Source organism: Pseudomonas chlororaphis subsp. aurantiaca (assembly GCF_013466605.1).
GTDB classification, from domain to species: domain Bacteria; phylum Pseudomonadota; class Gammaproteobacteria; order Pseudomonadales; family Pseudomonadaceae; genus Aquipseudomonas; species Aquipseudomonas chlororaphis_I.
Window position 1 is genome coordinate 3,294,320 of record NZ_CP059162.1, and the last position, 230,686, is coordinate 3,525,005.

Sequence of the window (230,686 nt, forward strand, 5' to 3'; positions counted from 1 at the left end):
AGTCATGGGAGATACCTCGTTGGCAGTGAGAAGCAGGTTCACAACCCCAGCGCCGCGCCGACGTCGTACATGACTTGCAGGCCGACGACAAAACCGTTGCCGCTGAGCTCGCGGGCCTCGGGGTTGTAGAAGTTGTCCGGGTTGATCAGGTATTGCACGCTGGGTTCGAGCGCCAGGTGCCGGGTCAGGGCGAAGTGGCCGTTGGCCTCGATGGCGTAGACATTGCGCTCGCCCAGGCTGGGGTCGCCGTCGTTGGCGATCCGCGCCTGTTGCTGGAAGCGCAGCTGGTGGTCGTTGAGGCGCAGGTAGCTGGCCTTGAGGTTGAGCTTGTCCTGGGGCCGGTCGAAGGGCGCCAGGTAAGTCAGGCCGATTTCCGCGAAGTGGCTGAAGGGTTGCTTGTCGTCGGCGGCCAGCGACAGCGAACCGAACGCCAGCAGCGCCTGGGGCGCGATGCGCTGGCCGCCGTCGGCCCGCCAGAAACCTTGCTGGAACTTGAAGAAGGCACCGCCGGTGCCGTGTTCGCTGGCGCCGGTCAGCGGGTCGTACTGCTTGGAAGTGTTGTAGTAGCCGTTGAGTTCGTAGTGGGCGCTATAGGCGCCGTCGTGCTTGCTGCCGATGCCCAGCAGCAGGCTGGTGCCGCTGGCGTCGTCGGTGCTGAAGTCCAGGCCCTTGCGTTTTTTCAGGTAGTCTACCGGGTTCGATTCGAAGGCGCCGGCATGCACATACAAGCCCGGCGTCGGCTGGTACTTCAGGTAGCCGCCCCAGCTGCCGTAGGGCGGCGGCAGGATGCCGGTGGACGAATCGATGATCGGGTCGTTGCAGGTGACCACGGTTTCGCAGTTGTAGATATAGAAGTAGCGCCGGGCGTTGGTGCGCCCCAGGCTCATGTCGAGCTGGCCGTCGAGCCAGGTCTGCTGGTAGGTCAGCAGGCTCAGCTGGTTGCTGGTGATGTCGTTGTGGATCGGCGCGCCGGCGAAATAGCTGCCGGCGGCGCCTTGCCAGTTGCGCGAGGTCGGCTGGCCGGTGGCGGTGTCGAGGATGAAGAAGGTTTCCTCGAAATGAACGGCCGCGCCTTCGAGGCCGGCGAGGGTATCGAGGTCGAAGTCGGCGCCGACGAACAGGTCGCCGCTGTTGCCGAAGCTGTGTTCGCGCGGACCGGTGTCGAGGTTGTTCATCGACAGGCTCCAGAACTGCACATGGGGTCGGATGCCGTAGCCGGCCAGTTGCTCGCCGAGCCCGGCCAGCGGGCCTTCGCGGCTGGGTGCCGGAGTCTGGGCCTGGCACAAAGGGGTGAACAGGACCGCCGCCAGCAGCGGGCACAGCAGGGGAGTGCTTTTCATGGTCGGTACTCGTTTCTTGTTGTTTTTGTAATGAGTTGTTCAGGCCTGTAGCCGCTGCCGAAGGCTGCGATCGGACGCGTAGCGTTCGTCAACGGGTTACCAGGGGGCTGCCGATTGTGCGATCGAGGACTGCGTCCTCGATCGCAGCCTGCGGCAGCGGCTACAGGTCATGCCTTGGCCAGCGATGGGTTGGGGTTGACCAGCACCTTGATCTGGCTCTTGTCCCGCAGCAGTGCTTCGAAGCCATGCTCCACGGCCTGGTCCAGGGTCACGCAGCGGGTCACGGCGCGGGTCAGGTCCAGGCGGCCGCTGGCCAGCAGTTCGATCAGCGGCGGGTAGGCGTTGCGATAACCCACGCTGCCGAGCAGGCGCAGTTCGTTATTGACCAAGTGGAAGGCATCGATGCTGACCTCGCCCATCAGACCCACCAGCACCACCTCGCCACCCTTGCGCAGCGCATGCAGGGCCAGGTTCAGGGTCTGCTGGCTGCCGGCGGCCTCGAAGGCGGTGTCGACGCCTCCGCCGCTCAGTTCGTGCAGGCGTTGCGGCAGGTCGGCGGCATGGCCATCGAGCACTTCCTGGGCACCGAAGTCGCGGGCCAGTCGCCGGCGTTCCGGGCTGATGTCCACGGCGAAGATCCGCTCCACGCCGCGCAGACGCGCCAACAGGATCAGCAGCAGGCCGATGGGGCCGAGGCCGAACACCACGCAGCTGTCGCCGGCCAGCAGGCTGCTCTGGTTCAGCGCGTGAAAAGCCACCGCCGCCGGCTCCAGCACCGCGGCCTGCTTGAAGCTCACCGAATCCGGCAGCGGGTGCAGCATGTAGGCCGGCACCAGCACCTGTTCGGCGAAACCGCCGTCGCCCATCAAGCCTATGAAACCCATGGACTGGCAGAGGTTGTACTGGCCGGCGCGGCAGTACTGGCAATCGCCGCAGCGATACTCCGGCTCCACCGCCACCCGGCTGCCGACCCGGACCCGGTCGACGCCTTCGCCCACCGCCAGCACCTGGCCGCAGAACTCGTGGCCGAGGGTCAGGGGCGCGCGGCAACCGGACAGCGGGTGGGGCTGCTGTTGCGGAATCGAGTGCGGGCCGTCGGCGTATTCGTGCAGGTCGCTGCCGCAGATACCGCAGTAGGCCACCTGGACCAGCACCTCGCCCGGGCCGGGCTGTGGCAGTTGCAGATCGCTCAGGCGCAAGTCGCGGGCGGCATGCCAACGCAATGCTTTCATGGCTGGTTTCCTTGCAGGACGGAAGAGGGGGAAGGTTCGGCGCGGCGCCCGCGCGCCAGGACCGCCGGCGCGGTTTCCTTGAGGAACAGCGCCAGCAGCGCGGCCAGCAGGGCGCCGCCGCAGGAGATCCACATCACGATGGACAGGCCGAAACGGTCGGCGGCGAAGCCGGCGATGGTCGGCGAGACAAAGCCGCCCACCAGTTCGCCGATGCCCATGATCATGCCCAGGGCGGTGGCCATGACCTCGCGGGGCACGGTTTCCGCCGGGATGGTCGCCATGAACAGGGTGAAGCAGCCAAGGCCGGTGTAGGTCAGCAGCATCAGCACGCCCATCAGCAGCGGGCTGTTGGCGTAGAGCAGGGCGATCGGGCAGCAGGCGGCGACCAGCGAGAACAGCACCAGGGTCGGGCGACGACCGAAGCGGTCGGAAATCGCCGCCACGCCGAAGCCCCACAACACCCAGGCGCCGCCCAGGCAACTCATCACCGTGCCCATGCTCGCCGGGCTGTAGCCGCGGACCTTGACCAGGAAGGTCGGGGTGAAGGAAATCAGGATCACGAACCAGGTGAGGAACACGCAGCTGATCAGGGTGCAGAGCACGATGTTGCGGCTTTTCAGCAGGGCCAGGCGATTGACCGGTGCTTTGTCGTTGTCGCTGGTGGGGGCTGGCGCCGGCGCGTCGTTGCGCACGTAGCGCCAGATCAGCAGGGCGATCAGCAATCCGGGGATCAGCGAGACGATAAAGGCATGGCGCCAGCCGTAGGCCTCGGCCAGGCCGATCAGCACCGGCGGGCCGATCACCGCGCCCAGCAGCCCGGCCGCCGAGCCTTGTAGCAGGCCCATGTTCAGGCCCCGGCGATGGGGCGAGGAGGCCTCCACCATCAGCGACTGCGAGAGCGGCAGGATCGGCCCTTCGGCCAGGCCCATGATGCCGCGGAACAGCAGCAGGCTGAGAAAACCGCTGACCAGCCCCGATAGCGCCGAGCACAGGGAAAACAGGATCACCGCGACGATCAGCAGCGGCTTGCGCTTGCCACGCCGGTCCGACCAGGCCCCGACCAGCGCGCCGGACACCGCCCAGGCCAGGGCCAGGACCGACGACAGCATGCCCAGGTGGCTGTTGCTCAGTTGCAGCTCGTCGGCCATGAACGGAAACAGGAAGGACAGGGCCAGGCGATCGAAAAAGACGAAACCGAACGTCAGGAACAGCACGCCCAGCAGGATGTTCTCGTAACCGGCTTTATTGTTGTTGTAAGCCATGGTCGTTCTCCGCGGGAGGGACAGGTGAAAGTCGCGAGCTTCAGCGAAACAGCGTGTCGATATAGGCCGCGCCGAGGCCGATCTTTTCGTAGTGCGCGCGGCACATGGCGATGTAGGAGTGCACGTCGAAATAACCCTCCGGCTCGCCCTGTTCGTCGAGCCAGATCAGCGGGCCCTTGACGATGAAAAACGCGCGCATCGGTTGCTCGTGTTCGTAGGCCACCAGGGTGTGGCCTTCGCCCGGGGTCTCGTAGACGAAGTCGCCGGCGGTGGCGGTCCAGTCGTGCTCCAGGTAGCCCCACTTGCCGGACAGGGTGTAGGCGAACACCTCGTGGGGGTGGTAATGCCGGTTCACCAGCCCGGCGCTGCTGGCCATGAGGATGTCGCACCAGCGGTTCTCGCTCGGCGAGATCCACAGCGGCCGCGAGGACACGGTTTCGGTGAAGGGCACATAGAGCTTCAGGTCGTCGCTGGCGGCATTGGCCAGGTAGACCTCGGGCTTGGCGTCCGGCTTGAAGCAATTGGCGATCGGTTGCAGGTCTTTCCAGAATTCACGGCTGGCGGCTTCGGGCATGGTCGGCCTCTATTCGTTGTGGGAGTCGAGGCGACTTTAGGCGCGGCGCGCAGGCGGGGTTTTATCGAATCGGACAGGATTGTTGACTGGATCGGACGAGCGTTTTCCTACAGGTTTCAGGGACGCCGTTTACCCTGGCAATCGACTTGTGCCCACTGCGTTTCACGTTGACAGGGCATAAGCTTCATATATTAATGAACGGCCGCGGCCGTTATGTTCTGCGGCCTCGGGATCCGGTCAATGCCTTGCCGACCGGCGAACTTCCTGCCCATGAGAAGAATAAAAATGTCTCCATGCGCCTTGCTCGAAACCCGGCATGCCTGCACCCAGGGCATCGCCCTGGATCAGCGGCTGGCCTTCTGGGAGGACTACAACGCCTCCACCCTGGTCGGCCTCAAATGCAGCTCCTTTTGTGAAAGCGGTTTTGCCGCCAGCCAGGACAACCTGCAACTGGAGGGCATGCGTCTGGCGCAGATCGAGGGCAACGAGCACGTGGTCGAGCGCGACAGCTCGATGATCCGCTCGGTGCCCAAGGAATCGGTGTTCGTGTCCTTTGTCACCGGTAGCGGCTCGTTTTTTTACCAGGACGGCGCCTGCCAGTTGCTCGAACCGGGCGAGCTGATCGTCTACCGCACCGACAAACCCTACCTGTTCGGGTTCTCCGGGCCGATGCGCCAGTTCATTTTCGACATTCCCCAGGAACTGTTCGCCGAGCGCTGCCTCAAGCGTTTCGACCGCCCGCTGAAGATCGGCGGGCAAAGCGGCGTGCAGCGCCTGTTGCTGCGCACCCTGGGCGAACGCACCCGGGGCTTTTTCCAGCAGCCCCTGAGCCGGGACGCTGGCGGTTATCAGGACCAGGCGTTGGAGCTGCTGGGCAGCCTGATCGCCGGGCAGGTGGGAGAGCGGCGGATCAATGCGCTGAGCGCCTCCTACCTGCTGGCGGCCAAGCAGTGCATCAACGAACAGTTGGCCGATCCGGAGCTGAGCTGCGAGCGGGTGGCCGCGCAAACCGGCATTTCGCCGCGGCACCTGAGCCGCCTGTTCGCCCTGGAAGGCGCCCAGCCCAGCCGCTTTATCCTGGAAAAACGCCTGCAGCAGGCCCATGACCTGCTGAGCAGCCCACGGGGAGCAGGCCTGGATATCGGCGAGATCGCCTACCGTCACGGCTTCGCCAGCCAGGCCCACTTCGCCCGGGCGTTCAAGGCCCATTACGGCCAGACCCCGAGCGAAGTGCGCGCGTCCTTGTAGCCGCTGGCGTAGCCTGCGATCGGCCCACAGGGCCGTGGTTTCGCGCACCTGGCGGGTCATGGCAAGGAGCGAGTCGCCGTGCAGCAGCATCCGCGCCAGCGGGTCGACCGCATCGTAGCCGCAGGCAACGATGATCAGCTCCGGCTCGAAGCGCTTCAGGGCCGGAATCACGATGCGTTGCAGGGTATGCAGGGAGTCACATGGGCAGGGCTTGGGGACGAGTATCGTCGGGTAGGCGGGGAATCGCTCTCCTACAGATGGGCCCGGAGGGGAAAACCGGCCTTGGCAGGAGCGGTCGGTCGACGCCCGATTGCCGGCGATGACGCGCAGCGGCGATACAGCTGCCGACGCGCGTTATCGTTGCGGACTTAACGTGGGCAAGGTGAAGCACTACGCCTAGGAAACCACATCCCAGGCGACCTTGACGAAGTCCAGCTTCTGATAGTCCTCGCGGACCGGGGAATAGATTTCGAGGATCTCGCAGGCCTCGAGCGCGATGGCTTCATGGGCGACGTTGGATTCGACGACCGCGCATTGACCTTCGGTCAGCACATGGGGAACACCGTCGAGCAGTAACTTCAATTTGCCTTTCATGACGACGGGGCAGGCTTCCTGGTGATGTTGGTGGAGCGGAATGACTGCGCCTTTTTCCAGATTCCAGAAGGCCAGCGTGCAGTGCTCCGTATGAATGAAGCGAGCACGGGCGCTGCCATCCGGCTTGATATTGTGTTCTGTCAGGTTATGGATGTTTATCTTGGCCATGAGGGATGCCTCCGTGATGTTCAGAGAATGGATATTTCGAATAAAGAAAGTTGTGCAAGTACAGCGTTGATCAAACTTTCAGGTGAATGCTGAACCCCATGGGCACCGGGCCGAAGTTCCTGGCGATATGCAAGTCGTTGGCCTGCGCTGCCACTATTGTGGTGATACAGGCATCGATATTTCCCTGCGCACATTGCAGGGCGGCTTCGCTGTTGGAGTTGCATAGAACCAGTTCAGCGGAAATAGCGAGGTCGCCAAGTTGCGACAACAGGCTGGCGGGGGCAGGGTGGGAGCCAATGCGCTTGATGGCCTGACTCTGGTTTCTGGAGAAAACCATGTCGTGAGTATCCATCAGGTGAAGGTCGACCAACTTCAAGTGATCCAGGTGGCGAAATACGATGTCGTGCAGTTCTGGATATACGATGCAGCCCATCAAAATGCCAGGCTCGGGTGAACTCAATAACTCGTCAAGGGCATCCTCCAGGGTCGTTCTAAGTTTTATCTGACCGGCCCAGTGTTGTTTTTCCATATATTGCAGGGCGGCTTTTTCACAGTTGGTACCGGCAGGTCCCAACGTATAAATGTTCATACCAAACTCCTCCATGTATGAATGGCAAAAAATCAGATCCGGTTACGCTCCTCGACCAGTTGCAACAGGCTGCGTTTGTCATGCTGGTCCCGGATGGCCTGGAGTATCTGTTCTTCGGCCTGTTCGATTTCCAGCGCTAGGTCAAAGATCTCATCGAGGATATCGGGGGGCAGAATGACGGTGCCGTTGGCATCGGAAATGACGATATTCCCGGTTTTTATCGAGCAGCCGTCGATCACGCAGCGCTCGCCCACGGACTTGATCCGGTAGCTGCCCTGGGTGTCCACCGGGGTGAAGTTACTGGCAAGTACCGGCATCGTCAGGGCTTTCACTTCTGAGGCATCCCGTACCGCACCGCCCAGCACCACGCCTTCGAAGCCCAGTTTGGCGAAATAACTGCAGCTCAAGCCTCCCGCGAGGGCTGCCTCAGTGATAAGCGGGCCGCCGCCGGCGACGTACACCCGGCCTTGGGCGCTGGTTATTTGTGGCACCAGGAAGTCTTTGACCTGGCTCCAGGTCGAGGGCTGGGGGCGGGAAATATCGCCCGTCTTTCTGACCCGTTCCCAGGCCACGGTGTAAGCCTCGCCAATAAAGTAGTGCCGGGTTGTATTCATGGAACTCACACTTCGAGAAATGACTTCTCCAATACAATGAGAATCCATGATGTCAGCAAAGGTTGAAGTGCTGATTTCGCGAGTTCTTATACTCTCAATGATATTTCTCCTCATGCTTGATCTCCTTTTCTGATTCGTCCTCTGGTTGGTTCCGCTTCTCAGGTGAAGGCTATGTGGTGCGCTGGCTTTTTATTATGTGGATTTACAGAGGTCAACTTTTTGTTTGTTATTACAGTGATATCGGACTGGAATAATGCAGTGGTTTTTGGATAAAGGATTTGTTTTTTAGAATGTTCTGGTATTTATAGCGGTGCCAGTGCGGCTGTGTCGGGTGTTTTGTTGTTATTTTAGTTTGTGGTTTTTGTTTCGGATATTCGTGCAGTATGTTTCTGTGTTCATAAGGTTGATTCAAGAAGGCGAGAAGGAGATCAAGCTGAAGTGCTGTCTGGAAGTTTACTCTGGGTGTTTGAATTTTCAGGGGATTCTTGAATGGTTGCTTGTTGATGGCGGGCCTGCTTTGCAGAATGTCATATTCAGTCTTTTGCAAAGTTTTCAAGCTGGAGCAAGGACTGAAATGCACAGTGCCCGGCAGTATGGCGCAGGAAAAAAAGGATCAGCGCAAGGCTGGGGGCGGGGAGCCAGGGCACAGCTGACCAGGGGGATCTTGTGATGAACAGCGGCCGATCTTCCGACGGAAGCCAGGAGGCTGAAAGCCGATCAGGGGGCAACTGATGCCGGAGGTTCGACGCATTGCAAAGGGAGCCCGCTCCCGCTCGCTCATGTCATTGATCGAGTGTGATCCTGCGGCAGCCGGTTGCTTGAGGTGGGGGCATTTACCGCCTGAATGGCCCGCTGCAAACGATGGAAGCCGCGGCTGAAATACACCAGCGAATCGCCGTGTTCGCGCACGCAGATTTCATCCAATTCCACCAGCATTACCGAATGGGTGCCGACTTCCTGCACCTCGGTGATCCGCCCCAGCAGGCTGGCCAGGGCGCCATCGAGCACCGGCAGGGCACCCTGGCCGTCGCGCCAGGGGTGCAGGCTGAAACGCTGCTCCATCTGCACCCCGGTCATGCCGGCGAAGTGCCGGGCCACCTCTTCGTGTTCGCCGCAGAGCACGTTGACGCAGAGTCGGCCGTTGCGCTTGAACACCGGGTTCAGAGCGCTGTTGCGGTTGACGCAGACCATCAGGCTGGGCGGGCTGTCGGTGACCGAGCAGACCGCGGTGGCGGTGATGCCGCAGCGTCCGGCCGGGCCGTTGCTGGTGATGACGTTGACCGCCGCGGTCATGTGCGCCATGGCGTTGCGAAAAGCCTGTTGCTTGGGATCGAGTTGAGTCATGACAGATTCCTCGGGTGAACCTGCGGGCACCGGCAATCGCTGGTCGCCCCGCGGGTCATTCAGGTAGGGCGGCGCTTACTGGCGGATGCGGTCGAGCATGTTGATGTCGTCCGGGTTGGTCAGGTGCGGCCCCGTCCAGCCGTCGAGGTCGTAGTCGCCCAGGCATTTGTCCACCAGCTCGGTCATGGCTTTCATCGAGCCGCTGGCCTGGGCATGGCGCAGGCACTGCATGCGGATTTCGTCCTGGCTGCCGGCGTAGTTGATTTCGTACAACTCGTGGCGGCCGCCGAACTCGGTGCCGATGGCATCCCACAGCAGCTTGAGGATCTTGATCCGCTCTTCGTGGCCCATGCCCGCCGAGCCCCGGCAATAGGTGCCCAGGTACTGGTTGAGCAACGGGTCCTTGAGGTCGCGGGAGCCGGACGGCAGGTAGATCAGGCCGCTGGCCACCACCTGCTCGATGATCTTCTTGATGTCGGTGTAGGCCTGGGGCGCCAGTACCCGGTAGGCCTGCAAGGCCTGGGCGCTGGGCAGGAAGGCGCCGTTGAGCCATTCGCTGGCGTTGCCGTGCATGGCGTCGGTCAGCGACCAGAACAGGTTGCGCCAGGCCACCACTTCGCCGACCTGCGCCTGCACCCCGCGAAACTCCAGGGAACCGGTGCACTGCAAGGCCTTGACCAGCAGGCCAGTGATGAAGTCGAGCTTGACCGCCAGGCGGGTGCAGCCCTGCATCGGGAACAGCCGGCCGAAACCGCCTTGCGGGAACCACTGCCGGCAGCGCTCGAAGTCGCGGTAGATCAGCACGTTTTCCCAGGGGATGAACACCTTGTCCATGATCAGGATCGCGTCGTTCTCGTCGAAGCGGCTGGACAGCGGGTAGTCGAACGGCGAGCCGGTCATGCCGGCCTGCAGTTCGTAGGACGGGCGGCAGATCAGCTTCATGCCGCGGGTGTTCATCGGCGCGATGAACATCAGGGCGAAGTCGGTGTTGTCGCCCAAAAGCTGCGCCGAACCCTGGCCGACGAAGTTGTAGTGGGTCAGGGCCGAGTTGGTGGCCACCACCTTGGCGCCGCTGACGATGATCCCGCCCTCGACTTCCTCGTCCACCGAGATGAACACGTCCTTGACCTGGTCCACCGGTTTGTCGCGGTCGATCGGCGGGTTGACGATGGCGTGGTTGAGGTACAGGCAGGCTTCCTGGATGCGCTTGTACCAGGTACGGGCGTTGCCTTCGAACTGGCCATAGAACTCCGGGTTGGCGCCCAGGGCGCTGCCGAAGGCGGCCTTGTAGTCCGGGCTGCGGCCCATCCAGCCGTAGGTCAGGCGCGACCACTCGGCGATGGCATCGCGCTGCTGGCGCAGGTCGTCGGCGCTTTTCGCCGAACGGAAGAACTTGTGGGTGTAGCCGCCGTTGCCGGTGTCGGTGTCCCAGCACAGCTTGTCCTTGGTTTGCGGATCGTGCAGGGCGTCGTAGAGGCGCGCCATGGAGGCGGCGGAATTGCGGAACGCCGGGTGGCTGGTCACGTCCTTGACCCGGTCGCCATAAATGTAGATTTCGCGATCATCGCGCAGGCTGGCCAGGTATTCGGCACCGGTCAGCGGGCGGTTGGTCTCGGCACGGAAGTCTTCGGGTTTCATCATCCACTCCAGTCTTTGTTGTTATGCGTTGTCTTTACGAGCTGGGGCCCATGATGGGCAGGACGGGGCGGCGACTGAATGGCTTTTCCGGCGAATGAATTGCACTTTTCATGGGGTGGTCATGGGGGGCATGGAGGCTGGCAGCGAGCTTGCCAGGCGATCTGTCTCAGCGGTGAAACACTCCCGGGCGACGAAAAATATTTTCACCGGGGCCTGCAAAAAACCTAAAGCGCTGCCGATATCGGTATCAGGGCCAAGACCAACTACAACAGTGGCGCCCACCTGTCAGGCCGCCAGCCGCCGCTGGTGACAGGGTTCAGTGCATGGATGCTCGCAGTCCTCAATTCCCGAGAGTCATCCTATGTCCCTACGTAATATGAATATCGCGCCTCGAGCTTTCCTCGGCTTTGCGTTCATCGCGTTGCTGGTCATCGCGCTGGGTGTGTTCGCCGTCAACCGCATGTCGGTCATCCGACAGGCCTCCCTCGACATGGAAAGCAACCAACTGCCCAGCGTAGGGTTCCTTGGCAACCTCACCGAAAACGTCCTGCGCCTGCGGATTCTCTCGTTCCGGGTGCTGGTCAACCGCGAACCGGCCGGCCTGCAGGAAGCGCAGGCGCGCATCGGCGTGCTGGTGGACAAGCTCAAGCAGGCCCAGGCCAGCTACGCCGCCTTGCCGGCGGGGGAAGAGGAGGTGGCCCTGTACAAGACCTTCGCCGCCACGCTGGACAAGTACCTGCAGGCCCAGGGCGACATGCTGGAGCTTTCGCGGCAGAACAAGCTCGAGGAACTGCGTACCCTGATCAATACGCGGATCAAGGACGGCACCGACCAGATGGGCGAACAGCTGAACAAACTGGTGGCGATCAACAAGGCCGGGGCCACCCAGGCGTCCGGCCTGGCCGGTGAGTATTACCGTAGTGCGATCACCGGCATCATCGTCGTTGCGGTGATCGCGGTGCTGCTCACCGTATTGCTGGCCTGGCTGCTGACCCGCAGCATCGTCACCCCGTTGAGCCGCGCGGTGCTGGCCGCGCAGACCATCGCCGCGGGCAATCTGACCAGGGCCATCGAGGTCGACGGCAAGGACGAGCCGGCCCGCCTGCTCGCGGCACTGAGCGAGATGCAGGGCAACCTGCGCAAGACCATCGAACAGATCTCCGGCTCGGCCACCCAGCTGGCCTCGGCCTCGGAAGAGCTCAGCGCGGTCACCGAGGAAGCCTCCCGTGGCTTGCAGCAGCAGAACAACGAAATCGAACAGGCGGCCACCGCCGTCAACGAGATGACCGCCGCCGTGGAAGAAGTGGCGCGCAATGCCGTGTCGACCTCCGAAGCCTCGCACCAGTCGACCCAGGCCGCTCGCGAAGGCCGCGACCGGGTGGTGGAAACCGTCGACGCGATCCAGACCATGACCCACGACGTGCAAAGCACTTCGGTGATGATCGAAGGCCTGGCCACCCAGGGCCGCGATATCGGCAAGGTGCTGGACGTGATCCGCGCCATCGCCGAACAGACCAATCTGCTGGCGCTCAACGCGGCGATCGAGGCGGCCCGCGCCGGTGAAGCCGGGCGTGGTTTCGCGGTGGTGGCCGACGAAGTGCGGGCCCTGGCCCATCGCACCGCGCAATCGACCCAGGAAATCGAAAAGATGGTCGCTGGCATCCAGAATGGCACCGGCGAGGCGGTGCAGTCGATGCAGCAGAGCAACCAGCGCACCCAGAGCACTCTGGAAATGGCCCGCGCCGCCGGCGTGGCCCTGGAGCAGATCGCCGAATCGATCAACCTGATCAACGAGCGCAACCTGGTGATCGCCAGCGCCTCGGAAGAGCAGGCGCAGGTGTCCCGCGAGGTCGATCGCAACCTGGTGAACATCCGCGACCTGGCTACCCAGTCGGCCGCCGGGGCCAACCAGACCAGCGCCGCCAGCCACGAGCTATCGCGCCTGGCGGTGGATTTGAATGCGATGGTGGCGCGCTTTGTGATTTGAGTTAGGGTTGTTGGAATGCGTGCCCAAGGAGAGCGAGATGCGCTATTCAGCCCTGACCCAACGGATCGCCGGCGAAGGTGCCGCGGCCTGGCAGATTCACTACCGTGCCCTGGAGCTGCGCGAGGAGGGCGTCGATGTGGTGCTGCTGACCATCGGTGACCCGGATTTCGACACCCCCAGGCCGATCGTCCAGGCCGCCATCGATAGCCTGCTGGCGGGCGATACCCACTATTCGGAGGTACGCGGCAACCGTTCGCTGCGCACCCGCATCGCCCACCGGCATGCCACCCGCAGCGGCCAGGCGGTGGACGCCGAGCACGTGGTGGTGCTGCCGGGGGCGCAATGCGCGGTGTTTTCCGTGGCCCAGTGCCTGCTCGACCCCGGCGACGAGGTGCTGGTCGCCGAACCCATGTACGTCACCTACGAAGGGGTGTTCGGCGCCTGCGGGGCCAAGGTGCTGCCGATTCCGGTGCGCCCGGAGAACGGCTTTCGCGTCGAGCCGGCGGCGGTCGCCGCGCGCATCACACCCAAGACCCGTGCGCTGATGCTCAACAGCCCGAACAACCCCTCCGGCGCCAGCCTGTCCCGGGAAACCTGGCAGGCCCTGGCGCGACTGTGCGTCGAGCACGACCTGTGGCTGATCTCCGACGAGGTCTACAGCGACCTGCTGTTCGACGGCGAACACATCAGCCCCGGCAGCCTGCCGGGAATGGCCGAACGCACGGCGACCATCAACAGCCTGTCCAAGTCCCATGCCATGACCGGCTGGCGGGTTGGCTGGGTGGTGGCGCCCCAGGCCCTGGCCGGGCATTTGAGCCATCTGGCGCTGTGCATGCTGTACGGGTTGCCGGATTTCGTGCAGAACGCCGCGGTGGTGGCGCTGGATGCCGACTTGCCGGAGCTGGAGCAGATGCGCGAGGAATATCGCCAGCGCCGCGACCTGGTGTGCGCGCAGCTGAGCCAATGCCCGGGGCTGAAACCGGTCAAGCCCGATGGCGGCATGTTCGTCATGGTCGATGTGCGGGAAACCGGCCTGGGCGCCCAGCAATTCGCCGAGCTGCTGCTGGAAGGGCACGGCGTCTCGGTGCTCGCCGGCGAGGCCTTCGGCCCCAGCGCGGCGGGGCATATCCGTATCGGCCTGGTGGTGGACCAGCAGCGCCTGGCGGATGCCTGCCAGCGGATCGTCCGTTGCACCCAGGATCTGCTCGAAGGCCGATCCTCAAAACGCCGCTGAGCCCAATCCCGCGATCCCTGTAGCCGCTGCCGCAGGCTGCGATCGGTCTGGGCGGCATTCCGACGTAGCGGCCGTAAAGGCGAATAACGCGGTCTGCCAGCCAAACCGCGTGCGCAGGATTGGCGCCTGCTACGCAGGCGATCGCAGCCTGCGGCAGCGGCTACAGGGTGGATCGGACGGTCGAGCAGCTACAGCTTCAGACCGCAGCCTTGCGGCGCTCCCACGCCTGGGGGTTCACCAGGTTGGCCGGGCGCTGTCCGGCCAGGGCCGCCAGCAGGTTGTCGACGGCGCAGCGGGCCATGGCCTCGCGGGTTTCGAAGGTCGCCGAGCCGATATGCGGGGTGGCCACCACATTGTTCAACTGTAACAGCGGCGAGTCGTGGCCCAGGGGTTCACGCTCGAACACATCCAGCCCGGCCGCACGAATCCGCCGTTGCTGCAAGGCTTCGATCAGCGCCTGTTCGTCCACCACCTTGCCTCGGGAAATATTGATGAAGATGCTGTCCGGGCGCATCAGGGCGAACTCTTCGCGGCCGATCAGGCCCAGGGTCTGGTCCGTCAGCGGCAGGGTCAGGCAGATGAAGTCGGCCTGTTGCAGCAGCTCCGGCAGGCTGCAGTAGCGGGCGCCGAAACGCTGCTCCACCGCCGGCTTCGGGCTGTTGCTGTGGTAGATCACCGGCATGCCGAAGCCGAAATGGCCGCGCTGGGCCAGGGCTTCGCCGATCCGTCCCATGCCGATGATGCCCAGGGTCTTGCCGTGCACGTCGCTGCCGAAATGCAATGGGCCGATATTGCGGTTCCACTGGCCGGCGCGCACCAGGTTGGCCAGTTCCACCACGCGCCGGGCGCTGGCCAGGATCAGGGCGAAACCGGTGTCGGCGGTGGTTTCGGTGAGTACGTCCGGGGTGTTGCTGAGCAGGATGTGGCGCCGGGTCAGGTAGTCGATGTTGTAGTTGTCGACGCCCACCGACACGCTGGCCACGGCTTCCAGGTACGGCGCCAGGTCCAGCAGTTCGGCATCCAGGCGCAGGCTGGCGCCGAGCAGGCCCTGGGCCGAGGGCAGGGCGCTGCGCAGCTTGGCCAGGCCCTGGGCGCTGAGGTCTTCGATCAGGGTCACCTGGGCCTGTTCATGCAGGCGGGCCATCAGCGGCGGCGAGAGTTTCTTGTACAGCACGACCTGTTTTTTCATGGGGTTCACCTTGTTCGATTCAGGAATGCGCCAGGCGGCGACGTGCCGGCAGCGCGGTGCGCTGGCGGTCGCTGGCGCCCGGGTTGAGGAAGATGGTCAGCAGCACCGACAGCAGCAGCGCGCCGCTCATCAGCAGGTAGGAGGCGCCCGGCGAACCGGTGGCGCTGTTCAGGTAGCCCACCAGGTAGGAGCCGCCGAACGAACCCAGGGCACCCATGCTGTTGATCAGCGCCATGGCGCCGCCGGCGACGTTGGCCGGGAGGATCTCCGGGACGATGGCGAAGAACGGCCCGTAAGGCGCGTACATGCAGGCGCCGGCGATCACCAGCAGGGTGTAGGACCACCAGAAGTGCTCGGCGCCCAGCAGGTAGGAGCCGTAGAAGGCGAAGGAGGCGATCAGCAGCGGCGGCCAGACGAAACGCTTGCGCTTCTGGATCCGGTCCGAGCCCCAGGACACCCCGAGCATGGCGATCACTGCGGCCAGGTAGGGCAGCGCCGACAGCCAGCCGGCCTCGACCATGTCCATCTGCGCGCCGTGCTTGAGGATCGACGGCAGCCACAGGACGAAGCCGTAGACGCCGATGCTCCAGCAGAAGAACTGCAGGGCGAGGATGATCACCTTGGGCGAGCGGAAGGCTTCGGCGTAGTTCTTCACCGCCTTGATGCCCACCTGTTCGGCGGCCAGGGCGCTTTCCAGGTCGTGTTTTTCCTGGTCGCTGAGCCATTTCGCCGCGCTCGGGCGGTCATCGGCCAGGCGCCACCAGATAAAGGCCCAGAGCACCGCCGGCAGGCCTTCGATGATGAACATCCAGCGCCAGCTGAAATGCTCGACCAGGTAGCCTGAGACCACCGACATCCAGAGCATGGTCACCGGGTTGCCGAGGATCAGGAAGGTGTTGGCCCGCGAGCGTTCGGCCCGGGTGAACCAGTGGCACAGGTAGACCAGCATCGCCGGCATCACCGCGGCCTCGACCACCCCGAGCATGAAGCGGATGGCGATCAGCATGTAGGCGTTGGATACCACGCCGGTGAGGGTGGCCAGGCTGCCCCAGAGGATCAGGCTGACGAAGATCAGCTTCTTCACGCTGTGTTTTTGCGCGTAGATCGCCCCCGGTACCTGGAAGAAAAAGTAACCGAGGAAGAACAAGGCGCCGAGCAGGGACGACAGCCCCGGGGTGATCATCAGGTCGGCGGCCATCCCGGAGGCGGCGGCGAACCCGTAGTTGGCGCGGTCCAGGTACGCCAGGCTGTAGGTGATGAACACGATGGGCATGATGTACCACCAGCGGCGGGTGGCGAGTTTCAGCGTTTGCATAAGGGTGCTCCTGAGCTTGTTGTTTTTGTCGCAACAGGTAACGCAAGGGTTCAGTCGGGTTGAGGTGTCTTCACGGTTTTGTCGCTATAGGGCTTGCAGGGTTTCTGGTGTGACGGGCCTGCTGGCGAGCGCTTGCGTGGCAACCACGGGCAGTTCATCGCGGCTCGGCAGGCCTTCCATGTCGCCCCGGCTCTGCACCGCGCGGCTGCCGATCCAGTTGGCGCGCTGCACCGCCTCGGCGACGCTGTGGTTCTCCAGCAGGGCGCTGATCAGGCCGACGGCGAAACCGTCGCCGGCGCCCACGGTGTCGACCACCTGGGTCACTGGCACGGCCTCGACGAAACCTTCGTGCAACTGGGTGCGGTAGTAGGCGCCATGGGCACCGAGCTTGATCGCCACGGCCTCGACGCCCTGGTCCAGGTAAAACGCGGCGATGTCGGCCGGGTCTTCATAACCGGTCAGCAGGCGGCCTTCGCTCAGGCCCGGCAGCACCCAATGGGCGAGCACGGCCAGGCGGTTGATTTCGTGGATCATCAATTTTTCGCTGCCCCACAGGCTGGGCCGCAGGTTCGGGTCGAAGGACACGCTGCGCCCGGCCGCGCGCATTCTGCTCATCAGGCTGTGGGACAGGTCGCGGGCCGAGGCCGAGAGCGCCGGGGGAATGCCGGTGGCGTGCAGGTGACGGGCGCGCAGCAGTTCGGGGGCAATGTCGGCGACGCTCAGGTGGCTGGCCGCCGAACCGCGGCGGAAGTATTCCACCCGCGGATCGTCACCGTGCTCTTCCAGGGACTTGAGCTGGAAACCGGTGGGGTGTTGCCGGTCGGTGGCGACGAAGCGGCAGTCCACGCCTTCGGCCTGCAGGCTGTCGATGACGAAACGCCCCAGGGAATCGGCGCCGACCCGGCTCAGCCAGCCGACCTTGAAACCCAGGCGCGACAGGCCGATGGCGACGTTGCTGTCGGCGCCGGCGATGCGTTTGTGGAAGTGGCCGACCCGGGCCAGGTCGCCGCTCTGTTCGGCGACGAACATCGCCATGGTTTCACCGAACGACAGGATATCGAGCTCAGACATGAGCGTGCTCCAGGCGGGACTGGCCAAGGCGGGCGAGGGTGGCGACGTGTTCGCGGGTCAGCTGCACCAGGTCTTCGCCTTGCAGCGGGTATTCCACGGCCCGGGTCACACCTTGAGTCATGTGTCGCAGCAATTGTTCCCACAGATGCAGGTCGGCCATGCCCGGCGGTATCGCCACCAGCTTGCCGTCGGCGCGCCGGGCCACGGCCTTGCAGTGCACATAGCCGACATAGCGGCCGAGCAGGCGCGCGGCGGCGGAGGCGGACTGGTCCTGCCACTGCCAGTTGCCGATGTCGAAGGTCATCTGCACCGGCAGGCGGTGGCGCTCGACCTCGGCGAAGAAGCGCTGGAAGGGTTCGATGCGCCCGCCGTGCAGGGTCTGGTCGTTTTCCACCAGCAGCTGTACCGGGGACTGCGCCAGCAGCAGGGCCAACTGGGGCAGGTCGTTGTGCTCGGTGAAATACCCCAGGGACACCTTGAGGCTTTTCGCGCCGAAGGCCTCAGCCCGTTGCAGCGCCTGTTCCAGCAGCGGGTTGGCACGTGAACGCCCGGCCACCCAGAGCTCCAGCGGCGAAGAAAACACGCTTTCCAGTTGCCGCTCGCGGGTGGCCTGGGCCAGTTGGGACGGGTCTTCGACGGTCAGCAGCTCTTCGCGCCATTCGATGCGCGACGCGCCGGCGGCGGCCAGCACCTCGATGAAACTGCCCTGGCCCTGCTCACGGACGCGGTCGGCGCCGTAGCTGGAAAGGCTGATGGAGACAGGCGATTTATTCATTGTCATGGCCTCTGAAACCGGTTTCATTTTTTTGCAAAAAAAAGCGCTCCGCTGCTTGCCGCATTCCCTGTAGCCGCTGCCGAAGGCTGCGATAAGGCCGAAGGCCTTCAGCGATCTCAAAACCTTGCGCCCCCTTCGGTACGGAATGCCGCCCAATCGATCGCAGCCTGCGGCAGCGGCTACAGGGTTCCTCGTGGTCGGGTGGAGCCACGGACGATCAGCTCGGCCGGGAAGTCCAGCACCCGCAGCGGCTCGACATCGCCGCGCAAACGCTTGAGCAGGCACTCGAAGGCGCTGGCGCCGATGCGCTCGGTGGGCTGGGCGAGGGCGGTGATGCCGCTGCCCACCAGCGGATACCAGTCGAGGTCGTCGAGGGCGATCAGGCCGATCTCGTCGAACAGCGCGCAGCCGAGCTCGCGCAAGGCCCGGGTCGCGGCCAGGGCGGCGACGCCGTTGGCGCAGAACAGGGCTTTCGGCCCGGGGCCGGGAGCGGCGAAGAACTGTTGCAGCTGCTGGTTCAGCGCGGCGCCGGTTTCCACCGCCGCGCCTTGCAAGGCCGGGCGTTGCTCGATCTGCGCCTTGAAGCTGTTGCTGCGCTCGATCCGCGAGCTGGTGCCGTCATGGGGTTCGCTGACCAGCAGCAGGTCGCGATAGCCGCGCTCTTGCAGGTGTTCGATGGCGCTGCGCACGGCCTGCGGGTTGTCCAGGCCGACCAGGTCGCTGTGCAGCTGCTCGACCTTACGGTCCACCAGGACCATGGGCATTTCCCGATGCAGTTCGCGCAGTTCGTCCAGATGATGGCCGAGGGTGTTCACGATCAGGCCTTCGATGTTGTACGAGCGCAGGTTGGCCAGGTGCTGGCGCTCCTGCTCGTCGTCGCGGTCGGTGTTGCACACCACCAGGCTGTAGCCGTGCTGGCGGCAGGCAGTTTCCACGCCATGCATCACGGCAATCGAATAGGGATTGCGGATATCGGCCACCAGCATGCCGATCAGGCGCGTGCGCCCGCGTTTCAGGCCACGGGCCATCTGGTTCGGGCGGTAGCCCAGTTCGGCTATCGCCTGTTCGATGCGCAGGGCGATGGCATCGGAGAGCAGGGCGCGGTCTTCGCCGATAAAGCGCGACACGCTGGCCTTGGAGACCCCGGCGCGTTCGGCGACATCGAGCATGGTGACGCGGTTGCGCTGGGCGGCGGAAAAACTGTTCACGGGCGGCGACCTGTCTTTAGCGTTCTTGTTATGGGTGTATCCGTTTCAGGTGCGACGTTCTGCCGCATCGCTGAAACCGGTTTCAGGAAACAGCAAAGCGCTTTCGCCGTCAAGCGCGATCAGCGTCAGCGGGATGAAAAAAATGTCATGCGCCCGACCGCTGGTGGTCTTCTTTGGCAGAGGGAAGCGTCTGGCACCTGCGTTGCAGGTGATCGCGGGCAAGCCTCGCTCCTACAGAAGCCAGCAAAGCGAATTCATGCCGAGGAAGTGCCTGCACAACCCGTAGAAGCGAGCGGACGGGCGGCGATCCGACTTGCCGGCGATAAGGACCACACGGTTTCCCTGGACAAAGGCTATTGGAGGCCGCCCCGCAGATAGTCGAGCAAGGCGCCATACAGCACATCCACCTCCGGCGCCAGGCCCCGGGCCCGCAGGCAGCCATGCACCAGGCCGGGGCCTGGGTACAGTTGGCTGTGGCTGCCGGCGGCGAGCAACCGTTGGTGATACAGCGCGCCGTCGTCGCGCAGCGGGTCGAACTGCGCCAGGGCGATAAAGGCCGCGGGCAGGCCGCTGAAATCCGTGGCCAGCAAGGGCCGGGCATAGGGCGAACACTGGGGCGGGCCGGGCAGGTACAGGGCCTGGTAGGTGTCCAGGTCGTTACTGCCGAGCAGGGGCGCGTCGGCGCACTGGCTGCGCGAGGGCAGGTCGGCGGCGCCACCGAGGCCGGGGTACAGCAGCACCTGGGCGGCGGGCAAGGGTTCGCCGGCATCGCGCAGGGCCAGGCACAAGGCCGCGGCTAGGTTGCCGCCGGCGCTGTCGCCGATCACCAGTTGCCGCCGGGCGTCCAGGGCAAAGGGGCTGTCGCCGGCCTGCAAGGCGCGCCAGACCGCCAGGCAATCGTCGAAGGCGGCGGGAAACGGATGTTCGGGCGCCAGGCGGTAATCCACGGCAATCACCAGCACCTGCAGCTGCGCCGCCAGGTAGGCGGTGATGAAGTCGTGGGAATCCAGGTCGCCCACCACCCAGCCGCCCCCGTGCAGGTACAGCAGGCAGGGCCAGCCATCCGCGGGCATCGGGCTGGCGGGGCAATAGGCGCGCACCGGGACCCCGGCCAATTGCAATTCGCCGATCCGCAGGTTGTCGGGACGGGGCGGTGTGAATGCGCGACACATGCGGCTGTAGCTGTCGCGCAGGCCCTTGAAGCTGCTGTCGGGGCTGGTGAAGCTCTGCGTCCTGGCGACGAAGGCGGCGAGTTGGGGGGAGAGCGGGTAGTGGCGCATGGGCGGGATTGTCCGTTGTCCGGGAGGGCGTTATCGCGGGGCCAGCCTGCCCCAATAGAGGCGAGTCTGGCCCGCGAGGCGGCTACTTCAAGCTGGCCTGCACGGCCGCCACGCCATCCTTGCCATCGAAGCTGCTGACCCCGGCCAGCCAGCGTTGCAGGTCCTCGGGGTGCTCGCGCAGCCATTGCCGCGCCACGTCCTGGGGCGTCTTGCGTTCCATGATCGGCACCATCAGCTGGCTTTCCTGGGCCGCGCTGAAGGTCAGGTTTTCCAGCAGGCGCTGGACGTTGGGGCAACGCTCGGCGTAGTCCGGCGCGGTGACGGTGGACACGCTGGCCGCACCTTCGTTGGGGCCGTAGACGTCTTCGCTGCCGGTCAGGTATTCGATCCGCAGGTTGATGTTCATCGGGTGCGGGGTCCAGCCGACGAAGACCACGAACTCCTTGCGGTTGATCGCCCGTTGCACCGCCGCGAGCATGCCGGCCTCGCCGGACTCCACCAGCTTGAAGCCCTTGAGACCGAAGCGGTCGCTGTCGATCATCGTCTTGATGGTGGTGTTGGCGCCGCTGCCGGGCTCGATGCCATAGATCTTGCCGCCCAGTTGCTCCTTGAAGCGGGCGATGTCGGCAAAGGTCTTCAGGCCCGCGGCGGCGACATAGTCGGGCACGGCGAGGGTGGCCTGGGCATCGGCCAGGCTCGGTTTGTCCAGGACCTTGACCTGTCCGGCCTCGAGGAACGGCGCGATGTTCTTGTCCATCGCCGGTTTCCAGTAGCCGAGGAAGATGTCCAGGCGCTTGTCGCGGATGCCGGCGAAGATGATCTGCTGCACGGCGCTGGTCTGTTTGCTGTCGTAGCCCAGGCCGGTCAGCAACACGTCGGCCATGCCGCTGGTGGCGATGACGTCGGTCCAGTTGACCACACCCATGCGCACGGTCTTGCAGGAGGCGGGCTCGCTGGCCCGGGCATTGGCGCTGAGCAACAGGGCGCCGCAGAGAAGCGGGAGACAGGGCTTGAACAGGGTTTTCATCACGGGGGCTCGTCCGGCAGGTCGTTATTGTCGGGGGCGGCGTCTTGTTGCGCCGTGCCTACCACTGTAGGTAACCCTGGCCGCTATGAACGCGCCCTGAAGCGACCGGCTCTTGCACTGGGGCGACCCGGCCGCTGCGCCCGACCTCTTCAGGCCCACAGGCTCGCCCAGGCCGAGGCCAGCAGCAACAGCGCCATGCCCCGGTTGAAACGCTGCATGGCCCGCGGCGAGCGCAGCAGCCGGGCGGAGCCGGCGCCGAGCAGCGCCCAGGTGCCCAGGCAGGGCAGGGACACCAGGAAAAACACCAGCGACAGGTACAGCACCTGGCCCTGGCGTTCGCTGCCGTTGCCGGCGAACACGCTGACCACGGCCAGGGCCATCATCCAGGTTTTCGGGTTGACCAGTTGCAGGCTGGCGGCGCCGAGCAGGCCCAGGCGTCGGTGCTGAGTGTCGGCCTGCGGATCGAGGGATGGCGCCGGGGCGCGGAAGATCTGCCAGGCCAGGTAGCTGAGCCAGATCACCCCGGCCCAGCGCATGGCGCTCGGCAGCCCGGGCACTTCCATCAGCGTGCGGCCGAGGCCGCTGCCCACCAGCATGACGATGCCGGCGGCGGCCACGCAGGCGCCGAGAACGATCGGCAGCGCGGCCTTGAAACCGTAGCGGGCGCTGTTGCTCAGCACCAGGATATTGGTCGGCCCCGGGGTGATCGAGGCGACGAAGGCGAACAGCAGGAAGGGCAGCAGGCTGGATAGGGAAGACAACATTGCAGGCAGGCTCCAGTGAAGATCGATGAAGGCGATCTTCGCCGGCGCGGGTTCAGGCGTCTGGAAGGTTTGAGCAGCGCTTGCGATAGGCCGCCGGGGTCAGGCCGTAGGCGCGGACGAACCAGCGGCCCATATGGCTCTGGTCGGCGAAGCCCAGGGCCATGGCCACCTCGGCCGGTTGTGCGCCGCGGGCCAGCAGGCGCCTGGCCTTGGCCAGGCGCAATTGCACCAGGTAGGCATGGGGCGGCAGGCCATAGGCGGCCTTGAAGGCGCGGGTCAGGCGGAAGCGGTCGACGCCACAGACCGCGCCCAGCTCGTCCAGGCTGATGTCCTGCCGGGCATGGGCATGCAGGTAGTCGCGGGCCTTGTGCGCCACCAGCGGCAGGCGCGGGTCCTGATGGTAGCGCCTGCGCCAGTGCAGGTGGCCGGTGAGCTGGTCGAGCAACTGGTCCATGGCGCTCTGGCGGACGATGCGCAACTCGCCGTGGTGCAGGCTGTGGAAGGCATTGCTGGTGGCCAGGGCCAGGCGCTGGTCGCTAGCCAGGGTGGTGGCGAAACTCAGCTGGCTGTCGGCCGGCGCCTCTTCGAACAGCGCGCTCAGCTCACGCTCCAGCCACTGCGGGTCGAGGTACAGCATGCGGTAGGTGAAGCCGCCTTCGGTGGGGGCGTCGCCGTCGTGGATTTCCCCGGGCTCGAGCAAAAACACCTTGCCCGGGGTGCTGTGAAAGCGCTCGCGTCGGCAGTGGAATTGCTGCACGCCTTCTTCGGTCACGCCCACCAGGTAGCTGTCATGCCAGTGGGGGTCGTAGGCATGGCCGGTGAAATGGGCGCGCAGGGTTTCGATGCCGGTGTCGGCGTCCTGGGCCAGATCGATCCAGTTGTGCGCGTTCATGGGATATCCGTGACAAGGGCGGGAACGCCAGTTAGCGCCCGCCGGCCGGGGCAGATCTAGAACATTTGTGCGGCATCAGCCGAACAGCCCGGCGGCGATGTTGATGGAAAACCCGAGGATCGCGGTGTTGAACAGAAAACCGATCAGCGACTGGGCCAGGACGATCTTGCGCAACTCGCGGGTGGCGACGCCGACGTCGGAGGTCTGCACCGCCACGCCGATGGTGAAGGAGAAGTACAGGAAGTCCCAGTAGTTGGGGGTGGTCAGGCCTTCGGGAAAGCGCAGCGCCGGGTCCTTGCCGCCCCAGGTGTAGTAAAGACGGGCGTAATGCACGCTGAAGATCACCCCGATCAGCAGCCAGGAGCCGATCACCGTAAGGCCGGTAAAGGCATAGTGCAGCAGGCGCCGGCCGGTTTCCAGGTCCTTGCTGCCGGACAGCGAGAGGGTGATGGCGGCGAGGCTGGCGATGGCCGCAATGCACACCATGAGCAGCACCAGCCCGGCGTTTTCGTCCTCGACCTCGGCGATGCGTTTCACGTCGTCGGCCCTGGACCGTGCGGTGAGCCAGCACATCAGCGCCAGGTAACTCCAGACCCCAGCGTTCCAGCCGATGAGAATCTTGCTGATCAAGGCGTCCGCCGGCACCAGGATGCCCGCGGCCAGGCCGATAAAGGCGCCGATGGTCAGGCGAGGGTGGGTACGTACAAGAAGGGACATGACGGCTCGCTGTGGCGGATTTGCCGCAAACCTTAGCATGCCGGCCCTGTAGCCGCAGGGGGCATCCCCCTGCGGCTACACAGGTTTTTCTGGAGGAGCGAAGCTTGCTCGCGATGAGTCTTCAACGAACCCTTGACGAAGTCTTCAACGATCCCTCGGTAAGTCTTCAACGATGACGCGGTGCGTTGAAGACTCGCCGCGGCATGACTATTCGGCGGCTCCTGGCGCCGTGACGCCCGCTTGTTTGTCACTGCGGCGCCTGACCAGCTTCATCACCACCACGAAGAACACCGGCACGAACACCACCGCCAGGGTCGCGGTGATCATGCCGCCGATCACCCCGGTACCGATGGCCTGCTGGCTGGCCGAGCTGGCGCCGCTGGCGATGGCCAGGGGCACCACGCCGAGGATGAACGCCAGCGAGGTCATGACGATCGGCCGCAGGCGCAGGCGCGCGGCCTGCACCGTGGCGTCCACCAGGTCGTGGCCTTCGTCGTACAGGCTCTTGGCGAACTCGATGATCAGGATCGCGTTTTTCGCCGACAGGCCGATGATGGTGATCAGCCCGACCTTGAAGAACACGTCGTTGGGCATGCCGCGCAGGGTCACCGCCAGCACCGCGCCAAGCACGCCCAGGGGCACCACCAGCAGCACCGAGGTGGGAATCGACCAGCTCTCGTACAGCGCCGCCAGGCACAGGAACACGATCAGCAGCGACAGCCCCAGGAGCAGCGGCGCCTGGCTGCCGGACAGGCGTTCCTGCAGCGACAGGCCGGTCCATTCCTGGCCCAGGCCGGCCGGCAGCTGGCTGACCAGGCGCTCGATTTCCGCCATGGCCTCGCCGGTGCTGTGGCCCGCGCTCGGCTCGCCGGAAATGCTGATGGCCGGGTAGCCGTTGTAGCGGGTCAACTGGGTCGGGCCCTGGGTCCAGCGCGCCTGGGCAAAGGCCGACAGCGGCACCATCTTGCCGAGGTTGTTGCGCACATGGATCTTCAGCAGGTCTTCCACCTGGCTGCGTCGATCGCCCTCGGCCTGGACCACCACCCGCTGCATCCGCCCCTGGTTGGGGAAGTCGTTGATGTAGCTGGAACCGACCGCGGTGGACAGCACGTTGCCGATGTCGGCAAAGGACACGCCCAGGGCGTTGGCCTGCTTGCGGTCGACTTCCAGGTGCACCTGCGGCGCCTCGGCCAGGGCGCTTTCGCGCACGTTGGTGAGGATCGGGCTCTTTTCCGCGGCGGCCAGCAATTCGGTGCGGGCCTGCATCAACGCAGCATGGCCGATGCCGCCGCGGTCCTGCAGGCGGAACTCGAAGCCGCTGGAGGTGCCCAGGCCGTCCACTGGCGGTGGCAGCACGGCGTAGGAAACCGCGTCCTTGATTTCACTGAGGGCGGCGTTGGCCCGGTCGGCGATGGATTGCGCCGAATCGTCGCTGCCGCGCTGCGACCAGTCCTTGAGGGTGGTGAAGGTCAACGCGGCGTTCTGCCCGCTGCCGGAGAAACTGAAGCCGAGAATCACCGTGCTGTCGCCGACCCCCGGCTCGCTGGCGTTGTGCGCCTCGATCTGCTCCACCACCTGGATCGTGCGGTTCTTGCTCGCGCCCGGTGGCAGCTGGATGTCGGTGATGGTGTAGCCCTGGTCCTCCACCGGCAGGAACGAAGAGGGCAGGCGGCTGAACAGCAGCCCCAGGCCCACCAGCAGCACCCCATACACCAGCAGGTAGCGGCCGCAGCGTTTCAGCGCATAGGCGACCCAGCGCTGGTAGCCGTCGCTGAGGTTTTCGAAGCGCCGGTTGAACCAGCCGAAGAAGCCGCCTTTTTCATGGTGCTCGCCCTTGGCGATCGGCTTGAGCAGGGTGGCGCACAGGGCCGGGGTCAGGGTCAGGGCGAGGAAGGCCGAGAACAGGATCGAGGTGGCCATCGACAGCGAGAACTGCTGGTAGATGACGCCCACCGAACCTGGCATGAAGGCCATCGGCAGGAACACCGCCACCAGCACCAGGGTGATGCCGATGATGGCGCCGGTGATCTGCTGCATCGCCTTGCGCGTCGCCTCCCGGGGCGACAGGCCCTCGCTGACCATGATCCGCTCGACGTTTTCCACCACCACGATGGCGTCGTCCACCAGGATGCCGATGGCCAGGACCATGCCGAACATGGTCAGCACGTTGATCGAGAAACCCAGCGCCAGCATGGTGGCGAAGGTGCCCATCAGTGCCACCGGCACCACCAGGGTCGGGATCAGGGTGTAACGGATGTTCTGCAGGAACAGGAACATCACCGCGAACACCAGCAGCATGGCTTCGCCCAGGGTGTAGACCACCTTGGTGATCGAGACCTTGACGAAGGGCGAGGTGTCGTAGGGGATCTTGTATTCCACGCCGGCCGGGAAGTAGCGCGCCAGCTCGTCCATCTTCGCCCGGATCAGGGTCGCGGTGTTCAGGGCGTTGGCCCCCGGCGACAGCTGCACGCCGACCGCGGTGGAAGGCTTGCCGTTGAGGCGGGTGGAGAACTGGTATTCCTGGCTGCCGACTTCCACCCGGGCAACGTCGCCGACGCGCACGGTGGAGCCGTCCGGATTGGCCCGCAGGACGATGTCGGCGAACTCTTCCGGGGTCGACAACTGGCCCTTGACCAGCACCGTGGCGGTGATTTCCTGGGTCGAACTGCCTGGCAGGTCGCCGATGCTGCCGGCCGAGACCTGGGCGTTCTGCGCGACGATCGCCGCGTTGACGTCGGCCGGGGTCAGGTTGAAGCCGATCAGCTTCTGCGGGTCGATCCACACCCGCATGGCGCGCTCGGCGCCGTACAGCTGGGCCTTGCCGACCCCGTCCAGGCGGCGGATCTCGTTCATCACGTTACGCGCCAGGTAGTCGCTGAGCGCGGTGTCGTCGAGCTTGCCGTCGCTGGAGGTGAGGGTGATCAGCAGCAGGAAGCCGGCCGAGACCTTCTCCACCTGCAGGCCCTGCTGGGTCACCGCTTGCGGCAGGCGCGGCTCCACCACCTTGAGGCGGTTCTGCACATCGACCTGGGCCATTTCCGGGTTGGTGCCCGGCTGGAAGGTGGCGGTGATGGTGGCGCTGCCCAGGCTGCTCTGGGACGAGAAATACAGCAGGTGATCGGCGCCGTTGAGCTCTTCCTCAATCAGGCTGACCACGCTTTCGTCCACGGTCTGCGCCGAGGCGCCCGGGTACACGGCGTAGATCTCGATGCTCGGCGGGGCGACGTCGGGGTACTGCGCCACCGGCAACTGCGGGATGGAGAGGGCGCCGGCCAGCAGGATAAACAGGGCGACCACCCAGGCGAACACCGGACGGTCGATAAAGAATTGCGGCATGAGGGTTCCTACCTACTGTCCAGTGGTCTGGGCAAGGGGAAGAGGGCTGTCGTCGATCTGCACCTTTTCGCCCGGACGGGCGTGCTGCAGGCCCTCGACGACGATACGGTCGCCGGCCTTGAGGCCGTCGCTGACGATCCAGCGGTCCTTTTGCGCGGCGCCCAGTTGCACCGGGCGCTGCACCACCCGCTGCTCGGCATCCACCAGCAGCACCTGGGCGATGCCGGCGCTGTCGCGCTGGATGGCGCGCTGCGGCACGCTGATGCCCTGGCGGTTCACCGCCTGCTCCAGGCGCACGCGAATGAAGCTGCCGGGCAGCAGGTCGAGGTCCGGGTTGGGAAACTCGCTGCGCAGGATGATCTGGCCAGTGCTCGGGTCGACGCTGATGTCGGCGAACAGCAGCTTGCCCGGCAGCGGGTAGAGGCTGCCGTCGTCCTGGATCAGCGTGGCCTTGGCCTGGTCCTGGCCGACCTGCTGCAGCTGGCCGGCGCGGAAGGCCCGGCGCAGGTCGTTGAGCTCGCGGGTCGACTGGGTAAGGTCGGCGTGGATCGGGTCCAGTTGCTGGATCAGCGCCAGCGGCGTGGTTTCGTTCTGGCCCACCAGCGCGCCTTCGGTGACCAGGGCGCGGCCGACCCGCCCGGAAATCGGCGCGGTGACGGTGGCGTAGCCCAGGTTCAGCCGGGCACGCTGCACGGCGGCCTGGTTGGCGGCTACCTCGGCGGCGGTCTGGCGCGCGTTGGCCCGGGCGTTGTCGTATTCCTGGGCGCTGATGGCCTTGTCTTCGATCAACTGGGCGTAGCGCTGCTCCTGCAGCCGCGCCTGGAAGGCATTGGCCTCGGCCTTGCGCAGGCTGGCCAGGGCGCTGTCGAGGTCGGCCTTGAACGGCGCCGGGTCGATGCGAAACAGCACATCGCCCTGCTTGACGTCGGTGCCTTCGCGGAAGGTCCGTTGCAGCACCACGCCGGCCACCCGCGCACGGACCTCGGCGATGCGCGGCGCGGCGATGCGCCCGCTCAGTTCGCTGCTGATCGACAGCGGGCGAGTCTCGATGGTTTCGATCCGGACCTTGGCCAACGGCGCCTGCTCCTCGGCGGTGGAGGCCTTGTCACAAGCGCTCAGCGCGGCTGCCAGCAACAACAGGCAGAACGGCGCAAACAGGTTTTTCGACATGCTGATACCCCAATGATGACTGCGGCATGCTAAGGGCAGGCCGCAAGAACCGCTGTGAAGCTGTGTAGGTGCTGTGTGAAAAAGTGTGAAGCGAATGCTCGCGCGCGCGCGAGGTTGTATATCCTTTGTGCCTCGCTGATCGGGCGATGGCTTCCCGGGGACATTCTAAGGAACGTTGTCGCTGTGTTTTTCTTCACTCAAAGACGTTCATTCCCATGCCCAACATTCTTCTGGTCGAAGACGACCCCGCGCTCTCTGAACTGATCGCCAGTTACCTGGAGCGTAACGGCTATCAGGTCAATGTCATCAGCCGCGGCGACCAGGTGCGTGAAAGGGCGCGGGTCAATCCGCCGGACCTGGTGATTCTCGACCTGATGCTGCCCGGCCTGGACGGCCTGCAGGTCTGCCGCCTGCTGCGGGCCGACTCGGCATCGCTGCCGATCCTGATGCTGACCGCCCGTGATGATAGCCATGATCAGGTGCTGGGTCTGGAAATGGGCGCGGACGATTATGTGACAAAACCGTGCGAGCCGCGCGTGCTGCTGGCACGGGTGCGTACCCTGTTGCGCCGTAGCAGCCTCGGCGAGCCGCAGACCGCCAGCGACCGGATCCTCATGGGCAACCTGTGCATCGACCTGTCGGAGCGCACCGTGAGCTGGCGCGAGCAATTGGTGGAACTGTCCAGCGGCGAATACAACCTGCTGGTGGTGCTGGCCCGGCATGCCGGCGAGGTGCTGAGCCGCGACCAGATCCTGCAACGCCTGCGGGGCATCGAGTTCAACGGCACCGACCGCTCGGTGGACGTGGCGATCTCCAAGTTGCGGCGCAAGTTCGACGACCACGCCGGCGAGGCGCGCAAGATCAAGACCGTGTGGGGCAAGGGCTACCTGTTCAGCCGTTCCGAATGGGAATGCTGAGTCGATGCTGAGAATCCTGATTCGCCTGTACCTAGTGACCATCGTCTCGTTCAGCGCAGCGATCTATCTGGTCCCGGAGCTGGTGGTGAAGGTCTTCCACGAGCGTTTCATCACCTACAACCTGGACTATTCCCGGGGCCTGCAGACCCTGATCGTCAAACAGTTTCGCGGCGTACCCTCAGAGCAGTGGCCGGCCCTGGCCGCGGAGATGGACCAGGAGTTCCAGCCGCTGCACATCGTCCTGACCCGCAACGACGATGCCGATTTCACCCTGTACGAGCGCGAACGCCTGCAACGCGGCGAGAACGTGGTGCGGGTCGGCGACTGGGGCTGGCGCACCCTCGCGGTGGCGCCGCTGGACGAGCATATGGCGGTGCAGATGGTGGTGCCACCGGACCCGATCGACGTCAGCCTGCTGTACTGGAGCATCAACGTGCTGATCGGCGCGACCATGCTTGCCTGCCTGTTGCTCTGGCTGCGCCCGCACTGGCGCGACCTGGAGCGTCTGAAACACGCTGCCGAGCGCTTCGGCAAGGGCCATTTGAGCGAGCGCACGCAGATTCCCGCAAGCTCCAATATCGGCAGCCTGGCCAATGTCTTCGACACCATGGCCGGCGACATCGAAAACCTGCTGAACCAGCAACGCGACCTGCTCAACGCGGTGTCCCATGAGCTGCGCACGCCCCTGACCCGGCTCGACTTCGGCCTGGCCCTGGCGCTCTCCGACGACCTGCCGGCGACCAGCCGCGAGCGCCTGCAAGGGCTGGTGGCGCATATTCGCGAGCTCGACGAACTGGTGCTCGAGCTGCTGTCCTACAGCCGTTTGCAGATCCCGGCGCAGTTGCCGGAGCAGGTCGAGGTGTCGCTGGACGAGTTCATCGACAGCATCCTCGGCAGTGTCGACGACGAGCTGGAATCCCCGGATATCGTCATCGATGTGTCGCTGCACGGCAGCCTGGAGCGTTTCACCCTCGACCCGCGGCTGACCGCGCGGGCGATCCAGAACCTGCTGCGCAACGCCACGCGTTATTGCGAAAAGCGCATCAAGGTCGGGGTTCAGGTCAGCGACAGCGGCTGTGAAATCTGGGTCGACGACGATGGCATCGGCATTCCCGACGACGAGCGCGAGCGGGTGTTCGAACCTTTCTACCGCCTGGACCGCAGCCGCGATCGTGCCACCGGCGGCTTCGGTCTCGGCCTGGCGATCAGTCGCCGGGCCCTGGAAGCCCAGGGCGGGGCCCTGACCGTCGAGGCCTCGCCGCTGGGCGGCGCGCGTTTCCGCCTGTGGCTGCCGACGCCGGCCTGAGCCATGCCGGACATCCCCGGCGGCGGGAATGCCCGGCAAACCGGCATTCATTTTGGAAGCTGTTGCATCAGCACAGCGCGGTCGGCTGTAGCTCGCTGGCCTTGATCAGGTTCACGCCTGCCGCGCGCATCTGCCGGGTGGCCTTGTCCAGCGAGCCGTCCATGTCGATGGCCCGGCAGGCGTCGACGATCACGAAGGTATTGAAGCCCGCCGCCCGCGCATCCAGCGCCGACCACGCCACGCAGTAGTCCAGGGCCAGCCCCACCAGATACACCGTATCGATGCCGCGCTGGCTCAGGTAGCCGGCCAGGCCGGTCGTGGTGCTGCGGTCCGCCTCGACGAAGGCCGAGTAACTGTCGATATCCGGATTGCAGCCCTTGCGCAGGATCAGCTGGGCGTGGGGCAGGTTGAGTTTCGGGTGCAGTTCGGCGCCGCGGCTGGCCTGCACGCAATGGTCCGGCCAGAGCACCTGCGGGCCATAGGGCAATTGGATGATGTCGTTCGGCGCGTGGCCGTCGTGGCTGGAAGCGAACGAGATATGCCCGGCCGGGTGCCAGTCCTGGGCGATCACCACCTGCTTGAAGTGGCCGCCCAGGCGATTGATCAAGGGTACGATCTGGTCGCCCCCCGGTACCGCCAGTGCGCCGCCGGGGATGAAGTCGTTCTGTACGTCGATGACCAGCAGCGCCTTGCGTGAGCGACGGCTGCTGGAGGTTTTGGTAGTAGGCATGTGCAAGCTCCCTGAGGTTGAACGATCAGTCCATTCTCCGAGAGCATAGCGCGCCCGATCCATGGCACCGCTCCGCCGGTCAGGGGGTGGGCACTGCCTGACGTCAGGTCTGGTTGCCAGCAACAATGGCCTCATCGTAGCGGCCCTGTTGGGCCAGGCCATTGGCGTAGTCGCCGCGCTCGGCGTCCGGTAGCCAGGTGGTGCGCTGGCTGACGCAGCGCTGGTTCTTGCTGTCCCAGACCTGGCCGTCCGGGCAGTTGGGGGCGGCCGCCAGTACGGTCGCCAGCAGGCTGCCGGCGAGCAGCAGCGGGGCGCCGAAGGCGAGGGGAGGGAGGTTCATCGCGCAGTCTCCATTCGGATAGCGGTCCCCTCATTAAAGGTCCATCGCCCTGGCCGCGCCGCCCAAACTGACCGATTTTTCATGCCGTCAGTCGCCCGGGCGGGGCTATGCTGGGCAGCATTGGCCAATGACCTGGAGCCGACCGATGAAAGACCCGCAACCTTCGATCCATCACGCTGCCGCCGACGGCTACAAGGACGCGGCCGACACCTATGTGCGTGGCCGCCCGGATTACCCACCGGCGCTGGACCAGTGGCTGCGCGCCCGCCTGGGCTTGCAGGCCGGCCAGGTGGTGGTCGATCTCGGCGCCGGCACTGGCAAGTTCACCGGGCGTCTATTAGCCACCGGGGCGCGGGTAATTGCCGTGGAGCCGGTGGCGCAGATGCTCGCCAGGCTCGCCGCCAGCCATCCCCAGGCCGAAGCCCTGAGCGGTACCGCCACTTCTATTCCGCTGGCCGACGAGTCGGTGGACGCGGTGGTCTGCGCCCAGGCCTTCCACTGGTTCGCCAGCCATGAGGCGTTGAACGAAATCGCCCGGGTGCTCAAGCCGGGTGGCCGCCTGGGCCTGGTGTGGAACCTGCGCGATGCGCGGGTGCCGTGGGTGCAGCGCCTGGACCGGATCGTCAATGCCTTGCAAGGCGACACGCCGCGCTATTACACCGGGGCCTGGCGCCAGGCCTTTCCCCATCCGCTGTTCACACCCTTGCAGGAGCAGCATTTCAGCAACAGCCACAGCGGCGCACCGGAGAACGTGATTTTCGACCGGGTGCGCTCCACCAGTTTCATTGCCGCCTTGCCGGATGCAGAGCGGGCGCAGGTCGACCGGCAGATCGCCGCCCTGATCGACGAGGAGCCGGAGCTGCGGGGCAAATGCCTGGTCAGCGTGCCTTACGAAACCGCGGCGTTCTGGGCCAGCAAGCTGCGCTGATCTCCCCCCCTTTGCACAAGCGGGGAGCCGCAGTCCCGGTTTTGGCCGATGCGCTGCCTTACTGCGCGGCACAGGCCCTTGCTATAGTTCGGGCCTCATTTTTTTTGCCCGCTAAGGAATGCTGCCATGTCCGAATATCAAGCCTTTCGCGTCGAACTTGCTGACAACATCGCCCATGTGCAGATCAACCGTCCGGAAAAGATCAACTCGATGAACGCCGCGTTCTGGAGCGAGATCGTCGAGATCTTCCGCTGGATCGACGACACCGACGCGGTCCGCGTGGTGGTCCTGAGCGGCGCCGGCAAGCACTTTTCCTCCGGCATCGACCTGATGATGCTGGCGGGGGTGGCCAACGAACTGGGCAAGGACGTCGGGCGCAACGCGCGCCTGCTGCGGCGCAAGATCCTGCAGTTGCAGGCGTCCTTCAATGCCGTCGACAACTGCCGCAAGCCGGTGCTGGCGGCGATCCAGGGTTACTGCCTGGGCGGCGCCATCGACCTGATCGCCGCCTGCGACATGCGCTACGCCGCCGCGGACGCGCAGTTCTCGATCAAGGAAATCGATATCGGCATGGCCGCCGATGTCGGCACTTTGCAACGTTTGCCGCGTATCATCGGCGACGGCATGCTGCGCGAACTGGCTTACACTGGACGCACCTTCGGCGCCGAGGAAGCGCGCAGCATCGGCCTGGTCAATCGCACCTACGCCGACAGCGAAAGCCTGCTCGACGGCGTGATGAGCATTGCCTGGGAAATCGCCAGCAAGTCGCCGATCGCCGTCAGCGGTACGAAGGAAATGATCAGCTACATGCGCGACCATCGCATCGACGACGGCCTGGAATACATCGCTACCTGGAACGCCGCCATGCTGCAATCCACCGACCTGCGCGTGGCCATGGCCGCCCATATGAGCAAACAGAAACCTGAATTTCTGGACTGATTGAACATGACTTCACGCTGGACCACCGCAGTACTGAATATCGACCTTCCCGGCGGCTGGGCCGTGGCCCGCGGCCCGCAGGGCTTTCTGTTCGACGACAACGGCGCGCTGTTCCCCCGCGAATGGCTCAAGCGCCAGGACCTGCCGATCCTCGCCGAGCACGGCATCGGCCACCTGGATGGCGAGCCGGTGTACCTGCTGGAGCTCAAGAGCGTTTCCGAGGTGCCGGGGTGCAACTGGAAAGGCCTGCGGGCGTTCATGCTCGACGGCGACCACACCCTGTACAAGGTCCTGGGCTATGCCGCGCAGATCGGCACCTGGGCCCGCGAGCACCGTTTCTGTGGCAATTGCGGCCAGCCCATGACCCAGGTGGTGCGCGAGCGGGCGATGTATTGCGAACCCTGCGACCTGCGCAGCTACCCGCGGATTTCGCCAAGCATGATCGTGCTGATCACCCGTGGCGACGAAGTGCTGCTGGCGCGCTCGCCGCGTTTCGTCCCAGGGGTCTACAGCACCCTGGCCGGGTTCGCCGAGCCGGGCGAGTCGGCCGAGGACTGCCTGGTGCGCGAGGTGCGCGAAGAGGTGCAGATCGAGGTCAAGAATATCCAGTACATCGGCAGCCAGTGCTGGCCGTTCCCGCATTCGATGATGCTGGGGTTTCATGCCGAGTACGCCGGCGGCGAGATCGTGCCGCAGGAAGACGAGATCGAGGATGCGCAGTGGTTCAACGTGCATGCGCTGCCGCCGCTGCCGGCGTCGCGCTCGATTGCCCGCTACCTGATCGATCTGTATGTGGCCCGGCGCCTGGGCTTGGCGGAGCCTGTATTGCCGGGTTGAGCGCCAGCTGGAAGGAAGCCGAAATACAACAGCGCGGGCGAATCCACTGGGTTCGCCCGCTGTCGTTTCAGCGGGTCAGACGGCGCTGAACCAGTGCTGCCAGGCCAGGCGCACGGTCAGGCCCAGGACCACGGTGATGAACACCGGGCGAATGAACTTCGCGCCGCCGCTGATGGCGGTGCGGGCGCCGAAGAAGGCGCCGACCATCAACGACAGGCCCATGCTCAGGCCGATGGCCCAATCCACCTGGCCCGAGAAGATGAAGATCGACAGCGCCGCGGCGTTGCTGACGAAGTTCATGCTGCGCGCCACGCCGCTGGCCTTGACCAGGTCGATGGGGTAGAGCAGCAGGCTGCTGACGGTCCAGAAGGCGCCAGTGCCGGGGCCGGCCACGCCGTCGTAGAAACCGAGGCTGAAGCCCTGGGTCGATTGCCACTTTTTCTTGATCGGTGCCTCGCTGTCCAGCGGGGCTTTCGGCGTGCCGCCGAACAGCAGGTAGACGCCACAGGCGAAGACAATCACCGGCAGCATCTTGTTCAGCCATTCGGCCGGCAGGTAATGGGCTACCACCGCGCCGGTCAGGGCGCCCACCAGGGTGCCGACTATGGCGTGGGTCCATTGCCGCGGATGGAACAGCTTGCGCCGGTAGAAGGTGAAGCTGGCGGTGGCCGAGCCAAAGGTCGAACTCAGTTTGTTGGTGCCCAGCACCAGGTGCGGCGGCAGGCCGGCGGTGAGCAGCGCCGGCGTGGTGAGCAGGCCGCCCCCGCCGGCGATGGCATCGATAAAGCCGGCAATGAAGGCGACGAGGGCAAGAATGGCGAGGGTGGTCAAATCTACGCTGAGTTCGAAAGGCATGGGATCGACTTATTTCGGCGGGGCACAGAAAAGCTGCGCGAAGGGTCGGTATCTTACCCATAACCCTTCACGCCCGCGACTGCTCCAATACCTTGGTTGTAGAGGCGAGGGGGGCTGGATCGCCGACGCCGGAATCCCCCTGTCGCCATGGCCCTCAGGCCGGCTTGCGCTGCGGCCCGTTGCCGATCTGCCACACGAACGGTGGTTCGCTGCCATTGATCGCCCAGTCGCCGACGATGCGCGCCTTGTAGATCACCGGGTTGTGCGACGACACGGTGCGGGCGTTGCGCCAGTGGCGGTCGAGGGCCTTGCCCTGACGGATGTCCGAAGCACCGAGGGCATTGAACAGTTCGCTGGTGGCGCGCTGGATCAGCTCGGTGACCACCACCTGGGCGGTGGCCGACTGGATTTCCGCCGCGACATTGGCCACCCGTTCTGCGTCGTCATTACCGGCAAAACGCGCCAGGTACGCCTGCTGCGCCGGCGCCGCCGCGCGCACCGCGCTGGCCTCGGCGGCGTACACCAGGGCCGAGATATCGCCGACCACCTGCTGCACCTGGGCATCTTCGCTGGCCCGTGGCGCGTTGCCGTGGCTGTAGATGCGCTTGCGGGTGCGCACCTCGTGGGCGACATCGCGCAGGGCGGCACGGCCGATGCCCGCCAGCGTCGCCAGCAGCACCAACTGGTAGAAGGCGGTCTGGTATTTGAAGCGGGTGGCGAAGTCGATAAGGTTTTCGGCCTCCACCTCGGCATCGACAAAATGCGCGGTGCCGCTGCCGGTGGTGCGCTGGCCGAAGCCGTCCCAATCGTCGCTCTGCACGATACCCGGCTGGTGGGTGCGCACCGCGGCGATCACATCGCCACCGGTGTCGCTGCGCCGGGCGTAGACATCGATCCAGTCGGAGAAAATGCTCCCGGTGCTGTAGAACTTCTCGCCGTTGAGCCGCCATTTGTCGCCATCCGGCGAGACCCGGGTGATGACGTCGCCGATGGCCACGCTGCCGATCTCGGTCCAGGCGCAGCCGACGATGTCGCCGTCGACGAAACGCTTGAACCACAGGTCCCGCGCCGGCCCCGGGGCGGCGTTGAGCCGGTCCTCGGCAAAGGCGAAGTGCCCGCGCAAGGCTTGCGGCACGTTGGAATCGGCCTCGGCCAGTTCGATCAGCAGCTGGAACAACTGCGGCAGGGAGGCGCCGCCGCCACCGTATTCCACGGGCACCCGCACTGCGCCAAAACCGGCGTCCTTGAGCCACAGGATCGCTTCGTACGGCAGGCTGCGCGATTGCTCGCGGGCCACCGTGCCGGCGGCGATCCGGCTGAAGATCGGCCGGAAGCGCCCGGCCAGGGCTTCGTAGTCGACGCCTACGGACAATGGGTTGATCACCTGGTGTTCGGTCATGGGCACAGCTCCTTGAGTCTGCAGTGAAAAGCGTGGCTTCTGCGGACGGGATTGCACGGTCCGTGCCGGGAGGCGGGTGGCCGTAATCAGCGGGCCGGGCGCAGGAAGGCTCGCCGGCAACTGTTGTCCAGCCAACAGCGCATCAACAAATCGACCTGTTCCCCAAGGGCAGAACGGGTTCCTGTAGCCGCTGCCGCAGGCTGCGATCGGCTGCGCAGCAGACGCCGCTTTTGCCGACGCAGGAAGGCCCTTCGGGCCTTTGCGCAGCCCGCGGCAGCGGCTACAGGGCCTCGGCTGTCTGGTGCCCTGTGGCTGGCACGGTTGCTGCTCTGTTCCCCGGACACTTCAGTCGCGAGGACAAGCCAATGAGTCAGCAAGCCGTGAAATTTGCCTACTGGGTGCCGAACGTCAGCGGTGGGCTGGTGGTCAGCAAGATCGAGCAGCGCACCCACTGGGGTATCGACTACAACCGCAAACTGGCGCAGCTGGCCGAGGCCGCCGGGTTCGAATACGCCCTGACCCAGATCCGTTTCACCGCCGGCTACGGCGCCGAGTTCCAGCATGAGTCCGTGGCGTTCAGCCATGCGCTGCTGGCCGCCACCGAGAAGCTCAAGGTGATCGCCGCGATCCTGCCCGGCCCCTGGCAGCCGGCGCTGGCGGCCAAGCAACTGGCGACCATCGACCAGCTGACTAATGGCCGGATCGCGGTGAACATCGTCAGCGGCTGGTTCAAGGGCGAATTCCAGGCCATCGGCGAACACTGGCTGGAGCACGACGAGCGTTATCGGCGTTCCGAAGAATTCATCCGTTCCCTAAAGGGTATCTGGAGCCAGGACAACTTCAGCTTTCGCGGCGACTTCTATCGCTTCGACAACTACAGCCTCAAACCCAAGCCGCTGGGCCAGCCGGAAGTGTTCCAGGGCGGCAGTTCCCGCGCCGCGCGGGACATGGCGGCGCGGGTGTCCGACTGGTATTTCACCAACGGCAACACGCCGGAAGGCATCAAGGCCCAGGTCGACGACATTCACGCCAAGGCCGCGGCGAACCATCATTCGGTGAAAGTCGGGGTCAATGCCTTCGTGATTGCCCGCGACACCGAGGAAGAAGCGCGCGCGGTGCTGGCCGAGATTATCGACCAGGCCGACCCGGAAGCGGTGAATGCCTTTGGCGATGCGGCGAAACAGGCGGGCAAGGCGTCGCCGGAAGGCGAGGGCAACTGGGCCAAATCCACCTTCGAGGACCTGGTGCAGTACAACGACGGGTTCAAGACCAATCTGATCGGCACGCCACAGCAGATCGCCGAGCGCATCGTCGCCTTGAAGGCGGTGGGCGTGGACCTGGTGCTGGCGGGGTTCCTGCACTTCCAGGAAGAGGTGGAGTACTTCGGCAAGCGCGTATTGCCACTGGTGCGCGAGCTGGAAGCCAAGGCAGCGCTGAAGCGCGAGGATGCCGCGGCTTGAGAGCCTCTGTAGGAGCGCAAGCTTGCGCGCGATAGCGGACTGGCGGATATGCCGCGTCGTCTGCATCGCGGGCAAGTCGGATCGCCGCCCGCTCGCTCCTACAAGAGCAGAAGCGGGTTACAGACCCAGTTCGGACAGCCCCGGATGGTCATCCGGGCGCCGGCCCAGCGGCCAGTGGAACTTGCGCTCGCTTTCCTTGATCGGCATGTCGTTGATGCAGGCGTAGCGGTTGGACATCAGCCCGTGCTCGTCGAACTCCCAGTTCTCGTTGCCGTAGGAGCGGAACCAGTTGCCTGAGTCGTCGTGCCATTCGTAGGCATAACGCACGGCGATGCGGTTGTCGGTAAAGGCCCAGAGTTCCTTGATCAGGCGATAGTCCAGTTCCTTGGCCCATTTGCGGGTCAAAAAGCCCTTGGCTTCTTCGCGGTTGTGGGCGAACTCGGCGCGGTTACGCCATTGGGTGTCCAGGGTGTAGGCCAGGGACACCCGCTGCGGATCGCGGGAGTTCCAACCGTCTTCGGCCAGGCGGATCTTTTCAATGGCCGATTCGCGGGTGAAAGGGGGAAGTGGCGGACGAACTTCAGCGTTAGATGACATTTAAAGTCTCCAATGAAAGTTGAGGTTCAGCAGGGTGTCGAACTTGTTTTAAACGATTACAGGTCCAATAACTTTCGCGCCATGCATTGCGCATTATCGGCGGCACTGCGATCACCCATCACAAGTGCAACGGTAATGGCGCCGTCGATCAGGATCAGCAGCTGTCTGGCTTGCTCCTCCGAATCCACGGTGCCGTGTTTTTCAGCAATGTGTTCCTTGCAGAGCTCGAGCACGTAGTCGAGCAGTTTCTGTTTGTGTTCCCTGGCCACCACCCGTACCGGGTCCTGCGGATCGCCGGTCTCGCCGCTGGTATTGATGAAGGCGCAGCCGCGAAAGTCCTCGGAGGCGAACCAGTCGCCCAGTACCGTGAACAGGTTGAGCAGGCGCGCGGCCGGCGTCGGGGCCTTGCCCACTTCGCTGGTGAACCAGTGCATCCAGCGCAGGTCGCGGCGTTGCAGGGCGGCCACCACCAGTTCGTCCTTGGTGGTGAAGTAGCGGTAGATGCTCTTTCTGGAGACGCCGGCGGTCTTCACCAGAAGATCCATGCCAGTGGCGGCGATGCCACTTCTGTAGATCAACTTTTCGGTGACATCCAGAATGATGTCGCGTGTGTCGTTGCTAGTGATTTCGTTCATGTGGCGTATAGTAGAACGATCGTTCTCCTTGGTCAATGAGTTATTTTATCTCGCACAGAATTATTATCGCCGTTCATCCAGTTGCGAGCGGTTGTGCGGCGGGGACGAGGGACAGGCGACAAATCTTCACAGCGCCCCGCAAGACCCGAGCCGGCACCTTGGTGTAAGCTCTTGCGCTCTTTTGGATTCGACCTTCTGCGAGCCCTATGCCGTCGCTTTTCAAACGTTCCCTGCTGCCCAAGTTGCGCAGCTTCCCGCTGGCTGCCAATGACCTGACCATCCTCAATGGCGCCGCCGAATTCCGCCGTTGCCTGCTGGAGAAGATCGCCCAGGCCACCCGGCGCATCTATATCGTCGCGCTGTACCTGCAACAGGACGAGGCCGGCCAGGAAATTCTCGATGCCTTGCACGCCGCCAAGGCCGCGCGCCCGGAGCTGGACGTGGTGGTCGTGGTCGACTGGCTGCGCGCCCAGCGCGGGCTGATCGGCGCCGGCAAGCAGCCGGGCAACTCGGCCTGGTACCAGGAAATGACCCGCACCCACGCCAGCGTGGTGCCGGTGTATGGCGTGCCGGTGCAGACCCGCGAGCTGTTCGGCGTGCTGCACCTGAAGGGTTTCGTGATCGACGATTGCGTGATCTACAGCGGCGCCAGCCTGAACAACGTGTACCTGCACAAGTTCGACAAATACCGCTTCGACCGCTACCACCTGCTGCACAACCGCGAGCTGGCCGACTCCATGCAGCACCTGGTCCAGCATGGCCTGGTGGCGTCGCGGGCGGTGCATCGCCTGGACCTGCCGAACCTGCCGACCACCCGCAGCCTGCGCAACGACATCGGCGACCTGCGCAGCCGTCTCAAGCACGCGGCCTACGACACCAGTGCCGGTGGGGTGCTCAAGGACACACTGTCGGTCAGCCCGCTGCTCGGGGTGGGCAAGAACAATCCGCTGAGCCGGGTCATCTGCGAACTGATCGCCAGCGCCCAGCAGCAACTGACCATCTGCACGCCGTACTTCAACCTGCCGCTGGCGGTGACCCGGGAAATCAACCGCGCCCTGGCGCGCGGGGTGAAGATCGACATCATCGTCGGCGACAAGACCGCCAACGACTTCTACATTCCGCCGAGCGAGCCGTTCAAGGTCATCGCCGCGCTGCCTTATCTGTACGAGATCAGTCTGCGACGCTTCGCCAAGCGGCATCAGAAGGCCATCGACAGCGGTCGCCTGAACCTGCACCTGTGGCGCGACGGCGACAACACCTACCACCTCAAGGGCATGTGGGTGGACCAGCGCTACACCTTGCTCACCGGCAACAACCTCAACCCGCGGGCCTTCCGCCTCGACCTGGAAAACGCCTTGCTGCTCGACGACCCCAAGGGCGAGTTGCTGGAGCCGCGGCGCCAGGAGCTGGAAACGATCTTCCGCCACACCCAGCGCATCGAGCACTTCCAGCGCCTGGAAACCCTGGTGGACTACCCGGCGGCCGTCGGCAAATTCCTGCGCCGGGTCAGCCGGGTGCGGATCGAGCGGTTGCTCTACCGCATCCTCTGAGGTTCGCGGCGAACGATCCACGATGGAGTCGTTCTTGCTGGCCCTGACGCCCCTGCGGGGCTTATCGCAGCCTTCGGCGGCGGCTACAGTTGTATCGGCGCCCGGATCAACGGGGGCTTTTCGCCGCCGGCCAGCCTGCCACCAACAGCAGCAACAGTGCGGCAATCAGGTAGGGCAGGCGCGGTTCGAGGGCGTAGATCAGCGAGCCGGCCAACGGGCCGATCACCACGCCAAACCCCTGGGCCGCGCCAATCGAACCGGCGGTGGCGCCTTGTTCGGAGGCGTCCACGGCGTTGGCCGCCAGGGCGGAGAAGGACGGGAAGATCGCGCCCATGCCCGCCGCCGAGACGAAAAAGCCCAGCCACAGCCCCCAGGCATTCTCCACCAGCATGCAGCCGGCAAACCCACTGGCGGCCAGCAGCGCGCCGGCGCGGATCATCCGCAGCGGCGGCCATTCGAGTTTGCGCACCACCAGTTGCGAGCAGATCAGCGCCACGCCGACCATGGCCAGGGCGATGCCGGCGGCCTGGGCGGCGTCGGCGCTGTCCAGGCCCAGGCGGTCGAGGGCGTAGAAGCTCACGGTGATCTGCGCGATGGACACGCAAAGCATGGCGACGAAGGCCACCGCCATGGGCCGGCGCAGCCGCGGATCGCTCAGGCGTACCGAGCGCGGCGCCTGCTTGAGGTGCAGTTCCTGGCGCGGCAGCTTGTACAGCAGCACCAGGAATGCCGCCAGCGGCAGCACGGCCATGGCGTACAGCGGCAGGCTCAGGCTGACCCGGGCGAGCAGCGCGGCCACGGCCGGGCCCAGCACCAGGCCGACGGCGTTGGCGGCGCCCAGGGTGGCCATGGCGCGGGCCCGATGCTCGGGTTCGACGTTGTCGGCGATCAGGGCAAAGCCGCCCACCGGGATAGCCGCGTAGAACACTCCGATCAGGCCGCGCCCGAGCATCAGGCCGATAAAGGCCAGCCACATGCCCGGCAGCAGGTGCAGCGAGACATCGATAAACAGGCACAGCGCCCAGTAGGCGAGGGTGAAGCCGGCGGTGCCAAGCAGCAGCACCCGACGGCGCCCGAAGCGGTCGCTGGCCTGGCCCCAGGGCCGCGCCAGGAGCATCCAGATCACCCCGGACACGGTCACCGCCGCGCCGGCCTGCCAGGTGGCCAGGCCGAGCACGCGGACGATCGGACCGATCAGCGAGACGAAGGCCATCATCGACATGGTGCAGGCCATGTAGGCGAGCATCAGCGGCAAGAGTTTGAACGGGGCGGCGGTCTGCGGCGGTTGGGCTGTGGCAGTTGGCATGCAGAATCTTCCATGAAAGTCAGGAGTGCGCGGGACGTTATAGCTAAAACGCGCCGCCGCCCAGGGTTATCGGCGCAGGTGAGGGTAGATCAGCAGCCTGGGTGATGGGGCGGGTCATCGGCACGCTGGCCGGATGCTTGTCTGTTGGAGCGAAGCTTGCTCGCGATAGCCGCGCAGCGGCGGTAGTCAAATTCCACCGCGTTGGCGGGTTTATCGCGAGCGAGCTTCGCTCCTACGGAAGATTGGCCCGGGTACCCGGAGTCTCAGTTCAGCCCCAGCTTGCCGCGCAGGGTCGAGAGGTCTTCGGCCAGGGTATTGACCGGGCCCACCAGCGCCTTGCGGTCGTTGTCCTTGACCTTGTCGTAGGTCTCGAAGCCGCCGTCGGTGGTTTTGTACTTGGCCAGGACCTTGTTCACCGTGGAGAAGTTCTTGTCGACCTTGGCGACGAAAGCCGGGTCCTGCTGCTCGATCTGCGGGCGGAACAGGTCGACGATTTTCTTCGCTCCGTCGATGTTGCCCTGGAAGTCGTAGAGGTCGGTGTGGCTGTAGCGGTCTTCCTCGCCGGAGACCTTGGTCGCGGCCACTTCCTCCAGCAGCGCGGCGGCGCCACCGACGACCTTTTCCGGCGGGAAGGTCAGGCCGGCGACGCGGGTTTGCAGGTCCTTGACGTCCTTGTTCAGGCGGTCGGCCAGGGCGTCCAGGCCCTGGGTGGAGTTCCGGGCGAACAGTGAATACTCGATGCGGTGGAAGCCGGTGAAGTCCTCGGCCTCGACGCCTTGTTCGTGGTCGTCGACCCGTGAGTCGATGGCCGCGTCGAGGTCGCTGAACAACTCGGCGATCGGCTCGATCGATTCGTAGTACACCCGGGTCGGGGCGTAGAGCTTCCTGGCGGTGGCCAGGTCACCTTTTTTCACTGCATCGGTGAAGGCCTGGGTGTGGCTGGCCAGCTCGTCGAGCTGTTCGGTGACGTAGATCTTGTAGTCGGAAATCGGCCCCACCAGTTCCAGCGGTGATGTGGCGGCCACAACCGACAGCGGAACATGGAGCAAGCCAAGGGTCAGCAACACAGCGAGGGGCGACTTTTTCATGGGACGTTTCCGTGGGGGTGTATGAGTGGTGGTCAGGCGCCGGTTTTTGCTTGGGTGGCCTCGAGCAGCCCGCGACCGAGGAAGTCGCGGTCGCCGGTGACGCCGGGCAGGGTGAAGAAATACCCGCCGCCGACCGGCTTGAGGTATTCCTCCAGGGGCTCGCCGTTGAGGCGGGTCTGCACCGCGATAAAGCCTTGCTCCAGGTCGGCCTGGTAACAGATGAACAGCAGGCCCATGTCCAGCTGGCCGTTCTTGTTCACGCCGTTGGAGTAGTTGAATGGCCGGCGCAGGATCAGGTTGCGCTGGGTCTCGGCGGTGCGCGGGTTGGCCAGGCGGATGTGGGCGTCGAGCTTGGTCAGCTGGCCATGGGGATCCTTGCGGTAGTCCGGCACCTGGTGTTCTTGCTGGCCATCCATGGGCGCCCCCGAGGCCTTGACCCGGCCGATGATGCTTTCTTGTTCCTGCAAGGGCGTGCGGTCCCAGCGTTCGACGAAGTTGCGGATGATGCGCACCGCCTGATAGCTGCCGTGGGCGGTCCAGGCCGGTTCGTCGCTGCCGGGCTGGACCCAGACGATCTGCTCCATGGCCCTGCGGTCGTTGGAGTCGGGGTTGGCCGAGCCGTCGCGAAAACCCAGGAAGTTGCGCGCGCTCTGCGCCGGTTCGCCAGGGCGCGCCGGGGCCTGGGGCGGCACGCTGCCTTCCTGCTTCCAGCGCACCAGCAGCAGGTCCGGGAGGTTTTTCACGATGTCGCGCAGGGCGTGGATATTGGTGTCGGCGGTGTTGGAGCAGAACTGCAGGCTCAGGTCGCCGTGGCAGCAGTCGGGTTCCAGCGCATCGTTGGGGAAACCGACCATGCGTATCAGGCGCTTGGGTTTGGCCGCGGCCAGGCCGAAGCGCTCGTCGAACAGCGAGGCGCCCACCGAGACGGTGATGGTCAGGTTGTCCGGGGTCACCACCGGGCCGAGGATGCCCGAATCCAGCGGCGGCAGTTTCGGGTCGACCTGGGGCACCGGGCCGCCGGTCATCAGGAACTTGATGCGCTGGTCGAGGGTGCGCAGCAGTCGCTCCAGGTCTTCGCGATCACTGGCCAGCACGTCGAACGACACCAGCATGCCGGCCGCCGGGCGCGGGGTGACGATGCCGCTTTGATGCAGGCCGTGGAAGTCGTGGCGGTCCTGGGTCTTGTCGCTGCTCGGGGCTTCTGTGACCTGGGCGGCGGTTTTCCCGGTCTGGGCTGCCATTGCCGGGCAGCTCAGGCTGCTGCCGGCCAGGGCGACACCGGCGGCGCCCATGCCCAGCAGTACACGGCGGCGTTGGGCGGAGAAAGCTGGATTGGATGGATCTGAATCGTTCATCGGGCGGGCGTCTTCTGCTTACAGGCCCCAAAGGCCAAGGGCGGGATCGATTCCATCGAGTGCATCGGCCAGAACCTTGGCCTGGTCGGCGATCCGCTTGCGCTGATCGGCGCCGACACTGTCGTAGGAGGCATAGCCTTCGGCGCTGCGCAAGGCGCCGTACTGGCTGTCGAGGGCGCCGAGGGCGCTGTCGATCTGCGCCAGCAGCGGGGCGGCGGGCTTGGCCAGCAAGGGCCGCAGCAGGTCGACGACCTTACGGGTGGTCTCCAGGTTGGCGGCAAAGCCGTTGAGGTCGCTGTGGCTGTAGCGTTCTTCCTCGCCGCTGCCGGCGCGCACTTCGGCGATGCTGCGCTGGCTGCGCGCGACCAGGCTGACCAGTTGCTCCGGTGGCAGCGACTGGGCCAGCAGTTGTTGCTTGAGCGTGGTGACATCGCTGAGCAGGCGCTGGGCGATCGGCGCCAGGCCGCTCAGGTCGCGTTGCTGGAACAGCGCGTATTCGAGGCGGTGGAAGCCGACGAAGCCAGGGTCCTGCTCGCGTTTTTCGAAATAATCGGCGCGCGCGTTGATGCTGTTGTCCAGCTCGCCCAGGCGCTGGGCGGCCGGGGCAAGACGCTGGTAGGCCGCGCGCGCCGGCAGGTACAAGGCCTGGGCCTGGGCCAGGTCGCCGGCCCGGATGGCTTGCTCCAGGGCGCTCACGGCCTTGATCAGGGCCGTGCCTTGGCTGCTCAGGTAGACCCGGAACTCCGACAGCGGGCCGATAAAGGCGACCATCGACGGCCGGGCCTTGGCCTGGGCGTCGGACTCGGCGGTCGGGGTCACATGCAGGGTGCCGCGCGGGTTGTTCAGCAGCCCGCAGGTGATGGCGTAGTCGCCGGGTTGCAGCCTGGCGTTGATCACCTGGCTCAGGCCCGGCGCGATGTTTTCCCGTTCTTCGACCACCAGCACGCCGTCGAGGATTTCCCATTCCACGGCACGGTCCGAGCGGTTGACGATGCGGAAGCTCGCCGGCCCGGCCGGCACGCTCAGGGCGTTCGGCTCGCAGCTGTGGGGGTGGATGGTCACGCTGATTTCGTCCTTGTGCGCCTGGCGCTTGCTGGCGGCCAGCTGCGAGGCGTAATAGAACAGCCCGCCGGCGGCGATCATCACCATCACGGAACCCGCCAGCGCCCAGCGCAGGGCGCTCGGTGCCGGGGGCTGTGGGGAGGCTTGCTGGGTCATGGAAAGGCCTTACTGGCTGGAAACGGAAGACGATGGGCTGGCGACGGGTGCCGCGCCGGGCAGGAAGAACAGCACCAGGGTCACCAGCAGGTAGATCAGGTAGGCGCCCAGGGTGCTGACGGTGGGGGTGTCCTGGTAACCGAACATGCCGGCCAGTACCGAACCCAGCGGGCCGTCCATCGGCAGGCTGGCGCTGAAGTCGAACAGCACGCTCTGCAGGTGGTTCCAGACCCCGGCTTCATGCAGGGCCTGTACCGAGTTGGCGAGGATGCCGGCGGCCACCACCAGGATGAACAGGCCGGTCCAGCGGAAGAATGCGCCGAGGTTCAGGCGCATGCTGCCGGTGTAGATCAACCAGCCGACGACGATCGCCAGCGCCAGGCCGAGCAGGGCGCCGATCGGTGCCGCCGGGCCTTGGCTCTGCTGGAACACCGCGAGGAGGAAGAACACGGTTTCCAGGCCTTCGCGGGCCACGGCGAAGAACACCATGGCGATCAGCGCGGTGACCTGGTGCCGGGAGCCGGTCAGCGCCTGGTCCAGCGAGGCTTGCAGGGAATGCTTGATCGAACGCGCGACCTTGCGCATCCAGAACACCATGGAACTGAGGATGCCCACGGCCACCAGGCCGACGATGCCTTCGAAGAGTTCCTGCTGCTTTTGCGGAAACTCGGCGCTCATCAGCTCCAGGCCGCCGCCTACCAGCAGGGCCAGGGCCGCGGCGAGAAACACGCCGATCCACACGGCCGGCATCCACTGGCCGCGCCCGGTCTGTTGCAGGTAACTGGCGATGATGCCAACGATGAGCGCGGCTTCGATCCCTTCGCGCAGCATGATCAGAAATGGAACGAGCATTCAGCACCGGCGGGCAGATAGATAGGGAGCTAAGTTGTAACATGTTGATACGTATTCGCAAATGAATATGGTTGCCATTTGCTGAACGTGAGCTGAACGGAGCGCGTTTCGTGGAGGAAGGCGTAGTGGCGTCTGTAGGAGAGGCCGGTCGGCGCTCGATTGCACGCGATGCAGGCAGTGCGGTGTATCAGGTACTCCGCGGTGTGGCCATCGCGGACAAGTCGGATCGCCGCCCGCTCGCTCCTACAGGCGATGCGTGGTTGCCGGGTGTTTGTCGCGCAATGGTTTTTGTAGAAGAAGGAGGTTTAAGCGAGGTTCTGTTCGGTCAGGCGCTGCACGGCCAGGCGCCGGTAGCGGGAAGGGGTCATGCCCTTGAGTTGCTGGAAGCGCCGGTTGAAGTTGGAGATGTTGTTGAAGCCGGACTCGAAGCACACGTCGGTCACCGGTTTGTCGCCGTCGGCCAGCAGTTCGCAGGATTTGCTGATGCGCAGGCGATTCACGAACTCGACGAAGCAGCGGCCGGTGGCCTGCTTGAACACCCGGGAGAAGTAGGTGGGCTTCATGCCCAGGTAGTCGGCGACTTCCTCCAGCGGCAGTTCGCGGGCGTAGTGGGCGAAGATATAGTCCACCGCGCGGTTGGTGCGGTCGACGTTGTGTTCGTCGGCCAGTTGCACCGTGGTGGCGCCGGACAGCAGCTGGTAGTCGTCACAGGCCGCCAGCAGCTCCAGCAGGATGAAGAAGTGCCCGAGGCGGGTGATGCCGCTGGAGTCGGCGATGCGCTGCATCAGGTCCATGGCCTGGGCGATGGTGCGCTTGCAGCGGAACTCGATGCCGTACTGCGCGCGCTCCAGCAGCGGCGTCAAGCTCTTGAGTTCGGCGAACACCTGATAGCCGCTTTCGAACAGTTCGTCGGTGAAGTTCACCAGCATGTCGCGCTTGGGCACCACTTCGTCCTCGGCCACCTGGCTGATCCAGTTGTGGGGCAGGTTGGGGCCGGTGAGGAACAGCGATTCGGGGTAGAAGTTGCCGATGTAGTCGCCGATGAACACCTTGCCGGAGCTGGCGACGATCAGGTGCAGCTCGTACTCCTTGTGGAAATGCCAGCGCACCAGGGGGCAGGGGAAGCCGTGCTGGCGATAGATGATCGACAGGCCGTTGTGGTCGTCCATCAATTCGTAGGAAGGGTCGGTGACTCTCGCTGATCGGCTCATGGCGCTGCGCTTTCTTATCGTTGTTGCGCCAGATCATGCCTCCTTCGACCTTTCGGCACCAGCGCCGGAGCACATCCCTGTAGCCGCTGCCGGACCCGAAGGGGCGCTGCTCCTGAGGGCTCCTGAAGGTCCTGCGGACCTTATCGCAGCCTGCGGCAGCGGCTACAGGGGCCTCAGACCAGGCGGTTTTTTGCTTCGATCCACTGCGCCATGTACTGGGTGCTCTTGTGGTGATGGTGACGCAGCATGCCGCCGGTGAAGTTGTCGCGGCGCAGTTGCGCCAGGTTCGCCCGGCAGCGCTGCAGGCGCTCGATCAGGGCCGGGCCGTGGACCTGTTGCCGATAGCGCGCAAGCAACAGCTGGCGACCCTGTTCCTGGGCCGTGTTCCACAGCGCCTGGTCCTGGTACAGGCGCACCGCCGCCGCGGCGATGGCGCTGGCCGACTCGGCCACCGCTCCCGGCCAGGGCGCGTCGCCGTGCATGGCTTCGGCGCCGACCGGGGTGGTGACGCTCGGCGTGCCGCAGAGCATGGCGTCCAGCAGCTTGCCCTTGATGCCCGCGCCGAAACGCAGCGGCGCCAGGCAGATCCGCGCGGCGGACATGACTTCCAATGCATTCTCGGCCCAGTTCATCACCTGGAAACCCTGGGCCGGATTGTGCAGGGCCGCGGCCTTGGGCGGGGTGTAGGCGCCATAGATATGCAGCTGCGCACCCGGCAGTCGCTGGCGGATCAGCGGCCAGACGGCGTTTTTCATCCAGAGCACCGCGTCCCAGTTCGGCGCGTGGCGGAAGTTGCCGATGCTCAGGAAGTGCGCGCGTTCGGCGAAGGGCACATAGCTGTGCGGCATCTGCTCGGGCATCAGCGGGCACCAGTGAAGTAGGGCCGGCGGCAGGCCGAATTGCCTGACCAGCAGATCGATCTCGAACTCGGAGATCATCAGGCTCAGGTCGCAGCGGTACAGTGCGGCGATCTCGCGCCGGGCCTGGTCGGTCTCGGCCATGCCGGCGAACTCCTGCTCGGCGGCGGGGGCGAACAGGGCGCTGAAGTCATCGTTGTCGTCGCAGGCGCCCAGGCGCTCCTTGAGGCGCTGATGGCGGGCGTGGCGCAGGCTCTGCAGGTCGGAAGTCTCCAGCACGCGCAGGGCGCCGGGGCACTGCTGCTCGACGCGCCAGCCGAACTGCTCCTCCATCATGAACTGGTCGAACAGCACGATGTCCGGCGCCAGTTCGGCGATGAAGCGGTCGAAACTGCTGTTGTTCAGCTCGATCGGGCATTCGCGGATGCCCAGGGCGCTCAGGTCTTCCTTGTGCTCGCCGGGGTTGGCCGGGCTGCTGAAGGTGATGTCCCAGCCTTGCCCGAGCAGGACCTGGAGGATCTGCATCAGGTGCCCGCTGGCCGCCGAGGAGCGGGGTTCGGGCCAGACGTAACCAATGACCAGGACTTTGGTGGTGGCGGTCGGACTCATGGGTGGTGGGTATTCCTGAAAAAAGCGGGGGTGTTGTCTGCGGGGGGCGCCATTAAACCACAGCAGGGCGCTGGTCGGGTCGGAGCGGGTTACCGAGGGTTCAGCCGAGGATGGCGCGGACCTTGTCGCGCAACTGGTCGATGGAGAAGGGCTTGCCGATCACCGCCATGCCGGCGGGCACCTCGATGTTTTCCGCGTAGCCGCTGGCGAACAGCACCGGCAGCTCCGGGCGCAAGGAGCGGGCGCGGGCCGCCAGTTCCTTGCCGTCCATGCCGGGCAGGCCGACGTCGGTCATCATCAGGTCGATTTGCAGCGCGCTGTCCTGCAACCGGGTCAGGGCCTCTTCGCTGCCCGCGGCTTCCAGCACCTTGAATTCCAGCTCCTCCAGCACATCGACAATCAGCATGCGCACGATGGCGTCGTCTTCGACGACCAGGATGGTGGAATCGGTGGGGGACATGGCAAGGCTCTCGAAAAAAATGGAAAAAAAGGACGGCGACGGAAAAAGGTGCTTGTCTCTTGCATCAGTAAATAACGTGTAATGACAAGTTCCCGAAGCTGTACAAAAAAGTAATCCTGTACAAGCTGTGCCAGAATAACCTGTCTGATCGAGGGCGGGCAGTGCAGGACGAAAAATTGCCACCGAGCTTGTCGGAAGAATAGATGCGTTGCCCACCTTTGGGGCAAACTCCATGGTTTTTGACACTTCACCAAGGCCTTTCAATGAGCTCCCCGTCTTCGGTCGATGAACAGAGTTTTCGCAAGCTGCTAAGCCGCAACATCGCGCTTCCCCTGGGGGTGGGCGTGCTCAGCGCGGTGGTCTTCGTGTCCCTGATCAGCTATCTGCTCTCGGCGATCCAGTGGGTCCAGCACAGCGATCGGGTGATCAACAGCATCAACCAGGCCGCCAAGCTGACGGTCGACCTGGAAACCGGCATGCGCGGCTTCCTGATCACCGGCGACGAGCATTTCCTCGACCCGTATGAAGTGGCCAAGCCGCAGATCTTCAGCGAGCTGCGTGAGTTGCGGGGGCTGGTGGCGGACAATCCGCAGCAGGTCGATCGCTTCAAGCGCCTGGAAGCCTTGCAGGAAGAGTGGGGCCTGCACGCGAAAAGCATGATCGAGATGCGTCGCCAGGAGGGCGATTATCGCCGCTCGGTTCAGTCCGGCCGGGGCAAGCGCCTGACCGACCAGATGCGCAAGGAATACGACGAAGCGGTGGCGATGGAGCAGCAGCTGCGGGTCGATCGCAACGAGAATGTCACCCGCACCACAGTCCTCAGCGTGGTCCTGTACCTGCTGTTCGTGGTGGTCATCAGTGGCCTGCTGGCCTTTATCGGTCGCCGCGACCTGCTCAACCTGTCGAAGAGCTACAGCGCCAACCTCGCCGCCCAGCAGCACAGCGCCCAGAGCCTGGCGCAACAGGCCTGGCTGCGCAGTGGCCAGACCGAACTGGCCGAGCAGATGCTGGGGCAACTGACGCTGAACCTGCTGGGGCGCAACATCCTGCAGTTCTGCGCGCAATACCTGAGCAGCGCCGTAGCGGCGCTGTACGTGCGTGAAGAGCACGGCGGCCTCAAGCGCGTGGCCGCCTATGGCTTCTCCCGCGAGCAGGAAGAGCGCGAACAGTCGATTTTCATCGGCGAAGGCATGGTCGGGCAGGCGGCCCAGCAGGACCGGCTGATCCGCCTGGACGAGGTGCCCGCCGATTACTTCAAGGTCAGCTCCGGCCTGGGCGACGGCGTGCCGCGCAGCGTGCTGGTGGTGCCGACCAGCGACGACGACCGGGTCAACGGGGTGATCGAGCTGGGCTTCCTGCGCGCCCTCAGCGAGCGCGATGTCGAGTTCCTGGAGCTGATCGCCGGCAATATCGGCACCGCCATCGAAGCCGCGCGTTATCGCCAGCGCCTGCAGGAAGTGCTGGCCGAGACCCAGCAACTCAACGAAGAGCTGCAGGTGCAGCAGGAAGAACTGAAGACCGCCAACGAAGAGCTCGAAGAACAGTCGCGGGTGCTCAAGGAGTCCCAGGTGCATCTGGAAGCCCAACAGGTGGAGCTGGAACAGACCAACGAGCAACTGGCCGAGCAGGCCCAGGCGCTGGCGCAGCAGCGCGACGCCATGGACCGCAAGAACGGCGAGCTGAACCAGGCCCAGGTACAGTTGCAAGAACGTGCCGAGGAGTTGCAGCGTTCGAGCAAGTACAAGTCGGAATTCCTCGCCAATATGTCCCACGAGCTGCGCACGCCGCTGAACAGCTCGCTGATCCTGGCCAAGTTGCTGGCGGAGAACCCCCAGGAAAACCTCAGCGCCGAACAGGTGCAGTTCGCCGAGTCGATTTATTCGGCGGGCAACGATCTGCTCAACCTGATCAACGACATTCTCGACATTTCCAAGGTAGAAGCCGGCAAGCTCGAAGTGCGCCCGGAAAACACCAGCGTCGCGCGCCTGGTCGAAGGCCTGCGCGGGCTGTTCCAGCCGTTGACGGCGGACAAGGGCCTGGAATTCCGTGTCGAGTTGCAGCCCGGTACGCCGCAGATGCTGTTCACCGACCGCCAGCGGGTCGAGCAGATTCTCAAGAACCTGCTGTCCAACGCCGTGAAGTTCACCGAGAAGGGCCAGGTCAGCCTGACCGTGTCGCACCAGCCCGAGGCGGGCATCGCCTTTATCGTGCGCGACTCGGGCATCGGCATCGCCCCGGAACAGCAGGAAAGCATCTTCGAAGCCTTTCGCCAGGCCGACGGCACCACCAATCGCCGTTACGGCGGCACGGGCCTTGGGTTGTCGATTTCCCGTGACCTGGCGGCGCTGCTCGGCGGTTCGATCACGGTCGCCAGCGAGCCGGGGCAGGGCAGTGTCTTCACCCTGGTGCTGCCGGAGCAGTACGTCGAGCGCGTGGCAGAGCAACAGGGCGAACTCAAGCCGGTCGCTGCGCCGCTGACCCAGGCGCCGAGCAAACCGGCTCCGGCGCCGCCCCCCCTGGTGCCCGAGCTGGAGATTCCGCGTTTCGCCGACGATCGCGACAAGGCGCCGTTCGCCACCCGTTGCATCCTGGTGGTGGAGGACGAGCCGAACTTTGCCCACATCCTGTATGACCTGGCCCACGAGCTGGGTTACCAGTGCCTGGTGGCCCACGGCGCCGACGAAGGCTACAGCCTGGCCGAGCAGTTCGTGCCGGACGCGATCCTGCTGGACATGCGCCTGCCGGACCATTCCGGCCTGACGGTGTTGCAGCGCCTCAAGGCGCACGCCAGCACCCGGCACATCCCGGTGCACGTGATTTCCGTGGAAGACCGGGTCGAGGCCGCCATGCACATGGGCGCCATCGGCTACGCGGTCAAGCCCACCACCCGCGAAGAGCTCAAGGACGTGTTCGCCCGCCTGGAGGCCAAGCTCACCCAGAAGGTCAAGCGCGTGCTGCTGGTGGAGGACGACGACCTGCAGCGCGATAGCATCGCCCGGCTGATCGGCGACGACGACATCGAGATCACCGCCGTCGGCCTGGCCCAGGAGGCCTTGGCGCTGCTGCGCGACAACCTGTACGACTGCATGGTCATCGACCTGAAGTTGCCGGACATGCTCGGCAACGACCTGCTCAAGCGCATGTCCACCGAGGACATCTGCTCGTTCCCGCCGGTGATCGTCTACACCGGGCGCAACCTGACCCGCGACGAAGAGGCGGAGCTGCGCAAGTATTCGCGCTCGATCATCATCAAGGGCGCGCGCTCGCCCGAACGCCTGCTGGACGAAGTGACGCTGTTCCTGCACAAGGTCGAGTCCCAGTTGTCCCATGAGCGGCAGAAGATGCTCAAGGCCGCCCGCAGCCGCGACAAGGTCTTCGAGGGGCGCAAGGTCCTGCTGGTGGACGACGATGTGCGCAATATCTTCGCCCTCACCAGCGCCCTGGAGCAGAAGGGCGCGATCGTGGTCATCGGTCGCAACGGCCATGAGGCGATCGCCAAGCTCAATGAAGTCGAGGACATCGACCTGGTGCTGATGGACGTGATGATGCCCGAGATGGACGGTTACGAAGCCACCCTGGAAATCCGCAAGCAGCCGCGCTGGCGCAAGCTGCCGATCATCGCGGTGACCGCCAAGGCCATGAAGGACGATCAGGAGCGCTGCCTGCAGGCGGGCGCCAACGATTACCTGGCCAAGCCGATCGACCTCGACCGGCTGTTTTCCCTTATTCGAGTCTGGTTACCCAAGATGGAAAGAATCTAGTGGAGCGCAATACCGAGATCGAACTGCGCCTGTTGATCGAAGCTATCTACCTCAAGTACAGCTACGACTTCCGCGATTACTCCGGTGCCTCGATCAAGCGCCGGATCAACCATGCGCTGCGTCAGTTCGAATGCAAGACCATTTCCGCCCTGCAGGAGCGGGTGCTGCATGATCCGGGGGCGTTCATGCAGTTGCTGCAATTTTTGACGATCCCGGTCAGCGAGATGTTTCGCGACCCGTCGCACTTCCTGGCGATTCGCCGGGAAGTGGTGCCGCTGCTCAAGACCTATCCCTCGATCAAGATCTGGATCGCCGGCTGCAGCACGGGCGAGGAGGTCTATTCGATGGCTATCCTGTTGCGCGAGGAAGGGTTGCTCGAGCGCACCATCATCTACGCCACCGACATCAATCCCAGTTCCCTGGAGAAGGCCAAGCAGGGCATCTTTTCCCTGGAAAACATTCGCGCCTACACCCAGAACTACCAGCAGGCCGGCGGTTTGCGCTCCTTTGCCGACTACTACACGGCGGCCTACGACTACGCGATCTTCGACAAGACCCTGCGTGAGAACGTGACCTTCGCCGACCACAGCCTGGCGACCGACAGCGTGTTCTCCGAAACCCAGCTGATTTCCTGTCGCAACGTGCTGATCTATTTCAACAAGAAGTTGCAGGACCGCGCCTTCGGCCTGTTCCACGAGTCGCTCTGCCACCGTGGTTTCCTGGTGCTGGGCAGCAAGGAAACCCTGGATTTCTCGGCCTATGCCCAGCATTTCGAGCCGCTGGTCAAACAAGAACGGGTCTACCGCAAATCATGAACGATCACGTCATCAGGCAATCCGCCCTGCCGCGGGTCGAGGCCATCGTGATAGGCGCGTCGGCCGGCGGCGTCGAGGCGCTGCTGAAAATCTTCACCGCGTTCCCCGAGGGTTTCAGCCTGCCGGTCGTGGTAGTGCTGCACCTGCCCGAAGAGCATCGCAGCCAGTTGGCCGAGCTGTTCGCCCTGCGCCTGGCGCTGCCGGTGAAAGAGGCCCGCGACAAGGAGAGCATCGAGCGCGGCACCCTGTATTTCGCCACGCCCGGTTATCACTTGTCGGTGGAGCAGGACCGCAGCCTGTCCCTGAGCCAGGAGGAGCGCGTGCATCATTCGCGCCCCGCCATCGATTACCTGTTCGACTCCGCCGCCGATGCCTATGGCCCGCGCCTGGCCGCGGTGCTGCTGACCGGGGCCAACCGGGACGGCGCCCATGGCCTGGCCCAGGTCAAGCGGCGCGGCGGCCTGAGCATTGTCCAGGACCCGGCCGAGGCCCAGGTGGCGACCATGCCCGAGGCGGCCATCGCGCTGCACCGACCGGATTACATTCTCCCTTTGCACGGCATCAGCCGTCTGCTTGTCGAGCTGGAACGAATCGCATGTTAAGTAATATCCAAGCCAAGCTGCTGATCGTCGACGATCTGCCAGAGAACTTGTTGGCCCTCGAAGCGCTGATCAAGCGCGAGGACCGCCAGGTGTACAAGGCGCTGTCAGCGGACGAGGCGTTGTCGCTGTTGCTCGAGCATGAGTTCGCCATGGCCATCCTCGATGTGCAGATGCCCGGCATGAACGGCTTCGAGCTGGCCGAGCTGATGCGCGGCACCGAGAAGACCAAGAACATCCCCATCGTGTTTGTCAGCGCCGCCGGGCGCGAACTCGACTATGCCTTCAAGGGCTATGAGAGCGGCGCGGTGGACTTCCTGCACAAGCCGCTGGATATCCATGCGGTGAAGAGCAAGGTCAATGTGTTCGTCGACCTGTACCGGCAGAGCAAGGCCATGAAACGGCAGGTCGAAGCCCTGGAGCAGAGCCGGCGCGAGCAGGAGGCGCTGCTCAAGCAGTTGCAGGCGACCCAGAACGAACTGGAGCAGGCGGTGCGCATGCGTGACGATTTCATGTCGATCGTCGCCCATGAGGTGCGCACGCCGTTGAACGGCCTGATCCTGGAGACCCAGCTGCGCAAGATGCACCTGGCCCGCGACAATGCTTCCGCGTTCACCCTGGACAAGATGCAGGCCATGGTCGAGCGCGACGAGCGCCAGATCAAAAGCCTGATCCGCCTGATCGAGGACATGCTGGACATCTCGCGGATCCGCACCGGCAAGCTGTCGATCCGCCCGAGCCAGGTCGACCTGGTGCAGCTGGTGCGTGGCCTGCTGGAGAATTTCGCGCCCCAGGTCGAGGCCGCCGAATCCTCGATCGCCCTGACTGCCGAAGGCTCGGTGCTCGGCCAGTGGGACGAGTTCCGCATCGAACAGGTGATCTCCAACCTGCTGACCAATGCCTTGCGGTATGGCGCCAAGAGCCCGATCGAAGTGCGGGTCTACAGCGCGGACGGGCAGGCGCAGGTCGAAGTGCGCGATCACGGGATCGGCATCAGCGAGGAAAACCAGGCGCGTATCTTCCAGCAGTTCGAGCGCGTCTCTGTCAATCATGCGGTGGCCGGGCTCGGGCTGGGGTTGTTCATTTCCGAGCAGATCGTCACCGCCCATGGCGGCACCATCGAAGTCGACAGCAGGATCGGCGAAGGTGCGCTGTTTCGCGTTTGTCTGCCGCTGTAGGAAAACACCGGCACCCACGCAACCTTCTGGGTGACCACATGGTCGTATCAGCAGCTATTGACCGAACAAAGGCTTCTCATGAGTGAAGATGCACAAGACGTCGTACTGATCGTCGAAGATGAACCGGTGATTCTGATGTTGCTCGCCGACTACCTGTCGGGCCTGGGCTACCGGGTGCTACAGGCGGAGAACGGCGAGCAGGCGTTCGAGATCCTCGCCAGCAAACCGCATCTGGATGTGATGATCACCGACTACCGGCTGCCGGGCGGGATTACCGGGGTGATGATCGCCGAACCGGCGGTGAAGCTGCGTCCGGACCTCAAGGTGATTTTCATCAGCGGCTATCCCACCGAGATTCTCGAGTCCGGCAGCCCGATCGCCAGAAGCGCGCCGATCCTGGCCAAGCCCTTCGACCTCAACAGCCTGCAAGAGCAGATCCAGCGCCTGCTGGCGTGACCCTCTCTACAACCGCCGCGCTGTAGCCGCAGCCTGCGGCAGCGGCTACAGCGAGGGGTTGAAATATCGTCCGGCCAGCAGGTGTCGGAGCGCGTGTTTACAGGCCTTGCTGCAAGGCCGGATCGTCGGGGTTCTGTTGTTCCAGTTGGGCCAGGAGGATCTGTACGTTCTGCAACTGGCCGCTTTCCTTCCAGTACTTGATCAGCAGCACCCGCGCCTTGCGGTTGGCGGGTTGGCGCTGGACGATTTCCTCGAGCTGTTTCTGCGCCGCTTCCAGCTCTTCTTCGCTGTGCAGGGTGGTGGCCAGGTCGTAGCGGTAGTCGGCGTTGTTCGGCTCCAGCTCCACGGCGCGGGACAGGCCGAGCAGGGCGAACTCGCTCTGGTCGTGGTGCAGCAGCCACATGCCCAGGGCGTGTTGCAGGTAGGCGGAATCCTGTTGCGCCTGCAGTTGTTTGGCCAGCAGCTTGCGGGCATCTTCGCTGCGGCCCTGGCGGTCCAGCACCTCCAGTTGCAGGATCACCGCTTGCAGGTTGTCCGGTTGCAGGCCCAAGGCGTGCTCCAGCGTCTGCTGGGCCTGGTCCAGGTTGGCGTTGTGCAGGTACAGGCGCGCCAGCTGGTATTGCGCCTCGACGTTCTCCGGCTGGGCCTTGAGCACCTGGGTGTACTCATCGATCACTTGCTGCAGCGGCCCGAAATACAGGCCCTGTTCATCCGGCGACAGGCCGAGCAGGGCGGTGGCGGCGGCGAAGCGCACGCTTTGCACTTCGTCGTCCAGCAGCGGGCCGATCAGCAGGCTGCGCTGGCGCGCCGGGACCAGGCCGAGCACCGCCTGGATGGCGGCCTCGCGGACCTCGGGCGTGGCGTGGTGCAGGCCGGCGTCGGCCAGTTTCAGCGCTTGCGGGCTGGGGTAGTTGTGCAGCTCGGCGAGCAGGCGGATGCGCCGGCTGTCCGACAGGTCGGGACGCCCCAACTGCTGATACAGCACTCGCGCGGCGCCGGGCTGGCCGTTGCGTGCCTGTTCCAGCGCCTTGCCATACCCGTGCTTGATCGCGTCCGGCACCACCGGCGGCGTGGTGCGCAGGAACAGCCACGCCAGGCCCAGGGCCAGGACGACGAGAAGGCTGATCAACAGGGGGCGGCGGGGCTTGGTCATGCAGGCATCCATGGCAGGGGCGGCTTTACGAAGGCGCAAGCTTCGGTCAGGTTCCCCTCGGAGTCAAACCGCGGTTGCGGGGCGATGGGCACGACTCGGGTTTTCGCGGCGGGACAAGGCCGCAAGAGCGGCGCCGGCTGGTCCAAACACTCTGCTTGACCAAGCGGTTGGCGCGAACGATCGACAGTTCGGGAAAAATTGCCTTCCTGCCGGGAAGGCCGGGACGATAAGCTTTCCCGGCCGCAGACTGACTACGCTAGCCGCAGGTACCCCTTTGCCCAGAACCCACTCATGCAGCCACTGATCAATTACTTCAAGGTTGTCATTCACCCGGGAGGCGCGGTGCTGCGCTTCGCCCTGCGCACCATCGTCGCGGGCCTGCTGACCCTGTACCTGGCGTTCATCTTCGATCTCGACCAGCCCAAGTGGTCGCTGATGGCGGTGATCATCGTCAGCCAGCCCCTGGCCGGCATGGCCCTGGCCCGCAGCTTCGGCCAGGTGGTCGGCACCACCCTGGGGGCCGCGGTGGCGGTGCTGATCATGGCGATCTTCCCCCAGGCGCCGCTGCCGTTCCTGGTCACCCTGGGCCTGTGGCTGGCGTTGTGCACCGCCGGCGGCACCCTGTTGCGCTACACCAGTTCCCAGGCGTTCGTGCTCAGTGGCTACACCGCGGTGGTGGTGGCGATGCTGGCGATCCCCGAGCAGGGCAATACCCTGACGCTGGCCATTACCCGGGTCACCGAAACCCTGCTGGCGGTGGCCTGCGTCTGCGTGGTCAGCCTGCTGACGGCGCGCCCGGAGGCCGTGGCCCATGGCTACTTCGCCAAGATCGACCTGGTGCTCAAGCTACTGGCGACCCACGCCGCGGCGGCGATTCGCACCGACGAAAGCGAGGCCGACTTCCACAAGCGGCAGATGCAGCTGCTGGGCGAGATCAGCGCGCTGGAAGGCTTGCGCCGCCACCTGTATTTCGACGCGCCGCGCCTGCGCAGCGCCGACGGCCTGGTGCAACTGCTGGGCAACCAGTTGGTGCTGCTGACCTCGCGCCTCACCGTCTTGCGCCACCAGCGCGAACTGCTGCGGGCGCGCTGGGTCGGCGAGCTGCCGGAGGCGATCCAGCGACTGCGCGCCGACGAGCTGGCGTTTCTCGATGAACTGGCGCAGCACGGCCGTGCCTTGCCCGCCGCCTCGCGGCAGCAGTTCGCGCAATTGCAGCAGCGCTTCGATGAACAGGCGCGGCGCGCCGAGCGCGAGGCCGATGCCTTGCCCGCCACCTTGCGCTCCCTGGCCTGGGCCTTGCGCTGGGAGCAGGCGCGGATGCTCAAGCAGCTCGAAGACATTCTCGAGTTCAGCGATGCCATCCAGGACGGTCGCCAGGCCAGTTGCCTGTACCGCCAGGGCCGGGCCAATCCGTTACACCTGGACTGGCCGCTGGCGGCGATGAATGCGCTGCGGGCCTTTACCGCGCTGCTGGTCGCCGGGCTGATCTGGATCGAAACCGCCTGGGACGGCGCGCGTTCGAGCATGGTCCTGGTGGGTATTCTCTGTTCGCTGATGGCGACCTTCCCGCGGCCCCTGGCTGCGGCGCAAAGCTATATGCGTGGCCAGGCCCTGGCGCTGGTGATCTCGGCGGTCTATGTCTTTGCCCTGGTGCCCTTGATCGGCGATTTCGAGTGGCTGGCGCTATTGCTGGTGCCGCTGCTGTACACGGTCGCGGTGGGCCTGGCCAGCCCGATGACCGCCGGTATCGGCATGGGCCTGGGGCTGTCGAGCCTGCTGATGATCGGCCCGCAGAACATCGGCGCCTGGCAGAACAGCGCCATCCAGTGGTTCGAGTTCGCCGGGGCCTATGTCAGCGGTGGGGTGCTGTCGTTGCTGGTGTACGCCTTTATCTTCCCGTTCAACCCGGTGCTGCGCATTCGCCGCTTGTTCCGCGACACCCGCGAGCAGGTGTACGCCTTGCAGAAAACCACGGCCAGCGACGAGGAGCAGTTTGTCTTCGAAAGCCGCATGGTCGACCGCCTGACCCAGATGCTCGGGCTGTTGCCCGCCGCCGGCGACCGTGTTTCCGCCGAGCGTTTCGAAACCAGCCTGGCCTGCATGACCCTGGGCGTGGCGATGAACCAGCTCAAGCAGCAGAGCCTGGACAACCCCTGGCTGAGCAGCGCGGCCAACGCCGACCTGCAGCAGTTGCTGCGGCGGATCGGGCGTTATGTGGCCGGGCGCTCGGGGCTGGATGTGGAGGAGCTGCTGGCGCGGCTACGGGAGCTGGGCGACTACCTCGACCAGCTGCACACCGACGACCGGCCCCAGGCCCACGAACAGCTGTGGTCGGTGTTCCGCATGCGCGTCTCGCTGCTGATCGTCGGCGCCTTCCTGGAGCGCTACAGCCCCATGCTGCAACCCACGGAAACAGGAGAACCGGCCCTTGCCCATTGATTTCGAATTCGGCGGCGTCTACCTGCCGCCCATTGCCCAGGCCCTGTTGCTGGCCTTGCCGATTTTCCTGTTGCTCGACTGGGGGCTGCGGCGCCTCGGTGTGTTGCGTTTCGTCTGGCACGAAGCGTTGTTCGAAGGGGCGCTGTATGCCTGCGTCTGCGCCACGGTCATTCTGCTGATGGGAAGCCTATGAATCTGAAAAACACCCTGGCCCGCTCGATCACCCTGGTGGCGGTAGTGCTGGCGCTCGTGCTGGGCTGGTTCGCCTGGGAGCATTACACCCGCGCGCCCTGGACCCGCGATGCGCGGGTGCGGGCCGATGTGGTGACCCTGTCGGCGGATGTCGCCGGGCGCATCGTCAGCCTGAAGGTGCAGGACAACCAGCACGTGGACAAGGGCCAGCTACTGCTGGAGATCGACCCGGCGCAATATGCCCTGGCCGTGGAGCATGCCAAGCGTTCGGTGGAAGTGGCGGTCGCCACCCTCGGCCAGTCCGAGGCGGCGATTGCCGCCAGCGCGGCGCAGCTCAAGCAGCGGCAAAGCGAGGAGCGCCGGCGCCGGAGCCTGAAGCAGGGCTTCGCGATTTCCGGCGAGGAATGGGAGAAGTCCAATACCGATGTGGCGGTGGCCCAGGCCGACCTGTTGCGCGACCAGGCCAATCTCGGCCTGGCCCAGGCCAACGTGCACCTGGCCCAGGCGGCGCTGAAACAGGCCGAACTGGACCTGCAGCGCACCCGGGTCGAAGCCCCGGTCAGCGGCTACGTGACCAACCTGCAGACCCGCCAGGGCGACTACGCCAGTGCCGGCGCGGCCTTGCTGGCCCTGGTGGACAGCGACTCCTTCTATATCAGTGGTTACTTCGAGGAGACCAAGCTGCCGCGGATCGAGGAGGGCAGTGCGGTGCGCATCCAGCTGATGAGCGGCGAAACCTTCGGCGGCAAGGTGCAGAGCATCGCCTTCGCCATTACCGACCGCGAGAACTCCCAGGGCAGCCGCCTGCTGGCCAACATCAACCCCAGCTACACCTGGGTCAAGCTGGCGCAGCGGGTGCCGGTGCGGATCGCCATCGACCCCGATTACCCGGGCAAGGACAGGTTGCGCGCCGGCACCACGGCGACGGTGACGGTGTTGGAATAACCTGCGGCGGCGCCCCGGGAACGGCGCTATCGCGGGCAAGTCGGATCGCCGCCCGCTTGCTCTTACAGAAGCCAGTCGTCTGTAGGCGCGAGGCTTGCCCGCGATGCTTTTTGGGGGGCAAAAAAAGCCCCGTGACCGAATGAGAACACGGGGCAAGAATTTGGTTGGTTGCGGCCAACCAAAGGAGCTCGGTTGAAGCCTTACTTGCTGGCGACCGTCTCAGGCTGCCAGCCACCCCCCAGGGCCTTGTAGATGGCGACGATGCCACGGTACAGGTCGACTTCGGCCTGGGCCTGGGAGTCTTCGGCGGCCAGGCGTTCGCGCTGGGCGTCGAGCAGCACCAGGAAATCGACGGTGCCTTCGCGGTAGCGGATCTGCGCCAGGTCCGCCGCGGCGCGGCTCGACTCGCTCTGGCGAATCAGCGAGATCAGCCGTTGCTGGCGCTTGCCGTAATCGCTGAAAGCGTTTTCCGACTCTTCCAGGGCCAGCAGCACTTGCTGCTCGTAGGTCGCCAGGGCGCCGTCGGCGTCGGCATTGGCGCCGCGCAGACGGGCGCGCACGCTCCCCAGGTCGAAGGCGGCCCAGGTGATGCTCGGGCCCAGGGCCCAGGCATTGGCGGCCGAGGAGCCGATCTGCGAACCACGCCCGGCGGTGAAGCCGAGGAAACCACTGAGGCTGACCCGGGGGAACAGGTCGGCCTTGGCCACGCCGATCCGCGCGGTGGCGGCGGCCAGCTGGCGTTCGGCGCTGAGAATGTCCGGACGGCGCTGCAGCAGTTCGCCCGGGTCGCCGATCGGCAGGGCCTTGGCAATCGCCGGCAGCTGCGCGGGCTTGAGGTCGACGCTGAGCTTGTCCGGACGCTCGCCCAGCAGGGTGGCGATACGGTTGCGCTGGCGCACCTGTTCGGCCTGCAGTTGCGGCACGCTGGCTTCTACCGCGGCCAGGCGCGCATCGGCGCGGACCACGTCGAGCTGATCGCCGACGCCGGCGTCACGCAGGCTTTCGGTGATCTTGCGCGACTCCTGCTGGTTGGTCAGGTTGGCCAGGGCGATCTTTTCCCGCAGCTGGGCGCCGCGCAGTTGGCCGTAGGCGTCCACCAGCTCGGCAATCATGGTGACTTGCAGCTGGTAGAGGTCGGCCTCGGCGGCCTGCTGGTCGGCTTCGCTGGCTTCCAGATTGCGCTGGATGCGGCCGAACAGGTCCAGTTCCCAGGCCATGTCCAGGCCCAGGTCGTAGCGTTCGCTATTGACCCGGCGAGTGGTCTGGCCGGGGATCTGACCCTTGGCCAGGTCGCTGCTGGCGCGGCTGGTGATGGTCGGCATCGCATCGTTGCTGGCGTCGTCGCGAATCGCCCGGGCGGCCCGCAGGCGGGCGAAGGCCACGCGCAACTCACGGTTGCCCTGCAGGGATTGGGTCACCAGCTGGTTGAGCACCGGGTCGTCGAACTGCTGCCACCAGATGCCTTCGAAACGCGCGCGGTCGAAATTCTTCTGGCCCGCGGCGCCGTCGGTGGCGGCCGTGATATGGGCCGCCTCGGTAGTCGGGGTCTGGTAGTCCGGGCCGACGGCACAGGCACTCAGGGCCAGTACCAGCAAGCTCGGCAGGAAGACTTTCAGGCTCATTGTTGCGCCTCCAGTTTCAGGGCACGGGTCGCTTTGCGGGCTTCGCTGCGCTCCACATATTTGCGGATCAGGACGTAGAACACCGGGGTCAGCAGCAGGCCGAAGAAGGTCACCCCGAGCATCCCGGAGAACACCGCGACACCCATGGCATGCCGCATTTCCGCACCCGCACCGCTGGAGAACACCAGGGGCACCACACCCATGATGAAGGCGAACGAGGTCATCAGGATCGGCCGCAGACGCAGACGGCAGGCTTCCAGCACCGCGGCCAGCGGGTCGAGGCCTTCTTCCTGTTTGTCCTTGGCGAACTCGACGATCAGGATCGCGTTCTTGCACGCCAGGCCCACCAGTACGATCAGGCCGATCTGGGTGAAGATGTTGTTGTCGCCACCGGACAGGATCACCCCGGCGATGGCCGACAGCAGGGTCATCGGTACGATCAGGATCACCGCCAGCGGCAGGCTCCAGCTCTCGTATTGCGCGGCCAGTACCAGGAACGCCAGCAGCACGCAGAGCGGGAAGACGAACAGTGCGGTGTTACCGGCAAGGATCTGCTGGTAGGTCAGCTCGGTCCATTCGTAGGTCATGCCGTTGGGCAGTTCTTCCTTGAGCAGTTTCTCGATCGCCGCTTCCGCCTGGCCGGAGCTGTAGCCCGGTGCGGCCGCGCCGTTGATTTCCGCGGTGACGAAGCCGTTGTAGTGCATCACGCGGTCGGGACCGGCGGTGTCGCTGACCTTGATGAAGGTCGCCAGCGGGATCATCTCGCCCTTGTTGTTGCGCACTTTCAACTGGCCGATCTGCTCGGCCTCGAGACGGAACTGCTGTTCGGCCTGGACGTTGACCTGGTAGGTACGGCCAAAACGGTTGAAGTCGTTGGCGTACAGCGAGCCCAGGTAGACTTGCAGGGTGTCGAAGATATCGCTGATGGCCACGCCGTGGGTCTTGGCCTTTTCCCGGTCGATAGCCGCATCGACCTGAGGCACGTTGACCTGATAGCTGGTGAACAGCCCGGCCAGTTCCGGCACGCTGCGACTCTTGGCGATGACGTTCTGCACTTCTTTATACAGCTCTTCGTACCCCATGCCGCTGCGGTCCTCGACCTGCAGGCGGAAGCCGCCAATGGTTCCCAGGCCCTGTACCGGCGGCGGTGGGAAGATCGCCATGTAGGCTTCCTGGATATCGGCGTACTTGCCGTTCAGGGCGCCGGCGATGGCCCCGGCGGACATGCTCGGGTCCTTGCGCTCGTCGAAAGGCTTGAGGGTCACGAACACGATGCCGTTGTTCGGGCTGTTGGTGAAACCGTTGATCGACAGGCCGGGGAAGGCCACCGCGCTTTCCACGCCCGGTTGTTTCAGGGCGATATCGGACATGCGCTTGATCACGTCCTCGGTGCGGTCCAGGCTCGCGGCGTCCGGCAGTTGGGCGAAGGCCACCAGGTATTGCTTGTCCTGGGCCGGGACGAAGCCCATCGGCGTGTGGGCGAAGCCGAACCAGGTCAGCACCATCAGGCCCGCGTAGAGGAACAGGGCGATGCCACTGCCACGGATCACCCGGCGCACGGTGCCGACGTAGCCACCGCTTGCGCGGTCGAAGAAGCGGTTGAAGGGTTTGAACAGCCAGCCGCCCAGCAACCTGTCGAGGAACCTGGAGAAGCCGTCCTTCGGTGCGTGGTGGTCCTTGAGCAAGACCGCGGCCAGGGCCGGCGACAGGGTCAGGGAGTTGAAGGCCGAGATCACCGTGGAGATCGCGATGGTCAGGGCGAACTGCTTGTAGAACTGTCCGGTCAGGCCGCTGATGAAGGCCGCCGGCACGAACACCGCGCAGAGCACCAGGGCGGTGGCGATGATCGGCCCGGTCACTTCGCGCATGGCGCGCTTGGTGGCTTCCACCGGGTTCAGCCCGAGGCCGATATTACGCTCGACGTTTTCCACCACCACGATGGCGTCGTCCACCACGATACCGATGGCCAGCACCAGCCCGAACAGCGACAGGGCGTTGAGCGAGAAGCCGAACAGGTGCATCACGGCAAAGGTACCGATCAGCGAGACCGGCACCGCCACCAGCGGGATGATCGAGGCGCGCCAGGTCTGCAGGAACAGGATCACCACCAGCACCACCAGGATCAGCGCTTCGAACAGGGTATGCACCACGGCCTCGATGGAGCCGCGGACGAAGATGGTCGGGTCGTAGACGATGCTGAAGTCCATGCCTTGCGGGAAGCTCTGCTTCAGCTCGGCCATCTTGGCCCGCACTTCGTTGGAGATCTCGATGGCGTTGGAGCCAGGGCGCTGGAAGATCGGGATCGCCACCGCCGGCTGGTTGTTCAGCAGCGAACGCAGGGCGTACTGGTTGGAACCCAGCTCGACCCGGGCGATGTCTTTCAGGCGAGTGATCTCGCCGTTACTGCCTGCGCGGATGATGATGTTCTCGAACTCTTCCTCGGTCACCAGGCGACCCTGGGTGTTGACCGACAGCTGGAAGCTGGTGGCGCTCGGCGCGGGCGGGGCGCCCAGGGTACCGGCGGCGACCTGGCGGTTCTGCTCGCGAATGGCGGTGACCACGTCGGTGGCGGTCAGGTTGCGCGAAGCGGTCTTGTTCGGATCGAGCCAGACCCGCAGCGAGTAGTCGCCCATGCCGAACAGCTGCACGTCGCCGACACCGCCCAGGCGCGCCAGCTCATCCTTGATGTTGAGGATGGCGTAGTTGGACAGGTAGAGCATGTCGTAGCGTTTGTCCGGCGAGGTCAAGTGCACGACCATGGTCAGGTCGGGCGACGCCTTGTCCACGGTGATACCGATGCGCGTCACCTCTTCAGGCAGTTTGGGCTCGGTCCGGGTCACGCGGTTCTGCACCTGCACCTGGGCGTTGTCCAGGTCGGTGCCCAGGGCGAAGGTGATGGTCAGGGTGATCTTGCCGTCGGCGGTGGACTGCGAGGACATGTAGAGCATGTTCTCGACCCCGGTGATGGCCTGCTCGAGAGGCGCGGCCACGGTTTCGCCGATGACTTTCGGGTTGGCGCCCGGGAAGTTGGCGCGCACCACCACGGTCGGCGGTACCACTTCCGGGTATTCGCTGATGGGCAGCTGGAACAGCGAAATGGAGCCGGCGATCAGGATCAGCAGCGACAGCACCGCTGCGAAGATCGGCCGTGAAATGAAGAATTGGGAGAAATTCATCTTGAGTCTTTTCCCTTAACCGCGTGGAGTCGCAGCGCTGGCCAGTTTCGCAGCCGCTTCAGGCGCGCCCTTGGCGGGGGCGACTTGAGGCAGGTTGCTGGCTTCCAGGGCTTGTCGTTGTTGCGCCAGGGCGGCGAGGGTTTCCTTGCTGGCCATCGGCACTACTTCAGGGCTGACCGGCGCGCCCGGACGGGCTCGCTGCAGACCCTTGACGATGATGGTGTCGTCCTTGTTCAGGCCGTTACGCACAATGCGCAGGCCTTCGATCTTCGGCCCCAACTCGACGGCGCGGTACGCCGGCTTGTTGTCGGCGTCCATCACCAGCACGAACTTCTTGCCCAGGTCGGTACCCACCGCTTCGTCGTTGATCAGCACGGCGGAGTAGGTGCCGCTGCCCACCAGCTTCAGGCGTGCATAGAGGCCCGGGGTGTAGCTGCCGTCGCTGTTGTCGAACACCGCGCGACCGCGGATGGTGCCGGTCTGCGGGTTGACCTGGTTGTCGACGAAGTTCATCTGGCCCAGGTGTGGGTGGCCTTCTTCATTGGACAGGCCGAGGTAGACCGGGGTGGTCTGGCCACGTTGGCCCTGGCGGGCGAGCTGGGTGTACTTGAGGTACACACGCTCGTCGGCGTCGAAGTAGGCGTAGACCTTGTCGGTGGAGACCACGCTGGTCAGCGGGGTGACGTCGGCGGTCACCAGGTTGCCGGCGGTGATTTCGGCGCGGCTGACGCGGCCGCTGATGGGCGCGCTGACCCGGGTGAAGCTCAGGTTGAGCTTGGCCACGTCCAGTTGCGCCTGGATCGCGTCGACCCCGGCGCGGGCTTCCTGGGCGGCGCTGGTGCGGGTGTCGGCCAGTTCGGCGGAAATCGCGTTGCTGGTCAGCAGGCGCTGGCCGCGCTGGGCTTCATTGGCACTGCGGGTGGCGGTGGCGCGGGCTTGTTGCAGTTGGGCTTCCAGGCGGCGTACTTCGGCCTGGAACGGCCGTGGGTCGATCTGGAACAGCAGGTCGCCTTTCTTCACCAGGGCGCCTTCGGTGAAGGCCACCTGGTCGATCTGGCCAGAAACCCGTGGGCGGATCTGTACGGTTTCAGGCGCCTCGAGGCGCCCGGTGAACTCGTCCCATTCGTTGACCGGTTGCTCCAGCACCTTGGCCACACTGACTTTGGCGGCGGGCATGTTGGCGGCCGTTTGCGGCGCCTTGCCACAGGCGCTCATCACCAGCACAGCCAATAATGCGAGAGGGAAGCGTAAGTGTTTGAGTGACTGTTCCATGGATCATCCGCCAATGTATTTGAGATGGGCGGATGATGCTCGGCAGGGGTTGTATCGCACGAATCGAATGAGCCGAAGGTAACTATCATTCGGAATGATATAAGCGCGATGAAAGCTCTCTAGCTTGCACCTTTAGTTAGGGGGCTATCAATTCCTTAAACGGAATTTCATTGTTTCCGGGATTGCAAGGGTGGGAGGGCGAGCCGCTGATGCTTATCGCGAGCCATTGAATATCGATCGGGTAAGTAATGACTTTGCCTACCAGCTGCCATAGGGAATGCCGTACTTCTCTATGTACCGCTTGGAGTTCTCGGGTAGCGGGTAGTAGTGCCCGTTTGATTTACCCAGGTGCGGCCCCAGCGGTTCAATCTCAGCTTGCGCACGGGCGACTTTGACCGTGTTGCGGCATTCATCTCTGACCCAGACTTGTACGATGCCACCGGGGGCCAGGCCTAAATAGACCGATGCCATATAGCGAGCAGTCTGATGCGGAGTTTCCGGGCAGCGTCGGTTAGTCGAGGTGGTCATGATTTTCCGGGCCTCTTCCGGGATATCCACCCATGCCCGATAAGCCTGTGGCTCTACGACCGATTGCCAGCGTACGAAAATGCGCTTGGGCAGGTCGGCGCCAACCACTGACTTACCACTACCTCCAACTCCCTTCCCGCCCCATCCTCTGGCCCACTCTTTGTCGTAACCCATATCACCACCTGCAGCGGAGCCGCCGCCAGTGCGAAGGAATAGCTTGCCGTTGATATCTTCAACAGCGCTGTCTTCAACCCAAACTTTCATATAGAACGGCTCACTGAAGCCAAGCTGCCACCAAGGTGCCTTGGGGTCGTTTTCTCCAGATAGCGGATCGCTGGTCAAGCAACCAGTTAGCAGTAGTGCGCCCAGCAGGGCGATGAACATTCTCATTACCAAAGCGTCCAGTCAGGTACGTGAGGGTGTTGCACACGCACAGCATCCACCGTGGGGGCATTGATATAGACGACTTTAAGGCTGCCGCCATCCTGTTTGCCAAACGGGTGGTTCCAGTGGGCCGAGAGATGGATATAACGCAGCTTGAGCATGGTCTCTTCGGCTGGAGTCGTACTGTAGTCACCGGCGACAAATCTGTCACAAAGGGCTTGCAGCTCTTGCGGGATGGCGTAGTCCAGATCCTGTTCGTCGATGGCGTTGAAGCGCACACCATTCTCCCTGGCCAGTTCATACATGACGCGTAGATACACCCTCGATAGCCTGTTGCTCATAGGGCGCTTGAGTTGCAGGCCGGCATATATCCGTTCTTTTCGTGAGCCGAGGCGGTCCTTTGGATCTTGCGGCAGAACCATCGGCTCCGGTGTGATGATTTCCAGCCATTGTGCGGGCCAACCCTCGGCCAGCCAGCGTTTTCTTGTCTGGGCAGCTTCCCGGTAAATCGAGGTCTGGGTCACGTCAGTATTGATCGGCACTTCCAGCGCCTGCATCGAACTGACCAGTACACACTCCTGCACCTCATCCAGATAACCGCCGCCGATATCCGAATGTGCGCCAGGTAGGGGGATCTCCACATGATCGGGTTTGACCTGGCTCAGGGAAAAGTTGGCCCGGTACTCGTCGCGGGCGACCAGTTGGACTACTGAGTGAAAATAGCGACGATCGAGGTGCAGCTTGATACCTGGGGCAATGGCGCTGCGCACGTTGCCCAGATTGCTCAAGCCAGCAACTGACGGCACAGTGTCGAAAAGACCAATAAAACCCATGTCGACATCGTGGCCGTACTGTCGATTGAAGTTAGGGCTGAAGGCCTTGGAGTGGTCGTGCAGAATCAGTTCGAGTGGCCCGAGCCAGCGCACAACTTCATTGGCAAAATGCCGGGCCGCTGCCGCGCCTCGGCTAAAGCCAAAAGTATCGAAGATCAGTGACGTGATCTCGCCTTCGGGATTCTCTGTGTGGATATCGTTGATATGTTCGTTGATCTCACGGAAAGCCCTTTGCACACATCCCAATATTCCGGTGTCACCACGCCCTGTACCTGAGGTGATCAGGCTGTCTTTTTCACCCGTCTGTGTGCCGATACCCTCGACATAGATTGAACGAAAAGCACGCTTTTGCAGTTCTCTACCCTCGATTTCCCGGCTGGAATAGTACAAATCACTCAACCGCTTAACATTGCTCACATCATTCCCATAACTGCTCTGCGGATCCTTCATATACGGCTTGCAACTGCCATCGATATCCCTGGCATCGATAGGGTGTTGGGCCCCACAAAGCTGCCCCATGGCCGAGTTGCTGGCGTTGTTGCCGGTACCGTCTAAAAACACGCCGATGCGCAGCGCCACCTGGACCTTTTCCGGCGCTGGCGCAGGTTCCTTGGCGTATTTCTCATATTGGGCCCAGAGTTGTTCGCCGTAGCTGGGTGGGGCGGTTTCGGCGGCGCGTTCGGCAGGGCGCTGGTTGGGGGTGGCGGGCCGTAGAAGATTGGGCATTGGCCCGGGTCCGTTGCTGGCCATGGCGGGTCCTGGTTCGGGCGAAAGGGTCGCTGGAAACCGTACCGGGAATGGCGGGGCAAGGATTTAGGAGGATTCTGCAAGGGGCTGAGCAGGGGCTGATTCTGTTGTAGGGCTGATGCACAGGATCCCTAGATAGCCAGAGAGTTTTTTACTCTCTAGCAACCACAAAAATCATAATTTCGGCATTTTCCGCCTTCTCCCAGAATGCGTCCTACACCTCCCACGGCTGCCTACGTGGGATCACTCAACAGGGCGCAGACATGACAACCCATAAAACAACAATCGACACGCTTGTAGTGGGCGCCGGCCAAGCCGGCGTGGCCATGAGCGAACACCTGAGCCGCCTGGGCGTGCCGCACCTGGTGCTGGAACGCAACCGCATCGCCGAAGCCTGGCGCACCGGGCGCTGGGATTCGCTGGTGGCCAACGGCCCGGCCTGGCACGACCGCTTTCCCGGCCTGGAATTCGCAGGCCTGGACCCCGATGCCTTTGCCGGCAAGGACCAGGTGGCCGACTACTTCGAAACCTACGCCCGTAAATTCAATGCGCCGATCCGCACCGGCGTCGAAGTCAGGAAGGTGGTGCGTAACGCCGCCCGTCCGGGCTTTACCGTGGACACCAGCGACGGTGTGATCGAAGCCCGGCAGGTGGTGGTGGCCACCGGTCCGTTCCAGTGCCCGGTGATCCCGCCGATCGCCCCGCAAGATCCGCGTGTGCTGCAGATGCACTCGGCGGCCTACCGCAACCCGCAGCAGCTGCCCGAAGGCGCGGTGCTGGTGGTGGGGGCGGGCTCCTCTGGGGTGCAGATCGCCGATGAGCTGCAACGCGCCGGCAAGCAGGTCTATCTCTCGGTCGGGGCCCATGACCGTCCGCCGCGGGCCTACCGCAACCGTGACTTCTGCTGGTGGCTGGGGGTGCTGGGCGAATGGGATGCCGAGACCATGCAGCCGGGCAAGGAGCACGTGACCATCGCCGTCAGCGGCGCCCGTGGCGGGCATACCGTGGACTTTCGCCGGCTGGCCCACCAGGGCATGACCCTGGTCGGCCTGACCAAGACCTTCGAGAACGGCGTGGCCCGCTTCGAGGCCAACCTGGCCGAGAACATTGCCCGCGGCGACGAAAACTACCTGGCGCTGCTCGATGCCGCCGATGCCTACATCGCCCGCAACGGCCTGGATCTGCCGGAAGAACCCGAAGCTCGGGTGATGCTGCCGGACCCGCCGTGCCTGACCCAGCCGATCCTCGAGCTCGACCTGGCCAAGGCCGGCGTCGGCACCATCATCTGGGCCACCGGCTATTCGGTGGACTACAGCTGGCTGCAGGTCGATGCCTTCAAGGACAACGGCAAGCCCCGGCACCAGCGCGGCGTGTCCAGCGAGCCCGGGGTCTATTTCGTCGGCCTGCCGTGGCTGTCGCGCCGTGGCTCGGCATTTATCTGGGGCGTGTGGCACGACGCCCGGCACATCGCCGAGCACATCGTCAAGCAGCGCCTCTACTTCGATTACCGCGACGCCGCGCAGCGTCAAGCCGACCGCGAGTCCTCCACTCAACCTGCCAGCCTCATGGGAGCCCGCTGATGCCTACGCATACCCGCATCCGCATGTTCAACACCAAAGACACCTACCCGAACCAGAGCCTGGACAACGACCTGTGCCAGGCCGTGCGCGCCGGCAACACCGTGTATGTGCGCGGCCAGGTCGGCACTGACTTCAATGGCCAGTTGGTCGGCCTCGGTGATCCGCGGGCCCAGGCCGAACAGGCCATGCGCAACGTCAAGCAATTGCTGGAAGAGGCCGGCAGCGACCTCAGCCATATCGTCAAGACCACCACCTACCTGATCGACCCGCGTTACCGCGAGCCGGTCTACCAGGAGGTCGGCAAGTGGCTCAAGGGCGTGTTCCCGATCTCCACCGGGCTGGTGGTCAGCGCCCTGGGCCAGCCGCAGTGGCTGATGGAAATCGACGTGATCGCGGTCATCCCCGAATAAGGAGTTCGCCATGACTTTCTCCATCGTCGGCCGCTGCGCCGAAACCGGCCAGCTGGGCATTGCCATCAGCTCGTCGAGCATCGCCGTCGGCGCCCGCTGCCCCTGGTTGCGCAGCGGGGTGGGTGCGGTGTCGAGCCAGAACATCACCTTGCCGGCCCTCGGCCCGCAGGTGCTCGACGGCCTGGGCGAAGGCCTGGCGCCCGCGCAGGCCCTGGACCGGGCACTGACCCGCAACGGCTACAGCCAGTACCGCCAGGTGGCGGTGGTGGATGCCCAGGGGCGCACGGCGGTGTTCAGCGGCAACCACGCGCTGGGCATTAACAATGCCGTGGCCGGTGAGCAGTGCGTGGCGGCCGGCAACCTGCTGGCCAACAGCACAGTGATCGAACGCATGGTCGAGGCCTTCGAAAGCAGCGAAGGCTGCCTGGCGGCGCGGCTGCTCAGCGCGCTGCAGGCCGGGCAGGACGCCGGGGGCGAGGCGGGCGCGGTGCATTCGGCGGCGCTGTCGGTGGTCGGCGAGCTGGTCTGGCCGATCGTCGACCTGCGGGTGGACTGGGCCGAGGCCAACCCCATCGGCGAGCTGCAGAAACTCTGGAGCGCCTACGAGCCGCAGCTGCAGGACTACCTGATCCGCGCCCTCAACCCGACCCTGGCGCCGAGCTACGGAGTACCGGGCGATGAGTGAGCTGCGCAGCCGCGCCTTGCTGGCCAGGCTAGTGGGTTTTGCCACGGTCAGCCGCGATTCGAACCTGGCCCTGATCGAGTTCGTGCGCGACTACCTGCACGGCCTGGGCGTGAGCTGCGAGCTGATCTACAACGCCGAGCGGACCAAGGCCAACCTGCTGGCCAGCATCGGCCCGGCGCTGGAAGGCGGCATCGTGCTGTCCGGGCACACCGACGTGGTGCCGGTGGACGGCCAGCCCTGGACGTTCGAACCCTTCAGCCTGACCGAGCGCGACGGCAAGCTCTACGGGCGCGGCACCGCCGACATGAAAGGCTACCTGGCCTCGGTGCTGGCCGCGGTGCCGCTGTTTCTCGAAAGCCCCCTGCGCCGGCCGGTGCACCTGGCGTTCTCCTATGACGAGGAGGTCGGCTGCCTCGGCGTGCGCAGCCTGCTGGAGCTGTTGCCACAGCGCATTCTCCAACCGGCGCTGTGCCTGATCGGCGAGCCCACCGAGCTCAAACCGGTGCTCGGCCACAAGGGCAAGCTGGCCATGCGTTGCCATGTGCATGGCGCGCCGTGCCATTCGGCCTATGCGCCTTACGGGGTCAACGCCATCGAGCAGGCGGCGCGGCTGATCGGCCGGCTGGGGGAGATCGGCCAGCGCCTGGCGGCCCCCGAGCATCACGACGCCCGTTTCGACCCGGCGTTCTCCACCGTGCAGGTCGGGGTGATCCAGGGCGGCACGGCGCTGAATATCGTCCCGGCCGACTGCCGCTTCGACTTCGAGGTGCGCGCCTTGCCGGCCTTCGAGCCCCAGGCGGTGGTGGACGAACTGCAAGGCTATGCCGAACAGGAGCTGTTGCCGGCGATGCAGGCAATCAAGGCCGACACGGCGATCCGCTTCGAAGCGATCTCGGCCTATCCGGGGTTGGCGACTGCCCCTGAAAGCGCCGCCGCGCAACTGGTGGCGCAACTCTGTGGCAGCGCGGCCTTCAGCACCGTGGCCTTTGGCACCGAAGGCGGGCTGTTCCATCAGGCCGGCATTGCGGCGGTGGTCTGTGGCCCCGGCAGCATGGACCAGGGCCACAAGCCGGACGAATTCGTCAGCGTCGAACAGCTGGCGGCCTGCGACCGGCTGATGGAGCGCCTGGCCGAACACCTCTGCAAGCGCTGATAAACGACTCTTCATAAGAACAAGGAACTCGCGGTGAAAGACTTCAACGAATGGACAGCCCTGGCGCAACGCCAACGCCTGATCGACAGCGCCTTTATCGACGGTGAGGCATGCCAGGCCGAGAGCGGCGCGCGCTTCGATGTGGTCAACCCGGCCACCGAGAAACGCTTGGCCCAGGTGGCCGCCTGCGGTGAGGTCGAGGTCGACCGGGCGGTGCGCAGCGCCCGTCGTGCGTTCGAGCAGGGCCCCTGGGCCAGGATGGCGCCGAGCGAGCGCAAGGCCGTGCTGCTGCGCCTGTCGCGGCTGATGCTGGAGCACCGCGACGAACTGGCCTTGCTCGACTCCCTGAGCATGGGCAAGCCGGTGATGGATGCCTGGAGCATCGACGTGCCGGGCGCTGCCCAGGTGTTCGCCTGGTACGGTGAAAGCCTCGACAAGCTCTACGACCAGGTGGCGCCGAGCGCGAGCAATGTCCTGGCGACCATCACCCGGGTGCCGCTGGGGGGGGGCGGCGCGGTGGTGCCGTGGAATTTCCCGCTGGACATGGCCGCCTGGAAGCTGGCCCCGGCCCTGGCCGCCGGCAACAGCGTGGTGCTCAAGCCGGCCGAGCAGTCGCCGTTCTCGGCCCTGCGCCTGGCCGAGCTGGCCCTTGAGGCTGGCGTCCCCAAGGGCGTGCTCAACGTGGTGCCGGGCCTGGGCGAGGAGGCCGGTCGCGCCCTCGGGCTGCACATGGAGGTGGATGCCCTGGTGTTCACCGGTTCCACCGAGGTGGGCAAGTACTTCATGCAGTACGCCGCGCAATCGAACCTCAAGCAGGTCTGGCTGGAGTGTGGCGGCAAGAGCCCGAACCTGGTGTTCGCCGATTGCCAGGACCTGGACCTGGCGGCCGAGAAAGCCGCGTTCGGCATCTTCTTCAACCAGGGTGAAGTCTGCTCGGCCAACTCGCGCCTGCTGGTGCAGCGTTCGATCGCCGACGGGTTCATCGAGCGCCTGGTGGCCAAGGCGCGCCAGTGGCAGCCAGGCAATCCGCTGGACCCGGCGAGCCGGGCCGGGGCCATCGTCGATGCGCGGCAGACGCAGCGCATCAAGCGCTACATCGAACAGGCCCAGGCCGAGGGCGCGCAGCTGTTGTGCGGTGGGCGGCAACTGAGCTTCGACGGCTCGAGCAACTTCATCGAGCCGACCATCTTCACGGGTGTGACCGCCGACATGACCCTGGCCCGCGAAGAAGTGTTCGGCCCGGTGCTGGCGGTCACGGTGTTCGACGACGAAGACCAGGCGGTGGCCCTGGCCAACGAGCACATCTATGGCCTGGCCGCGTCGTTGTGGACCGACGACCTCAATCGCGCGCATCGGGTATCGCGGCGGCTGAATGCCGGAACCGTGTCGGTGAACACCGTCGACGCGCTGGATGTGACCGTGCCCTTTGGCGGCGGCAAGCAGTCGGGCTTTGGCCGCGACCTGTCGCTGCATTCGTTCGACAAGTACACCCAGCTGAAAACCACCTGGATTCAACTGCGGGGCTGAGGGCCCCGAGCGCAGCACCGATCTTCCAAAAAATAGAACAACAAGACGGAGCAACCGATGAACAGCAATGCAAGCGTGCAAACCGGCGTCCTGGCGCCGCCTGCGAGTCGCAAGAAACTCGGCCTTACCGCGCTGTTGGCGGTGGCCATCGGCCTGGTGGTCTCACAAGGCGTGATGGTGCTGATGCTGCAAGGCGTCGGTATCGCCGGCCTGGGCTTTATCGTGCCCCTGGGCCTGGCCTACCTGCTGGCCCTGAGCTACGCCTGTTCGTTCTCCGAGCTGGCGCTGATGATCCCACGCGCCGGCAGCCTGAGCACCTACACCGAAGTCGCCATCGGCCAGCTCCCGGCGATCCTGGCGACCTTTTCCGGTTACGTGGTGGTGGCGATGTTCGCCCTGTCGGCCGAGCTGTTGCTGATGGAGTTCATCATCGACAAGGTCTATCCGCACTCCATGCCACCGCTGACCGTGGCCCTGGCGGTACTGGCGCTGTTCACCGTGCTCAACCTGTTCAACATCGACATCTTCGCCCGCCTGCAGACGGTGCTGGCGGTGGTGATGACCGTGGTGTTGCTGGTGATGGGCCTGAGCGCGATGAACAGCGACATCGTCACGCCCAACCCGGCGCTGTTCGACAGCGCCCACTGGAACCCCATGGGCCTGGGGGTGATCGCCCTGACGGCGATGGCGGTCTGGGGGTTTGTCGGTGCCGAGTTCGTCTGCCCGCTGGTGGAAGAAACCCGTCGCCCGGAGCGCAACATCCCGGGTTCGATGATGCTCGGCCTGACCATCATCTTCGTGATCATCAGCCTGTACGCCCTGGGCGCCTTGCTCACCGTGCCCCAGGCGGAACTGGCCAGCAACGGCCTGCCGCATTACCTGTTCGCCACCACGGTGTTCGGCGAGGCGGGCAAGGTGTTCCTGGTGATCGCGGCGATCACCGCCACTTGCAGCACCCTCAACAGTTCGCTGGCGGCGATCCCGCGCATGCTGTTCGGCATGGCCCGCAACGGCCAGGCCTTCGGCGTGTTCAAGCGCCAGGGCAAGCGCACCGGCGCGCCCTGGGTCGCGGTGCTGTTCATCGCCGCGGTCACCGGCCTGCCGTTGCTGCTGATGCACGACCATGCCGACGCGATCAACCAACTGCTGCTCTCGGCGGCCCTGGCCTGGCTGCTGGCCTACATCATCACCCACGTCAACGTCATCGCCCTGCGCCGGCGCTACCCGCAGGTGGCGCGGCCGTTCCGCACGCCGTTCTACCCCTTGCCGCAGCTGTTCGGCATCGCCGGCATGCTGTTTGCGATCTGGAACGTGTCGCCCAGCCCGGAGATGACCTTTTCGATTTTTGCCTACGCAGGCCTCGTGCTGCTGATCGTCTCGATCATCGCCGTGCTGTGGATCAAGGGCGTGATGGGCAAGCCACTGTTCAAGCCGGAGCCGCTGGCCAGCGTGCTCGGCACCCTCGATAAAAAACCGCAAGGAGACTCGCAATGACCGCTCAAGTGAAACCCGTCCGCAGCACCGGCGACTACCAGGCCGCGGATGCCGCGCACCACATTCATGCGTTCCTCGACCAGAAGGCGCTGAACGCCGAAGGGCCGCGGGTGATCGTGCGCGGTGAGGGCCTGACGCTCTGGGACAACGACGGCAAGCGCTACCTGGACGGCATGTCGGGCCTGTGGTGCACCAACCTCGGCTACGGCCGCAAGGACCTGGCCGCGGCCGCCAGCCAGCAGCTCGAGCAACTGCCGTACTACAACATGTTCTTCCACACCACCCACCCGGCGGTGGTCGAGCTGTCGGAGCTGCTGTTCAGCCTGCTGCCTGCGCACTACAGCCACGCGATCTACACCAACTCCGGCTCCGAGGCCAACGAGGTGCTGATCCGCACCGTGCGCCGCTACTGGCAGATCCTCGGCAAGCCGCAGAAGAAGATCATGATCGGTCGCTGGAACGGCTACCACGGCTCGACCCTCGGCGCCACGGCGCTGGGCGGGATGAAGCTCATGCACGACATGGGCGGGGTGATCCCGGACGTGGCGCACATAGACGAGCCGTACTGGTTCGCCCACGAAGGCGAGCTGACTCCGGCCGAGTTCGGCCTGCGCGCGGCGCGGCAGCTGGAAGAGAAGATCCTCGAACTGGGCGCCGAGAATGTCGCGGCCTTCGTCGCCGAACCCTTCCAGGGCGCCGGCGGCATGATCTTCCCGCCACAAAGCTACTGGCCGGAAATCCAGCGCATCTGCCGCCAGTACGACGTGCTGCTGTGCGCCGACGAAGTGATCGGCGGTTTCGGCCGTACCGGCGAATGGTTCGCCCACCAGCACTTCGGTTTCGAGCCCGACACCCTGTCGATCGCCAAGGGCCTGACCAGCGGCTACATCCCCATGGGCGGGCTGATCCTGTCCCGGCGCATGGCCGAGGTGCTGGTGGAGCAGGGCGGGGTGTTCGCCCACGGCCTGACCTATTCCGGCCATCCGGTGGCGGCGGCGGTGGCCATCGCCAACCTCAAGGCCCTGCGCGACGAAGGCATTGTCAGCCGGGTCAAGCAGGACACCGGGCCTTACCTGCAGCGCTGCCTGCGCGAAGTCTTCGACCACCACCCGTTGATTGGCGAAGTGCAGGGCGCCGGGCTGGTGGCGGCCTTGCAGTTCGCCGAAGACAAGGCCAGCCGCAAGCGTTTCGCCAACGAAAACGACATGGCCTGGCGTTGCCGCACCATCGGCTTCGAAGAGGGCCTGATCATCCGCTCGACCCTGGGCCGGATGATCATGGCCCCGGCCCTGGTGGCCAGCCACGCCGACATCGATGAACTGGTCGACAAGACCCGTACCGCCGTAGACAGGACCGCCCGCGAATACGGTCGTCTGTAGGCCCAAAAGCGGCCGGCGCGCGCGGGCGCGTCGGCCTGTTAGAGGAACCGCTACATGTCCAGATCCTTGCGTTGCTGTGTTCCCTTTGCCCTGGCCCTGTTGTGCAGCGCTGTTTCGGCCGCACCGCAGAGCCTCACCGTCATCTCCTTTGGCGGTGCCACCAAGCAGGCCCAGGACAAGGCCTACTTCCAACCTTTCACCGCCAGCGGCGCAGGACGCGTGGTCGCCGGCGAATACAACGGGGAGCTGTCGAAAATCAAGGCCATGGTCGATGTCGGCCATACCAGTTGGGACGTGGTCGAAGTCGAAAGCCCGGAGCTGTTGCGTGGCTGCGACGAAGGCCTGTTCGAACGCCTCGATCCGGCGCGCTTCGGCGACCCGGCGCAATTCGTGCCGGGGACCCTGAGCGAATGCGGGGTGGCCACCTATGTCTGGTCGATGGTCATGGCCTACGACCAGGACAAGCTGGCCAAGGCGCCGACCTCCTGGGCGGATTTCTGGAACGTCGCCGACTTCCCCGGCAAGCGCGGCTTGCGCAAGGGCGCCAAGTACACCCTGGAAATCGCCTTGCTCGCCGACGGGGTCAAGCCGGACCAGCTGTACCAGGTGCTGGGCACTCCCGAGGGCGTGACCCGGGCGTTCGCCAAGCTCGACCAGATCAAGGGCAATATCCAGTGGTGGGAGGCGGGCGCGCAGCCGCCGCAATGGTTGATCGCCGGCGATGTGGTAATGAGCGCCGCCTACAACGGCCGGATCGCCTCGGCGCAGAAGGAAGGCATGAAGCTGAGCATCGTCTGGCCGCAAAGCCTGTACGACCCGGAGTACTGGGCGGTGGTCAAGGGCACGCCGAACAAGGCGTTGGCCGAAGACTTCATTGCCTTCGCCAGCCAGCCGCAGACCCAGAAGGTGTTCTCCGAGGAGATCCCTTACGGGCCGGTGCACCGTGACGCGCTGGCGCTGCTGCCGGCGGCGGTGCAACAGCAACTGCCCACCGCCGAGGCCAACCTGGCCGGGGCGCGGGCCGTGGACGCGGAGTTCTGGGTGGACCATGGCGAGGAGCTGGAACAACGCTTCAATGCCTGGGCGGCGCGCTGAACCGGCGGCACCGCCAACCGCAGGAGCGGGTCAATCCGCTCCTGCAAGCCCGGCACTTCAGGCCAGCCAGGCCTTGAACTGCTCCTTGCAGTAATCGACGAACAACTGCGCAGGCTTGGTCAGCTGCGCCCGTCTCAGCCAGCCGGCCACCAGCGCCGAACCGGTGACATCCTCGGCAATCTCCACACAGACTACTTCCTGGCCGTCATAAGTGCTGCTGCCATGGGGCCTGGTCACCAGCAAGGCAAAGCCGAACCCCTGGCCGACCATGCCGCGTACCATCTCGATCGACGGCGAGCCGAAGACGATATTCGGCGTCAGCTGCAACTCCTCGAAGATGCTCACGAAGTAGGTGCGGCTGGGTTGCACATCCAGCAGGATCATCGGTTCCAGTACCAGGTCGCGCAGTGACACCTGGGCCTGCCCGACAAAACGGTGCCCGGCCGGCACCAGGGCATAAGGCCGTTGCGGCGCCATCAGCGCCTCGGTCTCGATGGTGCTGTCCAGGTCGTGCTCGTAGAAGATCGCCAGGTCGAAGCGCCCGCCGGTCAAACCCTGCACCAGTTCCTGCTGCTCGCCGTCCTGCAGGCGGATCTCCACCCCCGGAAAGCGTTCGCGAAAACCGGCGATCAGCCGTGGCAGGTAGAGCGGGGCGACCGTCTCGAAACAACCGATATCGATCTGCCCGCACACCACGTCGTTGTCGGCCAGGGCGTTTTGCTCGAACTCGTGGGCCATGCGCAGCAGTTCCTGGGCCTTGCGGTAGAAACGCGCGCCGCCGGGCGTCAGGGACACGCCCTGGGCGTGATGACGGATCAGCAACTGCACGCCGAAGCTGTCTTCCAGGCCCTTGACCGCCGTGGAAATCGACGGCTGGGCGATATACAGCTTGCGCGACGCCTCGGCGACGCTGCCACATTCGACGGTGGTGACGAAATACTTCAATTGACGCAAGGAATAGGACGCCACAGTGCACCTCTGGCCGATGGTTTTGCTCCCACGATACCCGCTCCGCGGGCTGGCACTGCAGCGGATTTTGCTCGGCAGTGGGCATATTTTCGCTGGGTAGGCGCGCAGTGCCGCAAAGGCTTGCGGGTAGAGGTACGGCTTCCAGGTGCCGCCTGGACATGTAGGACTTTAACCCCAAGGTGGGTAGGAGAAATCTTGGTGTACTGGTTATACATCCAGTATTTTCGAGCGATTCCTCTGCCAGCGTGATGCAGAACGAAAAATGGGCGCGTGGACAGAAATTCCAGCTCGGTTAATTTGCAGACCTCTCCTTTGGAAAGGGAGAGTTTCTTAAATCAATGGAGCAATAAACATGAACAAACCACAAACCCAATCGCCGCTTCGCCATGGTCGCGTCACCTCCCCAGCCTCCCGCGGCGCAGTCGCCATCGACCTGGGCCTGCTGGGCGGCTGGCAGGTCAATGAGATGGAAGGCGGCAAGAACTTCCCGGCCCTGGTCGCCGGTCCGTTCCCTGCGCCGTTCGACTCGGACAACCCAAGCGTCGCGCCGCCGGCCGATGGCTTCATCCTCAGCGGTGGCAAGACCGATGCCCGGGACTGCGTCAACTTCACCGATGAGGAGATGAGCAAGAAGCTCAACCGCGCCTTCACCTGGCCGCTGCTCAACGTCGACCCCGGCCAGATCTTCAAGGTGACCTGGCAGTACACCGCACCGCATACCACCCGTGGCTATCGCTGGCTGATCACCAAGGACGGCTGGGATCCGAAACAGCGCATCACCCGCGCCCAACTGGAGGCCCAACCTTTCGCCGAGGACTTCTATCCGCAGGTGCCTTACTACAGCCATGCCGGCGAATTGAAGGCCAAGGTCGATCACCAGGTGAAGCTGCCGGCCAACAAAAAGGGCCGTCATGTGATTGTCCTGATGTGGATCGTGGCCAATACCGGCAACGCCTTCTATCAGGCCTTCGACGTCGACTTCAAATAAGTCTGCGGATCATTCAAACGTTCTGAAGGATTAGAACATGTCACAGATTGACTTTACCCAACTGAAAACGACGCAGGACGATGCCGCGTCGCGGATGCCGAGCCTGGATGGCAAGAAAATCCTCATGGGCTACTGGCACAACTGGCCGGCCGGCCCCTCGGACGGCTACCAGCGCGGGCAGTTTGCCAATATGAACCTGGAGGATGTGCCCCGCGACTACAATGTGCTGGCCGTGGCGTTCATGAAAGGCAGCGGTATTCCGACGTTCAAGCCGTACAACCTGTCCGATGCCGAGTTTCGTCGCCAGGTGGGCGTGCTGAACAGCCAGGGCAGGGCGGTGCTGATGTCCCTGGGTGGCGCTGACGCTCATATCGCATTGAACCCGGGCCACGAACAGCCTCTGGCCAATGAAATCATCCGTCTGGTGGAAACCTACGGCTTTGACGGGCTGGACATCGATCTTGAACAGAGCGCGATTGACGCTGCCAGCAACAAGACCGTCCTGCCTGCCGCGCTGAAGCTGGTCAAGGATCACTATGCTGCCGAGGGCAAGCATTTCATCATCAGCATGGCGCCGGAGTTCCCCTACCTGACCGCTGCCGGTCGATACGTCGACTACCTCAAGGCGCTGGAGGGCTACTACGACTTCATCGCGCCGCAGTTCTACAACCAGGGCGGCGACGGCCTCTGGGTTCAGGAGGCCAACAACGGCAAGGGGGCCTGGATTGCCCAGAACAACGAGGCCATGAAAGAGGACTTCCTCTATTACCTGACCGAAAGCCTGGTGAGTGGTACTCGCGGTTTCACCAGGATTGCGCCTGACAAATTGGTCATTGGCCTGCCCGCCAACGTCGATGCCGCTGCCACCGGGTACGTGGTCAACCCGACGGCCGTTTCCAATGCGTTCAAGCGCCTCCATGCCAAAGGGCTGTCGATCAAGGGCCTGATGACCTGGTCGGTCAACTGGGACAACGGGTTCAACAAGGACCACGTGCCCTACAACCAGGAATTCAGCCGGCGCTACGGGCCGTTGATCAGCGGTGGCAAGCAGTCCCCGTCAACGCAGGATGAGCCCCTCCCGCAGACCGCCCACTAACACTCGATCAAGGAGACATCCGGCAGACGTGCCTGATGCTCCAACAGCCAAGCCTGTTGACTGATCGATGAGGGCAAGCAATGAAAATCCGATGTCGGAAGGCATCGGATTTTTTTGCAGATAAGACCTTCAGGCTTTCGAGATGGGTGCCGTCCACCAGGTCCTGGCGCAGGGGCGCAGAGTGGACGGGCCATTGCAGCTGCTGCGCATCAGTGCCGGCGACAGGCTTGCCTGGGCGTTCAACTGATGAAGATGATCTTCGACACCAGCTCTGCACTGTTCTTGGCCTGAAGCTTCTTCATCAGCCGGGCGCGGTGGACTTCCACGGTGCGGTGGGAAATGCCCAGCTTGCGCGCCACTTCCTTGCAGGTCAGGCCATTGACAATATGCAGCGAGATCTCCCGTTCGCGCGGGGTCAACTGGATCATCGGCGCCGGCTGGCGGTCCAGGCTCTCGAAATGCCAGACCATCAGCTTGAAGGGATCCTCGACCGTCAGGGAAAAACCGTGGGCGCGGGCCCAGAACACCTCGCCGTTGCGATGCTGCATGAAGCGCTCGTCGGAGTAGAAGGCGCCGGGCCCGTTGCGCAACCAGTGCTCACTGCGTTCGCCGATGCTCTGGTAGTCGGCCTGGGAGGGGTACAACAACAGGGTCAGGTGGCCCTGCAAGTGTTCGCGTTCGTAGCCGAACAGGCGAACGAAGGCCTGGTTGCAGTCGAGCATCCGGCGATGCCCGGTGATCATCTGCGGTGCGGGGGAAACCTGGAAGGCCAGGCGCTCGAGGTCCTGGAATTGCTGGGCGTATAGGGTCATCAGGCATCCTGCCTCGGGTTTATCGGCGCGTCCCTTTTTTTGGGGGGTACGTACTACTTACTGCCGTACGTAGTTGCCCCAACTAGCGTGTGATTCGGGTGCTGAATCATTGTATGGAATACCCGCTTCAAGGACAGAAGAAAATCACCATGACTCACGATTCCGTATCCATCGTCGCTGCCGCCCATAGTCCTTTTGGTCGTCTGGACGGCCTGAACCTCGAGGACCTGATCGTCCAGGTTACCCGCGAGGCCCTGGCAGACGCTGAGATCGATGCCGCACAAATCGACGCGCTGTTTCTCGGGCACTTCAACTCCGGCCTGGTAGCGGATGGTTTCCCAGCCTCGTTGATGCTCCAGGCCGACCCGCAACTGCGCTTCAAGCCCGCCACCCGCTGCGAGAACGCCTGCGCCTCCGGTTCGGCGGCGATCCAGGCCGGGATCCACGCGATCCGCAGCGGCGCCGCCGAGCTGGTGCTGGTGGTCGGCGCGGAGAAAATGACCGGCAACAGCACCGTCGAAGTCACCCGCGCCCTGGCCGGCGCCGGCTACCAGAACGCTCTCCAGGAGGCCGGCCTGAGCTTCGCCCAGCTGTTTGGCCAGGTGGCGCAGCAGTACGCCGACCGCTACCACAGCCCAATGGCCTCGATGGCCATGATCGCGGTGAAGAACCACGCCAATGCCATGGCCAACCCCCTGGCGCAGATGCACCGGGTGATGGACTTTGAACACTGCAACAACGTTTCCCAGGGCAACCCGCTGATCGCACCGCCACTGCGCCTGACCGACTGCTCGCTGATCAGTGACGGTGCGGCGGCGATCATCCTGGCCTCGCCGCAGCGCGCCCGTTCGATGCGACGCCAGGTGGCGATCCGTGCCATGACCCAGGTGAACGACTTCCTGCCCTTGTCGCGCCGCGACGTGCTGGCCTTCGAGGGGCCGAAACGGGCGATCCACGGGGCCCTGCGCCAGGCTGGCGTGACCCTGGGCGATCTGAGTTTCGCCGAGGTACACGACTGCTTCACCATCGCCGAACTGCTGATCTACGAAGCCATGGGCCTGGCGCCCAGGGGCGAGGGGCACCGGGCCCTCGACGACGGCACCGTGCGCCAGGGCGGACGCCTGCCGGTGAACCTGTCCGGCGGGCTCAAGGCCAAGGGGCATCCGGTGGGGGCCACCGGGGTATCGATGCATGCCCTGGGCTTTGCCCAACTGATCGGCAAACCCATCGGCCTGGGTGTGCCCGGTGCCGAGTTCGGCTTGCTGTTCAACATGGGCGGCATGGCGGTGGCCAACTACGCCAGCGTCCTGCAAGCGGTCAAGGTCTGAGGATGAACATCGCCCATTGGCTGCGCGATGCGGCCGAGCGCTGGCCTCGGCGGCCGGCTCTGTTCGAGGGGCGCCGCCAGGTCGCCGACTACCAGGCGTTTGCCGCGCAGGCCCGGGCCCGCGCGCTGCAACTGCGCCACGCGCACGGCATTGTGCCTGGCGACCGGGTGGCGCTGCTGATGCAGAACAGCTGCGGTTATCTCGAACTGTTGTATGCCATCTGGTGGAGCGGGGCGGTGGCGGTTCCGATCAACAGCAAACTGCACACCCTGGAGGCCACCTGGATTGCCGGCAATGCCGGGGTCCGACTGATCTATACCGATGAGGGTCAGAGCTTCGACGCCGCGACCCTGCCGGCCGGCTGCCGCGAACTGGCCGCGCCGGGGCTGGCCGTGCAAGGCCGGGCGCCGGGCGATGAGCTGGTGGAGCCGCACCTGCGGGAGGACACCGACCTGGCCTGGCTGTTCTACACCTCCGGCACCACCGGGCGCCCCAAGGGCGTGATGCTGTCCCATGGCAATCTGATCGCCATGTCCTTGTGCTATCCGCTGGACGTGGATCCGGTGGCCGGCGATGACGCAGTGGTCTATGCCGCGCCGATGTCTCACGGCGCCGGTCTGTACAACTTCATCCATGTGCGCTGTGGCGCCCGGCATGTGGTGCCGGCATCCCGGGGGTTCCAGGCGGCGGAGTTGTTCGAGCTGGCGCAGGCGCTGAGCCAGGTCAGCCTGTTTGCCGCGCCGACCATGGTCAAGCGCATGGTGGAGCAGGCCCGGCAGCAGGGCTATTGCGGCGAAGGAATCAAGACCATCGTCTGTGGCGGGGCGCCGATGTACCTGGCCGACCTCGCCCAGGCCCTGGACACCTTCGGCCCGCGCCTGGTGCAGATCTACGGCCAGGGCGAATGCCCGATGACCATCAGCGCCCTGTCCCGGGAGGCGATTGCCGACCGCGAGCATGCCGACTGGCCGGCCATTGCCGCCTCGGTAGGGCGCGCCCACGCCTGTGTCGAGGTGCGGGTGGTGGATACTACCGGCCAACCCCTGGCCCCCGGCGAACCTGGGGTGATCGCCGTGCGCGGGGCAGTGGTGATGCAGGGGTACTGGGGCAATCCGCAAGCCACCCAGGAGGCCCTGGTGGACGGCTGGCTGCTCACCGGCGACATCGGTTTCCTGAACGAGCGGGGTTACCTGACCCTGACCGATCGCAGCAAGGATGTGATCATCTCCGGCGGTAGCAACATCTACCCGCGGGAAGTCGAGGAAGTACTGATCCAGCACCCCGAGGTGTTCGATGTTTGCGTGGTGGGGGAGGCCGACGCCCTGTGGGGCGAGTCGGTGGTGGCCTTCGTGGTCCTGCGCACGCCCGGCAGCCTCGATGCGCAGGCGCTCAACCAGTGGTTCCTGGCGCGCATGGCCTCGTTCAAGAAGCCGAAGAAGTACCTGTTTTGCGCCGAGCTGCCGAAAAACAGCTATGGCAAGATTCTCAAGACCCGGTTGCGCCAGTGGTTGCAGGACCCCACGGGGCCCTTGAACAACCTCTGAGGCGCTGCATTTCATGGATAACACGACGACAGGAGTCCCCGACATGGATGTGTCACCTTCCAACTTCCAGCGCCAGCGGCGCCGAGCCTTCATCGGCGCCACTTCCGGCCACTTGATCGAGTGGTACGACTATGGCGTCTACGGTTTCCTGGCCCTGTATATAGGCAAAGCCTTCTTCGTCTCTGACGATCCCACCAGCAGCCTTCTGGCGAGCTTCGCGGCCTTTGCCCTGAGCTTCTTCATCCGGCCCCTGGGCGGCCTGTTCTTCGGTCCCCTGGCCGACAAGATCGGCCGACGCAAGACCCTGATCACGGTGCTGGTGATGATGGCCGGCTCCACCTGCCTGCTGGGCCTGTTGCCGACCTACGCCAGCATCGGCATCGCTGCGCCGGTGATCCTGGTGCTGATTCGCTGTGTGCAGGGTTTCTCCGCCGGTGGCGAGATCGGCACTATCACCAGTTTCATTTCCGAATACGCTGGCCCCGGGCGCCGAGGTTTCGCCACCTGCTGGCTGATGGTCACCGCGGTGCTCGGCCTGCTCCTGGGCGGCGCTGTGGCCAATGGCATGACCTGGGCCCTGGGCGCCGAGCTGATGCAGGATTGGGGCTGGCGGATCCCGTTCCTGATCGCCGGTCCCCTGGGTTTCATCTCGCTGTATATCCGCCTGAAGCTGGAAGACAGCCCGGAGTTCCTCGCCCTGGTAGAGGCCGGGCAGACCTCCAAGGCGCCGCTGCGCGAGGTCTGGCAGTGGAAGCGCTCGATCGCCCTGGTGTTCTTCATCATTACCTTGCACAGCTCGATCTTCTACCTGGTGCTGACCTTCGCCTCGACCTACATGTCCAACACCCTCAAGTTCGACAGCGGCACTACCTTGCTCTATGTCTTCGTCGCCAGCCTCTCGGCGGCGGTGGTCATGCCCTTCGGTGGCGCCTTCACCGATCGCTACGGGCGCAAGCCGTTCCTGATGGTGATCGGTACCCTGGCGACCCTGGCCATGTACTGGTTCTTCAAGACAGCGCCCAACGCCACTCCGGCCACCCTGTTCTGGCCGCTGATGGCCGTGGCGATCCTGTTCGGGCTCTACGCGTCCTCGACCTACGCGCTGATGAGCGAGCTGCTGCCGACCCGCATCCGCTCCACCGGCATCGCCGTGGCCTACAACATCCCGGTGGCGGTGTTCGGCGGCAGCGCGCCGCTGATTTCCACCTGGCTGATCAAGCTCACTGGCGACATCACCGCGCCCTGGTACTTCTACGTGGCGACCGGAGTCGCGTCGCTGCTGGCCCTGGTAGTGCTGCGCAAGGAGGACTTCGTCGCCTGTACCCACGACGCCCGGCACCAGGGCCGCGGGGCTGCGCAACTCCTGGTCAATCCGCAAGCTTGAGCCCACCTGTCGGTACCGGCCCCGGCTGACTGGCGCCACCCGGCCGCGCGTCGCGGCCTGGCGGCCAGGACGTCGGTATGGGGCAGTGGTGGGCAATGGCATCGGGCGGGTCGAACAAGCGCATAGCTGCAACGCTCGGTGTCAGCCCGGAAACAGGAAAGTCCCGCGAGCGGCCAGTGAGGACGGGCCCCTTTTGCCTATGGCAGACGATCCAGTTTATGGATCAAAGGCTGTCCGGGTCTCTGAAAAACATTTTGACTAGGCTCTAGAACAATATTTGAATCGCCCCGGGTTTCGTAGACACCTCTTTGCCTTAAACTGAGGCCAATCAGGAGGTGCCATGAGCAACCCGCGTTACCCCGAAGAATTCAAAATCCAAGCGGTCAATCAAGTGACCGAAAAGAAGCTGCCTGTCGCTGATGTAGCGGCCCGTCTTGGCGTGTCGACGCATAGCTTATATGCCTGGATAAAGCGCTACAGCAAACCTCAAGAAGAACGACAGCAAGACGATGATCAGCACGCTGAACTGCGTCGTCTGCGAGCAGAACTCAAGCGCGTCACTGAAGAGCGAGACATCTTAAAAAAGGCCGCCGCGTACTTTGCCAAGGAGTGCGGCTGAAGTACGCCTTTATCAAGCAGCGCGCGGGCGACTATTCGATTCGGCGGCTTTGCCTGATGCTGAAAGTCCATCCCAGCGGTTATTACGCCTGGCTGTCCGAGCCGCAATCTGTACGCGCCAAAGACGACCAGCGACTGCTGGGTTTGATCAAGCATTCATGGCTGGAGAGTGGCGGCGTTTATGGCTATCGCAAAGTCCATGACGATCTGCGCGAGGTCGGTGAAGATTGTGGTCGCCATCGTGTAGCGAGGCTGATGCGTCTTGAAGGTCTGCGCTCTCAGACAGGGTATCGACGCCGCCCTGGAAAGTACGGCGGTAAGCCAGCGGTCGCCTCACCCAATTTGCTGAAGCGCCAGTTTGATGTCGTAGAACCCAACAAAGTTTGGGTCACCGACATCACCTACATTCGCACTTATGAAGGCTGGCTGTATTTGGCTGTGGTGTTGGATCTGTTTTCTCGCCAGGTCGTTGGCTGGTCAATGAAGTCGCAGATGACCAGTGATTTGGCTATTGACGCGTTGTTGATGGCGGTTTGGAGGCGTAAACCGAAGCAAGAAGTGATGGTTCATTCCGACCAAGGCAGCCAGTACAGCAGCTCCGATTGGCGCAGCTTTTTGAAGGCAAACAATTTGGTTGCCAGCATGAGTCGCCGAGGCAACTGTCATGACAACGCTGTGGCCGAGAGCTTTTTCCAGCTTCTGAAACGGGAACGGATCAAGCGAAAAATCTACACCTCGCGGCAAGATGCTCGTAGTGATGTGTTCGATTACATCGAGATGTTCTACAACGCAAAACGCCGTCATGGTTTCAACAATCAGCTGTCACCGGCAGAGTTTGAAAAGCGTTACGCAATGAGCTTGCAAGGTGTCTAGAGAATCCGGGGCGATTCATAGGTTATATCGACCATGTTGCCATTGAGTGCCTCCTGCGCGCGGACAAGTCAGGCTCGCTTCGCCAATTTATCGAACCCCTCAAGCTGAGCATCCAGCAAGCCGTTCGTGCGGAACAAAACGGTTGAGGCCATCAGTAACTTGATACATAAGGCAAAGCCAATCGTTCAGGGCGCTAGACAGAAATTACACTACATTGCTATAACAATATGCTTTCGCAAAATGGCAATGATATTAAATGCATACATGGAGTGCTTGATGAAAAAAATTTCATCTTCGAATTATGAAGTCGTGCGACAATTGTTTACTGAAGACTACCCTAACTTGCCGTTTGTTCATGGGCTTATCGAAGGCGTGCTACCGGGCGAAATTTTCGTTGATAACACCTCCAATCCTGCTAGCTGCATTCTGGTTAGCGCTGCCTCCTATGTGTTCACCTCTGGGATATCCACCTCGAAAGCAATGCGGTCCTGCGTTGATTTATTGAGGGATAAGGCAGAAATGAAACTCGTTTTGCCAGAGTTAGGTCCCCATGAGGCTAAGACGCTTGGCTTGGTGCCGACGGCGCGTCGCCAATATAGCTATTCTAATGTTCGCCCCATTGATCTGAAAAATACTTCAGGTTACGAAATTCGATCTATCGCGAGTGAGTCTTTTTTTAAAGAGTGTATTTGGTTCGACCTCATGGATACTATTTTCGGGGGGGCTGAAAACTTCCTTCAACGAGGTTTTGGTTGCGTTTTCTGGGACGCTGACTCAGGGGTCATCGCGAGTGAGGCTTATGGTATCCCTTCTAAGCAGTATGTAGAGATTGGTACCGTGACTCATCCCGCTTATCGGGGTAAAGGCTTGTCGACTATGCTTTGCAATCATCTCATCCGTCATGTATTTGAGCTTGGACTCAGACCGATCTGGTCTTGCGATGAGAGCAATACTGCTTCGTGGGGTGTCGCTGAAAAGCAAGGGATGGACGGCAAACTTCATTATAATTTTTACAACCGCGCCGCGAATCACAAATAGCTCAATGGGCTCGAAACCACAAAGTGCGCTGACAAAGAGGACATCAAAATCGCTGGGCAGGTCAGACCATCCTTAAATAGCGGAGAACAAATTAGAGTTCGTCGCGCACGATGCCCCTGCGACCCCGGGCCCGCATTGTTCATTTCGGAGTTACTTTGCGGATACGGTATACGCAGCGACGAGCGCCCTGCAGCAAATGCTCCTCGCGCGTAACCTCCCCCCATCCCTGCATCAGCATTTGAAACTGCGATAATTCCGACGCGCAGAATCCTTGGCACTTTGTTGCCGCAGCGCAAATCGGACAATGGTCCTCGATCAATAAAAAATCATCACCATCACTCTCAACCCGTGCCATGTACCCTTCCGCGTCACGCGCATCTGCCAGTCGCATAACGCGCTCGGCCAAGGAGCTTGCCGATGCCAATTGCGCTTGATACTCGGCCAGCTGCTGCATGCCACGGTGTTCGATGATCTGGTTTATGCCCGTCTGACCAAACAGGTGCGCCACAGAGTGGATAATTTGCACGGTGAGCTGGGCGTGCGTATCCGGAAATCGGGCATGACCTGCCGTAGTCAATTGCCATAACTGCTTGGGTCGACCGACACCGGAACGTGAGATCACGCTATCGACCAGGCCTTGTTCAACCAATTTCGCCATCTGTTGCCGTACCGCCTCGGACGTCACGTTCAGCACCTTTGACAAGCTTGCCGTGCTGCATGCGCCGTGGGTTTTAAGGTGTCTCATTAGCTGTTCGGATGAGCGCTGCGTTAAATTTTCAAAGTTTTCTCTTGCGTAACTCATCAGCTTCTCGGCAATATTGAAAGTATTAGCTTTGTTTATTAAGGCATTTCACCTGGCATGGTCAAGCCTATTGACCCGAAAAATAGAAGGAATGATGCATGGAAACTCAGAAGACACTGCGGGATTACCTGATGCTGCTTGCCATCGGCGTTGTGTGGGGAGGGCAGTTTTTATTCAACGCACAAGCTGTTCAGGCGTTTCCACCGATTACAGTCGCCGCTGCCCGGGTATTGATCGGCGCGATTACACTGAGCATCGTGACGGGGTTCATCTCGGAGCCATCGACTCCCCACGCTAAACGCTCATTGTCCGTCGGTATATTGTTTTTATGCATCGCCTTGTTTGAGGCCGTGCTGCCGCTGTTTCTGATCGTCTGGGGGCAACAGCACGTGGACAGCAGCGTGACTGCGGTCATCATCGGCAGTGTTCCTATCATTACCTTGATCTTGTCGGTTTTTATGAGCAAGCGTAAAGGTTTTACCGTTTATTCCGGGCTTAGTGTCATCCTTGGCTTTATCGGTATTGTGGTGCTGGTCAACCCTAGTGCAGGCGGCATAGGCGGAAAGTTCATCTATGAAATGGCCATTTTTCTCGGCGCAGTGAGCTTCGCGTTCAGCCTCAATCTATTGGAAAGAATCCCGCACAGCAGTCCGATTCGCTCAGTGAGAAACATCTTGTGGATTTCTTCGGTTCCATTAGTCATTGCAGCACTGGTACTGGACAAGCCGTGGTTATTGGCCTGGAATCTTGAAGGGGCACTTTCAGTGCTGGTATTGGGCATGATTGGTTCTGGGCTTGCGTATCTGATGTATGCCTCGTTGACTCAGCGCTGTGGGTCTGTATTTACCTCGCTGTCCAATTTCATCGTTCCCTTGGTCGGTGTCATCCTGGGCGTGGCTATTCGTGGCGAGGAGTTTGGCTCCAAAGAAGGATTGGCGCTGGTGTTGATCATTGCCGCGTTGGCCGTCAACGAAGCTAAATTATTATTTAGAAAGAATGTTGAGGCTGTCTAAGCTCTATTGATATTGCGCGCTACCCCTTTGGTAAAAAAGCAACCTTGTATTATTTGTGCCTGGCTCTATAGAACCAGATACCAACCCTCCGTTAAATTGATGGGGCTGCCAATCGGCAGCCCCCTTGGTGAGCGATGGTTCAAGACGCTGCATGGATGCAAGAGTTGGTTGGTATTGACGCGTGGAGGAGGCCGGCCAACTCAGAGGGTGTCTAGTTTAATGACGCTGTCACACAGAGCGCGTGCTTTTCCTTCTTCTGTCAGTCGATAGAAGTGCCACTACGCTGCAGATTAAGATGGTCCAGCCCAGTGTCTGTGCCCATGCCACTAGAATCATCGCTGCACCAATCAACAAGTAGTACAGCAAACCAAACAACGCGCCCGCTGTACCGAGGCGGTCGTGATATGCCGCCAGCGCTCCACCCAATACATTAGGAATTGCCATACCGAACGCCAATACCACCAGTAGCATCGGCCATACAAACAGCCAACTGCCCTGTAATAACAATACAAGCAAAGCGCCCAAGAACATCAGCCCACTGGCTATTTTCACCAGGCTCGAACTGTCTACGCCACGCTTTAGCAAAAGCCTGTTCAACCACGCCCCCGACGCCGAGCCCAGAGCCAGCAATACTCCGCTGTAGCCAAAGGAGTGGGCCGTCATTTCCAAGGCGTCAAACAGGAAAGGCCCCAGACTGTAATAGCTGAGCAGTGCAACGTTGAACACAGCTACCAATATGGCAGATCGCCATATCGCGCCGTCCTTGAGCATGCGACCCAAGGTGCCTAATAGTGGCGCCGAGGATGTTGCTTCCGGACGAGTTTCCGGCAAACGCAGCAGACACCAAGCCCATAGCACCAGGGACAATAACAACAGGCAGGTCAGCATTCCTCGATAACCGTAAAACTCAACCAGACTCGCACCCGTAAACAGACCAATTGCCGGGCTTGCAGCCAAGGCGATTCCTGCAATGGAATAAACATGTGCTAGTTCGGTGCCACGGTAGCGGTCGCGCAGTAGTGTTTGAGTAACCACCGAGCCAACCGCTGCGCCAAACGCCGCCACTGTCTGAGCAACGATGAGTCCCTCAAAGCTTTTGGCAAGCAATGCAAGTGTGGAGCCGAGTGCATAAACCACCAAGCCTGCGAGCATGGCAGCGCGTCGCCCCAGCCGGTCACTGATCCGGCCCCACACCACTACACCAAGCGCAAAGCCAATAAAAAACACTGAGAGTATTTGGGATGCTGCCTGCGACCCCACATTAAATGTCTGTCCGATATCCGTCAGTGCCGGGCTATAGAGAGTCTGGGCAACTTGGGGGAACATCAGCAAGGTTATCGTTAGCACAAGAAAGCTACGGGAATTCATCAACACGTACTCGTGGTAGGAAAGTAACGCAGTTTAAAGCCGTAATTTTCGGCGTATTATCTGAGGTTCGACAATTAATCATCAAAATCGGACAAGAAGCCATGGCCTACCTCGAAGCTGATAGTCCCTTTGATCCCGACAGCTTCGATGTACCCGTAGCTGGTATACGTGCCTTGCATCGCGATCATGACTCCGGCGTGCATCAACATAACCGGGGACAATTGTTGTTCACCCAGCAAGGCAGTGCCCGAATCACTCTGGACAATCAACTGTGCCTGCTGCCGCCAATGCGTGCTGCGTGGATACCGGCGGGGGTCAAGCACCGCGCCGTGATACAGCAAGCAGCAGAATATCGCTCAGTGTATTTGGACCGATCGCTATCTCTACCATTAGGTAATGAAGTGCGAGTCATCGAGGTCAGTTCGCTGTTACGCGCCGTTCTGGAAAGCATGACTCAGGCTCCGTATGACACTGACTGGAGCTTGGGGAAATACGCCCATTTGCTGGCGCTGTTTTTAATTGAAATAGCCGAGGCGCCGAGGCAGCCAATTATCCTGCCATTGCCTCAGGACAAACGCCTTGCGCCGTTGCTGGCACACCTTGATTTGTTGCCACCGAATTTGCAGACCCTGGTGACTCGCGTAGGCGCAAGTGGAAAGACCATCGGCCGTATCTTCTTGCGCGAGACAGGGATGGGTTATCAGCAATGGCGGCAACAGTGGCGACTGCTGCGTTGCGTTGAGTTGCTAGCTACCGGACACAGCCTTGATGACTGTGCGTTTGAACTGGGCTTTAGCAACGACAGCGTGTTGATCGCTTTCTTCAAAAGCTTGACTGGAACCACGCCGCGGAACTATCTCAAGAAGAGTGTGGGTTTTGACCAGGGTCTATAGGTTCGGCGGGGGAAGCAGCATCTTCAGCAATGCAGCTTTGCGCTCGGGTGAATGGTTCGGCACAACCAGCCTCTTTCCAGCCTCCAATATGCTTTTTCAGGAAAAACCGAAGAAGCAACAACTATTCTGGCACCGGGGGCTCCCCGATTAAGTGGTCGTGTAGCCTTTACACCACTGCATCGGACTGCACCCCATCTCCTGGCGAAACATGTAGGTGAATGCCGAGCCGGACCTGTAACCCAAACTTAGTGCGATGTCAGTCACGTTGCGCCCGGCGCCCAGCCATTCCAGCGCTCTGAACAAGCGCATGCGATGACGCCACGCTCGCAGGCTGACACCGACCTCTTTCTCGAAGTGTCGGGTCAGCGTACGGCCAGAGGCGCCCAGCTCGGCACCCCATGCGTCCACGCTACGGCTATCTGTTGGGTGGGCATAGAGCATTTCAGCAATCTTGCGCAGCATCGGGCTTCGGGGCCAAGGAAGATGGGAGGTCTGGACTTTCAGGCGGTGTAATTGTGCGAGGATCAGGCTGTCTACCTGGCTGCGGTAGTTCGCGTCCTCAAGCTGCCCGTCGATCTCCTCCAACTCGACTATCAGTGCACGCAGAAGCGGGGATACCGAAAGCACGGTACACGTCGTCGGCATGGCGAGATCGGGTACATCGGCTATATAAAGATTGCGAAATTGTGCGCCATGGGGGGTCCCCATGCGATGCGGCACGCCGGTGGGTACCCAGATAGCTTGCTGAGGTGTGATCAGGTACTGGGCGTCTTCCACCGTGACCAGCAGTGTGCCGGCCATAGCATAGACGAACTGGTTCCAGCGGTGCTGATGAGTTGTGCATGCCCGCCGCGCCGACAGAGACTCGGACCAAAGGAAAACCGGCCGCGGCAGGGGGCCGATTTCCCGCACGTCCCTAACGGTCCAGTCGTTGTTCAGATTCATATAGATGCTTCCAAAGATTGTCTTGTTTTCGATGCCGAAAGTCATTCTATCGAAAGACAAACAGTTTTGCAGGTTGTTAGCATGTTTTTTAGTTGTAAATAGCACATCCACAAAGGCCGCTTGAGGCGAGCGCAATAAGTTTTACGCGAGCAAGCGGTCTATGTTTTCTCTCCCTTAGTAAGTAGGAACAGTACGAATGCATCAGTCCTGGGAAGATAGGCAACAAGCCATTCAGGCCTTGGAAGTGCGTGATAAATATCAGGCCTCCGTCAATGTGAGTAAGGCCTTTCCTTTATCAATGTCTCTTCAAGATTGGTGAGGGCGGATGCAGGGATATTATGGAAATACTGCGGCCGCTACTCACGCACTGTTTCAGCAAAAAGAAGTCGAAATGCCATCCGTTCAACGGTCCATGAAGCAGCTATAGCCGTGAAGTCATTTGTCGATTGTTTTGCGAGTATCGGTGAGGTGGGGTATTGAATATCTAATATTATATTTATCTTTTGTTGACTTTCTGCTTTGGTGATCAATTCGGCAAGTATGATTTTTCGTCGTGAATACTGAGCGCGTCGATGTGTTCATTTGGACGATATCTTTATATTTATTAATGTGAAGGAATATTGTAAATGCGTCAGTCTTGGGAAACTTTGCAACAGGCACTGCAGTCTTTGAAGACACGTGATGACTACCAGGCATTCATTAAGGCCAATAGACAATACTTCCCACCAATGGGGGCGAGTGACGCTAATAACTGGCTGGGCATGAAGGGGAACGCGTGGGCTGATTTTACACGCGACCGATTCCAGGAAATAGACGCTGCGAGAAGAGAGATATCGTCAAGGACTAATGTCGCAGACGGACTGAAGAAGTATGAGCAATCATTGGATAGTCTTATCAGTTATTTTAACAAAGAGGCCTTTAAAGTCCCGCCGGGAGATCCAAGGTTCAAGGATACTGCTGCAATGGCATATCAGATTGATCGTTTTGCAGGATTAAATGTTTTGGATTATGCCAGAGCTGAGGTTTATTCCGGGGCTCAGCAATATTATCGCGACAATAAGGCAAATGGCACGAGCGCTCCTGCATCCTCTGATGAAATTCTTGACTATTGGAAATCAATTTTAGGTAAGGACGAACCTGTGTCGCGTATCGCTAGCATTTTGGGCAAAGACAAAAGCTGGATAGAGAATCATTCTATTTCTGATTTGCAGCGATTGGCTGTCAGCATGGGAGATGCTGGAAGTTTCGGTCTTATGACAGAGATTTTGGAAGAGAGAATTGAAAAAGCAAAAAAGTGGATGGATGTTGACTACAAAGACTTTCGCGAGAAGTTAGGAACAGGAGGGGGCCAAAAAACAGGCCGGGGCGAGATTAAAATGTCGCAGATGTATTACGAAAATCGCCTCGGTCTGTACAGTGGAAAGTGCTACGCATTTTCCGTTCTGTATGCTATGGCCATGGTGGAAAATGGCGGAAAAGGTGTCGAAGCGCTGTTCAGTGAACTGGAAGAAAACGCTGATCGGTATATGGGGGTTACTGTCCGGGATAACAAGATGAGTGACTTCCGGAATAGGCTGGATTTCATCTACTATTCTCCCGAGGTCTCCAATGTCCTTGGAAAGGGCCATGCAGGAAAGGGAGTAGATGGAGAATACAGCCTAAAGAATATTTTTAACGATCTTGCAAAGGAAGGTAGCCATGCGTCTTATATGATTGGGACAGGCAGTCATGCAATGGTTCTGGCGACCCTGGTCGACGCGAATGGAACTCGGAAGTACATGTTTTTCGATCCAAACTACGGTTCAATTCCTTTCACAAACCTGGATGTTGCTCTCAGCAAGGTGACTCAATATTTGGCGAGTAAGAAAGATACCTATAATGTAAAAATGGTTAATGGCGAGGTGCGGTTGGATGTGACGAAATTGAGTAAAGACAGAGTTGAAAAGCTGTCCGCGCTCAATATGACGGGAGCCAGCACCGGAAAGTTGGGGGATATTGACGGTATTGGGCGTATGCCCCCGCCTTATGCGGGAGCGATGCCGGGAAACGACCCCGAAGCCACAGTCCGGCAAACCCTCGACGCCCAGCGCCAAGGCGAAGAGCTGGTGAAAGGCCTGGGCGAGGTGATGCATCAATCGAACCTCGACGAGCATACCTGGGCGCCTCTGCTCCAAAGCTATGACGATACCACCCATGAACTCACCTTTACCGACACCCAGTCGGCTGCGCATGAAGTCAAGACGGTCAAGGTGGAAGACTCGCGCCTGCGCGAAGCGTTGCACTACGTGCGGGATCTGCCAGCCAAGATCAAGAAGGGCTTGACCATCGAGCACGGCCATTTCAAACCGATCGAAGGGGTGAGCCACCTGGACGGCATGGAGGCGCTGAACGCCGGCATGGCCATGCAGACCATTATCGAGCTGATGCATGCGCAGCATCGTAACGAAGAGACTGAGGAGGGCAAAAAGGCCGAAGGGTTCTCCGAGTCGCTGGCGAAAACCCTTGAGGCCCATGTGTGGGTTAATGTCACCGGCTCGGCGATCGCCACGGTGAAGGACTTCAGCAAATTAGGCGGGTTGGTGGGGGATCTGCTCAAGGAGGGGGGCGAGTGGACCAAGCTGGGTGAAGGGCTCGCCAAGGTTGGCGAGGCCGTGGGTAAGGTGACGGAGGCCTTGGGGACCACAGTCGACGTAGTGAATGTCGGCTTCGATATCGCCGAGTTGGCCCAGGCCGAGACTTATGAACAGAAGGTCAGTTCCGGCGTCCAGCTGGGCCTGGATTCGCTCAATCTGGGGGTGGGCGCCGCCGGCATGATTGCGGCGGAGGTCGGTGCTGCGACCGCGGGGGCGTTTCTGGGCGCGCTGGCGGTGCCGCTCGCTGGCCTCGGCATTGGTATCGGTGCGCTGGTGGAAGATCTAGTGGCACTCTATGCAGAACATTACAAGATCAGCGGTGCATTCGACCAGCTTAGCGCGAACTACCAGGCGAAAGGCTATAAGCTCGATGACCAGGGCAATATGATACCGCTGGACGGCGTGACGATCAGCGAGTTGGATCTGGTCCACAATACCGTGACCTTCGGCAAAAACACCTTTAAGTCAGACTACGACAAACTCCAGTGGGACCTGCATGAAGGGTTCGGCGTCAACGGCGGTAAGCAGAACCGTCATGCCTGGGACACCGTGCAGTTGGAGGACAAGTATAAGGGCCGCAAGGTGGTGGTGCTGCCCTTCGCGCCGAACCAGACCAGCTCGCTTAACTATGACCCGATGGTGGGCGGAACCACGGGCACCGCTCTCTTTAACATGAACGGTAAAGAGGTAATGAAAGACGATGGCACGATGGGCACTATCGTTTTCTCGCCCCGCCAAGGCAAAGTGATGAGTTACAGCGAATGGCGTCGGGAGTTCTTCAACACCCGCGTCGACGTGCAGCTGGGCAAGGATAGTGTGAGCCTAGTGATGCCGGCTATGAAGCATTTGGACCCGGGCGGCATCGCCTATAAACCGCCCTACGCCATGAATTACAGCATCCACGGCGACGGCGGCCAATATACGTTGAATGTCAGCAATTATGGCCAGGCCTGGCTGTATGAACAGGATGCGAACGCTCCCTCGACCTGGGTGTTGTACGATCAAAAGAACGGCGATATCCGCTTTGATGGAGGGTATGTCCATATCGGCACCGCAACCGTATGGCTGGAGAAGCCGGCTGCCACCAAGCTCTATGTTTATCGTCAAAACGGTGAGGTGATTCACATCGACATGAGCGATGTGAACAAACCGAAAACGGAAGTCGTCGACTTCATCGCCGACAATAAGTATGTCCAGGCGCACATATACCGAAACAGATACTCATCGCTGATCGAGGATCTGGACGAAAAAGTCAGAAGTCTGAACCTGGGGTCAGCGACGGTCAATTGGCAACTTGACGGGAAGGCAATGACGGGACACTTTGTCCGCGGAACCAAGTACGTCACAGTCTTTTGGCCCGATGATGGAACCGCATCGGCGGGAACGATCTGGCACTATCGGCCTAATCGCATTGCGGCTAAACGCATGGAGGGGGAAGGGCTTGGGGGAGGGTTTTGGGATCCTGAACATTCTACCGCCCTGTCTGACGATGCGTTCGCAGGCTTCCATGCCGACTATTTCAAACAACATCCCAATACCTCTCTGGGCGACTTGGTGAGCGAGGCAAATCGTCGGGGGGTCAAAGACTTTGATGTGGTCGGTATGCCCGTCCAGGGTCAGCTAATGTCCGGTCGATACAGCGCCCAATCCAAGTCACTGGTTAGCGTTGACAAGCAAGGTCAGATCTGGGATTTGATGACAGGGGTGACCCCTGCCGTGGCCATCATCGGTTTCACCGAGGAGTGGTTCAAAGCACATTTAGGCCAATCGTTCCAAAACCTGCTCAATCAAATGGAACAACTGGCGCATTCACGCAGCGGGTTCGACGTGATCGGTATGCCGGGCATGTCTGCTGGTGATGGGCCGCTAAACGGCCACTATGATACGAAGACGAAAATATTCACAGCCACCAAACCAGACGGGGTGATCTTCGGTTATAACAACAGCACCCATGAGCTTGAACTACCGGGCTTTGATACGACATGGTTCAAGAATAATGGCGGCACCGCCGAGAACATGTTCAGCAGTATGTTGAAATATGCACAAGATCATGACATGCATAAATTCTTTGTGCGCCACATGCCTTGTGTTACTCCAAAATACCAATGGCTGCCGACTTCGAATACTCTCGACGGCCTCTACGATGATACAACCAAGACCTTGTCTGGTATTGACAAGGCCGGGATCGCATGGACGCTATCGGCGTCGAATTCTTTACACTTAGTTGGCTACACCGCAAACTATTTCGCAGGTTTTGTTGGCTGGGTGAAAAATGACCCGAGTATGCTGATCTTCCATGCACGCGACGTTGGCAGCACGAGCTTCCAGGTAAGCGGCATGCCGCTCAAATCCGGCGACGTCGTGTCTGGTAACTTCGATGGTAAAGACTGGTATCTCGTTGGTAAGTCGGGTGAGATCAAGCAATATAGCCGGGATAGCGTGGATTTGCTCTCAGGCGCTTTCATCGGTGTGAGCAACGATTGGGTCAAGCAGCATCAGGCTAACCTGGCTGCAGCGTTGGCACAAACCGCTGAGGCGAACGGTGGCAAGCCTTTTACTGTGCAATGGCAAAGTGGTGAGACACTGCTGACCGGCAATTACTCGCCCAGCTCGCGTACCGTCACGGCCCAATGGCCACCTCATAGCCCAAATGCTGGCGAAATCTGGCAATTCGACGACAATCTGCAGAAATCCCCCCTCCTCGGTGTCAGCAACGACTGGATCTTGGGACACCAGACGAGCCTGGCTTATGACTTGGCGCAGCTTGCCAAAAACAATAAGGTCAGCTCAATCCTGATTCCTCTCTCCGGGAATGCCGATCAAGGCGCGATGGCTTGGTATGACGCCGAACAACAAGCCATCATCGTGAATAAGGGCCCACAGGGCGCGGCCACCTATCTGGGTTACGCTGCTGGGGTCAACTGGTTGTTCGACGCAAAAACCGGTCAGCTGTTTGCCGCCAGCGCAGAACCTGTACATGACTTTCCTGCCGGCACGCTTGCAAACTCGGACGCACTCTACCAAGCAGCACCCGCGGCGGCGGAGCGGATGTTCACTTCCCTGGGCAAGCTGAGCTCGGCGGGTATCGCGGGCAACACAATCGTGGTGGAGACCGACGAAGGGCTGCAACTGGGGATGGACCTGGACCACCCTGGTCAGGCTCGTTTGCTGAAGGTTGGGCCGAAATGGTTGGCTGCACATGGGCTAACCAATAGCGAGGACCCGAATAATGCGAAAATACTAGAGCCGCTGACAAAGCGCTTTGAGTGTGGAGAGGTCGTGCCAGTCTCCTTCAAAACTGGTTTCACTTATTTTTACCGCCCGCAAAGCGGAACGTTCCAGTCTGGCGGCTCTGAGAAGGAACCAGGTGAGTACGTGGGTTTCAATACCACTACTGGAACACTTATTGTTTTCTATCCTACGGCTACGACTAACAATCTGTTTACGGCGGGAGATATCAACTCGGTAAAGCATGCCGTCCGTTATGGGGATGTCGTTGGTTTGGATGGGCTGCGTGAAGAGGACATTGGAAAATTACCCAAGATAGAGGGGGTGAATAGCTACCTGGTCATCACTGACGACGAGCTCACGTTCCGGGTGCAAGGCGACAAACCGCAGGTGTTGGAAGTGGGGCCGAAGTGGTTGGCGGCCCATCAGAGCGACGCCAACGCTTTGCCTGGGTTGCTCCAACGCTACGAGCACGACCAGACGATCCTGCTGCACGATGACAATGGGTACGCCAGCTATGACGTGGCGTCCGGGAAAAGGACCCTGCTGGCCCAACAGCCGGATACCATACCGATGCTACCCACCAGGCCTGGACCGATTCGCCAGGAGCTGCTGGCGCAGGCCATGAGCACCTTCGTGCAGCCGGGTGTGGCGGGCAGTACCTCGGCCACGCCATGGACGACACCGGCCAACGTCGTGGTGCAGGCCTTGCCCTCCGTGCATCCGATGCTACGCCGGGTCTAAGCCAAGTCTCTAGTTCATTAGATCTGTCGATCTCTTTCGGGCGGTGGTTTTTCCACCCGCCCGTTAGGGTTGTGGCCGTGTATCAGTGGTCTTTCATAATGAGACCGGTGATTTCGTTTAAAGAATCGGAGTGTCTATTGCAAGCAATTAAATACAGTGTGTTACCCATAGCCCTTGTATTCTCTTTAATAACCAAGACCGTTGTCGCCGCCGATCTACTCTCGGTGTATCAAGCCGCCCAAACCTACGATACGACCTTTGCGGCGGCGGCCGCGGCGTTACGCGTGGGGCAGGAAAAAAACCAACAAGCCACGGCCTTATGGCTGCCGAAAATCAATTTGACTTCCAACTACGGCCTTAACGATACCGAAGCAAGTCCCAGCCAGAAGTTTCGCAATCAGGATGAACACGCCACGACCTGGGGTTACGGTGTTTCCCTTAGTCAGCCCATTTACGATACGCAGGTCAGTGTCGGCTCCCATCAATTGAATGACCAGGCGAAGTTAGCGGTGGTGCAGTTCGAGAATGCTGCGCAAGAGCTGATTTTGCGGGTGGTCAAAGTGTATTTGGATGTGCTGCTGTCTCAGGACAAGTTGGAGATGGTGCGAGCGCAAAAAGAGGCCGTTTCGCAACAGCTGGATCAGGCCAAGCAAAGCTTTGACGCTGGGGCTTCGACGATTGTCGATATCCAGGAAGCTCAGGCGCGTTATGACGGCATCATCGCTTCTGAAATTGCCGCACAGAATGACCTCGCCGTCAGCCGGAATGCCTTTACCGAATTGACGGGGATGCCCGCCGAGGGCCTGGGGGAGCTCAATCAACACATGGTCGCGCGCGGACCGCAGCCGGCGGACGTCAACGAGTGGTTGGCGCGGGGCGCGGCGAACGGGCTGAAGATCCAGGAGAAACGGATCGCCCTCTCGATTAAAGCAGCCGAGCCCAATAAATATGGGGCCTGGCGAGAGTCGACGGTGAGTTTGCAAGCCGGTTATGACGACGGTCGCAAAAGCTCTACGAGCGCGCTCACTCCCGATCAAACGCAAAGCACGTATATCGGGCTCAAACTCAACGTCCCCCTGTATACCGGCGGTAACAATAGTTCCAAGTTACGCGAGGCACTGGCGGAGAAAGAGCAAGCCGAAGATGAACTGGAGACGTCACGGCGTGAGACCGCCCTGGAGATCAAGCGGGCCTTTCTGGGGGTGACGACAGGCGCTTCGCAGATTAGCGCGTTGAAACAGGCGCTGGTCTCGGCCCAGAGTTCGCTGGCGTCGACCAAGTTGGGGCGTGAGGCGGGCACCCGTACCACCCTGGATGTCCTCAATGCCGAGCAGCAACTCTACTCGACCCGCAAAGACCTGGCCGAGGCGCGTTACACCTACCTGCAAAACCGCCTGAAACTCACCGCGTCGGTCGGCGAGCTCTCATTACACGATCTGCAAGTGGCCAATGCCGCGCTCCATTCGTGATCGGCCAATAACTGCTATTCAAACTTACTGATAATGTGATGACTGAAAAAATAACCTTGGAAACAAGCTCGGCGCTCGCGTGTGCCCGTTGCTTGTTGCAGTTGGCAGGAATCGATGTGGGGGCGCTGGATGACGAAGCGGCTCAATCATTGGAAGTGCCTGCGTCATTAAAGGCGGCGCTGGCCGATTTGGCCCGTCGGCAAAGCGTGAAGCTCGCGCTAAAAAAGTGCCGCTGGACGCAGCTGAAACCAGGACAATTACCACTGGCCTATCGCCGGGTGGACGGCAGCTTTGCCGTCCTGGCGCGCCTCTCGAATGAGCAGGCGTTGGTCCAGCTGGCCGATCAAGCGAACCCGGTGCTCATGACCCCGGCGCAACTCGAGGAGGACTGGGCTGGGGAGATCTTGACCCTTGATATGGCGGCGCTGCGTTTTGACATACGCTGGTTTATTCCGGCGTTTGCCCAGCATAAGCGCTTGCTGCTGGAAGTGTTGTTGTTCTCGTTCCTGCTGCAAATCCTCGCCCTGTTATCACCCTTGGCGTTTCAAGTGGTGATGGATAAGGTCATCGTCCACGAGGCGCTCGCCACCCTGGATGTGATTGCCCTGGGCTTGATCGCTGCGGCGCTGGTCGAAGTGCTACTTAAGGGATTACGCGAATACCTGCTAAGCCATACCTCGGCGCGCATCGATGCGAAGCTGGGCGGCGATCTGGTCAGTCACCTGCTGGGCTTGCCCCTGGCGTTTTTTCGCAGCCGCTCGGTGGGCGTGATTGTGTCGCGGGTCCGCGAGGCGGACACGATCCGCGAGTTCCTCACTGGCGCGGCGATGGGGCTCAGCGTGGACCTGCTCTTCACCGTGGTGTTCTTGCTGGTGATGTCGCTGTTGTCGCTCAAGCTGACGTGCCTGGTGCTGCTGTCGTTACCGGTTTACGCGCTGATCGCCGGCGCCAGTACGCCCTTCCTGCAACAACGCATCGAGACCCTGTTTCATCACGGGGCGCGCAGCTCCAGTCTGTTGGCCGAGTCCCTGGGCGGGATCGAGACGATCAAGGGGCTGGCGGTGGAGCCGCGCATGCAACGCCGCTGGGAAGCCATTACCCGCGATCAGGTCGGCAGCGGCTTTCAGACCCAGAGCTTGCAGACCCTGATCAATCAGGCCGTGCAGTGGGTGCAAAAGCTCGTTTCGGTGTTGATTTTATGGATCGGCGCCAACGAGGTGTTGGCGTTGCATCTCACGGTCGGCCAACTGATCGCCTTCAACATGCTGGCCAACCATGCGAGCCAACCGGTCAGCCGGCTGGTCGAGTTATGGCAGCAGTTCGTCCAGGCGCGCGTCGCGGTGGATCGCCTGGGGGACATTCTGAACCTGCCGGTCGAACAGGACGGTGGGCAGCGCCGTTTGCCACACCAGCTGCAAGGAGCCATCGAGTTACAGGACGTACAGTTCAGGTACCGGCCCGATCTGCCCCTGACGCTGGATGGTATTTCTCTCTCCATCCGCGCCGGTGAAACGCTGGGCGTCGTGGGCCCTTCCGGTTCGGGTAAATCGACCTTGACCCGCCTGATGCAGAAACTGTATTTGCCGCAAGCGGGCAGCATCCTGATCGATGGCGAGCTCTTGGATGAACTGCAACCGGTGGCGTTGCGCCAACACATCGGTGTGGTACTGCAGGAGAATTTTCTGTTCCAGCGCAGTGTGCGTGACAACATCGCCCTGCGGGCGCCGACCGCCGCGTTGGAGGACGTGATGCGGGTTGCCAAGCTGGCCGGCGCGCACGACTTCATCCTCAAATTGCCGATGGGCTACGACACCCTGATCGCCGAGGGCGGCACCTCGCTCTCCGGTGGGCAACGCCAGCGGCTGGCGATCGCGCGGGCGCTGCTGACCAACCCGAGGATTCTGATCTTCGATGAAGCGACCAGCGCGCTCGACGAGGAATCCCAAGCGATCATTCGCGACAACATGCCGCAGATCGCCCACGGCCGCACCGTCATTGTGATTGCCCATCGCCTCTCCACAGTGCGCGATTGCGATCGCATCATCGTCCTGGATAAGGGCCGGATCAGCGAAGCCGGCAGTCATGCCCAGCTCATGGCGCTGGAGGGCACTTACCGGCGCCTGTGGCAATTACAAGAAGACCTTTCTTCGGAAGACCTTTCTTCGGAACACGATCATGATCATTGACCGACTACTCCCCTCGCTGCGCGCGCGCGTCAAGGCGAACAGCAAACCCGACGAAGCCTATGAGTTTCTCCCCGGCTACCTAGAGATCCTGCACCGTCCGCCATCGCCCTGGGCACGCCGGTTGGCGCTGGGGCTGGCGCTGTTTGTGGTGCTGATCATCCTCTGGTCGGTGATGGGGATCCTGGACATCAACGCCAGTGCCACGGGGCAGATCATCGACTCCTCCCGCTCCAAGCTCATCCAGCCGCTGGAGCCCGCGCAGGTGCTGGCGATACACGTCGAGGATGGCCAGCGCGTCAAGGAAGGCGACCCGCTTATCGACCTCAAACTCATTGGGGCTTCGGCCGACGTGCAACGCTTGAACGACCAGGTCACCGCCAATCGGTTGGAGGTGGCGCGCCTGAAAGCCTTGCTCAGCGAGACGCCGTTTCAAGCCTTTGTGCCGCCGCCGGGTATTGCGCAGAGCGACATCGAGGCCACGCGCCAACACCTGACCAGCGAATGGCAGGCCGTGCAGTCGCGACTGCGCGACCTCGATTCGGAAATCGACATCACCGAAGCCAACTACCAGGCCGTGAGCCACGACCTCAACGAGATGGGCAAATTGCGGGTCAACGTTGAATCACGGGTCCATTCGGCGCGTGTGCTCGCGGAAAAAGGCGTGGTGGCCCAAGTCGCCTTGCTGGAAAAAACCAAGGAACTGCTCGAGCTCGACCAGCGCCTGGAACAGCAACGCCAGCAACAAAAGGTGCTGAGCGCCCAACGGCTCAATTTGCGGGATCGCAAGCGCAGCTACCTGGCGCAAACGCGGCGCGAATACAGCGACAAATTCACGCAAACCTCCAATACCCTCGCCGAGCAGGAACAGGAGTTGGCCAAGGCGACAGAACGCCGCGGTTTGCAGCAATTGCGTTCACCGGTCAGTGGCCTAGTACAGCAATTGGCGATTCATACCGTCGGCGGTGTTGTCACGGCGGCCCAGGTGTTGATGGTGGTCGTACCGGATGCCGCCGAACTCGAGGCGCAAGTCAATATCCTGAACAAAGACGTCGGCTTTGCGGCGCCGGGCCAGGCGGTTGAAGTCAAGGTCGATACCTTCCCCTATAGCCGCTACGGCACAGTCCCTGCGGTCGTGACTTTCGTGTCGCATGATGCCGTCAAGGACGAGCGCCTGGGCTTCGTCTTTCCGGCGTATGTGCGCCTGAGCCAGTCCTACATCATGGTCGATGGCGAGCGCAAAGCACTGCAGGCGGGCATGAGCGTGGTGGCCGAGATCAAGACGGGAACGCGCCGGGTCATCGATTACCTGTTAAGCCCGGTACGCGAATACCAAGCGACCGCCATGCGAGAACGTTGAAATGAGCATGATCGAACACCACAGCACTGCGCCCGACAGTACGGCGCAAGACACGGGACTCTTATGTTTGGCGCAGGCGGCGGAGCACTTCGACATCGCCGTGCTGCCGCGTCGGCTGGCGCATCGCCTGGGTCGCGAGCAGGGCGCAGCCACGACCCAGGAACTCTGTCGATTGGCGCTCTGGATCGGCTTGCGCGCCCGCGTCGTCGACTTCAGCGGCGAGCACTTGCAAGATATCCCCACGCCCGCGTTGGTGCCGGGACCGGCCGGATTCACGGTGCTGAGCAAGATCGACGCCGAGACTGCGACGATCTGGTCCCCCCAGGAGTCGGTCACACGACAGATACCGTTGACGGTCTTCGTTCAACTGTGCAGTGGTCCACTCCTGTTGCTGGGCGAGGAGCTCGAATCGCGTAAACGGGTGCCCTTCGGCTTTCGCTGGTTCCTGCCCTCGATCTTGCGCCACACTCAGCAATTTTATTGGGTGATGGCGATTTCGCTGAACCTGCAGCTGATCGCCCTGGTCAGCCCCTTGTTCTTCCAGAGCGTCACCGACAAGGTGCTCGTGAGCCGTGCGGGCGATAGCCTGCAGGTCCTGGCGGTCGGACTCCTGGGGTTGGCCGTGGTCGAACCTATATTCGCCTTTGTGCGCAGTTGGCTGTTCGGCAACCTGGCCAGCAAGGTCAACGCGGAACTGGAGGGGAGGGTGTTTGGCCATCTGATGGCGTTGTCGCTGACCTACTTCCGGACCCGCCAGGTCGGCGAAGTGATCGCCCGAGTGCGCGAGATCGATCATGTGCGCCAATTCCTCACCGGTTCGGCCTTGACCCTGGTGCTGGACCTGATCTTCGTGGCGATCTTCCTCGTGGTCATGCTGTGGTATTCGGTCGTGCTCACCAGCATCCTGGTGATTTCGCTGATCGCCTGCTTCGCGGTGTGGATGGTCATTGGTCCGCAATTACGCGCCCAGGCCCTCACCACCTACGAACAGAATGCGCAGGCCAATGCGTTCTTGATAGAAACGATGAGCGGTATCGAAACCCTGAAGACCTGCGCCACCGAAGAACGCTTTAGCGCGCACTGGCAACAGCGGCTCACGACGTATCTACGCAGTCAATTTCGCATGAAACGACTCGGCATCACCGCCGGGCAAATCATTGCCTTCATCCAGAAGGCCATGTCGGCGATCATGCTCTGGTTTGGCGTGCACGCGGTCATGAAAGGCCAGATGACCGTCGGGGAACTGGTGGCTTTCAACATGTGGTCCGGCCATGTGGTGGAACCGGTGTTGCGCCTGGCGCAGATCTGGCAGGATTTCCAGCACACCCAAGTGGCCCTGCGCCGGGTCGGCGATATTCTCGATGAGCCGGGCGAGGCGATTGGCGAAGGGGTCGGCGCCTTGCACGCGATAGATGGGGCGCTGGTCTTTGAGCAGGTGCGCTTTCGCTACAGCGACACCAGTCCTGAAGTGCTGAAAGGCTTGAATCTGGATATCCCCCCGGGCAGCTTTATCGGTGTCACCGGGCCGTCAGGCTCCGGCAAGTCCACCCTGGCGCGCTTGCTGCAACGCCTCTACTCGCCGCAACAGGGGCAGATCCTGGTCGATGGCGGCGACATCGCGATCGCCGACCCCATCGAACTGCGCCGGCAGATGAGTATTGTCCCCCAGGAAAGCATGCTGTTCGCCGGCACCGTGGCGGACAATATCCGCCTCTGCAAGCCAGACGCCACTAACGACGAAGTGCAGGCGGCGGCGAAGTTGGCCGGGGCGCACGGCTTCGTCGTCGAGTTGCCCGAGGGTTACGCCACCGACGTCGGCGAACGCGGAGGGTTCCTCTCCGGCGGTCAGCGCCAGCGCATTGCCCTGGCGCGCGCCTTGATCACCGATCCGCGGATCCTGATTCTGGACGAGGCCACCAGCGCACTGGACTATGAATCGGAAGCCGCGATCATGGCGCGCTTACCGGAGATCATCCAGGGGCGCACGGTCGTCAGCATCGCCCATCGACTCAACACCCTCCGGCCTGCGGATCGCATCTTGGTCATGGAAGACGGCACCATCACGGAAAGCGGATCCCACGAACACCTGCTCAAGTTGAACGGCCGCTACGCCAAACTGTGGGCGCTGCAGACTGGAGAGGGGGAGCGAACGACGTAAAGGTCAATGTATTTCAGGCCACGCGCACAACCGCGCAACTGCACGCGCTCGAACTGGCTGTGAATGGCCTGGATACGGGTGCGTGCGTAATGCTCGCCATCCTTGCTCTGTACGTATTCGCCCGGGTAGTCGTAGAGCGGATGGTCGCCGTTGCTGTGGCTGCGCGACACGCTGGAGCGCACTTCGAGGCTGGCGCCGGGGCGCTGGAAGTCGTAGTCGTTCAACGCCAGCGAGCCCGGCTGGACTTCCCGCGCCAGTGGCCAGTCGTAGAAGTGGTCGCGCTATCGGAGATGCCGAGGTCGCGGAACACCTGCTTGATGATGTCCGGCACCGTCTTGTTCTGGAAAATCCGGCAGTCCGAGGTGCGCGTGAGCAGCCAGAATCAGGGGCGCAGGCTGACCCGATAACCGGCGAACTGGCCATGGTGCGCTGGCGACGCAGCTCGGTGATAATTGTGGTGATGTGCTCCAGCTTGATATCGCTGACCGGCTTTTCGCCAATGGCAGGCAAGATGTGGTTGTTCAGCGCTCCGCGAAGCCCCCATGATGGATTTGGTCACCAGTTCGGCAGACTTGAATGCCAACCATTGCTCGGCCACGCACGCGCGCTTCTTTCAGCCCAATGTCGGGGTAAGCACCGATCGAAAAACGGTTCTCCTTGCCGTGCAGCCGATACTTTAAACGCCAGAACTTGGAAGGGGATTTTCCGGCCTTGCTCGACGCCCTCACCTCCAAGTAGAGACCAAGGACTTCGCCGTCAGCGTGTTTGCCGGGCTCGGTGAGCGAGCGGACGAAGGTATCGTTGAGTTTTCGTCTGAAAACAGGGGCGTTATCTGGAGTATCGGTGGGGGGCACCGTTTTTTAATAATCGATATTTGCCCCCGATTATGCCCCCATGAGTTCTGGAATCCATTGGATTTAGACAGGCGGCAGTGGACTGACTTTATCTATAATATTTTGTTATTAAATGGTTTTCTGGAACTTTGTGGAATTCCATTACAGGCTATCGGGATCCCCGAAGAACATCTGAATCCGCGAGCGCAACCAGCGTTCGCCCGGGTCGTTGTCCTGGGAGCCGCGCCAGGCCATGTGCAGGTCGAAGGTGCGGGCCGGCAGGGGCAGGTCTTCGGCGCGCACGCCGCCGGCGGCGGTCAGGGCGTCGGCGGTATAGTCCGGCACGGTAGCGACTATGTCGGTGCCGCTGAGCAGGGTGCTCAGGCCGTTGAACTGCGGCACCGCGAGCACCACGTGACGCTTGCGCCCGAGTTTTTCCAGCTCTTCATCGATAAACCCACTGAGGTCGCCGGCGAACGACACCAGGGCGTGGGGGCGGGCGCAGAAGTCATCGAGACTCAGGGCGCCGGGCATGCTGTCGGCCCGCAGCAGCTTGGGCAGGCTGCGGCGCAGCACCTTGCGCTTGGCGTTGGCCGGCAGGTCCTGGGTGTAGCTGACGCCGATGGAAATCTCGCCGGAGGCCAGCAGGGCCGGCATCAGCAGGTAGTTGGCGCGACGCACCACCAGCACGATTCCCGGGGCTTCGGCGCGCAGGCGCTTGAGCAGCATCGGCAGCAGGGCGAATTCGACGTCGTCGGACAGGCCGATGCGGAACACCGCGGTACTGGTCGCCGGGTCGAACTCGGCGGCGCGGCTGACCGCGGTGGAGATCGAGTCGAGGGCGGGCGAGAGCAGGGCGAAGATTTCCACCGCCCGGGCCGACGGCTCCATGCTGCGCCCGGTGCGCACGAACAGCGGATCGTCGAACAGGCTGCGCAGGCGCGACAGCGCCGCACTGATGGCCGGCTGGCCGAGGAAGAGTTTCTCCGCCGCCCGGGTCACACTGCGTTCATGCATTAATGTTTCGAACACGATCAACAGGTTCAGGTCGACACGACGCAGGTCATTACGATTCATCTTGAGTCCTGGCAGAGTCAGCAAACTTGACGAGAGCGGCCATATGAGAACAATGGCCGGCATGAATCTTACGGGGAAAGGCTGCTACTCTGCACCGGCTAATTGTTTTTTCCTGTAAGGAGCCCTTCGCTCTGGCACGCTGTTTATCGTTGTTGCAGGTTCTGCGGAATCAATGACAGGCATGTCGACTATTAATAGCCACTGATGGTCTTGGCCAGAAAGCCCAGATAGAGTTCAGGGTATTAGAGGTTACTTTGACGAGGTTTGCGATGTCCCGCACGATCCGTTTTCACAAGTTTGGTCCGGCCGAGGTGCTCAAGTGCGAAGAGCATGCGGCCGCTCTGCCTGCGCCAGGCGAAGTGCAGGTGCGTGTCGAAGCGATCGGCATCAGTTGGTACGACGTGCTCTGGCGCCAGAACCTGGCGTCCTCCCATGCCCGCCTGCCTTCCGGCCTCGGTCATGAGATGGCCGGCGTGGTGACCGCGGTCGGCGAAGGCGTCGACGACCTGGCCGTGGGCGACAAGGTTGCCAGCTTCCCGGCCGAAAGCCCGAACGATTATCCGGTCTACGGCGAGCTGATTGTCCTGCCACGCTCGGCGCTGACCCGCTATCCCGATGTGCTCAGCCCGATCGAAGCCGCGGTGCATTACACGCCGCTGCTGGTGGCCTACTTTGCCTATGTCGACCTGGCGCGGGTCAAGCCCGGGCAGTTTGCCCTGGTCACCGATGCCAGCCACTGCGCCGGTCCGTCCTTTGTCCAGCTGGGCAAGGCACTTGGCGTGCGGGTGATTGCCGCGACCAAGACCGCTGAAGAGCGTGAGTACCTGTTGTCCCTGGGGGCCGAGAAAGTCATCGTCACCGAAGAGCAGGATCTGCTCATGCAGATCAACAAATACACCGACAACCGTGGCGTCGACGTGGTATTCGATGGCCTGGGCGGTCCGCAGATGTCGATGCTCGGCGACGTCCTGGCCCCACGCGGCAGCCTGGTGCTGTACGGCCTGCAAGGCGGCAACCAGACGCCGTTCCCGGCCTGCGCGGCGTTCCAGAAGAACATCCAGTTCTTCGTGCACTGCATCGGCAACTTCACCGGCAAGCCCGAGCTGGGCATCATCCAGGACCAGGTGGCCTTGCAGCGCGCCTTGCGCGACATCAACCAGCTGACGGCGGACCGTGTGCTGCTGCCGCTGAAGACACGGGTCTTCCCATTCAACGAGTTCGTCGAAGCCCACCGCTACATGGATGAATGTCCTTGTCGCGAACGGGTCGCACTGCAGGTCGAACCGGCCTGATCCTGACGCCAGGGTTCGCCATCGCGCACTCTGGCGTTTCTGTCTTTGCGGTAACTCCCTTCTTTAATTCCCGCCTCGATCCTGAGTGGCCTCTGTGCAGCTGCCGACCATGGCCTGTATCGAGCAGGCCGCTGCACCTGCCTATTGTGCGAGCCGCCGCGGATAGATCCCGTCGCGTTGCGGTCAAACTGCCAGTAAACTGCGCAGCACTCACCGAACCATCCATTTCCCGAGGTTTTGCATGACACTCAGTCCTTTTGCGGGCAAACCGGCACCGACAGAATTGCTGGTCGATCTTCCGCGACTGGTAACGGCCTACTACACCGGCCAGCCCGATGCCGCCATCTCTACCCAGCGGGTCGCCTTCGGCACCTCGGGGCACCGTGGCAGCTCGTTCGATCTGAGTTTCAACGAATGGCACGTCCTGGCCATCAGCCAGGCGATCTGCCTGTATCGCCAGTCCCAGGGCATCGATGGCCCGCTGTTTGTCGGCATCGACACTCACGCGCTGTCCACCCCGGCTGGCGCCAGCGCCCTGGAAGTGCTGGCCGCCAACGGCGTGACCGTGATGATTGCCGCGGGCGACGAGTACACCCCGACACCGGCGGTGTCCCACGCGATTCTCTGCTACAACCGTGGTCGCACCAGCGGCCTGGCCGACGGCATCGTGATCACCCCGTCGCACAACCCGCCACAAAGCGGTGGCTACAAGTACAACCCTACCAACGGCGGTCCGGCCGACACCCATATCACCAAGTGGATCGAAGCCAAGGCCAACGAACTGTTGGCCAACAAGCTGGCCGGTGTGAAGCGCATCAGCTACGAGCAGGCGCTGAAAGCCGACACTACCCATCGTCATGACTACGTCAACAGCTACGTCGCCGACCTGATCAACGTCATCGACCTGGACGCCATCCGCAACGCCAAGCTGCGCCTGGGCGTCGATCCGCTGGGCGGAGCGGGGGTGCGCTACTGGTCGGCGATTGCCGAGCACTATCGCCTCGACCTGGATGTGGTCAACAAGGAAGTCGATGCGACCTTCCGTTTCATGTCCGTCGACTGGGATGGGCAGATCCGCATGGACCCGTCGTCCAGCTATGCGATGCAAGGCCTGATTGGTCTGAAGGATCGTTTCGACGTGGCCTTTGGCTGCGACCCGGACCACGACCGCCATGGCATCGTGACCCCGACTGGCGGCCTGCTGGCGCCGAACAATTACCTGGCGGTGGCCATCGACTACCTGTTCCAGAACCGCCCGCAATGGCGCGCCGACGCGGCCGTGGGCAAGACCGTGGTCAGCAGTGGCCTGATCGACCGCGTGACTGCGCGTCTGGGCCGCCGTCTGTACGAAGTGCCGGTGGGCTTCAAGTGGTTCGCCGACGGCCTGTTCGACGGCTCCCTGGGTTTTGGCGGTGAAGAAAGCGCCGGCGCTTCGTTCCTGCGCAAGGACGGCGGCGTCTGGAGCACCGACAAGGACGGCCTGATCCCGGCCTTGCTGGCCGCGGAAATGACCGCTCGCACCGGTCGCGACCCGAACCAGGCCTACCGCGCCTTGTGCGACGAGTTGGGCGAGCCGTTCTCGGTGCGCGTCGATGCCAAGGCCAACCCGCAGCAGAAAGCGCTGCTGAGCAAGCTGTCGCCGCAGCAGGTGACCTCGACCCAGCTGGCCGGCGAAAGCATCCGGAAGATCCTCAGTCATGCGCCGGGCAACGATCAGGCGATCGGCGGCCTCAAGGTCATGACCGAGAACGGCTGGTTCGCCGCGCGTCCATCGGGCACCGAAGACATCTACAAGATCTACGCCGAGAGCTTTATCGGCGACGATCACCTGAAGCAGCTGGTGCAGGAAGCGCAGACCCTGGTGGACGGCGCGATCAGCGGCTGATCCGCGATAAGGCCCGTAAGCCAGACAAAAAAGGGGCGACCAGGCGGTCGCCCCTTTTTTGTTTGCCGTTAACGCCTCAAGCCAGGTCCACCAGGACGATTTCACTGTCCTCGAGGGCGGTGACCCGCAGCAGGCGTTCATCTTCGACCGCGACACCGTCTCGAGCTGCGGCGCGCAAGCCATTGACTTCAATCACCCCGGTCGCCGGCACCAGGTAGGCCCGGCGGCCCTGGTCCAGCGAGTACTCGGCGGACTCGCCGGCCTTCAGGTTGGCGGCCACCAGCCGCGCATCGGCACGGATCCGCAGGCTCTGGTCATCGCCTTTCTTGCCGCTGGCCAGGGTTACGAAACCCTCGCGCTGGCCTTTGGGGAACGGCTTGGCGCCCCAGGACGGCGCCGAACCTGCCTCGTTGGGGATGATCCAGATCTGGAAGATCTTGGTTGCGCCGGCTTCCAGGTTGTATTCGCTGTGGGCGATCCCGGTGCCGGCGCTCATCACCTGCACGTCGCCAGCCTCGGTGCGACCCTTGTTACCCAGGTTGTCCTGGTGGGTGATGGCGCCTTCGCGGACGTAGGTGATGATCTCCATGTCGCGGTGCGGGTGCTGCGGGAAACCGCTGCCGGGGGCGATCACGTCGTCGTTCCACACGCGCAGGTTGCCCCAGTTCATGCGCTTGGGGTCGTAGTACTCGGCGAACGAAAAGTGGTGGTGGGCATCCAACCAGCCATGATGGGCGCCGCCCAGGGATTTGAAGGGTCTGAGTTCAAGCATGATCGTCTCCTGTCAGGGTTCGTCATGGGGCGCCTTGGTGGAGCCGCAGAACGAGACCGGTGATTGATGGCGCTTATCATCCATCAGCCAAACATCGATAAAAAGCGCAAAAAATACCGTAATCAGATCTAATAAATAGATATATTTGGCAGTGTTTCTTCTGCTTTCATACATTCAGTTCGGATCTTAAGTGGATGACCTGTAAGCATTTCACTAGAAGTCGTCGACGAATGAAGCGACCATACCGTCCCACACAGCCTCACACCCTGGAGTCAGCGTGCCGCAACACACCCCCGATCTTCCTCCCGAACTCTTGCCCCTGGCCGAAATGCCGCTGCTCAAGCGCTTGGCGGCCAGGTTTTTCGGTCACGGCCTCAGTCGCCTGCGCGCCCAGCATCGCGCGTCCTGGCTGCATGGCCAGGCGGACGGTTTTCGCAGCGGGCACACCGCCGGGGTGGAGTACGGTTACCAGGAGGGCAAGGCCGAAGGCCTGGAGCAGGGCCGTCAGGTACTGCTGATTCGCGACAGCCGCTCCACCGAGCATCCGGCCCCCGGCGTCGACGATCATCTGTTCGATGACTGGCGCCTGCCGCTGAGCGCCGAGCTGAAGAAACGCATCAAGGCCGACGTTGGCCGCCTGCTGCCGGCCCATGCCCAGCCCAGCAGCGCGCAATGGAAGATGATCTTCAGCGAAACCCCGTCGACCTCGGTGATTGCCGGCGCTGGCGCGGGCAAGTCGACCTCCCTGGTCCTGCGCATCCTGCTGCTCAATCATTACCTGGGCTTCGAGCTCGATTCGATGACCGTGGTGACCTTCACCCGCGAGTCGCGCAAGGACTTCATCAACAAGCTGATGGAGGTGTTCGCGCTCTGGGGCCGGCCCCTGGGGCTCAAGGAGGCGCGGGAGCTGGTGCGCACCTTCCACTCGCGCATCCTGCCGATGGTCCGCAGCCTGCCAGGCTTCGAGCGCCTGCAGGCGTTCGAGAACCTCAGCGATCGCCCGGCGGCGGGGGATCTGGAGGTCGACAGCAATCCCTTCGACCTGCGGATCAACGACGCCCAGCGCAAGCACCTGAATGCCTGTTATCACGCCTTGCACCGGCGCGACGGGCGTTTCCGCGAGGCGATCAAGCCGTTGCTGCGCCACGCCCTGCAGCTCAAGGAGCTGGAGCGCGATCACCCGGACGTGCAGAAGCGCATGGCCGTGACCGAACTGGCGGCCAAGCGCGACGAAGAGCTGTGCGACACCCTGGAAGACCTGTGGTTTCGCGCCGGGGCCTGGCCGATCAAGGGCATCGAGCCGAACCGGCAGACGGTGGAGATCAACGGCTCGCAGTTCCATTGCCATGGCTACATCGCCGAACTGGATGCCTGGGTGGTGCTGGGGTTCGACCCTCGGGAAAACCCGCAGCTGAGTCGCCCCGGATCGAAGCTCTCGGTGCGCGCGGAGTGGGCGGTAAAGCGCACCCTGTTTCAAGCTTTTTGTCGTAAGCCTATGATTTGGCTGGATAGTTATGAGTCGGCAAAGCGGGTTTTGTCGTCCCTGGCCGGCGACGCCACTGCCGGGCCGGGCTTCGATTACAAGGTCAAGGGCGAGCTGGCTTCGGCGCCGCTGCTGGACTGTTTTGTCGCCGCGGCCGGGTTTATCGAGAACCTCGGGCTGGATGTATCGGTGGCCGTGGGCCAGATGGTTTTCCCCCAGGACGACCCGGATCGCTACTTCTTCGAGGCTCTGAGCCTGTTCTGGCGGGCGCTGGACGACCATCTGCTCGACCAGTCGCCGCCGATCATGAGCTACAACCGTATGTTCTCGCTGTTCGGCGAGAACACCCCGGAGAACTTCAAGCTGCTTAGCGATGAGCGGCTGCGGCCGATGTCGCACCTGATGATCGACGAATTCCAGGACGTCTCGCCGCAGATCGTCTCGTGGATTTGCGCCAGCCTGCGCGAGATCCGCAGTCGCGGCCCGGCAATGCATGTCGGGCGTGGGGCGCAGCGCTCGTCGTTGCTCTGTGTGGGGGACGACTGGCAGTCGATCTACGGCTGGCGCGGCAGTTCGCCGAAGTACTTCATGGAGTTCAACAAGGAATTCCCGTCGCCGGCTACCACCCGGGTGATGCTCAGCGAGAACTATCGCAGCCATCAGCACATCATCGACGCGGCGGAACATATCGTCCGCGCGGCACCGGCGATTGCCGGGAAGAAGGCCAAGGCCAGCGGCGAGCCCAAGGAAGTGTTGCCGGTGAATGTGCTGGACCGCGATGACCAGGGGCTGGCGGCGCGGCTGGCGGAGCACTATCGCAATGGCGATTCGATTTTGATGTTATTTCGAAAAAGTAGCGATAAGTTATTGATTGAAGAACATATTTTACAAATAGTTAATGTTGATTCTAGGTTGCCGGCCGAGGATCGACGCCTCAAGCAACTGACCTACCACAGTTCCAAGGGCTTGCAGGCGGATGCGGTTTTCTTGCTCGGTGACTGCCAGCACCTGACCAGTTCGCCCTACAAGAACCAGGTCTATCGCATGGCCGGGCTGGGCAAGGATGGCGACAGCGAGCCCTACGACAATGCGCAGAAGGACGAGACCTTGCGTCTGGCGTATGTCGGCATCACCCGGGCGGTAAAACATTGCTACTGGTATGTGGACAGCCCGGACACCCAGGCGGCCAATGCGCCCAAGGCGTCGGACCGGATTCCCCAGGGCAAGCCGTTCTTCGCCGACCTGCGGGCATGAAAAAGCCCGCGCAACGGCGGGCTTGAGGACAACCTGGGGCGGGTCAAGAAAAGCGACCGGCCCTAGGCTTTCAAGGCGAGTGGCGGCATGAAGGCCTCCAGCTCGTCTTCCACCGCCTCGATTATTCGCTCGACATCGGCGGCATTCATCACGGTGGCGCAGGGGATGCCGGCAATGGCGATCATGGTCTCGCCGCTGGCACGATCGAAGAGCCGGGCGATCATGCTGCCGGGTGCATCCATGCTGGCCTCGAAGCCCATGGGGTGAAAATGCCAGCGCATCAGCTGGCAGGCGTTGGGAAAGGTGACTTTGCTGGCGGAGACTCTATTCATGGATTGCCCACCTTGTTCATTGAGCGCTTCCTTGTGCTCGCGGTAGGTATGGAAGGACCGTCAATGGACCAACCTGTGGAGCTTTTAAAAATAGCACCGGGATATGACATTCAACGGCTTTTTTTCAGGCCGTTTGGCGATTGCCTTGCACTTTTTTGATGCAGGTCATTTCCGCCAGCGATTTAGGCAAAACGCCAGTATCCAGGGGCCATGCATTGGCCATTGAAGCGCTGGGCGAACTTCGGCAAGCTGCGCCTTTTCATCCTCCGAGTACCCTATGTCTGCCCCTGATGATGGCCCGGCGCAAACCCGGGCCACCGGCGAGACAGTGCTGCGCTATCACCTGTGCTGGAAGCACCGCGACCTCGATGGCGTCATGGCGCTGTATCACCCGGAAATCCAGTACAACGACTTTTTCCAGAACCGCACCCTGGGCCTGGACGAACTGCGCGAATACGTACGCAACAGCATGCCGCGCGCGCCCGACGAAGCCCTGGAGCACAGCGACCGCATCCGCCTGGACGGCAATACCGCGTTCATTCAATACCAGGTGACCCTGCGCGGCGGGCAGGGCCTGGTGTCGTTTCGCGCCAGCGAGGCGATCACCGTGCGCGATGGCTTGATCTGGCGCGTCAACGAATACGCTTCCCTGGTGCGCGAGGCGGCGCCGAGCAAGGCCGGTGGCGGCGCGCGGCCAGCGGTCAGCCGCCTGGGCCTGTCGCCGCGCCAACTGAGCTTCATGGCCGAGGACCTGCAGCAGTACTTCGAGCGCCAGCAGCCGTACCTCGACCCGGAGCTGGACCTGCAGCGGGTGGCGAAGGAGTGCGGCTACAGCCGCAACCAGATCTCCTATCTGCTCAACCAGGTGCTGGGGCAGAGTTTCTACCGCTATGTGAACCAGGCACGGCTGCAGCATTTGCTGGCGGCGCTGGACCAGGCCGCGCCGCCGGTGCGCATCGACGAGCTGGCGTTCGCCGCCGGCTTCAACTCGCTGTCGGCGTTCTACAGCTGTTTCCGCCAGCACACCGGCCTGTCGCCCAAGGCGTATGCCAAGCAAATTTCTTTGCGTGCACGCGCGCAAGACAGCCCTTGAGCCCAGGCACTAGGATCGCTGCCATCGAAGTTCGGGTGGCGGAGTGCATGTATGCCAGCGTGGCGCAACATCAGTTTGTGGATGGATCAGCTCGACGAGCCGCTGCTGGCCCGGCCGTCGCTGGAGCAGGACCTGGATGTCGACGTGGCGATCATCGGCGCCGGTTATACCGGGCTGTGGACCGCCTATTACCTCAAGCGCCTGGCGCCGACCCTGAACATCGCCATTGTCGAGGCGCAGACCGCCGGCTTCGGTGCCTCCGGGCGCAACGGCGGCTGGCTGATGGGCAACCTTTTGGGGGAGGACCGGCTGCTGGCCGGGCTCAGCGCGCAGCAGCGCCGCGCGTCCTTCGACCTGCTGCACGGTATTCCCGATGAAGTGGCCAGCGTCCTCGAGCGTGAAGGCATCGACTGCGACTACCGCAAGGGCGGGGTGCTGTACTGCGCCGCGCGTTACCCCGAGCAGGAAGTCACCCAGCGCCGCTACCTGGACAAGCTCTACCGCCAGGGCCTCGACGAGCGCGACTACCGCTGGCTGAGCCCCGAGCAACTGGCCAGGCAGATCCGCGTGGCCAAGGCCTACGGCGGTATCTACGCGCCCCATTGCGCGACCATCCAGCCGGCCAAGCTGGTGCGTGGCCTGGCCCGCGCCGTGGAGCGCCTGGGCGTGCCCATCTACGAAAACAGCCCGGTCAGCCACTGGCAGTCCGGCAGCCTGCAAACCGCCAGGGCCAGCGTGCGTTGTCGCTGGATAGTGCCGGCGGTGGAGGGCTATTCGGTGACCCTACCGCCCCTGGGCCGTTACCAGTTGCCGGTGCAAAGCCTGCTGGTGGCCACCGAGCCCTTGTCGGCCGCGACCTGGGACGAGATCGGCCTGAGCCAGGGCCAGGCATTCAGCGAAAGCAGTCGCCAGGTCACCTACGGCCAGCGCACCGCCGACAACCGCCTGGTGTTCGGCGCCCGCGGCGGCTACCAGTTCGCCGGCAAGCTGCGCCATGACTTCGACCTGACCCGCAGCGAAGTCGAGCTGCGGCGCTACCTGTTCAGCGAGCTTTTCCCGCAGTTGAACAATGTGCGGATCACCCACTCCTGGGGCGGCAACCTGGGCATGTCCCGGCACTTCCGGCCGCACATGCTCTGCGACCGCCGGCACGGCATCGCGCTGTCCGGCGGCTACGGCGGCGAAGGCGTGGGCGCCAGCAACCTGGGCGGGCGGACCCTGGCCGATCTGATCCTCGAGCGCGACAGCGAGCTGACCCGCCAGCCCTGGGTGATCCCCGAGGGCGGCCTTAACGCCTTGCGCGCCTGGGAGCCGGAGCCATGCCGCTGGCTGGGCTACAACGCGATCATTCGCAGCTTCGTCCATGAAGACCAGACCCTGGCCAACCCGGCCACGCCGCCCTGGCGCCGCCGGCTGGCCAGCCGGGTGGCGGGTTTCATGGAAGGGCTGATGCACTGAGCCAGGTTTTTTACAGCGGTTTCTTTTCCATCGACAGGTAGCGCCATGAGCATCACTCAATTCAAGAACACCGCCCACGCCACCCTGGAGCAATCGACTCCGGTGGCCGTGCCCCTGGGCAACCCGGTCGCCGTGACTTCGGTGACCTGTGTCGAGCGCAACGACGGCGTCGAAACCGGCATCTGGGAGTGCACGCCCGGGCGCTGGCGGCGGCAGATCGTCGCCCAGGAGTTCTGCCATTTCATCCTGGGGCGTTGCACCTTCACCCCGGACAACGGCGAACCCCTGCTTATAGAAGCCGGCGATGCACTGATGTTGCCGGCCAACAGCACCGGGACCTGGGACATCCAGGAAACCGTGCGCAAGACCTACGTGTTGATTTTCTGATCCTTTGATTGCCTGCCAATAAAAACAACCCACACAGGAATCGCCCCATGATCCGTAAAAAACCGGCTTTATCGCTGTGCGTGCCGTTGCTGCTGGTTGCTTCCTTCAGCCAGGCGGCCGAGACCGTGAAGATCTACAACTGGTCGAGCTACATCGCCCCGGACACCCTGAAGAACTTCCAGAAGGAAACCGGCATCGGTTTCAGCTACGACGTCTATGACAGCAACGAAACCCTGGACGGCAAGCTGATGACCGGTCGCTCCGGTTATGACGTGGTGTTTCCCTCCAACCACTTCATGGCCCGGCAGATCGAGGGCGGGGCGCTGAAGAAGCTCGACAAGAGCCAGTTGCCGAACTGGAAGAACCTCAACCCGGTGCTGCTCGAGGCCCTGCAGACCAACGATCCGGGCAACGAGCACGGCTTCCCGTACCTCTGGGGCAGCACCGGGATCGGCTACAACGTCGCCAAGGTCAAGGCGGTGCTGGGGGACAACGCGCCGGTGGATTCCTGGGACCTGATCTTCAAGCCCGAATACATGCAGAAGCTGCAGAAGTGCGGGGTGGCGATCCTCGACAACGGCCCCGAACTACTGCCGGCGGCGCTGAACTACCTGGGCCTGCCGCACCACAGCAAGAACCCCGAGGACTACAAGAAGGCCGAAGCGCTGTTGCTGAAGATCCGGCCCTATGTCGCCTACTTCCATTCCTCCAAGTACACCGGCGACCTGGCCAACGGCGATATCTGCGTGGCGGTGGGTTTCTCCGGCGACGTGCTGCAAGCCGATAGCCGGGCCAAGGAAGCCAGGAACGGCGTGGAAATCGGCTATGCGATTCCCAAGGAAGGCGCGCCGATCTGGTTCGACATGGTGGCCATGCCCAACGACGCGCCGGACGAAAAGGCCGGGTATGCCTACATGAACTACCTGCTGCGCCCGGAGGTGATGGCCGAGATCACCAACCATGTGCACTACGCCAATGGCAACGACCAGGCTGACAGCCTGGTCGACCCGGCCATCAAGAGCGACACCAAGGTCTACCCGAGCCCGGACATGATGGGCAAGCTGTTCGCCCTGGAAGCCATGCCGCTGAATATCGACCGGATCCGCACCCGGGTGTGGAACAAGATCCGTACCGGTAGCTGAGGCATCGGCGCCGCTCCCCGATCTGGCGACCGGGGAGCGCTGCTTTCAGGGTTTTATCTTCAGTCGCATTGCCAGCAGCACGCCCAGCAGCGCGGCGGCCAGCATCAGCGCCGCCGGGGCGGACCAGCCGGCGTAGGCGACAGCGGCACTCAGGGCGATGGGCGCGAGCACCTGGCCCAGGTAGTTGCCTTGCAGACCGGCCCAGGCACAGCGGGATCAGCGCGGGCTGCGGCGAGGTCAGTGAGGTGCTGGCGAGGAGGGTGGCGGGCAGCATGCCGGCCACCGCGTATAAAGAAGAAACACAAGGGGATCACCAGATCGGACGGCGTGTCCGAGAGGAAGATGCCCATCCCGGAAAGCCCCATGACGACACTGGCGCCGGCGAGCAGCGTTTCAATCGACAAAAACGCGAGGTTGCGTTCTACCCATGAAGCCATTCAGCGGCCGGTCCCGCTGGGTACAATGCCCGGGCGCAACGGCGCCAGAGACGGGCAACTGATAGTGCCGGCGCCCGGGCGGGCGCCGTGGGTGAGGTGTCAGCCCTCAGGTGAACTGGGTGTTTTCCGGCAGCAGGGCGCCGCCATCGACGATCAGGGTCTGCCCGGTGATATAGCCGGCCTGTTCGGACGCGAGGAACAGCATGGCGTGGGCGATGTCCTGCGGGCTGCCCAGGCGCTTGAGCGGGATACCCCTGGCCAGGGCCGCGCAATCGCCAAGGTTGGCCATGGCCTGGGTGGCGATCAGGCCGGGTTCGACGCCGTTGACGGTGATCCGGTGTTCGGCCAGTTCCAGGGCCGCCGCGCGGATAAAACCGTTGACCCCAGCCTTGGACGCGGCGTAGTGGGACAGCCCGGGAATCGCCGTGCGCGGCCCGGTCACCGAAGAGGTGATGACGATGCGCGGGTGTTCGGCCCGGCATAACGCCGGCAGCGCCGCCTGGGTCAGCCAGAAACAGCTCTTGAGGTTCACCGCCAGGGTCGTGTCCAGGGTTTCGTCCTTCAGATCGCACAGGTTCTCCATCGGAAACACCCCGGCGTTATGGATCAGCAGGTCCAGGCCACCGAAGGCTTGCAGCGTGGCGGCCACCGCCTGGTTGGCCGCGGCCCGGGTGCTCAGGTCCAGCACCAGCAGTTCGGCGCTGTCGCCGGCCTCGCGGATCAAACGCCGGGTTTCGACGCCCGAGGCTTCGCTGCGGGTGGCGAGCAGTACCTTGGCGCCCTGGGCGGCGAAGACTTGCGCGATGGCGCGGCCGATGCCCTGGCCGGAGCCGGTGACCAGGGCGATACGACCGGTCAAGTCATGGATCATGGTTGTTCTCCTTGAATGACTGTGTCCAGGCACTCGTCCAGCAGGCGGTTGTGCAGGTCGACGTCCTGCGCGGTGGCTGCCGGGCACATCAGCGCCATGTTGTGGAACGGCGTCAGCAACACACCGCGGTTGAGCAGGTATAGATGAAGATAGGCCTCGATCAAGCCGTGGCGTGCCTGGTGGGCTTCGCCGCCGTTGCGCGGCGCGTGGTCCATGAACAGGTATTCGACCCGGGCGCCGATCCGCGTCACGTGCCAGGGCAGGCGGTGCTTGGCGATCAGCGCCTGGACCCCGGCCCGCAGGCGTTCGGCCAGGGCGATCATGTGCGCGTAGTTGGCCGCGCTCATGACCTCGCTGAAGGTGGCGCGCATGGCCGCCATCTGCAGGGCGTTGCCGGCCAGGGTGCCGCCGAAGCCGAAGTGGTTGATCGCCTGCCCGGGCTGAAAGTGCGGCAGCACCTGCCAGATGCGCTCGGCCATGGCCTGGCTGGCCCCCCAGACCGCGGTGGGGATGCCGCCAGCGATGCATTTGCCGAGCACGAAGAAGTCCGGTTGCAGGCCGTGTTCGCCGCTGTAGCCGGCCGGGCCGCAGGAGATGGTGTGGGTTTCGTCGATGATCAGCGGCACATCGAAACGCCGGGTCAGCTCGCGCAAGCCATCGTGGAAGCCGGGGACGGGCGGGACCATGCCGACGTTGGTCATGAAGGGCTCGGTCAGCACCGCGGCCACGTCGCCATGGGCCAGTGCCGCCTCCAGCGCCGGCAGGTCGTTGAACTCCACCAGCCGGGTGGTGGCGGCGTGCCGCAGGCCATTGGCGTGCACACCTTCGCGGGGAATCATCTGGCCGCTGGCGTCGAACTCGACCTGGGATTCGTCGACGCTGCCGTGGTAGTTGCAGTTGAACACCAGCACTTTCTCCCGGCCGGTGATCATCCGGCACAGGCGCAGCACAAAGCGGTTGGCGTCGGTGGCGGAAGTGGTGACCTGCCAGAACGGCAGGCCGAAGCGCCGCACCAGTTCCTGGCCGACCCACAGGCTATCGGCGGTCGGCAGCATCAGGGTCGAGCCATGCCGGGCCTGGTGGGCGATGGCGTCGGCCACGGCGGGCTGGCCATGGCCGAACATGGCGCCGGTGTCGCCCAGGGCGAAGTCGACGTAGCGGTTGCCGTCGCAGTCTGTCAGCGTCGCGCCCTGGGCGTCGGCCACCAGGATCGGGTACAGCCCCGGCCATTGCTGCATCCAGTGCAGCGGCGCGCCGTACAGCCAGTGCTTGAGGTTTTCCCGGTAGAAGCCGGCGGAGCGCGGGTGGCGTTTGGCGAACAGTTGCAGCTCGGATTGGTAACGGCTGGCGACGCGGTCGAGGTTGAGGCCGAGGGTCATGATCGAAGTCCTGTGGGGTCTAGAGGAGGAAGGTGGGTGTCTGGTTGGCCGCTGCCGAGCAACGCGAGGCTGCGATCGGCAACGCAGTTGCCGCGAAACCTGGGCTTGCGGTGCGTCAGGTGGAACGCGCTGCCCGGATTGCGACCGCTGCGCGCTCGGACGCAGCCTCGCGTTGCTCGGCAGCGGCTACAGGCGGCTACAGGTCGGCATCAGGTGTAATCGGTACGGTTCAGCACATGGGCGAGGGCGCCCACCGGGAAGTTGCTGGGGGTGGCGAAGTCGGCGCCCTGGTAGCCGAAGATCTTGCCGTCGGTCCTGCCCGCTTGCAGGTCGATCAGCACCAGGCCCAGGGTCGGCACGATCTTTTCGCGCCAGACGAACAGGTACAGCTGTTCGGCGATCTTGTAGTAATGGCAGCGGTCGGTGTCCGCCAGGCCTTGCTCGACGCCCTTGAGGCACTGCCAGCTGTAGAAGTTGCGGTTCAGGTAGACATGCTCGTAGGCCTCGGTGGCGCTGTACACATACTGGTTGCGCAGGCCGAGCAGTTCCTCGGTCAGCGCGTGTTGCGGGCTGTCGGCGGTCAGCGGTGTGTCGAGGCTGCCGTGGAGGAACTGCGCCTTGACACGGGTCAGCTCGCGGCCGGACAGGGCACGGCTGAACAGGTCGACCCGGGTCTCGGCCTGGCTTGGCAGTTGCCCGATCACTGCGGTGAAGATGCTCCGGCCCAGGTCGAGGATCAGGCTCACCGAATGGACTTGGTCGTTCTCCGACTTGAGAAAGTCCACCAGGTAAATGCCGGAACGTATTGAGGTGGCTCGATAAACAGCCTCGCCGTGGGCGTTGCTTTCAGTGTCCTGCCAATGCAGCGTCTGTGAGCCGAACAGGTGTTCGATGCGCCAGCGGTTGGCGAAATGCAGGGTCAGGCTGCGGCCGTTGAGGTCATCCAGGCTGGGCAGGACATGGTTGTCGGCGGCAAAGCCTTCGGCCAGGGCGCCAACGGTAATCCATTCGGGTTGCAGGTTCATGAGGGCGGTTCTTGTCGATGAAGGAGAACCTCATGTTCAGCGTGCAAGCCCTTGTTGCCCATCAACCGAATGGTTGAGGCGCGGCGGTTTTTTACAGGAACAGCGCGCTCACCAGCTCGGTGCGGTTGTTCACCCCGACCTTGCGGAACAGGTTGATCAGGTGGGTCTTGACCGTTGGCAGGCCCAGCGCCAGCTGCTGGGCGATGGTCTTGTTGCAGGCGCCGTCGCGCAGCAGCCAGGCGATCTGCCGTTCCCGGGGCGTGAGGGCCTCCAGGCGTTCGTCGTGGCGCGAATAGGGCGCCTGGGCGGCGATTTCCAGCAGGCCTTGCAGCGCGTGCAGGGTGTTCAGTTCGTCAGGCTGGAACGGGCCCAGGCTGGCGTCGCGCAGCAGGGACAGGCCGGCGATCGGGCTGCCGCTGGCATTGCGCGCAAGGATCTCCACCACATCCAGCACCCCGTGGCGTTGCAGGAAAGCCTGGTAGACCTCGGTTTCATGCCGACCCTGCTGGGCCATGCCCATGTGCAGCGACAGCACCGGGCGACCCGCCGCCACGCAGTTGCGCGGGCGCAGTGGGTCGTAGTGCCGGTAGCGTTGAAGGTAGGCCTCATGCATTTGCTGGCTCATGTGGTACAGCGAAAAATGCTCGGCCTGCAGTTGCGCGTCGATGCGGTAGAAGGCGCACAGGGTCGCCGGCACCACCCGGGTAAAGGCGCCGATGCAGCGCTGGCCGAGTTCATGGGCGTTGGGCAGGGGGCTGTTGAGGCTATGGGGACTGATCATCGAAGGGCTCCTGGCGAATACTGACGGCTTCGCGTCAATGGGCAGAAGAAGCGGGCAAGTCGCGATGCAGTATGGACATTGTCGGGATTGCCGCCCGCTCGCCCCGGCCGGTTTTCCCGATTGCCGCAGGACCAAAAACCGCTGCCGGTTCCAACGCCCGGGAGGCGGGGAACGCGGCAGCGGCTATCACCGCCTCAGCGGCGGGCCTGGGTGAAGCCCAGCTCCAGGGCCGCGACTATGGCGTCGATCTGCGGCGGCTGGATCACCAGCGGCGGCGAGAGGATGATCTTGGTCCCCACCGGACGCACCATCACTCCGTTGTCGCGGGCGATCTGCGCCACCTGGTTGGCATAGCCGCCCATGGGGTCGATCGGCTCGCGGGTGGCCTTGTCGGCCACCAGGTCGAGGGCAATCATCAGGCCCTTGCCGCGCACTTCGCCGACGCTGTCGAAGCGTTCGGCGAACGACAGCAGCTTATTGAGCATGTAGTCGCCCATCTTCGCGGCGTTGGCCGGCAGGTCTTCCTTGACCACGATGTCGAGGCTGGCCAGGGCCGCCGCGCACGCCACCGGGTGCCCGGAGTAGGTGTAGCCGTGCATGATCGCGCCGGTGAAGTTGGCGTTCTTGCTGAACGCCGACTCGATCCGCTCGTTGACCACCGTGGCGCCCAGCGGGATGTAGCCGGAGGTGATGCCCTTGGCCAGGCACATGATGTCGGGTTTCACGCCCCACAGGCGGCTGCCGAACATCGAGCCGCTGCGGCCGAAACCGGTCACCACTTCGTCGGCGATCAGCAGCACGCCGTACTTGTCGCAGACCTCGCGGATCAGCGGCCAGTAGTTGGCCGGCGGCACTATCACGCCGCCGGCGCCCTGGATCGGCTCGGCGATAAAGGCCGCCACGGTGTCGGGGCTCTGGAACTGGATTTCCCGCTCGAGCAGGTCGGCGCAGATCTTGCCGAGTTCTTCCGGGTCCTGGCTATAGGGGTTGCGGTACAGCCACGGGGTGTCGACGTGGAAGCAGCCGGGCAGCAGGGGCTCGTAGTTGCGCCGGAACACGGTGTTGCCGTTGACCGAGGCGCCGCCGAAGTGGGTGCCGTGGTAGCCCTGGCGCAGCGAGATGAACTTGGTGCGGTCGGCCTGGCCTTCGAGTTTCCAGTACTGGCGGGCCAGCTTCAGCGCGGTCTCGATGGCGTCCGAGCCGCCGGAGCTGAAGGCTACGCGGCGCATGCCCTCGGGTTCCAGCAGGTTCATCACCACCCGCGACAGCTCTTCGGCGCGCGGATGGCTGACACCGTCGAACAGCTGGAAGTATTCCAGTTCGTCCAGCTGGGCGGTGATCGCCGCCTTCACTTCCTTGCGGTTGTGGCCGACGTTGACGTTCCACAACCCGGCGACGCCATCCACCAACTGATGGCCCTGGTCGTCGTACACATAGCAGCCATCGCCACGGACAATACGAATTGGCTCGCGTTGTTGCATTTCGTTGGGGTGCAGCATGGGATGCCAGAAGCGGCTTTGTTCGCTCACGTTGAGTCTCCTGAAAACGCACGGACAGCGTGGGACATAGTAGTGCGCCATTTGCCGGATGCCTGCTTGCCTCTGTGTGCCAGGTTCTTGATCGCCACTGCCATCGACCCGGTGTCCCTGATTCCGCTGTCCACCTGAAAAGCCGTGTTGGCAGGATTTACGACCGCTGCGCGGCCGATCGCAGGCTGCGCCAGCGGCTACAGGGATCGCGGTGTTTTTGTAGCCGCGGCCGAGCCCGCGAGGCTGCGAACGGTTTGGGCGGCACTCCGACGAAGCAACCGCAAATGCTGAGTCCGCGGTCTCTGGATAGACGCGCCAGCGGCGGCAAAAGCGTGTGTCGCGGTTCCCTGGCAGCCAGTGGCAAGTTTCGCGGCAGCCAGGATCAAGACGCTGGCCGGCATTGGTCTCAGAGTTCGATCCATGAGGCCAACTAGCGAGGATTGCCCATGAGTATTGCCATCGACCCACGTGTCGCCGCCTTTATCGACAGCCAGCACGGCCTGTTGATCGACGGGCGCAGCCAGCCGGCCTTGTCCGGTGCGCAGATGCCGGTGTTCAACCCGGCCACCGGTGAAGAGCTGACCCGCGTCGCCGCCGGCGCCGACGCCGATATCGACCTGGCCGTGGCCGCCGCGCGACGAGCCTTCGAGGGGCCTTGGGCGGCGCAGCGCCCGGCGGATCGCGAGCGCCTGCTGCTGAAGCTGGCCGATCTGCTGGAAGCCCACGGCGAAGAGCTGGCGCAGCTGGAAACCCTCAACAACGGCCAGTCGATCCACCTGGCCCGGGCCCTGGAAGTCGGCGCCGCCGCCGAGTTCACCCGCTACATGGCGGGCTGGGCGACCAAGATCGAAGGCAAGAGCCTGGACCTGTCCATCGCCGCCGTCCCGGGCGCCCGCTACCGTGCCTATACGGTGCCGGAGCCGGTGGGCGTGGTCGGGGCCATCGTGCCGTGGAATTTCCCCTTGCTGATGGCCATCTGGAAAATCGTCCCGGCCCTGGCCTGCGGCTGCACCGTGGTGCTCAAGCCGGCCGACGAAACTCCGCTGACCGCCTTGCGCCTGGGCCAGTTGTGCCTGGACGCCGGGATTGCCCCGGGGGTGGTCAACGTGGTCACCGGCAGCGGCGCCCAGGCCGGCGCGGCCCTGGCCGCGCACACGGGCATCGACAAGCTGGCGTTCACCGGCTCGACCCAGATCGGCAAGGTCATCGGCCATGCGGCGGTGGACAACATGACCCGGTTTTCCCTGGAGCTGGGCGGCAAGTCGCCGGTGATCGTGCTCGATGACTGCGACCCGCAGGCCGCGGCCGCCGGCGCCGCCGGGGCGATCTTCTTCAACCAGGGCCAGGTCTGTACCGCCGGTTCGCGCCTGTATATCCAGCGGGCGATCTTCGACCAGGTGCTGGAGCGCCTGGCAGCCATCGCCGGTTCCCTGAGCATCGGCCCCGGGCTCGACGAGCAGGCGCAGATCAACCCGCTGATTTCCGCCAAGCAGCAGAAGCGCGTGCTGGACATGATCGGCCGGGGCGTGGGCGACGGCGCCCGGGTGCTGTGCGGCGGGGTCGCCTATGGCGAGCAGGGCTTCTATGTGCGCCCCACGGTACTGGCCGACGTGCATGCGGGCATGCAGGTGGTGCGCGAGGAAATCTTCGGCCCGGTGGTGGTGGCCACGCCTTTCGACGAGATCGACGAGGTGGTGGCACTGGCCAACGACAATCAGTACGGGCTGGGGGCGAGCATCTGGTCCAACGACCTGGCCAAGGTCATGGACCTGATTCCGCGGATCAAGGCCGGCACGGTCTGGGTCAATACCCACAACATGCTCGACCCGTCGATGCCGTTTGGCGGCTACAAGCAATCGGGCATCGGTCGCGAAATGGGCCATGCGGCCATCGAGGCGTATACCGAGAACAAGTCGGTGTGCATCGCCTATTGACCTGTAGCCGCTGCCGCAGGTTGCGATCGGCCGGAACGGCCGTGGCGTACTTAAGGTCGCTGAAGGTCCTGCGGACCTTATCGCAGCCTGCGGCGGCTACAGTCGGATGCAGTCGTCCGGCCACTCCAGGCTGCGCAGACAGCCAGGTAAAACACGCCCGCCCGGCGTGCCCTTGAAATGCCTAGAACAACAACATCACCCATGCTTTCGAGGTCCAGCACCATGTCTTTCAGCGACAGACTCACCCGCCACCTGAACCAGGGCGTGGTCGGCTTTCCCACGGCCCTGGCCAGCGCCGTCGGCCTGATCATGGCCAGCCCGGTGATTCTCACCGCCACCACCGGCTTCGGCCTCGGCGGCGGGGCCTTCGCCGCGGCCATGCTGATCGCGATGCTGATGATGCTCGCGCAATCGACGACCTTCGCCGAAGCGGCCTGCATGATTCCCACCACCGGCTCGGTGTACGACTACCTGGCCTGCGGCCTGGGGCGTTTCTTCGCGATCACCGGGACCATTTCCGCCTACCTGATCGTGCATGTGTTCGCCGGCACGGCGGAAACCATCCTCAGCGGCGTCATGGCCCTGGTGAACTTCGAGTCCCTCAACACCCTGCTGGAACAGAGCGGCAGCGCCTGGCTGGTGGGTGTCGGGCTGGTGATCTTCTTCGGCCTGCTGAACGCTGTGGGCATCACCGCGTTCAGCCGCGCCGAGGTGATCCTGACCTTCGGCATGTGGACCACCCTGATCATCTTCGGCGTGGCCGGAGTGTTCAAGGCACCGGCGGTGGAGCTGAACGGCTGGTTCGGCGAGTCGATGGTCGGCACCGACCTGACCACCATCCTTTCGCTGGTGGGCATGGCCATGTTCATGTTCGTCGGTTGCGAATTCGTCACGCCGCTGACGCCGGAGGTGCGCAAGGCGGCGAAAACCATTCCCCGGGCCATGGCCCTGGGCCTGGTGGGCGTGGCCACCTGCATGTTCATCTACGGCGCGGCGATGAAGCGCCAGGTGGAGAACATTGCGCTGAGCGAAGATGGCAGCGTGCATTTGCTGGACACGCCCATGGCCATCCCGCAGTTCGCCGAGCAGGTGATGGGCCCGTACGGGCGGATCTGGCTGGGCGTCGGCCTGCTGTTCGCCGGGGCGGCGACCATCAACACGCTGATGGCCGGGCTGCCGCGCATTCTCTACGGCATGGCGCTGGACGGCGCGCTGCCCAAGGCCTTCACCTACCTGCACCCGCGCTTCAAGACGCCGCTGCTGTGCATCGCCGTGGCGGTGCTGATCCCGTGCCTGCACGCCTGGTGGCTGGGCGGCAGCACGGACAACATCATGCACCTGGTGCTGGCCGCGGTCTGTGCCTGGAGCACCGCCTACCTGCTGGTGACCCTGGCGGTGGTGGTGCTGCGCATCCGCCGTCCGGATTTGCCACGGGCCTACAAGTCGCTCTGGTTCCCGCTGCCGCAGATCGTCTCGTCGATCGGCATCCTCCTCGGCATGTGGTTCATCACGCCGCCGGGCATGAACCCGCGGGACATCTACGTGCCCTTTGGCAGCATGCTCGGCCTGACGGCGATCTATGCGCTGGTCTGGACGGTCTTCGTGCAGAAGGTCAACCCGTTCCGCCCGGTGCCGGTGGAAGAGGTGCTGGAGAATGCCTTCAACCTGCAATCCCCAGTTGAAACCCAAGCGCAGAACCTGCCTGGAGCCAAGCCCGATGAACAGTACAAGCTGGCGGCAAAACCTCTCTGAGTTCTGGCGGCGGCCACCCTCGGGCTATCGCCCGGGGGTGACCCTGAACCAGTTGCGCCGCGACCTGTCGGGGCTCGACTGTGCCGCGCAGGCACCCGGGCTGGCGCGGTTCACCTGGGCCGAGGCGGGCTTGGACTTCGAGGTCCAGGAGCTGCCACAGGCGCAGTTTTTGATGCACCTGGTGGTCTGCGAGTTTCGCCTGCGGGTCCCCGGTTCGCCGGGGCCGCAGGCGCGGATCGATATCCGCCATACCGGCGCGGTCCGCCGCCAGGGCGTCGCCACCGGCCTGAAGCAGGGCGCGAAGCAAGAGTGGGCGGGGCTGTTGCAGCAGTTGCACAACGATCCGCAACTGCTGGCGGCGTTGCTGCCGCTGGACTTCAAGCGCCTGCAACTGCAGCGCGACGAGCAGGGCTGGCTGGTGCGCCTGGAGCATTTCGGCGCGAGCGAGGTGGTCAACCGGTTGCCCGGTTTCCGCCGTTATATCCGCCTGAGCGCCGAGCAGCGTGACGCCTTGCTGGCGGCTTTCAAGCGTCTGCATTCCCTGTTGCGCAATCACTGAACCATGCCCACCCGTGCTGGCACAGCCCGTGCTTAGGCTATAACGGACTATCCATTGCGCCGCGCTTCCTTGTCCGGCAAATAGATAACATGTTAATGATGTCGCCATAACAACAAAGGCGGTTTCAGCCGGCTTCTGGAGGTGCACAGTGCTTGCTTCGCAAAGTTTCGGTTCCTGGATTGGCGCATTGCAGGGAGTTTGCGGTCGCTTCGACGCCCGCCAGGCGTTGAACTCGGCGTTGTTCATCGGCGAAGTCGGCTTGCGCGACTGCGCCGGCCTTGAGGTGGCGCAGATCCGCACCAATGCCGGACTGATCTCGCGCAAAAGCACCAGCGTCGATCATGAGGACGACCGGCACTGCTTCCTGATCATGCAGCGCAGCGGCCACGCCCAGATCAGCCAGGGCGGCGAGCGCATCGAACTGGCGCCGGGGGAAATGGCCCTGCTGGATTCGGCCGGGGCCTGTGAAATCGTCCCTCACGGCTTGATCGAACATGCCTCGCTGCATTTGTCCCGGGACGAGGTGTATCGCCATCTGCCGGCGCAGCAGCGCAAGTTCGGCAAGCTCTCGCAAAATTGTGCCAGTGGCCGCTTGATGCGCCTGCTGGTGGAGCAGATCTGTGGCGATGAACTGCAAGGTTGCGCCGCCCAGCAGGAAGGCCAGGCGTTGCAGGAAGCCTTGATCGCCTTGCTCGGCCCGACCCTGCGCCAGACTCCCGGCGCGAGCCTCGACGGCTACGACAGCCAGCATGGCGGTTGCCTGCGCAGCCAGGCCCGGCAGTTGATCAACCAATCCCTCAGCGAGCCCAACCTGACCCCGGTGTCACTGGCCAGCCAGATGAATATCTCGGTGCGCCAGTTGTACCGGCTGTTCGAAGAGCAGGGCGACAGCGTCTGCCGTTTCATCCAGCGTGCGCGCCTCGACCGCAGCGCGGCGGACCTGAGCAACCCGCGCCTGCGCCACGCGTCGATCACCGACATTGCCTTCAAGTGGGGGTTCACCGACTCGGCGCACTTCAGCCGTACCTTCAAGAAGCATTTCGAGCAGTCACCGCGGGATTACCGGGCTCGTTCGCTGAACGCCTGAGGAGCGTTCAGGGGTTTTCCAGGTCGTGCCCCAGGGACTGGATAAACAGCGAGAACAGTTCCGGCTGTGAGGAAATATCCAGCTTGGCGTAGAGATGGCGCCGGTGCACCTTGATGGTGTCCGGCGAGATCTTCAGCCGCTCGGCCATGGCCTTGGAGGAAAACCCGCGGAGGATCAGCCGGGCGATTTCCACTTCCCGATCCGACAGAACGCCACAGCCGAAATGACTGAGGGCGTCGCGGATCTGGCTGGCCATTTCTTGCGCGGCGGGCGCTGGCGGACGCTGGTTGCTTTGCTGCCAGTGCTGCTGCATCAGCGGCAGGACCCAGGCCGAGAATGTGGTGAGCTGGCCGATTTCCTCGGCGCTGAACGGCCGCTGCATGCCCAGCGACAGGGACAGGGTGCCGGCCTCGGGGATCTGCAGGATGAACTGCAACTTGTCCTCCAGCACGTTGTCGTGGAAGTAGCTGGAGAAATACTCGGTCTGCCGGAAATGGTCCGGCGCCACTTCCTCCAGGCGATACAAACCACTGGGGTAACCCTCGCGACAGGCCTGGAAGAACGGGTCCAGCAGGTACAGGCCATTGAGGTAGGTGAGCATCGACGCCGGCTTGTCCGAGGGCTCGGCATCGTATTCCTCGAGGGCGATGGGCAGGCCGTTGTGGGGATAGAAGATCGCCAGGGCGTTATCGAACGGCAAGGCCTGGTGCAGCAACAGCACCAGTTGCTTCCAGAAGCGCTCGCCGCCGATCTGCGAGAGGGTGCGCCCGAGTCCGGCATGCATGCCGATTTCCCTGAACAGAGTGATCAAATAGGTGGCTCCGCGTCGCTGCTGCTGTGGTCTGGCGTGCTGCTTTGCGCCAGCTGGAAGCACGGTTTCGGCGATTTGCCCGGCCACGTCAAGGGGGAGTACTCCAATAGGGGAATTGGCCCTGTACCCCCGGCTGCCTAAAGTGGCCTCCATCAAGTGCGACCCAGAGCGCATCCGCCTGACGTTCTTCGTTTCTGCCTCAAACCAAAAATAACCACGAGGATAACGACATGAGCTCTCCCTGCGCGCCGCAAGGCGCCCTGAAACCCACGCTGAGTGTGTTCGATGTGGTGGCCATTACCGTGTCGGGCGTGACCCCGGCCAGTTCGGTCTTCGTCATCGCGCCGTTCGCCATTCACCAGGCCGGTAGCGGGGTGTTCCTGGCCTTTGTCATGGCCGGGCTGCTGGCCCTGATGTTCGCCTTCTGCTACGCCGAACTGGGCCGCGCCCACAACAGCGCCGGCGGCGAGTATGTGTACGCCAAGCGGGTGTTCGGCGGCATGGCCGGGTACGCGACCTTTCTCACGGTGCTGGTGATGTTGCTGTTCATTCCGCCGGTGCTGGCCACTGGCGCGGCGACTTACCTGAACAATGCCCTGGGCACGCGCTTCGATTCGCAGACCGTGGCCCTGGTGATCGTGATCTGCAGCTATGCGCTGGGCATCCTCAATATCAAGCTCAATGCCTGGATCACCGGCACTTGCTTGCTGCTGGAGATCGCCGCGCTGCTGGTGATCGTGTTCCTGGGCTTCGGCAACGCCTCGCAGCCGGCAAGCATCCTGCTGCAGCCGCAGATCGTCGAGAACGGCGTACTGCACATGGCGCCCTGGGCCCTGGTGATCGGCGCGGTGGGCATCGGCCTGTTTTCCTACAACGGCTACGGCCCGGCGGTGCTGCTGGCCGAAGACATGAAATGCAAGGGCCAGGGCGTGCACAAGGCGGTGCTCTGGTCGCTGGTGCTGGTGGTGATCATCGAACTGGTGCCGCTGACCGCGCTGCTGATCGGCGCGCCGTCCCTCAGCGCTATGCTCGCCAGCCCCGACCCCATCGGCTACCTGCTCACCAGCCACGGCAACGAAACCCTGTCGCGGGTGGTCAGCGCCGGGATCTTCCTCTCGGTGTTCAATGCGATTGTCGCCATCGTGATCCAGATCGGCCGGGTGGTGTTCTCCAGCGGCCGCGATGCCTTGTGGATGCCGGGCATCAACCGCCTGTTCACCCGCATTCATCCGCGTTGGGATTCGCCTTGGCTGGCCACGCTGTTCCTCGCCGTTCCCTCGGCGGTGCTCAGCTTCAGCTCGAACCTGGCCGACCTGACCTCGTTCAGCGTGCTGCTGATCATGCTGGTGTACCTGATCGTCGCCCTCAGCGCGCTGATGAGCCGGGTGCTGCTGCGTGATCGCGCCCACCCGTACCGCATGCCGCTGTGGCCGTTGCCGGCGCTGCTGGCGGTGATCGGCGCCGGTTATCTGCTGTTCAATCTGTTCCTGGACGCTTCGCTCAGGGACATCATGGTGATCGTCGGCCTGCTGGCGCTGTCGGTGATCCTGTATGGCACCAACGGCCGGTTCAGCCCGGCGTTCCAGAAACTCTAAGGAGAAGTCATGCGCGCACGTCAATTGGGGATCAGCCTGGGCCTGGGTACTCCCGGCCCCTTCAATGCCATCACCGATGTTCCGGGGGTAAGGGTAGGCCACAGCACCCTCAGGACCACGGTCGACGGCAAGCAGGTGCGTACCGGGGTGACCCTGATCCAGCCCCGCGAAGGGTTTGCCCGGCTGCAACCCTGTTTCGCCGGCTGCCATGTGCTCAACGGCAACGGCGATGCCACCGGGCTGGAGTGGATCCGCGAGGCGGGCCTGCTGACCACGCCGCTGGCCATCACCAACACCCACAGCGTCGGCGTGGTGCGCGATGCGCTGATCGCCGAGGAACATGCAAGCCTGGCGGACCCTTCGGAATACTGGTGCATGCCGGTGGTGATGGAGACCTACGACGGCCTGCTCAACGACATCTGGGGCCAGCATGTCGGCCCGCAGCAGGTCCGCGAGGCGCTGGCCAATGCCGAGTCCGGGCCGGTGCGCGAAGGCGCGGTGGGCGGCGGCACTGGAATGATCTGCCATGAGTTCAAGGGCGGGATCGGCACGGCTTCGCGCCGGGTGCCGGGGGAGCAGGGCGGCTATACGGTCGGCGCGCTGGTGCAGGCCAACCACGGCAAGCGCGAGGAGTTGCGGGTCGACGGTTATCCGGTGGGGCGGCAATTGACCGGCATTCCGTCGCCCTTCGCCCAGCGCGGCACGCCGGGCATGGGCTCGATCGTGGTGATCCTGGCCACCGATGCGCCTTTGTTGCCGCACCAGTGCCAGCGCCTGGCGCAGCGCGCGTCCATCGGCATCGCCCGCACCGGCGGCGGCACCGAGGATTCCAGCGGCGATATCTTCCTGGCCTTCGCCACCGGCAACCGCGACCTGCCACCTTGCGCCTATGGGCGCCAGGGCGTGCCCTTCAGCACGCCCCTGGCGATGCTCAACAACGATTACATTTCGGCCCTGTTCAGCGCCGCCGCCGAGGCGGTGGAGGAGGCCATCGTCAATGCCTTGCTGGCCGGCGAACCGATGACCGCGGACAGTGGCGCGAGCGTTCCGGCACTGACCGGGGAAACCTTGTTAGAGGCTATGAAACTAACTGGATGGAACAAGCCTGTATGAACTAAATAACTGCGACCCAGTCGGCAAAACAATGTTTACCTTTATTTAATATTTAAATTCGAGATTGTCGGACAATTATCCTCGGATATTGAAGCACAAAGAATATTTCGACTTGTCGGTCACTGTTTGCTGGAGTTCGTTGGAACAGTGGAATCAGGCGTCAAAAAAGTAGTGGACGCCTGATTTAAAATTGTGTCAGCTTTCTTTCGCCTGCATTGGGCGAGTGATAGGACGATCTCGCCAGGGATTGTCGCTATCGGACAAAAACTGTTCCATTGATTACAAGGAAGTGTGTTTATGTCGAAAGTTAAAGCGAAAGCTATTGTGACCGCCGAACAAGAACTCGTGCCTCTGGCCGCGGCAAGTTCGGCTTACAACCAGATCAATAGCTTCAGCCATCAGTATGACCGGGGTGGCAATCTGACGGTCAATGGCAAACCCTCCTACACGGTCGATCAAGCCGCTACCCAGATACTGCGCGACGGTGCCGCGTACCAGGACCTCAACGGCAGCGGCAAGATCGAACTGACCTATACCTTCCTGACCTCGGCGTCCTCGAGCACCATGTACAAGCATGGCATCTCCGGGTTCAGCCAGTTCAGCGCCCAGCAGAAGGCCCAGGCCGTGCTGTCCATGCAGTCCTGGGCGGATGTGGCCAATGTCACCTTCACCGAAAAGGCTTCCGGTGGTGACGGTCACATGACCTTCGGCAACTACAGTGGCGGTCAGGACGGCGCGGCGGCCTTCGCCTACCTGCCGGGCACCGGTGCCGGCTACGACGGGACGTCCTGGTACCTGATCAACAGCAGCTACACCCAGAACAAGAACCCCGATCTGAACAACTACGGCCGGCAGACGCTGACCCACGAGATCGGCCACACCCTGGGCCTGGCTCACCCTGGCGACTACAACGCCGGGAATGGCAACCCGACCTATAACGACGCGACCTACGGACAGGACACGCGCGGTTACAGCGTCATGAGCTACTGGAGCGAAAGCAATACCAGCCAGAACTTCAGCAAGGGCGGCGTCGAAGCCTATTCGTCCGGCCCGCTGATGGACGATATCGCGGCGATCCAGAAGCTCTACGGGGCCAACACCACCACCCGTACCGGCGACACCACCTACGGCTTCAACTCCAACACCGGTCGTGACTTCCTCAGCGCGACCTCGTCGGCGGACAAGCTGGTGTTCTCGGTATGGGACGCGGGCGGCAAGGACACCCTGGACTTCTCCGGTTTTACCCAGAACCAGAAGATCAACCTCAATGAAACCTCGTTCTCCGACGTTGGCGGCCTGGTGGGCAACGTGTCCATCGCCAAGGGCGTCACCATCGAGAACGCCATCGGCGGTTCCGGCAGCGACCTGCTGATCGGCAACAAGGTGGCCAACGAGCTCAAGGGCGGCGCCGGCAACGACATCCTCTACGGCGCCGGTGGGGCGGACAAACTCTGGGGTGGCGCGGGTGCCGATACCTTCGTCTTCGGTGCCAGCTCGGACTCCGCTCCGGGTGCGGCCGACCAGATCCTGGATTTTGTCAGCGGCCTGGACAAGATCGATCTGACTGGCATCACCAAGGGCGCCGGGCTGCACTTCGTGAACGCGTTCACCGGTAACGCCGGCGACGCGATCCTCAGCACCTCGGCTGGCAACAGCACCTTGTCGGTGGACTTCTCCGGGCACGGCGTGGCGGACTTCCTGGTCAGCACCGTCGGCCAGGCGGCCTACACCGACATCGTCGCCTGAGTGAGTGTTGTAAGGTAAAATGCGGAGGGCGGCGCTTAGGCGTCGACCTCTGACCTTGCATCGACTGGTGAACAGGCCGAAGTTTCACCCGGAGCAATCCCCTTATGATTCGAACTGCCTTGATCGCTAAGGCCGGCGCGTACCTGATCGCGACGCTGATGATGTTTTATGGAGAGACAAGCATGGCAAGCAGCCTGAGATTGGCGGACCCCGCGGAACTGGCCGGACACTGGCAACTGTCGCAGCCGGCACAACCTGCCAGCCTCTGTGCCCTGGACCTCGAGCTGAACGGCACCCTGGGCGCCGGCGCCGAGTGTTTTTCCGCCTGGCTGGGCGATTCGGCCATCGGCTGGTTTCCCGAGCCGGACGGTATTGCCGTGACGGGAAAAGAAGGCTCGAAGATCATCTTTCTAAGTCGCCAGAAAGAAGGCTTATATCAAGGCACTTTGAAATCAGGCATAACGATTATATTGCAGCGTACACCCTGAGTAATCGCGACTGTATGCATCTTTAAATGTATCTGTATGGATAAGCGTATAAGGCAGTGCCATATACGCGATGTCCTTCGTTCGATTAAAGACAACTAAATAACTAGAACTTCGTTTCGTCTGGCGGTAGAGTCCTTTCGCCTGTCCGCCGCAATAATCCAATAATGTCCCGACTCAAGTACGGGCGGTTTATTTGTCCTGCGCCCCTGGCACGGGATATACAGCTCAGGAAAGACCAATGAAGATGGCGAAGACCACTGCACCGCTGTTCAAGGCACTGGGCGATTACAAAGGCATTCTGATCAGCGTCGGATGTTTCACCGCCCTGATCAACGTGCTGATGCTGGTCCCCTCGATCTACATGCTCCAGGTCTACGACCGGGTACTCTCCTCGCAGAACGAAACCACCCTGGCGATGCTGTCGCTGATGGTGGTCGGGTTCTTCGCGTTCATCGGCCTGCTGGAGGTGGTGCGCAGCTTCATCGTCATCCGCATCGGCAGCCAGCTGGAGCGTCGTTTCAACCTGCGGGTCTACCAGGCGGCGTTCGAGCGCAACCTGTTTCGCGGCGAAGGGCATGCCGGGCAGTCCCTGGGCGACCTGACTCATATCCGCCAGTTCGTCACGGGACCTGCGCTGTTCGCCTTCTTCGATGCGCCCTGGTTCCCCATCTACCTGTTCGTGATCTTTCTGTTCAATACCTGGCTGGGCGTGTTCGCCACCGCCGGCGCGGTCTTGCTGATCGCCCTGGCGTACCTCAACGAGGCGATGACCAAGAATTCTTTGGGCGAGGCCAGCGGCTATTCGCAGAAGTCCACGCAACTGGCCACCAGCCACCTGCACAACGCCGAGACTATCCAGGCCATGGGCATGCTCGGCGCGCTGCGCAAGCGCTGGTTCGAGGTGCATTCGCGCTTTCTCGGCCTGCAGAACCAGGCCAGCGACACCGGCGCGGTCATCAGCTCGCTGAGCAAGACCCTGCGCTTGTGCCTGCAATCGCTGGTGCTGGGCCTGGGCGCCTTGCTGGTGATCAAGGGCGACATGACCGCCGGCATGATGATCGCCGGCTCGATCCTGATGGGCCGGGTGCTGAGCCCGATCGACCAGTTGATCGCCGTCTGGAAGCAGTGGAGTTCCGCCAAGCTGGCCTACCAGCGCCTGGACTCGCTGTTGCAGGCCTTTCCGCCGAGCGATACGGCGATGTCGCTGCCCGCGCCCAAGGGCCAGGTGAGCTTCGAGCAGGTCAGCGCCGGCCCGCCGGGCAAGCGCATGGCGACCTTGCAGCAGGTCAGTTTCAACCTCGGGGCGGGAGAGGTGCTGGGCGTGCTCGGCGCTTCCGGCTCCGGCAAATCCACGCTGGCCCGGGTGCTGGTGGGCGTATGGCCGACCCTGGCCGGCACGGTGCGTCTGGACGGCGCCGATATCCATCGCTGGAACCGCAACGAACTGGGGCCCTACATCGGTTACCTGCCCCAGGACATCGAGCTGTTTTCCGGGAGCATCGCCGAGAACATCGCGCGCTTTCAGGAGGCCGACCCGCAGAAGGTGGTGCAGGCCGCGCAACAGGCTGGCGTGCACGAACTGATCCTGCGCCTGCCCCAGGGCTACGACACCTTGCTGGGCGATGACGGCAGCGGCCTGTCCGGCGGCCAGAAGCAGCGCGTGGCCCTGGCCCGGGCGCTGTATGGTCAGCCGCGGCTGGTGGTGCTCGACGAGCCGAACTCCAACCTCGACACCGTGGGCGAAAGCGCCCTGGCGTCGGCCATTGCGCAGATGAAGGCCCAGGGTACCAGCGTGATCCTGGTGACCCATCGTTCCTCGGCGCTGGCCCAGGCCGACAAGCTGCTGGTGCTCAACGAAGGGCGCTTGCAGGCCTTCGGTCCGAGCCAGGAAGTGCTCAAGGCGTTGTCCAGTGGTGCCCAGGCTCAGGCGCAAAATCAAAGCCAGGCCCAGCCCCAGGAACAGCAGCGGGAAAAAACCTCGGCCCCGACGGCCCCGGGCGGCTTGAGCATGAGCCGCCAGTATCAGGCCCCGACACGGAACCCAGGCGCATGAGCAAGGACAGCGAAATGATGATCGAACAAGGTTACGCGCCGGAGCGTCCCGAGCGCGACGCGCGGTTTTTTGCGCGTATGGGCTGGGTGCTGGCGCTGGCCGGCGCCGGCAGCTTTTTTCTCTGGGCGGCCCTGGCGCCGCTGGACCAGGGCATCCCGGTGCAAGGCACGGTGGTGGTTTCGGGCAAGCGCAAGGCCGTGCAATCCATGAGCGGCGGCGTCGTCAGCCGGATCCTGGTGCGTGAAGGCGAGGCGGTGAAGCAAGGGCAACCGCTGTTCCGCCTGGACCAGACCCAGGTCGAGGCCGACGTGCAGTCGCTGCAGGCGCAGTACCGCATGGCCTGGGCCAGCCTGGCGCGTTGGCAGAGCGAGCGCGACAACCTCAAGCAGGTGAACTTTCCCGAGGCCCTGAGCGCCGATCCCGACCCACGCCTGGCCCTGGTCCTGGAAGGCCAGCGACAGCTGTTCAGCAGCCGGCGCGAGGCCTTCGCCCGCGAGCAGGCGGGGATCCGCGCCAATATCGAAGGCGCCACCGCGCAACTGGCGGGGATGCGCCGGGCGCGCACCGATCTCAACAGCCAGGCCGAGTCCCTGCGCCAGCAGCTGGCCAACCTGCAGCCCCTGGCGGACAACGGCTACATCCCGCGCAACCGCCTGATGGAGTACCAACGCCAGCTGTCCCAGGTGCAGCAGGAACTGGCGCAGAACACCGGCGAAAGCGGGCGTGTGGAGCAGGGCATTCTCGAGTCGCGGCTCAAGTTGCAGCAGCACAGCGAGGAGTACCAGAAGGAAGTGCGCAGCCAACTGGCCGAAGCCCAGCTGAAAAGCCTGACCCTGGAACAGCAACTGACCTCGGCCGGTTTCGAGCTGCAGCACAGCGAAATCCTCGCCCCGGCCGACGGCATCGCGGTCAACCTCGGGGTGCACACCGAAGGCGCCGTGGTCCGCCCCGGGGAAAACCTGCTGGAGATCGTGCCCCAGGGCACGCGCCTGGAAGTGGAAGGGCACCTGCCGGTGAACCTGATCGACAAGGTCGGCAGCCACTTGCCGGTGGACATCCTGTTCACCGCCTTCAACCAGAGCCGCACGCCGCGGGTGTCCGGCGAGGTCAGCCTGATCTCTGCCGACCAGATGGTCGATGAAAAGACCGGCGTGCCTTATTACGTGCTGCGCAGCAGCGTCAGCGACCAGGCCATGGAAAAGCTCAACGGCCTGGTGATCAAGCCGGGCATGCCGGCGGAGATGTTCGTGCGCACCGGCGAGCGCTCGCTGCTCAATTACCTGTTCAAACCCCTGCTCGACCGGGCGGGTTCCGCATTGACCGAGGAATAAGGATGTTCCGTCGCATGAGTCAGCTTTCCATCTTCGGAGCCACAGTCGCTTTGCTGGTATGCACCAACGCCCAGGCCATGGGGCCGTTCCAGGTCTACGAACAGGCCCTGCGCAACGACCCGGTGTTCCTCGGGGCGATCAAGGAGCGCGATGCCGGCCTGGAGAACCGCATCATCGGCCGCGCCGGGCTGCTGCCGAAACTCAACTACAGCTACAACAAGGGTCGCAACAACTCCGAGGCCACCGTGCCCGACGGCCGCGGCGGCACCAGTCACGATGACCGCAACTACGACAGCTACGGCTCGACCTTCACCCTGCAACAGCCGCTGATCGACTACGAGGCCTATGCCTCCTACCGCAAGGGCGTGGCCCAGGCGCTGTTCGCCGACGAGAACTTTCGCGGCAAGAGCCAGGAGCTGCTGGTGCGGGTGCTGACCTATTACACCCAGGCGCTGTTCGCCCAGGACCAGATCGAGATCGCCCAGGCCAAGAAGAAGGCCTTCGAACAGCAGTTCCAGCAGAACGAGCACATGTTTCGCCAGGGCGAGGGCACCCGCACCGACATTCTCGAAGCGGAATCGCGCTACGAGCTGGCCACCGCCGAGGAGATCGAGGCCCGCGACGAGCAGGACGCGGCGTTGCGCGAGCTGGGCGCGTTGATCGGCGTGCCGACCGTGGACATCCGCGACCTCGACCCGCTGCGCGAACGCTTCGAGTCCTTCCCCCTGTCGCCGGCCAACTACGACGCCTGGCACGAACTGGCGATCAGCAACAACCCGAACCTGGCCTCCCAGCGCCATGCCGTGGAAGTGGCGCGTTACGAGATCGAGCGCAACCGCGCCGGCCACCTGCCGCGGCTCAGTGCCTATGCCACCTCGCGCCGGGTCGAGTCGGAAAGCGGCAACACCTACAACCAGCGCTACGACACCAACACCATCGGCATCGAAATCAGCATGCCGCTGTACGCCGGTGGCGGGGTCTCGGCGGCTACCCGCCAGGCCAGCCGCACCATGGAGCAGGCCGAGTACGAGCTGGATTCGCAGACCCGCACCACCCTGATCGAGCTGCGGCGCCAGTTCAGCGCCTGCCTGTCCGGGGTCAGCAAGCTGCGGGCTTATCAGAAGGCGCTGACCTCGGCCGAGGCCCTGGTGATCTCGACCAAGCAGAGCATCCTCGGCGGCGAACGGGTCAACCTCGATGCGCTGAACGCCGAACAACAGCTGTACACCACACGCCGCGACCTGGCGCAGGCCCGTTACGACTATCTGATGGCCTGGACCAAGTTGCACTACTACGCAGGCACCCTGCGTGAAGATGACCTGGCCCGGGTCGACGAAGCCTTCAGGCCTGGGTCATGAACTGACCAACAAGGCGGCCGAGGGCGGCCCGACCTGACATTTTCGACAAAAACAAAAAACGAGAAGTCATCACATGGATAGACGCTTTTATCAGCTCAAGGCGCTGAGTCGCCGCTCGTTGCTGGCCTGTTCCATGCTGTCGGCGGTGGCACTGCCCGGCATGGTCCAGGCGCAGTACCAGGAAACCGGCCAGTTGGGGGTGCCGGCCAGCTGGCAATCGGCCGAATACACCCAGGACTGGGGCCTGGAACGCATGCGCGCCAGCTCCGCCTATGCCGCCGGCATCACCGGCAGCGGGGTGAAGATCGGCGCCCTCGACTCGGGCTTCGACGCCAGCCACGGCGAGGCATCGCCCGAGCGCTTCCACGGGGTCACCGCCAGCGGCAGCTATGTCGATGGCACGCCGTTCAGCGTCTCCGGGGTGCTCAACGGCAACAACGACAGCCATGGCACCCATGTCACCGGCACCATGGGCGCAGACCGCGATGGCGTTGGCATGCACGGCGTGGCCTTCAATGCCCAGGTCTACGTGGGCAACACCAACAAGAACGACAGCTTCCTGTTTGGCCCGACCCCGGACCCGCAGTATTTCAAGGCGGTGTACGGGGCCCTGGCGGATGCCGGGGTGCGCGCGATCAACAACAGCTGGGGCAGCCAGCCGCCGGGCGTCAGCTACCAGACCCTGGGCGACCTGCACGCCGCCTATGCCCAGCACTATGGCCAGGGCACCTGGCTGGACGCGGCGGCCGATATATCGCGCCAGGGCGTGATCAATGTGTTCAGCGCCGGCAACAGCGGTTACGCCAACGCCAGCGTGCGCGCGGCGCTGCCGTACTTCCAGCCGGAGCTGGAAGGGCACTGGCTGGCGGTGTCCGGCCTGGATGCGAATAACCAGCAGCGCTACAACCAGTGCGGCATCGCCAAGTACTGGTGCGTGGCCGCGCCCGGGCGGCTGATCTCCAGCACCGTGCCCGGCGGCGGCTACGCCACCAAGTCCGGCACCTCGATGGCCGCGCCCCATGCCACGGGCGCGTTGGCCCTGGTGATGGAGCGTTATCCCTACATGAACAACCAGCAGGCCCTGCAGGTGTTGCTGACCACCGCGACCCAGCTGGACGGTTCGATCACCGAGGCGCCCACCAGCCTGGTCGGCTGGGGCGTGCCCAACCTGGAGCGGGCCATGCACGGCCCCGGGCAGTTGCTGGGGGCGTTCGATGCCAACCTGGGCGCCGGGCAGGGCGATGTCTGGAGCAACGACATCTCGGACAAGGCGCTGCTGCAACGCCAGGGCGAAGACGCCGCCGAGCACGCGGCCTGGCAACAGACCCTGAAGGACAAGGGCTGGGAAAACGGCCTCGGCGCCGGTGCCAGCCAGCAGGACAAGACCGACTACGCCGTCGGCATGGCCCGCGACGCGGCCGCGGCGCAACGGGTGTACGAGGGCAGCCTGATCAAGTCCGGCGCCGGCTGGCTGGTGCTCAGCGGCAACAACAGCTATCGCGGGGCGACCACGGTCAATGGCGGCCTGCTGACAGTCAATGGCTCGCTGGCGTCCAGCGTTACGGTCAATGACGGCGGCACCCTTGGCGGTTCCGGACGCATCGGCGGGTTGCTGGCCAACAGCGGCGCCACGGTGGCGCCGGGCAATTCCATCGGCACCTTGCAGGTGGCGGGGGACGTCACCTTCCAGCCGGGCTCGACCTATGCCGTGGAGCTGTCGCCCACCAGCAGCGACCGCATCGTCGCGGGCGGCAAGGCCACCCTCAACGGTGCCGGGGTCACCCTGGCCCTGGAAAACAGCCCGCAACTGCTCAGCCTGGAGCAGACGCAAAGCCTGATCGGCAGCCAGTACCAGATCCTGCAGGCGGCGAACGGGATCGACGGGCGCTTCGGCTCGGTGGAACCGAACTACCTGTTCCTCGGTGGCAGCCTCGATTATTCCGCCAGTGGCGTGCAGCTGAGCATCGGGCGTAACGCCACCTCGTTCGCCAGTGTCGGCCTGACCCCGAACCAGCGCTCGGTGGCGGCCGCCGCCGAGCAGCTGGGGGCGGGCAACCCGGTGTATGAAAGCCTGCTGCGCTCGCCGAGCGCCGGTGTGGCGCAACAGGCGTTCCAGCAGCTGTCCGGGGAAATCTACCCGGCGCTGGGCTCGATGCTGCTCAACGACAGCCGTCAGCTGCGCGAGGCGGTCGGCGAGCGTCTGCGGGTGCCGGGCGCGGTGGTGCAGAGCGAGGGCAACCTCTGGCTCAAGGTGCTGGGCGCCTGGGGCAAGAACGACGGCAGTCACGACACCGAGGGCTACAACAGCTCCATCGGCGGGTTGCTGCTGGGGGCCGACGGCACGCTCAGCGACAGCACGCGCCTGGGCGCCTTCGCCGGCTACAGCGACAGCTCCCTGAGCATGGGCGGCGGCACCCATTCCAAGGCATCGGTGGACAGCTATCACCTGGGCACCTACCTCGGCCACGAGCTGGGCGCCTGGCGCCTGAGCGCGGGCGCGGCCCTCAGCTGGCATCGCGCCGACGTCAAGCGTGACCTGCAGTTCGTCGAGGTCAGCGGCAAGCAGAAAGCCAAGGTCGATGCCCGCACCAGCCAGGTCTTCGGCGAGGCGGCTTATCGCCTGGACCTGCCGGCGCTGGCCCTGGAACCGTTCGCCAACCTGGCCTACGTGCACCTGCACCGCGACAGCTTCAGCGAGAAGGGTGACGCCGCCGCGTTGAAAGGCGGCAGCGACAGCCGCGAAGCGGTGCTCGGCACCCTCGGCCTGCGCGCCCTGAAAAGCCTCGAACTGCCCGGGCAAACCCGCCTGGACCTTTCCGGCTCCCTGGGCTGGCAGCACAACCTGAGCAACACCCGGGCCGAAGAGCATCTGGCCTTTGCGTCCGGTGGCACGCCGTTCAGCGTCGAAAGCACCTCGCTGCCGCGCAATGCCGCGCTGGTCGGCGCCCATGCCAGCCTGGCGTTGAGCCGCGACCTGCGCCTGAGCCTGGATTACAACGGCCAACTGGCCAGCCGCGAGAAGAACCACGGGGCAGGGCTGAGCCTGAACTGGCAGTTCTGATATCGGCACAGCCCGGGTCGCCGTTGGCGGGCCGGCTGTTCGGTAAACCAGCCGCGCCGGGTCTGGCGCGGTGTTTCTAGCAAGGCAACTATTTCCAGCAAGGCAACTAAGGAAGGTACCGATGAAATACAGCTTTACGGGGGCTGCTCCGGCAGCCAACAGCCTGGTGCGCGCCTCCTGTGGCGCTTTGATCTGTGGCCTGGCCGCGGCGGGTAGCGCCCAGGCCGCGCCTTATGTGGAAGGCGGCAAGCCGGGCGATCCCGGCAGTTGGCGCAGTGCCGAGTTCAACGCCGAATGGGGCCTGGGGGCGATCCACGCCGAGCAGGCGTATGCCGCCGGTTACACCGGCAAGGGCGTCAAGCTGGGGATCTTCGACCAGCCGGTGTATGCCCAGCACCCGGAATTCAGCGGCAACAACAAGGTGATCACCCTGGTCACCAGCGGCATTCGCGAATACACCGACCCTTACATTCCGGTCAAAGCCGGCGATGCCTTCCGTTATGACGGCACGCCCTCGGTGGGTTCCGACGGCAAGCTCGGTTCCCACGGCACCCACGTCGGCGGGATCGCCGCCGGCAGTCGCGACGGTGGGCCGATGCATGGCGTGGCCTTCGACGCGCAGATCATCAGCGCCGAGAACGGCGACCCGGGCCCCGAGGACGGGATCATTCTCGGCAACGACGGCGCGGTCTACCGGGCCGGCTGGGATGCCCTGGTGAACAGCGGCGCGCGGATCATCAACAACAGCTGGGGCATCGGCATCACCGACCGCTTCGACCAGGGCGGTCGCGATCCGGCCTTTCCGCATTTCACCGTGCAGGACGCCCAGTTGCAGTTCGACCAGATCCAGCCGCTGCTGGGCACCCGCCAGGGTGGTGCCTACAGCGGGGCGATCGACGCCGCTCGCGGTGGCGTGCTGACCATCTTCGCCGCCGGTAACGACTACAACCTGAACAACCCGGACGCCATCGCCGGCCTGGCCTATTTCGTGCCGGAAATCGCGCCGAACTGGATGACGGTAGCGGCCTTGCAGGTGAACCCGGATACCTCCAGCCCCAATCCCTACACCCTCAGTACCTTTTCCTCGCGCTGCGGCTACACCGCGAGCTTCTGCGTCTCGGCGCCGGGCACGCGGGTCTACAGCGCGGTGATCGGCGGCACCAACCTGGACGACATGACCATCGGCTACGCCAACAAGAGCGGCACCTCCATGGCCGCGCCCCATGTGGCGGGCGCGGCGGCGGTGCTGATGGAGCGCTTTCCGTACATGAGCGCTTCGCAGATCGCCACGGTGCTGAGGACCACCGCCACCGACATGGGCGATCCGGGCATCGACGCGCTGTACGGCTGGGGCATGATCAACCTGCAAAAGGGCATCGACGGCCCGGGCATGTTCGTCACCGAAGCGGACATTCCCCAGGAGTTCCGTGTCGAAGGCGCCTACGGCTCCGGCCAGTTCGTCGTCGACCTGCCCGGCATCGGCGCCGTGGTGGATTCCGGCAAACCCACCGAGCGCCTGTGCACTGGCCTGTCTTGCGGGCTGGATGTCTGGCGCAACGACATTTCCGGTCACGGCGGCCTGACCAAGCAGGGCATCGGCACCCTGGTGCTGACCGGCAACAACAGCTACAGCGGCCCGACCCTGGTCAATCAGGGACGCCTGGCCATCAATGGTTCGCTGGCATCAAGCGTGACGGTCAATGACAGCGGCATCCTCGGCGGCAACGGGCGCATCGCCGCGCTGACCGCCAACCGTGGCGGTACCGTGGCGCCGGGTAACTCCATCGGCACCTTGCAGGTGGCGGGCGACGTGACCCTGCAACCGGGTTCGACCTACGCGGTGGAGCTGTCGCCGACCAGCAGCGACCAGATAGTCGCTGGCGGCAAGGCCACTGTCGAAGGGGCCAACGTGACCCTGGCCCTGGAGAACAGCCCGACCCTGCTCAGTGCCCGCGAGGCCCAAAGCCTGCTGGGCCGGCAATACAACATCCTGCAGGCGGCCGGTGGCATCGAAGGTCGTTTCGGTTCGGTGGCGCCGAACTACCTGTTCATTGGTGGCAGCCTCGATTACTCGGCCACCGGTGTGCAGTTGCAGGTCGCGCGTAACGCGACATCCTTCAGCGATGTCGGCCTGACCCCGAACCAGCGCTCCGTGGCGGCCGCCGCCGAGCAACTGGGGGCGGGCAACCCGGTGTACGAAAGCCTGCTGCTGTCGGAAAACGCCGACAGCGCGCAACAGGCCTTCCAGCAATTGACCGGGGAGATCCATCCGGCCATCGGCACGCTGCTGATCAACGACAGCCGCCAGCTGCGCGATGCAGTGAGCGACCGTCTGCGTCAGGACGGCCTGCTCGACTCGTCGGCGCCCGCGGCCAGTGACAATAATCTGTGGTTCAAGGTGCTGGGGGCCTGGGGCAAGTCCGACGGCGGTTATGACCATGCCAACTACACCACCTCGATCGGCGGCCTGCTCGCCGGGGTCGATGGCTTGATCGCCGAGGACACCCGTCTTGGCCTCTTCACTGGCTACAGCGACAGTTCCCTGAGCATGGGCGATGGCACCCATTCCTCGGCCTCGGTGGACAGCTATCACCTGGGTGCCTACCTGGGCCACCAGCTGGATGCCGTGCGCCTGAGCGTCGGCGGTTCCTACAGCTGGCATCGCATCGATGTGAAGCGCGACCTGCAATACGGCGAGTTCTCGGATCGGCAGAAGGTCAAGCGTGACGCCCAGACCGCCCAGCTGTTCACCGAAGCGGCGTGGCAAGTGGCGTTGCCAGGCGTGGTCCTGGAGCCCTTCGTCAATCTGGCCTACGTGCATGTGGGCAGCGACAGCTTCCATGAAAAGGGCGGGGCCACCGCACTGCGCAGTGGCGATGACAACCGCGACGCGGTGCTCTCGACCCTCGGCCTGCGGGCCAGCAAACGCTTCGCCCTGTCCGATGCCCGGCAGCTGGAACTGGCCGGCACCCTCGGCTGGCAGCACAACCTGAGCGACACCCGTTCGGATCAGCACCTGGCTTTTGCCAATGGTGGTTCGTTTAACATACAGAGCGTTGCGCTGGATCGTAACGCCGCTGTAGTCGGGGCTCGCGCCGGCCTGTTGCTGGGGCGCGATACCCGGGTAAACCTGGACTACAACGGCCTGTTGGGTTCTCGGGACAAGAGTCATGGGGTCGGCCTGACCCTGGACTGGCAGTTCTGAGGCCTGCGGGCCAATGACCATAAGAGTGAGACATACACATGGGTGTATTCGATTACCGGAGTTTCAAGGGCGAGGCGGGCAAAGCGTTGTACGCCGATGCCCTGGCGTTGACGCTCTATGCCTACACGCCCACCGGGCAGCCGCTGGCGTCGGGCTGGACGGCGATTGGTGCCGGGCAACTGGGGTATCAGGGCAAGGTCGGGCCGCAGGGCACCTTCTTCGGCGAGCAGCCGGGCTTTACCAGCGCCGAAGTGGAAGTGCTGGGGCGTTATGACGAGGCCGGCAAGCTGCTGTCGATCGGCATCGCCTTTCGCGGCACCGGCGGGCTGGGCTTGAGCGATACCCTGGGCGATATCAAGAACAACCTGCTGGCGGCGATCGGGCCGGTGGGCTATGCGGCGAACTACAGCAAGAACGCCTTCGACAAGCTGTTCGCCAGCGTCGCCGAGTTCGCCAAGGCCCATGGCCTGAGCGGCCAGGATGTACTGGTCAGCGGCCACAGCCTGGGCGGCCTGGGGGTCAACAGCCTGGCCGAGCTGAGCAGCGAGCACTGGGGCGGTTTCTACGCCGACGCCCGCTATGTGGCGTTCGCCTCGCCGACCCAGAGCCCGGGGGACAAGGTGCTGAACATCGGCTACGAAAACGATCCGGTGTTCAGGGTGCTCGACGGCACTACCTTCAACGCCTCGTCCCTGGGCAGCCATGACCAGTACCAGGCGTCGGCGACCAACAACATCGTCAACTTCAACGAGCACTACGCGTCGACCCTGGAGAACCTGCTGCCGCAGAGCATCCTCAATCCGCTGTCGTGGAAGGCCCACGGTTCCGCGGGTTACGCCGATGGCTTGAATCGGGTAGTCGATTCGGCGTTCTACGACCTGACGAGCAAGGACTCGACCCTGATCGTCTCCACCTTGTCCGAGGCCAATCGGGGCAAGACCTGGGTCGAGGACCTCAACCGCAACGCCGAGCCGCACAAGGGCAGCACCTTTATCTTCGGCACCGAGGGTAACGACCTGCTCAAGGGCGGGCGCGGCAACGACTTCATCGAAGGCCGCGACGGCAACGACACCTTCCGCGACGAGGGTGGCTACAACATCCTGCTGGGCGGCAAGGGGCATAACGTCTTCGACCTGCAGCAGTCGCTGGGCAAGTTCAGCGTGGTCAACGATGGCGACGGCAGCCTGTACGTGCGCGATGCCTATGGCGGCATCAGCATGACCCGCGACATCGGCGCGCTGGTGAGCAAGGAGCCGGGTTTCGCCTGGGGCCTGTTCAGCAAGGACGTGACCCACAGCGTGACCGACCAGGGCCTGCTGGCCGGCAACCAGCTGACCCACTACAACCATTCGCTCAATGGCGATGCCTACGGCAATGCGCTGGTGGCCAGCGTCGATGGCGACTGGTTGTTCGGGCACGGAGGCGACGATGTGCTGCGCAGCGACAAGAGCGACGTGACCTTTGTCGGCGGCGCCGGCAACGATGTCATGTACTCCAGTGGCGGCGGGGCCAACACCTTCCTGTTCAGCGGCGCCTTCGGCTTCGACGCGATCCATGGCTACCAGGGCAGCGACAAGCTGGTGTTCATGGGCGTGGCGGGCGCGGGGCAGGGCTACGACTACACGCAGCACCTGTCACAGAACGGCCAGGACACCTTGCTCAGCGTCGGCGACTACGCCGTGACGCTGGTCGGGGTCGCGCCGGACAGCCTTTCCGCAGGGGGGATCGTCTTCGCCTAGATAAGAGCAGCAAAAGGCATTGCACTAAGGGCGGGGCGTCTGTTGAGGGCGTCCCGTCCGCGTGAGCTATCTCGAATAAAATTCAACAACAAAGAGAGGCAATACCATGGGTGTGTATGACTACAAAAACCTCGGCACAGAAGACTCAAAGGCGCTGTTTTCCGATGCGCTGGCGATCACGCTGTATTCCTACCACAACCTCGACAACGGCTTTTCCGCCGGTTATCAGCAGTATGGTTTCGGCCTCGGCTTGCCGGCGACCCTGGTGACGGCGCTGATCGGCAGCAGCGATTCGCAAGGGGTGATTCCGGGCGTGCCGTGGAACCCCGACTCGGAGAAGGCCGCGCTGGAGGCGGTGCAAAAGGCCGGCTGGACACCGATTGGCGCTTCCCAGCTGGGCTACGACGGCAAGACCGACTTCAGGGGCACCTACTACGGGGAAAAGGCCGGCTACACCACCGCCCAGGCCGAAGTGCTCGGCAAGTACGACGACCAGGGCCACCTGATTTCCATCGGCATTGCCTTTCGCGGCACCAGCGGCCCCCGTGAATCGGTGATCGGCGACTCCATCGGCGATGTGATCAACGACCTGATGGCGGCGCTCGGGCCCAAGGACTATGCCAAGAACTACGCCGGCGAAGCCTTCGGCAAGCTGCTCGCCGATGTCGCGGCCTTCGCCCAGGCCAACGGCCTGACGGGCAAGGACATCCTGGTCAGCGGCCATAGCCTCGGCGGCCTGGCGGTCAACAGCCTGGCGGATCTGAGTGGCGATCACTGGTCGGGGTTCTACCAGGATGCCAGCTACGTCGCCTACGCCTCGCCGACCCAGAGCGCGGGAGACAAGGTGTTGAACATCGGCTACGAAAACGACCCGGTGTTCCGCGCCCTCGACGGCTCTTCGTTCAACCTGGCGTCCCTCGGCGTGCACGACACGGCGCAGGAATCGGCGACCAACAACATCGTCAGCTTCAACGATCATTACGCCTCGGCGGCCTGGAACGTTCTGCCGTTTTCCATCCTGAATATTCCGACCTGGCTGTCGCACCTGCCCACCGGCTACGGCGACGGCATGACGCGGATCCTCGAGTCGAAGTTCTACGACCTGACGAGCAAGGACTCGACCATCATCGTCGCCAACCTGTCGGACCCGGCCCGGGCCACCACCTGGGTCCAGGACCTCAACCGCAATGCCGAGACCCACAAGGGCAGCACCTTCATCATCGGCACCGACAGCAACGACCTGATCCAGGGCGGCCAGGGCAACGACTACCTGGAAGGCCGCGCCGGCAACGACACCTTCCGCGACGCCGGCGGCTACAACATCCTGCTGGGCGGGCAGGGCAACAACACCCTGGACCTGCAGCAGTCGGTGAAGAACTTCAGCTTCGCCAACGACGGCGCCGGCACCCTGTATGTGCGCGATGCCAATGGCGGCATCAGCATCACCCGCGATATCGGTGCGATCGCCAGCAAGGAGCCGGGGTTCCTCTGGGGACTGTTGAAGGACGACGTGACCCACAGCGTCACCGACAAGGGCCTGCTGGCGGGGAGCAACCTGACCCAGTACGCCTCTTCGGTGAAGGGCGACGCAGCGGCCAATACCCTGACCGCCCACGCTGGCGGCGACTGGCTGTTCGGCCTGGACGGCGATGACCATCTGATCGGTGGCCAGGGTAACGATGTGCTGGTCGGTGGCGCGGGCAACGACCTGCTGCAGGCGGGTGGCGGCAGCAATACCTTCCTGTTCAGCGGCGACTTCGGCCAGGATCGCGTGCTGGGCTACCAGAGCAGCGACAAACTGGTGTTCCTCGGCGTCGAAGGCGTCGTCGCCAACGACGATTTCCGTGCCCATGCCAGCACCGTGGGCAACGATACCCTGCTGACCTTCGGCGGCGACTCGGTGACCCTGGTCGGGGTGAGCCTGGACAGCCTCGACGGCGCGAGTATCACCATCGCCTGAGGACTGACCGCGCGAGGTGGCGATTTTGCCTCGCGCGGTCACGGATTTTCCCTCGACAGCTCTTCTCGCCAAAGCAAGGGGATTCGCCCGAAGGGTGACCCGCTAGCCTGGAAATGACTCCAATACCTGCCCACCTGCGACGCGGCGCTCGATAGAGCATCGACTCAGCGCCAGGCGGGGCGATGGCGCGTGTGCGTTCCAGGGCCATTAAAGTCCGCAGGAGCCTGTGCGTTATCAAGGCAGGCGGCCGCTGCCCAGGTAGCGGCCGATGCTCATTCAACGGCAACAGTGAACAGCGGGAGAAACACAAGGTGAGTGATAACCAGAGGTATGGCATCGGTCTGGCGCTGGTCCTGATAGCAGGCAGCGTAATGGCCGAGGACTTGCCTCAGCAGTCGATCCTGAAGCGCTACGGCGTGACCCCGGACCAGCTACCGGCCGCTGCGCCGGCCACCGACAAGCAAGTAGAACCCGAGCCGAGCAGCCGCTTTCATATCGACGCGGAACGGCCTTGGGCGAGCGTGACGTTGGGGGAGGGTAAAAAGCCTGAAGCCACCGGCAATATCAGCATCGATAATGCGGCCGCCCGGGAATTCGAGCGTTGCCAGCGGGTGCGTGGAGAGCTGCAGAAGCGTGGGGAACAGCGATACATTTCCTGCGATAACAGCGTGCCGGGGCAGAATTCGGCACCCTGGTCGCCCTGAGGGCGACCAGGTTCGATCGGTCAGTCCTCTTGGCGGACGGTGGCGACATCGGCCGCCTTGATGCGGATCTTCTTACCGGCGATGTCTTCGAATTCGTAGAACCCGTCGGCGGTCTTGGCGTTAGGCATGTCCTTGGTCAGGTATTGCGTGCCGTTCTGCAGGGTCACCACGGTCGGCGAGGCGCAACCGCCCAGTGCCAGGAAGGTTACGATGGCCAACGGCAGGCCCAGGTATTTGACGTTCATAGACAAACCTCTCTTCATGAATCTCTGTGAGTCCACCCATGATTGGCGGCTCGCGACTATATGGCTATCCGCCCTTGGTGTGATTAACCGCAAGAAAGTTCTGCGGCCCCGTAAAAAAACCTGTAACGCCACTTATCCAATAGTGTTTGCCAGGGCAGGTCTGCAGCTGTTATCTGTATGCATAACCAGTATCCACCTCTTTGCGGCGCGCTTGTCCTGTGACTTCCAACCCTCTGGAAAACCCTCTTTATTACCTGCACAACTTCCAGCAGGTGCTGGCGTGGCTCGAGCTGCGCTACGCCGATGTGCTGTCACCTGAAGAGCGTAGCTTCATCGCCGATTTCTCGGCGTTGGCCCAGCCATCCCAGGCCCTGCTGGTGCGCATGATCATGCGCAAGGGCTGTCATTTTCGCATGTCCCGGCTGGTCTATGAAGAAATCGGTGATACCCGCGCGGCCGTCGCGCCGCTGGTGCGCCTGGGCTGGGTCGACGAACAGGCGCCGCTGACCCTGGAAGAGCTGTTCAACCTGTTGCAGAAGGCGGAAATCCTCCACGGTTTTCGCGCGGCGATCGAGCAGCCGAAGGCCCGCAAGTCGGACTGGCTGGCGGCGCTGGCGCCGCTGTTCGACGAACCCCGGAGCCTGGACCGATGGTGCCCGGGGCTGGAAGACGGGGTGTGCAGCCTGACGGTCATGGCGCTGTGCGACCGCTTGCGCCTGATGTTCTTCGGCAACCTGTATCAGGACTGGTCGGAGTTCGTGCTGGCCGACCTGGGCATCTTCACCTACGAGAAGGTCGAGTTCCGCGACGACGCCCGGGCCCTGCGCAGCCGCGTCGACGTCGAGGGTTTCGTGTACCTGGAGGACTGCCGGCAGCGCTTCGAAAGCGGCGCGGCGCTGGACGAGGTGCTGGCGAGCATCCAGGCGTTCGCCAGCGACAATCCCTGGTTGCAGCGGCGCCGGGCCAAGCTGCTGTTCCTGCTGGGCCAGCATTGTGAGCGGCTAGCACAATGGCCGCTGGCGGCCGCCATCTATCAGGCCTGCGCTTATCCCGGGGCGAGAGCGCGGCTGATCCGCGTCTTCGAGCGCAGCGGCGATTACCCGCAGGCGCTGGCCCTGGCCGAGGAGGCGGCACTGGCCCCGGACAACGCCGCGGAGCAGCAGCAACTGCTGCGGCTGCTGCCCAGGCTGCGACGCAAACTTGGCGGCCCGGCCACGCCGCGTGGCGGCACCCGGCCGACGCTGCGCCTGGACCTCAGCCTGCCGCGTGTCGATCCGGAGCTGTCGGTGGAATTCCATGTGCAGGCCCATCTCCACGAGGAGCAGGCGCCGGTGCACTACGTGGAGAACAGCCTGATCAATTCGCTGTTCGGGCTGCTCTGCTGGCCGGCGATTTTCGCGCCGCTGCCCGGGGCGTTTTTCCACCCGTTCCAGCGCGGGCCGGCGGACCTGTTGAGCGAAGACTTCCATAGCCGTCGCGCCGAGCTGTTCCAGGCCTGCCTGGCGGAGCTGGATGACGGGCGTTATGCGCAGACCATCCGCCAGCGCTACCTCGACAAGTGGGGCGTGCAATCGCCCTTCGTGTTCTGGGGCGCCCTCAGCGAAGAGCTGCTGGAGCAGGCCCTGGCCTGCCTGCCGGCCGAGCACCTCAAGCACTGGTTCGACCGCCTGCTGCAGGACATCAAGGCCAACCGCGCCGGCATGCCGGACCTGATCCAGTTCTGGCCGCAGCAGAAAACCTACCGGATGATCGAGGTCAAGGGCCCTGGCGACCGCCTGCTGGACAACCAGCTGCGCTGGCTGGAGTTCTGCCAGCAGCACCAGATGCCGGTGGCGGTCTGCTACGTGCAATGGGCGGAGCAGGGCGCGTGAACTACCGCATCGCGGTACGGGCGCTGTGCGAATTCACCGCCAAGGTTGGCGACCTCGACCTGCGCTTCACGCCGTCGCCCACCGCGCTGGAAGGCATCCAGGGCCACCGCACGGTGGCGGCGCGGCGCAGCGCGAACTACCGGCGCGAGGTGTCCCTCGAAGGCAGCTTCGGCGCGTTGACGGTCAAGGGCAGGGCGGACGGCTACGACCCGGACGCCAACCTGCTGGAAGAGATCAAGACCTACCGCGGCGACCTGGAGCGCATGCCGGCCAACCATCGCCAGCTGCATTGGGCCCAGGCGAAGATCTATGGCTGGCTGCTGTGCCAGCAATTGCAACTGAGCAGCATCCGCTTGGCGTTGGTGTACTTCGACATTCTCAGCGAGCGTGAGACGTCGCTGGTGGAAGAGCACGAGGCCCAGGCCCTGGAGCAGTTCTTCAACCAGCAATGCAGCCAGTTCCTGCAATGGGCCGAACAGGAACTGGCCCACAGGCACGCTCGCGACCAGGCCATGGCGGCGCTGAGTTTCCCCCATCCCGACTTCCGTCCGGGGCAGCGCAGCCTGGCCGAGTCGGTGTACAAGGCGGTGAGCACCGGGCGCTGCCTGATGGCCCAGGCGCCGACCGGGATCGGCAAGACCCTGGGCACGGTGTTTCCCATGCTCAAGGCGATGCCGGGGCAGCAGTTGGACAAGCTGTTCTTCCTCACCGCCAAGACCCCCGGACGCAAACTGGCGCTGGACGCCGCCGAGGTGCTGTTCGAACGCCGCCCCGGGCTGCCGTTGCGGGTGCTGGAACTGGTGGCCCGGGACAAGGCCTGCGAGCACCCGGAGCTGGCCTGTCATGGCGAGTCCTGCCCGTTGGCCAAGGGTTTCTACGACCGTCTGCCGGCGGCGCGGCAGGCGGCGAGCCAGCTATCGCTGCTGGACCAGCAGGCGGTACGCGAGATCGCCCTGGAGCACGGGCTGTGCCCGTATTACCTGAGCCAGGAAATGGCCCGCTGGAGCGATCTGCTGGTGGCGGACTACAACTACTACTTCGATTTCAGCGCCTTGCTGTTCGGCCTGGCGCAGGCCAACCAATGGAAGGTCGCCGCGCTGGTGGACGAAGCCCATAACCTGGTGGAGCGCGGGCGCTCGATGTACAGCGCCAGCCTCGACCAGTACCAGTTGAACGCCGTGCGCCAGGTCGCCCCGGAACCGCTGAAGAAATCGCTGCAACGGCTCAACCGCGAATGGAATGCCCTGCACAAGGAGCAGTCGCGGCCGTACCAGGCCTATGACCAGGCGCCGGCCTCGCTGCTCAAGGCGTTGTCGCTGTGTATCTCGGCGATCGGCGATTACCTCAACGACCGCCCGCAAGGGCTGGACAGTCGGCTGCAAGGGTTCTATTTCGATGCCCTGCAATTCGCCCGGGTGGCCGAACTGTTCGACGAGCAGTTCCTGTTCGATATCAGCAAGCGTGAGCTCAATGCTCGGCGCAGCCTGTCCGAGCTGTACCTGCGCAACGTGGTGCCGGCGGGCTTCCTGGCGCCGCGGCTGAGTGCGGCGCGCAGTACGGTGCTGTTCTCGGCGACGCTCAATCCCTGGCATTACTACCGCGACCTGCTGGGACTGCCGGAAACCACGGTGTGGGTGGATGTCGAGTCGCCGTTCAGTGCCGCGCAGCTGGATGTGCACATCGTCAGCCGGATCTCCACGCGCTTCGCCCATCGCCAGGCGTCCCTGGCGCCCATCGTCGAGCTGATCGCCGGTCAGTTCCGCCGGCGCCCCGGCAATTACCTGGCGTTCTTCAGCAGCTTCGATTACTTGCAGCAGGTGGCCAGCCTGCTGGCCCAACGGCACCCGGATATTCCTCTGTGGCAACAGTCGCGCGGGATGGATGAGGGGCAACGCCAGGCGTTTCTCGAGCGCTTCGACGCCGATGGCCAGGGAGTGGGTTTCGCCGTGCTGGGCGGGGCATTCGGCGAGGGCATCGACCTGCCGGGCTCGCGCTTGATCGGCGCCTTTATCGCCACCCTCGGCCTGGCCCAGCTGAACCCGGTGAACGAGCAACTGAAACAACGCATGGCGGCGATTTTTGGCGCCGGTTACGACTACACCTACCTGTACCCCGGCCTGCAGAAGGTGGTGCAGGCTGCGGGCCGGGTGATTCGCAGCCAGCAGGACCGTGGCGTGGTGATGCTGATCGACGACCGGTTCGCCGAGCCCAGGGTCCGGCAATTGCTGCCGGGCTGGTGGTCGCTCGACGCCCCGACCGGTGAGGTGCTTCAGGGCGCCGGGTAGGCGGCGTCGCGGATCTCCCGGGTAAAGGCCCCCGACATGCCCTCGAAGGCGGTGTTGGTCAGCGCCACCACGGTCAGCCTGGCCTGGGGGTCGACAAACCAACTGTGGCCGTAGGCGCCGCCCCATTGCAGGGTGCCCCTGGATTGCGGGGTACCGGCCAGGTCCGGATCGTCCAGCACCGCCCAGCCGTAGCCGAAGCCCCAGCCCGGCCCCTGGGTCTGGGCCTGGGCGCCGACCTGGTCGGTCATCATCGCCTGCACGCTGCGGGCGGAAAGCAGCAGGCCGCCACCCTGGCGCAAGGTGTCGAGAAAACGCGCCACATCCATGGCGGTACCGGCCATGCCGGCGCCACCGGAGGGATAGGACCGCGGGTCGAAGATCCGCTGTAGGGAGAACCGCGTGGTGCTTTCGCCGACCCTGATCGCCGCCTCGTCCCGCATCCGGCTCGGCCGCGGACGATCATCGCGGTACACCGCGCCGAGGCGGGCAGGGTCCTTGACCGAGAACGCGGTGTCGTTCATTGCCAAAGGCTTGGTGACCAACTCCTCGGTCAGGGCCGGCAGGCTTTTGCCGCTGGCCTTTTCCAGCACGGCGCCCAGCACGTCGATGGCCATGGAATAGCGCCACTGCGTGCCCGGCGGATAACTCAAGGGCACGCTGGCAATGCGTTTGAGGTTGTCTTCCAGGCTCATGCCCGGTTCGGCCAGGCCATCCGACACCCCCGCCGTGCGATATGCCCCGTGCTCGGCCTCGAGAAAGCCGTAGCTCAGGCCGGCGGTGTGGGTCAGCAACTGCTTGAGGGTGATTGGCGGTCGGGTGCCATCGGCCAGCCTTGGGCGGAAGTCCGGCAGCCATTGGCTGACCCTATCGTCCAGGGACAGCGTGCCCTGTTCCACCAGGCGCATGGCGACTGCGGACACCATGGGCTTGGTGACGGACGCCAGGCGCAGGATGGTGTCGCCGGTCATGGGCCGGGCTGCTTCCCGGTCGGCGAAACCGGCGGCGCGCTGGTACACCACCTGGCCATCGCGCATCACCACCACCACGGTGCCGACGATCCGCTGTTCGCCGATGGCCCGTTCGATGGCCGTGTCCATGCGCCTGCCGAGTTCCTCGTCCGGCATGGCGGCGCTGGCCAGCGAAGCGCCGAGGGTGGCGACCAGGGCAAGCAGGCCTTTACTGGTTCGATCCATGGGAGGGAGCCTCTATAATCACAATGTTCGTTATGTTTAACCGGCATTCGTTCTAATTTCAATAGTGATCACTATGATAAATAACCCTGCTGCCGTGGTGCGCCGTCGTGGACGGCCGATTGCCTTTGATCGCGACCAGGTCCTGGCCCTTGCGGCCGAGGTGTTCTGGCGCCTGGGTTATGAAGGCGCCTCGATGCCGGAGTTGTCGGCGGCCATGGGCATCACGGTGCAAAGCCTGTATGCCGCGTTCAGGTCCAAGGCCGAGCTTTACCAGCAGGCGCTGGTGCATTACCAGCGCAGCACCGGGGCCTTTGCCGAGCGGGCACTGCGCGAGGAGGCGGACGTGGTGGACGGTTTTCTGCGCCTGCTACGCGAGGCGGCTCATGAGTACAGCCTGCCTGGCCGACCACGGGGCTGCATGATCTCCACCGCGACCCTGACCTGCGCGGTGGAAAACGATGCTCTTCGTGAGTTTGTGAGCACTTTGCGGGCCAACACCCTCAAGGCCTTTGAAACGCATATCGAGCAGGGCATCGCCAACGGGCAACTGCGCGCCGATACCCAGGCCGCGGCGCTGGCCCGGTATATCGGGGCGATCATTCAAGGCATGTCGGTACAGGCCCAGGATGGCGCGGATTGCGCAGCGTTGCTGGCGATCGGCGAGTTGGCGGGACGGGAAATACAGCGGGCCAGGGCCTGACGGGATGCCCGCCACTGAGTGAACCTCAGCGGCTGCCGAGGCCTGTGCCGTCCTGTGAGACGCGGATGAACCGGCGCAGGGTTTCACCTGGCCCTGTGCGGAACTCGGTGGGCCTGGGCTGGCCCTCGTCCGCGGCGATGAAGACGAACTCATCGCCTTCCAGTCGATAGCTGGCCGGCAAGTGCTTGCCGGTGTCGGCGCCCATGGAATCGACCCAGGTAATGGACTTCGGCGTGGTCCGGGTATCGAGGGTAAAACTACCCGCGAGCAACAACTCACCCTCAAGCGTCACGACGCGGAACCCTTGCCCCTGGATCAGGGTAAGGGCTCCCGGGGCGCCATGTTCGTCAGGTGGGTTGCTGACCCCGTTGTCCTCGTACTCCACCTGTTCCCAGGCACCTTGAAGCTGTTGCAGATCGAACGGGGCGTCGCAGGTCATCGTCGTCCGGGCCTTCTGTCTTTGCTGGGTGAAAGGGACGGGGTCAGTTGAAGATGTTGCGACCGATGCAGTACGTCAGCAGGTCCTGGTCGCTCTCGACTTCCAGCTTGCGCATGGCGGAGATTTTCTGCGCGCTGATGGTCTTCGAACTGCGGTTCTGGCTTCGGGCAATGTCACTGACGCTCTTGCCGGAAACGAACAGCCGCAAGATTTCAAACTCCTTGGGCGAGAGCATGGAAATCCGGTCGTCGATGCTTGCATTGGACTCGATGACCGAGCTCGGCGCAGGTTCGATACTCTGATAGGAACCTCTTTCGACGATGGTCTTGAGCGCCACTTGGATTTCATTGTGCAGCTGGCTTTTCTGGATCACCCCGACCACCCCCAGCTCATGCAGGCGCGTGAGGACCAACTGGTTGGAGATCATGGTCAGGATCAGTACCTGCAGGCGCGGGAAGTGGCGCTTTAGGTACTCGACCAGCTTGAGGCCGTCGCCGTAGGGAGAATCCCCGGGCATGTTGTAATCGGTAATGACGATATCGACCGGTTGTTGCTCGAGGATTTCGATCAAGCCCTGTGAACTGATGGCTTCGCCGACTATTTCAAAGTTGCTTTCTCGTTCCATCAACTCGCGAACGCCGAGCAGAACAATCGGGTGATCGTCGGCGATGACTACTTTAAATTTTTCCATGACTAGCCACTCGTAATACGCCGGTTGGTAAGGAGAAAGAGTAAGGGATTGAGTTCATCAAATCTTGTCGCGTCTCATTCAAGTGCATTAAGAATATCCGTCAAGCTTTGTATCAGGCTTTTCACCTCAAGGGTCACGGAAGAAGTCATCGCGCTTTGCAGTATCCGGGATTCCAGTTCGGCGCAGTTTTTCGCCAGCGTGCTCAACTGCACGGCACCCAACGCGCCGGCGGCGCTGTGCAGCCGCTCGGCGAGCCGCTTGGCATCCTGGGCGTCGAGGGCGTCGGTCACGCTCTGGACATCCTGACGCATGGTGGTAATGAACAGCTCACGCATTTTCGGGGACAGCTCGATCATGGTGTCGCCGGTCGCGGGGGGAGGCGTTGCATCGATCATCGGTTGCGGTTCCTGGGCAGGCGCGTTCGCGCAGAGATTCGACAGGTAGTGGTGCAGCGTCTGCAGGCTCAAGGGTTTGACCAGCCAGGCATTCATGCCCACAGCCATGCAGCGGGCGCCTTCTTCGCGCATGGCATTGGCCGTGACCCCGACGATCGGAATTTCCCGGTCGCGCTCACGCAGGGCCCGGGTCAGTTCATAACCGTTGAGCAGCGGCATGTTCACATCGGTCAGCACCAGGTCGAACACCTGCGGCTGCCAGAGCTGCAAGGCTTCTTCGCCATTGGAGGCGGCGGTCACCGTGCAGCCCAGGGCTTCGAGTTGCTCCTTGATGATCGCCTGATTGATCGCGTTGTCCTCGGCCACCAGGATATGCAGGCCGAGCCTGTTGCTCAGGTCGCATTCCGGCGCGGCGGGCGCAATGGTTTTCCCATGCAGGGTCAGGGAGACGGCTCTGGCAATGGCTCGCACATCATGGGCATCCACGCTGCTGCCTGGCTTTGGCTGTGCCGACGGGTGCTCGCCGCTGACGCACAGGACCCGGGGGCCGGCCCAGGCGGGCAGGCTGTCGGAGGGCAGAACATCGACCAGCAGGTTGGCCTGGCGCGACTCTTCGACAAAGGCCGGCAATGGCTTGGCGACCACGCCGAGGCGATTCAGCCAGTCGCAGGTGCTCTGCGTCAGCTCCACGGCGGGAGCCCGCACATACACCGCCTGGGTGGTTGGCAGGATGTCTGCGCAGCCTTCCAGCGAGCCCGGCATGACCTTCAGCCCCAGCCGCAGCGAGAAGCTGCTGCCCAGGCCGGGCTCGCTGACCACGCGTATCTGGCCGTCCATCATTTCCGTCAACCAGCGGCATATCGCCAGGCCGAGCCCGGCACCGGCCTCGCTGGAAGCATCGCGTACCTGGTAGAAGGTATCGAACAGCCGTTCCTGTTGCGCCGGCGAAATGCCGATGCCGGAGTCGGTGACCTGCCATTCCAGGCTGGCCTGGCCATCCACGGATTCCAGGACCCTGACCCGTAGCACGACACGCCCGGTGTCGGTGAACTTGATGGCATTGCTGAGCAGGTTGTTGAGGATCTGCCGGATCCGCACCGGGTCGCCCAGCAACTGGTCGGGCAACGCCGCATCGACACAGGTGTACAGCAGCAAGCCCTTGTTTTCGGCGAAGACGCTGTAGGCATGCAGCGTGTCCTCGATCATCTGCAACGGGCAGAACGCCTGGGACTCGATCGGCATCTGCCCGGACTCGATCTTGGAAATGTCCAGGACATCGCTGATCAATTGGAACAGGGTGCTCGAGGAGCGCTGGATGGTTTGCAGGTGTTCGCGCTGCCGCGCATCCAGGCGCGTCAGCCCGAGCAGTTCCAGGCTGCCCAGCACGCCGTAGAGCGGGGTGCGTATTTCGTGGCTCATGGTGGCGAGGAACAGCGTCTTGGCTTCGCTCGCCGCATCGGCGGAGCGTCGCGCCTGTTCCAGCATGACCGCGCCCTCGATGTGGCTGGTCACGTCGTGGAAGGCACAGAGCACGGCATCCTCGCCCTGGTAACGGGTGGGCACGAACCCTACCTGCAGGTGGGTACCGTCAATGTCCAGCCGGGTCTCGCCGGCGACGGACAGGTCCTGCCAGCTCTCCAGGACCATCCGCAGTTTTGTGCTGCCTTGCCACTGCTGGGCTTTGCGGTTCTCCAGCAGGACCTTGAAGTCCGAGCGACGCACCACACACAGGCCGGTGGGCGCGCTATCGATCACGGCCCGGCTGAAGGCCTCGCTTTCGGCAGTACGTTGATAAGCCTCGTAGACCGGTTTGACGATACGCGACTGATACCGGCGACTGACCAGCCAGCCACAGCCAATGCCGCTGATCAGCAGGGCCAGCAAGACCGGCAAGGGCCATAGCGTGTAGTTGAAGTAGCTCTTGAAACCGATGGTGTAGAGGGCGGTCCAGGGCTCGGCGGAGTTGCTCGAGACTTTGAAGACCATGCCGTCGCCGGTGATGTTCAGCCCGTCCTGCAACACGTCACCCGGTTGCAGCGAACCGCTCAGCACCTTTCCGGAGGGGGCGATCAGGGTGACATGGTCATAGGTCGACCACGGCATGAGGCGCTTGATGTCATTGACCAGGTCCATGCTCAACAGCGACGCAATACCGACCTGGTTGCCAGCGTCCTGGATGCCTGACCCTTGCGGCCCGAGATGGGCGTTGACATAGGCCAGTAGCCGGACGGGGGCCACATTGGCCTGATGCGGGACTAGGGGCTCCCAATCGACCACGCCATCGGCCCGTGCCGAATCGTTCGCCAGCAGCAGCTTGAGTGTTTGCAGGAGGAGTGCCTTGTTGGGGGTGTCGTTTTTCCAGAGCGGGTCTCGTGAATGCCCGGCTGCCGGAATGCCGATATTGAAGCTGTCCTTGACATCGAACAGAAAAAACGGCGGTGACTGGTAATGGGAAGTGGACCAGAAGGCACTGTAGTAGTCGGTCAGGTGTTCTCCCAGCTCGGACAGCCTGGCCAAGGTATCAGGCTCGACGCTCTGGTGATTGACCGACAGGCTGAAGGGCGTGGAAAAGGCGAACTCCTGGCCCAGGTAGTTGTGCGGTCCCTCTTCGAGCAAGGCGCTTTTCAGGTACGAACCCGAGTCGTTGGAGCGCAAGGGGACCTGGGTGCCTTGTACGGCCACGCCGCGGAGGAAGTCTTCATGTTCGCGGATGTCTTCCATCATCCGCGCAAAGTGCGCCTTGAACCTGTCGTGTTGTTCTTCTAGCAGTTTGTGCGACGACCAGTAACTGATGGCGATCAACAGCAGGGTCAAGCCGAGAAAAATCAACAATCCCTTGTTCAGGCGAGTCGAGTATTGTTTCAGATTCTCGAGAAGCGTGTCCTGATGGTTCATCACTGGTATCCAAGAAAGCATAAAAAAGTCGAAGCCTTGAGGATTTTACCTTTAAACAACGACTTGTCAGTGATGTGGGGCATGTAATCCTGAAGGGGGGATGTCCTCGGTTCAATAACTGGCGGCCGGACCGTCGTTCACCAGCAGCTGTTGAAACTGCTCGGAGGGGACTGCGCGAGAGATCAGGAACCCCTGCACCTGGCTACAGTCGATCTTGCGCAACAGCGCCAACTCCTCGGCGCTTTCCACGCCTTCGGCGACCACGGTCAGGCCCAGTTGGCGACCCAGGGCAATGATGCTGGTCAGGGCCTTGGTCAGTTCTTCGCTGGCATGGCATCCCTGGACCAGGGCGCGATCGATCTTCAGTTCGGTGAACGGGGTGGAAACCAGGTTCATGTACGAGCTGTAGCCCTTGCCGAAGTCGTCCTGGGACAGGCCGAAGCCCTTGATGCGCAAGCGGCAGGCACCGGCATAGAAGTTACTGATGTCCTGGGGCACCGAACATTCCATGAGTTCGAAACAGATCTGCCCCGGTACGCCCTGATGTTCCATGACAAAGTCGAACAGGCGGTCCGCCAGGTCGTGGCTGTTGAGCAGATGGGTCGGCAGGTTGATCGACACCGGAATGTCGTAGTCGTGTTGGCGCCAGCGGGCCTGGGCCTGGATCGCCTGGCGCAGGACCAGCCACAGCAGCTCCTCCTCGAGATCGAAGGACTTGAGGGCGGGCAGGAAGGTGTCGGGGAGCAGCAGCATGCCCTGTGTCGGATGCATCCAGCGGACCAGGGCTTCGGCGGCGACGATGCGGCCGTTGAACAGCGATTTCTTGGGTTGGAACCAGGCCTCGAACTGCTCTTCCTGGATGGCCTGGGCCAGCGCGGCCCGACTGAGCATGGAGGTCGGCAAGGGGCGCGGCGAGCTCGGTTGCGAAATGCTCAGCTGGGTGGTCAGGGTCTGCAGGGCAGCGAGGTTCACCGGTTTCGAAATCAGGCCGATGACTTTCACCCCGAGGTTCTTGGCAACCAGGCTGGCACTCATCAGCATGCGCCGCGAAGCCGAGCTCATGATTGCCAGCGCCGGCTTGGAGTGTAGGGCCGCCAGTCCCTGGATGAACTGCACGCCATCCATTCCCGGCATCAACAGGTCGGTGAGCACCAGGTCGAACTTGCGCCATTTCAAGCGTTCCAGCGCCTCTTCGCCATCCCTTGCGCCTTCCAGGTAATAGGGGCCCAGCTCACCGAACAGATGCTGCAGGTACATGTGCTGGAAGGGATGGTCTTCAACGATCAATATGCTACAGGGCTTCATTCTTCGCTCTTTCATAGGGCGCTAGGTAATTGAACAGGGCGCGTAATGCAAAAGGTTTGACCAGGCAATGGTTCATTCCGGCCGCCAGACATTGCTCTTCTTCTCCACGCATCGCGTTGGCCGTGGCACCGATGATCGGGACCGTACAGCCACGGCGTCGTAACTCCTTGGCCAGTTCATAGCCATTCATCACGGGCATGTTGACGTCAGTGAGGACCAGGTCGAACCGCTCGGGGTTCCACATCGACAGGGCTTCCTCGCCGTTCGACGCGAGCTCCACGCTGCAGCCCAGCTCTTCGAGCTGATCCCTGAGGATCAACTGGTTGATGACGTTGTCTTCGGCCACCAGCACGTTCAGGTCCAGTTGTTTCAACGTCCAGTGTTCGTTGTGGTTCTCGGCCTTGGCCACCCACAGCCCCTGGGCCTGGCTGACCGCTTGGTGAAAGGAGCGCAGGTGGTTCAGGTTCACGTGCCAGCACCCGCTACGAACCTGCGGTTCGTTGTTGCCGGTCCCGGTTGCGAGGATCAGCGGACCGGACCAGTCCGGTTGCAGGCGTTGTTCCAGTTCGCCGGGGTGGACCTCGACCAGCAGGCAATCGCTGGTCGGGGCGATCTTCGAGGGATGGCACAGCTGGACCCGGGCTCCCCACTGGCGCAGCCAGCCGCCGATGGACTCCGCCAGCTCCCGCACGCTGGACATCACATAGATGGTTTCCGGCAGCAACTGCGTGGCGGGCAGGGTGACCGGCCCATCGATCGCGGCTTCCAGGGGCAGGGTGAGGGAGAAGCTGCTGCCCAGCCCCAGTTCGCTGACCATGCGCAGGCTGCCGTTCATCAATTGCGTGAGGCGCTGGCAGATAGGCAGGCCCAGGCCGGTGCCCGCCACCACGTTGGTATTGCCGCCGGTTTGATAGAAGGGTTCGAAGATCAGCGGCTGATGATCCTGGGCAATGCCTTTGCCGGTGTCGGAAACCTGCCACAGGATGCTGGAGCGCTCGCCATCGCGGCTCAGCAGGTTGACCCGCAGCACGATGCGCCCCAGGTCGGTGAACTTCACTGCGTTGTTGAGCAGGTTGCTGAGGATCTGCCGGATGCGGGTGACGTCGCCGATCAGTCGCTCGGGGATTTGCGGGTCCACGCAGGAATAGAGCAGCAGGCCCTTGTTCGATGCGGCGGCGGAATAGCCCTGGATCAGCTCGTGGACCAGGTCCAGCGGCGAGAACTCGTTCAGCTCCAGGGCCAGTTGCCCGGCTTCGATCTTGGACACGTCCAGCACATCGCAGATCAACTGCAACAGGGTCGAGGAAGAACACTCGATGGCGCGCAGGTAGTCGCGCTGCTGGGTATCCAGCCGGGTGCGCGCGAGCAGCTCAAGGGTGCCCAGCACGCCATACAGCGGCGTGCGTATTTCATGGCTCATGGTGGCGAGGAACAGGGTCTTGGCTTCGTTGGCCGCGTCGGCCATCTGCCGGGCTTCTTCCAACGCGGCTTCCACCTGCTTGCGCGCGCTGATGTCGCTGAAGGCGCAGAACAACACGTCTTCGCCCTTGTAGCGGGTGGGCGCGGAGCTCAGGTAGAGGTGGCGCCCGTCGGCGGTCTCGAAGTAGTCGAAGCGGTTCGGTTCGTGGCTCTTGAAGGCTTGCTGGATCCAGCCGGCGCAGAGTATTTCCCGTTCGATGCCGTCGCCCAGCCACTGCTGCGCCAGGGTGTTTTCCAGGACCACCTGGCCATCGGTACGCCGCAGCACGCACAAGGCCACGGGCGCGGTCTGGATCACGTCGCGGCTGAACAGCTCGCTCTCGACCAGCGCCTGGATACGGCTCAGCGCGGGAGTGATGAAGCGGTGCTCGATGCGGCGGGTCAGCAGGCAGATCAGGCTGATGCTGAACAGGCAGAACACCAGGGCGCCGGCCAGCTGGGGCCAGAGCGCGATCAGCAGGGACTGCAGGCTGAAGGAGTAGACCAGTTGCCAGTCGGAGGTCATCAGTTGCTTGCGGATCACCAGGTGATCGGGCCACCAGCGGCTGCCGACGAAACCGAAGAAGTTGGTGCCTTGCAGTTGCTGCAGGGCCTGCCCCAGGCGCCCGGCCGGGGTGTTGGTGAACAGCAGCGCGCCTTCGGAGTTGAACATCATGAACTCGCCGGCGCTCTGGTCGCTGAGGGCCTTGAGCACTTCCCGCCCATCCATTTCCAGGCCCAGCCAGCCGGAGTCATTGGTGCGCTCGTCGAGCCGGGTGAAAATGTACAGCTGCGAAGTCTGCGTGGACGGGTCGGTGAGCCACAGCTCGTTGGTGTCCGGATGCTCCCCGTGGTTGAGCGCCTCAAGCTTGGAGAGGATGGTCTTGGGCAGGTTGGGGGAGGTGGGGTTGCTGCTGTAGAGGCGCATGACCCGGGCCTCGGGACCGGGGCTCACATACAGCAGGTTGACCTGCTTGGCCTTGAAGTATTCGCGCATGCGCACACTTAGCCAGATGCTCCACGGGTCATCGAGGTCGCCCAGTTGCAGGTGCAGTTCTTCGGTGGAGGGCAGGTACACCAGGGCCTGGGCCTGCTTGGAGCGGCGTACCGCGGACAGGCTGAGGCTTTCCAGCAAGGCCTCGCGGCTGGTGAAGAAGGTCTGGGCTTCGGCGATGGCACTGCTCATGTAGCCGCGGCGCCGGGAAATGTCGTTGCTGAGGGTGGAGTTGAGGAAGTTGTAGACGGCGCCGAGGATACCAACCAAAAGAATGAGCGCGAAAAGGCGCAGCAACCTGCTGGCGGCTTCAGGACTGGAAAATACGGGACTGATCTGATGGAGGTAGGTCTTTAATCTCATTGACCCACTCTAAATAAACCCTCCTTAATCCGGGATAGGACGATCCTTAAAGTCGCTGGTATTTCGCCGCTTCCAGCCTTGTCGACGACGAAAAGAACCTGGCACGGGTGTCAGGTTCTTTTCGCTGCGGTGCCGCTCGCGAGAGGCTCAGACCACCGCCAGTCGCTGCTTGCGCAGTGGCGCGGGGAAGGCCTGGTCGATGGCCGCCAGGTCTTCGTCGTTCAAGCGCAACCCGGCCGCCTCGGCGTTCAGCCGGACATGCTCGGGATGCACCGCCTTGGGAATGGCGATCACGCCTTCCTGGCGCAGGACCCAGGCCAGGGAAACCTGGGCCGTGGTCACGCCGTGGCGTTCGGCGATCTGCTGCAGTGTGGGGTGGCGCAGCAGCTTGCCGGCCTGGGCGATAGGGCAGTAAGCCATGAGCGGCAAGCGCTGTTGTTGCGCGGCGGGCAGCAGGTCGAATTCGATGCCGCGTTCCTCGATGTTGTACAGCACCTGGTTGGTGGCGCAGGCCGGGCTCGCCAGTTCCTCGAGGTCATCGAGGTCGAAGTTGGAAACGCCCCAGCGGCCGATCTTGCCGTCTTCGCGCAGGCGTTCGAAGGCCTCCACCGTTTCTTCAAGAGGGTATTGGCCACGCCAGTGCAGCAGGTACAGATCGATGTAGTCGGTACCCAGGCGCCGCAGGCTGCGCTCGCAGGCTTGGGGAATGCCTTTGCGGCTGGCGTTGTGCGGGTACACCTTGCTGACCAGGAACACCCGGTCGCGCTGGCCGGTGATGGCGGTGCCGACCACTTCCTCCGCGCCGCCCTCGGCGTACATCTCGGCGGTATCGATCAGGCTCATGCCCCGTTCGATACCAGCCTGCAATGCGGCAATCTCGGCGTTGCGCTGGTGGCGCTCCTCGCCCATGCGCCAGGTACCCTGGCCAATCACCGGGACGGGCACGCCCGCCAGATCGAGTGTTCGCATGACAATCTCCTGAAAGGGTTAGCAAGGACCCAGAGAAGCAAAGGCGCGGTTGCCGGTCAAGGTGACGGAGAACGAGCAAGAATCTTTTATATTCATTTAAGGAATAAAATAAATTCTATTTATTCCTTTTAGTGTCTGAAGACACAGGGCACCTCAGAAGCCTGCACGGCGATGCGCCAGTGCCCACCCCAGACAGGAAGGCCCACCATGACCATCAAGGCAATCAACGTTCGCAATCAGTTCAAGGGCATCATCAAGGAGATTCATGAAGGCCAGGTGGTCTCGGAAATCGATGTGCAGACCGCCTCGGGCATCGTCACTTCGGTGATCACCACGCGCTCGGTGCGCGACCTGGAATTGAAGGTCGGCAGCGAGGTCATTGCCTTCGTCAAATCCACCGAAGTGTCGATCGCCAAGCTCTGAGGCCTTCGATCCCGACCCTGCACCTCGCTTGCCACGCTCGCCGAACCCTGCCACAGGGGCACCGGCGAGGGTGGCAAGCCGCCTCGACCCCGGCCACCGACGGCAAGCGCGCCGCCATCGCCGATTTCCTCGGCCGCCTGAAACAGGCTCGTGTCTGGGTCGACAGCCACACCGACCAGTACGCCGACCTGTGGGCGAAAAAGGCCAACCTCGACCCGAACGTTTCGCGCCATTGGTTGCGCCAGGCGCACATGAGCGTCGGCCCGGTGGACCCGCAGGCCGCCGCCGACCTGCAGAGCACCGCGGACTTCCTGTTCAAGGTCAAGGCGCTGCCGACGCCCTTGGCCACCGCGACTGTTGTCGATACCTCCTTTACCCAGGCCCTGAGCCAGTGAAGCCTTGCCGGGGGCCGACCATCGGCCCCGGTACCTTCAGCGTCCTTCGTGCTGGCGGCGATAAGCCCCCGGCTGTACGCCCACGGCCTTGGCGAAGGCCCGGGTAAAGGCCGCCACCGATTGATAACCCACCGCCGCGCCGGTCTGTTCCACGGTGTGGTTGGCCTTGAGCAACTGGCAGGCGTGGCGCATGCGCAGCGCCAGCAGGACCTGGCCCGGGGACTGCCCGGCCAGTTCGTTGAAGCGCTTGAAGAAGGCCGAGCGCGACAGTCCGGTGCAGGCCGCCATGCTTTCCAGGGGCCAGGGCTGTTCGGGGTGTTCGATCAGCTGTTCCAGCAGCGTGGCGAAGGCCGGGTGCCGGGCCAGCGCCACCAGCCCACCGAGCCCTTGGTTGTCGGCCACCTGCTGGCGTAACACATAGAGGAACAGCAGATGGCTCAGGCGCTCCAGCAGCGCCGAGGAGGGCGCGGGCGTGCGCTGGCACTCTTCCAGGATCAGCTCGAACAGGGCCCGGGCCGCGCTCAGGGACGGGTCGCCGGCGCGCAGTACGATCCAGTCCGGCAGGCCGTCGATGATCAGCGACGACAACCCGGACTTGAAGTGAAAGAAACCGCAGACCAACCCCACGCCATCCTCGGCGCTGGCGTCGAGCGCCTGCATGGCCCTGCGTGGCAGTTCATGGGCGGTACTACGCTGTTCGGCGCTGGACAGGCGATAGTCCAGGTCGCGCAGCAGGAACAGCGCGTCCCCGGCATCCAGGCGCTGGGCCTGCTCCTGGCCCTCGATATGCAGCCAGCAATGGCCTTGCACGATCAGGTGGAAGCTGGCCCGGGCCAGGCCGTGGGTGCTGGCATGCCAGCCGCCGCAGTAGCGGCCGACATGGAACAGGCTGGCGTCGAGTTCGAGGCTTTCTAATAACCAATCAACCAGTGGGCTGGACGAAATCATCTAAGGGAAACACTCAGGAGCAAGTAATCGCTACTTTAGAATATGGATCGAAATTTTTATAACCAACAGACTGGCCGGACACCTACACAACAGGAGTCCACCGCATGCCGCGCATCACTCTACACAGCCTGCAAAGCGCCCCCGAAGCGGCCCGGCCGTTTTTGCAGAACGCCCAGAACAACTCGGGCTTCATCCCCAATCTGCTGGGCATCCTGGCCAATGCCCCGGCGGCGCTGGAGACCTACGTTACGGTATCGGCGCTCAATGGCAAGGCCGAGCTGAGCCTGGCCGAACGGGAAGTGGTGCAGCTGGTGGCGGCCACCACCCACGGTTGCGATTTCTGCGTGGCCGGGCACACTGCGGTGGCACAGAACAAGGCCAAACTGCCAGACGCGGTGATCAGCGCGTTGCGTGAACGCAGCCCTTTGCCGGAGGAAAAATTGCAGGCGCTGGCCGCCTTTGCCGCCGAGGTGATCGCCACCCGCGGTAACGTCAGCGAGCCGACGTTCGCAGCGCTCAAGGCCGCCGGCTACAGCGAGGGCAATGCCCTGGAGGTGATTCTCGGGGTGAGCCTGGCGACCCTGTGCAACTTCGCCAACGTGTTCGCCCGCACGCCGCTGAACCCGGAACTGGCCAAGTACCGCTGGCAAGCGCCGCAGCAATGATGCAGCGGCTGGATTCAAGGCACGGCCGCTGGGTCGCTGCCGCGTAGAAAAGGAGAAAACCACATGCTCGACCCCGCATTGAGTCAATGGCTGGACGCCGAGGCCCAGGCCCTGGATCTGGGCCACTGCGACCCACAGCAGGTGCTGGCGCGACTGGCCGAGGCCCAGGTGCTGCGCATCGGTATTCCGGCCGGGCAGGGCGGTAGCGACGGCGACCTGGGCGCTGCCGTGGAAGCGGTGGCCGCGGTGGCCAGCCATTCCCTGGCGGCGGCCTTTGTGTTCTGGGGCCAACGGGCCTTTATCGAATACCTGCTGCACAGCCCCAACGCGGCCTTGCGCGAGCGTCTGTTGCCGGACTTGCTCAGCGGCGAACTGGCGGGGGCCACCGGATTGTCGAACGCCATGAAGTTCCTTTCGGGCATCGAGGCCCTGCAAGTCCGCGCGTTGCCACGGGCCGGCGGCTGGTGCCTGAACGGGCGCCTGCACTGGGTCACCAATCTGCGCAAGAGCGGTTTTGTGGTGGCCGCGGCCATCGGACATGAGCAGGGTGGCGCACCCTTTGTCCTGGCGATCCCCGCGGCCCTGGCTGGCCTGCAACGCTCCGAGGACTTGCAGTTGATGGGCTTGCAGTCGAGCAACACCGCGGCGCTGGAGCTGCAACAGGTCGAGGTGGGTCACGACTGGTTGCTGCACGAGGACGCCAAGGCCTTTCTGCCGGCGGTACGCCCGGCGTTTCTCGGCCTGCAATGCGGCATGGCCATCGGCCTGGCACGGCGCGCGCTGGATGAAGTGCAAACCCATCTGCACAGCGGTCGCTCGATCCTGCGCGAGCCTTTCGAAGACCAGCGCCAGCAGTTGGAAGAACACGTCGACCAGCTTAAGCGCGGCCTGCTGGAGGGACGTTTCCTGACCCAGCCAGCGGCGCTGTTCCGGTTGCGCATCGCCCTGGCCGAAGCCGCTGCCAATGCCGTGCAGCTGGAGTTGCAGGCCAGTGGCGGCAAGGCCTACCTGAGCGAGCATGGCAGCGGCTTTGCCCGGCGCTGGCGCGAGTCGGCCTTCGTGCCGATCGTCACGCCGAGCCTGGTGCAGTTACGCGCCGAGTTGCAACGCCAGGCCCGGGACGCGGCGGCATGAGCGCGGCCTTGCTCGAAGCCCGGCAGATCAGCCTCGGCTACCCCGGCGAACACGGCTGGCAAGCGGTGCTGGAAGGCTTCGACCTGCGCTTGCAGCCGGGGGAGGTGGTGTCGATTCTCGGTCCCAGCGGCGTCGGCAAGTCCAGCCTGTTGCGGGTCCTGGCCGGCTTGCAGGCTTCCTGCGGCGGCAGCGTCAGCCTGCTGGGCCAGGCGCTGGACGGCCCGCATCCACGGGTGGCCGTGGCTTTCCAGGACCCCAGCCTGCTGCCCTGGCTGAACCTGGAACACAACGTCGCCTTCGGCCTCGACTTCGCCCGCCAGCCGGCGCTGGACGCCCAGCAACGCCAGGCGCGGGTCGACCAGGCAATTGCCGAGGTCGGCCTGCAGCATGCCCGCGGTCACTACCCGGCGCAGCTGTCCGGCGGCATGGCCCAGCGCACCGCGCTAGCCCGTTGCCTGGCGCGCCAGCCGCAGGTGCTGTTGCTCGACGAACCCTTCGGCGCGCTGGACGAAGTGACCCGCGCCGACATGCAGCAACTGCTGCTCAAGGTGATTGCCGAGCACCGCACCGCGGCGCTGTTGATCACCCACGACATCGACGAAGCCCTGCTGCTTTCCGAGCGAATTCTGCTACTGGGTAACAGCCCGGCGCGGACCCTCGGCGAGTGGCGCATCGACCTGCCTCAGCCGCGTGCCGAGCTGGTGGAAGAACTGGGCACCCTGCGTATCGAGATTCTCAAAACCCTTCGGCGGGCGAGCCGCGCTGCACAGCCCCAAGCCTTAGCCGAGCCTCTGCCTCTGTAGGAGCGAAGCTTGCTCGCGATAAAAACCTCAGTGCGGCGCAGGGTCCCAGTCACCCCGTCAGCGTTGAGGTCCTTCGCGAGCAAGCTTCGCGCCTACGGAAGAGGCGGTGATGGCCGGTTCAACCCCTTGCCCGAATTGTCGGAGATACACCATGTGCCTGGATGACTTCACCCACAGCCGTCGCGACTTTCTCAAACTCAGCGCCTTGCTCACCGCCGGCGGCGCCTTGCCGCTACTCAATAGCCTGCAGGCCCGCGCCGCCGCGGAGCCGGACGCGCCGGTGCGCATCGGCTACCTGCCGATCACCGACGCTACGCCCTTGCTGGTGGCCCATAACAACGGCCTGTTCGAGGCCGAGGGCATCCGCTCCGAGCGCCCGGTGCTGTTGCGTAGCTGGGCGCAGGTGATCGAGGCATTCATTTCCGGGCAGGTCAATGTGATCCACCTGCTGTCGCCAATGACTGTCTGGGCTCGTTACGGCAGCAAGGTGCCGGCCAAGGTGGTGGCCTGGAACCACGTCGGCGGCTCCGGCCTGACGGTGGCGCCGGGCATTACCGAGGTCCGGCAACTGGGCGGGCAGGCGCTGGCGATTCCGTTCTGGTACTCGATCCACAACGTGGTGGTGCAGCAACTGCTGCGCGACAACGGCCTGACCCCGGTGAGCCGGCCGGTCAGCAGCCTGCTGGCGGCCAACGAGGTCAACCTGCTGGTGCTGCCGCCGTCGGACATGCCGCCGGCCCTGGCCAGCAAGCGCATCGCCGGCTACATAGTCGCCGAGCCGTTCAATGCCCTGGCCGAGGAACTCAAGGTCGGCCGGGTGCAGCGCTTTACCGGGGATATCTGGCGCAATCACGCCTGCTGCGTGGTGTTCATGCACGAGCAGGACCTGAACAATCGCCCCGAATGGTCGCAGAAGGTGGTCAACGCCATCGTCAAGGCGCAGCTGTGGACCCGCGACAACCGCGCCGAGGCGGCCCGGCTGCTGTCCCGGGACGGCGCCAACCGCTACACCCCGCATGCGCCGCAGGTGTTGAGCCGGGTGCTGGCGCCGAGTACCGGCGAGCGCCAGCAATACCTGGCCGACGGCGCGATCCAGCATGCGCAGTGGGACGAGCAGCGCATCGACTTTCAGCCGTACCCGTTCCCCGGCTACACCGAGGAACTGGTCAAGCGCCTCAAGGACACCCTGATCGAAGGCGACAAGGGTTTCCTGGCCAGCCTCGATCCGCAGCACACCGCCCGCGACCTGGTGGACGACCGCTTCGTGCGCAATGCCATCGCGTCGGTCGGCGGGCTCAAGGCATTCGGCTTGCCCGACCGCTTCGAACGCAGCGAGGAGTTCAGCCTCTGATGGCCAAGCGATCCGCATTGAACCTGCCTTGGCTGCTGGGCGTGGGCGGGCTGCTGTGCCTGCTGCTGTTGTGGTGGCTGGGCGTGCGCCTGTTCGGCAGTGCCGACGGGCTGGCGGCGCGCTTTTCGCCGGCGGCGACCCTGGCCAGCCTGCTGGAACTGCTGGGCCGCGCCGAACTGTACGAGCATGTGCTGGTCAGCCTCAAGCGCATCCTGGTCGGCCTGGCCCTGGCCTTGCTGGTCGGCGTGCCCCTGGGCCTGCTGATTGGCAGCTACCGTCACCTGGAGGCGGCCACCACCCCGGCGTTCCAGTTCCTGCGGATGATCTCGCCGCTGTCGTGGATGCCGGTGGTGGTGATGCTGATGGGGGTAGGGGACCAGCCGATCTACTTCCTGCTGGCCTTCGCCGCGGTCTGGCCGATCCTGCTCAACACTGCGGCCGGGGTGCGCCAGCTCGACCCGCGCTGGCTGCAACTGAGCCGCAGCCTCAGCGCCACTCGTTGGGAAACCCTGCGCAAGGTGATCCTGCCCGGGGTGCTGGGCCATGTGCTGACCGGCGTGCGCCTGGCCATCGGCATTTTGTGGATCGTCCTGGTGCCCTGCGAAATGCTCGGCGTCAGCGCCGGCCTGGGCTATTTCATCCTCGATACCCGCGACCGCCTGGCCTATTCGGAACTGATGGCCATGGTCCTGCTGATCGGCGCCCTGGGCTTTGCCCTGGACAGCCTGGCCCGTGGTCTGCACCGACGCTGGACGCACTTGCCGTAACGCCGCGACGGGCGCATTGTCAGTGAGCAGTCTGAAGTCATGCTGGCGCTCGATCCGGCGTTGACGCACCGGCGTTTATAAAGAGGCGCCGGTGGCCGGCGTGGGCGTCCAGCCTATCTGGAGGTGCGCCATGAGCCAGTACCAACGCTTGTTGCTGGTCATCGACCCGGCAATGCGCCAATCCCCCGCGATCCCGCGTGCAGCCGCCCTGGCCAAGGCCAGCGGCGCGACCCTGCATATCGCGGCCTTGCTGAAACCGGCGTCGATTCTTTCCCTGTTCGAGCACAACGTGCGCAATGAGGCGCGCGAACGTTATCGCCTGGAACATCAGAACTGGTTGCAGGAGGAAGTGCATCGGCTGCGTGGCCATGGCGTCACGGTCAACGGCGAGGTGACCTGGGCCGACGACCTGCTGGAGGAAATCCTGCAGCACGTCGCGGAAATCCAGCCCGACCTGCTGATCAAGGACGTGCAGCACGAACCGGCGCTCAAACGCGCCTTTCTCACGCCGATGGACTGGCACCTGCTGCGCCGGTGCCCGGTACCGCTGTACCTGATGGGTCGCCACGGCCATACCTTGCCGCAGATGGTGGTGGCGGCGGTCGACCCGTCGCGGCCGGAGTACCAGCACAACGGACTCAACGACCGGATCATCCATGAAGCCAACAGCCTGGCCCTGCAATGCAATGCCGAGCTGCACCTGTTGCACGCCTATGACGTGTCGTCGGTCTACCTGGGCGATGCCGGGGGCGGTGGCCTGGTGCTGGCGGACCTGACCCGGGAACTGCGGGTCACCCTGGAAAAAGCCTTCCTCGAACTCGCCGAGCGCTACGGCGTGCCCGAGGAGCGGCGGCATTTCATCCTCGGACAGCCGGTTACGGTCCTGGCCAATTTCGTCACCGAGAACCAGGCCGACGTGCTGGTCATGGGCCGCGTGCATCGCGAGGGCCTGGAGAAACTGGTGGGCAGCACCACCGAGCACGCGCTGTATCAGGTGCCCTGCAGCCTGCTGGCGCTGTAGCCGGGCGCCTTGGGAGGTGAGACATGAGCGAATATCCGTCATTGCAGATGACCCTGCGCAACCGCCAGGCCGCCGGGCAAGGGCTGGTTGCGCCGTTGCAGAAATACAGTCGCCGGCCCGAGGTGATCGTGCTGGCGTTGCCCCGGGGCGGGGTGCCGGTGGCCTGGGAAATCGCCCGGGCCCTGGAGGTGCGGCTGGACCTGATGCTGGTGCGCAAGCTCGGCGTGCCCGGCCATGAAGAACTGGCGATGGGCGCCATCGCCAGCGGCGGCATTCGTATCCTCAATCAGGACGTCCTGAGCGGCCATCACCTCGGTGATGCCGCGCTGCAAGCGGTGACCGTACGGGAAACCCAGGAGTTGCAGCGCCGCGAGCGGGTCTACCGCGGCGACCGGGCCGTGCCCGACCTGCGTGGCCAGGTGGTGATCCTGGTGGACGACGGGCTGGCCACTGGTGCCTCGATGCACGCCGCGGTACAGGCCACGCGCCTGCAGCACCCGGCGCGGATAGTGGTGGCCGTGCCCCTGGCGCCGCAGGAAACCGTGGACACCCTGAGTTTCGAGGTCGACGAGCTGATCTGCCCGATCACACCGCTGTGGTTCGTGTCGATCGGCAACGGCTATGCGGACTTTGCCCAGACCTCGGACGAGGAGGTGATCGAACTGCTGCAGCGCGCCTGGCAGCGGCCGTGCGAAAGCGCTGCGGCATGAGCGTCTCGGCGGCCTGAAACCGGGTGCGCCGGAACCAAAACCCTGGTTGCCCCTCCAAGCTGTGCCCGGCGCTGCGCGCAGGCCGGGCGAGGGATCCATGGGCGAAGGATTTTTGCCATTGAGGTGACGACCGCAACGGTCCGACACAGGGCAAAACATGAAACGAGGCTTCAAGGTTCTCTGCGCAGTGCTACTCGCCGCCGGCCTGGCCGGTTGCATCGCTGCCCCCATCGAAATGACCGCGCAGACCGAACAACGCCTGCGCGCCCAGGCGCCAATCCGCTTTCTGCTGACCTTCGACGACGGCCCCAGCGCTTCCAGCTTCTACAACCCGACCGAACGGGTGCTCGACGACCTGCTCGACAACCCGCTGCAGCCGGCGATCAAGGCGGTGTTCTTCGTCCAGACCCGCGCCTCGCGGGCCGGCGGCAGCGACATAGGGCGGCGGATAATGGCCCGCGAGCACGCCGAGGGCCATGTGCTGGGCTTTCATACCGCCACGCCGAGGCACACCAACCATCGCTCGCTCGACCCACAGGAGCTGGAGACGTCCCTGAACGACGGCAGCGCCGATATCGCGCTGATCACCGGCGTGCCGCCGAGCCTGGTGCGCCCGCCATTCTGGAACTACGACAAGCGCACCTTCGCCGCCTACCAACGGCATGGCCTGCATGTGCTGCTGACCGACCTCAGCGCCAACGACGGCAAGGTCTGGGGTTTCAACGCCAGCCCACGGCGCAGGGCCAACATGCTGCGCCAGCTGTCGGAGGTGCGCGAACGCATTGCCCTGGGCCAGCTGCCGACGGTGGATGGAGCGATCCCGGTGGTGGTGACCTTCCACGACCTCAATCGCTACACCGCCCGGCATACCCGGGAATACCTGCAGATCCTGCTCGACAGCGCCCAGGCCACCGGCCTTCGGACCGCGCCCAAGCCGTTCTACGACGATACCGCGGCGCTGCAACGGGCGGTCATGGCCCGTACCGTCAGCAACAGCGAGCAACCGGTGCGGTTGCCGGGGCTGTGGAACTGGCTGTGGGACAGGAATTCCCATTGAGCAGGCGTGACCGTTCGCATGGGACAAGACATGACCGTCGGTCCGCCAATGCCTTGCCAGGATCGAATAAATCTCTGGTTTTACAGTCACATGGGTGGTTGCAGGCGCCGGCGCCGCCGGTTCGCACAGGGCCTGCTGCGTTGCCGGGCAGCTTTGCCAACCCATCGTTCTGACCCAGGTTCTAGGACACTTCCCATGAAGCGACTCGCGACACTCACCCTGACCCTTTGCTCCACGCTGCTGCTGGGTGGCTGCTACCCCCATTGGGACGACGGCCGGCGCTACGATCGCGACCATGACGGCTGGCGCGACCACAGTCGTTATGACCGCGACTACTACCGCGACCGCGATCATGACGACGACCGTTACGACCGCCGCTACGACCGGCGGGACAAGGATGGGCGCTATCGTCGCGACCATGACGACGATGATGATTGAGTCGCAGGGCGATTTTCGCCCGATATGACAACGGCGCCCTTGGGCGCCGTTGTCGTTTGTGCCGGGCGTTACTTCACCGCATAGAACTTGCGCACATAGGCCGTGCTGTGCCACGCGCAGGGCGTGCCCTGGGCAACGAACAGCGTAGCGCCGGGGCCGGCGGTCAGTCGGCTGCCATCCGCGCCCTCGAGGGTCACGCTGCCTTCCACCAGGTGCATCAGCTCATGGAGCTTGTGGGGCCGGCCATGGCGGCGGTAAGGCGTGGAGTCCCAGACACCGATCCGCAGGTCGCAGGCGTCGTCCTCGAAGGCGTTGCGCGAGCGGCATTGCGGTTCCGGGCCGATCAGGATCTGCGGCTCGGGGGCCGCCGAAGGCGAGAGCATGGCCCGCGGGTCAAGCAGCGTCAGGCCCGGTTCGGCGCCCGCGGCAGCGCGTTTCACTGCGCAGAAGGCCCAGAGCGTGCCGGGTTCGGCCTCGAGCTTGAAGGTGCTGCCGCGGCCGATCACCGCGCTGGCGCCCGGGGCCAGTTCCAGGGCCGGTTCCCCAGACGGTCCGGCGCTGTAGAGCAGCACCTTGCCGGCGTGCACCACGAGCATTTCGATGTGGGGGAAATCCTCGATGGCAAAACTTGCGCTGGTGCGCACGACACCGGCGGCAATCCCGTCGCTGCCGGTGTAGGCGACCAGCCGATCGGCGCCGAAAGGGTCGTGGCTGCCCAGGGCAGCGGGGGTGAACAGGCTGGCGTCGAAGCGACCGTCGGCGCCTGCCAGCAGCAAAGCGGCGGGTGTGGACATACAGATAACTCTCTGGGGGGGGAAGGTGCCGCGCGGCGGGCGCCCGCGGCGTTGTGGATCAGCCGATGGCCTGGGTCACCAGGGCGAACTGGCGAACGCCGCCAAGCGCCCGGGGCGGAGTGCCGCGGGCCATCTGCGCGACCTGGTCGACCTGTTTCAGGCCAGCGCTTTGCAGCCAGTCGGCCAGGCCGCAGTCGGCCGGAATATCGATGCGCACGAAGGCATCGGGAACCTTGCTCAGCAGGCTGGCGATCATCTGCCGGGCCTGCTCGGGGTTTTCCGCAATCACCGGGCCGATGCAGCGACCACGGCCGAACGGCCGCAGCAGGGCGAAGGCGCGCAACTGGCCATCGCGCTCGATGCCGACGCCGTGCTCGACCACCGCGAACAGGTCTTCCAGTACCTGCTGGCGGTCCAGGCCGCTGCCGGCGTTGGCCAGGCTCAGTTGGCGCAGGCGGTCGGCCTTGCGCAGCGGCCGGCAGCTTTCGCCGGCGGGCAGGGCGCCGACCTCAGGCACCCGCGCCTGGCCCTGATGCTGCTGGATCATGCCGAACTCGACGAAGCCCTGGCTGGCATACAGCGGCGCGCCGGCCAGGGTGGCGTTGAGGATCGGCGTGCGCGACTCGCAGGCGTGCAGGGCCTTTTCCATCAGGGCGCGGCCGATGCCCTGGCCCTGGTAGTCGTTGCTGACGATCACCAGGCCGATGGTGGCGTAGTCGCCCTGGAGGCAGGCGAAAGCGCTGCCGATCAGGCGCTCGCCGTCTTCCACCACGAAGCCCTGGCTGACCCGCTGCAACATCGCCCAGTCCTCCAGGCGATGGGGCCACTTCAATTGCACCGACAGGGCGTGGGCCGCCGGCAGGTCGGCGACAGTCATCGGGCGGTACACATAAGCGGGGCGAGGGGTGGCGGACATGGCAAGACTCCGTGGAAAAGATAAGCGCGATCGCCGGCTTTGCTGTGCGGCGATGCGTCTGTATCCCATCTGCGCCGAGACCTGGCAAGAGCCCGGCAGCGATTCGGCAGAATCCCTAAAAGAGCGGCCGGCAGACCACAGTAACTACTTAAAAGGGGCATAAGGTCGGCAGCAAATGCTTGCGCTTTTTTCCTAGGATGGAGGCCTGGTTTTCACCGGCCGGACCGGCCTTCGCCGACCTTATTGCCGCCTTTAGTGGAGTACTCCATGGATAGCTTCGATCCTCGTCTTGTCGCTGTGCGCAGCGCTCATTTCATCGCCGGCCAGTACCGCGACGCCGCGCCCGGGCTGGAAGTCTCGCGCCCGTCGGACGGCCAGGCCTATGGGCAGTTGCCGATCGCCGACGCCGAATGGGTGGACGAGGCGGTGAACAATGCCTGGCAGGCATTAGTCCGCTCCGACTGGGCCAGCCGTCCGCCCCGGGAGCGGGCGCGGGTGATGCGGCGCTGGGCCGACCTGGTGGAAGCCGACGCGGCGATCCTCGCGCCGCTGGAGGCGGTGGGTTCGACCCGTCCGCACCAGGACGTGATCGCCTGGGACATTCCTTATGTCGCCGAAGGCATCCGCTTTTTCGCCGAGCTGGCGGACAAGCACGGCGGTTCGCTGGCCGCCACCCAGACCAACCGCCTGGGCATGCAGATCGCCGAACCCTATGGGGTGATCGCCGCTATCGCGCCGTGGAATTTCCCGCTGAGCATGGCCTCGTGGAAAGTCGCCCCGGCCCTGGCCGCCGGTAACGCGGTGGTGCTCAAGCCGTCGGAACTGACGCCGTACTCCAGCCTGCGTTTCGCCGAACTGGCGCTGCAAGCGGGGATCCCGGCGGGCATCTTCAACGTGGTACAGGGCGACGGCCAGGTCACTGGCGATGCCCTGTGTCGCCATCCGCGGGTGGCCAAGGTGACCTTTACCGGTTCCACCGCCACCGGTTCGAGCATCATGTCCACCTGTGCCCTGGTCGGACCCAAGCCGGTGACCCTGGAGCTGGGCGGCAAGAGCCCGCAACTGGTGTTCGCCGACGTGCCGGACATCGCCAGGACCGCGCGCACCGTGGCCATGGCCATTACCGGCAACGCCGGGCAGGTCTGCGTCTCCGGTTCGCGGCTGCTGATCGAGCGCTCGATCATGCAGCCCTTCGTCGAGCACCTGCGGACGTACTTCGAACAATTGCGCCCGGGGCCGACCTGGTCGTCGACCAGCACGCTGTCGCCGATCATTTCCCGGCAGCAGGCCAACCGCATCGACGGCATCGTCCAGCGTTCGCGCCAGGCCGGCGCCGAGGTGCTCTGTGGCGGCGGCTTGTTCGATGGCCTGGGCGGCGCCTACTACCAGCCGACCCTGCTGACCGGCCTGGACAACGGCAACCCGGCGGTCTGCGAGGAGATCTTCGGCCCGGTGCTGACGGTGCAGGCCTTCGACGATGAAGCCGAGGCCCTGGGCCTGGCCGAGCACGCCACCTACGGCCTGGCCGCCGGGGTGCACACCGCCGACATCAACCGCGCCCTGCGCCTGGTCCGGCGCCTGGAGGCCGGCACGGTGTGGGTCAACCGCTACGGGCGCAGCAACGACTACATCCTGCCCACCGGCGGCTACAAGCGTTCCGGCATCGGCAAGGACCTGGGGCGCGAAGCCTTCGAGGCCAACCTGCGCTTCAAGAGTGTGCTGATCGATATCGCCGGCTGAAAGCCATGACCGGCAGGCGGCGGGTGAGCGGGGCGGTACGAAGTATGCATTGAACCTTCCGGCGCGGCCGAAGGCCGGCCGCCACCGGTTGGGGATTGACCGGGACACACTCTGCGATTCAGCGAAACGGGCGCTTCCAGACGGGGGCGCCCGTTTTTGTTGGGGGCGGCGCAGGTTCTGCGGCGGTCGGGCCCGGACTTGAGCCCCGGCGGCCGGAAAAGGTCCATAAAAGCGCATGAATACGGGCTTTGCCCAAGGCTGGCGCGCCCCGCAAAGTCTGCTGAGGGCACCCCGAAAAACGGTGGTTTGTATCGAGCAGCCCGCGCTTTTAACGCCATCTGCTGATTTCACGGTGTTGTAATGAAGCTGTGATTGCAACGCTGCATCAGGGCTCCGGCAGCCGCGCTCTTGCGTGTCACGCCATGACCTCAACGAACTTCAGGACCGCACTCAATGAGCTTTCTTCGTCCCAAATTCATTACGTTCGACTGCTACGGTACGCTGACCAACTTCCACATGGGCACCATGACCCGCGAGCTGTTCGCCGACCGCGTCAGCCCCGAGCAGATGGACCAGTTCGTCAAGGACTTCTCGGCCTATCGCCTGGACCAGGTCATGGGCGACTGGAGGCCCTACGACGAGATCCTCAAGACCGCGCTGGCGCGGACCTGCAAGCGCTGGGGCGTCGAGTACCGTGACGAAAGCCAGCTGTACTACGACGCGGTGCCGACCTGGGGGCCCCATCCCGACGTGCCGGCCGGCCTGTCGAAGATCGCCGACAAGATCCCCCTGGTGATTTTCTCCAACGCCAGCGACAGCCAGATCATGTCCAACGTCGACAAGCTCGGCGCGCCGTTCCACAAGGTCTTCACCGCCGAACAGGCCCAGGCCTACAAGCCACGCCTGGCGGCCTTCGAGTTCATGCTCGACAACCTCGGCTGCGGCCCGCAAGACATCCTCCACGTGTCTTCCAGCTTCCGTTACGACCTGATGCCGGCCCACGACATGAAGATCAAGCACAAGGCCTTCGTCGCCCGTGGCCACGAACAGCCGGCCAACGCCATCTATGGCTACCAGCAGATCCCGGACATCGGCGGCCTGGCCGCGCTGGTCGGTCTCTGATCGGTCATGGGCGCTCTTCAAGGCATGGTCAGGGAGTCAGGCATGGGCAGTGAATCCTATTGGCTCGACAGTGCGCCGGCGTTCACCGGGGCACAGGCCGGCGCGTTGCCGGACAGCGTCGACGTGGCGATCGTCGGTGGCGGGTTCACCGGGCTGTCCGCGGCCCGTGCGCTGGCCATGAAGGGCGCCCGGGTGGTGGTGCTGGAGGCCGGCCGGGTGATCGGCGAAGCCTCCGGGCGCAACGGCGGCCAGTGCAACACCGGGGTGGCCCAGGATTATGCCGCCCTCAGCGCCAGCCTCGGCGCCGAGCGGGCACGGGCCTATTACCAGGCCTACGAGCGGGCGGTGCAGAGCGTCGTGGCGCTGGTGGAGCAGGAGGGCATCGGTTGCGACCTCAAGCGCAACGGCAAGCTCAAGCTGGCGGCCAAGCCCCTGCATTACGAAGGGCTGGCGCGCACCTGCGAGCTGATTCGCCGCGAGGTCGATGCCGATGTCGAGTTGCTGTCCGCCGAGCAGGTGCGCGGCGAAGTCGATTCCGCCGGTTTTCACGGCGGCCTGTTGCAGCGCAACGGCGTGCAGATGCATGTCGGGCGCTTCGGCGTCGGCCTGGCGCAGGCGGCGGCGCGCCATGGCGCGCTGATCTATCAGGATTGCGCGGTCAAAGGCTGGCAGGGCAACAGTGGCGGCTACCGGCTCGACACCGCGCGCGGTTCGTTGCAGGCGCGGCAGATCCTGCTGGCCACCGGCGCCTGCCAGCATGGCGACCTCGGCTGGTACCGGCGGCGCATCGTGCCGGTGGGCAGCTTCGTGGTGACCACCGAGGTGCTGCCGCAAGCCCTGGTCGAGCGACTGCTGCCGCACCAGCGTTCCTATGTCACCAGCCGCACCATCGGCAACTACTTTCGCCTGACCCCGGACAGCCGCTTGCTGTTCGGCGGCCGGGCGCGTTTCGCCATGTCCAGCCCCAGCTCCGACGCCAAGAGCGGCAAGGTGCTGCAGGCGGCCATGGTGCAGATGTTCCCGCAACTGGCCGGGGTCGGGATCGACTACTGCTGGGGCGGGCTGGTGGACATGACCAGCGACCGGCTACCCCGGGCCGGCGAACGCAACGGCATCTACCACGCCATGGGCTACAGCGGCCATGGCGTGCAGATGTCGGTGCACATGGGCCAGGTCATGGCCGAGGTCATGGACGGCAAGGCCAGCGCCAACCCCTGGCAAGACCTGGCGTGGCCGGCGATTCCCGGGCACTTCGGCAAGCCCTGGTTCCTGCCGCTGGTAGGCGCTTACTACCGCTTCCAGGACTATCTGCACTGAGTTTGCTTCACCGTCGTTTTGCGTTTCCAGGACGCTCCGGTCAACCGCGAGCACTCGAGCCTTCTCATTATTCGACAGGTAGAACTGCTATGACTGACAACAAAGTCGATCCGCAACTGATTTCCGGCGAAGAAAGCCTGCGGGTTTTCGAGGGCCTGAACCGTGGCATGTCCCGCCGCAGTGCCTTGCGCATGCTTGGCGTGGCCGGTGTCGCCGCCGCGGGCGCCGGCAGCCTGTTCGGCAGTGCCGGCACCTTGCTCGCCAGCGACAGTGCGGCGCCGGGCAAGGGCAAGCCGGGCGGACGCATCCGCGTCGCCGGGATGTCCAGTTCCACCGCCGACACCCTCGACCCGGCCCGGGGCGCACTGTCCACCGACTATGTGCGGCACTTCATGTTCTACAACGGCCTGACCCGCTTCGACAGCCACCTGGTGCCGCAGCTGGAGTTGGCCGAGCGCATCGACAATACCGACGCCACCCTGTGGATCATCACCCTGCGCAAGGACGTGACCTTCCACAACGGCAAGGGCCTGACCGCCGCCGACGTGGTGTTCTCGCTGTCGCGGCACAAGGACCCGGCCACCGGCTCCAAGGTCATGCCGCTGATGGAGCAGTTCGCCGAGATCAAGGCCACCGGCACCCATGAGGTGCAGATCCGCCTCAAGGCGCCGAACGCCGAGCTGCCGTCGATCCTCGCGGTCTCGCACCTGCTGATCGTGCCCGAAGGCACCACCGACTTCAGCCAGGGCATCGGCACCGGGCCGTTCAAGGTCAAGGAGTTCAAGCCGGGCGTGCGCTCGGTTTCCGCGCGCAACCCGAACTACTGGAAGCCGGGTCTGCCGTACCTGGACGAGATCGAGTTCATCGCCATCGCCGACGAGCCTTCGCGGGTCAACGCCTTGCTCTCCGGCGATGTCAACCTGATCAACGAGGTCAACCCGCGTTCCACCGCGCGCATCGCCGCCAGCGCCGGGCACCGGGTGGTGGACGCGCCGTCGGGCAACTACACCGACCTGATCATTCGCCAGGACCAGTTGCCTGGCCAGAGCCCGGAATTCACCCAGGCGCTGAAGTACCTGCTGGACCGTGAACAGGTGAAATCCGCGGTGTTCCGCGGCTACGCCGTGCTCGGCAACGATCACCCGATCGCGCCCGGTTCGCGTTACTACAACGCCGACCTGCCGCAGACCGTGTACGACCCGGAAAAGGCCCGCTTCCTGCTGAAGAAGGCCGGCATGGAGAAGGTCAGCATGCCGCTGGTGGCCTCGCCGGCGGCCACCGGTTCGGTGGACATCGCCGTGCTCCTGCAGCAGTCGGCCAAGCAGGCCGGGCTGACCCTCAACGTCAACCGCCTGCCCAGCGACGGCTACTGGTCCAACCACTGGATGAAGCACCCGCTGAGCTTCGGCAACATCAACCCGCGGCCGAACGCCGACGTGATCTTCTCGCAGTTCTTCCAGTCCAGCGCGCCATGGAACGAGTCGGGCTGGAAGAACGAGCAGTTCGACCAGTTGCTGATGCTGGCCCGCGGCGAGACCGACGACGCCAAGCGCAGCACGATGTACGCCGACATGCAGACCCTGGTGCACGACCACTGCGGCATCGGCATCCCGGTGTTCATCAGCAACATCGACGGGGTCGACCAGCGCATCAAGGGCTATGGCAGCAACCCCCTGGGCGGCTTCATGGGCTACATGTTCGCCGAGCAGGTGTGGCTGGACGCGTGAGGGGCTAAAGCGGGTTCCGTCGGGGCTGCAAGGCAGGAGGGAAGGGCGATGAATAGCAACACACTGTGGTTGATCGGGCGGCGCATGGGCGCCGCGGTCGTGACCTTGTTGATCGTGTCCATGGTGGTGTTCGCCATCACCGCGGTATTGCCGGGGGACGCGGCGCAACAGGCCCTGGGGCAGTTCGCCACGCCGGAACAGGTGGCGGCGCTACGCCTGAAACTGGGGCTGGACCAGCCCGGTGTGGTGCGTTACCTGCACTGGCTGCTCAGCCTGCTGGCCGGCGACATGGGCACCTCGGTGTCCAACGCCATGCCGGTCAGCGAGCTGATGGCCGGGCGGGTGCCCAACACCCTGATGCTGGCGGCGGTGACCGCGGTGGTCTCGGTGCCGGTGGCGCTGACCCTGGGCATCGGCTCGGCCATGGGCCGCGGCGGGCGCCTGGACAGCATCCTGAGCTTCATCACCCTGGCCCTGGTGGCGGTGCCGGAGTTCCTGGTGGCGACCCTGGCGGTGCTGGTGTTCGCGGTGAACCTGGGCTGGCTGTCGGCCTTGTCCTACGCCAGCGAAACCCACTCGCCGCTGCAGTTCCTGCGCACCTACGCCTTGCCGGTGATGACCCTGTGCTTTGTCATCGTCGCGCAAATGGCGCGCATGACCCGCGCCGCGGTGATCGACCAGCTCGACAGCCCCTACGTGGAAATGGCCCGGCTCAAGGGCGTCAGCCCGGTGCGCATCGTGCTGCGCCACGCCTTGCCCAACGCCATCGGGCCGATCGCCAACGCGGTGGCGCTGAGCCTGTCGTACCTGCTGGGCGGGGTGGTGATCGTCGAGACCATCTTCAACTATCCCGGGATCGCCAGTCTGATGGTCGACGCGGTGACCAACCGCGACATGGCGCTGGTCCAGGCCTGCACCATGCTGTTCTGCACGGCCTACCTGGGCTTGGTGCTGATTGCCGACCTGTGCGCGATTCTTTCCAATCCGAGGCTGAGAAACCAATGACCAATCTCATGCTGAAGTCGACGCCTGCCACGCCCGACCTGGCGCTTGGCAAGGTCTCCCACGGGCCGTCCTGGCTCGGCCTGACCGGGGCCGCGATGTGTGTGCTGTGGCTGCTGGTGGCGCTGTTCGGCCCCTGGCTGGCGCCGCACCCGGTGGGCGAAGTGGTGTCCGCCAATGTGTTCGACGCCATGGGCGCGGCCTATCCGTTCGGCACCGATTACCTGGGCCGCGACATGCTCAGCCGGGTACTGGTGGGCGCGCGGTTCACCGTCGGCCTGGCGCTGATTTCCGCGGTCCTGGCCAGCGGCCTGGGCACCGCCTGCGCCTTGCTCTCGGTGGTCGCGCCGAAATGGCTGGATGAAGTCATCAGCCGCCTGATGGATGCCTTCATCTCCATCCCGAGCAAGATGCTGGCGCTGATCATGGTCTCGGCCTTCGGCTCCTCGGTGGTGCTGCTGGTGTGCACCGCGGTGCTGAGCTTCACCCCCGGGGCGTTCCGTATCGCCCGCAGCCTGGCGGTGAATATCGAGGCCCTGGAGTATGTGCAGGTGGCCCGCACCCGGGGCGAGCGCCGGCTGTACATCGCCTGCGTGGAGATCCTGCCGAACATGCTCAACCCGGTGCTCACCGACCTGGGCCTGCGCTTTGGCTTCATCGTCCTGCTGCTCAGCGGCATGAGCTTCCTCGGCCTCGGCGTGCAGCCGCCGGACGCCGACCTCGGCTCGCTGGTGCGCGAGAACATCGGCGGCCTCAACCAGGGCGCGCCGGCCATCGTCATCCCGGCGCTGGCCATCGGCACCCTGACCATTGGCGTGAACCTGTTCATCGACAGGATCTCGTCGCGCCGCAGCCGCCGTCCGGGAGGTCATTGAGATGAGCCAGTTGATTCGAGTGGAAGACCTGCGGGTGGTCGCCGGCGGCGAGAGCGGCGAAGTGGAGATCGTCAAGGGCGTGAGCTTCGCCCTGGAGCAGGGCGAGGTGCTGGCGTTGATCGGCGAATCCGGCTCCGGCAAGACCACCATCGCCCTGGCCCTGCTGGGTTATGCCCGCCGCGGTTGCCGCCTGGCGTCCGGGGTGGTGCGGGTCGGCGAACACGACATGCTGGCCCTGGGCGAGGAGCAGTTGCAGGGCCTGCGCGGCAATCGCGTGTCCTACATCGCCCAGAGCGCGGCGGCGGCCTTCAACCCGGCGAAAAGACTCCTCGACCAGGTGGTGGAGGGCGCCCTGATCCATGGCCTGGACAGTCGCGCCAACCTGGAGGCCAAGGCCATCGCGCTGTTCCGCGACCTGGCCCTGCCGGACCCGGAACACATCGGCCAGCGTTACCCGCACCAGGTCTCGGGCGGCCAGTTGCAACGGGTGATGGCGGCCATGGCGCTGATCAGCGACCCGCTGCTGGTGATCCTCGACGAGCCGACCACCGCGCTCGACGTCACCACCCAGATCGACGTGCTGCGGGCCTTCAAGCGGGTGGTGCGCGAACGCGGAGCGACGGCGGTGTATGTGTCCCACGACCTGGCGGTGGTGGCGCAGATGGCCGATCAGATCGTGGTGCTCAACGGCGGCCAGATCCTCGAACAGAGCGCCACCGCGCCGCTGCTCGAGGGCCCGGCCCACGACTACACCCGCAGCCTGCTGGCGGCGGCGCGCCCGGACTCGACCATTCGCCCGCCCAGTGATATCGCCGAGGACCAGCCGCTGCTGACCATCAAGGGCCTGACCGCTGGTTACGGCAACAAGAACCTGCAAGGCATGCCGATGATCCGTGTGCTGGAGGACATCGACCTGACCGTGCGCCGTGGCCAGGCCATCGGCGTGATCGGCGAGTCGGGCTCGGGCAAGTCGACCCTGGCGCGGGTGGTGGCCGGTTTGCTGAGCCCGGCCCTGGGCCAGCTGAGCTTCGACGGCCAGCCCCTGGGCGGCAGCCTGTCGAGCCGCACCGACGAGCAGTTCCGGCGGATCCAGATGGTGTTCCAGAACGCCGACACCGCGCTCAACCCCATGCACAGCGTCAGCGCCATTCTCAGCCGGCCGCTGAAGATGTATTTCGGCCTCAAGGGCGCGGCATTGCGCCAGCGCATCGACGAACTGCTGGACCTGGTGCGGCTGCCGCGCAAGCTCGCGGACCGGCGGCCCAGCGAGCTGTCCGGCGGGCAGAAGCAGCGGGTCAACCTGGCCCGCGCGCTGGCGGCCAAGCCCGACCTGATCCTCTGCGACGAGGTGACTTCGGCCCTGGATACGGTGGTTGGGGCGGCGATTCTCGAATTGCTGCGCGACCTGCGCCAGGAACTGGGGGTGTCCTACCTGTTCATCAGCCACGACATTTCCACGGTGCGCGCGCTGTGCGACGACATTGTGGTGATGTACAGCGGGCACAAGGTCGAGGCGGGCAGCCGCGCGGCCTTTGCCCAGGCGCCGTTCCATCCCTATACCGACCTGCTGATCCACTCGGTGCCGGAGCTGCGCCAGGGCTGGCTGGAAAGCTGCGGCAGCACCTGCGCCAGCCTGCCGCCGATCGGTGTCAAGGCCAACGTGCCGGAGCTGTGTACCTTCCTCAATCGTTGCCCGGTGCGCATCGACGGGTTGTGCAACCGCACCGCGCCGAACCGCCGCGCCATCGACGGCGGCAGCGAGATCCTCTGCCACCGCGACAGCGGCGAGTTGTTGCAGAGCCAACAGAACTTCAATGGCATGACCGAGGGAGCCTACGCATGAAGGGGCGTTTTGTACGGTTGGGCGAGCGCGAACGGGCGCCGGTACGGCTGTGGGTGGATGGCGCGCCGATCGAGGCGTTGCAGGGCGACACGCTGATGGTGGCGTTGCTGACCCAGGGGACGGCCCTGCGCCAGTCGGAGTTCGATTCCGGCCGGCGCGCCGGCTTCTGCCTGATGGGCGCCTGCCAGGACTGCTGGGTCTGGACCCGCGCCGGCGAACGCCTGCGCGCCTGTTCCAGCGAGGTCCGCGAGGGCCTGGATATCCTCACCACACAACCGGAGGCGGTATGGCCACTGCACGGCTGAACATCCCGTCCGGCGCGGCGCCGCGGGTCGTGATAGTCGGCGCCGGCCCGGCCGGTGTCCGTTGCGCCGAAACCCTGCTGGCGGCCGGCCTGGTGCCGACCCTGGTCGACGAGAACCGTCGCGACGGCGGGCAGATCTACCGCCGCCAGCCCGAAGGTTTTTGCCGCGACTACGCCACCCTGTACGGCAGCGAAGCGCACAAGGCCCGGGCCCTGCACGACAGCTTCGAGCGCCTGCGCCCGCGCATCGACTATCGCCCGGACACCCTGGTGTGGAACCTGACCCCCGGGCAGCTGTGCTGCGTCAGCCAGGGCCGGCACTTCACCCTGGACTATGACGCGCTGATCCTCTGCACCGGCGCCACCGACCGCCTGATGCCGCTCGAAGGCTGGCAACTGGCGGGCACCTACAGCCTCGGCGGCGCGCAGATCGCCCTCAAGGCGCAGTCGGTGTCCATCGGTCACCGCGTGGTGTTCATGGGCAGCGGGCCGCTGCTGTACCTGGTGGCCAGCCAGTACCTCAAGGCCGGGGCGCAGGTCGCCGCGGTACTCGACACTTCGCCGCTGGGCAAGCGCATCGGCGCCTTGCCGAAACTGCTGGCGCGCCCGGGATTGCTCTGGACCGGCATGAAGCTGCTGGCGCAGCTGTGCCTGGCCCGGATACCGGTGCACCTGGGGATCCAGCCGGTCCGGGTGCTGGGCGATGCCCAGGGCGGGGTCAGCCTGGTGCAGGTCAAGACCGCCAAGGGCGACAGCCTGGATGTCGAGTGCGATGCCCTGGCCCTGGGCTATCACCTGCGTCCGGAAACCCAGCTGGCCGACCTTGCCGGTTGCCGCCTGGCCTTCGAGCCGGCGTCCAGCCAATGGCTGCTGGAGCTCGACGAGGCCGGGCGCACCAGTGTCAGCGGGGTCTATGCCGCCGGCGACGGGGCGAAGATCCGTGGCGCCGACGCCGCCGAACACGCCGGGCGCCTCGCGGCCCTGGCCCTGCTCGAGGATCTGCAACTGCCGGTCAACGCCGCGGAACGCGACGAACAGCGCCAGGCCCTGGCGGTGATGGACCAGTTCCGCCTCGGCCTGGCCCAGGCCTTTCCCTGGCCGAGCGCCCAGGCCGAGGCGCTGCCGGACACCGCCATCGTCTGCCGTTGCGAGATGATCAGCGCCGGCGAACTGCGGCGCACGGTGCGCGAGAAGGGCGCCTGCGAAGTCAACCGCGCCAAGGCCTTCAGCCGGGTCGGCATGGGCCGCTGCCAGGGTCGCTACTGTGCCCAGGCCGGGGCCGAGGTGATCGCCGCCGCGGCCGGGGTCGCGGTGCAGGAGGTGGGCCGGCAGCGAGGCCAGGCCCCGGTCAAGCCCCTTTCGATGCTCACCGGGGAGGTGACGCCATGACGGTGCAACAGTCCGATGTACTGATTGTCGGCGGCGGCCTGATGGGCTCGGCGGCGGCGTTTTTCCTGCGCCAGCGCGGCCAGTCGGTGACCCTGCTGGAGCGCGACCAGATCGGCCAGTACGCCAGCGGGGTGAACTTCGGCAACGTGCGGCGCCAGGGGCGTTATCTCGGCCAGCTGGAGCTGGCCAACCGTTCCTGGGCCCTGTGGAAGCGCCTGCCGGAACTGATCGACGACGACCTGGAATTCATCGCCAGCGGCCATATGCGGGTGTGTTACCGCGAGGACGAGATCGCTGAGCTCGAGGCCTATGCCGCGGCGCCCGAGGCGCGGCAGCTGGACCTGAAGATCTACCGCGGCCGCGAGTTGCATGAGCGTTTTCCGTTCCTCGGGCCGGACGTCAAGGGCGGCTCCTACGCGCCCCATGACGGCCATGCCAACCCGCGCCTGGCGGCCCCGGCCTTTGCCCGGGCGGCGGTGCGCGGCGGGGCGCGGATCGAAGAACGCACCGAAGTGGCCGAGGTGCAGAAGGTCGGCGGCGGGTTCCTGGTCGGCACCACCGACGGCCGCCAGTTCAGCGCCGAACGCCTGCTGATCACCGCCGGCGCCTGGGGCCAGAAACTCTCCGAGCAGTTCGGCGAGCCGGTGCCGCTGGACACCAACGGCCCGCAGATGGCGGTCACCGAGCCGGTGCCTTACGCCTTGCCGACGGTGATCGGGGTCTACACCAAGATCCCCGAGGAGGTGATCTACTTCCGCCAGATTCCCCGCGGCAACATCATCATCGGCGGCGGCTACCGCAGCAAACCGGACATGCTCACACGGCGCGCCCAGGTCGAACCGCGCAGCATCCTCAACCAGATCCAGCAGATGCGCCGGCTGCTGCCGGGCATCGGCAACCTCAACATCATCCGTGTATGGAGCGGCATCGAAGGTTATCTGCCCGACTCGCTGCCGATCATGGGGCCCAGTGGCCAGGTCGACGGTCTCTACTACGCCTTCGGTTTCTGCGGCCACGGCTTCCAGCTCGGCCCGGGCGTCGGCGACGTGATGGCCGAGCTGATCGCCACCGGCAGCACCAGCACTTCGATCGAGCCCTTTTCGATTCGCCGCTTCGCCGGCACAACCGCACAACGGAGCAAGGCCTCATGAAACCCCGGGTACTGGAGATCCTCAAGCGCCTGATCGCCTTCGACACCGTGTCCTCGGAGTCGAACCTGGCGCTGATCGAATACGTGCGCGAGCTGCTGCTGGGCAAGGGCATCGAGTCGCTGATCGTCAAGGACGAAAGCGGGCGCAAGGCCAACCTGTTCGCCAGCACCGGGCCGCGGGAACTGCCGGGGATCCTGCTGTCCGGGCACACCGACGTGGTGCCCGTCGCCGGCCAGGCCTGGACCCTGCCGGCGTTCCAGGTCACCGAGCGAGGCGGGTGCCTCTACGGGCGCGGCAGCTGCGACATGAAGGGGTTTATCGCCCTGGCCATAGACGCCATGCTCGAGGCCGCCGACAGCACCTTGAGCCGGCCGCTGCAACTGGCACTGTCCCATGACGAGGAAATCGGTTGCGTCGGCGTGCGCCGCCTGCTGGACGTGCTGCACCTGGCGCCGGTGCGGCCGTTCCTGTGCCTGATCGGCGAACCCACGCGCATGCAGTTCGTGCTCGGGCACAAGGGCAAGGGGTCGTACCGCGCTTATTGCCGTGGCCAGGAAGCGCATTCCTCCCTGGCGCCGCTGGCGGCCAACGCGATTCACCTGGCCTGCGATTTCATCGCCGGTTTGCGCGACAGCCAGCAGCGTCTGCGCGAGCAGGGCGCGCGGGACGCCGACTACGACATTCCCTACAGCACCGTGCACGTCGGGCAGATCGGCGGCGGCAAGGCGCTGAACATAGTGCCGAACCTGTGCACCCTGGATTTCGAGGTGCGCAACCTGCCGGCGGACGATCTCGAGCAGTTCCTCGAACAGATGCGCGAACGCGCCGAGTTGATCGTGCGCGAGGCACGCAAGGTCTCCGAGGTGGCGGCCATCGAGATCGAAACCCTCAATGTCTACCCGGGGCTGGAGACCCATCCGAGTGTCGAGGCGGTGCGTTTGCTCCACGACTTCGCCGCGCCGGGCACTGGCTACGCCAAGGTCGGCTTCGGCACCGAAGGCGGCCTGTTCAACCAGCGCCTGGACATCCCGGTGGTGGTCTGCGGCCCGGGCTCCATCGAGCAGGCGCACAAGCCCGACGAGTTCATCGAGGTCGGCCAGATGGACGCCGGCCAGCGCTTTCTCGAAGGCCTGCTGGGTTCCCTGAAACGTTGAGCCGTCATCTGTAGCCGCTGGCGGAGGCTGCGATCGGGCGCTAGCCCGCCAAGCCTGTATGGCGGATCGATCTGACGCACCGCGGTTATCTGTGTTGCGCCGGCTGCGCCAGCGGCTACGGGGCGGTGTTCATGTTCTCGGTAGAGCCTGCTGCGCCGCCGCGTTTTTCAGCATCCGACGCTGTCGGCCCGGCGCTTTCAGCATCCTGGACTGTGGCGCCTGCTTAGACTGGAGGCTGTCTCGGAACAGGACTCGACCATGCTCAAGAATCGTTTGAAAGACCCAAGCCTCTTGGTGGAACTGGCCTATATCGACGGGCAGTGGGTGGCCGCCGACGATGGTGCGACCCTGGCGGTGCTCGACCCGGCCAGCGGCGAATGCCTGGCCCGGGTGCCGGCCCTGCAGGGCGCGCAGACCCGCCTGGCCATCGCCGCCGCCGAACGCGCCTGGCCGGCCTGGCGCGCGCGCCCGGCGGCGGAGCGGGCACAGCTGCTGGAGCGCTGGTACCAGGCCATGCTCGACAACCTCGACGACCTGGCCCTGATCATGACCGCCGAACAGGGCAAGCCTTTCGCCGAAGCCCAGGGCGAAATCCGCTACGGCGCCGGTTTCGTCAAATGGTTCGCCGAGGAGGCGCGGCGCATCTGCGGCGACACCCTGCCGGCGCCCGCTGGCGACCGGCGCCTGCTGACCCTCAAGCAGCCCGTGGGGGTCTGCGCGGCCATCACCCCGTGGAATTTCCCCAACGCGATGATCACCCGCAAATGCGCGCCGGCCCTGGCCGCCGGCTGCCCGATCATCGTCAAGCCTTCGGACCTCACGCCGCTGTCGGCCCTGGCCCTGGCAGTGCTGGCCGAGCGGGTGGGGATTGCGCCGGGGGTGTTCAGCGTGCTTACGGGCATGCCGACCGGCATCGGCGAAGAGCTGACCGGCAACCCGGCGGTGCGCAAGATTTCCTTTACCGGTTCCACCGCGGTCGGCCGCCTGTTGATGCGCCAGAGCGCCGAGCACATCAAGCGCCTGAGCCTGGAGCTGGGCGGTAACGCGCCGTTCGTGGTGTTCGACGACGCCGACCTGGAACAGGCGATCGCCGGGATCATGCAGAGCAAGTTCCGCAACGCCGGGCAGACCTGCGTCTGCGCCAACCGCATCCTGGTCCAGGACGGCATCTACCAGCGTTTTGCCCAGCGGCTGGTGGAAGAGGTGGCCAAGCTCAAGGTCGGCAACGGCCTGGAGCCGGGCGTGAGCATCGGCCCGCTGATCAATGCCGCGGCGGTGAGCAAGGTCGCCCGGCATATCGACGATGCCCTGGGCAAGGGCGCGACCCTGCTGTACGGCGGGATTCCCCAGGGCGAAAGCCAGTTCGTGCTGCCCACGGTGCTGGGCGAGGCCAGCACCGAGATGCTCCTGGCCCACGAGGAAACCTTCGGCCCGGTGGCGCCGCTGATGCGCTTCCACGACGAGGCCGAGGCGCTGGCCATCGCCAACGCCACGCCCTACGGGCTGGGTGCCTACTACTTCACCCAGGACCTGCGCCGCTCCTGGCGTTTCGGCGAAGCGCTGGAGTTCGGCATGGTCGGCCTCAACACCGGGATCATCTCCATGGAAGTGGCGCCGTTCGGCGGTATCAAGCAATCGGGCCTGGGCCGCGAAGGCAGCAAGTACGGCCTGGACGAATACCTGGAAATCAAGGCTTTCCACATCGGCGGCCTGTGACCCGCCCACACCGACTTCGAGGAGACATGCGATATGAGCAAGGTATTCAGGATCGCCGCCATCGCCGGTGACGGAATCGGCAAGGAAGTATTGCCAGAAGGATTGCGGGTGCTGCGGCAGGCGGCGCGCAAGTGGCAGCTGGACCTGCAGATCGAGGTGCTGGACTGGGCGCACTGCGATTACTACCTGGAGCATGGGCGGATGATGCCCGAGGACTGGTTCGAGCGGCTCAAGGATTTCGACGCCATCTACTTCGGCGCCGTGGGCTGGCCGGACAAGGTGCCGGACCATATTTCCCTGTGGGGTTCGCTGCTCAAGTTCCGCCGCGACTTCGACCAGTACGTGAATATCCGCCCGGTGCGGCTGTTCCCCGGGGTGCCGTGCCCGCTGGCCGGGCGCGAGCCGGGGGACATCGATTTCGTGGTGATCCGCGAGAACACCGAGGGCGAGTATTCCTCGGTGGGCGGCAAGATGTTCGAGGGCACCGAGCATGAGTTCGTGCTGCAGGAGTCGGTGTTCACCCGGCGTGGCGTGGACCGCATTCTCAAGTACGCCTTCGACCTGGCCCAGACCCGGCCGCGCAAGCGCCTGACGGCGGCGACCAAGTCCAACGGGATTTCCATCAGCATGCCTTACTGGGACGAGCGCACGGCGCTGATGGCCGAGCAGTACCCGCAGGTGAGCTGGGACAAGCAGCACATCGATATTCTCTGCGCGCGTTTTGTCCTGCAACCGGAGCGTTTCGACGTGGTGGTGGCCTCCAACCTGTTCGGCGACATTCTCTCCGACCTCGGCCCGGCCTGTGCCGGCACCATCGGCATCGCGCCCTCGGCCAACCTCGATCCGCAGCGGCGCTTCCCGTCGCTGTTCGAGCCGGTGCACGGCTCGGCGCCGGACATCTACGGGCGCAATATCGCCAACCCGATCGCGATGATCTGGTCCGGCGCGCTGATGCTGGATTTCCTCGGCAACGGCGACCAACGTTATCGCGCCGCCCACGACGGGATTCTCGAGGCCATCGAACAAGTGATCGCCCAGGGCCCGATCACCCCGGACCTGGGTGGCCAGGCCTCGACCCAGGAGGTGGGCACGGCGATTGCCGAGAGGCTCTGAGTCCCACCCCGTAGCGGCTAGTGCGGGCGGCGTTCCGACGTGGCGCCTGCCAACGCTGTATCCCTGATCGGGCGTTAGTCCGCCAAACCTGCGTCCCGGATCGCTCTGACGCACCGCGGTCAGCGGCTACACGATCGTGGGGCTTTCAATAACCCTGGCTGCGGTCGATCTGCCCGAGCATCGGTTCGCCGCGCTGGTGGCGGCGGATATTGTCCAGCAGCACGGCGAAGGCGCTTTCCGGCTGGGTCATGGCGGCGATGTGCGGGGTCAGGAGGATCTGCGGGTGATCCCAGAACGGGTGTTCGGCCGGGGCCGGCTCCTGTTGCAGGACGTCGAGCACCGCGCCGCTGAGCTGGCCGCTGGCCAGGGCGTCGAGCAGGTCCTGCTCCACCAGGTGGCCGCCACGGCCCATGTTGATCAGCGCCGCGCCGCGGGGCAGTTGGCGGAACAGCTCGCGGTCGAGGATGCCCTGGGTCTGTTCGGTCAGGGGCAGCACGCACAGCAGGATGTCGCACTGGCTGAGAAAGGCCGGCAACTGCTGGTTGCCGACGAAACATTGCACGCCGTCGATGCGATGGGCACTGCGGGCCCAGCCGGACAGGGCGAACCCCAGCGGCCGCAGGGTGGCGAGGATCTGCTGCGCCTGTTGTCCCAGGCCCATGACCCCGACCCGGCGTTGCGCCGCCGGTTGCAGCAGGTGCGCCTGCCAGCAGCGGGCGAACTGTTGCTGCCGGTAGCGCAGCATGTCGCGGTGCAGGCTGAGCACGGCGAAGCTGGCGTATTCGCACATGCCCCGGGTGATGCCCGGGTCCAGCAGGCGCACCACCGGCAAGTCCGGCGGCAGGCGCGCGAGGTCCAGCTGATCGACCCCGGCCGAGAGGGCGAACAGCACCTCGAGGTTAGGTAAAAGGCTCAGGTCGTCCGGCGCCTGCCAGGCCGCCAGGTAGCGGATGTCCTCGGGGTTGCCGAGGTCCGGCCAGGCACGCCATTGAATGTCCGGGGCCTGTTCGGCGAACAGCGCTCGCCAGTGTTCGCCACGCACGGGGTCAGCTTTATAGAGGAGGGCCATGGGCGGTTCCTGATCGATGGGGGATGGGTTTCATGATGCCGCAACGGCAAAGCAGGATCTGTCGAAAGGGCGCGTGCGAAAGCCTTGTGCAGCGCGCTTCGAGGCCCTGGCCGGCAGATTCGGCGGGGCTGAAGGAATCTGCCGTTTGCCGGGGTGAAAACAGTGGATCCGGATTTCTCAGGGGCCAAGTTCGGCTAAGTCGGTTCCGCCGAAGCCTTAATCTGAAGCCATCGCAACCGCTTCCCGGTTGCCTGGCTCAGTATGAGGAACGCCATGAATAGCAAGGTCGACGAAACACCTCATTTGCTCCAGCAGCGCGATCAGTTCGTGCCGCGGGGCGTGGTCACTGCCCATCCGCTGGTCATCGACCGCGCCGAGGGCTCCCAGGTGTGGGACGTGGACGGCGAGCGCTATCTGGATTTCGTCGGCGGGATCGGTGTGTTGAACATCGGCCACAACCACCCGCGGGTGGTGGCGGCGGTGCAGGCGCAGTTGCAGAAAGTCTCCCACGCCTGCTTCCAGGTGGTGGCCTACAAACCGTACCTGGACCTGGCCCGGCGCCTGAGCCAGATGATCGGCGGCGCCGAGCCCTACAAGGCGGCATTCTTCACCTCTGGCGCCGAGGCCGTGGAGAACGCGGTGAAGATCGCCCGCGCCCATACCCAGCGTTCGGCGGTGATTGCCTTTCGTGGCGGTTTCCATGGCCGCACCTTGCTCGGCAGCACGCTGACCGGCATGAGCCAGCCGTACAAGCAGAACTTCGGCACCGCCCCCGAGGTGTTCCATACGCCGTATCCGAATGCCTATCGCGGGGTCAGCAGCGAGATGGCCCTGCAGGCGTTACAGGAGCTGTTCGCCACCCAGGTCGCCCCCGAGCGCGTGGCGGCGATCATCATCGAACCGGTGCAGGGCGACGGCGGTTTCCTCGCCGCTCCGGCGGAGTTCCTCCAGGCCTTGCGCGCCCTGGCGACGCAACACGGCATCGTGCTGATCCTCGATGAAATCCAGACCGGCTTCGGCCGCACCGGTAGCTGGTTCGGCTTCCAGCATGCCGGTATCCAGCCGGACCTGGTCACCGTGGCCAAGAGCCTGGCCGGTGGCTTGCCATTGTCCGGCGTGGTGGGCAAGGCGCAGATCATGGACGCGCCGCTGCCCGGCGGCCTCGGTGGCACCTACGGCGGCAACGCCCTGGCCTGCGCCGCGGCGCTGGCGGTGCTGGATGCCTACGAAGAGGAACAGTTGCTGGCCCGTGGCGTGGCGCTGGGCTTGCGTCTGCGCGAAGGGTTGCTGCGCCTGCAGAGGCTGTACCCGTGCATCGGCGATGTGCGTGGCAGCGGTTTCATGCTGGCGCTGGAACTGGTCAAGAACGATGCGGCGCGCAGCCCCGATGCCGAGTTGACGCAACGGCTGATCGACCAGGCGCGCCTGGGTGGGTTGCTGGTGATCAAGTGCGGGGTGCACCGTAACGTCCTGCGCTTCCTGGCACCGCTGGTAACAACCCCCGAGCAGATCGACGAAGCCCTGGCGATTCTCGACGCCGCGCTGGCACGAGTCTTGAGCTGAGCTGATGCCCCGGTCGGCAGCCGGGCTGCCGGGCGCCACCGATGGGCATTTTTGGAGCATGGATCGATGGAACGCATCATAGGAGGCTGTACACGCCATGGGGCTGACTGATTATCGTGCGTTGCTGATCGACTGCGACGCGGTCCTGGTGGACCGTGACTCGGGGGTCTGGGCGGCCTTGCAACCCTTGCTCGACAGTCGCCGCGGGCAACCGGACAAGGAGCAGGTGCTGGGCGAGTTCGCCGAGACGGTGCGGGGCCTGTACCCGCGCTTCGCCGAGCTGGGGTTCAGCGGCCTGCTGTGTTTCGCCCATCGCCAGCTGGCCGAACGCTGGGGCCTGAAGGCGTCCTGGGAGGAGGGCATGAGCTTCGCCCGCTCGGTGGCGGGCTGGTCTCTGTTCGAGGATGCGCCGGGGGCGATGCTGTACCTGCGCAAGTTCTATCGGCTGCTGGTGCAGGGCGATCGCGATGCCGAGGATCGCGCGCTGTTGTGCGAGCGGCTGGGGATCGCCCAGGACGATTTCATCTCCCTGGCCAGCCAGCCGTTGCAGGATCGCCAGTGGCTGGCGGACAACGACCTGCGAGCCCAGGACATCCTCCAGGTGACCCGGCCGCCGGCCGCCGCGGCGCAAGCGACGGCGGGCCTGTGCCTGATCTGCCGTGCCGGCCGCCGCAACCCGCAACCCTGCGCCGCCGACTACTGCATCAACAGCATGGCCGACCTGGTGGCCCAGCATCAGGCGTCGTTACGGCGCTGATCTTGCTTGTCGATTGCATCCCACAGCAATCAAGAGGTAAACGATGGAAGGTTTAGTCAAACTGGACCGTATTGATATCAACATCTTGGTTGAGCTGCAAAAAGACGGACGCATGACCAATGTCAGCCTCGCCGACGCCGTGGGGTTGTCGGCCAGTCCGTGTCTGCAGCGGGTCAAGCGCCTGGAATCGGCCGGCTACATTTCCAGCTACAAGGCACACCTGAACCTGGCCAAGATCACCGACTCGGTCACGGTGTTCACCGAGATCACCCTGAGCGACCACAAGCGCGAGGACTTCGCCAAGTTCGAGTCGAATATCCGCCTGGTGGACGAGGTGCTGGAGTGCCATCTGATCAGCGGCGGCTACGACTATCTGGTGCGGTTCATGACCCGCAGCATCCAGCATTACCAGGAGGTGGTGGAAAGCCTGCTGGACAAGAACATCGGTATCTCGAAGTACTTCAGCTACATCGTCATCAAGTCGCCGGTCCTCAAAGACGGCGTGCCCCTGCGTAAATTATTGCGCCACTGATTCGTTCTTCTCTCAAAATGAAATGTTATCTGATAACATTTTGCCCTCTGATCAATCACTCATGCGCGCGCCTCTCACCGGGCGCGCTTGCGTCTGGGCTGGCCATTTGCCTGGCCGGTGAGTGAAAAGCGGGTTGCGCGCAAGCAAGCGACACCGGCCATGCAGGCCTCGCGTGCACCCCGATCGGACAATCCACGCACCGCTTACCCCTGGATGCTTCAGCCTGGCGCACACCGCATAAATCGCTGTTTGCCTTGAGAAAACAGCAGGTAACGGGCTTGTGCCGCGGCAAATCGGAACAAAGCACAGAACGGCCTGCGCTGTAATGCCAGCCAGTGGTAGGTGCGCATCGTCGCCCCGGGAAGTTCAACGCCATCAGAGCGGGGGCGGCGATTCGTTGAATGAGAGCACAAAGGAGCGCAACACGATGCGAATGAGCACGGCAAACACGTTGATAGGGCTGGGCACGCTGATGCTGGCCAGCGGTACCCAGGCTCACCAGATCTGGTACGAACACACGCCGGGGCAGCCCCTGACGCTGTATTACGGCGAGTACGACAAGAACATGCTGGAAGTGACCCCCGGTGGCCTCGATCGCTTCCGCCAGCTCAAGGGCTGGTCGGCGGCGAATCCGGTGCCGGCCCTGGGACTGAGCCTGCAACGCCAGTCGTTCAGCGCTGGCTATCAGCCCAAGGCCGATGAAAGCCTGCTGGCGCAGGACTCGCAGTATCCGCTCTTCGACCTGCATGAAGGCGGCAAGACCCTCAAGACTCATTGGACGCCCGCCACCCGCTGGGTCGGCGACCTGCGCGCGCGCCAGCCGGAACTGGCGCTGGACATCGTTCCCACCGGCGTGGCCGCCGCGGGCAAGGCGCAGTTCCAGGTGTTCTATGAACTCAAGCCGCTGGCCGCCCAGGAAGTGATCCTGGAAACCGGCTCCGGCGAGGTCTTCACCCAGACCAGCGACAAGGACGGCAAGGTCAGCTTCGCGCTGCCGTGGCAGGGCACCTATGTGGTGGCCGCCGAATACAAGGACCGCACCCCGGGCACTCGCCAGGGCCCGGACAGCCAGGCCGAGGCCTACGACCTCAAGAGCTTCAGTTCCACGCTGTCGTTCCACCAGCCACAGGGCAAGCCGCCGTTGCCACGGGCGCCTTCAACGCTGCCGGCCTCGGAAGTCGCGCGCTTGAAAAAGCAATCCTGACCCTGTGCCCCGACCCCTGTGCCGTATCGGCGACAGGGGGTTGCCCAGGCTTAACGACCTTCAACATGAGTGACTGATATGACCCTTTCTACTGGATTGGCAGGGCAGGCGGGCATTGCGTCCCCTGCGCTGGCGGGCAGCGTGGCCAAGGCCAATACGCGGATGCTGGCGATCGATGCCCTGCGCGGTTTCGTCATGCTGTGCATGCTGGTGGACCACGTGCGCGAGACGTTCCTCCTGCATCGCCAGGTCACCGACCCGATCGACGCCCTGAGCGTGACCCCGGACCTGTATTTCACCCGCCTGCTCAGCGAGATCTGCGCGCCGGTGTTCATCTTCCTCACCGGCCTGTCGGCCTGGCTCTACAGCCAGAAACACAGCCTCGGGGAAACCTCGGTGTTCCTGCTCAAGCGCGGCCTGTTCCTGGTGTTCCTCGAACTGACCTTCGTGTGTTTTGCCTGGAACGCCGAGTTCCCGCCCAAGACTCTGTGGCTGCAGGTGATCTGGTGCATCGGCATCTGCATGATCGTGCTGGCCGGCCTGCTGCACTTCAAGCGCAGCTGGCTGATCGTCCTGGGGGTGGCCATAGTCGCCGGGCACAACCTGCTGGATGACGTGGTGGTGGGCCCCGAGTCGCCGTTCTTCGTGCCCTGGTCGATCCTGCACCAGCGGGTGTTCATCGACATCACCGAGTTCACCCGGGCCCGCACCACTTACCCGGTGCTGCCGTGGATTGGCGTGATTCTGCTGGGCTGGGCCATCGGCCCGTGGTTCGGCAAGGACATGCAGCCGGCGGCGCGGATTTCGCGGTTGCTCAAGGTCGGCGTCGGCCTGCTGCTGGCGTTCGTGTTCATTCGCTACCTGAACGTCTACGGCGAGAAGCCCTGGGTCCAGACCGGCGATGCGCTGCGCACCTTCATGAGCTTCATGAGCGCCAAGAAATACCCGCCGTCGCTGATGTTCCTGATGCCGACCCTGGGCCTGGGGCTGATCCTCCTGGCGTACTTCGAAAAGGTCCAGGAACGCTGGTCGACCGCGCAACTGGCGATCTACGGCGGCGCGCCGATGTTCTTCTATCTGCTGCACCTGTACGTGCTCAAGGCCATGTACCTGGTGGCCGTGGCCATCTGGGGCGCCAACCAGGGCACCTACTACGGCTTCGACAACCTGTCCGGGGTCTGGCTGTGGAGCCTGATCCTCGGCGTGCTGCTGTTCTTCCCGACACGCTGGTTCGCAGGCCTCAAGCAGCGTCGCCGCGATATCGCGATCCTCAAATACCTCTGAGTGGGATCGCGGTGGTGCGCCCGTACAGTGGCGCACTGCCTGATATCGCCCGCCATTTATCGATTTTCGGGAGTTCGACAGTGAAGACCTTGACCCGACACACCCTGCTGTTGGCATTGGGAGGCCAGAGCCTGCTCGCGCTGGCCGCGGAGCAGGACAATGCCAAGGGCTTTATCGAAGACAGCCAGTGGAGCCTGTTCAACCGCAGCCTCTACGACCGTCGCGACTATGAGCACGGTTCCTTGAGCAACGGCGCGCGCAATGCCTACAAACCCCGCGCCGAACGCAGCGACCTGGCGCAGGAGTGGGCCTATGGCCTGATGGCCGACTACAGCTCCGGTTTCACCCAGGGCACGCTCGGCTTCGGCCTGGACGCCCACGTCTATTCCGGCTGGAAACTCGACAGCGGCGGTGGCCGGGCCGGCAAGGCGCGGCTGCTGGGCGTGGACAACGACGGCCATCCCAAGGACCAATTCAGCCGCGGCGGCGCGGTGGCCAAGCTGCGTTTTTCCTCCACCGAACTGCGCTACGGCGAGCAGCGGGTCAAGACCCCGGTGTTCGGTTCCTCCGACAGCCGCCTGCTGCCCGAGACCGCTACCGGCTGGTTCCTCACCAGCCGCGAACTGAGCGATACCACGCTGTACGGCGGCCACTTCAACGAAAGCACCGACCGCAACGCCAGCAGCCACGACCAGGGTTTCGTGGTCAATTATTCCAACGGCAAGCAGGGCGACAGCTTCGACCTGATCGGCGTGCGCAACACCTCGATCAAGGGCCTCAACGCCAGCCTGTTCAGCGCCTTGTACGAAGACACCTGGCGCCAGCAGTACCTTGGCGCGCTCTACAACCTGCCGCTGAGCCAGGGCCAGGACCTGACGTTCGATTTCAACCTGTACCGCACCCAGGACACCGGCAAGGCCCTGTCCGGGCGCATCGACAACACCACCTGGAGCCTGATGTCGACCTACAGGAGCGGCGCCCACAGCTTTGGCCTGGGCTACCAGAAGGTCGACGGCGACACGCCTTACGACTACGTCACCCGTGGCGCGATCCTGCTGAGCAACGCCGTGGCCCTGTCGGACTTCAACGCCCCTGAAGAAGCCTCCTGGCAGGCCCGCTACGACCTCAACATGGCCGGCTACCAGGTTCCCGGCCTGACCTTCAGCGCCCTGTATGTGCGCGGCAGCGGCATCGACGGCAGCCATATGGACCCGCGCGGCGGCTATGCCTGGCTGGGCTATGGCGAAGGCGGCAAGCACTGGGAACGCGACCTGCAGGCCAAGTACGTGGTGCAGTCCGGGCCGGCGAAAAACCTCGCCGTCACCCTGCGCCACGCCGTGCACCGTGGCAACAAGGCCCAGGCCGAACTGGATGCCGACCAGCTGCGGCTGGCGATCGAGTATCCGTTGGGCGGCAGGTTCTAGCGCCCGGGCAAGCCCCTCCTGGTGGAGGGGTTTTTATGGCCGGGCGACGTTAATGCTGCTATGCCTTGGATAGCCCTTCAGGCTTTACCGCAGCAGTGGTCATGACACGGACGTAGGGTGACACCGGTCCTCGCCTGGCCGACTGGCCGCGCGGGAACCTCACTTGACGACTCTCGAGGGAACCAGGTCGTGGACAACACAAGGATCAAGGCGCGCCAGCTGATTGTCTGCATCGACGGCACCAACAACCGCTTCAGTGACGAGCCGACCAACGTGGTCCGGCTGTTTCGCTCGCTGCCCAAGGACAGCAACACGCTGCTGGCCTATTACGACCAGGGGGTGGGCACGTTCGGGCTCAGCGAAACCCTGTTCGAATGGCAGAAGGTGCCGTCGCGCATCGCCGGGCTGATGTTCGGCTGGGGTATCAAGCGCAACGTACTCAATGCCTATCGCTTCCTGATGGAGAACTACAGGGACGGCGACCAGATCTTCCTCTTCGGCTTCTCCCGCGGCTCCTACGCGGTGCGGGTGCTGGCGGCGCTGCTGCATACCATCGGCCTGTTGCCCGGCCATCAGGTCCAGTTGATGGACTTTGCCTGGTCGCTGCTGACCACTCGCCTGCAACCCGAGGACAACACCTCCGAGCCGAATCGCCAGCGGGCCATGAGTTACACCTGGTGGCGCATGAGCGCGGATAAAAAACCGGACTTCAAGTTGATGGGTGCGTTCAAGGGCAGCTTTGCCCGGAAGGTGAGCATTCACTTTCTCGGACTGTTCGACACCGTGAGTTCGGTGGGCTGGGTGTACGACCCGCTGATCGTTCCCTACACCCGCCGGAACAAGGACGTGAAGATCATCCGCCATGCGGTGTCCCTGGACGAACGCCGCAGCTTTTTCCGCCAGAACCTCTGGACAGAGGAAGAGGACGTGAACCTGAAGCAGGTCTGGTTCGCCGGCGTGCATGCCGATATTGGCGGCGGTTACCCGGTCGGCGAGTCGCAACTGGCGCTGATTGCCTTGCGCTGGATGATCGGCGAGTGCCTGGAGGCCGGGTTGAGCATCGATGTCGAAGCCTGTCGCGCGGAACTCTATCCACCCTCTGTGCTACAGGATCCGCTGGCCCAGGCCCACAATTCCCTGACCCGCAACTGGCTGATCGCCGAGTGGGTGCCACGCCTGGTCTGGAACCCGAAGACCCACAAGCGAGTCCGTGAGTACGGTTCGATGCCGCCGTTCGGCAAACCCAGGTCGCGGGAGATTCTCACGGATAAACCAGGGCAGAAAGTCCGGGTCCATGCCTCCGTGGCTGCTCGGCGAAATGGGCGGCTGACCAGCGGCCAGCCGTGGGGCAGCCAGCAGACCTACCGGCCGGAAAACCTGTTGCGCATCGATGCCGCGCTGATCGAGCAGGTTGGCGACTCGCCGAGGCTGGATGAGTACAACCTCTAAGGCTGGCAGCCCACTCACTGCCGATGCCGGCGCAGCAGCTCGATCTGCTGCGCCGGCACCTGCTGGCGCAGGGCTTTGTACAGGGCGCGGGTTTCCAGCAGGTTCCAGATCCGCAGCAGGGTTTCCAGGGCGTCCAGTGGCTTGCTGATGAAGTCGCGAGCGCCCAGGGCCAGGGCGCGCAGGCGGGTGTCGCGGGTGGCGTCGGCGGTCAGCACCAGGATCGGCAGGTAATCGTTGGCCGGGATCCGCCGGTTGAGTTGTTCGAGCACGGCGAAGCCGTCGAACTCGGGCATGTGCAGGTCGAGGATCACCAGGTCCGGCTCGAAGCTGTTGAACAGGTCCAGGGTGCGTAGCGGCTGGGTGCTGCTCAGCACGTTGTGCAGGCCTTCGCGGGCCAGCAGCTGCTCCATCAGGTCGAGGTTGGGGCGCTGGTCGTCGATGATCAGGATGCGCAAATCGTGGTTCATGCGGGCTCCGGTAGATGTTGCTCAAGGTGGGCGAGAAACGCCGGGATATGAATGGGCTTGGTCAGGATCGCCGTGGCCCCGGCCTGTAGCAGGGCGCGGTGGGTCAGGGCGCTGGCGTCGGCGGTGATCATCAGCACCGGGGTGCTGGCGGTGATCGGCGACTCCCGCAGCCGGCTCAGCACTTCCAGGCCTGCAAGGTCGGGCAGGCTGACGTCCAGCAGGATCAGTTGCGGCGCATGTTGACGCGCCAGGTCCAGGCCCATCTGGCCCTGCATGCTCGACAGCAGGCGAATGCCGGGGCGGCGTTGCAGCAGGGTTTCGATCAGCGCCAGGCTCGACAGGTTGTCTTCGATGCACAGCACCTGGCCACGGTATTCCACGGTCTCGACCCGGGCCGGCAGCACCGACACCGGTTGCTCCAGCGCCTGCTGTTCCAGGGCCAGATGCGCGCCGGCCACGGCCACCTGTACAAACGGCAGTTGCAAGGTAAAGCAGCAGCCCTGGCCCGGCGTGCTGTGCACCCGCAGGCTACCGTCCATCATCTCCAGCAGGCTCTTGCTCAGGGCCAGGCCCAGGCCGGTGCCTTCCACCCGCGGGTCGGCGCCCAGGCGCTCGAAGGGCCGGAACAGCTGGTCCAGGCGCTCCAGGGGAATGCCGGCGCCGGTGTCGCTGACCGCCACTTCGACCCGCGTGCCCAGGACCTTGACCGCGATCCGCACCTGGCCCTGGGGCCGGTTGTACTTGATGGCGTTGGACAGCAGGTTGAGCAGCACCTGGATCAGCCGCTGGCGGTCGGCGATCACCCCGCAGTGTTCGCTCAGCGCGGGCAGGGCGGCCAGCTGGATGCCGGCGTCGGTGGCCATTGGCGAGACCAGGGTCAGGGCCTCGTGCAGCACCGAGGCCAGGGCGATCGGCTCGACATTCAGCGGCAGGTGCCCTGCCTCGATGCGGGCGATGTCCAGCACCTCGTTGATCAGGGTCAGCAGGTGCTGGCCGGCGCGCAGGATATGACCGACCTGGGGCCGCTGGCCGCTGGGCGAGTCCATGTCCAGCAACTGGGCGAAACCGAGGATGGCGTTGAGCGGGGTGCGCAGTTCGTGGCTCATGCGCGAGAGGAATTCGCTCTTGGCGCGACTGGCGCTTTCGGCTTCTTCGCGGGCGGTGCGCAGGGCGATTTCCGCGGCGCGACGGTCGGTGATATCGCGAGTGATCTTGGAGAAGCCGCGCAGCGCGCCGCTGGCATCGTACTGCGCGGTGATCACCACGCTGGCCCAGAAACGGCTGCCGTCCTTGCGGCAGCGCCAGGCCTCCTCCATGTAGTGGCCGTCGCGGGTGGCCTCGCGCAGGGCCATGTCCGGGTGCGCCGGGCATTCTTCCGGCAGGTAGAACAGCGAGAAGTGCCGGCCGAGGATTTCCTGTTCGCTGTAGCCCTTGATCCGCTCGGCGCCAGCGTTCCAGGTGGTGACCCGGCCCTGGGTGTCGAGGGCGAAGATCCCGTAGTCCTTGACCCCGTCGATGATCAGCCGCAGGCGCTCTTCGTTATCGCGCAGGGCCCGCTCGCGCTCGGCCAGCAGTTGCCCGGCCTCCACCAGGCGGGTGCCGAGCTGGCCGATCTCGTCCTGTTCCGGGGCCTGCGGTCGCAGCGGTTGGCCGAGGGCCAGGCGCTGGGCATTGCCTTGCACCTGCTGCACCCGGGCGACGATGCCCTTGGACAAGAACAGCACCGCGACAATCGCCCCGAACAGGCCGCAGAGCGCCGCCAGCAGCGTGGCCATCAGCAGGCGCATGCGGGTCGCCGAAGCCGCGGCGCTGCGTTCGGCGAGCAAGCCGTCTTCGCGGATACGCATGGCGCTGATCTGCTCGCGCAGTACGTCCAGCACCTGTTTGTTCTCGATCAGGATCGCCGTGATGCTGGCGCTGTCGTTGGGCCGGCCGTTGCGCAGGGCCACCAGGCCGTCGAGCTTGTGGCCGATCAGCGGGGCGATGGCCTTGAGGTGATCGCGCATGCGCGCGTCGCGAATGTTGCTGTCCAGCCGTTGCAGCGCGGCCTGGATCAGCGGCTGGGCGCGCTCGTAGCTGGGCAGGAAGTCCTCGCGGCGGGTCAGCAGGTAGCCGCGCACGCTGGCCGCCGCTTCGGCGAGCAGGGTGTGCACGGTCTGGATATCGCCCTGTACCAGCAGCACCCGGCGCACGTCTTCCTCGGCGCGGGCGGTCTGGCGTTCGGTGATGTAGATCAGCACCAGCGACAGCAGCAGGATCACCAGCGGCAGGGAAATCACCACCAGCGCCTTGCCGCGCAGGGGCAGGTCGAGCCAGTGCCGGCTCGCCAGCAGCCTCATGGCCATTCTCCCGCGGGTTGCGCCACCAGCCCCAGGGCGATGCCGCGCACCGCGGCCTGGGTCCGGTCCGCCGCGCCGAGCTTGCCGATCACCCGCTCCACATGGGCCTTGGCGGTGCCGGTGGTGATGCCGAGCTTTTCGCCGATCTCGCGGTTGCTGAAACCACCGGCCACCAGCCCCAGCACCTGGCGTTCGCGGGCGGTCAGGGCGACGACTTGGGCGCCGCCGCTGCCGGCGTTGCGTTCGGCCATGCGCCGCAGCAGCCGGGCACTGACCGTGCTGTTGAGGGCTTCCTCGCCCTGGGCTACCCGCTGCAGGGCGCCGAGCACTTCGCTGCGGCTGGCGTCCTTGAGCAGGTAGCCGACCGCGCCGGCGGCAATCGCCGCTTCCAGGTGGTCGGGGCTGTCGTCCATGGTGAAGATCATCACCTTGATCGCCGGTTGCCGCTGGTGCAGCAGGCGCGCCGCGCCCAGGCCGTTGAGCAGCGGCATGCGGATATCAAGGATGGCGATGTCCGGTTGCAGGCGCTCGCACAGGTCGAGGGCTTCCTGGCCATCGCGGGCCTGGCCGACCACCTCGAATTCCGGGTGACCGGCGAGCAGGGCGACAAAACCGGTGCGGGTGACTTCATGGTCGTCCGCCAGCACCAGGCGCAGGGCAGGGCTCATTGCTTTTCTCCAGCCGTGGGCAGCGGCACCCGGGCTTGCAGGCGGGTGCCGTTGCCGGGGGCGCTGTGCCAGGACAGCTCGCCGCCCAGCAGGCTGGCGCGTTCCTGCATCGCCGCCAGGCCCAGGTGCTGGCCGCCGCAACTGGACAGCGGGCTGTCCAGGGCAAAGCCGACGCCGTTGTCTGCCAGCGTCAGCCGGGCCTGGCCATCCAGCAGTTGCAGGCTCAGTTCGGCACGGCTGGCCCGGGCATGCTTGAGGATGTTGTTGATGCCTTCCTGGGCGATGCGGAACAGGGCGATCTCGCTGGCGCCCGGCAGGCGTGCGTCGGACTGTTGCTGCCAGCGCACTTCGAGGCCGGCGTCGCGCAGGCGATCGGCTTCCTTGTCGATGGCCTTGTACAGGCCAAAATCGTCCAGCACGTTGGGGCGCAGGCCGCCGATCAGTTGCCGGCCCTCGCCGACGCAGCCCTGGGCCAGGGTCAGGATGGTTTGCAGTTCGCCGTGCAGTTCTTGCGGCAATGTCGGGCAGCGTCCGGCAAAACCCTGCAGGCGCTGGTGCAGGCCGGCCAGGGTTTGCGCGAGGCCGTCGTGCAGGTCGTAGGCCACGCGCTTGCGTTCGTCTTCCTGGGCGCTGAACAGCCGGTGCACCAGCTCCGACATGGTCCGTTCCCGGGTTTGCAGGGCCTCCAGCAAACGTTGGTTTTCCAGGTGCGCGGCCAGCAGGGTGGCGAGCAGTTGCAGGGACTCCAGGTCCTCGCTGTCGGGCGCGGCCAGGGCCACGCTGTTGGCCAGCAGCAGCGCGCCGAAGGCCTGGCCGTCGGCGCCGGGCAGGGGAATGCGCAACACCTGGGGCAGGGCCGCATCGCTCTGCGGCAGCCATTCGGGATGCAGGGTCGCAGACTTGGCCAACGGGTGCAGGGCGGCCAGGCGTTCGCTGCCGCCATGCCGGGCGGTGGCCCGGGGCGGCTGGGCGAGCTGCCATTCCAGCAGCAGGCCGTGGTCCATCGCCATAAAGGCGCAGGCCCGTTGCAGGGCGCGCTGGCGCATGGCCGCAGGTGGCAGCTGGGTCAGTTCCTGGCCGGTGTCCACCAGCAGGCGCAGGCGCGCCGCGCGGCTTTGCGACTGGCGATACTGGCTGCGAATGGCCAGGGCGCTGCCGGGGTCGTGGGTCGGGCTTTGCATGAAAAACAGGCTCCAGCGTGAAGGGCGTGCGCTCGCGAGCAGGCATTAGACCCGCTTGCCGGGCGTGGGCCTATCTGCCGAATGGCATAGGCCGCCGGCACCGGTTGGCCGATGGCGAGGCTGCGCCGGATGGGCAAAGTGGGCGCATTGAAACCCACTGGAGCCTTCCGATGAAACTGCCAACCACCGCCATTGCCCTGTTGCTGGCCCTGGCCGCGCCCCTGGCCCAGGCCCTGGACGCCACGCCTTATGTGTACCGCACCGTCGCCGCGCAGCCGCAGAGCCAGGGCGACCGGGAGATCGCCGGCCTGTTCGATCGCTGGAACGCGGCCCTGCAAAGCGGCAGCGCAAAAAACGTAACCAGTCTTTACGCCGCCGACGCGATCCTCCAGCCGACCGTGTCGAACCAGGTGCGCACCACCCCGGCGCAGATCCAGGACTACTTCGAGCATTTCCTCGCGGGCAAGCCGGTGGGCCAGATCAACTACCGGGAAATCCGCCACCTGGGTCCGGACGCGGCCATGGACAGCGGCGTCTACACCTTCACCCTGCACGAAGCCGGTGGCGCGACCCGCCAGGTGCAGGCGCGCTACACCTTCCTCTACGAGCGCATCGACGGCCAGTGGAAGATTCTCAACCACCACTCTTCGGCCATGCCCCAGGCGCAGCCGCCATTGCAGGCCAGCCATCGCTGAACAGCCACCTGCCGTGCCATGTAAAAACGCCGGGCCCAGTGCCCGGCGTTTTTGTCTGTGGCTTCAGCCTTCCTGGCGATAACGCCCCGGGGTCATGCCGAACCAGCGGCGGCAGGCCTTGTGAAAGCTGCTCTGGTCGCGAAAGCCGAGCAGGGCGCCGATGTACTTGACGCTGCGCGCCGAGTTGCGCAGGAAACTGTGGGCCAGCATCAGCCGCGCCTCGTCGAGCAGGGCCGAGAAGTGCATGTCCTCGTTGCCCAGGCGCCGTTGCAGGCTGCGGCTGCTGACCCCCACCAACTGCGCGATATGCCGCAGGTCGCTGGGCCCGCCCTGGGCCAGGCGCTCGGACAATACCCGCCTTACCTGCGCGGTCATCGAGCCGTCGAGCAACAGCTTGAGGCGGCTGCGCGCGTATTCCATGTGCAGCACGTCCAGGGCCGGGTCGGCGCTGGGCAGGGCGGTCGCGCAATCGCGCGGGCTGAAGCTCAGGCTGTTGTAGGGCGCGTCGAACTGCAGGCTGGGGCCCAGCAGGCGCTCCAGGGCGCGGGTGTCCGCCGGCCGCGGGTAGGTGAAGCTCGCTGCCAGCGGTTGTGGCTTGCGTCCGGGCAGCAGCCAGTGCACCAGGCCCAGGGTCTGCGCGGCGCCGGCATCGATGAACGCCCGCGGCACCAGGCCGGGCTCGAGGGCGAGGTCGAAGCCGATCAGGGTGACGGCCTGGGGGCTGCGCTCCAGGCACAGGTAGAAGCCGTTGCTGACCAGCGAGTGATAGTCCACCAGGCGTTGCAGCGCGGTGCCCAGGGTGGCGCCGGACATCAGGGCGTAGCCGAGCACTTCCAGGTTGGCCGGGTGGGCCTTGGTGTACGCCAGCAGGCCGAGGTCCGGGTTGCCGCAGAGGTGCACGGCGTCTTGCAGCACCGCGTAGACCAGCTCCAGCCTGACGCCCATGGGGTTTTCACAGGCCTCCTGGTGGCTGCTGCCGTGGCGCTTGAGCAAGGCCTCGACCTTGATGCCGGCATCGGTCAGGACATCGGCAAGCACCCGGAAACTGGTGCCGGTCATTCTGTGCATAGTACTTCCTGGACTGGTGGCTAATTGATGTCATTGGCGCCGGCGCATGATCGCAATAAACCCTGGGCCACAGTCGAGAAAGGGCGGTGCGGTGTTTCCGAGGACAAACGAAAGGTATCCGGGAACACTTTCGAGCCGCTCGGGCAGGGGGGATCATAAGTGGCAATGAGCCATTATCTCGTCGGGCGCGCCGACGCATCCTGGCCCACCCACCCGGCGCGCTGTCGCCGCTTCGACTACGGATCTGTCATGCAAAGCGTCAAAGATTTTTATCGGGAACTGGCGCAGGGGCGACTGGCGCTGGCCTTCCAGCCGGTGGTGTGGCTGCCCGACGCCAGCCGGGTGCTGTACCAGGAAGGTTTGCTGCGCCACGTCGAGCAGCCGGGCAATGGCGTCTACCCGTTCGCCATGCTCGAGCGCCATCAGGTGATGCATGAGCTGGACCGCAGCGTGGTGGGATGCGTGATCGAGCGCCTGCTGGAGGACGAGCACCTGCGCCTGGGCTGCAATATTTCGGCGCAGAGCGCGATCATCGATCCGTTCTGGTCCGCCACCCTCGCGCAGTTGCGCGACGCGCCTTCGGTGGCCGCGCGGCTGGTGATCGAAATCACCGAAAGCGCCACGCCGCCGAGTCCCGAGGCGGCCATCGAGTTTGTCCTGTGCCTGCGCGAGCTGGGCTGCCGGGTGGCGGTGGACGACTTCGGCGCCGGCCTGGGTACCCTGGAATTCATCCGCCAGACCCGCCCCGACATGGTCAAGATCGACCAGGGTTACCTGCAGCGCGCCCGCAGCGAACCCAACAGCGTGCAGACCCTGAAACACCTGGTGCAGCTGTGCAAGACCCTGGCGCCCTGCGTGATCATCGAAGGCATCGAGAGCGAAGCCGACCGCGCCCTGGCCACGGCCTGCGGTGGCGAGTGGGGCCAGGGCTACCTGTTCGGCCGGCCACGGCTCGACCGCCTGGGCGCGCTATGCCGGTTGCGTGGGGTGGTGGCCGAGCGAGTGGTGGCGGACTGAGCGGGGGTGGTTTACTGCTGCTTGTCAGAGATGACAGCGGCGCATTTGGTGGTGCCATCGCCGGCAAGTCGGATCGCCGCCCGCTGGCTCCTACAGAGTCATGGGTGTCACCATTTCGCGTCTGGCGCGCTTCTGTAGGAGCCTGGCTTGCCAGCGATAACGGCAGTCCATTCACCCACGTAATCGTTAGCCCAACACCTCGCGCAACCGATGCCACAGCATGCCCAGCGCCAGCAGCGGCGCGCGCAGGGCCGGGCCGCCGGGGAAGGTCATGTGCGGCACTGCGCTGAAGATATCCAGGCCCTGGCTGTGGCCGGCGTGGATGGCTTCGGCCAGCAGGCGCGCGGTCCAGTGGGTGACGTTGACCCCGTGCCCGGAGTAGCCCTGGGCGTAATACACGTTGGGGTACTGGCGCAGGCGCCCGACCTGGGGGAAGCGGTTGGCGGTGATGCCGATCTTGCCGCCCCATTGGTAGTCGATGCCCACGTGCGCCAGCTGCGGGAACACCTTGAGCAGCTTGGGTCGCATATAGGCGCCGATGTCCGCCGGGTCGCGCCCGGAGTAGTGGCAGGCGCCGCCGAACAGCAGCCGGCGGTCCGCCGAGAGCCGGTAGTAGTCGAGGCCGACCTTCTGGTCGCACAGTGCCAGGTTCTGCGGGATCAGTTCGGCGGCCAGGGCCGGCGCCAGGGGGGCGGTGGCGATGATGTAGCTGCCCGCCGGCAGCACCTTGCCGCTCAGCCGTGGTTCCAGGTCATCCAGGTGGGCGTTGCAGGCCAGCACCAGGCTCCCGGCGCGCACCGTGCCGCTGGCGCAACGCACCTGCGCGCTGTCGCCGTGGATCAGCTCCAGCACCGGGCTCTGCTCGAAGATCCGCACCCCCAGCGACCGGGCCAGGGCGGCCTCGCCGAGCACCAGGTTGAGCGGGTGCAGGTGCCCGGAACCCATGTCCACCAGGCCCCCGGCATAGCGCGACGAGGCCACCACCTGGGCCATGTCTTGCGGGGCCACCAGGCGGGTTTCATGCACGTAACCCAGCGCCGCGAGATGCTCCTGCTCGGCCTGGAACGCGGCGAACTGGGCCGGGGTGTTGGCCAGCTCGCAGAAGCCCCAGCGCAGGTCGCAGTCGATGCCGTGTTCGCGCACGCGCTGGCCGACCAGCGCCACCGAGTCGATGCCGGCCTGTTCCAGGTAACGCACGCCCTCGGCGCCGACGTAGCGGGCAAAGCCGCTGACGTCGTGGCCGATACCGCGGATCAGTTGCCCGCCGTTGCGTCCGCTGGCGCCCCAGCCGATGCGCCGGGCTTCCAGGAGAATCACCGACAGGCCGCGCTGTGCCAGTTCGATGGCGGTGTTGACCCCGGTGAAACCGCCGCCGATCACGCAGACATCGGCGCTCAGGTCGGCGCTCAGCGGCGGGTAGTCCGGCAGCGCGTTGGCCGAGGCGGCGTAGTAGGAGCGGGTGTGTTGCGCGTGGCTGTGCTGGTTCATTTGTTGGACTTCACTTTGCTCCAGGCGCGGGTCATCAGGCGCATGGTCTGCGGGCTCTGGGTGCTGGAGATATACAGCTTGTCGAGCACCGCCTGGGGTGGGTAGACCTCGGGGTTGTTCACCAACTCAGGGTCCATGAATTGCCGGGACGCCGGGTTGGGGTTGGCGTAGCCGACATAGGCGCTGACCTTGGCGATCACGTGCGGGTCCAGCAGGTAGTCGATGAAGGCATGGGCCTCCTTGGGGTTGCTCGCGTCCGCCGGGATCGCCAGGAGGTCGAACCACAGGTTGCTGCCTTCCTTGGGAATCGAATAGGCGATCTTCACCCCGTTCTTGGCTTCCTTGGCGCGGTTGGCGGCCTGGAACACGTCGCCGGAATAACCGAAGGCCAGGCAGATGTTGCCGTTGGCCAGGTCGGAGACGTACTTGGAGGAGTGGAAGTAGGTGATGTAGGGACGGATCGCCAGCAGCTTGGCCTCGGCTTTCTTGTAGTCCGCGGGGTTTTCGCTGCGCGGGTCCAGGCCCAGGTAGTTGAGCATCGCCGGGAACACTTCGTCCGGCGAGTCCATCATCGACACGCCGCACTGGCTGAGCTTCTTCAGGTTCTCCGGCTCGAAGAACACTGCCCAGGAATCGATCTGGTCGACCCCCAGCACCTGCTTGACCTTGTCGACGTTGTAGCCGATGCCGTTGGTGCCCCACAGGTAAGGCACCGAGTACTGGTTGCCGGGGTCGTTCTGCTCCAGCAGGGCCAGCAGTTTCGGGTCGAGGTTCTGCCAGTTCGGCAACTGCGCGCGGTCCAGCTTGAGAAAGGCCCCGGCCTTGACCTGCCGCGCCAGGAAGTGGTTGGACGGCACCACCACGTCATAGCCGGTGCGGCCGGCCAGCAGCTTGCCTTCCAGGGTTTCGTTGGAGTCGAAGACGTCGTAGATGACCCGGGTCCCGGTTTTTGCCTGGAAGTCGGCGAGGGTGGTCTCGCCGATATAGTCGGTCCAGTTGTACACGCTGACTTTCGATTCAGCCTGGGCTGTGGCGCCGAACAGCACCGTCAGGGCCAGCGGAACCACCGATTTCCATAGACGCATAGCGATACCCCTTTTTGCGGTTGTTATTGGTTTGCCAAATTCATGAAGCCCTGTAGCCGCTGCCGAGCCTGCGATCGGCGGCGCAGCCTCGCAGGCTCCGCAGCGGCTACAACGGTATGCGCGGCAGCGCGCGAAAGCGCGCAGGCCTCAGACGCTGAGCAACAGGAACTCGCGTTCCCAGGAACTGATCACGCGCTTGAAGTTCTCGTGCTCGGCGCGTTTCACCGCCACATAGCCGCGCACGAACTTGCTGCCCAGGTAGCGCTCAAGGGTCGGGCACTCTTCCATGCGGGTCAGGGCGTCTTCGATGGTGATCGGCAGGCGCAGGTTGCGCCGCTCGTAGGCCCGGCCTTCCACCGCGGCGCTCGGCTCGATGCCCTCGACCATGCCCAGGTAACCGCACAGCAGGCTGGCGGCGATGGCCAGGTACGGGTTGGCGTCGGCGCCGGGCAGGCGGTTTTCCACGCGCATGGCTTCCGGGCCGGAGGTCGGCACGCGCAGGCCGACGGTGCGGTTTTCTTCGCCCCATTCGACGTTGACCGGCGCCGAGGTGTCCGGCAGGAAACGACGGAACGAATTGACGTTGGGCGCGAACATCGGCAGCACCTGGGGGATGTACTTCTGCAGGCCGCCGATATGGTGGCGGAACAGCTCGCTCATGCGGCCCTCGGCGTCGGCGAAGATCGGCTTGCCGGTGGCGCTGTCGACCACGCTCTGGTGCAGGTGCATGGCGCTGCCGGGCTCGTCGGCCACCGGCTTGGCCATAAAGGTGGCGGTGACGTTGTGCTTGAGCGCGGCCTCGCGCAGGGTGCGCTTGAACACGGTGATCTGGTCGGCCAGGTCGAGGGCATCGCCGTGGCGGAAGTTGATTTCCATCTGCGCCGGGCCGTCTTCGTGGATCAGCGTGTCGAGGTCCAGGCCCTGGGCTTCGCACCAGTCGTAGACGTCCTCGAACAGCGGATCGAATTCGTTGGCGGCGTCGATGGAGAACGACTGGCGTCCGCTCTCGGCCCGGCCGGAGCGGCCCAGCGGCGCCTTCAACGGCAGGTCCGGGTCTTCGCAGCGCTGGGTCAGGTAGAACTCCATCTCCGGCGCGACGATCGGCTGCCAGCCCTGGTCGGCGTATAGCTGCAGGACTTTCTTCAGCACGTTGCGCGGCGACAGCTCGATGGGGTTGCCGAACTTGTCGAAGGTGTCGTGGATGACGATGGCGGTCGGCTCGATGGCCCAGGGCACCAGGTAGATGCCCGAGGCGTCGGGGCGGCAGACCATGTCGATGTCGGCCGGGTCCAGCAGGTCGTAGTAGATATCGTCGTCGACGAAGTCCCCGGTTACCGTTTGCAACAGCACACTTTCCGGCAGGCGCATGCCTCGCTCATGCAGGAACTTGTTGGTGGGCGCTATCTTGCCGCGGGCGATGCCGGTCAGGTCGCTGACCACGCATTCCACTTCGGTAATCTTGTGTTCTTTCAGCCAGGCAGACAGCTGATCGAAAGGGGCATTCATAAGGACCTCGTCAATGATTGTCGGTGACGCGCCAGTGCTTGGGGTGGCCCGGCAAGGCTTCCCCTGTGGCGCGTTGGCGACTATCTTGGGCAAGCCTTGCGGTTCCATCTATCCACTTTAAGCAGCACCAAAGCGCACCAAAAGAGTGCGCAAAGGTCCCTTCATGACAGCGTCGACAGCTCTCCAGGTCCAGGCCTTCAACACCTTCGATGTGGCCGATCAGGTCCGTGCCACCCCGGGTTGGGTGCAGCATTACCAGCAGATGTCGCCCGGGCATTTCGCCGGGCAGGTGCGTTACCTGGACCTGCAAGGGGTGCAGATCTACGAGGAGTGCATGAACACCCGGGTCGAGCAGAATTTCAGCGCGCCCGAGGACTCCCTGGCGTTCTGTTTCGATCGCAGCGACAACGCCCTGTACCTGCTCAACGGCGAGAGCCGCAACATCTGGATCACTCCGGAGAACTACCAGGAAATTGCCGTGGTGTTCGGCCCGGAATTCGTCCGCGGCCATGGGCTCGACGCGCAGCGCCTCGACGGCCTGTTCCTGGCGCCGCTCAACTGCGGGCAGAACGCCTTGTTCAGCCGCTGGCTCAGCGCGACCCTGACGCGCCTGTCGCAGACCCTCGACCCACCCAGCCGTGAAGCCCTGACCCAGCAGTTGCTCGACGATTGCCTGTTTATCCTCGACAACGCCTGCGCGCGCCTGGACGGCGGCGGCCTGCGCCGGCGCGCCGAGGAGCGGGCGATCATGCAGCGGGTCGCGGAGTGGGCGGCGGACGGCCCGGAAGACAGCCTCAACCTGCTGGAGCTGTCGCAGGTGGCCGGGGTTTCCCTGCGCCAGTTGCAGGGCGCGTTCAGGGCCTTCGCCGGCATGGCACCGACCCAGTGGCTGCGCCTGCGCCGGTTGAACAGCGCGCACCGCGAACTGCTCAGCCGCGGCCCGGACGAAACCACCGTGGCCGAGGTGGCCATGCGCTGGTCGTTCTGGCACCTCGGGCGGTTTTCCAGCAGCTACCGCGCGCTGTTCAAGGAACTGCCGAGCGAGACCCTGCGTCGCGGCCAGCGTTGAGGTTTCGCTGGCCGTGGGCCCGCAGGCTCGTCGCCATTTCGCACGTCATGCGCGGGGATCCCGGTCGGCCGAAGGGCGGCGCTGGCCATTGCGGTTCGGCCGCGGCGGCCTGGCCAGGTCATCCTCGTGCGCGCTTCCCTCAGGGTGTTCGCGCAGGTAGCGCCACAGCGCCTGGGCGATGGTATTGCCGTCGAGCCCATTGCCGAAGACCTCCTGGCCAATGCTCAAGCCGAGCTTGCGATAGCTCTCGAACTGCGCTTCGTCGAAGAACTGGTCGACGGTAGGCTGGTTGGGGAAGGACTTGTTGATCAGCGCGTAGTTCTGCACGTCCGGCGATACCGAGGCGATCAGCCGTGGCTTGAGCACCAGGATGCGGCTGATCAGGGTGCCCGGTTCAAGGCAGGAGTAGACGTCGAGCAGCAGGGCGCAGCGGCGGTCCGCCTCTGACGGCGGGGTCTTGAAGTGCACCATGCGCCCGAACACCTTGCCCAGCACCTCGTCATCGGCGATCTGCGTGTCTTCCCTGATCTCCAGGCCATGGTCGATGCGCGCCAGGCGGATGAGGTTGCTCAGGTCGTCGAACTGGTAATCGGGGTCGCAGCCACAGTCGCACATCACGATCAGCTCGACCTGGCGTGCCTCGCGCAGCAGTTCATAGGCCGCCGTGTTCTCGAAATGGCCGCCGTCGGAGAGGTACTGATAGTCACGCCGATGGCCATGGAAGTGCGCGGTCAATTCGTAGAACAGGTAGGTCTGGGTCGGCAGCCAGTGCGACAGCTTCAGGCCCAGGGACTGCTTGGGCTTTTCCGGCCTGCCGTCGATAAAGCGGCTGGGCCACCAGTTGCCCAGGCGCACGTTGGCCAGGCCCAGCAGCAGCGACATGCCCAGGCTGGTGGCGCGCCCCAGGCCGGTGGTGAAGGCCGCGCCGGAGATGCCTATCCATTGGCCGATGGTCAGCGGGTAGGCGATTTCCGAAGCGGGGATGTTGTCCAGGTCGCGCTGGTAGACCTTGCCGTCGAGGATAAAGCTCCCTTCGCCCTTGACGCTGCCCGGCGCCAGGCACAGCGGCTTGCCCTTGCGATCGCGCTGCACCAGTTGTTCGGCGGGGTCGACCGTGAGGTTCATGGTCACGTTGATCAGGTGCAGCGGACCGGCGCTGGGCGTGCCGTAGTAGTGCTCGACACTGATGTCGTCGTTGCTCAGCGGTTCGGCCACGCTCATGTGCTTGCGCCGTTGCTCGGGCGTGCCGTCGAAGCGCTTGCCGTTGGTGGCGCCCATGTAGGCGCGAACCAGGCGGGCGCTGTAGTAGGACTGCAAGGACGAGGTATTGAGGAAGCCGACGAAGCGGCTGCTGACCCAGGTCAAGGCCGCCGCGACGCCCGCCAGCAGCGCCAGCCGTTGCACATAGCCGTCTTCCTGCAGGTGGATACCACCATCGGCGGTGACCCACAGCACGAACAGCATCCACACCAGGCAGACCGCCGACAGCAACAGCAGGCCGCCGATCAGGCTCATCACCTCCAGGGGCAGCAGGCGCAGCCAGTCCGGCAGGCTCTTCTCGTCCCGCAACAGCGCCAGGCGGCGCACCAGCCAGATCAGCAGCGGGAGGATGCCGACGGTGCCCTGGGTCAGGGTCTGCAGGTGCAGGTAGATGGTTTCGGAGAGCGACACCAGGAACGCGGCGAACAGCAGCGCGCCGAGGGCCATGATGACTTGCGACAGCACCCGGGTGACCTCGACCCGGTAGTTGCGCACGGTAAAGATCCCGTCTTCGTCGTTGGCCTTGCGGGTCCGGTACTTCAGGTGCCAGATCAGCAGCCAGGCGTAGACGATGCCCAGCAGCGCGATGGCGGCGAACCCGAGGAACAGGTAGCGCACGTTCGGCCTGTCGTCCGGCTGTTGCAGCAGCGCCCAGATGCCGACGAAGACCAGCGCCATCACCGTGCATGCCGCGGCCGCCAGATTGCCCAGGGCCGGCGGATTGCTCAGGCTGTTTTTCGGCAGTACCAGCCAGTAGGCCAGGCAGCAGGGCAGCAAGCCGAGGATGAACACCGCGCCGGGCAGCAGGAACAGATTGGGCAGGTACTCCACCTGCAACAGCATCAGCAATGACAGCAGCAGGACGATCGGCATGCCGATGACGAAGTGCAGCGACAGCCAGTTGCGCCAGGTGATCGCCAGGGCGTAGAGCGCGTCCCCCGAGCCGGTCGGGGTCAGGTAGCGGCCATTCTCCCGGAGCCAGGCGGTGGGGCCCTTGCCGATGTCTTTTTCGCTGGAAAAGTCGATGGCGGTGCTGATACGCCCCGGCGGCTCGTAGTGCAGGACCTCATAGGCGTTGATCGCGGCGGTCCTGGCCGCTTGCTGGGCGGGCGACAGGTGCGAGGCTTCGGCGCGCTCCTGGGCCTGCTCCCGGCGCAGGCGATTGGGGATGAACAGGCTGGAGAAGAAACTGCCGATATAACCGCCGCCGCTGACCGTGGAGAGGTAGTCGAAACGTGGCAGCAGGGTGGTGGTGAGGTTGTCTTGCGGTGTTCTCGACTGGCGTGGGTTGGCCTGTTCCGGCGCATTGGCCCGGGCCATCGCCTGCAGCACCCCCAGGCAAAAGGTGGCGCTGCGGATGCCGCCGCCGGACAACGCCAGGCCCCAGGTCTTGAGGGGCTGGCCGTCCGGCGCGGGAAGGTATTTGAGACCCAATGCAGCACGGCGGTTCTCGATGCGCTTCCTTTCCCCCTCGTAGTGCTGGGTCGAGTCCATGATTGCTCCTTGCAAATCAAGTAGTGGCATTGTGCAAATAGGATTAAAGCAGAACACCGTCAGATTTTTCTGAATACAAGCAGCAACTCGGGATGAAGTTCATGAAATATTCTTTATTTAGAAATGTAACTAAAAATCATCGGCTTAGAGGGTTAATACAGCTATATCAGGATCGATGAATGCCTTGACCCCGGCCTGCAACCGCCGTGTAACTTGCTTGTTACTTGAGGTCACTACTTTGCGTGGGTCGCTATTTCCCGCCCTGTAACTTCAAGGAATTCAATCGCGTATGCCTACTCTCACTCGCAGGAAGCTCATGCAGGCCGCCGCCATCGGATCGGCCTTTACCTTACTGCCAGACTCCATCCGCCAGGCCCTGGCGATCCCCGCCAACAACCGCACCGGCACCATCCGCGACGTCGAGCACGTGGTGATCCTGATGCAGGAAAACCGCTCCTTCGACCATTACTTCGGCACCTTGCCCGGGGTCCGCGGTTTCAGCGATCGCTTCACCATCCCGCTGCCCGGCAAGCGTTCGGTGTGGGAGCAGCAGGGCGTCGGGCGCGTGGTGCTGCCGTATCACCTGGACAGCTCGCGGGGCAACGCGCAGCGGGTCAACGGCACGCCGCATTCGTGGATCGACGAGCACGCGGCCTGGGGCAGCGGGCGCATGAGCGCCTGGCCGACCTTCAAGACCAACACCTCCATGGGCTACTACCGCGAGCAGGAGCTGCCGTTCCAGTTCGCCCTGGCCAACACCTTCACCCTGTGCGATGCCTACCACTGTTCGGTGCACGCCGGGACCAACCCCAACCGCCTGTTCCACTGGACCGGCACCAACGGCCCGACCGGCGCCAACGTGGCGGCGGTGGTCAACGAATGGGACGGCCCGGGCGCGGTGGACGTCGGCTACACCTGGAAAACCTACCCCGAGCGCCTGGAAGAGCGGGGCGTGAGCTGGAAGATCTACCAGTACCTGCCGGACAACTTCGGCGATAACCCGCTGGCCGGTTTCCGCCAGTACCGCCACGCCAGCGTGGCGGCCGGCAACCCGGCGCAGCCGCCGGAAGACTTCACCGCCTTCGTGCCTTACAGCGATGCGCTGAATGCCCGGGTGCCGCTGTACAAGGGCAATGGCAACACCTTGCCGGCCCGCAGCGGCAGCGACCTGGAGGGCATGATCGCGGGGTTTCGCAACGATGTGCAGCAGGGCAAGCTGCCCAAGGTCAGCTGGATCGTCGCGCCGGCCACCTATTCCGAGCACCCGGGGCCGTCGAGCCCGGTGCAGGGCGGCTGGTTCACCCAGGAAATCCTCAAGGCGCTGACCGACAATCCCGAGGTCTGGAGCAAGACCGTGCTGCTGGTCAACTACGACGAGAACGACGGTTTCTTCGACCATGTGCCGTCGCCCTCGGCGCCTTCGCGGCGCCTGGACGGCAGCTTCGCCGGCAAGTCGACGGTGGATTTCGACAGCGAGGTGTTCACCCACCCGGCGCCACCGGGGACCACCCAGCAACCGCGTCCGGACGGCGGCATCTACGGCCCCGGCCCGCGAGTGCCGATGCTGGTGCTGTCGCCGTGGAGCCGTGGTGGCTGGGTCAATTCCCAGGCGTTCGACCACACCTCGGTCCTGCAATTTCTCGAGAAGCGCTTCGGCGTGCGCGAGCCGAACATCAGCGCCTGGCGCCGCGCGGTGTGCGGTGACCTGACCTCGGCCTTCAACTTCGTCAATCCCAACAGCGAAATCCTCCCGCCGCTGCACACCACTACCCGCCAGGCCGCGGACCTGCTGCGCCAGCGCCAGGAACAACTGGCCCAGGTGCCGCTGCCGGACGCCAGTCGCCAGCAACTGCCGCAGCAGCAGCGCGTGGCCAGGCCGTCGCGGGCCTTGCCGTATCGGTTGAATGTCGAGGCCAAGGCCAAGCGCAAGGCGCTGAGCCTGACCCTGAGCCTGCAGAACAGCGGGGAGCAGGGCGCGGTGTTCCATGTCTACGATCGCCTGCACCTGCTGGACATCCCCCGTCGCTATACGGTGGAGGCGGGCAAGCAGCTCAAGGACAGCTGGCAGACTGCGGGCCGCTACAAGCTGTGGCTGCTGGGGCCCAACGGTTTCCACCGCAGCTTCCACGGCAACCTGCTGGAGCGTCAGCCCGAGGTGTCGATGTTCAGCCGCGGCCACAACCTGCAGCTGACCCTGAGCAACCCGGGCAAGGAGCCGGTGTCGATCACCATCGAGCGTTGCCCCTACACCCATCAGGGGCCATGGCGCTTCGACGTGCCCGGGCGCAGCGAGATCCACCAGATGTTCGCCTGCCAGGCCAGCGGCGGCTGGTACGACCTGACCGTGCGCGCCGAGGGCGGCTGGCTGCGGCGCCTGGCCGGGCGCCTGGAAACCGGTGCCCACAGCATCAGCGACCCCTTGATGGGCGTGTAACCGCGCAATCGTGCCCGGCCCGCAAGGGGCCGGGCACAGCTTTCAGCCCCTCATCAGGCTTTGCGCCTGGAACGCTGCATGCCCCTGGGACCATGGTCCCAGGGCGCCCGCCGATTTTCCCGTCAGATGAAAACTAGACGCGTATCACACGAAAGGACTTGGTTTGCCTTATGAATATTAATTAGAATCAGTCTCATTTGAATAATCCTTCGCGCAGGGCTCTTGACATGATTGAAGCAGCGACGCCACCGGAGCAAAGCCTACATGCCCTGTACCGCGACCATCGAAGCTGGCTCGAGAGTTGGTTGCGCCAGCGCATGGGCAACGCCTGGGATGCGGCGGACCTGAGCCAGGACACCTTCCTGCGCGTACTGACCAGCTCCCAGCAGCTGGTCGACCTGCGCGAGCCGCGGGCCTACCTGGTGACCGTCGGCAAGCGCCTGCTGAGCAACTTCTATACCCGGCGCAAACTCGAACAGGCCTACCTGGACGCGCTGGCCAGCCTGCCCGAAGACAGCGTGCCGTCCCCGGAACAGCGCTGGGTGCTGCTGGAAACCCTGCAAGCCCTCGACGAACTGCTCGACGGCCTGCAGCCGCTGGTGCGCCGGGCATTTCTCTGGAGCCAGCTGGAAGGGCTGGGCTACCGCGAGATCGCCGAACGCCTCGACGTCTCGGAACGCACCGTCAAGCGCTACATGGCCCAGGCCTATGAACACTGCCTGCTGGTGGAACTGTGATGCGCTCGGCGCCGTCCAGCGAAACCCGCGAAGTGGCCCGCGCCGCGGCCCAGTGGCTGGCGCTGCTGGAATCCGGCGCGGCCAACGCCGACGATCACGCCCGCTTGCAGCACTGGCGCAACAGCAACAGCCGTCACGAAAGCGCCTGGCAGAAGGCGCAGCTGCTGCGCCAGCGTTTCTCCGCGCTGCCGTCGGCCCTGGCGATGGCCACCCTGGACCGTCCCGAGCCGTCGCGGCGCGCGGTACTCAAGCGCGCCCTCGGCGTCGCCGCGCTGGTGCCGGCCGCCTGGCTGCTGACACGCCAGTTGCCCCTGGACGTGTGGCGCGCCGACCTGCAGACCAGCACCGGTGAACACCGCACAGTGCCCCTGGCCGATGGCAGCTCCTTGCAGTTGAACACCGCCAGCGCGGTCAACATCGACCTGGGCGCGCGGCAAGTGACCCTGATGCGCGGCGAGATGGCGCTCAAGGTGGCGGGCAGCGCGCCGCTGACCATCCAGGCGCGTTACGGTCGCATCATCGTCAGCCGCAGCGAAGTCTGCGTGCGCCTCAACGAGCACGATTGCCGGGTGTCGGTGGTCAGCGGCTCGGTGCAGCTGCAACCCTTGTTCGGGCCGCAACTGGTGTTGCGCGAAGGCCAGCGGGTCCGGCTGCGGGCGGAGGGCGCCGGCCAGATCGACGCATTCGACGCGCAGTTGCCGGGCTGGCGCGACGGCGTGCTGATGGCGCAGAACCAGCCGCTGGGAGACTTCCTGCGCGAGCTGAGCCGTTATCGTCCGGGCCTGCTGCGCTGGGATCCGCAACTGGAAGCCTTGCGCGTCACCGGCAGCTTCCGTCTCGACAATACCGACCGCGTGCTGTCGCTGCTGGCCGCCAGCCTGCCGCTGGAGGTGCATTTGCGCACCCGCTACTGGGTGACCCTGACCTCGGCAAAAGAAACCCCACCGAAAAACACCCCGCAAAAAAATATTGGCTGAAGCCTGTCCCTTTTTTTCGCCTCGCCGGTCATTTCAGGTAAGTGAACAAAAAACGAGAGCTTCCTCCCATGCCCGCAGTATTGCCTTTCCGTTTGCGCCCGGTTTCGCCGGGCCTGCGTCCGTTGTTGCATTTGGGCCTCATGCTGACCCTCAGTTCCAGTCCGTTATTCATCCAGGCCAGTTGGGCCGACGACGCCGCGCGGCGCAGCTACCAGGTGCCGGCCGGCCCGCTGAGCGCCGTGCTGACCCGTTTCGCCGGCCTGGCGGGGGTCAACCTGTCGGTGGACCCACAGCTGGTCAGCGGGCGCAACAGCAGCGGGCTGTCCGGCGAGTATGGGGTGGAAGAGGGCTTTGCCCGCTTGCTGCAGGGTTCCGGCCTGCAACTGCAACCGGTGGGCGAGCAGGCTTATATCCTCACCCCGGCGCCGCAAGGCAGCAGCCTGCAACTGGCGCCGACCTCGATTCTCGGCGCCAGCGGCGCGACCGACAGCGACGTCTTCGCCGGCGGCCAGGTGGCGCGCCGGGGTTCCCAGGGCCTGCTGGGCTCGAAGGACTTCATGGAAACGCCGTTCAGCATGACCACCTACACCAGCGAGGTGGTGAAGAACCAGCAGGCGCGGACCCTCGGCGACCTGATCGCCAGCGACCCTTCGGTGCGCGCCACCAACCCGGCGGGCGGCCGCTACGAGCAATTCACCATCCGTGGTTTCAGCCTGTTCAACAGCGATGTCGCCTACAACGGCCTGTACGGCGTGCTGCCGACCTACACCATCGACATGGAAATGGCCGACCGGGTGGACATCCTCAAGGGCCCGACCCAGCTGATCAACGGCATCTCGCCGCGGGGCAGCGTCGGCGGCGGGATCAACGTGGTGCCCAAGCGCGCCACCGACAAGCCCATTACCGAACTCACCGGTAGCTACGCCTCCGACAGCCAGGTCGGCGGCGCGGTGGATATCGGCCGGCGCTTCGGTGAGGACAACAAGTTCGGCGTGCGCCTGAACGCGGTCAAGCAGTCCGGCGACACCGAATGGGATCACCAGAGCGTCGACCGCGAGATGGCGGTGCTGGGCCTGGACTTCCGCGGCGAACGCCTGCGCCTGTCGACGGACATCGGCCACACCGAGCGCGATACCGACGCGCCCCAGGAGCGGGTGCAGATCGGTGCCAACGCCAAGGTGCCGGACGCCGACGATGTGCGGCACAACTATGCGCAGTCCTGGAGCAAGGCGCGGACCAAGGACACTTTCGGCACGGTCAACGCCGAATACGACGTCAGCGACTCGGTCATGCTGTACGGCGGCGTCGGCGCGCGCAAAAGCAACCACGACTTCCTGCGCCATGCCGTGTCGATCAGCAACGACGCCGGCGACTTCAGCGTCCAGCCCCGCGACTTCACCCGCGACGAAAACGTGCGCACCACCACGGCGGGCGTGCGCAGCTGGTTCCATACCGGCCCGGTAAGCCATGAGGTCAACCTGGCGGCCAGCTACTTCTACATGGATTTCGAAAACGGCGGCGCGCGCTATGCCGCGTCCCCCAGCAACCTCTACAACCCGCGGCCGACGCCGACCCCGTCGCGGCCGACGCGTTTGGACCCCAAGGTCTACACCGAGAACCGCTTCAGCGGCGTGGCGCTGTCCGACACCCTGGGCTTCTTCGATGACCGCCTGCTGCTGACCCTCGGCGCGCGCTGGCAGCGGGTCAAGGTCGATGACTGGAGCGACGGCGTCAAAGGCGACACCGCCTACGACGAGGAAAAGGTCTCGCCTTCGGGTGGCCTGCTGTTCAAGGCCACCGACCAGTTGTCGCTGTACGTCAACTACATGGAAGGCCTGAGCCAGGGCAAGATCGCGCCGTCGACCTCGATCAACGAAGACGAAATCTTCCCGCCCTTCATCAGCCGCCAGGTCGAGGCCGGCGCCAAGTACGACGCCGGGGCGTTCGCCCTGACCGCCGCGGTATTCCGCATCAAGCAGCCGGCCTATGAGACCAACGCCACCACCCGGGTCTTCGGCCCGAACGGCAAGCGCCAGAACGACGGCGTCGAGCTCAGCGTGTTCGGCGAGCCGCTCAAGGGCTTCCGCCTGCTGGGCGGGGTGATGTACATCGACAGCGAACTGAAGGACACCACCAGCGGCACCTTCGATGGCAACCGCGCGCCGGCCACGCCGAAATACAACGTCAACCTGGGCGCCGAGTGGGATGTGCCGAAGGTCCAGGGCCTGACCCTGACCGCACGCGGCATCTACTCCAGCTCGCAGTACCTGGACCAGGCCAACAGCAAGGAAATCGACTCCTGGGAGCGCTTCGACCTGGGCGCGCGCTACGCATTCAAGCTCGACGACAAGGACATCACCTTGCGCGCCAATGTCGAGAACGTGCTGGACAAGCGTTACTGGAGTTCGGCCGGGGCCTCGGACGACAGCGAGCCGGGCTTGACCCTGGCGACGCCACGGACCCTGCTGCTCTCGGCAACCGTGGGCTTCTGAAAAGCGATGCGGACAAGCGCCACAGGGAAGGGCGCACCGCCGTATTGATCGGCCATGACCGGTTCCCGGTCGAGGAAGGATGTATGCCCGTTATTACAGGATGAACTTGCCGCCTCTTGAATGAGGTATTGGCCATTTAATGGCAACTAACGAAGTTGTCGGAAAGATGGCAATAACATGGCTAACTCATGGCATCGTTAATGACGTTTCCCAGGTTTATCAACTTGGTTGCTGGCGTGTGCGCGATATTTAACTTATGCCTGGAAGTGCTATGTAAATTTCAAAATAAGTTCGAATAAGCAGTTGCACCTTTTTATTAATGATAATAATTTGCATGTCGAATTTAACGAGGGTGAACAGATGTTGAATGATGGCATATTGCGCACTAGTCCTCTGCAAAAAACCAATGCCGACTATCTGGCCCGGCAAGGCAAGTTTGAATCCAATGTGCGCAGTTATCCGCGCAAGTTGCCGCTGGCCATCGCCAAGGCGCATGGGGTCTGGGTCACCGACGTCGAGGGCAAGACCTATCTGGACTGCCTGGCCGGCGCCGGCACCCTGGCCCTGGGGCACAACCACCCGGCGATCATGGCCAGCCTCGACAGCTTCCTGGCCTCGGGCATGCCCATGCACACCCTGGACCTGACCACCGTGGTCAAGGACGCCTTCAGTGAAACCCTGCTCAGCCTGCTGCCGGGCCAGGGGCGCGACTACTGCCTGCAATTCTGTGGGCCGTCCGGGGCGGACGCGGTGGAAGCGGCGCTGAAACTGGCCAAGACCCACACCGGGCGGCACAACGTCATCAGTTTCTCCGGGGCCTACCACGGCATGACCCACGGTGCCCTGGCGCTGACCGGCAATACCGCGCCGAAGAACGCCATCGCCGGCCTGATGCCGGGGGTGCAGTTCATGCCGTACCCCCACGAATACCGTTGTCCGCTGGGCATCGGCGGCGAAGCCGGGGTCGAGGCGCTGACCCATTACTTCACCCAGTTCATCGAGGACGTGGAAAGCGGCGTGTCCTTGCCGGCGGCGGTGATTCTCGAAGCCGTGCAGGGCGAGGGCGGGGTCAACTGCGCGCCGGCCAGCTGGCTGCGGGCGATCCGCGAAGTGACCCGCAAGCACGGCATCGTGCTGATCCTCGACGAAGTGCAGGCCGGTTTTGCCCGCACCGGCAAGATGTTCGCCTTCGAGCACGCCGGCATCGAGCCGGACATGATCGTCATGTCCAAGGCGGTGGGCGGTGGCCTGCCGATGGCGGTGCTGGGCATCAAGCGCGAGTTCGATGCCTGGGAGCCGGGCAACCACGCCGGCACCTTCCGCGGCAACCAGATGGC

At 64.2% G+C, this 230,686-nt stretch carries 184 protein-coding genes and 4 pseudogenes (2 of these 188 cut by a window edge); 106 read left to right on the forward strand and 82 right to left on the reverse strand.

Going from position 1 to position 230,686, the window contains the following annotated elements:
* The 5 genes from H0I86_RS15135 to H0I86_RS15155 all read right to left on the reverse strand — a co-directional run.
* Positions 1–6: the start of a GMC family oxidoreductase gene (locus H0I86_RS15135; RefSeq protein WP_180925647.1), read on the reverse strand. Its footprint begins 1,674 nt before the window's first position; only the first 6 of its 1,680 coding nucleotides appear in the window; the start codon lies at positions 4–6; its stop codon lies off the left edge, out of view.
* 32 nt (positions 7–38) lie between these two features.
* Positions 39–1,340 carry a carbohydrate porin gene (locus H0I86_RS15140; RefSeq protein WP_180925648.1) on the reverse strand — a complete coding sequence of 434 codons (1,302 nt, stop codon included), beginning with the start codon at positions 1,338–1,340 and terminating at the stop codon, positions 39–41.
* Positions 1,341–1,507: 167 nt separating this feature from the next.
* On the reverse strand, positions 1,508–2,572 hold the full coding sequence (locus H0I86_RS15145; RefSeq protein WP_180925649.1) for a 2,3-butanediol dehydrogenase: 1,065 nt from the start codon (positions 2,570–2,572) through the stop codon (positions 1,508–1,510).
* Complete coding sequence (locus H0I86_RS15150) at positions 2,569–3,834, reverse strand: MFS transporter (protein ID WP_180925650.1); 1,266 nt, start codon at positions 3,832–3,834, stop codon at positions 2,569–2,571. The genes H0I86_RS15145 and H0I86_RS15150 overlap by 4 nt, the downstream gene beginning before the upstream one ends.
* 40 nt (positions 3,835–3,874) lie before the next feature.
* Positions 3,875–4,408 (reverse strand): 2,4'-dihydroxyacetophenone dioxygenase family protein, encoded by a 534-nt coding sequence (locus tag H0I86_RS15155; RefSeq protein ID WP_009049306.1) that lies wholly within the window; start codon positions 4,406–4,408, stop codon positions 3,875–3,877.
* Between the two features lie 285 nt (positions 4,409–4,693).
* Here H0I86_RS15155 and H0I86_RS15160 point away from each other — a divergent pair, with 285 nt between their 5' ends.
* Positions 4,694–5,656 carry a helix-turn-helix domain-containing protein gene (locus H0I86_RS15160; protein WP_180925651.1) on the forward strand — a complete coding sequence of 321 codons (963 nt, stop codon included), beginning with the start codon at positions 4,694–4,696 and terminating at the stop codon, positions 5,654–5,656.
* 9 nt (positions 5,657–5,665) lie between these two features.
* On the opposite strand, the pseudogene H0I86_RS31945 reads toward H0I86_RS15160, so the two are convergent.
* From H0I86_RS31945 to hpaB, 6 genes and pseudogenes are all read right to left on the reverse strand, one after another.
* Positions 5,666–5,848 (reverse strand): annotated as a pseudogene (locus H0I86_RS31945) (class II histone deacetylase); the annotation flags it as partial.
* A gap of 204 nt (positions 5,849–6,052) precedes the next feature.
* Positions 6,053–6,418, reverse strand: a complete 366-nt coding sequence (locus H0I86_RS15165) for a cupin domain-containing protein (protein WP_180925652.1) — start codon at positions 6,416–6,418, stop codon at positions 6,053–6,055.
* A gap of 70 nt (positions 6,419–6,488) precedes the next feature.
* The gene (locus H0I86_RS15170) at positions 6,489–7,007 is read right to left on the reverse strand and encodes a type 2 periplasmic-binding domain-containing protein (protein WP_180925653.1); all 519 of its coding nucleotides are present in this window, start codon (positions 7,005–7,007) and stop codon (positions 6,489–6,491) included.
* A 32-nt stretch (positions 7,008–7,039) separates the two neighbouring features.
* Positions 7,040–7,735: an RraA family protein gene (locus H0I86_RS15175; RefSeq protein ID WP_180925654.1), complete on the reverse strand. Its 696-nt coding sequence runs from the start codon at positions 7,733–7,735 to the stop codon at positions 7,040–7,042.
* 663 nt (positions 7,736–8,398) lie between these two features.
* A complete protein-coding gene (hpaC, locus tag H0I86_RS15180) occupies positions 8,399–8,965 on the reverse strand; it encodes a 4-hydroxyphenylacetate 3-monooxygenase, reductase component (RefSeq protein ID WP_180925655.1) in 567 nt (188 codons plus the stop codon).
* Positions 8,966–9,040: 75 nt separating this feature from the next.
* On the reverse strand, positions 9,041–10,603 hold the full coding sequence (gene hpaB / locus H0I86_RS15185; protein WP_180925656.1) for a 4-hydroxyphenylacetate 3-monooxygenase, oxygenase component: 1,563 nt from the start codon (positions 10,601–10,603) through the stop codon (positions 9,041–9,043).
* Positions 10,604–10,964: 361 nt separating this feature from the next.
* Here hpaB and H0I86_RS32660 point away from each other — a divergent pair, with 361 nt between their 5' ends.
* Positions 10,965–12,590 (forward strand): methyl-accepting chemotaxis protein, encoded by a 1,626-nt coding sequence (locus H0I86_RS32660; RefSeq protein WP_180925657.1) that lies wholly within the window; start codon positions 10,965–10,967, stop codon positions 12,588–12,590.
* A gap of 37 nt (positions 12,591–12,627) precedes the next feature.
* Complete coding sequence (locus tag H0I86_RS15195; protein ID WP_124320994.1) at positions 12,628–13,824, forward strand: pyridoxal phosphate-dependent aminotransferase; 1,197 nt, start codon at positions 12,628–12,630, stop codon at positions 13,822–13,824.
* 196 nt (positions 13,825–14,020) lie between these two features.
* Here H0I86_RS15195 and H0I86_RS15200 read toward each other — a convergent pair whose 3' ends face one another.
* The 13 genes from H0I86_RS15200 to H0I86_RS15260 all read right to left on the reverse strand — a co-directional run bounded on the left by H0I86_RS15200 (position 14,021) and on the right by H0I86_RS15260 (position 28,568).
* Complete coding sequence (locus H0I86_RS15200; RefSeq protein WP_180925658.1) at positions 14,021–15,013, reverse strand: 2-hydroxyacid dehydrogenase; 993 nt, start codon at positions 15,011–15,013, stop codon at positions 14,021–14,023.
* 19 nt (positions 15,014–15,032) lie between these two features.
* Positions 15,033–16,328: an MFS transporter gene (locus tag H0I86_RS15205; protein WP_180925659.1), complete on the reverse strand. Its 1,296-nt coding sequence runs from the start codon at positions 16,326–16,328 to the stop codon at positions 15,033–15,035.
* Between the two features lie 84 nt (positions 16,329–16,412).
* Positions 16,413–17,399 carry a sugar kinase gene (locus tag H0I86_RS15210; RefSeq protein WP_180925660.1) on the reverse strand — a complete coding sequence of 329 codons (987 nt, stop codon included), beginning with the start codon at positions 17,397–17,399 and terminating at the stop codon, positions 16,413–16,415.
* Positions 17,392–18,174 (reverse strand): sugar phosphate isomerase/epimerase family protein, encoded by a 783-nt coding sequence (locus tag H0I86_RS15215; RefSeq protein ID WP_180925661.1) that lies wholly within the window; start codon positions 18,172–18,174, stop codon positions 17,392–17,394. Before H0I86_RS15215 ends, H0I86_RS15210 begins: the two co-directional genes overlap by 8 nt.
* Positions 18,175–18,353: 179 nt before the next feature.
* On the reverse strand, positions 18,354–19,382 hold the full coding sequence (locus tag H0I86_RS15220) for a LacI family DNA-binding transcriptional regulator (protein ID WP_180925662.1): 1,029 nt from the start codon (positions 19,380–19,382) through the stop codon (positions 18,354–18,356).
* Positions 19,383–19,427: 45 nt separating this feature from the next.
* Positions 19,428–19,604, reverse strand: a complete 177-nt coding sequence (locus H0I86_RS15225; protein WP_180925663.1) for a hypothetical protein — start codon at positions 19,602–19,604, stop codon at positions 19,428–19,430.
* 131 nt (positions 19,605–19,735) lie between these two features.
* The gene (locus H0I86_RS15230) at positions 19,736–20,662 is read right to left on the reverse strand and encodes an alpha/beta hydrolase (protein ID WP_180925664.1); all 927 of its coding nucleotides are present in this window, start codon (positions 20,660–20,662) and stop codon (positions 19,736–19,738) included.
* Between the two features lie 82 nt (positions 20,663–20,744).
* Entirely contained in the window at positions 20,745–21,689 is a 945-nt protein-coding gene (locus H0I86_RS15235) for a choline ABC transporter substrate-binding protein (RefSeq protein WP_180925665.1), read from the reverse strand.
* A 149-nt stretch (positions 21,690–21,838) separates the two neighbouring features.
* Complete coding sequence (locus H0I86_RS15240; RefSeq protein ID WP_180925666.1) at positions 21,839–22,453, reverse strand: LysE family translocator; 615 nt, start codon at positions 22,451–22,453, stop codon at positions 21,839–21,841.
* Between the two features lie 52 nt (positions 22,454–22,505).
* Positions 22,506–23,345, reverse strand: coding sequence for an AraC family transcriptional regulator (locus H0I86_RS15245; RefSeq protein WP_180925667.1), 840 nt, complete (start codon positions 23,343–23,345; stop codon positions 22,506–22,508).
* A 75-nt stretch (positions 23,346–23,420) separates the two neighbouring features.
* Positions 23,421–24,062 carry a DUF1345 domain-containing protein gene (locus H0I86_RS15250; protein ID WP_180925668.1) on the reverse strand — a complete coding sequence of 214 codons (642 nt, stop codon included), beginning with the start codon at positions 24,060–24,062 and terminating at the stop codon, positions 23,421–23,423.
* Positions 24,063–24,269: 207 nt separating this feature from the next.
* Positions 24,270–27,398, reverse strand: coding sequence for an efflux RND transporter permease subunit (locus tag H0I86_RS15255; RefSeq protein ID WP_180925669.1), 3,129 nt, complete (start codon positions 27,396–27,398; stop codon positions 24,270–24,272).
* Positions 27,399–27,410: 12 nt separating this feature from the next.
* The gene (locus H0I86_RS15260) at positions 27,411–28,568 is read right to left on the reverse strand and encodes an efflux RND transporter periplasmic adaptor subunit (protein ID WP_124311353.1); all 1,158 of its coding nucleotides are present in this window, start codon (positions 28,566–28,568) and stop codon (positions 27,411–27,413) included.
* A 215-nt stretch (positions 28,569–28,783) separates the two neighbouring features.
* Between H0I86_RS15260 and H0I86_RS15265 the strand changes: the two genes are divergently transcribed.
* Positions 28,784–29,485: a response regulator gene (locus tag H0I86_RS15265; protein ID WP_023965678.1), complete on the forward strand. Its 702-nt coding sequence runs from the start codon at positions 28,784–28,786 to the stop codon at positions 29,483–29,485.
* A gap of 4 nt (positions 29,486–29,489) precedes the next feature.
* Positions 29,490–30,791: an ATP-binding protein gene (locus tag H0I86_RS15270; protein ID WP_180925670.1), complete on the forward strand. Its 1,302-nt coding sequence runs from the start codon at positions 29,490–29,492 to the stop codon at positions 30,789–30,791.
* A gap of 67 nt (positions 30,792–30,858) precedes the next feature.
* Here the strand turns inward: H0I86_RS15270 and pncA are convergent, their stop codons facing one another.
* Together pncA and H0I86_RS15280 are read right to left on the reverse strand one after the other, a co-directional pair.
* A complete protein-coding gene (gene pncA, locus H0I86_RS15275; protein WP_180925671.1) occupies positions 30,859–31,521 on the reverse strand; it encodes a bifunctional nicotinamidase/pyrazinamidase in 663 nt (220 codons plus the stop codon).
* A gap of 103 nt (positions 31,522–31,624) precedes the next feature.
* Positions 31,625–31,861, reverse strand: coding sequence for a hypothetical protein (locus H0I86_RS15280; protein WP_180925672.1), 237 nt, complete (start codon positions 31,859–31,861; stop codon positions 31,625–31,627).
* A gap of 145 nt (positions 31,862–32,006) precedes the next feature.
* Here H0I86_RS15280 and H0I86_RS15285 point away from each other — a divergent pair, with 145 nt between their 5' ends.
* The 3 genes from H0I86_RS15285 (at position 32,007) to nudC (ending at position 34,565) form a co-directional block, all read left to right on the forward strand.
* Entirely contained in the window at positions 32,007–32,789 is a 783-nt protein-coding gene (locus tag H0I86_RS15285; RefSeq protein WP_180925673.1) for a class I SAM-dependent methyltransferase, read from the forward strand.
* 126 nt (positions 32,790–32,915) lie between these two features.
* Positions 32,916–33,728 (forward strand): crotonase/enoyl-CoA hydratase family protein, encoded by an 813-nt coding sequence (locus H0I86_RS15290; protein ID WP_016704155.1) that lies wholly within the window; start codon positions 32,916–32,918, stop codon positions 33,726–33,728.
* Between the two features lie 6 nt (positions 33,729–33,734).
* Positions 33,735–34,565: an NAD(+) diphosphatase gene (gene nudC, locus H0I86_RS15295; protein ID WP_180925674.1), complete on the forward strand. Its 831-nt coding sequence runs from the start codon at positions 33,735–33,737 to the stop codon at positions 34,563–34,565.
* A 75-nt stretch (positions 34,566–34,640) separates the two neighbouring features.
* Here nudC and H0I86_RS15300 read toward each other — a convergent pair whose 3' ends face one another.
* Together H0I86_RS15300 and H0I86_RS15305 are read right to left on the reverse strand one after the other, a co-directional pair.
* Complete coding sequence (locus H0I86_RS15300; protein WP_009044159.1) at positions 34,641–35,420, reverse strand: TSUP family transporter; 780 nt, start codon at positions 35,418–35,420, stop codon at positions 34,641–34,643.
* A 154-nt stretch (positions 35,421–35,574) separates the two neighbouring features.
* A complete protein-coding gene (locus tag H0I86_RS15305; RefSeq protein WP_180925675.1) occupies positions 35,575–36,819 on the reverse strand; it encodes an acyl-CoA dehydrogenase family protein in 1,245 nt (414 codons plus the stop codon).
* A gap of 365 nt (positions 36,820–37,184) precedes the next feature.
* Between H0I86_RS15305 and sfnG the strand changes: the two genes are divergently transcribed.
* Positions 37,185–38,279 (forward strand): dimethylsulfone monooxygenase SfnG, encoded by a 1,095-nt coding sequence (gene sfnG / locus H0I86_RS15310; protein ID WP_180925676.1) that lies wholly within the window; start codon positions 37,185–37,187, stop codon positions 38,277–38,279.
* Positions 38,280–38,396: 117 nt separating this feature from the next.
* Here the strand turns inward: sfnG and H0I86_RS15315 are convergent, their stop codons facing one another.
* Positions 38,397–38,876: a nuclear transport factor 2 family protein gene (locus H0I86_RS15315; RefSeq protein WP_009049276.1), complete on the reverse strand. Its 480-nt coding sequence runs from the start codon at positions 38,874–38,876 to the stop codon at positions 38,397–38,399.
* Between the two features lie 56 nt (positions 38,877–38,932).
* On the reverse strand, positions 38,933–39,511 hold the full coding sequence (locus H0I86_RS15320; protein WP_180925677.1) for a TetR/AcrR family transcriptional regulator: 579 nt from the start codon (positions 39,509–39,511) through the stop codon (positions 38,933–38,935).
* 206 nt (positions 39,512–39,717) lie between these two features.
* Here H0I86_RS15320 and pssA point away from each other — a divergent pair, with 206 nt between their 5' ends.
* A complete protein-coding gene (gene pssA, locus H0I86_RS15325; RefSeq protein ID WP_180925678.1) occupies positions 39,718–41,061 on the forward strand; it encodes a CDP-diacylglycerol--serine O-phosphatidyltransferase in 1,344 nt (447 codons plus the stop codon).
* Between the two features lie 106 nt (positions 41,062–41,167).
* Here the strand turns inward: pssA and H0I86_RS15330 are convergent, their stop codons facing one another.
* The 8 genes from H0I86_RS15330 to H0I86_RS15365 form a co-directional block, all read right to left on the reverse strand.
* Entirely contained in the window at positions 41,168–42,367 is a 1,200-nt protein-coding gene (locus H0I86_RS15330; protein ID WP_180925679.1) for an MFS transporter, read from the reverse strand.
* Between the two features lie 263 nt (positions 42,368–42,630).
* A complete protein-coding gene (gene efeO, locus H0I86_RS15335; protein ID WP_180925680.1) occupies positions 42,631–43,455 on the reverse strand; it encodes an iron uptake system protein EfeO in 825 nt (274 codons plus the stop codon).
* A 32-nt stretch (positions 43,456–43,487) separates the two neighbouring features.
* Positions 43,488–44,810: an iron uptake transporter deferrochelatase/peroxidase subunit gene (gene efeB, locus H0I86_RS15340; RefSeq protein WP_180925681.1), complete on the reverse strand. Its 1,323-nt coding sequence runs from the start codon at positions 44,808–44,810 to the stop codon at positions 43,488–43,490.
* A gap of 18 nt (positions 44,811–44,828) precedes the next feature.
* Entirely contained in the window at positions 44,829–46,028 is a 1,200-nt protein-coding gene (gene efeO / locus H0I86_RS15345; protein WP_180925682.1) for an iron uptake system protein EfeO, read from the reverse strand.
* 9 nt (positions 46,029–46,037) lie between these two features.
* A complete protein-coding gene (gene efeU, locus H0I86_RS15350) occupies positions 46,038–46,880 on the reverse strand; it encodes an iron uptake transporter permease EfeU (RefSeq protein WP_180925683.1) in 843 nt (280 codons plus the stop codon).
* A gap of 305 nt (positions 46,881–47,185) precedes the next feature.
* Complete coding sequence (locus tag H0I86_RS15355; protein WP_180925684.1) at positions 47,186–48,091, reverse strand: AraC family transcriptional regulator; 906 nt, start codon at positions 48,089–48,091, stop codon at positions 47,186–47,188.
* A gap of 173 nt (positions 48,092–48,264) precedes the next feature.
* On the reverse strand, positions 48,265–49,557 hold the full coding sequence (locus tag H0I86_RS15360; RefSeq protein WP_180925685.1) for a glycosyltransferase: 1,293 nt from the start codon (positions 49,555–49,557) through the stop codon (positions 48,265–48,267).
* A gap of 100 nt (positions 49,558–49,657) precedes the next feature.
* Entirely contained in the window at positions 49,658–50,017 is a 360-nt protein-coding gene (locus H0I86_RS15365; protein WP_180925686.1) for a response regulator, read from the reverse strand.
* A 263-nt stretch (positions 50,018–50,280) separates the two neighbouring features.
* Here H0I86_RS15365 and H0I86_RS15370 point away from each other — a divergent pair, with 263 nt between their 5' ends.
* From H0I86_RS15370 to H0I86_RS15390, 5 genes are all read left to right on the forward strand, one after another.
* Positions 50,281–53,778, forward strand: coding sequence for a response regulator (locus H0I86_RS15370; protein WP_180925687.1), 3,498 nt, complete (start codon positions 50,281–50,283; stop codon positions 53,776–53,778).
* The gene (locus H0I86_RS15375; RefSeq protein WP_180925688.1) at positions 53,778–54,593 is read left to right on the forward strand and encodes a CheR family methyltransferase; all 816 of its coding nucleotides are present in this window, start codon (positions 53,778–53,780) and stop codon (positions 54,591–54,593) included. Before H0I86_RS15370 ends, H0I86_RS15375 begins: the two co-directional genes overlap by 1 nt.
* The gene (locus tag H0I86_RS15380; RefSeq protein WP_180925689.1) at positions 54,590–55,195 is read left to right on the forward strand and encodes a chemotaxis protein CheB; all 606 of its coding nucleotides are present in this window, start codon (positions 54,590–54,592) and stop codon (positions 55,193–55,195) included. The genes H0I86_RS15375 and H0I86_RS15380 overlap by 4 nt, the downstream gene beginning before the upstream one ends.
* A complete protein-coding gene (locus H0I86_RS15385; protein WP_180925690.1) occupies positions 55,189–56,370 on the forward strand; it encodes a hybrid sensor histidine kinase/response regulator in 1,182 nt (393 codons plus the stop codon). The genes H0I86_RS15380 and H0I86_RS15385 overlap by 7 nt, the downstream gene beginning before the upstream one ends.
* Positions 56,371–56,448: 78 nt before the next feature.
* Positions 56,449–56,826, forward strand: coding sequence for a response regulator (locus H0I86_RS15390; RefSeq protein ID WP_009049261.1), 378 nt, complete (start codon positions 56,449–56,451; stop codon positions 56,824–56,826).
* 97 nt (positions 56,827–56,923) lie between these two features.
* Here the strand turns inward: H0I86_RS15390 and H0I86_RS15395 are convergent, their stop codons facing one another.
* Entirely contained in the window at positions 56,924–57,979 is a 1,056-nt protein-coding gene (locus H0I86_RS15395) for a tetratricopeptide repeat protein (RefSeq protein ID WP_180925691.1), read from the reverse strand.
* Between the two features lie 291 nt (positions 57,980–58,270).
* Between H0I86_RS15395 and H0I86_RS15400 the strand changes: the two genes are divergently transcribed.
* From H0I86_RS15400 to H0I86_RS15410, 3 genes are read left to right on the forward strand one after another with little or no spacing between them, the layout of a single operon-like run.
* Positions 58,271–60,418, forward strand: a complete 2,148-nt coding sequence (locus H0I86_RS15400; RefSeq protein ID WP_180925692.1) for an FUSC family protein — start codon at positions 58,271–58,273, stop codon at positions 60,416–60,418.
* Complete coding sequence (locus H0I86_RS15405; protein WP_007924845.1) at positions 60,408–60,611, forward strand: DUF1656 domain-containing protein; 204 nt, start codon at positions 60,408–60,410, stop codon at positions 60,609–60,611. Before H0I86_RS15400 ends, H0I86_RS15405 begins: the two co-directional genes overlap by 11 nt.
* Positions 60,608–61,555 carry an HlyD family secretion protein gene (locus H0I86_RS15410; protein ID WP_124336765.1) on the forward strand — a complete coding sequence of 316 codons (948 nt, stop codon included), beginning with the start codon at positions 60,608–60,610 and terminating at the stop codon, positions 61,553–61,555. The genes H0I86_RS15405 and H0I86_RS15410 overlap by 4 nt, the downstream gene beginning before the upstream one ends.
* A 200-nt stretch (positions 61,556–61,755) precedes the next feature.
* On the opposite strand, the gene H0I86_RS15415 is transcribed toward H0I86_RS15410, so the two are convergent.
* The 5 genes from H0I86_RS15415 to H0I86_RS15435 all read right to left on the reverse strand — a co-directional run bounded on the left by H0I86_RS15415 (position 61,756) and on the right by H0I86_RS15435 (position 70,120).
* Entirely contained in the window at positions 61,756–63,177 is a 1,422-nt protein-coding gene (locus tag H0I86_RS15415) for an efflux transporter outer membrane subunit (protein WP_180925693.1), read from the reverse strand.
* Positions 63,174–66,353 carry an efflux RND transporter permease subunit gene (locus H0I86_RS15420; protein WP_180925694.1) on the reverse strand — a complete coding sequence of 1,060 codons (3,180 nt, stop codon included), beginning with the start codon at positions 66,351–66,353 and terminating at the stop codon, positions 63,174–63,176. Before H0I86_RS15420 ends, H0I86_RS15415 begins: the two co-directional genes overlap by 4 nt.
* 15 nt (positions 66,354–66,368) lie before the next feature.
* Complete coding sequence (mexE, locus tag H0I86_RS15425) at positions 66,369–67,625, reverse strand: multidrug efflux RND transporter periplasmic adaptor subunit MexE (RefSeq protein WP_180925695.1); 1,257 nt, start codon at positions 67,623–67,625, stop codon at positions 66,369–66,371.
* A 258-nt stretch (positions 67,626–67,883) separates the two neighbouring features.
* Positions 67,884–68,543: a DUF2931 family protein gene (locus H0I86_RS15430; protein WP_180925696.1), complete on the reverse strand. Its 660-nt coding sequence runs from the start codon at positions 68,541–68,543 to the stop codon at positions 67,884–67,886.
* Entirely contained in the window at positions 68,543–70,120 is a 1,578-nt protein-coding gene (locus tag H0I86_RS15435) for a phospholipase effector Tle1 domain-containing protein (RefSeq protein WP_180925697.1), read from the reverse strand. Before H0I86_RS15435 ends, H0I86_RS15430 begins: the two co-directional genes overlap by 1 nt.
* Positions 70,121–70,380: 260 nt before the next feature.
* Here H0I86_RS15435 and H0I86_RS15440 point away from each other — a divergent pair, with 260 nt between their 5' ends.
* From H0I86_RS15440 to H0I86_RS15475, 8 genes are read left to right on the forward strand one after another with little or no spacing between them, the layout of a single operon-like run.
* Positions 70,381–71,697 (forward strand): flavin-containing monooxygenase, encoded by a 1,317-nt coding sequence (locus tag H0I86_RS15440; RefSeq protein WP_180925698.1) that lies wholly within the window; start codon positions 70,381–70,383, stop codon positions 71,695–71,697.
* Entirely contained in the window at positions 71,697–72,107 is a 411-nt protein-coding gene (locus tag H0I86_RS15445) for a RidA family protein (RefSeq protein ID WP_007924833.1), read from the forward strand. The genes H0I86_RS15440 and H0I86_RS15445 overlap by 1 nt, the downstream gene beginning before the upstream one ends.
* A gap of 10 nt (positions 72,108–72,117) precedes the next feature.
* Entirely contained in the window at positions 72,118–72,792 is a 675-nt protein-coding gene (locus H0I86_RS15450) for a DUF1028 domain-containing protein (RefSeq protein WP_180925699.1), read from the forward strand.
* Positions 72,785–73,945 (forward strand): acetylornithine deacetylase, encoded by a 1,161-nt coding sequence (argE, locus tag H0I86_RS15455; protein WP_180925700.1) that lies wholly within the window; start codon positions 72,785–72,787, stop codon positions 73,943–73,945. The genes H0I86_RS15450 and argE (H0I86_RS15455) overlap by 8 nt, the downstream gene beginning before the upstream one ends.
* Positions 73,946–73,978: 33 nt before the next feature.
* A complete protein-coding gene (locus H0I86_RS15460; RefSeq protein WP_180925701.1) occupies positions 73,979–75,472 on the forward strand; it encodes an aldehyde dehydrogenase in 1,494 nt (497 codons plus the stop codon).
* Between the two features lie 57 nt (positions 75,473–75,529).
* Positions 75,530–76,966: an APC family permease gene (locus tag H0I86_RS15465; RefSeq protein ID WP_180925702.1), complete on the forward strand. Its 1,437-nt coding sequence runs from the start codon at positions 75,530–75,532 to the stop codon at positions 76,964–76,966.
* Entirely contained in the window at positions 76,963–78,345 is a 1,383-nt protein-coding gene (locus tag H0I86_RS15470; protein WP_180925703.1) for an aspartate aminotransferase family protein, read from the forward strand. The genes H0I86_RS15465 and H0I86_RS15470 overlap by 4 nt, the downstream gene beginning before the upstream one ends.
* A gap of 54 nt (positions 78,346–78,399) precedes the next feature.
* Positions 78,400–79,440, forward strand: coding sequence for a gamma-aminobutyric acid-binding protein (locus H0I86_RS15475; RefSeq protein ID WP_180925704.1), 1,041 nt, complete (start codon positions 78,400–78,402; stop codon positions 79,438–79,440).
* Positions 79,441–79,497: 57 nt separating this feature from the next.
* Here the strand turns inward: H0I86_RS15475 and H0I86_RS15480 are convergent, their stop codons facing one another.
* On the reverse strand, positions 79,498–80,409 hold the full coding sequence (locus H0I86_RS15480) for a LysR substrate-binding domain-containing protein (RefSeq protein ID WP_180925705.1): 912 nt from the start codon (positions 80,407–80,409) through the stop codon (positions 79,498–79,500).
* A 352-nt stretch (positions 80,410–80,761) separates the two neighbouring features.
* On the opposite strand from H0I86_RS15480, the gene H0I86_RS15485 reads away from it, so the two are divergent.
* Both H0I86_RS15485 and H0I86_RS15490 read left to right on the forward strand, forming a co-directional pair.
* The gene (locus H0I86_RS15485) at positions 80,762–81,397 is read left to right on the forward strand and encodes a lytic polysaccharide monooxygenase auxiliary activity family 9 protein (RefSeq protein WP_180925706.1); all 636 of its coding nucleotides are present in this window, start codon (positions 80,762–80,764) and stop codon (positions 81,395–81,397) included.
* 37 nt (positions 81,398–81,434) lie between these two features.
* Positions 81,435–82,493 (forward strand): chitinase, encoded by a 1,059-nt coding sequence (locus tag H0I86_RS15490; RefSeq protein ID WP_180925707.1) that lies wholly within the window; start codon positions 81,435–81,437, stop codon positions 82,491–82,493.
* 239 nt (positions 82,494–82,732) lie between these two features.
* Here the strand turns inward: H0I86_RS15490 and H0I86_RS15495 are convergent, their stop codons facing one another.
* Positions 82,733–83,305 carry a LuxR C-terminal-related transcriptional regulator gene (locus H0I86_RS15495; protein WP_180925708.1) on the reverse strand — a complete coding sequence of 191 codons (573 nt, stop codon included), beginning with the start codon at positions 83,303–83,305 and terminating at the stop codon, positions 82,733–82,735.
* Between the two features lie 149 nt (positions 83,306–83,454).
* Between H0I86_RS15495 and H0I86_RS15500 the strand changes: the two genes are divergently transcribed.
* The 5 genes from H0I86_RS15500 to H0I86_RS15520 all read left to right on the forward strand — a co-directional run bounded on the left by H0I86_RS15500 (position 83,455) and on the right by H0I86_RS15520 (position 90,090).
* Positions 83,455–84,633: an acetyl-CoA acetyltransferase gene (locus H0I86_RS15500; protein WP_180925709.1), complete on the forward strand. Its 1,179-nt coding sequence runs from the start codon at positions 83,455–83,457 to the stop codon at positions 84,631–84,633.
* A 2-nt stretch (positions 84,634–84,635) separates the two neighbouring features.
* Positions 84,636–86,177, forward strand: coding sequence for a class I adenylate-forming enzyme family protein (locus H0I86_RS15505; protein ID WP_180925710.1), 1,542 nt, complete (start codon positions 84,636–84,638; stop codon positions 86,175–86,177).
* A 43-nt stretch (positions 86,178–86,220) separates the two neighbouring features.
* Complete coding sequence (locus H0I86_RS15510) at positions 86,221–87,561, forward strand: MFS transporter (protein ID WP_180925711.1); 1,341 nt, start codon at positions 86,221–86,223, stop codon at positions 87,559–87,561.
* Between the two features lie 340 nt (positions 87,562–87,901).
* Positions 87,902–89,052, forward strand: a protein-coding gene (locus H0I86_RS15515) for an IS3 family transposase (protein ID WP_180925712.1) whose coding sequence is annotated in 2 segments (ribosomal slippage) — positions 87,902–88,136 and positions 88,136–89,052 — 1,152 coding nt in all. Because the reading frame shifts where the segments join, the coding sequence is not laid out codon by codon here.
* A 276-nt stretch (positions 89,053–89,328) separates the two neighbouring features.
* A complete protein-coding gene (locus H0I86_RS15520; protein ID WP_180925713.1) occupies positions 89,329–90,090 on the forward strand; it encodes a GNAT family N-acetyltransferase in 762 nt (253 codons plus the stop codon).
* Between the two features lie 139 nt (positions 90,091–90,229).
* Here the strand turns inward: H0I86_RS15520 and H0I86_RS15525 are convergent, their stop codons facing one another.
* Positions 90,230–90,892: a helix-turn-helix transcriptional regulator gene (locus H0I86_RS15525; protein WP_180925714.1), complete on the reverse strand. Its 663-nt coding sequence runs from the start codon at positions 90,890–90,892 to the stop codon at positions 90,230–90,232.
* A 98-nt stretch (positions 90,893–90,990) separates the two neighbouring features.
* Between H0I86_RS15525 and H0I86_RS15530 the strand changes: the two genes are divergently transcribed.
* A complete protein-coding gene (locus H0I86_RS15530) occupies positions 90,991–91,905 on the forward strand; it encodes a DMT family transporter (protein WP_219637321.1) in 915 nt (304 codons plus the stop codon).
* 228 nt (positions 91,906–92,133) lie between these two features.
* Here the strand turns inward: H0I86_RS15530 and H0I86_RS15535 are convergent, their stop codons facing one another.
* Entirely contained in the window at positions 92,134–93,273 is a 1,140-nt protein-coding gene (locus H0I86_RS15535) for a multidrug effflux MFS transporter (RefSeq protein ID WP_180925715.1), read from the reverse strand.
* 101 nt (positions 93,274–93,374) lie between these two features.
* Between H0I86_RS15535 and H0I86_RS15540 the strand changes: the two genes are divergently transcribed.
* Complete coding sequence (locus H0I86_RS15540) at positions 93,375–94,166, forward strand: AraC family transcriptional regulator (protein WP_180925716.1); 792 nt, start codon at positions 93,375–93,377, stop codon at positions 94,164–94,166.
* Positions 94,167–94,313: 147 nt separating this feature from the next.
* On the opposite strand, the gene H0I86_RS15545 is transcribed toward H0I86_RS15540, so the two are convergent.
* Positions 94,314–95,222 carry an AraC family transcriptional regulator gene (locus tag H0I86_RS15545; RefSeq protein WP_219637322.1) on the reverse strand — a complete coding sequence of 303 codons (909 nt, stop codon included), beginning with the start codon at positions 95,220–95,222 and terminating at the stop codon, positions 94,314–94,316.
* Between the two features lie 85 nt (positions 95,223–95,307).
* Between H0I86_RS15545 and H0I86_RS32170 the strand changes: the two genes are divergently transcribed.
* From H0I86_RS32170 to H0I86_RS15570, 6 genes are all read left to right on the forward strand, one after another.
* Positions 95,308–95,430 carry a hypothetical protein gene (locus H0I86_RS32170; protein ID WP_258019445.1) on the forward strand — a complete coding sequence of 41 codons (123 nt, stop codon included), beginning with the start codon at positions 95,308–95,310 and terminating at the stop codon, positions 95,428–95,430.
* A gap of 307 nt (positions 95,431–95,737) precedes the next feature.
* The gene (locus tag H0I86_RS15550) at positions 95,738–101,716 is read left to right on the forward strand and encodes a TcdA/TcdB pore-forming domain-containing protein (RefSeq protein WP_180925717.1); all 5,979 of its coding nucleotides are present in this window, start codon (positions 95,738–95,740) and stop codon (positions 101,714–101,716) included.
* 98 nt (positions 101,717–101,814) lie between these two features.
* Positions 101,815–103,185 (forward strand): TolC family outer membrane protein, encoded by a 1,371-nt coding sequence (locus H0I86_RS15555; RefSeq protein ID WP_180925718.1) that lies wholly within the window; start codon positions 101,815–101,817, stop codon positions 103,183–103,185.
* Between the two features lie 38 nt (positions 103,186–103,223).
* Complete coding sequence (locus H0I86_RS15560) at positions 103,224–105,371, forward strand: peptidase domain-containing ABC transporter (protein WP_180925719.1); 2,148 nt, start codon at positions 103,224–103,226, stop codon at positions 105,369–105,371.
* Positions 105,268–106,728 carry an HlyD family type I secretion periplasmic adaptor subunit gene (locus tag H0I86_RS15565; protein ID WP_180925720.1) on the forward strand — a complete coding sequence of 487 codons (1,461 nt, stop codon included), beginning with the start codon at positions 105,268–105,270 and terminating at the stop codon, positions 106,726–106,728. Before H0I86_RS15560 ends, H0I86_RS15565 begins: the two co-directional genes overlap by 104 nt.
* Before the next feature lies 1 nt (position 106,729).
* Entirely contained in the window at positions 106,730–108,886 is a 2,157-nt protein-coding gene (locus H0I86_RS15570; RefSeq protein ID WP_219637323.1) for a type I secretion system permease/ATPase, read from the forward strand.
* 14 nt (positions 108,887–108,900) lie between these two features.
* On the opposite strand, the pseudogene H0I86_RS15575 reads toward H0I86_RS15570, so the two are convergent.
* The 3 genes and pseudogenes from H0I86_RS15575 to H0I86_RS15580 form a co-directional block, all read right to left on the reverse strand.
* Positions 108,901–109,310: pseudogene (locus H0I86_RS15575) on the reverse strand (contractile injection system protein, VgrG/Pvc8 family); the annotation flags it as partial.
* Positions 109,304–109,740: pseudogene (locus H0I86_RS31950) on the reverse strand (integrase arm-type DNA-binding domain-containing protein); the annotation flags it as partial. The pseudogenes H0I86_RS31950 and H0I86_RS15575, both read right to left, overlap by 7 nt.
* Positions 109,741–109,881: 141 nt before the next feature.
* Complete coding sequence (locus tag H0I86_RS15580; RefSeq protein ID WP_009049242.1) at positions 109,882–110,796, reverse strand: LysR family transcriptional regulator; 915 nt, start codon at positions 110,794–110,796, stop codon at positions 109,882–109,884.
* A gap of 269 nt (positions 110,797–111,065) precedes the next feature.
* Here H0I86_RS15580 and H0I86_RS15585 point away from each other — a divergent pair, with 269 nt between their 5' ends.
* Both H0I86_RS15585 and pgm read left to right on the forward strand, forming a co-directional pair.
* Positions 111,066–112,088, forward strand: coding sequence for a zinc-dependent alcohol dehydrogenase family protein (locus tag H0I86_RS15585; protein WP_009049241.1), 1,023 nt, complete (start codon positions 111,066–111,068; stop codon positions 112,086–112,088).
* A 241-nt stretch (positions 112,089–112,329) separates the two neighbouring features.
* On the forward strand, positions 112,330–113,973 hold the full coding sequence (gene pgm, locus H0I86_RS15590; RefSeq protein WP_180925721.1) for a phosphoglucomutase (alpha-D-glucose-1,6-bisphosphate-dependent): 1,644 nt from the start codon (positions 112,330–112,332) through the stop codon (positions 113,971–113,973).
* Between the two features lie 76 nt (positions 113,974–114,049).
* Here the strand turns inward: pgm and H0I86_RS15595 are convergent, their stop codons facing one another.
* Positions 114,050–114,745: a pirin family protein gene (locus tag H0I86_RS15595; RefSeq protein WP_180925722.1), complete on the reverse strand. Its 696-nt coding sequence runs from the start codon at positions 114,743–114,745 to the stop codon at positions 114,050–114,052.
* Positions 114,746–115,022: 277 nt separating this feature from the next.
* On the opposite strand from H0I86_RS15595, the gene H0I86_RS15600 reads away from it, so the two are divergent.
* On the forward strand, positions 115,023–117,482 hold the full coding sequence (locus H0I86_RS15600) for a UvrD-helicase domain-containing protein (RefSeq protein ID WP_180925723.1): 2,460 nt from the start codon (positions 115,023–115,025) through the stop codon (positions 117,480–117,482).
* A gap of 62 nt (positions 117,483–117,544) precedes the next feature.
* Here H0I86_RS15600 and H0I86_RS15605 read toward each other — a convergent pair whose 3' ends face one another.
* A complete protein-coding gene (locus H0I86_RS15605) occupies positions 117,545–117,814 on the reverse strand; it encodes a DUF1652 domain-containing protein (RefSeq protein WP_180925724.1) in 270 nt (89 codons plus the stop codon).
* Between the two features lie 277 nt (positions 117,815–118,091).
* Here H0I86_RS15605 and H0I86_RS15610 point away from each other — a divergent pair, with 277 nt between their 5' ends.
* Genes H0I86_RS15610 through H0I86_RS15625 form a run of 4 tightly spaced genes read left to right on the forward strand, consistent with a single transcriptional unit; the run spans position 118,092 to position 121,894 of the window.
* The gene (locus H0I86_RS15610) at positions 118,092–118,907 is read left to right on the forward strand and encodes a helix-turn-helix domain-containing protein (protein ID WP_180925725.1); all 816 of its coding nucleotides are present in this window, start codon (positions 118,092–118,094) and stop codon (positions 118,905–118,907) included.
* A 51-nt stretch (positions 118,908–118,958) separates the two neighbouring features.
* Positions 118,959–120,365 carry an NAD(P)/FAD-dependent oxidoreductase gene (locus H0I86_RS15615; RefSeq protein ID WP_180925726.1) on the forward strand — a complete coding sequence of 469 codons (1,407 nt, stop codon included), beginning with the start codon at positions 118,959–118,961 and terminating at the stop codon, positions 120,363–120,365.
* Between the two features lie 45 nt (positions 120,366–120,410).
* The gene (locus tag H0I86_RS15620) at positions 120,411–120,752 is read left to right on the forward strand and encodes a cupin domain-containing protein (RefSeq protein ID WP_180925727.1); all 342 of its coding nucleotides are present in this window, start codon (positions 120,411–120,413) and stop codon (positions 120,750–120,752) included.
* A 47-nt stretch (positions 120,753–120,799) separates the two neighbouring features.
* Positions 120,800–121,894, forward strand: coding sequence for a polyamine ABC transporter substrate-binding protein (locus H0I86_RS15625; RefSeq protein WP_180925728.1), 1,095 nt, complete (start codon positions 120,800–120,802; stop codon positions 121,892–121,894).
* 45 nt (positions 121,895–121,939) lie between these two features.
* On the opposite strand, the gene H0I86_RS32175 is transcribed toward H0I86_RS15625, so the two are convergent.
* The 6 genes from H0I86_RS32175 to H0I86_RS15655 form a co-directional block, all read right to left on the reverse strand.
* Entirely contained in the window at positions 121,940–122,065 is a 126-nt protein-coding gene (locus H0I86_RS32175; protein ID WP_258019446.1) for a hypothetical protein, read from the reverse strand.
* Positions 122,066–122,437: 372 nt separating this feature from the next.
* On the reverse strand, positions 122,438–123,202 hold the full coding sequence (locus tag H0I86_RS15635; protein WP_180925729.1) for an SDR family oxidoreductase: 765 nt from the start codon (positions 123,200–123,202) through the stop codon (positions 122,438–122,440).
* A complete protein-coding gene (locus H0I86_RS15640; RefSeq protein WP_180925730.1) occupies positions 123,199–124,581 on the reverse strand; it encodes an aspartate aminotransferase family protein in 1,383 nt (460 codons plus the stop codon). The genes H0I86_RS15635 and H0I86_RS15640 overlap by 4 nt, the downstream gene beginning before the upstream one ends.
* Positions 124,582–124,790: 209 nt before the next feature.
* The gene (locus H0I86_RS15645) at positions 124,791–125,606 is read right to left on the reverse strand and encodes a molybdenum cofactor biosynthesis F family protein (RefSeq protein WP_180925731.1); all 816 of its coding nucleotides are present in this window, start codon (positions 125,604–125,606) and stop codon (positions 124,791–124,793) included.
* A 91-nt stretch (positions 125,607–125,697) separates the two neighbouring features.
* Positions 125,698–126,387 (reverse strand): helix-turn-helix transcriptional regulator, encoded by a 690-nt coding sequence (locus H0I86_RS15650; protein WP_180925732.1) that lies wholly within the window; start codon positions 126,385–126,387, stop codon positions 125,698–125,700.
* 194 nt (positions 126,388–126,581) lie between these two features.
* The gene (locus tag H0I86_RS15655; protein ID WP_219637324.1) at positions 126,582–127,916 is read right to left on the reverse strand and encodes an aspartate aminotransferase family protein; all 1,335 of its coding nucleotides are present in this window, start codon (positions 127,914–127,916) and stop codon (positions 126,582–126,584) included.
* A gap of 446 nt (positions 127,917–128,362) precedes the next feature.
* On the opposite strand from H0I86_RS15655, the gene H0I86_RS15660 reads away from it, so the two are divergent.
* From H0I86_RS15660 to feaR, 4 genes are all read left to right on the forward strand, one after another.
* Positions 128,363–129,850, forward strand: a complete 1,488-nt coding sequence (locus tag H0I86_RS15660; RefSeq protein ID WP_180925734.1) for an aldehyde dehydrogenase family protein — start codon at positions 128,363–128,365, stop codon at positions 129,848–129,850.
* A gap of 222 nt (positions 129,851–130,072) precedes the next feature.
* Positions 130,073–131,602 (forward strand): APC family permease, encoded by a 1,530-nt coding sequence (locus H0I86_RS15665; RefSeq protein ID WP_180925735.1) that lies wholly within the window; start codon positions 130,073–130,075, stop codon positions 131,600–131,602.
* Positions 131,603–131,639: 37 nt separating this feature from the next.
* Positions 131,640–132,161 (forward strand): DUF3156 family protein, encoded by a 522-nt coding sequence (locus tag H0I86_RS15670; protein WP_180925855.1) that lies wholly within the window; start codon positions 131,640–131,642, stop codon positions 132,159–132,161.
* Positions 132,162–132,309: 148 nt separating this feature from the next.
* Positions 132,310–133,248, forward strand: a complete 939-nt coding sequence (gene feaR / locus H0I86_RS15675) for a transcriptional regulator FeaR (RefSeq protein ID WP_180925736.1) — start codon at positions 132,310–132,312, stop codon at positions 133,246–133,248.
* Between the two features lie 7 nt (positions 133,249–133,255).
* Here the strand turns inward: feaR and H0I86_RS15680 are convergent, their stop codons facing one another.
* The gene (locus H0I86_RS15680) at positions 133,256–134,059 is read right to left on the reverse strand and encodes a helix-turn-helix transcriptional regulator (RefSeq protein ID WP_180925737.1); all 804 of its coding nucleotides are present in this window, start codon (positions 134,057–134,059) and stop codon (positions 133,256–133,258) included.
* A gap of 230 nt (positions 134,060–134,289) precedes the next feature.
* On the opposite strand from H0I86_RS15680, the gene H0I86_RS15685 reads away from it, so the two are divergent.
* The 12 genes from H0I86_RS15685 (at position 134,290) to H0I86_RS15740 (ending at position 154,412) form a co-directional block, all read left to right on the forward strand.
* Complete coding sequence (locus tag H0I86_RS15685; RefSeq protein WP_180925738.1) at positions 134,290–135,654, forward strand: APC family permease; 1,365 nt, start codon at positions 134,290–134,292, stop codon at positions 135,652–135,654.
* A gap of 9 nt (positions 135,655–135,663) precedes the next feature.
* Positions 135,664–136,767 (forward strand): DmpA family aminopeptidase, encoded by a 1,104-nt coding sequence (locus tag H0I86_RS15690; RefSeq protein WP_180925739.1) that lies wholly within the window; start codon positions 135,664–135,666, stop codon positions 136,765–136,767.
* Positions 136,768–137,064: 297 nt separating this feature from the next.
* Positions 137,065–138,513, forward strand: coding sequence for a serralysin family metalloprotease (locus H0I86_RS15695; RefSeq protein WP_180925740.1), 1,449 nt, complete (start codon positions 137,065–137,067; stop codon positions 138,511–138,513).
* Positions 138,514–138,617: 104 nt separating this feature from the next.
* Positions 138,618–139,001: an AprI/Inh family metalloprotease inhibitor gene (locus H0I86_RS15700; RefSeq protein WP_180925741.1), complete on the forward strand. Its 384-nt coding sequence runs from the start codon at positions 138,618–138,620 to the stop codon at positions 138,999–139,001.
* A 238-nt stretch (positions 139,002–139,239) separates the two neighbouring features.
* The gene (locus tag H0I86_RS15705) at positions 139,240–141,054 is read left to right on the forward strand and encodes a type I secretion system permease/ATPase (RefSeq protein ID WP_180925742.1); all 1,815 of its coding nucleotides are present in this window, start codon (positions 139,240–139,242) and stop codon (positions 141,052–141,054) included.
* Positions 141,055–141,068: 14 nt separating this feature from the next.
* The gene (locus tag H0I86_RS15710) at positions 141,069–142,385 is read left to right on the forward strand and encodes an HlyD family type I secretion periplasmic adaptor subunit (RefSeq protein WP_373369429.1); all 1,317 of its coding nucleotides are present in this window, start codon (positions 141,069–141,071) and stop codon (positions 142,383–142,385) included.
* A gap of 2 nt (positions 142,386–142,387) precedes the next feature.
* The gene (locus H0I86_RS15715; RefSeq protein WP_180925744.1) at positions 142,388–143,743 is read left to right on the forward strand and encodes a TolC family outer membrane protein; all 1,356 of its coding nucleotides are present in this window, start codon (positions 142,388–142,390) and stop codon (positions 143,741–143,743) included.
* Between the two features lie 73 nt (positions 143,744–143,816).
* Positions 143,817–146,804, forward strand: a complete 2,988-nt coding sequence (gene eprS / locus H0I86_RS15720) for an autotransporter serine peptidase EprS (protein ID WP_180925745.1) — start codon at positions 143,817–143,819, stop codon at positions 146,802–146,804.
* Between the two features lie 121 nt (positions 146,805–146,925).
* On the forward strand, positions 146,926–150,009 hold the full coding sequence (locus H0I86_RS15725) for an autotransporter outer membrane beta-barrel domain-containing protein (RefSeq protein ID WP_180925746.1): 3,084 nt from the start codon (positions 146,926–146,928) through the stop codon (positions 150,007–150,009).
* Between the two features lie 38 nt (positions 150,010–150,047).
* Positions 150,048–151,748, forward strand: a complete 1,701-nt coding sequence (locus H0I86_RS15730; RefSeq protein WP_180925747.1) for a polyurethane esterase — start codon at positions 150,048–150,050, stop codon at positions 151,746–151,748.
* Positions 151,749–151,854: 106 nt separating this feature from the next.
* Entirely contained in the window at positions 151,855–153,708 is a 1,854-nt protein-coding gene (locus H0I86_RS15735; RefSeq protein WP_180925748.1) for a polyurethane esterase, read from the forward strand.
* A 311-nt stretch (positions 153,709–154,019) separates the two neighbouring features.
* Positions 154,020–154,412, forward strand: coding sequence for a hypothetical protein (locus H0I86_RS15740; RefSeq protein WP_180925749.1), 393 nt, complete (start codon positions 154,020–154,022; stop codon positions 154,410–154,412).
* A gap of 20 nt (positions 154,413–154,432) precedes the next feature.
* Here H0I86_RS15740 and H0I86_RS15745 read toward each other — a convergent pair whose 3' ends face one another.
* Entirely contained in the window at positions 154,433–154,657 is a 225-nt protein-coding gene (locus H0I86_RS15745; protein WP_180925750.1) for a YgdI/YgdR family lipoprotein, read from the reverse strand.
* A gap of 218 nt (positions 154,658–154,875) precedes the next feature.
* Here H0I86_RS15745 and H0I86_RS15750 point away from each other — a divergent pair, with 218 nt between their 5' ends.
* Together H0I86_RS15750 and H0I86_RS15755 are read left to right on the forward strand one after the other, a co-directional pair.
* On the forward strand, positions 154,876–156,528 hold the full coding sequence (locus H0I86_RS15750) for a VRR-NUC domain-containing protein (protein WP_180925751.1): 1,653 nt from the start codon (positions 154,876–154,878) through the stop codon (positions 156,526–156,528).
* Positions 156,525–158,813 (forward strand): ATP-dependent DNA helicase, encoded by a 2,289-nt coding sequence (locus H0I86_RS15755; protein WP_180925752.1) that lies wholly within the window; start codon positions 156,525–156,527, stop codon positions 158,811–158,813. Before H0I86_RS15750 ends, H0I86_RS15755 begins: the two co-directional genes overlap by 4 nt.
* Here H0I86_RS15755 and H0I86_RS15760 read toward each other — a convergent pair.
* Positions 158,798–160,006 (reverse strand): serine hydrolase domain-containing protein, encoded by a 1,209-nt coding sequence (locus H0I86_RS15760; protein WP_180925753.1) that lies wholly within the window; start codon positions 160,004–160,006, stop codon positions 158,798–158,800. The two genes, H0I86_RS15755 and H0I86_RS15760, sit on opposite strands and share 16 nt — an antisense overlap.
* Before the next feature lie 73 nt (positions 160,007–160,079).
* On the opposite strand from H0I86_RS15760, the gene H0I86_RS15765 reads away from it, so the two are divergent.
* Complete coding sequence (locus H0I86_RS15765) at positions 160,080–160,706, forward strand: TetR/AcrR family transcriptional regulator (protein ID WP_180925754.1); 627 nt, start codon at positions 160,080–160,082, stop codon at positions 160,704–160,706.
* Positions 160,707–160,731: 25 nt separating this feature from the next.
* Here H0I86_RS15765 and H0I86_RS15770 read toward each other — a convergent pair whose 3' ends face one another.
* The 6 genes from H0I86_RS15770 to H0I86_RS15795 form a co-directional block, all read right to left on the reverse strand.
* A complete protein-coding gene (locus tag H0I86_RS15770) occupies positions 160,732–161,145 on the reverse strand; it encodes a TIGR03067 domain-containing protein (RefSeq protein ID WP_180925755.1) in 414 nt (137 codons plus the stop codon).
* A gap of 43 nt (positions 161,146–161,188) precedes the next feature.
* Positions 161,189–161,836 carry a response regulator gene (locus H0I86_RS15775; protein WP_180925756.1) on the reverse strand — a complete coding sequence of 216 codons (648 nt, stop codon included), beginning with the start codon at positions 161,834–161,836 and terminating at the stop codon, positions 161,189–161,191.
* 74 nt (positions 161,837–161,910) lie between these two features.
* Positions 161,911–165,126 carry a hybrid sensor histidine kinase/response regulator gene (locus H0I86_RS15780; protein WP_180925757.1) on the reverse strand — a complete coding sequence of 1,072 codons (3,216 nt, stop codon included), beginning with the start codon at positions 165,124–165,126 and terminating at the stop codon, positions 161,911–161,913.
* Positions 165,127–165,237: 111 nt separating this feature from the next.
* Entirely contained in the window at positions 165,238–166,446 is a 1,209-nt protein-coding gene (pvrR, locus tag H0I86_RS15785; protein WP_506551579.1) for a response regulator cyclic di-GMP phosphodiesterase PvrR, read from the reverse strand.
* Positions 166,418–169,246: a response regulator gene (locus H0I86_RS15790; RefSeq protein WP_180925759.1), complete on the reverse strand. Its 2,829-nt coding sequence runs from the start codon at positions 169,244–169,246 to the stop codon at positions 166,418–166,420. Before H0I86_RS15790 ends, pvrR begins: the two co-directional genes overlap by 29 nt.
* Positions 169,247–169,393: 147 nt before the next feature.
* Entirely contained in the window at positions 169,394–170,215 is an 822-nt protein-coding gene (locus tag H0I86_RS15795) for an aldo/keto reductase (protein ID WP_180925760.1), read from the reverse strand.
* A gap of 207 nt (positions 170,216–170,422) precedes the next feature.
* On the opposite strand from H0I86_RS15795, the gene H0I86_RS15800 reads away from it, so the two are divergent.
* Positions 170,423–170,638 carry a TOBE domain-containing protein gene (locus H0I86_RS15800; protein ID WP_009044054.1) on the forward strand — a complete coding sequence of 72 codons (216 nt, stop codon included), beginning with the start codon at positions 170,423–170,425 and terminating at the stop codon, positions 170,636–170,638.
* A 77-nt stretch (positions 170,639–170,715) separates the two neighbouring features.
* Positions 170,716–171,033 (forward strand): annotated as a pseudogene (locus tag H0I86_RS15805) (ABC transporter substrate-binding protein); the annotation flags it as partial.
* Between the two features lie 36 nt (positions 171,034–171,069).
* Here H0I86_RS15805 and H0I86_RS15810 read toward each other — a convergent pair.
* On the reverse strand, positions 171,070–171,981 hold the full coding sequence (locus H0I86_RS15810; protein ID WP_180925761.1) for an AraC family transcriptional regulator: 912 nt from the start codon (positions 171,979–171,981) through the stop codon (positions 171,070–171,072).
* Positions 171,982–172,085: 104 nt separating this feature from the next.
* Here H0I86_RS15810 and H0I86_RS15815 point away from each other — a divergent pair, with 104 nt between their 5' ends.
* The 9 genes from H0I86_RS15815 to H0I86_RS15855 all read left to right on the forward strand — a co-directional run bounded on the left by H0I86_RS15815 (position 172,086) and on the right by H0I86_RS15855 (position 179,927).
* Entirely contained in the window at positions 172,086–172,646 is a 561-nt protein-coding gene (locus H0I86_RS15815) for a carboxymuconolactone decarboxylase family protein (protein WP_180925762.1), read from the forward strand.
* Between the two features lie 63 nt (positions 172,647–172,709).
* The gene (locus H0I86_RS15820) at positions 172,710–173,780 is read left to right on the forward strand and encodes an acyl-CoA dehydrogenase family protein (RefSeq protein WP_180925763.1); all 1,071 of its coding nucleotides are present in this window, start codon (positions 172,710–172,712) and stop codon (positions 173,778–173,780) included.
* A complete protein-coding gene (locus H0I86_RS15825; protein WP_180925764.1) occupies positions 173,777–174,583 on the forward strand; it encodes an ABC transporter ATP-binding protein in 807 nt (268 codons plus the stop codon). The genes H0I86_RS15820 and H0I86_RS15825 overlap by 4 nt, the downstream gene beginning before the upstream one ends.
* 151 nt (positions 174,584–174,734) lie before the next feature.
* Positions 174,735–175,934, forward strand: coding sequence for an ABC transporter substrate-binding protein (locus tag H0I86_RS15830; protein ID WP_180925765.1), 1,200 nt, complete (start codon positions 174,735–174,737; stop codon positions 175,932–175,934).
* Complete coding sequence (locus H0I86_RS15835) at positions 175,934–176,701, forward strand: ABC transporter permease (protein ID WP_180925766.1); 768 nt, start codon at positions 175,934–175,936, stop codon at positions 176,699–176,701. Before H0I86_RS15830 ends, H0I86_RS15835 begins: the two co-directional genes overlap by 1 nt.
* Positions 176,702–176,831: 130 nt before the next feature.
* Entirely contained in the window at positions 176,832–177,722 is an 891-nt protein-coding gene (locus H0I86_RS15840; RefSeq protein WP_180925767.1) for a universal stress protein, read from the forward strand.
* Positions 177,723–177,745: 23 nt separating this feature from the next.
* Complete coding sequence (locus tag H0I86_RS15845) at positions 177,746–178,432, forward strand: phosphoribosyltransferase (RefSeq protein ID WP_180925768.1); 687 nt, start codon at positions 177,746–177,748, stop codon at positions 178,430–178,432.
* 157 nt (positions 178,433–178,589) lie between these two features.
* Positions 178,590–179,489, forward strand: a complete 900-nt coding sequence (locus H0I86_RS15850) for a polysaccharide deacetylase family protein (RefSeq protein ID WP_180925769.1) — start codon at positions 178,590–178,592, stop codon at positions 179,487–179,489.
* Between the two features lie 195 nt (positions 179,490–179,684).
* Complete coding sequence (locus tag H0I86_RS15855; RefSeq protein WP_180925770.1) at positions 179,685–179,927, forward strand: hypothetical protein; 243 nt, start codon at positions 179,685–179,687, stop codon at positions 179,925–179,927.
* Between the two features lie 68 nt (positions 179,928–179,995).
* On the opposite strand, the gene H0I86_RS15860 is transcribed toward H0I86_RS15855, so the two are convergent.
* The gene (locus tag H0I86_RS15860; RefSeq protein ID WP_180925771.1) at positions 179,996–180,721 is read right to left on the reverse strand and encodes a cupin domain-containing protein; all 726 of its coding nucleotides are present in this window, start codon (positions 180,719–180,721) and stop codon (positions 179,996–179,998) included.
* A gap of 58 nt (positions 180,722–180,779) precedes the next feature.
* On the reverse strand, positions 180,780–181,637 hold the full coding sequence (locus H0I86_RS15865; RefSeq protein WP_180925772.1) for a GNAT family N-acetyltransferase: 858 nt from the start codon (positions 181,635–181,637) through the stop codon (positions 180,780–180,782).
* Between the two features lie 267 nt (positions 181,638–181,904).
* On the opposite strand from H0I86_RS15865, the gene H0I86_RS15870 reads away from it, so the two are divergent.
* The 13 genes from H0I86_RS15870 to H0I86_RS15930 all read left to right on the forward strand — a co-directional run bounded on the left by H0I86_RS15870 (position 181,905) and on the right by H0I86_RS15930 (position 198,090).
* A complete protein-coding gene (locus H0I86_RS15870) occupies positions 181,905–183,377 on the forward strand; it encodes an aldehyde dehydrogenase family protein (RefSeq protein ID WP_180925773.1) in 1,473 nt (490 codons plus the stop codon).
* Positions 183,378–183,830: 453 nt separating this feature from the next.
* Complete coding sequence (locus H0I86_RS15875) at positions 183,831–184,499, forward strand: haloacid dehalogenase type II (RefSeq protein ID WP_180921207.1); 669 nt, start codon at positions 183,831–183,833, stop codon at positions 184,497–184,499.
* A gap of 42 nt (positions 184,500–184,541) precedes the next feature.
* A complete protein-coding gene (locus H0I86_RS15880) occupies positions 184,542–185,816 on the forward strand; it encodes an NAD(P)/FAD-dependent oxidoreductase (protein ID WP_180921208.1) in 1,275 nt (424 codons plus the stop codon).
* An 89-nt stretch (positions 185,817–185,905) separates the two neighbouring features.
* Positions 185,906–187,543: an ABC transporter substrate-binding protein gene (locus H0I86_RS15885; RefSeq protein ID WP_180921209.1), complete on the forward strand. Its 1,638-nt coding sequence runs from the start codon at positions 185,906–185,908 to the stop codon at positions 187,541–187,543.
* Between the two features lie 48 nt (positions 187,544–187,591).
* On the forward strand, positions 187,592–188,548 hold the full coding sequence (locus H0I86_RS15890; RefSeq protein WP_023965461.1) for an ABC transporter permease: 957 nt from the start codon (positions 187,592–187,594) through the stop codon (positions 188,546–188,548).
* Positions 188,545–189,420 carry an ABC transporter permease gene (locus tag H0I86_RS15895; protein WP_124351247.1) on the forward strand — a complete coding sequence of 292 codons (876 nt, stop codon included), beginning with the start codon at positions 188,545–188,547 and terminating at the stop codon, positions 189,418–189,420. Before H0I86_RS15890 ends, H0I86_RS15895 begins: the two co-directional genes overlap by 4 nt.
* 1 nt (position 189,421) lies before the next feature.
* Positions 189,422–191,263, forward strand: a complete 1,842-nt coding sequence (locus tag H0I86_RS15900; protein WP_180921210.1) for an ABC transporter ATP-binding protein — start codon at positions 189,422–189,424, stop codon at positions 191,261–191,263.
* Positions 191,260–191,568, forward strand: a complete 309-nt coding sequence (locus tag H0I86_RS15905) for a (2Fe-2S)-binding protein (protein ID WP_009049173.1) — start codon at positions 191,260–191,262, stop codon at positions 191,566–191,568. The genes H0I86_RS15900 and H0I86_RS15905 overlap by 4 nt, the downstream gene beginning before the upstream one ends.
* Positions 191,550–192,956, forward strand: a complete 1,407-nt coding sequence (locus H0I86_RS15910) for an FAD/NAD(P)-dependent oxidoreductase (protein ID WP_180921211.1) — start codon at positions 191,550–191,552, stop codon at positions 192,954–192,956. Before H0I86_RS15905 ends, H0I86_RS15910 begins: the two co-directional genes overlap by 19 nt.
* Complete coding sequence (locus H0I86_RS15915; protein ID WP_180921212.1) at positions 192,953–194,107, forward strand: NAD(P)/FAD-dependent oxidoreductase; 1,155 nt, start codon at positions 192,953–192,955, stop codon at positions 194,105–194,107. The genes H0I86_RS15910 and H0I86_RS15915 overlap by 4 nt, the downstream gene beginning before the upstream one ends.
* Positions 194,104–195,261: an acetylornithine deacetylase gene (gene argE, locus H0I86_RS15920; RefSeq protein WP_180921213.1), complete on the forward strand. Its 1,158-nt coding sequence runs from the start codon at positions 194,104–194,106 to the stop codon at positions 195,259–195,261. Before H0I86_RS15915 ends, argE (H0I86_RS15920) begins: the two co-directional genes overlap by 4 nt.
* 258 nt (positions 195,262–195,519) lie before the next feature.
* Positions 195,520–196,977 carry an NAD-dependent succinate-semialdehyde dehydrogenase gene (locus H0I86_RS15925; RefSeq protein WP_180921214.1) on the forward strand — a complete coding sequence of 486 codons (1,458 nt, stop codon included), beginning with the start codon at positions 195,520–195,522 and terminating at the stop codon, positions 196,975–196,977.
* A gap of 33 nt (positions 196,978–197,010) precedes the next feature.
* Entirely contained in the window at positions 197,011–198,090 is a 1,080-nt protein-coding gene (locus H0I86_RS15930) for a tartrate dehydrogenase (RefSeq protein WP_180921215.1), read from the forward strand.
* 145 nt (positions 198,091–198,235) lie between these two features.
* Here H0I86_RS15930 and H0I86_RS15935 read toward each other — a convergent pair whose 3' ends face one another.
* Positions 198,236–199,159, reverse strand: a complete 924-nt coding sequence (locus tag H0I86_RS15935) for a 2-hydroxyacid dehydrogenase (protein WP_180921216.1) — start codon at positions 199,157–199,159, stop codon at positions 198,236–198,238.
* 273 nt (positions 199,160–199,432) lie between these two features.
* Between H0I86_RS15935 and gabT the strand changes: the two genes are divergently transcribed.
* The 7 genes from gabT to H0I86_RS15970 all read left to right on the forward strand — a co-directional run bounded on the left by gabT (position 199,433) and on the right by H0I86_RS15970 (position 207,372).
* Complete coding sequence (gabT, locus tag H0I86_RS15940; protein ID WP_180921217.1) at positions 199,433–200,722, forward strand: 4-aminobutyrate--2-oxoglutarate transaminase; 1,290 nt, start codon at positions 199,433–199,435, stop codon at positions 200,720–200,722.
* Positions 200,723–200,819: 97 nt separating this feature from the next.
* A complete protein-coding gene (locus tag H0I86_RS15945; RefSeq protein ID WP_180921218.1) occupies positions 200,820–201,479 on the forward strand; it encodes an HAD family hydrolase in 660 nt (219 codons plus the stop codon).
* Between the two features lie 43 nt (positions 201,480–201,522).
* Positions 201,523–202,011, forward strand: a complete 489-nt coding sequence (locus tag H0I86_RS15950) for an Lrp/AsnC family transcriptional regulator (protein ID WP_009049164.1) — start codon at positions 201,523–201,525, stop codon at positions 202,009–202,011.
* 433 nt (positions 202,012–202,444) lie between these two features.
* Positions 202,445–203,215 carry a DUF4198 domain-containing protein gene (locus tag H0I86_RS15955; protein ID WP_258019322.1) on the forward strand — a complete coding sequence of 257 codons (771 nt, stop codon included), beginning with the start codon at positions 202,445–202,447 and terminating at the stop codon, positions 203,213–203,215.
* A gap of 78 nt (positions 203,216–203,293) precedes the next feature.
* Complete coding sequence (locus H0I86_RS15960; RefSeq protein WP_180921220.1) at positions 203,294–204,499, forward strand: acetyltransferase domain-containing protein; 1,206 nt, start codon at positions 203,294–203,296, stop codon at positions 204,497–204,499.
* 80 nt (positions 204,500–204,579) lie between these two features.
* Complete coding sequence (locus H0I86_RS15965) at positions 204,580–205,923, forward strand: OprD family porin (protein WP_180921221.1); 1,344 nt, start codon at positions 204,580–204,582, stop codon at positions 205,921–205,923.
* A 189-nt stretch (positions 205,924–206,112) separates the two neighbouring features.
* Positions 206,113–207,372: a T6SS phospholipase effector Tle1-like catalytic domain-containing protein gene (locus tag H0I86_RS15970; protein ID WP_180921222.1), complete on the forward strand. Its 1,260-nt coding sequence runs from the start codon at positions 206,113–206,115 to the stop codon at positions 207,370–207,372.
* Positions 207,373–207,386: 14 nt separating this feature from the next.
* Here the strand turns inward: H0I86_RS15970 and H0I86_RS15975 are convergent, their stop codons facing one another.
* From H0I86_RS15975 to H0I86_RS15990, 4 genes are read right to left on the reverse strand one after another with little or no spacing between them, the layout of a single operon-like run.
* Complete coding sequence (locus H0I86_RS15975; RefSeq protein WP_025808788.1) at positions 207,387–207,839, reverse strand: response regulator; 453 nt, start codon at positions 207,837–207,839, stop codon at positions 207,387–207,389.
* Positions 207,836–210,178, reverse strand: a complete 2,343-nt coding sequence (locus tag H0I86_RS15980) for an ATP-binding protein (RefSeq protein WP_180921223.1) — start codon at positions 210,176–210,178, stop codon at positions 207,836–207,838. The genes H0I86_RS15975 and H0I86_RS15980 overlap by 4 nt, the downstream gene beginning before the upstream one ends.
* Positions 210,175–210,846: a response regulator gene (locus tag H0I86_RS15985; protein WP_180921224.1), complete on the reverse strand. Its 672-nt coding sequence runs from the start codon at positions 210,844–210,846 to the stop codon at positions 210,175–210,177. Before H0I86_RS15985 ends, H0I86_RS15980 begins: the two co-directional genes overlap by 4 nt.
* Positions 210,843–212,027, reverse strand: a complete 1,185-nt coding sequence (locus H0I86_RS15990; RefSeq protein ID WP_180921225.1) for a sensor histidine kinase — start codon at positions 212,025–212,027, stop codon at positions 210,843–210,845. Before H0I86_RS15990 ends, H0I86_RS15985 begins: the two co-directional genes overlap by 4 nt.
* 170 nt (positions 212,028–212,197) lie before the next feature.
* Here H0I86_RS15990 and H0I86_RS15995 point away from each other — a divergent pair, with 170 nt between their 5' ends.
* Positions 212,198–212,722 carry an SgcJ/EcaC family oxidoreductase gene (locus H0I86_RS15995; protein WP_180921226.1) on the forward strand — a complete coding sequence of 175 codons (525 nt, stop codon included), beginning with the start codon at positions 212,198–212,200 and terminating at the stop codon, positions 212,720–212,722.
* Positions 212,723–212,785: 63 nt separating this feature from the next.
* Here the strand turns inward: H0I86_RS15995 and H0I86_RS16000 are convergent, their stop codons facing one another.
* A complete protein-coding gene (locus H0I86_RS16000) occupies positions 212,786–213,790 on the reverse strand; it encodes an AraC family transcriptional regulator (RefSeq protein ID WP_180921227.1) in 1,005 nt (334 codons plus the stop codon).
* A 249-nt stretch (positions 213,791–214,039) separates the two neighbouring features.
* Here H0I86_RS16000 and H0I86_RS16005 point away from each other — a divergent pair, with 249 nt between their 5' ends.
* Positions 214,040–214,807: an EAL domain-containing protein gene (locus H0I86_RS16005; RefSeq protein WP_180921228.1), complete on the forward strand. Its 768-nt coding sequence runs from the start codon at positions 214,040–214,042 to the stop codon at positions 214,805–214,807.
* Between the two features lie 186 nt (positions 214,808–214,993).
* Here H0I86_RS16005 and H0I86_RS16010 read toward each other — a convergent pair whose 3' ends face one another.
* The 3 genes from H0I86_RS16010 to H0I86_RS16020 all read right to left on the reverse strand — a co-directional run bounded on the left by H0I86_RS16010 (position 214,994) and on the right by H0I86_RS16020 (position 218,886).
* On the reverse strand, positions 214,994–216,295 hold the full coding sequence (locus H0I86_RS16010) for an NAD(P)/FAD-dependent oxidoreductase (RefSeq protein ID WP_180921229.1): 1,302 nt from the start codon (positions 216,293–216,295) through the stop codon (positions 214,994–214,996).
* Positions 216,292–217,380: a polyamine ABC transporter substrate-binding protein gene (locus H0I86_RS16015; RefSeq protein ID WP_180921230.1), complete on the reverse strand. Its 1,089-nt coding sequence runs from the start codon at positions 217,378–217,380 to the stop codon at positions 216,292–216,294. The genes H0I86_RS16010 and H0I86_RS16015 overlap by 4 nt, the downstream gene beginning before the upstream one ends.
* 147 nt (positions 217,381–217,527) lie before the next feature.
* Positions 217,528–218,886 (reverse strand): glutamine synthetase family protein, encoded by a 1,359-nt coding sequence (locus H0I86_RS16020; protein WP_180921231.1) that lies wholly within the window; start codon positions 218,884–218,886, stop codon positions 217,528–217,530.
* A gap of 163 nt (positions 218,887–219,049) precedes the next feature.
* Between H0I86_RS16020 and H0I86_RS16025 the strand changes: the two genes are divergently transcribed.
* A complete protein-coding gene (locus H0I86_RS16025) occupies positions 219,050–219,955 on the forward strand; it encodes a helix-turn-helix domain-containing protein (protein ID WP_180921232.1) in 906 nt (301 codons plus the stop codon).
* Positions 219,956–220,000: 45 nt separating this feature from the next.
* Here H0I86_RS16025 and H0I86_RS16030 read toward each other — a convergent pair whose 3' ends face one another.
* Positions 220,001–222,709, reverse strand: coding sequence for a hypothetical protein (locus H0I86_RS16030; RefSeq protein WP_180921233.1), 2,709 nt, complete (start codon positions 222,707–222,709; stop codon positions 220,001–220,003).
* Positions 222,710–222,998: 289 nt separating this feature from the next.
* Here H0I86_RS16030 and H0I86_RS16035 point away from each other — a divergent pair, with 289 nt between their 5' ends.
* From H0I86_RS16035 to H0I86_RS16055, 5 genes are all read left to right on the forward strand, one after another.
* Positions 222,999–225,143 (forward strand): phosphocholine-specific phospholipase C, encoded by a 2,145-nt coding sequence (locus H0I86_RS16035; protein WP_180921234.1) that lies wholly within the window; start codon positions 222,999–223,001, stop codon positions 225,141–225,143.
* Positions 225,144–225,370: 227 nt separating this feature from the next.
* On the forward strand, positions 225,371–225,880 hold the full coding sequence (locus H0I86_RS16040; protein ID WP_180921235.1) for a sigma-70 family RNA polymerase sigma factor: 510 nt from the start codon (positions 225,371–225,373) through the stop codon (positions 225,878–225,880).
* Positions 225,880–226,857 (forward strand): FecR domain-containing protein, encoded by a 978-nt coding sequence (locus tag H0I86_RS16045; RefSeq protein WP_180921236.1) that lies wholly within the window; start codon positions 225,880–225,882, stop codon positions 226,855–226,857. Before H0I86_RS16040 ends, H0I86_RS16045 begins: the two co-directional genes overlap by 1 nt.
* A gap of 68 nt (positions 226,858–226,925) precedes the next feature.
* A complete protein-coding gene (locus H0I86_RS16050) occupies positions 226,926–229,349 on the forward strand; it encodes a TonB-dependent receptor (protein WP_180921237.1) in 2,424 nt (807 codons plus the stop codon).
* 360 nt (positions 229,350–229,709) lie between these two features.
* Positions 229,710–230,686, forward strand: partial view of a diaminobutyrate--2-oxoglutarate transaminase gene (locus H0I86_RS16055; RefSeq protein ID WP_180921238.1) — the 5' portion only. The gene runs 400 nt beyond the window's last position; the window shows 977 of its 1,377 coding nt (coding positions 1–977); its start codon is at positions 229,710–229,712; the stop codon falls past the right edge of the window.

What these genes read in the sequence shown, in the direction of transcription:
- H0I86_RS15935 (WP_180921216.1), bottom strand. Translation starts at nt 199,159, where the DNA reads ATGGCCCTCCTCTATAAAGCTGACCCCGTGCGTGGCGAACACTGGCGA.
- H0I86_RS15290 (WP_016704155.1), top strand. Translation starts at nt 32,916, where the DNA reads ATGTCCGAATATCAAGCCTTTCGCGTCGAACTTGCTGACAACATCGCC.
- H0I86_RS15560 (WP_180925719.1), top strand. Translation starts at nt 103,224, where the DNA reads ATGACTGAAAAAATAACCTTGGAAACAAGCTCGGCGCTCGCGTGTGCC.
- H0I86_RS15440 (WP_180925698.1), top strand. Translation starts at nt 70,381, where the DNA reads ATGACAACCCATAAAACAACAATCGACACGCTTGTAGTGGGCGCCGGC.
- H0I86_RS16020 (WP_180921231.1), bottom strand. Translation starts at nt 218,886, where the DNA reads ATGAATGCCCCTTTCGATCAGCTGTCTGCCTGGCTGAAAGAACACAAG.
- H0I86_RS16025 (WP_180921232.1), top strand. Translation starts at nt 219,050, where the DNA reads ATGACAGCGTCGACAGCTCTCCAGGTCCAGGCCTTCAACACCTTCGAT.
- H0I86_RS15875 (WP_180921207.1), top strand. Translation starts at nt 183,831, where the DNA reads ATGAGCTTTCTTCGTCCCAAATTCATTACGTTCGACTGCTACGGTACG.
- H0I86_RS15205 (WP_180925659.1), bottom strand. Translation starts at nt 16,328, where the DNA reads ATGCAAACGCTGAAACTCGCCACCCGCCGCTGGTGGTACATCATGCCC.
- H0I86_RS15950 (WP_009049164.1), top strand. Translation starts at nt 201,523, where the DNA reads ATGGAAGGTTTAGTCAAACTGGACCGTATTGATATCAACATCTTGGTT.
- H0I86_RS15420 (WP_180925694.1), bottom strand. Translation starts at nt 66,353, where the DNA reads ATGAATTTCTCCCAATTCTTCATTTCACGGCCGATCTTCGCAGCGGTG.
- H0I86_RS15860 (WP_180925771.1), bottom strand. Translation starts at nt 180,721, where the DNA reads ATGTCCACACCCGCCGCTTTGCTGCTGGCAGGCGCCGACGGTCGCTTC.
- H0I86_RS15400 (WP_180925692.1), top strand. Translation starts at nt 58,271, where the DNA reads ATGCAGCCACTGATCAATTACTTCAAGGTTGTCATTCACCCGGGAGGC.
- H0I86_RS15160 (WP_180925651.1), top strand. Translation starts at nt 4,694, where the DNA reads ATGTCTCCATGCGCCTTGCTCGAAACCCGGCATGCCTGCACCCAGGGC.
- H0I86_RS15825 (WP_180925764.1), top strand. Translation starts at nt 173,777, where the DNA reads ATGAGCGCGGCCTTGCTCGAAGCCCGGCAGATCAGCCTCGGCTACCCC.
- H0I86_RS15995 (WP_180921226.1), top strand. Translation starts at nt 212,198, where the DNA reads ATGAAACTGCCAACCACCGCCATTGCCCTGTTGCTGGCCCTGGCCGCG.
- H0I86_RS15620 (WP_180925727.1), top strand. Translation starts at nt 120,411, where the DNA reads ATGAGCATCACTCAATTCAAGAACACCGCCCACGCCACCCTGGAGCAA.
- H0I86_RS15800 (WP_009044054.1), top strand. Translation starts at nt 170,423, where the DNA reads ATGACCATCAAGGCAATCAACGTTCGCAATCAGTTCAAGGGCATCATC.
- H0I86_RS15885 (WP_180921209.1), top strand. Translation starts at nt 185,906, where the DNA reads ATGACTGACAACAAAGTCGATCCGCAACTGATTTCCGGCGAAGAAAGC.
- H0I86_RS15535 (WP_180925715.1), bottom strand. Translation starts at nt 93,273, where the DNA reads ATGAATTCCCGTAGCTTTCTTGTGCTAACGATAACCTTGCTGATGTTC.
- H0I86_RS15200 (WP_180925658.1), bottom strand. Translation starts at nt 15,013, where the DNA reads ATGAAAAAACAGGTCGTGCTGTACAAGAAACTCTCGCCGCCGCTGATG.
- H0I86_RS15320 (WP_180925677.1), bottom strand. Translation starts at nt 39,511, where the DNA reads ATGAACGAAATCACTAGCAACGACACACGCGACATCATTCTGGATGTC.
- H0I86_RS15640 (WP_180925730.1), bottom strand. Translation starts at nt 124,581, where the DNA reads ATGACCCTCGGCCTCAACCTCGACCGCGTCGCCAGCCGTTACCAATCC.
- H0I86_RS15765 (WP_180925754.1), top strand. Translation starts at nt 160,080, where the DNA reads ATGATAAATAACCCTGCTGCCGTGGTGCGCCGTCGTGGACGGCCGATT.
- H0I86_RS15255 (WP_180925669.1), bottom strand. Translation starts at nt 27,398, where the DNA reads ATGCCGCAATTCTTTATCGACCGTCCGGTGTTCGCCTGGGTGGTCGCC.
- H0I86_RS15175 (WP_180925654.1), bottom strand. Translation starts at nt 7,735, where the DNA reads ATGAGGAGAAATATCATTGAGAGTATAAGAACTCGCGAAATCAGCACT.
- efeO (WP_180925682.1), bottom strand. Translation starts at nt 46,028, where the DNA reads ATGACCCAGCAAGCCTCCCCACAGCCCCCGGCACCGAGCGCCCTGCGC.
- H0I86_RS15300 (WP_009044159.1), bottom strand. Translation starts at nt 35,420, where the DNA reads ATGCCTTTCGAACTCAGCGTAGATTTGACCACCCTCGCCATTCTTGCC.
- pgm (WP_180925721.1), top strand. Translation starts at nt 112,330, where the DNA reads ATGACACTCAGTCCTTTTGCGGGCAAACCGGCACCGACAGAATTGCTG.
- H0I86_RS15355 (WP_180925684.1), bottom strand. Translation starts at nt 48,091, where the DNA reads ATGAGCCGATCAGCGAGAGTCACCGACCCTTCCTACGAATTGATGGAC.
- H0I86_RS15775 (WP_180925756.1), bottom strand. Translation starts at nt 161,836, where the DNA reads ATGGAAAAATTTAAAGTAGTCATCGCCGACGATCACCCGATTGTTCTG.
- H0I86_RS15315 (WP_009049276.1), bottom strand. Translation starts at nt 38,876, where the DNA reads ATGTCATCTAACGCTGAAGTTCGTCCGCCACTTCCCCCTTTCACCCGC.
- H0I86_RS15910 (WP_180921211.1), top strand. Translation starts at nt 191,550, where the DNA reads ATGGCCACTGCACGGCTGAACATCCCGTCCGGCGCGGCGCCGCGGGTC.
- H0I86_RS16050 (WP_180921237.1), top strand. Translation starts at nt 226,926, where the DNA reads ATGCCCGCAGTATTGCCTTTCCGTTTGCGCCCGGTTTCGCCGGGCCTG.
- H0I86_RS15580 (WP_009049242.1), bottom strand. Translation starts at nt 110,796, where the DNA reads ATGAATCGTAATGACCTGCGTCGTGTCGACCTGAACCTGTTGATCGTG.
- H0I86_RS15495 (WP_180925708.1), bottom strand. Translation starts at nt 83,305, where the DNA reads ATGACCCTATACGCCCAGCAATTCCAGGACCTCGAGCGCCTGGCCTTC.
- H0I86_RS15945 (WP_180921218.1), top strand. Translation starts at nt 200,820, where the DNA reads ATGGGGCTGACTGATTATCGTGCGTTGCTGATCGACTGCGACGCGGTC.
- H0I86_RS15700 (WP_180925741.1), top strand. Translation starts at nt 138,618, where the DNA reads ATGATTCGAACTGCCTTGATCGCTAAGGCCGGCGCGTACCTGATCGCG.
- eprS (WP_180925745.1), top strand. Translation starts at nt 143,817, where the DNA reads ATGGATAGACGCTTTTATCAGCTCAAGGCGCTGAGTCGCCGCTCGTTG.
- H0I86_RS15850 (WP_180925769.1), top strand. Translation starts at nt 178,590, where the DNA reads ATGAAACGAGGCTTCAAGGTTCTCTGCGCAGTGCTACTCGCCGCCGGC.
- H0I86_RS15240 (WP_180925666.1), bottom strand. Translation starts at nt 22,453, where the DNA reads ATGTTGTCTTCCCTATCCAGCCTGCTGCCCTTCCTGCTGTTCGCCTTC.
- H0I86_RS16005 (WP_180921228.1), top strand. Translation starts at nt 214,040, where the DNA reads ATGCAAAGCGTCAAAGATTTTTATCGGGAACTGGCGCAGGGGCGACTG.
- pvrR (WP_506551579.1), bottom strand. Translation starts at nt 166,446, where the DNA reads ATGAAAGAGCGAAGAATGAAGCCCTGTAGCATATTGATCGTTGAAGAC.
- H0I86_RS15285 (WP_180925673.1), top strand. Translation starts at nt 32,007, where the DNA reads ATGAAAGACCCGCAACCTTCGATCCATCACGCTGCCGCCGACGGCTAC.
- H0I86_RS15830 (WP_180925765.1), top strand. Translation starts at nt 174,735, where the DNA reads ATGTGCCTGGATGACTTCACCCACAGCCGTCGCGACTTTCTCAAACTC.
- gabT (WP_180921217.1), top strand. Translation starts at nt 199,433, where the DNA reads ATGAATAGCAAGGTCGACGAAACACCTCATTTGCTCCAGCAGCGCGAT.
- H0I86_RS32660 (WP_180925657.1), top strand. Translation starts at nt 10,965, where the DNA reads ATGTCCCTACGTAATATGAATATCGCGCCTCGAGCTTTCCTCGGCTTT.
- H0I86_RS15905 (WP_009049173.1), top strand. Translation starts at nt 191,260, where the DNA reads ATGAAGGGGCGTTTTGTACGGTTGGGCGAGCGCGAACGGGCGCCGGTA.
- H0I86_RS15265 (WP_023965678.1), top strand. Translation starts at nt 28,784, where the DNA reads ATGCCCAACATTCTTCTGGTCGAAGACGACCCCGCGCTCTCTGAACTG.
- H0I86_RS15705 (WP_180925742.1), top strand. Translation starts at nt 139,240, where the DNA reads ATGAAGATGGCGAAGACCACTGCACCGCTGTTCAAGGCACTGGGCGAT.
- H0I86_RS15695 (WP_180925740.1), top strand. Translation starts at nt 137,065, where the DNA reads ATGTCGAAAGTTAAAGCGAAAGCTATTGTGACCGCCGAACAAGAACTC.
- H0I86_RS15715 (WP_180925744.1), top strand. Translation starts at nt 142,388, where the DNA reads ATGTTCCGTCGCATGAGTCAGCTTTCCATCTTCGGAGCCACAGTCGCT.
- H0I86_RS15470 (WP_180925703.1), top strand. Translation starts at nt 76,963, where the DNA reads ATGACCGCTCAAGTGAAACCCGTCCGCAGCACCGGCGACTACCAGGCC.
- sfnG (WP_180925676.1), top strand. Translation starts at nt 37,185, where the DNA reads ATGAGTCAGCAAGCCGTGAAATTTGCCTACTGGGTGCCGAACGTCAGC.
- H0I86_RS15330 (WP_180925679.1), bottom strand. Translation starts at nt 42,367, where the DNA reads ATGCCAACTGCCACAGCCCAACCGCCGCAGACCGCCGCCCCGTTCAAA.
- hpaB (WP_180925656.1), bottom strand. Translation starts at nt 10,603, where the DNA reads ATGAAACCCGAAGACTTCCGTGCCGAGACCAACCGCCCGCTGACCGGT.
- H0I86_RS15505 (WP_180925710.1), top strand. Translation starts at nt 84,636, where the DNA reads ATGAACATCGCCCATTGGCTGCGCGATGCGGCCGAGCGCTGGCCTCGG.
- H0I86_RS16000 (WP_180921227.1), bottom strand. Translation starts at nt 213,790, where the DNA reads ATGCACAGAATGACCGGCACCAGTTTCCGGGTGCTTGCCGATGTCCTG.
- pncA (WP_180925671.1), bottom strand. Translation starts at nt 31,521, where the DNA reads ATGCCTACTACCAAAACCTCCAGCAGCCGTCGCTCACGCAAGGCGCTG.
- H0I86_RS15790 (WP_180925759.1), bottom strand. Translation starts at nt 169,246, where the DNA reads ATGAGATTAAAGACCTACCTCCATCAGATCAGTCCCGTATTTTCCAGT.
- H0I86_RS16045 (WP_180921236.1), top strand. Translation starts at nt 225,880, where the DNA reads ATGCGCTCGGCGCCGTCCAGCGAAACCCGCGAAGTGGCCCGCGCCGCG.
- H0I86_RS15770 (WP_180925755.1), bottom strand. Translation starts at nt 161,145, where the DNA reads ATGACCTGCGACGCCCCGTTCGATCTGCAACAGCTTCAAGGTGCCTGG.
- H0I86_RS15895 (WP_124351247.1), top strand. Translation starts at nt 188,545, where the DNA reads ATGACCAATCTCATGCTGAAGTCGACGCCTGCCACGCCCGACCTGGCG.
- H0I86_RS15625 (WP_180925728.1), top strand. Translation starts at nt 120,800, where the DNA reads ATGATCCGTAAAAAACCGGCTTTATCGCTGTGCGTGCCGTTGCTGCTG.
- H0I86_RS15475 (WP_180925704.1), top strand. Translation starts at nt 78,400, where the DNA reads ATGTCCAGATCCTTGCGTTGCTGTGTTCCCTTTGCCCTGGCCCTGTTG.
- H0I86_RS15760 (WP_180925753.1), bottom strand. Translation starts at nt 160,006, where the DNA reads ATGGATCGAACCAGTAAAGGCCTGCTTGCCCTGGTCGCCACCCTCGGC.
- mexE (WP_180925695.1), bottom strand. Translation starts at nt 67,625, where the DNA reads ATGGAACAGTCACTCAAACACTTACGCTTCCCTCTCGCATTATTGGCT.
- H0I86_RS15975 (WP_025808788.1), bottom strand. Translation starts at nt 207,839, where the DNA reads ATGAACCACGATTTGCGCATCCTGATCATCGACGACCAGCGCCCCAAC.
- H0I86_RS15260 (WP_124311353.1), bottom strand. Translation starts at nt 28,568, where the DNA reads ATGTCGAAAAACCTGTTTGCGCCGTTCTGCCTGTTGTTGCTGGCAGCC.
- H0I86_RS15410 (WP_124336765.1), top strand. Translation starts at nt 60,608, where the DNA reads ATGAATCTGAAAAACACCCTGGCCCGCTCGATCACCCTGGTGGCGGTA.
- H0I86_RS15550 (WP_180925717.1), top strand. Translation starts at nt 95,738, where the DNA reads ATGCGTCAGTCTTGGGAAACTTTGCAACAGGCACTGCAGTCTTTGAAG.
- H0I86_RS15660 (WP_180925734.1), top strand. Translation starts at nt 128,363, where the DNA reads ATGAGTATTGCCATCGACCCACGTGTCGCCGCCTTTATCGACAGCCAG.
- H0I86_RS15395 (WP_180925691.1), bottom strand. Translation starts at nt 57,979, where the DNA reads ATGACCAAGCCCCGCCGCCCCCTGTTGATCAGCCTTCTCGTCGTCCTG.
- H0I86_RS15170 (WP_180925653.1), bottom strand. Translation starts at nt 7,007, where the DNA reads ATGAACATTTATACGTTGGGACCTGCCGGTACCAACTGTGAAAAAGCC.
- H0I86_RS15840 (WP_180925767.1), top strand. Translation starts at nt 176,832, where the DNA reads ATGAGCCAGTACCAACGCTTGTTGCTGGTCATCGACCCGGCAATGCGC.
- H0I86_RS15745 (WP_180925750.1), bottom strand. Translation starts at nt 154,657, where the DNA reads ATGAACGTCAAATACCTGGGCCTGCCGTTGGCCATCGTAACCTTCCTG.
- H0I86_RS15555 (WP_180925718.1), top strand. Translation starts at nt 101,815, where the DNA reads ATGAGACCGGTGATTTCGTTTAAAGAATCGGAGTGTCTATTGCAAGCA.
- hpaC (WP_180925655.1), bottom strand. Translation starts at nt 8,965, where the DNA reads ATGACTCAACTCGATCCCAAGCAACAGGCTTTTCGCAACGCCATGGCG.
- H0I86_RS15955 (WP_258019322.1), top strand. Translation starts at nt 202,445, where the DNA reads ATGAGCACGGCAAACACGTTGATAGGGCTGGGCACGCTGATGCTGGCC.
- H0I86_RS15165 (WP_180925652.1), bottom strand. Translation starts at nt 6,418, where the DNA reads ATGGCCAAGATAAACATCCATAACCTGACAGAACACAATATCAAGCCG.
- argE (WP_180921213.1), top strand. Translation starts at nt 194,104, where the DNA reads ATGAAACCCCGGGTACTGGAGATCCTCAAGCGCCTGATCGCCTTCGAC.
- efeU (WP_180925683.1), bottom strand. Translation starts at nt 46,880, where the DNA reads ATGCTCGTTCCATTTCTGATCATGCTGCGCGAAGGGATCGAAGCCGCG.
- H0I86_RS15735 (WP_180925748.1), top strand. Translation starts at nt 151,855, where the DNA reads ATGGGTGTGTATGACTACAAAAACCTCGGCACAGAAGACTCAAAGGCG.
- H0I86_RS15210 (WP_180925660.1), bottom strand. Translation starts at nt 17,399, where the DNA reads ATGTCTGAGCTCGATATCCTGTCGTTCGGTGAAACCATGGCGATGTTC.
- H0I86_RS15525 (WP_180925714.1), bottom strand. Translation starts at nt 90,892, where the DNA reads ATGAGTTACGCAAGAGAAAACTTTGAAAATTTAACGCAGCGCTCATCC.
- H0I86_RS16010 (WP_180921229.1), bottom strand. Translation starts at nt 216,295, where the DNA reads ATGAACCAGCACAGCCACGCGCAACACACCCGCTCCTACTACGCCGCC.
- H0I86_RS15540 (WP_180925716.1), top strand. Translation starts at nt 93,375, where the DNA reads ATGGCCTACCTCGAAGCTGATAGTCCCTTTGATCCCGACAGCTTCGAT.
- H0I86_RS15370 (WP_180925687.1), top strand. Translation starts at nt 50,281, where the DNA reads ATGAGCTCCCCGTCTTCGGTCGATGAACAGAGTTTTCGCAAGCTGCTA.
- H0I86_RS15450 (WP_180925699.1), top strand. Translation starts at nt 72,118, where the DNA reads ATGACTTTCTCCATCGTCGGCCGCTGCGCCGAAACCGGCCAGCTGGGC.
- H0I86_RS15815 (WP_180925762.1), top strand. Translation starts at nt 172,086, where the DNA reads ATGCCGCGCATCACTCTACACAGCCTGCAAAGCGCCCCCGAAGCGGCC.
- H0I86_RS15980 (WP_180921223.1), bottom strand. Translation starts at nt 210,178, where the DNA reads ATGAGGCTGCTGGCGAGCCGGCACTGGCTCGACCTGCCCCTGCGCGGC.
- H0I86_RS15490 (WP_180925707.1), top strand. Translation starts at nt 81,435, where the DNA reads ATGTCACAGATTGACTTTACCCAACTGAAAACGACGCAGGACGATGCC.
- H0I86_RS15145 (WP_180925649.1), bottom strand. Translation starts at nt 2,572, where the DNA reads ATGAAAGCATTGCGTTGGCATGCCGCCCGCGACTTGCGCCTGAGCGAT.
- H0I86_RS15780 (WP_180925757.1), bottom strand. Translation starts at nt 165,126, where the DNA reads ATGAACCATCAGGACACGCTTCTCGAGAATCTGAAACAATACTCGACT.
- H0I86_RS15605 (WP_180925724.1), bottom strand. Translation starts at nt 117,814, where the DNA reads ATGAATAGAGTCTCCGCCAGCAAAGTCACCTTTCCCAACGCCTGCCAG.
- H0I86_RS15985 (WP_180921224.1), bottom strand. Translation starts at nt 210,846, where the DNA reads ATGAGCCCTGCCCTGCGCCTGGTGCTGGCGGACGACCATGAAGTCACC.
- H0I86_RS15595 (WP_180925722.1), bottom strand. Translation starts at nt 114,745, where the DNA reads ATGCTTGAACTCAGACCCTTCAAATCCCTGGGCGGCGCCCATCATGGC.
- H0I86_RS15250 (WP_180925668.1), bottom strand. Translation starts at nt 24,062, where the DNA reads ATGTCCCTTCTTGTACGTACCCACCCTCGCCTGACCATCGGCGCCTTT.
- H0I86_RS15865 (WP_180925772.1), bottom strand. Translation starts at nt 181,637, where the DNA reads ATGTCCGCCACCCCTCGCCCCGCTTATGTGTACCGCCCGATGACTGTC.
- efeO (WP_180925680.1), bottom strand. Translation starts at nt 43,455, where the DNA reads ATGAAAAAGTCGCCCCTCGCTGTGTTGCTGACCCTTGGCTTGCTCCAT.
- H0I86_RS15510 (WP_180925711.1), top strand. Translation starts at nt 86,221, where the DNA reads ATGGATGTGTCACCTTCCAACTTCCAGCGCCAGCGGCGCCGAGCCTTC.
- H0I86_RS15485 (WP_180925706.1), top strand. Translation starts at nt 80,762, where the DNA reads ATGAACAAACCACAAACCCAATCGCCGCTTCGCCATGGTCGCGTCACC.
- H0I86_RS15215 (WP_180925661.1), bottom strand. Translation starts at nt 18,174, where the DNA reads ATGAATAAATCGCCTGTCTCCATCAGCCTTTCCAGCTACGGCGCCGAC.
- H0I86_RS15795 (WP_180925760.1), bottom strand. Translation starts at nt 170,215, where the DNA reads ATGCGAACACTCGATCTGGCGGGCGTGCCCGTCCCGGTGATTGGCCAG.
- H0I86_RS16035 (WP_180921234.1), top strand. Translation starts at nt 222,999, where the DNA reads ATGCCTACTCTCACTCGCAGGAAGCTCATGCAGGCCGCCGCCATCGGA.
- H0I86_RS15530 (WP_219637321.1), top strand. Translation starts at nt 90,991, where the DNA reads ATGGAAACTCAGAAGACACTGCGGGATTACCTGATGCTGCTTGCCATC.
- H0I86_RS15280 (WP_180925672.1), bottom strand. Translation starts at nt 31,861, where the DNA reads ATGAACCTCCCTCCCCTCGCCTTCGGCGCCCCGCTGCTGCTCGCCGGC.
- H0I86_RS15195 (WP_124320994.1), top strand. Translation starts at nt 12,628, where the DNA reads ATGCGCTATTCAGCCCTGACCCAACGGATCGCCGGCGAAGGTGCCGCG.
- H0I86_RS15870 (WP_180925773.1), top strand. Translation starts at nt 181,905, where the DNA reads ATGGATAGCTTCGATCCTCGTCTTGTCGCTGTGCGCAGCGCTCATTTC.
- H0I86_RS15155 (WP_009049306.1), bottom strand. Translation starts at nt 4,408, where the DNA reads ATGCCCGAAGCCGCCAGCCGTGAATTCTGGAAAGACCTGCAACCGATC.
- H0I86_RS15930 (WP_180921215.1), top strand. Translation starts at nt 197,011, where the DNA reads ATGAGCAAGGTATTCAGGATCGCCGCCATCGCCGGTGACGGAATCGGC.
- H0I86_RS15140 (WP_180925648.1), bottom strand. Translation starts at nt 1,340, where the DNA reads ATGAAAAGCACTCCCCTGCTGTGCCCGCTGCTGGCGGCGGTCCTGTTC.
- H0I86_RS15855 (WP_180925770.1), top strand. Translation starts at nt 179,685, where the DNA reads ATGAAGCGACTCGCGACACTCACCCTGACCCTTTGCTCCACGCTGCTG.
- H0I86_RS15235 (WP_180925665.1), bottom strand. Translation starts at nt 21,689, where the DNA reads ATGAAAACCCTGTTCAAGCCCTGTCTCCCGCTTCTCTGCGGCGCCCTG.
- H0I86_RS15520 (WP_180925713.1), top strand. Translation starts at nt 89,329, where the DNA reads ATGAAAAAAATTTCATCTTCGAATTATGAAGTCGTGCGACAATTGTTT.
- H0I86_RS15665 (WP_180925735.1), top strand. Translation starts at nt 130,073, where the DNA reads ATGTCTTTCAGCGACAGACTCACCCGCCACCTGAACCAGGGCGTGGTC.
- H0I86_RS15230 (WP_180925664.1), bottom strand. Translation starts at nt 20,662, where the DNA reads ATGCGCCACTACCCGCTCTCCCCCCAACTCGCCGCCTTCGTCGCCAGG.
- H0I86_RS16030 (WP_180921233.1), bottom strand. Translation starts at nt 222,709, where the DNA reads ATGGACTCGACCCAGCACTACGAGGGGGAAAGGAAGCGCATCGAGAAC.
- H0I86_RS15585 (WP_009049241.1), top strand. Translation starts at nt 111,066, where the DNA reads ATGTCCCGCACGATCCGTTTTCACAAGTTTGGTCCGGCCGAGGTGCTC.
- H0I86_RS15365 (WP_180925686.1), bottom strand. Translation starts at nt 50,017, where the DNA reads ATGTCCCCCACCGATTCCACCATCCTGGTCGTCGAAGACGACGCCATC.
- H0I86_RS16015 (WP_180921230.1), bottom strand. Translation starts at nt 217,380, where the DNA reads ATGCGTCTATGGAAATCGGTGGTTCCGCTGGCCCTGACGGTGCTGTTC.
- H0I86_RS15900 (WP_180921210.1), top strand. Translation starts at nt 189,422, where the DNA reads ATGAGCCAGTTGATTCGAGTGGAAGACCTGCGGGTGGTCGCCGGCGGC.
- H0I86_RS15685 (WP_180925738.1), top strand. Translation starts at nt 134,290, where the DNA reads ATGAGCTCTCCCTGCGCGCCGCAAGGCGCCCTGAAACCCACGCTGAGT.
- H0I86_RS15730 (WP_180925747.1), top strand. Translation starts at nt 150,048, where the DNA reads ATGGGTGTATTCGATTACCGGAGTTTCAAGGGCGAGGCGGGCAAAGCG.
- H0I86_RS15635 (WP_180925729.1), bottom strand. Translation starts at nt 123,202, where the DNA reads ATGATCCATGACTTGACCGGTCGTATCGCCCTGGTCACCGGCTCCGGC.
- H0I86_RS15880 (WP_180921208.1), top strand. Translation starts at nt 184,542, where the DNA reads ATGGGCAGTGAATCCTATTGGCTCGACAGTGCGCCGGCGTTCACCGGG.
- H0I86_RS15360 (WP_180925685.1), bottom strand. Translation starts at nt 49,557, where the DNA reads ATGAGTCCGACCGCCACCACCAAAGTCCTGGTCATTGGTTACGTCTGG.
- H0I86_RS15610 (WP_180925725.1), top strand. Translation starts at nt 118,092, where the DNA reads ATGTCTGCCCCTGATGATGGCCCGGCGCAAACCCGGGCCACCGGCGAG.
- H0I86_RS15925 (WP_180921214.1), top strand. Translation starts at nt 195,520, where the DNA reads ATGCTCAAGAATCGTTTGAAAGACCCAAGCCTCTTGGTGGAACTGGCC.
- pssA (WP_180925678.1), top strand. Translation starts at nt 39,718, where the DNA reads ATGCCGTCGCTTTTCAAACGTTCCCTGCTGCCCAAGTTGCGCAGCTTC.
- H0I86_RS15835 (WP_180925766.1), top strand. Translation starts at nt 175,934, where the DNA reads ATGGCCAAGCGATCCGCATTGAACCTGCCTTGGCTGCTGGGCGTGGGC.
- H0I86_RS32170 (WP_258019445.1), top strand. Translation starts at nt 95,308, where the DNA reads ATGCATCAGTCCTGGGAAGATAGGCAACAAGCCATTCAGGCCTTGGAA.
- H0I86_RS15435 (WP_180925697.1), bottom strand. Translation starts at nt 70,120, where the DNA reads ATGGCCAGCAACGGACCCGGGCCAATGCCCAATCTTCTACGGCCCGCC.
- H0I86_RS15710 (WP_373369429.1), top strand. Translation starts at nt 141,069, where the DNA reads ATGATGATCGAACAAGGTTACGCGCCGGAGCGTCCCGAGCGCGACGCG.
- H0I86_RS15305 (WP_180925675.1), bottom strand. Translation starts at nt 36,819, where the DNA reads ATGACCGAACACCAGGTGATCAACCCATTGTCCGTAGGCGTCGACTAC.
- H0I86_RS15390 (WP_009049261.1), top strand. Translation starts at nt 56,449, where the DNA reads ATGAGTGAAGATGCACAAGACGTCGTACTGATCGTCGAAGATGAACCG.
- H0I86_RS15845 (WP_180925768.1), top strand. Translation starts at nt 177,746, where the DNA reads ATGAGCGAATATCCGTCATTGCAGATGACCCTGCGCAACCGCCAGGCC.
- H0I86_RS15990 (WP_180921225.1), bottom strand. Translation starts at nt 212,027, where the DNA reads ATGCAAAGCCCGACCCACGACCCCGGCAGCGCCCTGGCCATTCGCAGC.
- H0I86_RS15960 (WP_180921220.1), top strand. Translation starts at nt 203,294, where the DNA reads ATGACCCTTTCTACTGGATTGGCAGGGCAGGCGGGCATTGCGTCCCCT.
- H0I86_RS15650 (WP_180925732.1), bottom strand. Translation starts at nt 126,387, where the DNA reads ATGATCAGTCCCCATAGCCTCAACAGCCCCCTGCCCAACGCCCATGAA.
- H0I86_RS15915 (WP_180921212.1), top strand. Translation starts at nt 192,953, where the DNA reads ATGACGGTGCAACAGTCCGATGTACTGATTGTCGGCGGCGGCCTGATG.
- H0I86_RS15270 (WP_180925670.1), top strand. Translation starts at nt 29,490, where the DNA reads ATGCTGAGAATCCTGATTCGCCTGTACCTAGTGACCATCGTCTCGTTC.
- H0I86_RS15820 (WP_180925763.1), top strand. Translation starts at nt 172,710, where the DNA reads ATGCTCGACCCCGCATTGAGTCAATGGCTGGACGCCGAGGCCCAGGCC.
- argE (WP_180925700.1), top strand. Translation starts at nt 72,785, where the DNA reads ATGAGTGAGCTGCGCAGCCGCGCCTTGCTGGCCAGGCTAGTGGGTTTT.
- H0I86_RS16040 (WP_180921235.1), top strand. Translation starts at nt 225,371, where the DNA reads ATGATTGAAGCAGCGACGCCACCGGAGCAAAGCCTACATGCCCTGTAC.
- H0I86_RS15415 (WP_180925693.1), bottom strand. Translation starts at nt 63,177, where the DNA reads ATGAGCCTGAAAGTCTTCCTGCCGAGCTTGCTGGTACTGGCCCTGAGT.
- H0I86_RS15565 (WP_180925720.1), top strand. Translation starts at nt 105,268, where the DNA reads ATGCCCAGCTCATGGCGCTGGAGGGCACTTACCGGCGCCTGTGGCAAT.
- H0I86_RS15380 (WP_180925689.1), top strand. Translation starts at nt 54,590, where the DNA reads ATGAACGATCACGTCATCAGGCAATCCGCCCTGCCGCGGGTCGAGGCC.
- H0I86_RS15615 (WP_180925726.1), top strand. Translation starts at nt 118,959, where the DNA reads ATGCCAGCGTGGCGCAACATCAGTTTGTGGATGGATCAGCTCGACGAG.
- H0I86_RS15245 (WP_180925667.1), bottom strand. Translation starts at nt 23,345, where the DNA reads ATGAACGCGCACAACTGGATCGATCTGGCCCAGGACGCCGACACCGGC.
- H0I86_RS15810 (WP_180925761.1), bottom strand. Translation starts at nt 171,981, where the DNA reads ATGATTTCGTCCAGCCCACTGGTTGATTGGTTATTAGAAAGCCTCGAA.
- H0I86_RS15430 (WP_180925696.1), bottom strand. Translation starts at nt 68,543, where the DNA reads ATGAGAATGTTCATCGCCCTGCTGGGCGCACTACTGCTAACTGGTTGC.
- H0I86_RS15150 (WP_180925650.1), bottom strand. Translation starts at nt 3,834, where the DNA reads ATGGCTTACAACAACAATAAAGCCGGTTACGAGAACATCCTGCTGGGC.
- efeB (WP_180925681.1), bottom strand. Translation starts at nt 44,810, where the DNA reads ATGAACGATTCAGATCCATCCAATCCAGCTTTCTCCGCCCAACGCCGC.
- H0I86_RS15465 (WP_180925702.1), top strand. Translation starts at nt 75,530, where the DNA reads ATGAACAGCAATGCAAGCGTGCAAACCGGCGTCCTGGCGCCGCCTGCG.
- H0I86_RS15570 (WP_219637323.1), top strand. Translation starts at nt 106,730, where the DNA reads ATGAGCATGATCGAACACCACAGCACTGCGCCCGACAGTACGGCGCAA.
- H0I86_RS15890 (WP_023965461.1), top strand. Translation starts at nt 187,592, where the DNA reads ATGAATAGCAACACACTGTGGTTGATCGGGCGGCGCATGGGCGCCGCG.
- H0I86_RS15445 (WP_007924833.1), top strand. Translation starts at nt 71,697, where the DNA reads ATGCCTACGCATACCCGCATCCGCATGTTCAACACCAAAGACACCTAC.
- H0I86_RS15690 (WP_180925739.1), top strand. Translation starts at nt 135,664, where the DNA reads ATGCGCGCACGTCAATTGGGGATCAGCCTGGGCCTGGGTACTCCCGGC.
- H0I86_RS15725 (WP_180925746.1), top strand. Translation starts at nt 146,926, where the DNA reads ATGAAATACAGCTTTACGGGGGCTGCTCCGGCAGCCAACAGCCTGGTG.
- H0I86_RS15645 (WP_180925731.1), bottom strand. Translation starts at nt 125,606, where the DNA reads ATGAACCTGCAACCCGAATGGATTACCGTTGGCGCCCTGGCCGAAGGC.
- nudC (WP_180925674.1), top strand. Translation starts at nt 33,735, where the DNA reads ATGACTTCACGCTGGACCACCGCAGTACTGAATATCGACCTTCCCGGC.
- H0I86_RS15385 (WP_180925690.1), top strand. Translation starts at nt 55,189, where the DNA reads ATGTTAAGTAATATCCAAGCCAAGCTGCTGATCGTCGACGATCTGCCA.
- H0I86_RS15500 (WP_180925709.1), top strand. Translation starts at nt 83,455, where the DNA reads ATGACTCACGATTCCGTATCCATCGTCGCTGCCGCCCATAGTCCTTTT.